Source organism: Delftia sp. GW456-R20 (genome assembly GCF_001622915.1).
Lineage (GTDB): Bacteria > Pseudomonadota > Gammaproteobacteria > Burkholderiales > Burkholderiaceae_C > Comamonas > Comamonas acidovorans.
In genome coordinates this window covers 2019862-2245527 of sequence record NZ_LWCN01000004.1, presented here as the reverse complement: position 1 = coordinate 2245527, position 225666 = coordinate 2019862, and the positions used below count along the sequence as shown (strand labels likewise).

General features: G+C 67.4%; 196 protein-coding genes and 4 tRNA genes (2 of these 200 cut by a window edge). 96 read left to right on the top strand and 104 right to left on the bottom strand.

The genetic code is table 11. The features are described 5' to 3' along the window. Positions 1–644, top strand: partial view of a hypothetical protein gene (locus A4F85_RS15305; protein ID WP_063327070.1) — the 3' portion only. The gene continues 499 nt to the left of window position 1, outside the view; only the last 644 of its 1143 coding nucleotides appear in the window; the start codon falls outside the window, past its left edge; it ends in the stop codon at positions 642–644. A 167-nt stretch (positions 645–811) separates the two neighbouring features. Here the strand turns inward: A4F85_RS15305 and A4F85_RS15300 are convergent, their stop codons facing one another. The 6 genes from A4F85_RS15300 to A4F85_RS15275 all read right to left on the bottom strand — a co-directional run bounded on the left by A4F85_RS15300 (position 812) and on the right by A4F85_RS15275 (position 8886). Then, a complete protein-coding gene (locus tag A4F85_RS15300; protein WP_063327069.1) occupies positions 812–3193 on the bottom strand; it encodes a TonB-dependent siderophore receptor in 2382 nt (793 codons plus the stop codon). An 88-nt stretch (positions 3194–3281) separates the two neighbouring features. Beyond that, a complete protein-coding gene (locus A4F85_RS15295) occupies positions 3282–4346 on the bottom strand; it encodes a FecR family protein (RefSeq protein ID WP_063327068.1) in 1065 nt (354 codons plus the stop codon). Further along, positions 4343–4903, bottom strand: coding sequence for an RNA polymerase sigma factor (locus A4F85_RS15290; protein WP_013803880.1), 561 nt, complete (start codon positions 4901–4903; stop codon positions 4343–4345). The genes A4F85_RS15295 and A4F85_RS15290 overlap by 4 nt, the downstream gene beginning before the upstream one ends. Before the next feature lie 126 nt (positions 4904–5029). Beyond that, the gene (locus A4F85_RS15285) at positions 5030–7558 is read right to left on the bottom strand and encodes a sensor histidine kinase (protein WP_063327067.1); all 2529 of its coding nucleotides are present in this window, start codon (positions 7556–7558) and stop codon (positions 5030–5032) included. 24 nt (positions 7559–7582) lie between these two features. Then, a complete protein-coding gene (locus A4F85_RS15280; protein WP_082848217.1) occupies positions 7583–8515 on the bottom strand; it encodes an ABC transporter substrate-binding protein in 933 nt (310 codons plus the stop codon). Beyond that, a complete protein-coding gene (locus A4F85_RS15275; RefSeq protein ID WP_012203798.1) occupies positions 8515–8886 on the bottom strand; it encodes a response regulator transcription factor in 372 nt (123 codons plus the stop codon). The genes A4F85_RS15280 and A4F85_RS15275 overlap by 1 nt, the downstream gene beginning before the upstream one ends. 113 nt (positions 8887–8999) lie before the next feature. On the opposite strand from A4F85_RS15275, the gene A4F85_RS15270 reads away from it, so the two are divergent. Beyond that, complete coding sequence (locus tag A4F85_RS15270; RefSeq protein WP_012203799.1) at positions 9000–9638, top strand: response regulator; 639 nt, start codon at positions 9000–9002, stop codon at positions 9636–9638. Continuing rightward, positions 9635–10414 carry a response regulator gene (locus A4F85_RS15265; RefSeq protein ID WP_063327066.1) on the top strand — a complete coding sequence of 260 codons (780 nt, stop codon included), beginning with the start codon at positions 9635–9637 and terminating at the stop codon, positions 10412–10414. The genes A4F85_RS15270 and A4F85_RS15265 overlap by 4 nt, the downstream gene beginning before the upstream one ends. A gap of 30 nt (positions 10415–10444) precedes the next feature. Here A4F85_RS15265 and A4F85_RS15260 read toward each other — a convergent pair whose 3' ends face one another. From A4F85_RS15260 to A4F85_RS15240, 5 genes are all read right to left on the bottom strand, one after another. Continuing rightward, a complete protein-coding gene (locus A4F85_RS15260) occupies positions 10445–10642 on the bottom strand; it encodes a hypothetical protein (protein WP_063327065.1) in 198 nt (65 codons plus the stop codon). Next, positions 10639–11781, bottom strand: a complete 1143-nt coding sequence (locus A4F85_RS15255) for a PepSY-associated TM helix domain-containing protein (protein WP_063327064.1) — start codon at positions 11779–11781, stop codon at positions 10639–10641. The genes A4F85_RS15260 and A4F85_RS15255 overlap by 4 nt, the downstream gene beginning before the upstream one ends. 107 nt (positions 11782–11888) lie before the next feature. Next, entirely contained in the window at positions 11889–14057 is a 2169-nt protein-coding gene (locus A4F85_RS15250; protein WP_043825288.1) for a TonB-dependent receptor, read from the bottom strand. Positions 14058–14119: 62 nt separating this feature from the next. Next, entirely contained in the window at positions 14120–16645 is a 2526-nt protein-coding gene (locus tag A4F85_RS15245; RefSeq protein WP_063327063.1) for a TonB-dependent siderophore receptor, read from the bottom strand. 150 nt (positions 16646–16795) lie between these two features. Continuing rightward, entirely contained in the window at positions 16796–17779 is a 984-nt protein-coding gene (locus A4F85_RS15240; RefSeq protein ID WP_012203805.1) for a GlxA family transcriptional regulator, read from the bottom strand. A 117-nt stretch (positions 17780–17896) separates the two neighbouring features. Between A4F85_RS15240 and A4F85_RS15235 the strand changes: the two genes are divergently transcribed. Further along, positions 17897–18538: an HD domain-containing protein gene (locus A4F85_RS15235; protein ID WP_063327062.1), complete on the top strand. Its 642-nt coding sequence runs from the start codon at positions 17897–17899 to the stop codon at positions 18536–18538. Positions 18539–18556: 18 nt separating this feature from the next. Here A4F85_RS15235 and A4F85_RS15230 read toward each other — a convergent pair whose 3' ends face one another. After that, on the bottom strand, positions 18557–19888 hold the full coding sequence (locus A4F85_RS15230; protein ID WP_063327061.1) for an MmgE/PrpD family protein: 1332 nt from the start codon (positions 19886–19888) through the stop codon (positions 18557–18559). Between the two features lie 209 nt (positions 19889–20097). On the opposite strand from A4F85_RS15230, the gene A4F85_RS15225 reads away from it, so the two are divergent. The 5 genes from A4F85_RS15225 to A4F85_RS15205 are packed head-to-tail and all read left to right on the top strand — an operon-like array spanning position 20098 to position 26146. Further along, positions 20098–21264: an acyl-CoA dehydrogenase family protein gene (locus tag A4F85_RS15225; protein WP_063327060.1), complete on the top strand. Its 1167-nt coding sequence runs from the start codon at positions 20098–20100 to the stop codon at positions 21262–21264. Positions 21265–21294: 30 nt separating this feature from the next. After that, on the top strand, positions 21295–22266 hold the full coding sequence (locus A4F85_RS15220) for a Bug family tripartite tricarboxylate transporter substrate binding protein (protein ID WP_063327059.1): 972 nt from the start codon (positions 21295–21297) through the stop codon (positions 22264–22266). 8 nt (positions 22267–22274) lie between these two features. Beyond that, the gene (locus A4F85_RS15215; protein ID WP_063327058.1) at positions 22275–24401 is read left to right on the top strand and encodes an acetate--CoA ligase family protein; all 2127 of its coding nucleotides are present in this window, start codon (positions 22275–22277) and stop codon (positions 24399–24401) included. After that, positions 24395–25249, top strand: coding sequence for an alpha/beta fold hydrolase (locus tag A4F85_RS15210; RefSeq protein ID WP_012203811.1), 855 nt, complete (start codon positions 24395–24397; stop codon positions 25247–25249). Before A4F85_RS15215 ends, A4F85_RS15210 begins: the two co-directional genes overlap by 7 nt. A gap of 9 nt (positions 25250–25258) precedes the next feature. Further along, a complete protein-coding gene (locus A4F85_RS15205) occupies positions 25259–26146 on the top strand; it encodes a LysR substrate-binding domain-containing protein (protein WP_012203812.1) in 888 nt (295 codons plus the stop codon). Here A4F85_RS15205 and A4F85_RS15200 read toward each other — a convergent pair. Next, positions 26130–27344, bottom strand: coding sequence for an MFS transporter (locus A4F85_RS15200; RefSeq protein ID WP_063327057.1), 1215 nt, complete (start codon positions 27342–27344; stop codon positions 26130–26132). The genes A4F85_RS15205 and A4F85_RS15200 overlap by 17 nt on opposite strands. A 95-nt stretch (positions 27345–27439) precedes the next feature. On the opposite strand from A4F85_RS15200, the gene A4F85_RS15195 reads away from it, so the two are divergent. Further along, positions 27440–28027, top strand: coding sequence for a TetR/AcrR family transcriptional regulator (locus A4F85_RS15195; protein WP_063327056.1), 588 nt, complete (start codon positions 27440–27442; stop codon positions 28025–28027). Here the strand turns inward: A4F85_RS15195 and A4F85_RS15190 are convergent. After that, on the bottom strand, positions 28024–29403 hold the full coding sequence (locus A4F85_RS15190; protein ID WP_063327055.1) for an aminotransferase-like domain-containing protein: 1380 nt from the start codon (positions 29401–29403) through the stop codon (positions 28024–28026). The two genes, A4F85_RS15195 and A4F85_RS15190, sit on opposite strands and share 4 nt — an antisense overlap. 123 nt (positions 29404–29526) lie before the next feature. Here A4F85_RS15190 and A4F85_RS15185 point away from each other — a divergent pair, with 123 nt between their 5' ends. Continuing rightward, entirely contained in the window at positions 29527–30390 is an 864-nt protein-coding gene (locus tag A4F85_RS15185) for a DMT family transporter (protein WP_063327054.1), read from the top strand. 51 nt (positions 30391–30441) lie between these two features. Here A4F85_RS15185 and A4F85_RS15180 read toward each other — a convergent pair whose 3' ends face one another. Both A4F85_RS15180 and A4F85_RS15175 read right to left on the bottom strand, forming a co-directional pair. Continuing rightward, positions 30442–31371, bottom strand: a complete 930-nt coding sequence (locus tag A4F85_RS15180; RefSeq protein ID WP_063327053.1) for a tripartite tricarboxylate transporter substrate binding protein — start codon at positions 31369–31371, stop codon at positions 30442–30444. Positions 31372–31374: 3 nt separating this feature from the next. Continuing rightward, positions 31375–32304 carry a LysR family transcriptional regulator gene (locus tag A4F85_RS15175; RefSeq protein WP_012203818.1) on the bottom strand — a complete coding sequence of 310 codons (930 nt, stop codon included), beginning with the start codon at positions 32302–32304 and terminating at the stop codon, positions 31375–31377. 145 nt (positions 32305–32449) lie between these two features. Here A4F85_RS15175 and A4F85_RS15170 point away from each other — a divergent pair, with 145 nt between their 5' ends. Then, on the top strand, positions 32450–33838 hold the full coding sequence (locus tag A4F85_RS15170; RefSeq protein WP_063327052.1) for a hypothetical protein: 1389 nt from the start codon (positions 32450–32452) through the stop codon (positions 33836–33838). Between the two features lie 363 nt (positions 33839–34201). Here the strand turns inward: A4F85_RS15170 and A4F85_RS15165 are convergent, their stop codons facing one another. Together A4F85_RS15165 and A4F85_RS15160 are read right to left on the bottom strand one after the other, a co-directional pair. Continuing rightward, positions 34202–35092: a LysR substrate-binding domain-containing protein gene (locus A4F85_RS15165; RefSeq protein ID WP_016450106.1), complete on the bottom strand. Its 891-nt coding sequence runs from the start codon at positions 35090–35092 to the stop codon at positions 34202–34204. A gap of 64 nt (positions 35093–35156) precedes the next feature. Continuing rightward, positions 35157–35555 carry a hypothetical protein gene (locus tag A4F85_RS15160; protein WP_063327051.1) on the bottom strand — a complete coding sequence of 133 codons (399 nt, stop codon included), beginning with the start codon at positions 35553–35555 and terminating at the stop codon, positions 35157–35159. A gap of 553 nt (positions 35556–36108) precedes the next feature. On the opposite strand from A4F85_RS15160, the gene A4F85_RS15155 reads away from it, so the two are divergent. Continuing rightward, positions 36109–38187: a bifunctional 2',3'-cyclic-nucleotide 2'-phosphodiesterase/3'-nucleotidase gene (locus A4F85_RS15155; protein ID WP_047325990.1), complete on the top strand. Its 2079-nt coding sequence runs from the start codon at positions 36109–36111 to the stop codon at positions 38185–38187. A gap of 72 nt (positions 38188–38259) precedes the next feature. Here A4F85_RS15155 and A4F85_RS15150 read toward each other — a convergent pair whose 3' ends face one another. Then, on the bottom strand, positions 38260–38880 hold the full coding sequence (locus tag A4F85_RS15150) for a PaaI family thioesterase (protein WP_063327050.1): 621 nt from the start codon (positions 38878–38880) through the stop codon (positions 38260–38262). 105 nt (positions 38881–38985) lie between these two features. Here A4F85_RS15150 and A4F85_RS15145 point away from each other — a divergent pair, with 105 nt between their 5' ends. Together A4F85_RS15145 and A4F85_RS15140 are read left to right on the top strand one after the other, a co-directional pair. Beyond that, entirely contained in the window at positions 38986–39480 is a 495-nt protein-coding gene (locus A4F85_RS15145) for a MarR family winged helix-turn-helix transcriptional regulator (RefSeq protein WP_063327049.1), read from the top strand. 35 nt (positions 39481–39515) lie between these two features. Further along, positions 39516–40799, top strand: coding sequence for an MFS transporter (locus tag A4F85_RS15140; protein ID WP_063327048.1), 1284 nt, complete (start codon positions 39516–39518; stop codon positions 40797–40799). 30 nt (positions 40800–40829) lie between these two features. Here the strand turns inward: A4F85_RS15140 and A4F85_RS15135 are convergent, their stop codons facing one another. The 5 genes from A4F85_RS15135 to radC all read right to left on the bottom strand — a co-directional run bounded on the left by A4F85_RS15135 (position 40830) and on the right by radC (position 46469). Continuing rightward, positions 40830–41489, bottom strand: a complete 660-nt coding sequence (locus A4F85_RS15135; RefSeq protein ID WP_013803859.1) for a Smr/MutS family protein — start codon at positions 41487–41489, stop codon at positions 40830–40832. 68 nt (positions 41490–41557) lie between these two features. Beyond that, complete coding sequence (locus A4F85_RS15130; RefSeq protein ID WP_063327047.1) at positions 41558–44128, bottom strand: TonB-dependent siderophore receptor; 2571 nt, start codon at positions 44126–44128, stop codon at positions 41558–41560. A gap of 97 nt (positions 44129–44225) precedes the next feature. Further along, positions 44226–45218, bottom strand: coding sequence for a FecR family protein (locus tag A4F85_RS15125; RefSeq protein WP_043824818.1), 993 nt, complete (start codon positions 45216–45218; stop codon positions 44226–44228). A gap of 8 nt (positions 45219–45226) precedes the next feature. Continuing rightward, the gene (locus tag A4F85_RS15120; RefSeq protein ID WP_063327994.1) at positions 45227–45739 is read right to left on the bottom strand and encodes a sigma-70 family RNA polymerase sigma factor; all 513 of its coding nucleotides are present in this window, start codon (positions 45737–45739) and stop codon (positions 45227–45229) included. Between the two features lie 49 nt (positions 45740–45788). After that, positions 45789–46469, bottom strand: coding sequence for a RadC family protein (gene radC, locus A4F85_RS15115; protein ID WP_063327045.1), 681 nt, complete (start codon positions 46467–46469; stop codon positions 45789–45791). Positions 46470–46565: 96 nt separating this feature from the next. Between radC and A4F85_RS15110 the strand changes: the two genes are divergently transcribed. Beyond that, on the top strand, positions 46566–47036 hold the full coding sequence (locus A4F85_RS15110; protein WP_012203830.1) for an FKBP-type peptidyl-prolyl cis-trans isomerase: 471 nt from the start codon (positions 46566–46568) through the stop codon (positions 47034–47036). Position 47037: 1 nt separating this feature from the next. Further along, positions 47038–48036 (top strand): 4-hydroxy-3-methylbut-2-enyl diphosphate reductase, encoded by a 999-nt coding sequence (gene ispH / locus A4F85_RS15105; protein ID WP_012203831.1) that lies wholly within the window; start codon positions 47038–47040, stop codon positions 48034–48036. Positions 48037–48112: 76 nt separating this feature from the next. Here ispH and A4F85_RS15100 read toward each other — a convergent pair whose 3' ends face one another. Then, positions 48113–48811 carry a CBS domain-containing protein gene (locus tag A4F85_RS15100; RefSeq protein ID WP_034390850.1) on the bottom strand — a complete coding sequence of 233 codons (699 nt, stop codon included), beginning with the start codon at positions 48809–48811 and terminating at the stop codon, positions 48113–48115. A gap of 137 nt (positions 48812–48948) precedes the next feature. Here A4F85_RS15100 and serS point away from each other — a divergent pair, with 137 nt between their 5' ends. The 4 genes from serS (at position 48949) to A4F85_RS15080 (ending at position 51667) form a co-directional block, all read left to right on the top strand. Further along, the gene (gene serS / locus A4F85_RS15095; protein ID WP_063327044.1) at positions 48949–50265 is read left to right on the top strand and encodes a serine--tRNA ligase; all 1317 of its coding nucleotides are present in this window, start codon (positions 48949–48951) and stop codon (positions 50263–50265) included. Positions 50266–50298: 33 nt separating this feature from the next. Continuing rightward, positions 50299–50388, top strand: a tRNA-Ser gene (locus A4F85_RS15090). Positions 50389–50644: 256 nt separating this feature from the next. After that, entirely contained in the window at positions 50645–50983 is a 339-nt protein-coding gene (locus A4F85_RS15085) for a hypothetical protein (protein WP_231890558.1), read from the top strand. 249 nt (positions 50984–51232) lie between these two features. Further along, positions 51233–51667, top strand: a complete 435-nt coding sequence (locus A4F85_RS15080; RefSeq protein WP_063327043.1) for a hypothetical protein — start codon at positions 51233–51235, stop codon at positions 51665–51667. A gap of 288 nt (positions 51668–51955) precedes the next feature. Here the strand turns inward: A4F85_RS15080 and A4F85_RS15075 are convergent, their stop codons facing one another. The 4 genes from A4F85_RS15075 to A4F85_RS15060 all read right to left on the bottom strand — a co-directional run bounded on the left by A4F85_RS15075 (position 51956) and on the right by A4F85_RS15060 (position 53719). Then, positions 51956–52237 (bottom strand): H-NS histone family protein, encoded by a 282-nt coding sequence (locus tag A4F85_RS15075; RefSeq protein WP_012203893.1) that lies wholly within the window; start codon positions 52235–52237, stop codon positions 51956–51958. A 134-nt stretch (positions 52238–52371) separates the two neighbouring features. Further along, positions 52372–52731, bottom strand: a complete 360-nt coding sequence (locus tag A4F85_RS15070; protein ID WP_012203894.1) for a hypothetical protein — start codon at positions 52729–52731, stop codon at positions 52372–52374. Between the two features lie 151 nt (positions 52732–52882). Next, positions 52883–53233, bottom strand: a complete 351-nt coding sequence (locus A4F85_RS15065; RefSeq protein ID WP_013803851.1) for a four-helix bundle copper-binding protein — start codon at positions 53231–53233, stop codon at positions 52883–52885. A 129-nt stretch (positions 53234–53362) separates the two neighbouring features. Then, positions 53363–53719, bottom strand: a complete 357-nt coding sequence (locus A4F85_RS15060; protein WP_063327042.1) for a PRC-barrel domain-containing protein — start codon at positions 53717–53719, stop codon at positions 53363–53365. Between the two features lie 403 nt (positions 53720–54122). Here A4F85_RS15060 and A4F85_RS15055 point away from each other — a divergent pair, with 403 nt between their 5' ends. Then, positions 54123–54500, top strand: a complete 378-nt coding sequence (locus A4F85_RS15055; RefSeq protein WP_012203897.1) for a hypothetical protein — start codon at positions 54123–54125, stop codon at positions 54498–54500. A 100-nt stretch (positions 54501–54600) separates the two neighbouring features. Beyond that, positions 54601–54951 carry a DUF1304 domain-containing protein gene (locus A4F85_RS15050; RefSeq protein ID WP_012203898.1) on the top strand — a complete coding sequence of 117 codons (351 nt, stop codon included), beginning with the start codon at positions 54601–54603 and terminating at the stop codon, positions 54949–54951. A gap of 42 nt (positions 54952–54993) precedes the next feature. On the opposite strand, the gene A4F85_RS15045 is transcribed toward A4F85_RS15050, so the two are convergent. The 7 genes from A4F85_RS15045 to pdxA all read right to left on the bottom strand — a co-directional run bounded on the left by A4F85_RS15045 (position 54994) and on the right by pdxA (position 63264). Further along, the gene (locus A4F85_RS15045) at positions 54994–55635 is read right to left on the bottom strand and encodes a hypothetical protein (protein ID WP_063327041.1); all 642 of its coding nucleotides are present in this window, start codon (positions 55633–55635) and stop codon (positions 54994–54996) included. Continuing rightward, positions 55635–56441, bottom strand: a complete 807-nt coding sequence (locus tag A4F85_RS15040; protein WP_063327040.1) for a hypothetical protein — start codon at positions 56439–56441, stop codon at positions 55635–55637. Before A4F85_RS15040 ends, A4F85_RS15045 begins: the two co-directional genes overlap by 1 nt. After that, on the bottom strand, positions 56438–56893 hold the full coding sequence (locus A4F85_RS15035; RefSeq protein WP_012203901.1) for a hypothetical protein: 456 nt from the start codon (positions 56891–56893) through the stop codon (positions 56438–56440). The genes A4F85_RS15040 and A4F85_RS15035 overlap by 4 nt, the downstream gene beginning before the upstream one ends. A 26-nt stretch (positions 56894–56919) precedes the next feature. Continuing rightward, on the bottom strand, positions 56920–57540 hold the full coding sequence (locus A4F85_RS15030; RefSeq protein ID WP_013803844.1) for a hypothetical protein: 621 nt from the start codon (positions 57538–57540) through the stop codon (positions 56920–56922). Beyond that, the gene (locus A4F85_RS15025) at positions 57540–58151 is read right to left on the bottom strand and encodes a hypothetical protein (protein ID WP_034390869.1); all 612 of its coding nucleotides are present in this window, start codon (positions 58149–58151) and stop codon (positions 57540–57542) included. Before A4F85_RS15025 ends, A4F85_RS15030 begins: the two co-directional genes overlap by 1 nt. Before the next feature lie 73 nt (positions 58152–58224). Beyond that, positions 58225–60405 (bottom strand): SdrD B-like domain-containing protein, encoded by a 2181-nt coding sequence (locus tag A4F85_RS15020; protein WP_231890557.1) that lies wholly within the window; start codon positions 60403–60405, stop codon positions 58225–58227. Positions 60406–61551: 1146 nt separating this feature from the next. Further along, positions 61552–63264, bottom strand: a complete 1713-nt coding sequence (gene pdxA / locus A4F85_RS15015; RefSeq protein WP_063327038.1) for a 4-hydroxythreonine-4-phosphate dehydrogenase PdxA — start codon at positions 63262–63264, stop codon at positions 61552–61554. 156 nt (positions 63265–63420) lie between these two features. On the opposite strand from pdxA, the gene A4F85_RS15010 reads away from it, so the two are divergent. Beyond that, on the top strand, positions 63421–64323 hold the full coding sequence (locus tag A4F85_RS15010) for a LysR family transcriptional regulator (protein ID WP_063327993.1): 903 nt from the start codon (positions 63421–63423) through the stop codon (positions 64321–64323). A gap of 17 nt (positions 64324–64340) precedes the next feature. On the opposite strand, the gene A4F85_RS15005 is transcribed toward A4F85_RS15010, so the two are convergent. Beyond that, positions 64341–65252 (bottom strand): LysR family transcriptional regulator, encoded by a 912-nt coding sequence (locus tag A4F85_RS15005; protein WP_012203907.1) that lies wholly within the window; start codon positions 65250–65252, stop codon positions 64341–64343. Positions 65253–65394: 142 nt separating this feature from the next. Between A4F85_RS15005 and A4F85_RS15000 the strand changes: the two genes are divergently transcribed. From A4F85_RS15000 to A4F85_RS14855, 30 genes are all read left to right on the top strand, one after another. Then, positions 65395–65601, top strand: coding sequence for a DUF3311 domain-containing protein (locus tag A4F85_RS15000; RefSeq protein WP_012203908.1), 207 nt, complete (start codon positions 65395–65397; stop codon positions 65599–65601). 13 nt (positions 65602–65614) lie between these two features. After that, a complete protein-coding gene (locus A4F85_RS14995) occupies positions 65615–66997 on the top strand; it encodes a sodium:solute symporter family protein (protein ID WP_013803838.1) in 1383 nt (460 codons plus the stop codon). Positions 66998–67010: 13 nt separating this feature from the next. After that, the gene (locus A4F85_RS14990; protein WP_063327037.1) at positions 67011–68675 is read left to right on the top strand and encodes an amidohydrolase; all 1665 of its coding nucleotides are present in this window, start codon (positions 67011–67013) and stop codon (positions 68673–68675) included. After that, positions 68672–69646: a CobW family GTP-binding protein gene (locus tag A4F85_RS14985; protein WP_063327036.1), complete on the top strand. Its 975-nt coding sequence runs from the start codon at positions 68672–68674 to the stop codon at positions 69644–69646. Before A4F85_RS14990 ends, A4F85_RS14985 begins: the two co-directional genes overlap by 4 nt. Before the next feature lie 349 nt (positions 69647–69995). Further along, positions 69996–70262: a flagellar biosynthetic protein FliQ gene (locus A4F85_RS14980; RefSeq protein WP_034390882.1), complete on the top strand. Its 267-nt coding sequence runs from the start codon at positions 69996–69998 to the stop codon at positions 70260–70262. Positions 70263–70273: 11 nt separating this feature from the next. Further along, entirely contained in the window at positions 70274–71101 is an 828-nt protein-coding gene (locus A4F85_RS14975; RefSeq protein ID WP_082848216.1) for a flagellar biosynthetic protein FliR, read from the top strand. Then, on the top strand, positions 71101–72183 hold the full coding sequence (locus A4F85_RS14970; RefSeq protein WP_063327034.1) for an EscU/YscU/HrcU family type III secretion system export apparatus switch protein: 1083 nt from the start codon (positions 71101–71103) through the stop codon (positions 72181–72183). Before A4F85_RS14975 ends, A4F85_RS14970 begins: the two co-directional genes overlap by 1 nt. Continuing rightward, entirely contained in the window at positions 72180–74279 is a 2100-nt protein-coding gene (gene flhA, locus A4F85_RS14965; RefSeq protein WP_043824457.1) for a flagellar biosynthesis protein FlhA, read from the top strand. Before A4F85_RS14970 ends, flhA begins: the two co-directional genes overlap by 4 nt. Before the next feature lie 37 nt (positions 74280–74316). Then, entirely contained in the window at positions 74317–75099 is a 783-nt protein-coding gene (locus tag A4F85_RS14960) for a flagellar hook-basal body protein (RefSeq protein WP_063327033.1), read from the top strand. 117 nt (positions 75100–75216) lie between these two features. Next, positions 75217–76011, top strand: coding sequence for a flagellar basal-body rod protein FlgG (flgG, locus tag A4F85_RS14955; RefSeq protein WP_034398242.1), 795 nt, complete (start codon positions 75217–75219; stop codon positions 76009–76011). Positions 76012–76016: 5 nt separating this feature from the next. Next, positions 76017–77048, top strand: a complete 1032-nt coding sequence (locus A4F85_RS14950) for a flagella basal body P-ring formation protein FlgA (RefSeq protein WP_063327032.1) — start codon at positions 76017–76019, stop codon at positions 77046–77048. Next, on the top strand, positions 77045–77644 hold the full coding sequence (locus A4F85_RS14945) for a flagellar basal body L-ring protein FlgH (protein ID WP_080736802.1): 600 nt from the start codon (positions 77045–77047) through the stop codon (positions 77642–77644). Before A4F85_RS14950 ends, A4F85_RS14945 begins: the two co-directional genes overlap by 4 nt. Positions 77645–77657: 13 nt before the next feature. Continuing rightward, positions 77658–78782, top strand: coding sequence for a flagellar basal body P-ring protein FlgI (locus A4F85_RS14940; RefSeq protein WP_082848214.1), 1125 nt, complete (start codon positions 77658–77660; stop codon positions 78780–78782). A gap of 24 nt (positions 78783–78806) precedes the next feature. Next, a complete protein-coding gene (locus A4F85_RS14935) occupies positions 78807–79199 on the top strand; it encodes a flagellar basal body protein (protein ID WP_043824460.1) in 393 nt (130 codons plus the stop codon). A gap of 11 nt (positions 79200–79210) precedes the next feature. Next, positions 79211–79627 carry a flagellar basal body rod protein FlgC gene (gene flgC, locus A4F85_RS14930; protein WP_043824461.1) on the top strand — a complete coding sequence of 139 codons (417 nt, stop codon included), beginning with the start codon at positions 79211–79213 and terminating at the stop codon, positions 79625–79627. Next, the gene (fliE, locus tag A4F85_RS14925; protein WP_063327030.1) at positions 79624–79962 is read left to right on the top strand and encodes a flagellar hook-basal body complex protein FliE; all 339 of its coding nucleotides are present in this window, start codon (positions 79624–79626) and stop codon (positions 79960–79962) included. The genes flgC and fliE overlap by 4 nt, the downstream gene beginning before the upstream one ends. A 28-nt stretch (positions 79963–79990) precedes the next feature. After that, a complete protein-coding gene (gene fliF, locus A4F85_RS14920) occupies positions 79991–81562 on the top strand; it encodes a flagellar basal-body MS-ring/collar protein FliF (RefSeq protein ID WP_269447121.1) in 1572 nt (523 codons plus the stop codon). Continuing rightward, on the top strand, positions 81559–82176 hold the full coding sequence (locus A4F85_RS14915; protein WP_156517032.1) for a hypothetical protein: 618 nt from the start codon (positions 81559–81561) through the stop codon (positions 82174–82176). The genes fliF and A4F85_RS14915 overlap by 4 nt, the downstream gene beginning before the upstream one ends. Further along, positions 82176–83072, top strand: coding sequence for a FliH/SctL family protein (locus A4F85_RS14910; RefSeq protein WP_063327027.1), 897 nt, complete (start codon positions 82176–82178; stop codon positions 83070–83072). Before A4F85_RS14915 ends, A4F85_RS14910 begins: the two co-directional genes overlap by 1 nt. Next, positions 83069–84574 carry a FliI/YscN family ATPase gene (locus A4F85_RS14905; protein ID WP_082848212.1) on the top strand — a complete coding sequence of 502 codons (1506 nt, stop codon included), beginning with the start codon at positions 83069–83071 and terminating at the stop codon, positions 84572–84574. The genes A4F85_RS14910 and A4F85_RS14905 overlap by 4 nt, the downstream gene beginning before the upstream one ends. Continuing rightward, positions 84571–85095: a hypothetical protein gene (locus A4F85_RS14900; RefSeq protein ID WP_063327026.1), complete on the top strand. Its 525-nt coding sequence runs from the start codon at positions 84571–84573 to the stop codon at positions 85093–85095. Before A4F85_RS14905 ends, A4F85_RS14900 begins: the two co-directional genes overlap by 4 nt. Beyond that, positions 85092–86273 (top strand): hypothetical protein, encoded by a 1182-nt coding sequence (locus A4F85_RS30665; protein WP_156517031.1) that lies wholly within the window; start codon positions 85092–85094, stop codon positions 86271–86273. The genes A4F85_RS14900 and A4F85_RS30665 overlap by 4 nt, the downstream gene beginning before the upstream one ends. Continuing rightward, complete coding sequence (locus A4F85_RS14890; protein WP_034390912.1) at positions 86270–86668, top strand: flagellar hook assembly protein FlgD; 399 nt, start codon at positions 86270–86272, stop codon at positions 86666–86668. The genes A4F85_RS30665 and A4F85_RS14890 overlap by 4 nt, the downstream gene beginning before the upstream one ends. A gap of 25 nt (positions 86669–86693) precedes the next feature. Further along, positions 86694–87866, top strand: coding sequence for a flagellar hook protein FlgE (locus tag A4F85_RS14885; RefSeq protein ID WP_063327024.1), 1173 nt, complete (start codon positions 86694–86696; stop codon positions 87864–87866). A gap of 30 nt (positions 87867–87896) precedes the next feature. Next, positions 87897–88739, top strand: coding sequence for a FliM/FliN family flagellar motor C-terminal domain-containing protein (locus A4F85_RS14880; protein WP_197485494.1), 843 nt, complete (start codon positions 87897–87899; stop codon positions 88737–88739). 7 nt (positions 88740–88746) lie between these two features. Next, positions 88747–89151 carry a FliM/FliN family flagellar motor switch protein gene (locus tag A4F85_RS14875; protein WP_082848210.1) on the top strand — a complete coding sequence of 135 codons (405 nt, stop codon included), beginning with the start codon at positions 88747–88749 and terminating at the stop codon, positions 89149–89151. Next, entirely contained in the window at positions 89148–89564 is a 417-nt protein-coding gene (locus tag A4F85_RS14870) for a flagellar biosynthetic protein FliO (protein WP_043824480.1), read from the top strand. The genes A4F85_RS14875 and A4F85_RS14870 overlap by 4 nt, the downstream gene beginning before the upstream one ends. Further along, positions 89561–90310 (top strand): flagellar type III secretion system pore protein FliP, encoded by a 750-nt coding sequence (fliP, locus tag A4F85_RS14865; protein WP_231890555.1) that lies wholly within the window; start codon positions 89561–89563, stop codon positions 90308–90310. Before A4F85_RS14870 ends, fliP begins: the two co-directional genes overlap by 4 nt. A gap of 20 nt (positions 90311–90330) precedes the next feature. Next, positions 90331–91179 (top strand): sigma-70 family RNA polymerase sigma factor, encoded by an 849-nt coding sequence (locus tag A4F85_RS14860; RefSeq protein WP_063327021.1) that lies wholly within the window; start codon positions 90331–90333, stop codon positions 91177–91179. An 83-nt stretch (positions 91180–91262) separates the two neighbouring features. Beyond that, positions 91263–92435: a tetratricopeptide repeat protein gene (locus tag A4F85_RS14855; RefSeq protein ID WP_063327020.1), complete on the top strand. Its 1173-nt coding sequence runs from the start codon at positions 91263–91265 to the stop codon at positions 92433–92435. On the opposite strand, the gene A4F85_RS14850 is transcribed toward A4F85_RS14855, so the two are convergent. The 4 genes from A4F85_RS14850 to A4F85_RS30660 form a co-directional block, all read right to left on the bottom strand. Continuing rightward, on the bottom strand, positions 92398–92718 hold the full coding sequence (locus A4F85_RS14850) for a LysM peptidoglycan-binding domain-containing protein (protein WP_063327019.1): 321 nt from the start codon (positions 92716–92718) through the stop codon (positions 92398–92400). The genes A4F85_RS14855 and A4F85_RS14850 overlap by 38 nt on opposite strands. Before the next feature lie 131 nt (positions 92719–92849). Then, positions 92850–93973, bottom strand: a protein-coding gene (locus A4F85_RS14845) for an IS3 family transposase (protein ID WP_442856605.1) whose coding sequence is annotated in 2 segments (ribosomal slippage) — positions 92850–93718 and positions 93718–93973 — 1125 coding nt in all. Because the reading frame shifts where the segments join, the coding sequence is not laid out codon by codon here. A 72-nt stretch (positions 93974–94045) separates the two neighbouring features. Then, complete coding sequence (locus A4F85_RS14835; RefSeq protein ID WP_063327016.1) at positions 94046–94564, bottom strand: hypothetical protein; 519 nt, start codon at positions 94562–94564, stop codon at positions 94046–94048. After that, complete coding sequence (locus A4F85_RS30660; RefSeq protein WP_063327015.1) at positions 94561–112467, bottom strand: Ig-like domain repeat protein; 17907 nt, start codon at positions 112465–112467, stop codon at positions 94561–94563. Before A4F85_RS30660 ends, A4F85_RS14835 begins: the two co-directional genes overlap by 4 nt. Positions 112468–112776: 309 nt before the next feature. On the opposite strand from A4F85_RS30660, the gene A4F85_RS14825 reads away from it, so the two are divergent. The 3 genes from A4F85_RS14825 (at position 112777) to A4F85_RS14815 (ending at position 113911) form a co-directional block, all read left to right on the top strand. After that, a complete protein-coding gene (locus A4F85_RS14825; protein WP_063327014.1) occupies positions 112777–113340 on the top strand; it encodes a tetratricopeptide repeat protein in 564 nt (187 codons plus the stop codon). Positions 113341–113352: 12 nt separating this feature from the next. Beyond that, positions 113353–113775, top strand: coding sequence for a hypothetical protein (locus A4F85_RS14820; protein WP_051940560.1), 423 nt, complete (start codon positions 113353–113355; stop codon positions 113773–113775). Between the two features lie 59 nt (positions 113776–113834). Beyond that, positions 113835–113911, top strand: a tRNA-Gln gene (locus A4F85_RS14815). A gap of 46 nt (positions 113912–113957) precedes the next feature. Here A4F85_RS14815 and A4F85_RS14810 read toward each other — a convergent pair. Then, on the bottom strand, positions 113958–114944 hold the full coding sequence (locus A4F85_RS14810) for an NAD-dependent epimerase/dehydratase family protein (protein WP_063327013.1): 987 nt from the start codon (positions 114942–114944) through the stop codon (positions 113958–113960). Positions 114945–115045: 101 nt separating this feature from the next. On the opposite strand from A4F85_RS14810, the gene A4F85_RS14805 reads away from it, so the two are divergent. Next, complete coding sequence (locus A4F85_RS14805) at positions 115046–115939, top strand: LysR family transcriptional regulator (RefSeq protein WP_063327012.1); 894 nt, start codon at positions 115046–115048, stop codon at positions 115937–115939. 19 nt (positions 115940–115958) lie between these two features. Here the strand turns inward: A4F85_RS14805 and A4F85_RS14800 are convergent, their stop codons facing one another. From A4F85_RS14800 to xsc, 4 genes are all read right to left on the bottom strand, one after another. Then, positions 115959–116168 (bottom strand): hypothetical protein, encoded by a 210-nt coding sequence (locus A4F85_RS14800; protein WP_012203914.1) that lies wholly within the window; start codon positions 116166–116168, stop codon positions 115959–115961. Positions 116169–116410: 242 nt separating this feature from the next. Further along, positions 116411–117457 (bottom strand): YeiH family protein, encoded by a 1047-nt coding sequence (locus A4F85_RS14795; RefSeq protein WP_013803832.1) that lies wholly within the window; start codon positions 117455–117457, stop codon positions 116411–116413. Next, positions 117454–118428: a bifunctional enoyl-CoA hydratase/phosphate acetyltransferase gene (locus A4F85_RS14790; RefSeq protein WP_034390940.1), complete on the bottom strand. Its 975-nt coding sequence runs from the start codon at positions 118426–118428 to the stop codon at positions 117454–117456. Before A4F85_RS14790 ends, A4F85_RS14795 begins: the two co-directional genes overlap by 4 nt. 223 nt (positions 118429–118651) lie before the next feature. Then, positions 118652–120463, bottom strand: a complete 1812-nt coding sequence (xsc, locus tag A4F85_RS14785; protein ID WP_034390943.1) for a sulfoacetaldehyde acetyltransferase — start codon at positions 120461–120463, stop codon at positions 118652–118654. A 131-nt stretch (positions 120464–120594) separates the two neighbouring features. Between xsc and A4F85_RS14780 the strand changes: the two genes are divergently transcribed. Genes A4F85_RS14780 through A4F85_RS14770 form a run of 3 tightly spaced genes read left to right on the top strand, consistent with a single transcriptional unit; the run spans position 120595 to position 124073 of the window. Further along, entirely contained in the window at positions 120595–121422 is an 828-nt protein-coding gene (locus A4F85_RS14780; RefSeq protein WP_012203918.1) for an IclR family transcriptional regulator, read from the top strand. Beyond that, positions 121415–122392 (top strand): AAA family ATPase, encoded by a 978-nt coding sequence (locus A4F85_RS14775; protein ID WP_063327011.1) that lies wholly within the window; start codon positions 121415–121417, stop codon positions 122390–122392. The genes A4F85_RS14780 and A4F85_RS14775 overlap by 8 nt, the downstream gene beginning before the upstream one ends. Further along, the gene (locus A4F85_RS14770; protein ID WP_063327010.1) at positions 122382–124073 is read left to right on the top strand and encodes a cobaltochelatase CobT-related protein; all 1692 of its coding nucleotides are present in this window, start codon (positions 122382–122384) and stop codon (positions 124071–124073) included. The genes A4F85_RS14775 and A4F85_RS14770 overlap by 11 nt, the downstream gene beginning before the upstream one ends. A gap of 58 nt (positions 124074–124131) precedes the next feature. Here A4F85_RS14770 and A4F85_RS14765 read toward each other — a convergent pair whose 3' ends face one another. Next, complete coding sequence (locus A4F85_RS14765; RefSeq protein WP_063327009.1) at positions 124132–124896, bottom strand: alpha/beta fold hydrolase; 765 nt, start codon at positions 124894–124896, stop codon at positions 124132–124134. Between the two features lie 103 nt (positions 124897–124999). Between A4F85_RS14765 and A4F85_RS14760 the strand changes: the two genes are divergently transcribed. From A4F85_RS14760 to A4F85_RS14745, 4 genes are all read left to right on the top strand, one after another. Beyond that, complete coding sequence (locus A4F85_RS14760; protein ID WP_063327008.1) at positions 125000–125368, top strand: DUF2946 family protein; 369 nt, start codon at positions 125000–125002, stop codon at positions 125366–125368. 124 nt (positions 125369–125492) lie between these two features. After that, on the top strand, positions 125493–126158 hold the full coding sequence (locus A4F85_RS14755) for an SCO family protein (protein ID WP_043823733.1): 666 nt from the start codon (positions 125493–125495) through the stop codon (positions 126156–126158). Next, positions 126155–128197 carry a TonB-dependent receptor family protein gene (locus A4F85_RS14750; RefSeq protein WP_063327007.1) on the top strand — a complete coding sequence of 681 codons (2043 nt, stop codon included), beginning with the start codon at positions 126155–126157 and terminating at the stop codon, positions 128195–128197. The genes A4F85_RS14755 and A4F85_RS14750 overlap by 4 nt, the downstream gene beginning before the upstream one ends. A gap of 140 nt (positions 128198–128337) precedes the next feature. Then, positions 128338–130176, top strand: coding sequence for a sensor domain-containing diguanylate cyclase (locus tag A4F85_RS14745; protein ID WP_063327006.1), 1839 nt, complete (start codon positions 128338–128340; stop codon positions 130174–130176). Positions 130177–130239: 63 nt separating this feature from the next. Here A4F85_RS14745 and A4F85_RS14740 read toward each other — a convergent pair whose 3' ends face one another. After that, a complete protein-coding gene (locus tag A4F85_RS14740) occupies positions 130240–131007 on the bottom strand; it encodes a hypothetical protein (RefSeq protein ID WP_063327005.1) in 768 nt (255 codons plus the stop codon). A 22-nt stretch (positions 131008–131029) separates the two neighbouring features. After that, entirely contained in the window at positions 131030–131557 is a 528-nt protein-coding gene (locus A4F85_RS14735) for a low molecular weight protein-tyrosine-phosphatase (protein ID WP_442856604.1), read from the bottom strand. Here A4F85_RS14735 and A4F85_RS14730 point away from each other — a divergent pair. After that, the gene (locus tag A4F85_RS14730; protein WP_231890554.1) at positions 131493–131828 is read left to right on the top strand and encodes a hypothetical protein; all 336 of its coding nucleotides are present in this window, start codon (positions 131493–131495) and stop codon (positions 131826–131828) included. The genes A4F85_RS14735 and A4F85_RS14730 overlap by 65 nt on opposite strands. Positions 131829–131948: 120 nt before the next feature. On the opposite strand, the gene A4F85_RS14725 is transcribed toward A4F85_RS14730, so the two are convergent. The 6 genes from A4F85_RS14725 to A4F85_RS14700 all read right to left on the bottom strand — a co-directional run bounded on the left by A4F85_RS14725 (position 131949) and on the right by A4F85_RS14700 (position 138689). Next, entirely contained in the window at positions 131949–132272 is a 324-nt protein-coding gene (locus A4F85_RS14725; RefSeq protein ID WP_063327002.1) for a hypothetical protein, read from the bottom strand. 25 nt (positions 132273–132297) lie between these two features. Further along, positions 132298–132708, bottom strand: a complete 411-nt coding sequence (locus A4F85_RS14720; RefSeq protein ID WP_043823658.1) for a GNAT family N-acetyltransferase — start codon at positions 132706–132708, stop codon at positions 132298–132300. A gap of 90 nt (positions 132709–132798) precedes the next feature. Beyond that, complete coding sequence (locus tag A4F85_RS14715; RefSeq protein WP_063327001.1) at positions 132799–134403, bottom strand: hypothetical protein; 1605 nt, start codon at positions 134401–134403, stop codon at positions 132799–132801. Positions 134404–134532: 129 nt separating this feature from the next. Beyond that, positions 134533–134874, bottom strand: a complete 342-nt coding sequence (gene nirD / locus A4F85_RS14710; RefSeq protein WP_013803814.1) for a nitrite reductase small subunit NirD — start codon at positions 134872–134874, stop codon at positions 134533–134535. A gap of 48 nt (positions 134875–134922) precedes the next feature. Next, entirely contained in the window at positions 134923–137439 is a 2517-nt protein-coding gene (nirB, locus tag A4F85_RS14705; protein WP_063327992.1) for a nitrite reductase large subunit NirB, read from the bottom strand. A gap of 242 nt (positions 137440–137681) precedes the next feature. After that, the gene (locus tag A4F85_RS14700; protein ID WP_063327000.1) at positions 137682–138689 is read right to left on the bottom strand and encodes an AraC family transcriptional regulator; all 1008 of its coding nucleotides are present in this window, start codon (positions 138687–138689) and stop codon (positions 137682–137684) included. Between the two features lie 162 nt (positions 138690–138851). Here A4F85_RS14700 and A4F85_RS14695 point away from each other — a divergent pair, with 162 nt between their 5' ends. From A4F85_RS14695 to A4F85_RS14675, 5 genes are read left to right on the top strand one after another with little or no spacing between them, the layout of a single operon-like run. Then, on the top strand, positions 138852–139700 hold the full coding sequence (locus A4F85_RS14695; RefSeq protein WP_016454322.1) for a TauD/TfdA dioxygenase family protein: 849 nt from the start codon (positions 138852–138854) through the stop codon (positions 139698–139700). A gap of 29 nt (positions 139701–139729) precedes the next feature. Further along, positions 139730–140788, top strand: coding sequence for a 3-keto-5-aminohexanoate cleavage protein (locus tag A4F85_RS14690; RefSeq protein ID WP_063326999.1), 1059 nt, complete (start codon positions 139730–139732; stop codon positions 140786–140788). 14 nt (positions 140789–140802) lie between these two features. Next, entirely contained in the window at positions 140803–141771 is a 969-nt protein-coding gene (locus A4F85_RS14685) for a Bug family tripartite tricarboxylate transporter substrate binding protein (RefSeq protein ID WP_063327991.1), read from the top strand. Between the two features lie 39 nt (positions 141772–141810). Further along, a complete protein-coding gene (locus A4F85_RS14680) occupies positions 141811–142782 on the top strand; it encodes a quinone oxidoreductase family protein (RefSeq protein WP_063326998.1) in 972 nt (323 codons plus the stop codon). Between the two features lie 12 nt (positions 142783–142794). Beyond that, positions 142795–143877, top strand: coding sequence for an AraC family transcriptional regulator (locus A4F85_RS14675; RefSeq protein WP_013803807.1), 1083 nt, complete (start codon positions 142795–142797; stop codon positions 143875–143877). 4 nt (positions 143878–143881) lie between these two features. On the opposite strand, the gene A4F85_RS14670 is transcribed toward A4F85_RS14675, so the two are convergent. The 3 genes from A4F85_RS14670 to A4F85_RS14660 are packed head-to-tail and all read right to left on the bottom strand — an operon-like array spanning position 143882 to position 146826. Beyond that, entirely contained in the window at positions 143882–144940 is a 1059-nt protein-coding gene (locus tag A4F85_RS14670; protein WP_063326997.1) for a 3-keto-5-aminohexanoate cleavage protein, read from the bottom strand. Positions 144941–144997: 57 nt separating this feature from the next. After that, the gene (locus tag A4F85_RS14665) at positions 144998–145843 is read right to left on the bottom strand and encodes a TauD/TfdA dioxygenase family protein (RefSeq protein WP_063326996.1); all 846 of its coding nucleotides are present in this window, start codon (positions 145841–145843) and stop codon (positions 144998–145000) included. 20 nt (positions 145844–145863) lie between these two features. After that, positions 145864–146826 carry a tripartite tricarboxylate transporter substrate binding protein gene (locus tag A4F85_RS14660; RefSeq protein WP_063326995.1) on the bottom strand — a complete coding sequence of 321 codons (963 nt, stop codon included), beginning with the start codon at positions 146824–146826 and terminating at the stop codon, positions 145864–145866. A gap of 246 nt (positions 146827–147072) precedes the next feature. Between A4F85_RS14660 and A4F85_RS14655 the strand changes: the two genes are divergently transcribed. Both A4F85_RS14655 and A4F85_RS14650 read left to right on the top strand, forming a co-directional pair. Further along, positions 147073–148293 (top strand): porin, encoded by a 1221-nt coding sequence (locus A4F85_RS14655; protein ID WP_063326994.1) that lies wholly within the window; start codon positions 147073–147075, stop codon positions 148291–148293. Positions 148294–148377: 84 nt separating this feature from the next. Continuing rightward, on the top strand, positions 148378–150912 hold the full coding sequence (locus tag A4F85_RS14650) for an ABC transporter permease (RefSeq protein WP_063326993.1): 2535 nt from the start codon (positions 148378–148380) through the stop codon (positions 150910–150912). A gap of 648 nt (positions 150913–151560) precedes the next feature. Here the strand turns inward: A4F85_RS14650 and A4F85_RS14645 are convergent. Further along, positions 151561–152442, bottom strand: coding sequence for a LysR substrate-binding domain-containing protein (locus A4F85_RS14645; RefSeq protein ID WP_063326992.1), 882 nt, complete (start codon positions 152440–152442; stop codon positions 151561–151563). Between the two features lie 205 nt (positions 152443–152647). Here A4F85_RS14645 and A4F85_RS14640 point away from each other — a divergent pair, with 205 nt between their 5' ends. Then, positions 152648–154180, top strand: a complete 1533-nt coding sequence (locus A4F85_RS14640; protein WP_082848209.1) for an MFS transporter — start codon at positions 152648–152650, stop codon at positions 154178–154180. 39 nt (positions 154181–154219) lie between these two features. Next, on the top strand, positions 154220–154621 hold the full coding sequence (locus A4F85_RS14635) for a group II truncated hemoglobin (RefSeq protein ID WP_012203943.1): 402 nt from the start codon (positions 154220–154222) through the stop codon (positions 154619–154621). A gap of 81 nt (positions 154622–154702) precedes the next feature. Here A4F85_RS14635 and A4F85_RS14630 read toward each other — a convergent pair whose 3' ends face one another. Then, positions 154703–156124: an NAD(P)/FAD-dependent oxidoreductase gene (locus tag A4F85_RS14630; RefSeq protein WP_013803800.1), complete on the bottom strand. Its 1422-nt coding sequence runs from the start codon at positions 156122–156124 to the stop codon at positions 154703–154705. Between the two features lie 335 nt (positions 156125–156459). On the opposite strand from A4F85_RS14630, the gene A4F85_RS14625 reads away from it, so the two are divergent. Further along, a complete protein-coding gene (locus tag A4F85_RS14625) occupies positions 156460–156858 on the top strand; it encodes a nuclear transport factor 2 family protein (RefSeq protein ID WP_013803799.1) in 399 nt (132 codons plus the stop codon). Between the two features lie 124 nt (positions 156859–156982). After that, positions 156983–158395, top strand: a complete 1413-nt coding sequence (locus A4F85_RS14620; RefSeq protein WP_063326990.1) for an amino acid permease — start codon at positions 156983–156985, stop codon at positions 158393–158395. Positions 158396–158472: 77 nt separating this feature from the next. On the opposite strand, the gene pdxR is transcribed toward A4F85_RS14620, so the two are convergent. Then, positions 158473–160002 (bottom strand): MocR-like pyridoxine biosynthesis transcription factor PdxR, encoded by a 1530-nt coding sequence (gene pdxR / locus A4F85_RS14615; RefSeq protein ID WP_063326989.1) that lies wholly within the window; start codon positions 160000–160002, stop codon positions 158473–158475. Between the two features lie 182 nt (positions 160003–160184). Between pdxR and A4F85_RS14610 the strand changes: the two genes are divergently transcribed. The 3 genes from A4F85_RS14610 (at position 160185) to greB (ending at position 161201) form a co-directional block, all read left to right on the top strand. After that, a tRNA-Arg gene (locus A4F85_RS14610) sits at positions 160185–160261 on the top strand. A 179-nt stretch (positions 160262–160440) separates the two neighbouring features. Next, a tRNA-Arg gene (locus A4F85_RS14605) sits at positions 160441–160517 on the top strand. Positions 160518–160634: 117 nt separating this feature from the next. Beyond that, the gene (greB, locus tag A4F85_RS14600; RefSeq protein WP_063326988.1) at positions 160635–161201 is read left to right on the top strand and encodes a transcription elongation factor GreB; all 567 of its coding nucleotides are present in this window, start codon (positions 160635–160637) and stop codon (positions 161199–161201) included. A 4-nt stretch (positions 161202–161205) separates the two neighbouring features. Here greB and A4F85_RS14595 read toward each other — a convergent pair whose 3' ends face one another. Then, a complete protein-coding gene (locus tag A4F85_RS14595) occupies positions 161206–162567 on the bottom strand; it encodes a lytic murein transglycosylase (RefSeq protein ID WP_063326987.1) in 1362 nt (453 codons plus the stop codon). An 86-nt stretch (positions 162568–162653) separates the two neighbouring features. Between A4F85_RS14595 and A4F85_RS14590 the strand changes: the two genes are divergently transcribed. Then, a complete protein-coding gene (locus tag A4F85_RS14590) occupies positions 162654–163520 on the top strand; it encodes an NAD-dependent protein deacetylase (protein WP_063326986.1) in 867 nt (288 codons plus the stop codon). A 30-nt stretch (positions 163521–163550) separates the two neighbouring features. On the opposite strand, the gene A4F85_RS14585 is transcribed toward A4F85_RS14590, so the two are convergent. The 4 genes from A4F85_RS14585 to A4F85_RS14570 all read right to left on the bottom strand — a co-directional run bounded on the left by A4F85_RS14585 (position 163551) and on the right by A4F85_RS14570 (position 167710). Beyond that, entirely contained in the window at positions 163551–165818 is a 2268-nt protein-coding gene (locus A4F85_RS14585; protein ID WP_012203951.1) for a RelA/SpoT family protein, read from the bottom strand. Positions 165819–165920: 102 nt separating this feature from the next. Further along, positions 165921–166124: a DNA-directed RNA polymerase subunit omega gene (rpoZ, locus tag A4F85_RS14580; RefSeq protein ID WP_012203952.1), complete on the bottom strand. Its 204-nt coding sequence runs from the start codon at positions 166122–166124 to the stop codon at positions 165921–165923. Between the two features lie 18 nt (positions 166125–166142). After that, the gene (gene gmk / locus A4F85_RS14575; protein WP_013803794.1) at positions 166143–166772 is read right to left on the bottom strand and encodes a guanylate kinase; all 630 of its coding nucleotides are present in this window, start codon (positions 166770–166772) and stop codon (positions 166143–166145) included. 44 nt (positions 166773–166816) lie between these two features. Beyond that, positions 166817–167710 (bottom strand): YicC/YloC family endoribonuclease, encoded by an 894-nt coding sequence (locus A4F85_RS14570; protein WP_063326985.1) that lies wholly within the window; start codon positions 167708–167710, stop codon positions 166817–166819. Positions 167711–167799: 89 nt separating this feature from the next. Here A4F85_RS14570 and A4F85_RS14565 point away from each other — a divergent pair, with 89 nt between their 5' ends. The 4 genes from A4F85_RS14565 (at position 167800) to hemW (ending at position 171676) form a co-directional block, all read left to right on the top strand. After that, positions 167800–168831 carry a serine/threonine protein kinase gene (locus tag A4F85_RS14565; RefSeq protein WP_012203955.1) on the top strand — a complete coding sequence of 344 codons (1032 nt, stop codon included), beginning with the start codon at positions 167800–167802 and terminating at the stop codon, positions 168829–168831. Continuing rightward, positions 168828–169733 (top strand): PP2C family protein-serine/threonine phosphatase, encoded by a 906-nt coding sequence (locus A4F85_RS14560; RefSeq protein ID WP_012203956.1) that lies wholly within the window; start codon positions 168828–168830, stop codon positions 169731–169733. The genes A4F85_RS14565 and A4F85_RS14560 overlap by 4 nt, the downstream gene beginning before the upstream one ends. 99 nt (positions 169734–169832) lie before the next feature. Continuing rightward, positions 169833–170435, top strand: coding sequence for an RdgB/HAM1 family non-canonical purine NTP pyrophosphatase (gene rdgB / locus A4F85_RS14555; protein WP_013803792.1), 603 nt, complete (start codon positions 169833–169835; stop codon positions 170433–170435). Further along, positions 170432–171676, top strand: a complete 1245-nt coding sequence (gene hemW, locus A4F85_RS14550) for a radical SAM family heme chaperone HemW (RefSeq protein WP_063326984.1) — start codon at positions 170432–170434, stop codon at positions 171674–171676. Before rdgB ends, hemW begins: the two co-directional genes overlap by 4 nt. 76 nt (positions 171677–171752) lie before the next feature. Here the strand turns inward: hemW and A4F85_RS14545 are convergent, their stop codons facing one another. From A4F85_RS14545 to A4F85_RS14525, 5 genes are all read right to left on the bottom strand, one after another. After that, positions 171753–172103, bottom strand: coding sequence for an I78 family peptidase inhibitor (locus A4F85_RS14545; RefSeq protein WP_012203959.1), 351 nt, complete (start codon positions 172101–172103; stop codon positions 171753–171755). Between the two features lie 151 nt (positions 172104–172254). Further along, the gene (locus tag A4F85_RS14540; protein WP_063326983.1) at positions 172255–173859 is read right to left on the bottom strand and encodes an SPOR domain-containing protein; all 1605 of its coding nucleotides are present in this window, start codon (positions 173857–173859) and stop codon (positions 172255–172257) included. Between the two features lie 124 nt (positions 173860–173983). Beyond that, entirely contained in the window at positions 173984–175300 is a 1317-nt protein-coding gene (gene fahA, locus A4F85_RS14535; protein WP_063326982.1) for a fumarylacetoacetase, read from the bottom strand. A 76-nt stretch (positions 175301–175376) separates the two neighbouring features. Beyond that, a complete protein-coding gene (locus A4F85_RS14530; RefSeq protein ID WP_047325954.1) occupies positions 175377–176195 on the bottom strand; it encodes a 3-hydroxybutyrate dehydrogenase in 819 nt (272 codons plus the stop codon). Then, on the bottom strand, positions 176192–176935 hold the full coding sequence (locus tag A4F85_RS14525) for a GntR family transcriptional regulator (protein ID WP_012203963.1): 744 nt from the start codon (positions 176933–176935) through the stop codon (positions 176192–176194). The genes A4F85_RS14530 and A4F85_RS14525 overlap by 4 nt, the downstream gene beginning before the upstream one ends. A 189-nt stretch (positions 176936–177124) precedes the next feature. On the opposite strand from A4F85_RS14525, the gene A4F85_RS14520 reads away from it, so the two are divergent. The 3 genes from A4F85_RS14520 (at position 177125) to A4F85_RS29685 (ending at position 182291) form a co-directional block, all read left to right on the top strand. Beyond that, positions 177125–179347, top strand: a complete 2223-nt coding sequence (locus tag A4F85_RS14520; RefSeq protein WP_063327990.1) for a hypothetical protein — start codon at positions 177125–177127, stop codon at positions 179345–179347. A gap of 72 nt (positions 179348–179419) precedes the next feature. Next, entirely contained in the window at positions 179420–180535 is a 1116-nt protein-coding gene (locus A4F85_RS14515; protein ID WP_063326981.1) for a 3-deoxy-7-phosphoheptulonate synthase, read from the top strand. A gap of 454 nt (positions 180536–180989) precedes the next feature. Continuing rightward, positions 180990–182291 (top strand): multidrug transporter MatE, encoded by a 1302-nt coding sequence (locus tag A4F85_RS29685; RefSeq protein WP_082848208.1) that lies wholly within the window; start codon positions 180990–180992, stop codon positions 182289–182291. Between the two features lie 106 nt (positions 182292–182397). On the opposite strand, the gene A4F85_RS14510 is transcribed toward A4F85_RS29685, so the two are convergent. From A4F85_RS14510 to A4F85_RS14500, 3 genes are all read right to left on the bottom strand, one after another. Next, entirely contained in the window at positions 182398–182853 is a 456-nt protein-coding gene (locus A4F85_RS14510; RefSeq protein ID WP_063326980.1) for a PaaI family thioesterase, read from the bottom strand. After that, a complete protein-coding gene (locus A4F85_RS14505; RefSeq protein ID WP_063326979.1) occupies positions 182846–183313 on the bottom strand; it encodes a MerR family DNA-binding transcriptional regulator in 468 nt (155 codons plus the stop codon). Before A4F85_RS14505 ends, A4F85_RS14510 begins: the two co-directional genes overlap by 8 nt. A gap of 83 nt (positions 183314–183396) precedes the next feature. Then, a complete protein-coding gene (locus tag A4F85_RS14500; protein ID WP_063326978.1) occupies positions 183397–184179 on the bottom strand; it encodes an SDR family NAD(P)-dependent oxidoreductase in 783 nt (260 codons plus the stop codon). 66 nt (positions 184180–184245) lie between these two features. Here A4F85_RS14500 and A4F85_RS14495 point away from each other — a divergent pair, with 66 nt between their 5' ends. Together A4F85_RS14495 and A4F85_RS14490 are read left to right on the top strand one after the other, a co-directional pair. Then, on the top strand, positions 184246–185187 hold the full coding sequence (locus tag A4F85_RS14495; protein ID WP_063326977.1) for a LysR family transcriptional regulator: 942 nt from the start codon (positions 184246–184248) through the stop codon (positions 185185–185187). 2 nt (positions 185188–185189) lie between these two features. After that, positions 185190–185627 (top strand): hypothetical protein, encoded by a 438-nt coding sequence (locus A4F85_RS14490; RefSeq protein WP_063326976.1) that lies wholly within the window; start codon positions 185190–185192, stop codon positions 185625–185627. A gap of 229 nt (positions 185628–185856) precedes the next feature. Here the strand turns inward: A4F85_RS14490 and A4F85_RS30655 are convergent, their stop codons facing one another. The 4 genes from A4F85_RS30655 to A4F85_RS29675 all read right to left on the bottom strand — a co-directional run bounded on the left by A4F85_RS30655 (position 185857) and on the right by A4F85_RS29675 (position 189398). Beyond that, complete coding sequence (locus tag A4F85_RS30655; RefSeq protein WP_156517028.1) at positions 185857–186096, bottom strand: hypothetical protein; 240 nt, start codon at positions 186094–186096, stop codon at positions 185857–185859. A 516-nt stretch (positions 186097–186612) separates the two neighbouring features. After that, on the bottom strand, positions 186613–186948 hold the full coding sequence (locus A4F85_RS30650) for a hypothetical protein (protein ID WP_156517027.1): 336 nt from the start codon (positions 186946–186948) through the stop codon (positions 186613–186615). 450 nt (positions 186949–187398) lie between these two features. Then, the gene (locus tag A4F85_RS31170; RefSeq protein WP_231890553.1) at positions 187399–188043 is read right to left on the bottom strand and encodes a hypothetical protein; all 645 of its coding nucleotides are present in this window, start codon (positions 188041–188043) and stop codon (positions 187399–187401) included. A 629-nt stretch (positions 188044–188672) separates the two neighbouring features. After that, positions 188673–189398 (bottom strand): hypothetical protein, encoded by a 726-nt coding sequence (locus tag A4F85_RS29675; RefSeq protein ID WP_082848207.1) that lies wholly within the window; start codon positions 189396–189398, stop codon positions 188673–188675. A 614-nt stretch (positions 189399–190012) separates the two neighbouring features. On the opposite strand from A4F85_RS29675, the gene A4F85_RS14475 reads away from it, so the two are divergent. The 4 genes from A4F85_RS14475 (at position 190013) to A4F85_RS14460 (ending at position 191800) form a co-directional block, all read left to right on the top strand. After that, positions 190013–190414 carry a hypothetical protein gene (locus tag A4F85_RS14475; protein ID WP_063326974.1) on the top strand — a complete coding sequence of 134 codons (402 nt, stop codon included), beginning with the start codon at positions 190013–190015 and terminating at the stop codon, positions 190412–190414. Positions 190415–190439: 25 nt separating this feature from the next. Continuing rightward, on the top strand, positions 190440–190754 hold the full coding sequence (locus A4F85_RS14470) for an ArsR/SmtB family transcription factor (protein WP_063326973.1): 315 nt from the start codon (positions 190440–190442) through the stop codon (positions 190752–190754). Continuing rightward, positions 190751–191107, top strand: coding sequence for an SRPBCC family protein (locus A4F85_RS14465; protein WP_063326972.1), 357 nt, complete (start codon positions 190751–190753; stop codon positions 191105–191107). The genes A4F85_RS14470 and A4F85_RS14465 overlap by 4 nt, the downstream gene beginning before the upstream one ends. Before the next feature lie 87 nt (positions 191108–191194). Beyond that, positions 191195–191800, top strand: coding sequence for an ATP-dependent Clp protease proteolytic subunit (locus A4F85_RS14460; protein ID WP_063326971.1), 606 nt, complete (start codon positions 191195–191197; stop codon positions 191798–191800). A gap of 383 nt (positions 191801–192183) precedes the next feature. Here A4F85_RS14460 and A4F85_RS14455 read toward each other — a convergent pair whose 3' ends face one another. The 6 genes from A4F85_RS14455 to A4F85_RS14430 all read right to left on the bottom strand — a co-directional run bounded on the left by A4F85_RS14455 (position 192184) and on the right by A4F85_RS14430 (position 198529). Next, positions 192184–193158 carry a DNA/RNA non-specific endonuclease gene (locus A4F85_RS14455; RefSeq protein WP_063326970.1) on the bottom strand — a complete coding sequence of 325 codons (975 nt, stop codon included), beginning with the start codon at positions 193156–193158 and terminating at the stop codon, positions 192184–192186. Between the two features lie 140 nt (positions 193159–193298). After that, positions 193299–194510, bottom strand: coding sequence for an MFS transporter (locus A4F85_RS14450; RefSeq protein WP_063326969.1), 1212 nt, complete (start codon positions 194508–194510; stop codon positions 193299–193301). 11 nt (positions 194511–194521) lie between these two features. Beyond that, positions 194522–194869: a DMT family protein gene (locus A4F85_RS14445; RefSeq protein ID WP_012203978.1), complete on the bottom strand. Its 348-nt coding sequence runs from the start codon at positions 194867–194869 to the stop codon at positions 194522–194524. 89 nt (positions 194870–194958) lie between these two features. Then, positions 194959–195663, bottom strand: coding sequence for a hypothetical protein (locus A4F85_RS14440; protein WP_063327989.1), 705 nt, complete (start codon positions 195661–195663; stop codon positions 194959–194961). A 191-nt stretch (positions 195664–195854) separates the two neighbouring features. Beyond that, positions 195855–197201 (bottom strand): sigma-54-dependent transcriptional regulator, encoded by a 1347-nt coding sequence (locus A4F85_RS14435; RefSeq protein WP_063326968.1) that lies wholly within the window; start codon positions 197199–197201, stop codon positions 195855–195857. Next, positions 197186–198529 (bottom strand): sensor histidine kinase, encoded by a 1344-nt coding sequence (locus A4F85_RS14430; protein ID WP_063326967.1) that lies wholly within the window; start codon positions 198527–198529, stop codon positions 197186–197188. The genes A4F85_RS14435 and A4F85_RS14430 overlap by 16 nt, the downstream gene beginning before the upstream one ends. Positions 198530–198897: 368 nt before the next feature. Here A4F85_RS14430 and A4F85_RS14425 point away from each other — a divergent pair, with 368 nt between their 5' ends. Together A4F85_RS14425 and A4F85_RS14420 are read left to right on the top strand one after the other, a co-directional pair. Further along, entirely contained in the window at positions 198898–199455 is a 558-nt protein-coding gene (locus A4F85_RS14425; protein ID WP_063326966.1) for a hypothetical protein, read from the top strand. 15 nt (positions 199456–199470) lie between these two features. Continuing rightward, entirely contained in the window at positions 199471–200910 is a 1440-nt protein-coding gene (locus A4F85_RS14420; protein ID WP_063327988.1) for an EAL domain-containing protein, read from the top strand. Between the two features lie 75 nt (positions 200911–200985). On the opposite strand, the gene A4F85_RS14415 is transcribed toward A4F85_RS14420, so the two are convergent. From A4F85_RS14415 to A4F85_RS14320, 20 genes are all read right to left on the bottom strand, one after another. Next, on the bottom strand, positions 200986–202260 hold the full coding sequence (locus A4F85_RS14415) for a glycosyltransferase (protein ID WP_175403303.1): 1275 nt from the start codon (positions 202258–202260) through the stop codon (positions 200986–200988). Between the two features lie 35 nt (positions 202261–202295). Then, positions 202296–203690: a sigma 54-interacting transcriptional regulator gene (locus A4F85_RS14410; protein ID WP_063326965.1), complete on the bottom strand. Its 1395-nt coding sequence runs from the start codon at positions 203688–203690 to the stop codon at positions 202296–202298. A gap of 50 nt (positions 203691–203740) precedes the next feature. Continuing rightward, positions 203741–206017 (bottom strand): TadG family pilus assembly protein, encoded by a 2277-nt coding sequence (locus tag A4F85_RS14405; protein WP_063326964.1) that lies wholly within the window; start codon positions 206015–206017, stop codon positions 203741–203743. 16 nt (positions 206018–206033) lie between these two features. After that, on the bottom strand, positions 206034–206552 hold the full coding sequence (locus A4F85_RS14400) for a TadE/TadG family type IV pilus assembly protein (RefSeq protein ID WP_224986531.1): 519 nt from the start codon (positions 206550–206552) through the stop codon (positions 206034–206036). A 125-nt stretch (positions 206553–206677) separates the two neighbouring features. Next, a complete protein-coding gene (locus A4F85_RS14395; RefSeq protein ID WP_012203988.1) occupies positions 206678–207193 on the bottom strand; it encodes a TadE/TadG family type IV pilus assembly protein in 516 nt (171 codons plus the stop codon). A gap of 33 nt (positions 207194–207226) precedes the next feature. Then, complete coding sequence (locus A4F85_RS14390; RefSeq protein WP_063326963.1) at positions 207227–207682, bottom strand: DUF3613 domain-containing protein; 456 nt, start codon at positions 207680–207682, stop codon at positions 207227–207229. Between the two features lie 10 nt (positions 207683–207692). Continuing rightward, the gene (locus tag A4F85_RS14385) at positions 207693–208724 is read right to left on the bottom strand and encodes a tetratricopeptide repeat protein (protein ID WP_063326962.1); all 1032 of its coding nucleotides are present in this window, start codon (positions 208722–208724) and stop codon (positions 207693–207695) included. Between the two features lie 2 nt (positions 208725–208726). Then, the gene (locus A4F85_RS14380) at positions 208727–209731 is read right to left on the bottom strand and encodes a type II secretion system F family protein (protein ID WP_063326961.1); all 1005 of its coding nucleotides are present in this window, start codon (positions 209729–209731) and stop codon (positions 208727–208729) included. A gap of 54 nt (positions 209732–209785) precedes the next feature. After that, positions 209786–210748 carry a type II secretion system F family protein gene (locus A4F85_RS14375; RefSeq protein ID WP_013803755.1) on the bottom strand — a complete coding sequence of 321 codons (963 nt, stop codon included), beginning with the start codon at positions 210746–210748 and terminating at the stop codon, positions 209786–209788. Then, positions 210745–212067 (bottom strand): CpaF family protein, encoded by a 1323-nt coding sequence (locus A4F85_RS14370; RefSeq protein WP_012203993.1) that lies wholly within the window; start codon positions 212065–212067, stop codon positions 210745–210747. Before A4F85_RS14370 ends, A4F85_RS14375 begins: the two co-directional genes overlap by 4 nt. A 7-nt stretch (positions 212068–212074) precedes the next feature. Then, positions 212075–213580 carry an AAA family ATPase gene (locus A4F85_RS14365; RefSeq protein WP_063326960.1) on the bottom strand — a complete coding sequence of 502 codons (1506 nt, stop codon included), beginning with the start codon at positions 213578–213580 and terminating at the stop codon, positions 212075–212077. A 4-nt stretch (positions 213581–213584) separates the two neighbouring features. Continuing rightward, entirely contained in the window at positions 213585–215084 is a 1500-nt protein-coding gene (locus tag A4F85_RS14360) for a type II and III secretion system protein family protein (RefSeq protein WP_063326959.1), read from the bottom strand. Between the two features lie 25 nt (positions 215085–215109). Beyond that, positions 215110–216156, bottom strand: a complete 1047-nt coding sequence (cpaB, locus tag A4F85_RS14355; protein ID WP_063326958.1) for a Flp pilus assembly protein CpaB — start codon at positions 216154–216156, stop codon at positions 215110–215112. Between the two features lie 192 nt (positions 216157–216348). Next, a complete protein-coding gene (locus tag A4F85_RS14350) occupies positions 216349–216918 on the bottom strand; it encodes an A24 family peptidase (RefSeq protein WP_082848206.1) in 570 nt (189 codons plus the stop codon). Between the two features lie 2 nt (positions 216919–216920). Then, entirely contained in the window at positions 216921–217097 is a 177-nt protein-coding gene (locus tag A4F85_RS14345) for a Flp family type IVb pilin (RefSeq protein ID WP_013803750.1), read from the bottom strand. 91 nt (positions 217098–217188) lie between these two features. Further along, positions 217189–217365, bottom strand: coding sequence for a Flp family type IVb pilin (locus A4F85_RS14340; RefSeq protein ID WP_013803749.1), 177 nt, complete (start codon positions 217363–217365; stop codon positions 217189–217191). A 105-nt stretch (positions 217366–217470) separates the two neighbouring features. Continuing rightward, positions 217471–219231 (bottom strand): TolC family protein, encoded by a 1761-nt coding sequence (locus tag A4F85_RS14335; protein ID WP_063326957.1) that lies wholly within the window; start codon positions 219229–219231, stop codon positions 217471–217473. Continuing rightward, on the bottom strand, positions 219231–220607 hold the full coding sequence (locus tag A4F85_RS14330) for an HlyD family type I secretion periplasmic adaptor subunit (protein ID WP_063326956.1): 1377 nt from the start codon (positions 220605–220607) through the stop codon (positions 219231–219233). Before A4F85_RS14330 ends, A4F85_RS14335 begins: the two co-directional genes overlap by 1 nt. Continuing rightward, entirely contained in the window at positions 220604–222466 is a 1863-nt protein-coding gene (locus tag A4F85_RS14325) for a peptidase domain-containing ABC transporter (protein ID WP_063326955.1), read from the bottom strand. The genes A4F85_RS14330 and A4F85_RS14325 overlap by 4 nt, the downstream gene beginning before the upstream one ends. Positions 222467–222565: 99 nt before the next feature. Then, positions 222566–225666: the 3' portion of a Mur ligase gene (locus A4F85_RS14320; RefSeq protein WP_231890551.1), read on the bottom strand. 112 nt of this gene lie beyond the right edge of the window; 3101 of the gene's 3213 nt are visible here — the last part of the coding sequence; the start codon falls outside the window, past its right edge; it ends in the stop codon at positions 222566–222568.

The following is a 225666-nucleotide window of genomic DNA, read 5'->3' as shown; positions in this document are numbered from 1 at the left end:
AGTTGGCGCTGACAAAGGCGGCCGGCAGCCTGGTCGACGTGAGTTCAGGGCGCTATTGGAACTGGCCGTTGGCGCGAGCAGCGCGGCTTGCCGATGCCCATGGCCTGAGAGAGCAGGTCGATGCAGCATTCGAGGCGCTTGAGCCCGGAGCCGCCGCATGGCTGCGCGGTGTCAGTGTCGTTCCCGGGGAAACGCCGGCAGATGAAAAGTTCACGGGCCGCATCGCTGCTTCCGGCACGCTGTTGGCCCAGCATTTCATCGATGGCCTGGCACCCTTGGACAAGGAGGCGTATGAGCGCATCGAGCAAGTCAAGTTGCTGTATCGCTGGATAGATATCACGCAGGCGCTCAATCGTTTCGCCGCCAGGCCCAATCTGCCCTTCTTGCGCGGAGAGCCTATTCCCGAAACCGTGGCTGGCTTTTGTGACAGCGTGGGCTTGCCATCGTGCCAGCCCGGCGGTGAACTGCACACGGCCATCACCGGATACCAGGTGGCTACCGGCAATGCCGCACGCAGCGATGTGCCGATGAATACCACCCGTCGCATCGTGCATAGCCTGCCTGCCTCAGGTTGCGGCCCGGTGTCCGGACCAGCCTATGGTGCCAGAGGCAGGCACTCGGCGAGCTCGGTGTCCGCGCCCTAGCCTTCTGTACCAGATGTCTGCCACCATGGAAATGCCCCGGGCGATGGCCAGCCCCAGGTGGGCAGGAGGCTCTGGTGCCGCGCGCCGCCCATGTTGCCACCTCCTTGCCGCGAGGCTTGGGTTGCATGGCGGGCTGACAGGGTGGCTCGGCGCGCGGCTGGGCACCTTCAGAAACTGCTGCGCAGCGTGACCATGATGCTGCGCGGCAGGCCGTAGTAGTTGCTGCGCGTGGCCGTGCCCACGCGCTCCCAGTAGACGCGGTCGAAGAGGTTGTCGATGTTCACGGCCAGCTTGACCTTGGGGGTGAGCGGGTAGGCGGCATAGACGGACCAGACGCCGTAGCCGCCCGCGCGCCAGCGCACGGCGCCCAGGGTGTCGTAGAACTCGCTGACGGCGCGCACGCCCGCGCCCAGCTCCAGCCCCTGGGCCACGGGGCCGGCCACGCGGTAGCGCGCCCACAGGTTCACGCTGTGGCGCGGTGACATGGTGCTGAAGTCTGTGCCCGTCTGCGTGACGGTGCCCTGCAGGTATTTGGAGCGCATGTAGGCGTAGCTGGCCGCCACGTCCCAGCGCGGCGACAGCGAGCCGACCACTTCGGCCTCGAAGCCTTCGGAACGCACCTTGCCTGCTGGGATGACGAAGGCGGCATCGCCAGGATCGGCCAGCGCGCGGTTGGTGTCCTGCATGCGGTAGATGGCGGCGGTAGCGCTCAGGCGTCCGTCCAGCAGGCTGCCCTTGATGCCGGCCTCCACCTGCCGGCCCTCGCGCGGAGCGATCTGGCCGCCGCCGGCCAGGCGCCCGCTTTGCGGCTGGAAGATGCGCGACTGGCTGGCGTAGAGCGTCCAGCTGTCGTTCAGATCGAAGAGCACGGCGCCGAAGGGCGTGAACTGGCCATCGACCTCGTAGCTCGAGCGCGTGTTCTGCAGCCGATCCGAGGTTTCTGTCTTCCACCAGCTCTTGCGCGCGCCCGCCACCAGGGTGAGGGCCTGCGTGGGCTTGATGCGCAACTGGCCGTAGACGCCGCGCAGGCTGGTGCGCGTGATGTCGTCGGCAAAGGGCTTGAAGCTGGGCTCAGGGATGGAGGAGGGGTCGTAGTGGAACAGGTCGGCCGGCGTGTTCATGGCGCCGCGCAGCATGCGCAGGTGCATGTTGGAGCTGCGGTAGTCCGCGCCCGCGATGAAATGGTGCGTCTGCCCGGCCCATTGCCAGGGCGTGCTGTAGTAGATGTCGGCCGTGGTGTCGGCGTAGTCGCGGTCCACGGTCTGGGCCTGGGTGAAGCGGCTGATGCCGGTGTCCGAGACGGCCGAGTAGCCGTTGATGTACTTGTCGCGCTGCTGGCGCAGCACGCGGCGTGCGGCCACCTTGAACAGGCCGCCGCCGTCGAGCCGCGTCTCCGACTCGATGAAGCCGGCCAGCGATTCGGGCGCGGCGCGGCCCCAATCGGCGGCAATGGCCACGTCGCGCGGAATGGGGGCCAGCCTGCCGTCGGCGTGGGCGGGCAGGCCGGTGTCGTAGTTGCCCCGGCCGCGCTGCCAGGTGGCGCCCACCGAGACCGTGCTCTGGGAAGTGATGTCCAGCTCCACCGTGCCATACAGCGCCTGCTTGTGGCCGTCCATGGCCATTACGGGGCTGCCGAAGTTCTCGTGAAGCGCCACCACCCGGCCACGCAGGCCGCCATCTTCGGACAGCGGGCCGGTGACATCCACCTCGGCCCGCTTGCGGCCCCGCGAGCCCAGGCCGATGGCGCCCTGGCCCTGGTAGTCCGGCAGGGCGCGCTTGCGCACCAGGTTGAGCATGACGCTGGGCTCGCCCGCGCCCGAGAACAGCCCGGCCGGCCCGCGCAGGGCCTCGACCCGGTCGAACAGGGCCAGGTCCAGCGTTTCCTGGGTGGCCGGGTTGCCGCTGACGGTGAGACCGTCCAACTGGTAGGTGGACGACTGGTAGCCGCGCGAGAGGATGTCGCTGCGCCCGCCCGTGCTGCTTTGCCGGCGCACGACGATGCCGGGCACCACCTTGGCGGCTTCGGTGAGCTCCACGAAGTTCTGGTCATCGAGCTGCGCGCGCGAGATCACGGACACGGACTGCGGCGTCTCCCGCGCCGTCAGCTCGATCTTGGTGGCCGCGCTGGCATAGGGCTCCCGGTAGCTGCCCGTGCCTTCCGTGCGGCCGTCGCGCAGGGCCGTGGCCGTCACCCGCACTTCGTCCAGCGCGGTCTGCGGGCGCGCCGGGGCGGGGCGCAGCAGCCAGCCGCCCTGGGGCTGGGCAGAGGCTTGCAGGCCGCTGCCGGCCAGCAGGCGCTGCAGTGCCTCGGCCGGCTCCAGGCGGCCCTGGACGGCGGGCGCGGTCTTGCCTGCCAGCAGGGCGCTGTCGGCCGCGATGCTGGTGCCGGTGGCGCGCGCCAGGGCCTTGATGGCGTCGGACAGCGGCTGGGCCGGCAGGTCGATGTCGGCAGGGGCGGCCAGGGCTGGCGCGCAGGCCAGTGCCGCCGCGCAGGCGAGCAGGGACAGGCAGGCGCGTGCCGGGCGGGAGGAAAGAGGGCGGGCGGGCATGGCGGGAACGTTCTCCTGGGTATCGGTTGTGCTCGCCTGTATGACGGGGCAGCCCGCCGGATCCCTGATGTGTGTTGGCCGCTTTTTTTCAGTTTTTCCGGATTTTTTCCGGCGCCGTGCTGCGCGGGGCCAGCCAGGTGGCGCCGTCGCGCTCCTGCACGCGCACGGCGGCGATGCGCGGCAGCGCGTCCAGGAAGCTCTCCACATCGGCGCGCTGCACGGCGGCCGTGATGCGCGGCCCGCCCGTGCCGTCGGCTACGGCCGCACGCACGGGCTGGCGGCGCCAGCGCGACAGCGTGGCCGCAATCTCGCCCAGCCCGGCGCTGTCGAAGACGATGAGGCCGCGTTCGATGGACGAGAAGCTGTCGCGCGCATCGCGCTGCACGCGACGGGGGTGGGGGCTGGCGTGGTCGCCATCGGCACCGGGTGCGGCACCGGGGGCGGCACCGGCGCTTTCGTCCGGCAGTTCCCCCACTTCGCCAGCCTGCAGCAGCAGGGACGGTGCTCCTTCAGCACCTTTCACCGCCAAACGCACCGTGCCATGCTCCACGCTCACCCGCACCAGTCCCGGCAGGCGGTTGACGGTGAAGCGCGTGCCCAGCACGGTGATGCGCGCCTGGCCTGCGTCGATGGTGAAGTGGCGGTCTGCATCCCTGGCCACGTCGAACAGGGCCTCGCCCCGCTCCAGCACCACGGCGCGCTGGCGGCGCGTGTAGCGCGTGGCGATGCGGCTGGCCGGTCCCAGGGTCAGCACGCTGGCGTCGGGCAGGTTCAGCACGATGCGTTCACCAATCGCACTGTCGCGGGCCAGGGCGAACACGGTGGTGTCCTGCCATTCAAGCCAGCCGCGCCATGCCAGCAGGCCCGCCGTGCCCAGGCCGGCAACGCCCAGCACGCCGCGGGTGATGGCTGCGCGGCGCGTGTTGCGGCGCTGGCGTGCGGCGGTGTTCACGGCCGTGGCCAGGGCCTCGGTGCGGGGCGTGGAGTCGAAGTCCTGCCACAGCGCCTCGAAGGCGGCGTATTCGGCGGCGTGGCGCGGGTCGGCGTCCATCCAGGTGCGCCAGGCGGCGGCGTCGGCGGCGCCGGGCTGCGCTCCCGCATCCCGGTGCATGCGTATGAACCAGCGCGCGGCCTCTTCGCGCGGCGTGGTCATGGCGCGAGCAGCTCGCGCGCGGCGCGCAGGTCCAGCAGGGCGCGCATCAGGTGGCGCTCCACCATGTTCAGGCTGATGCCCAGCGTGGCGGCAATCCTGGGCTGGGAATGGCCTTCCACCTTGCACAGCCAGAACACCTCGCGGCAGCGCGGGGGAAGCCCTTCGATGACCCGCTGCGCAGCGGCCAGGCGCTGCTGCAGATCGGCCAGCACCTCGGCGGAAGGCGCGGTGAATGCTTCCTGCACGGCGATGGCGTCCGCGCGCCTGCCGGGGGCCGTGGAGTCCGGCTCGCCTGCCAGGTCGGGCAGGGGCACGAAGCGGCGTTCATGCGCCATCTGGTCCGCGAGCACGGTACGCGCCACCACGCGCAGATAGGCGTGCGGCTGGGCGATGCCTTCATGCCTGCCGCTGAGGGCGTAGCGCACGAAGGCGTCATGCAGCACATCCTGCGCACGGTGGATGCAGCGCGTGCTGCGCCAGATGGCGGGCAGCAGGCTGCCGTAGGCCCAGCGCAGGTCCAGGCCCAGCCAGGCTGCGGGAGTCGGATGGCGTGTCATACGAACGGGAATGGAGGCCGGGCGTGCCGACCGGCAGGTTCAGGGAGCAGGGTTGCGGCATTCTAAATGAGACTTTTTCTCATTTGTTGCCGAATGCCCACGCGCGCTCTGCCCTGTCTGGCTCCGCTACAGCAGCTCCGCCGGCCGCGTCTCCGATGCGCCGGTGCGGCAGGGCAGGGTGATGCGAAACAGCGACCCGCCTTCGGAGCGGTTGCTGGCGGCGATGGTGCCGTCCATGGCGTCGATGATCTTGCGGCAGATGGCCAGGCCCAGGCCGGTGCCGCCCGAGCCGTTGCGGGTTTTGCTGGACTGCACGAAGGGCTGGAAGATCTTGTCCAGTTCCTGCGGCGGAATGCCCGGTCCCTGGTCGGAGACGGCGATGCAGATATCGCCCTGTTCATCGATGCGGCCCTGCACATCGATGCGCCCGCCGATGGGCGAGAACTTGATGGCATTGGCCAGCACATTGCGCACCACCTGCTGGAAGCGCACGGGGTCGGCCTTGGCGATCAGCGGCGTGTCGTCGAGCTCCAGCCGCAGGTCGATCAGCTTTTGCTGCTGCTGCGGCTCCAGCTCGCGCACCACGGGCCGGATCAGGCTCCTGAGGTCGGTGCGCTCCACGTGGATGGTGCCCACGGCGCTTTCCAGCTTGGCCACGTCCAGCAGGTCGTTGACCAGGGCCAGCATGCGTATGCCGGCCTCGTGGATGTCGTTGAACATGTCGGCCATGGCGGGATTGCCGCGCGAGCGCAGGCCGCCGAGCTCGGCAAAGCCCATGATGGACTGCAGCGGGGTGCGCAGCTCGTGGCTCATGTTGGCCACGAATTCCGATTTCACGCGGAAGGCCTCTTCGGCCGCGTCGCGGGCTTCGCGGGTGGCATGCTCGGCTGCGCGGAATTCGCTCACGTCCACAAAAATGCTGAGCACGCCGGTGATCTGGCCCTGGGCATTCTTGACGGCTGCCTTGGAGATCTGCACATCGCGGTAGCTGCCGTCCACATGGGGCAGCCGGGCCTCCACCATCATGCGCTGGCCCGAGCGCATCACGACCTGGTTGCTGCGCATCTGCAGCAGGGCATCGTCGCGCGCGTGCAGGCCCTTGATCTCGTGGCCGAGCACGGCGTAGCGGCCCCGGCCGAAGAAGTCCTCCCAGGCCTTGTTGACCAGGGCCACGCGCTGGTCCGCGTCGGTGACCAGCATGGGCAGGGGCGTGGTCTCGAACAGCAGATGCTGGAAGGCCAGCTGGGTCTGCAGTTCCTGCTGGGCCTTCCAGCGGGCGGTCACGTCCACGGCGCTGCCCGCAAAGCCCACCAGCCGGCCGTCGCGCAGCAGGGGAACCACGGCGATGTCGCAGAGCATCTCCCGGTTGCCCGGCAGGCGGAACATGGCCTGGCAGTTGCGCGGTGCCAGCCGGGCCAGGGGATCGAGCAGGGCCTGGATCTGCGCCAGGTACGAGCCGTCCACGATGTTCTCCAGCGGCTGGCCCACGGCCTCGGCGCTGGGCTGGCCGGTCAGCTGCTCCCAGCGCGCGTTCACGAAGGTCAGCAGTCCCTGGCTGTCGGTGCGAAAGATCAGCTCCTGCACGCTGCGCATGAGCACGGCCATCTCATGCTCGCTGCGCGCCAGGCGCGCCTGTGCCTGCTCCATGGCCTGCAGTGCCGACTTCTGGACCCTGCGGGCCTTGAGCACCGACCAGCTCAGTCCCAGCACCAGGGCCAGCAGGGCCACGCCGGCCACGAAGAAGGCAAAGGCGTTGTCCCGCCAGCGCGCCACCATGGCCGCATAGGGCTCCTCCACCACCAGCAGCAGGGGCCAGTTGCGCACGGTGCGGAACGACACGATCTGGTGGCGGCCCAGCATGCCCGCGCCGATGTAAGAGCCGAATTCGCTGTGCGGCAGCCATTCCTGGAACAGCGGCGTCTGCAGCGCGGCGGCCGCCTGCACGCCCGTGCCCTCATTGGTGCTGGCCAGGGGCCGGCCGTCATAGGTCAGCAGCACGGCCTCGTAGCTGAGGGTCTCCAGCGTGGACTGGTAGAAGTTGGCCACGGCGTCGGGATTGATCAGGGCCACCAGCACGGCGGGCATGCCGTTGTCCTGGTGGAAGGTCAGCAACTGCGGCAGAAAGGACACGCCGCGCGGCGTCGGATGTGCCCGTGGCGCCAGCGACGACAGGCTGCGGCCGGGCACCAGCCGGCCCAGCTGGGGCTTGCCGGGGATGAGGACGGCCGCCTTGTCGTGCAGCAGATCCTGCGTGTTGATCTGCTGGCCGGCCTCCCCGGCCTGGGTGCTGGCCAGGATGAGGCCCTTGTCGTCGATCAGCGCCATGCTGCGCAGGTAGGGCAACTGGGCGATCAGCAGGGCCATGGCGGCCTCGCGCGTGCCGCGCCCACTGCCTGCGGCCACGATGGCCGGGTTGTGCGCCAGGCTGGCCAGGGCCATTTCGGTGTTCTCGAAGGTCTTGGCCGTCTGGTCCTCCAGCACGCGGGCCAGCAGCGAGGCCTGGGACTTGCTCTGGTCCGCATCGGCATGCAGCTGGCTCCAGACGAAGAGCACCAGTCCGGCGAGCACGCACAGTGCAAAGGTCAGCACCAGCGCCTTGATGTGGGCACTGCGCCGGGCTCCGAGAAAATGATGCGCGGCAGCTCGTTCAGACATGATGAAGGTGCTCCATCGGAAGTTTCAGGGCGCGACGATGGCGGTCAGGCCGTTGTGGCGCGCGGCCCTGGCGAGGCGGCCGTCGCGCTTGATGTCCGAGACGAACTGGTTCAGGCGCGCCAGCCACTGGGCGTCGGCAGGGCTGGCCGCATAGCCGTAGGGCAGCACATGGAAGGGCTGGGGCGGCGCGATCAGCTGCACCCAGTCCGAGCTGTCCAGCAGCTTGCGGCTGTACGGGTAGTCGGTCATGAACACGTCCACGCGCCCGGCCATGAGTTCCTTTTCGCGGGTTTGCGGCGGCTCCACCAGCACCAGGTGCGCATGCCTGAGCGACTCGCGCATGACCGGCTCCATGAAGGTGCCGCGCTGCACGGCCACCTGCACGCCGGGCTGGTCGATGTCGGCCCAGCTGCGCACGGCGGGGTTGCTCTTGGTGGTGATGCCGTAGATATCGCTGCTCAGGTAGGGCTGGGTGAAGCGCAGCTGCTGCTGGCGCTGCGGCAGGATGCCGACGGCGAACATGGCCACGTCGCAGCGCGACTCCAGCAGGTCGGGCACCAGCCGCGAGAAGGACGAGTCCACATGCTGCAGCCGCGCGCCCAGGTCCTTGGCCAGCTCTGCCGAGAGCTCCGCGTCGATGCCCGTGAGCCTGCCCGTGCGTGCGTCACGGTAGGTGATGCCGTAGTAGTCGGGCCAGATGCAGACCTTCAGCGTGTGGCTGCTGGCCACGCGGTCCAGCACCTCGCCGGCCCGTGCTGCGCCAGGCCCCAGGGCCAGCACCGCCACCCAGACCGGAACCAGTGTCAGCAGCAGCGCCTGCACAACGGGCAGCACAGCGGGCAGCACAACGGCCTGCACAACGGCCTGCACGGCGGCCCGCGCCAGCGCGGACAGGCGCGCGGCGTTCCCGGACGGTATCTGCCATCGGCCCGCGGCGGCCTGCGTGTGCATCGTCATCAGTCGCTCCTGTAAAGACTGGCCAGGGTCTCCAGCAGCCGGTTCGGGCTGAAGGGCTTGAGCAGGTATTCGTCGGCACCGGCATTGAAGCCCGCCTCGCGGTCCTGCGCACTGCCCCGGGCCGTCAGCAGGATCACCCGCGTGTGCCGCAGGTCGTAGGAGGTCTTGATGCGGCAGCACACCTCCAGGCCGTCCAGCGTGCCCGGCATCATCATGTCCAGCAGCACCACGTCGGGCTGGCTGCGCTGGGCCAGGGCCCAGGCTTCGTCACCGGTCGGCGCCTCCATGACTTCGTATGCGCTGGACTCCAGCGTCATGCGCAACAGCTTGCGGATGTCGGCTTGGTCTTCGGCGATCAGTATCTTCTTCATGGCGGGCCTTTCGCAACGCAGTTGAAGGGTTCTGCGTTGGATTCAATCATAAATATCAAATTCATCAAATTTGTATTGAATTTTTTAATCGTATTTGATGCAAAATTGCTGCCATGTCCGAGAACAGCACCCCACCAGGCCAAATTCCGCACTACACGACCGCTGAGGTGGCCAAGCTGCTGGGCATGGCGGTGCGGTCGGTTCAGCTCATGGTCGATCGCGGCGATCTGGAGGCCTGGAAGACCCCCGGGGGGCATCGGCGCATCACGCGCGCCTCCGTGGAGCGCTGGCGCGGCAGGCAGGGCGATGCGGCCACCACGTCCGGGGCGCCAGCGGCGGCCCCGGCGCCCGCTCCCGCGCAGGCCGGCACGGGCCCGCGCGTGCTGCTGATCGAGGACTCCGTGCACTTCCAGAACCTGGTGCGCCTGCTGGTGCAGCGCCACTTTCCCGACGTGCAACTGCACGTGGCGCACGACGGGATCACCGGCATGGCGCTGTACGGGCAGATCCAGCCCGACGTGCTGCTGGTGGACATCCTGCTGCCCGACATCGACGGCGCCGCCCTCATCACCACCTTGCGCACGCATGAGCAGTTCGCGCGCTGCAAGCTGCTGGTGGTCACCTCGCTGGATGCGGCAGAGCGCGAGGCCTACGCCTTTGCGCTGGGCGGCGCGCGCGTGATCCACAAACCCCAGCTCGTGCAGGAGCTGCCCGAGGCGCTGGGCGAACTGCTGGGCAGGCAGGCAGCGTGAATCCGGCCCATCCTGCGGTCCTGCTGGTGGAGGACGATGCCTCGATTGCGCGATTCGTCACGCTGGCGCTGGAGGGCATGCCCCTCAACCTGGTGTCCTGCGCGAGTGCGGAGCAGGCGCAGAGCCTGCTGCAGAGCCAGCCCTTTGCCCTGCTGATCACCGACCTGATGCTGCCCGGCGCCTCCGGGGTCGAGCTCATCGAATGGCTGCGCAGCTCTCCGCAGGCAGGCTGCAGCGCCGTGGTCTTCAGCGCCGGCGTGCGGGCCGACGTGGCGCTGCGGCTGGAGCAACTGCAGGTCTGGGGCGTGCTGCGCAAGCCCGTGTCGGTGGCGCAACTGGTGGACTGCGTGGAATCGGTGCTGGCGGCGCAACCGGCCGGCTCGCCCGCGCCGGCCAGCGTGCAGGCTGCCGATGCGGATATGCCGGCGGATGTGCCGGCGGATGGCGGACCGGCCGCCGTCTCCAGCTACTTCGGCGGCGATGCCGCCCTGTTCCACAGCTACCGCGCCAGCTGTCTTGCGCAGTTGCCCGACGATGTGGCGCTGGGCGAAAACCTGCTGGCCGCGCGCGATGCCGCGGCGCTGCGCCGGCTGGCGCACAACCTCAAAAGCGTGCTGCGCCTGCTGGGGCACGAGCAGGCCAGCGGCCTGGCGCAGACGCTGGAGCAGGCCTGCCTGGCCAGCGACTGGGCGGGCGCCACCGATGCCTGGCGGCAACTGGGCGCGGCCCTGCTGGGAATGCTGGACGGCGCGGGCCAGCGGCCCCGGCGCGGCTGACACCGCGCCCGCCATCCCGCCATCCAGTCGTCATTGCGGCGGGCTGCGCCGCACCCAGCCGTGCCAGATTCCTGCCGCCGTGGGAATGGCCAGGCAGACGCCGGCCAGCATGTCGCCAAGGCCGCCGTCGCTGAACAGGGCCGAGACCAGGCCGATGGCCGTCAGCACGCCCAGTGCGATGGGCCAGCCCCAGAGGGCGAGAAAGCCCCGGTGTTGCGCGCCGCTCATGCCGTGATCTCCTTGCCGCGCGGCGCGGGTTGCGGGGCCGGCACGCTCTTGCCCTTTTTGACCCACAGGTACAGGCCCGTGCCCAGCACGATGATGCTGGCGATGTCCAGCAACGCCCAGAGGATCTGCATGGCCCGCCCGCCGTAGTCGCCGAAGTGCAGCGGCTGGGACACCAGCAGCGCCGTCAGATACCAGGGCAGGGCGGGCGCGGCCGTGACCTGGGCGCTCTTGGCGTCCACCAGCACGGGCAGGAACAGGCGCGAGGTCAGGGGCTCGTTGCCACGCAGGAAGAAGGTGTGGTGGTGCGGGCTGGAGAACGTGGTGCCGGGGAAGGCGATGAAGTACAGCTTGGTGCCTGGCACCTGCTGCTGGGCGGCCTGCAGCGATTGCTGCAGCGAGGCGCGCTCCGCCACCGGGACCGTGTCCTGGCCCTGGTAGGGCGCCAGCACGCTGCTGAGCTGGTCATGCTGCCAGTACTTGATCAGCAGGTCGGCCCAGGTATTGATCATGCCGGTGGCGCCCACCACGAACAGCCACACCAGCGTGACGATGCCCAGCAGGTTGTGCAGGTCCAGCCACTTCAGGCGCGGCTGGCGCGTGCGGCGCACGGTGCCGAAATCGAGCTTGCGCATGAAGGGCGCGTACAGCACCACGCCGCTGACGATGGCGATCAGCAGCAGCAGCCCCATGAGGCCCAGGAACAGCTTGCCCGGCAGCCCCGCGAACAGGTCCACGTGCAGCTTGAACATGACCCACATGAAGCCCTGGTCGAAGCGCGGCTGGGCCAGCAGCTCGGCTGTGCGCGCATCGATGACCACGGAGCGGAAATCGTCCGTGGGCGCCGGCGTGGGCGTCATGGTGACGAACCAGAGGTCATCGGTGTCGTCGGACTTGGAGACGAACTGCACCACGCGGTCCGGGTGCTGGGCACGGGCCACCTCCAGCACCTTGTCCAGGCTGGCATGGGGCGTGCCCTGGGGCATGGGCGGGGCCTCCACCTCGGTGCCCAGCAGGTGGCCGATTTCGTGGTGGAAGATCAGCGGAAGGCCGGTCAGGCACAGCAGCAGCATGAAGACGGTGCAGACCAGGCTGCTCCATTTGTGCAACCAGGCCCAGGTCTTGATCGTGTGGCTTTGCATGGGGTGTTTTTTTCTCTGACAGAAGGGGGCCTGGGGCCCCCGCCATCACCGCGCCCCCGGCGCCATGTCGGGGGCGGGGCGGTTGCCGGTGGCCGGGGGCCGGGGGCTTAGAAGTCCACTTGTGCCGACAGCATCAGCGTGCGCGGCGCGCCCGTGGTGGTGTAGCCGGCGGCAGTCACCCAGTAGCTCTTGTTGCTGACGTTCTCCAGGCTGGCGCGCAGCACCACCGGCTTGCCGGCCACGTGGGTGCGCAGGCGTGCGCCCAGGTCCAGGCGTGTCCAGCCGGGCATGCGCAGGATGTTGGCCGCGTCGTAGTACATGGACGAGGTGTGGATCACGCGGCCGTTCAGGCTCAGACCCTCCACCCAGGGCGTATCCCAGTCCAGGCCCAGGTTGAAGGTGCGCTCGGGCACGCCGTTGGCATCGTTGCCCTGGTTCACGCCGCCTGCCGTGCGCGAGAGCTTGGCGTTGTTGAAGGCCGCGCTGGCCAGCAGGCGCAGGCCTTTCTGGATCTCGCCGTAGGCGGTCAGCTCCAGGCCGCGGTTGCGCGTCTCGCCGCCGAAGCTGTAGACATTGGTCACCGGGTCCGTCATGGAGCCCGGGCGCTGGATCTGGTAGAGCGCGGCCTGCGTGGTCATGCGGCCCCAGTCCACCTTCACGCCCACTTCGTACTGCTTGGACTTCTGCGGCGCGAACACCTGGCCGGCATTGGCCGTGTTGGGCCCGGCCGTGCCGCCTGCCGACAGGCCTGCCGTGTAGTTGGCGTAGACCGAGACATTGTTCTGCGGCTTGAACACCACGCCGGCCAGCGGCGTCACGGCGCTGGCCTTGTACAGCGTGGTGCCGCTGGCGTTCTTCTGGTCGATGGTCTGGTCGCGCAGGCCCACGGTCACCAGCACGCGGTCGCTGAACAGCGCCATGGTGTCGGCCAGCGCCAGGCTGTGCTGCGTCAGCTCGGCGTTCTTGGTGGGCGCGCCGCGCACGAAGTCGATGGCAGGCAGGGGCGAGGGGTTGTAGATGTTGGAGGGGACGGCTTTGGTGGTCAGCTGGTAGAAGTAGCCGCTCTCACGGTCCATGTAGTTGGCCGCTGCCACCACGGTGTGGCCGATGGCGCCGGTCTTGAAGCGCGTGCGCAGGCCCACGTCGGCCGAGGTGGTCTTGTTGAACTCGTCGTAGAAGCCGTTGCGCACCGTGAAGTTGCCCAGCGAGTCGATGCGCTGCACGGCCGTGGGGAAGCTCTGGTCGCTGGACACATCGCTGTAGCCCACGCCGCCGTAGACGGAGGTGTTGGCGTTGATGTCGTATTCCACACGCGAGATCACGGTCTTGGCCTTGTCCAGCAGCTCCGTGCCCGGGTTGAAGTTGGTGCGGCTGTCGGGCACGGCGGGCACCTGGGTGATGCCGGCCAGGAAGGCGCTTTGCGGGCGGAATTCCGTGGTCTTGCCGCTGGTGGTCAGCGCGTCCAGCGACCAGCGTAGGCCCTGGCCTTCGTAGTCGAGGCCCACCGAGGCCAGGCCCAGGCGCTGGCGGCCGCCGTCGATGTTGCCTTCGCCATTGCGCCACACGCCGTTCACGCGCACGCCCCACTGGTTGTCTTCGCCAAAGCGGCGGCCCACGTCCAGGTGGGTGCCGAACTGGGCCTTGCCCATGTAGGTGGCGGTCAGGCGGTTCAGCGGCACGTCGCCCGCGCGCTTGGTCACCACGTTGATGCTGCCGCCGATGCTGCCGCTGGGACCCACGCCATTGGTCAGCGAGCCGGGGCCCTTGAGCACTTCCACGCGCTCGATCACCTCCAGCGGCAGGCGCGTGGAGGGCGACAGGCCGTACAGGCCGTTCACCGACACATCGCGCATGGACAGGGAAAAGCCCCGCACCTGGAAGTCATCGCCATAGCCGCCGCGCGCCTGCAGGGTGCGCACCGAGGCGTCGTTCATCACCACGTCGGCGATGGTCAGCGCCTGCTGGTTCTCGATCAGCTCCGAGGTGTAGTTGGTCGTGCTGAAGGGCACGTTCATCTGGTCGGTCTTGCCCAGGATGCCCAGGTCGCCGCCGCGCGCGATCTGGCCGCCGGCATAGGTCTTTTGCAGTCCGCCAATGGCCTCGGCCTGGTCGCTCACCGTCACCTCCTTGAGGGCCGGGCCCTCGGCCGTCTGGGCCGCCACGCCCACGGCGGCCAGGGCCAGGCCGGCGCCCAGGCATTGGCGGATCAGGCGCGTGAGGGGGTGGGGAGCGAAGCGGAAGTCCGCAGGAGTGCTGTGGTGCGTCATGGCAGTCATGTGCAAAGGTTGGAAAAAACGGGAAGAAAAAGCCGGGAAAGGAGGGCAGGCCGGCCGTGGCCCTAGAAGCGAGCGCGCAGCGACACCGTGACGTTGCGCGGATCGCCGTAGTAGTTGTTGAAGTAGGTGGTGTTGGGCGAGAACTTGGCGTAGTAGCGCTTGTCCAGCAGGTTGCTCACGTTCAGCTGCAGCGAGTAGGTGTCGTCCAGGCGGTAGGCCAGCAGCGCGTCAAAAAGCGCATAGCCACCCTGGCGGGTGGTGACATCGCCCACGCTGGCGTAGGCATCGCTTTGCAGCCGCACGCCGGCGCCTGCGGTCCATCCCTGCAAGGGCCCCTTGAAGCGGTGGCTGGCAAACAGGCGCAGCGCATGGCGCGGGTCCACGGGCCGCAGCGGCTGGCCCACGTTGGCCTCGGAGGCGTCGCGCAGGTACCTGGCCTGGGTGTAGGTGTAGCCGGCCAGCACCTGCCAGCCTGGCGCGGGCTCCCCGGACAGCTCCAGCTCCCAGCCCTGGCTGCGGCTCTTGCCGCCGGCCATGAAGCAGTGGCTGGTCGGGTAGTACGGCAGGCAGGGCATGGCCGATGCCGTGTCCTGCATGGCGCTGCCCACGCGCTGGATGCGGAACACCGACACGCTGCCCTGCAGCCGGCCGTCCATGAAACTGCCCTTGAGCCCGGCCTCCAGGTCCTCGCCCCGGGCGGGCGCCAGGATGCTGCCGTCGGCGGCCTTCTTGTCCTGGGGGCTGAAGATCTCGCTGTAGCTGGCATAGGCGTCGAGCGTGTCCGACAGCGCATGCACCAGGCCCGCATAGGGCGTCAGCTCGCGGCGCACGCTGTAGCCGCTTTGGGCATTGCCGGGTTCGAGATAGCTCCACCAGCTCAGGCGCGCACCGGCAATGGCGGTGAGCGAGTCGGTCAGCGACAGCCGGGCCCGCGCGAATCCGCCGTACTGGTGGATGTGGGACACGGGCGATGAATAGGCGTTGCCGTTGCCCTCGCTGTAGAACGGCTCGGGGTAGCTGGTGTACGGATTCCAGCCGCGGATGTCCACATTGCGCAGCGGGCTCACGCCCCAGTAGCCCGTGGCCCCCGTGCTGCGGATGCGCTGCAGGTCGGCGCCCAGCGACAGCTCGTGCCTGCGGCCCAGGGCCTCGAAGGGGCCGCTGGCCAGCAGGCTCAGCGCGTTCTGCGTGCTGCCGTCGCCGCCATAGATGGAGGTGCTCACGTCGAACAGATAGGGATTGCTGTCGCTGGCCCTGGAAAACGAAGCCTGCTTGAACCCGTCCGACCGAAACCGCGTGTGCGCGGCCTGGGCCTTCAGTTGCCAGCCGCTGTCCAGCCGGTGCTCCAGCTCGGCAAAGGCCTGCTGGTTGTGGCGGTCCCAGGTATTCCAGGGCGTGCCCAGGTAGGTGCTGCGCGGCAGGCCGAGCTGGCTGCCGTCGGCAGCGGCGGGCAGGCCGCCCCAGGAGCCCGTGGCCTGCAGGTCCGTGTGCTGCAGGCCGGCCGTGAGCGTGGTGCGCGGCCCCAGGTCCGCCTCCAGCACGCCGTACAGGCCCAGGCGCTTTTCCTTGCGCGCGGTCTGGAACGATGCCTTGTCGTCCGCCAGCGCCACCAGCCGGCCGCGCAGCGTGCCGGCTGCGTTCAGCGGGCCGGACAGGTCGGCCTCCAGGCGCTGGCGGTCCCAGGAACCCAGCGTCAGCGCGGCCGAGCCCTGCCATTGCGCCGTGGGCCGCTTGCGCACCATGTTCACCATGGCCGAGGGCGAGCCCGCGCCACGCAGCAGGCCCGTGGCGCCGCGCAGCACCTCCACGCGGTCCAGCATGGCCGTATCGGGCTGGATGAAGGTGGAGGCCGAGGCCACCTGGTTCACATTGAGCCCGTCCACCTGCAGCGAATCGATCTGGTAGCCGCGCGAGTAATAGGCGATGCGCTCGCTGTCGATGTACTCCACCGTCACGCCCGGCGTGTGCTCCAGCACGGCATGCAGGTCGGGCAGGGCCTGCTCGTCCAGCCACTGGCGCGTGAGCACGGTCACGGGCTGCGGAATATCGCGCACCGATTGCAGCCCCTTGTAGCCCGTGACCAGGCTGGCCGCGTAGCTGTCCGAGGTTTCGGTCGTGGCACTGGCCGGCGCCGTGGCCCGGACCGTGACCGTGCCCAGCGTCTGCCCGCCCGTGCCCGAGGCCGCCGCTGGCAGCGGCCGCAGCGTATAGACGCCGCTGGACTCGCGCACCGCCTGCAGCGCCGTGCCCTGCAGCAGCCTGGCAAAACCGTCTTCCACGCCATAGCTGCCCTGCAGCCCAGGGGACTGCAGCCGGCCCAGCTGCGCGGCATCAAACGACAGCGCAACGCCAGCCTGGTTGGCGTACTGCGCGATCACATGCGTGAGAGGGCCGGCCGCAATCGAAAAGCTGCGCTGGGCTGCCTGGCCGGCCTGGGCGGACGGCGCCGCATGGACGCAGTCCGCTGCCGTGGCAACCAGCATCGCCACCCCCAGCACCGCTGCCACCCCAGCCATCCCCATGGACGCAGGCCAGCCCCGTTCGGCTGCAAGGCCGTCCTGGGGCTGGTGGGGGTGGGTGCGGGGCATGGGGGTGGGAAAAGTGGTGTGACTCCCCGTATGCCGAACAAGCCTTGCCCATCCTGCAAGTTCGGCTGAACTTTTTTTGCGCCTTGGCCTGGATTCGGACCTTGTTTTTGCCTTCATCGTTAGATAAGGCAAAGACTGGCCGCTATGTTTTTATTTTTCTCTGCCCGGGATTTCGGGGGCCGCGCCCTGGTGACGCCGGTACATGGCTGGAGAAATGCCCAGGTGCTTGGAAAAACTGCGGCGCAGGGTGTCCGCGTTGGCAAAGCCGCACTGCGCCGCGATCTGCTTGGGCGCGTCATGGCCGGCCTCCAGCAGTTCACGGGCTGCGGACACGCGCATGGTTTCCACCCAGGCGGCTGGCGTCACGCCGACTTCCGCCTGGAACAGCCGCGCGAAATGCCGCGCGCTGAGACCGGCGCGCTCAGCCAGCGCACGCACCGAGAGGTCCTGCGCGGGATGCGCCACGGCCCAGCGCTGTATTTCCTGCAGCGCAGAGCGGCCAGCCGGTCCCGCATGGCCCTTGCGGCTGAACTGCAGCTGGCCGCCGGGACGCTTGAAGAACATCACCAGCTGCGAAGCCACGCGGGCCGCCACTTCGCGCCCGCAGTCCTCCTCCACCAGCGAAAGGGCCAGGTCCAGGCCTGCCGTGACCCCGGCCGAGGTGCGCAGCTTGCCATCGCGCACATGCAGCGCGTCGTCCAGCACGGTGGTACGTGGATGGGCGTGCCTGAGCGTGTCGGCCACGGCCCAGTGCGTGGTCACCCGCCGGCCGTCGAGCAGGCCGGCGGCCGCCAGGAACAGCGCGCCCGAGCACACCGATCCGAAGCGCCTGGACTGCCTGGCCATGGTGCGCAGCCATTGCAGCGTGGGCTCGCCCAGCAGCATGTCCATGGCATGGGGGGCACCTGCGACCAGCAGCGTGTCCAGCCGGGGTAGCGCATCTCCCATGGCCCAGTCGGGCACCAGACGCACGCCCGACGAGCTGTGGATGGGCGCATGGTCGCGGCCCACCACCTTCAGCGCATAGAAGGGGCGGCCCAGTTCTGCGTTGGCCTGCGCGAACACGTCCAGCGGTCCCGAGACATCCAGCAGCTGGACGCCTTGCAGCGCAAGGATCGCAATCGTTCTTGTCATGGAAAAGCCCCGGTGTCCGCATCGCGCGTGAAATGGCAGAAATCGACGGTATGCGTCGATTGATGACGTGGCAGTGTATCCCCAGAATCGAATCGAGCACTTTGAAAGGAGCCACCCATGCGTCTCGATATCGACGGAATCCGCATCCCCGACAGCCGGCTTGCGCGCGAGGTCACGGAACTGGTCCGTGACACGGCATCGCCGCTGCTGTTCCACCATTCCAGTCGCGTCTACTACTTCGGCGCCCTCGCGGGCGCCAGGCGTGGCCTGGCGTTCGACCCCGAGCTGCTGTACTGCGGCTGCATGTTCCACGACATGGGCCTCACGCACCGGCACAGCAGCGATTGCTGCCGCTTCGAGGTGGATGGCGCCAACGCAGCCCGCGAATTTCTGCGGGGCCACGGAATCGCCGCGCAGGACATCGATCTGGTCTGGACGGCCATTGCCCTGCACACGACGCCCGGCATTCCCGAGTTCATGCATCCCGTCATCTCCCTGGTGACGGCCGGGGTGGAGATGGATGTGCTGGGACTGACCTACGGCGACTACGCCGATGCCCAGCGCGAGGCCATCGTGCAGGCCCATCCGCGCGGTCCGCGCTTCAAGGAGGAGATCATCCAGGCCTTCTACGACGGCATCCGGCACAAGCCCCAGACCACCTTCGGCAACGTGAAGGCCGATGTGCTGGCGGACAAGGAGCCGGCTTTCAGGCCGATGAACTTCTGCAGCGTGATCCGCCATTCGGCCTGGCCCGGCTGAGCAGGCGCAGGCCCCGCGTCACAAGCCATCGAGGTCTGCGGCCTGGTCCAGCGTCCACAGCCGCTCGGTCACCTGCCGCAGCCGGTCCGCGCCCAGCACGGGTCCGGCCAGCTCGGCCAGCTTGGCCTGCAGATCGGCGTCGCTGAGCGGCATGTCGGGATCGCCCTTGCGCGTGGGCTGCAGCCAGGCATGCACACTGCCGTCGCGCAGGGTGATGCGGACCTGCGCGGCGCGTTGCGCCGGGAACTGGCGGTCCAACTCGGGGTGCCGTTCCAGCGTGATGCGCTGCATCAGCGCGCGGGTCTGTGCATCGTCCAGATGGCCATCGTCGAAGGCCGCCAGCCGCACGCTGCCCCGGCGCAGCGCATGGGCCACCACGTAGGGAATGCTGAAGCGTGCCTCGGCTGCCGTGCGTGGTGCGCGGTTGCCGGCCACGGTGAGGGCCGGGCCATAGGTGGCAACCTGCAGTTGTGCGATGTCGTCGGCAGCGAAGCCATGCACCTGCTGCAGATGCAGGGCGCCGTCGATGGGCGCGAAGGTGTGGCCGCAGCAGGCGTGGTTCTTGAACGTCATGGCAGCGATGTTGAAGACCTGGCCCAGGTCCGCCAGCACAGGCTGCCAATCAGGCGCATCGCTCATGGCCGTGCCCAGGCCCATGGCGCCTTCGAAGACATCGAGCGATCCCGTCACGCCCTGGCCGGCCATCAGTGCTGCGGCGACGCCGGCCTCGGCCGCGCGACCGGCGTGCAGCGGCTTGGACATGGAGTCCATCTGGAAGGCCTGCTGCAGTCCCGCCGCAAAGGTGGCCGCCGTGCACAGCGCATGCGTGAAGCGCTGCGCATCCAGCCCCAGCAGACAGGCCGCCGCCGCAGCAGCGCCAAAGCTGCCCACCGTGCCCGTGTTGTGCCAGTAGCGGTAGTGCGCACGTCCCAGTACCTGGCCTATGCGGGTGGAGATCTCGTAGCCCGCAATCACGGCCTGCAGCAATTGCAGGCCGCTGGCCCTTTGCTGCTGCGCCACCGCCAGGGCCGCCGAGATGGTGGGTGCGCCCGGGTGGTAGATGGCGTGCTTGAAGATGTCGTCCACCTCGGCTGCATGCGAGGCCGTACCGTTGATCAGCGCCGCCGCCCGGGCGGTGGCGCGCCGGCCCAGGGCCAGCCGTGCGCCGCCCCGGTCCAGGTCTTCGGCCATGGCGCGTTCCAGCCGTGGCGTGGGGTCCATGCCGTAGCCGGCGATCAGAGCGGCATACCAGTCCACCACGGCGCGTCGGGCATGGTGGAGAACGCTGGCCTCGACAGGCGCTTGCTGGAATCGGGCGCCGAAGTGGCCCAGGGTTTCGCTGACATACATGGCGTGGACTTGTTGGGAGTGAGGGTGGCGGGCGGGGCTGGGTGGGGCTGGGCGGGGCTGGTTGGTGCAACGATGCAGGCTTTCACGATAGCGGTGCGCCGGCGCGATAGACATATCCTTTTGTCATGTCTTGAGGCGTGATTGGAAGAACTTGAGCGGCGGGCTGGAGCCAATGATCCAGGCCATCGTCAACCCGCTTTCCGATCACCATGGATTTCACCCTTTCCGAAGAACACCAGGCTTTCGCCGACAGCGTGGCCCGGTTCGCCCAGGACAAACTGGCGGCCGGCGCACTGGAGCGTGCGCATTCCCCGCATTACCCCTGGGAGACTGCCAGCCTGCTGGCCGAGCAGGGCTTGCTGGGCATTGCCTTTCCCGAGGCCGACGGCGGGCAGGGCGGCTCGCTCATGCATGCCGTGCTTGCCATCGAGCAGGTGGCCCTGGTCTGCCCCAAGAGCGCCGACATCGTGCAGGCCGGCAACTTCGGCCCCATACGCACCTTCGTGGAGTACGCGGACGCCGCCCAGAAGGCGCGCTTCCTGCCGGATCTGCTGGCTGGAAAAAAGCTCATTTCTCTGGGCATGACCGAGCCCGATGCAGGCTCGGCCGTGACCGAGCTGAGGACCACGGCCACGCTGGAGGGCGATCACTATGTGATCAACGGCAGCAAGGTGTTTTCCACGCACAGCCCCGAAGCCGGCCTGTTCCTGGTCTACGTGCGCTTCGGGCCGGGCGTGGACGGCATAGGCTCGGTGCTGGTGGAGCGCGACACGCCCGGCTTCGAGGTCGGCCAGCCTTCGGCCTTCATGAATGGCGAGCAATGGGCGCAGCTGTATTTCGAGAACTGCCGCATCCCGCGCGAGAACGTGCTGCTGGGCGCGGGTGGATTCAAGAAGCAGATCTCGGGCTTCAACGTGGAGCGCCTGGGCAATGCCTCGCGCGCGCTGGCGCTGGGCCGGCATGCCTTCAACCTGGCGCGCGAGCACGCACGGGTGCGCCGCCAGTTCGGACGCGAGCTGTGCGAGTTCCAGGGCCTGCAGTGGAAGTTCGCCGACATGTGGATGAAGCTGGAGCAGGCCCAGCTGCTGCTCTACAAGGCCGCGCTCGAGGGTGAGCATGGCCTGCCCAGCGCGCAAAGCACGGCCATGGCCAAGCTGGCCTGCAATCTGGCGGGCTGGGAGGTGTCCAACGAGGCCATGCAGGTCATGGGGGGCCTGGGCTTCAGCCAGGAGGCCCTGGTGGAGTACTGCGTGCGCCGCACGCGCGGCTGGATGATCGCCGGCGGCTCCATCGAAGTGCTCAGGAACCGCATCGCCGAGGGCGTCTTCGGGCGGACCTTCTCCCAGAAAGCCTCCCAGCCCGCATCCCGGCAGTAAGACCGGCACCACTACAAAAGGAGACAAGGAATGCATCGTCGTACATGGATGGCCGCGCTCGCGGCGGCAGCGGCAATGGGCTGCGCAGGCATGGCAGCGGCCTCGGACAAATATCCGTCGCGGCCCGTGAAGATCATCGTGGGCTTTCAGGCCGGCGGACCCACGGACGTGGTGGCGCGCCTGGTAGCCAAGGCACTGCAGGATGAACTCAAGGGCGCCTTCATCGTGGAGAACAAGCCCGGTGCCACCAGCAACATCGCCTCGGAGACCGTGGCCGTGGCTGCGCCCGACGGCTATACGCTGCTGGTGGCTGCGGCGCCGCTGACCATGAACAGCTTTGTGTTTCCCAAGCAGAAGTTCGATCCGCTCAGGAGCTTCGAGCCCATCTCTAAGATCTCCTCGGCACCCGGCGTGCTGGCGGCCAGCCCCCAACTGCCCGTGCGCAGCTACAAGGAATTCGAGGCGCTGGCGCGGGCCCGGCCCGGCGCGCTCAGCTATGGCACCACGGGCGCGGGCGGCTCCCAGCACATGGCCACGCTGCGGCTGGAGCAGCTGGCCGGCCTGCAGATGCTGCATGTGCCCTATTCGGGCGGCTCCAGCGTGCTCACCGACCTGATAGCGGGCGTGGTCGATGTCGCGTTCATGACATCCACTGGCGCCATGCCCAACCTGGAAGCAGGCAAAGTGCGTCCGCTGGCCGTGGCTGGCCCCGTGCGCCTGCCGGGCCTGCCCGCCGTGCCCACGTTTGCCGAGCTGGGCCTGCCGGGCATGGTCTCCGATTCGTGGAACGGGCTGCTGGCGCCTGCGGGCACGCCCAAACCCATCGTCGACCGGCTGGCCGCCGCCGTGGCCAGGGCCGTGAAGTCCCGCGAGTTCAAGGAGGCCCTGGTCCCGCAGGGCGCGGTGCTGATTGGCAATTCGCCCGCCGAATTCAAGGCGCAGTTGCAGGCCGAGGTGGTCCACTGGTCCGAGCAGTTCAAGAAAGTCAAGATAGAGAAGTAAGCCGAACCATGAACGCCTCCACTTCCATTGCCGCCGCCGCTGTCTCCGGCGCCACGCAGTCCTCCCGCCGGTCCTTGCGCCAGGTCCTGCTGGAGCCTGCAAGCATCGCCCTGGTGGGTGCCTCCGACGACGTCGGCAAGACCGGCGGGCGGCCGCTGCAGTTCCTGCGGCGCGCGGGCTTTGCCGGCACCATCTACCCCATCAATCCACACCGCAGCCAGGTCCAGGGCGAGCCCGCCTGGCCCAGCCTGGCCGCCTTGCCCGAGGTGCCAGACCATGTCTTCGTGCTCTCGCCCACCGGGACCGTACTGGAGACCGTGCGCGAATGCGCGCGGCTGGGAGTGGGCGTGGTCACCATTTTGGCCAGCGGCTTTTCCGAGTCGGGCCCCGAAGGCGCGCAACGCGAGCAGCAGCTGCGGCAGATCGCGCGTTCCACGGGCCTGCGCATCCTGGGGCCCAGCAGCCTGGGCGTGGTCCATCCGCGCAACGGCCTGGTGCTCACGGCCAACGCAGCCTTTGCCGAGCCCGATGTGCCCAGCGGCAAGGTCTTCGTGGCATCGCACAGCGGCAGCATGATCGGCGCCCTGGTCTCGCGCGGCAAGGCGCGCGGCGTGGGGTTCGCGGGCTTGGTCTCTGTGGGCAGCGAGGTGGACCTGAGCGTGGGCGAGATCTGCGCGGCCACGCTGGACGATCCAGGCATAGAAGGCTATGTGCTGTTCCTGGAGAGCCTGCGCCATGGCGATGCGCTGCAGGCCTTTGCGCGCGAGGCCGCGTTGCGCGGCAAGCCCGTCATCGCCTACAAGCTGGGCCGCTCCAGCGCCGCCGCCGAGATGGCGGCCACGCACACGGGCGCGCTGGCGGGCGAGGACGATATCGCCGATGCCTTCCTCAAGGGCCTGGGCGTGGCGCGCGTGGACATGCTGGAGACGCTGTTCGAGGTGTTCCCGCTGGCGCGCAAGCTGCCCCTGGCCGGCGCCAGCCCTGCCTGTGGCCAGCGCGTTGCCGTGGTCACCACCACGGGCGGCGGTGCGGCCATGGTGGTGGACCAGCTGGGCCTGCGCGGCATCACCGTGCAGCCCGTGGCCGGCGAGACGCTGGCCCGCCTCAAGGAGGCCGGCATCCCCGGCAGCGCAGGCCGCGTGCTGGACCTGACCCTGGCCGGCACGCGCTACGAAGTGATGAAGAAGGCGCTGGACATCCTGCTGCAGGCCCCCGAGATCGACATGGTGGTGGCCGTCGTCGGCTCGTCCGCCCGCTATCAGCCGGACCTGGCGGTGCGTCCCATCATGGACAGCGCCAGCCATGCCAAGCCCCTGGTGGCCATGCTCGTGCCCGACGCGCCGCAGGCCCTGGCCGCGCTGACCGAGGCACAGATTCCCTGCTTTCGCACGCCGGAGAGCTGCGCCGACGCCATTGCCAGCGTGCTGGCACGGCGCGTTCCGGGTCCGGTGGCCGCTGTCCCTGCGCTGCGGGGCGAGGGCCGTGCGCTCAGCGAGGCCCAGGCCTATGCGCTGTTCGACGCGCTGCAGATGCCGCATGCGCCCTTTGCCTGCCTGCCTTTGCAGGGGCCGGTCGGGGACCTGCCGTTTGACTACCCCGTGGTGGCCAAGCTGTGCTCGCCGGCCATCGCGCACAAGACCGAGGTCGGCGGCGTGGTGCTGGGCGTTGGCACGGCGCAGGAGCTGGACGGTGCCCTTGCCACCCTGCGCTCCAACCTGGCGCGCAATGCGCCGGACACGGCCTGCGACCAGGCGCTGGTGCAGCCCCTGTGCAAGGGCCTGGCCGAGGTGCTGGTGGGCTACCGAATCGACCCCGATGCAGGCCCCATCATCATGCTGGCCGCTGGCGGCATCTGGGCCGAGGTGCTGCGCGACCGCAGCATCCGCATGGCCCCCGTGTCCGTGGAAACCGCGCGGGAAATGGTCGCCGAGGTCCGGCTGCTGCAGACCGTCTCCGGCCTGCGCGGCAGGCCCCGGGGTGACTTGGAGGCGCTGGCGCATGCCATCTCCGCCCTGTCCCGCCTCGCCCTACGTCCCGAGCTGGGCGTGCTGGAGGCCGAGGCCAACCCGCTCATGGTCCTGCCCGAAGGGCAGGGCGTGGTGGCCGTCGATGCACTGGTGCTGCAGGCGTGCTGAACCCGCGCCACAGCCTCCTGCAGGCGCTGGACTCCACGGCGCGTCACCATGTGCTTGCCGCCACCTGGGGGGACGAGGGCGTGGACCTGCACTGGCGTGAATGGGGGCAGGGCCGCCCCCTGGTGCTGCTGCACGGCGGCCACGGGTCGTGGATGCACTGGGTGCGCAACATCGAAGCGCTGTCGCGCCAGTTCCGCGTGCTGGTGCCTGATCTGCCGGGCTTCGGTGATTCGCAGGACTTCGCACTGCCCGCCCATGACCCCGCACGCCTGCCGGCCCTGCTGCAATCGCTGGAGCAATGTCTGGACCTGCTGGTACCCGAGCAGGGCGTTCTCCTGGCCGGCTTTTCCTTCGGCGCAGCGATGGCAGCCCAGCTGGCAGCGCGCGTGCAGCGGGTGGAGCGCCTGGTGCTGCTGGGCACGGCCGGCCACGGCGGCAGGCGCCGCGAGATGGCCCCGCTGCTGGACTGGCGCGTGGACGACCTCGCCGCGCGCGAGGCCGCGTGGCGGCAGAACCTGGCGGCCTTCATGCTGTCGGGACCGGAGGCCGTGGATGCGCTGGCCCTGTGCGTGCATGGCCTGTCCTGCGAAGCCACGCGCTTTCGCAGCAAATCCATTTCGCGCGGCAGCGCGCTGCAGGCATTGCTGCAGGACTACCGGCGCCCCGTGCTGCTGGTCTGGGGCGAGGCCGACGTCACGGCCGAGCCCATGGAGGCCGCCGAATCCCTGGCGCAGGGACGCGCCGAGCGCGACTGGACCATCGTGCCGCGTGCCGGCCACTGGGTGCAGTACGAATGCGCACCGGAGGTGAACCTGCTCATGGCCCGCTGGCTGCAGGCGCAATCCTAGAATCCGCGCATGCATGGAAGAATCCCGCCGCTCAACCCCCTGAAGGTCTTCGAAGTGGTGGCGCGCACCCGCAATCTCACCCAGGCGGCGCGGGAGCTGCACATCAGCCAGTCCGCCGTGAGCAAGCAGCTGAACGTGCTGCAGACCTATCTGGGCGTGGAACTGTTCCGGCGCGAGCGCCACGGCATCAGCCTGACCCTGGCCGGCCAGCGCTATGGCGAGGCCGTGGCCCCTGCCTTCGAGGGCATTGGCCGCGCCACGGACGAGATCATGCGCAGCGGCTCCGACAACACGCTGCGCCTGCAGACCTACACCACCTTCGCCGCCAAGTGGCTGATTCCGCGGCTGCAGGACTTCAACGCCCGCCATGGCGACATCGCCGTGGTCATCACCAACTCGGTCAAGGACGTGGACTTCGATCGCGACCATGTGGACCTGGCCATACAGATGGGCCATGGCGCCTGGCAGGGCGTGGACACTGAATTCCTGTTCGAGGACGTGATCGAGCCCGTGTGCAGCCCCGCCTTCCTGCATGCCAATGCCCCCGAGATCGCCTATCCCCAGGCCCTGCTGCGCAAGCGGTTGCTGGTCTCGCACTACCGCAAGGCCGACTGGCAGACCTGGGCCCGGCTGTGCCGTTATGAGGACGAGATCGACGGCGTGGAGACCATGCGTTTCAGCAGCTCGGTGCTGACCTGGCAGGCCGCCGCCGATGGCCTGGGCATCGCCATTGGCCAGACCGCGCTGTTGGTCGACGACATCAACGGCGGCCGCTTGGTCGCGCCCTTCGGACTGCCCGTGCGCACCGGCGCCTCCTACTACCTGGTCACGCCCAGGCTGCAGCGCCAGTCGAGGAAGGTGCAACTGTTCAGCGACTGGCTCAAGGAGCAGATCTAGGCCGTGCACAGGCCACCGGCCTGGGTTGGCGCGTCCCCGCCAGCGCCAGGCCCGCGAACAGCATCAGCATCAGGCCGTAGGCATAGGTCACCGGCAACAGGCCGAAGCGCGCGGCGGCCATGCCCGCTGCGATGGCCGGCACGCTGAACGCCAGGTAGCTGGCGATGTAGATGGCCGAGATCAGGGCGCCGCGCTCGTGCGGCTCGGCCAGCGGGATCACGCTGCGCAGCGCGCCCTGGAAGCCCACGCCGAAGCCCGCGCCCGCCACCACCGAGGCGCCCAGCACCAGGGGCAGGCTTTGCAGATGGGCGCCGACCAGCAGCAGGGCCACCCCGGCCAGCAGGCCGCTGCCGCCGAACTGCAGCATGGCGCGCGGCGCGCGGCTGCGCAGCGTCCAGATGGCGGCGGCGGCGCTCAGCGTGTTGATGCACACGGCAAAGCTGGCGGCGATCTCCGAGCCCGTGACCGAGCGGATCATCGACGGGCCCAGCGACAGGTAAAAGCCCCCCAGCGCCCACACCGTGATGCTCATGGGCAGCACGCGCATGAAGTCGGCCCGGGCCTGGCCCGGAATCCGCACGCGCGGGCGCATGGCGGCCAGTGCGCCGGGGCGGCGCGCGCCCGTCTCGGGCAGCACGGCCATGGCGGCGGCCACGGCCACGAAGATCAGCGCCATGAGCCAGAACACCAGGCCCAGCTGCTGGCGCCACAGCTGCGCGAACTCGCCCGCCACGACAATGCCCGCCGCCATGCCGACCATGGGCGCCATGGTGCTCACCAGCGTGCCGCGCTCGCGGTGCAGGTCCAGCAGCGCCGCGCCCATGGCCGCACTGGCCATGCCGGTGGCAAAGCCCTGCAGCACGCGCGCCAGCACCAGGGCCTGCACGTCGCCCGCGCGGGCGAACACCGCCAGCGAGACGATCTCCAGCACCAGCGCCGCCAGGATCACGGGCTTGCGGCCCAGGTGGTCCGACAGCGCGCCCGTGGTGAGCAGGGCCAGCAGCAGGCTCAGCGCATAGACCGCGAAGACCAGGGTCAGCATGCCGGAGGAAAAGCCCCAGTCCTGCTGGTAGAGCCGGTACAGCGGCGTGGGCGCGCTGGAGGCCGCGAAGAAGCTGCCCAGGCCGAAGGCCAGGACGGCCAGGCTGCGGCCGGGCCGGGCAGCGGGAGTGGAGTTGGATGGTTGCAGTACCGACATGGTTAAGAGCCCTGCTGCACAATTAATGCAAAGTTTTTGCTTTAGCGAATTCTGCGCTTGTGCGCTGCTAACGCAAATTTTTAGCTTTAATAACCATGAGCACGCAAGTCCCATCCCTTTCCAAAACAGGCGGTCCCGCCCGTCCCGGCGGACGCAGCGCGCGCATCCAGGCCACGGTCTACCAGACCGTCAAGGGCCTGCTGGAAACCATGCCGCGCGAGGAACTGAGCTTTCCGCTCATCGCCGCCCAGGCGGGCGTGACGCCGTCCACCCTCTACCGGCGCTGGGGCGACATACAGCAGCTGCTGGCCGATGTGGCCGTGGAAATCATCCGGCCCACGGCGCCGCCGCTGGACACGGGCACGCTGGAGGGCGACCTGCTGGCCTGGGCCGAGCAGTTCCTGGAGGAATCGGCCTCGCCGCTGGGACGCACCATGCTGCGCGACATGGCCGCCGCAGCGGGCAACGAGCACACGCCCTGCGCCTGCGTGGAAATCCTGCGCGGGCAACTGGCGCAGATCGGCGAGCGCGCAGCGCGGCGTGGCGAGGCGATGCCCGCTGCGGACACCCTGATCGACGCGCTGGCCGCGCCCATCGTCTACCGCATGCTGTTCGACCTGCCGCCGTCCCTGGAACACGTGCAGGCACGGGTGCGGGGCCTGCTGCAGGCTGAAACGGCCTAGCCCTTCAGCGCCCGCGCCAGCACCTCGAAGATCCGCGCATCCGAGCACTGCGCCACATTGAAGCGCAGGAAATCGCCTGCGCTCTGCGACTGGCTGAAGGCATTGCCGGGCGCCAGCACCACGCCATCTTCCAGGCAGGTGCGCGCAAGCGCCGTGGCATCCATGCCCCCGGGCAACTGGCACCACAGGAACATGCCGGCCTGCGGCACCAGCCAGGGCTTCATGCCCAGGGCCTGCAGCCGCGCGGCCGTGCGTTCCATCTCCTGCGCCAGCCGCAGCCGCACGGACTCCATGTGCCTGCGGTAGCCGCTGTCGGTCAGCGTGCGCAGCACGATGTCGGCGGCCATGCGCCCGCCGCCGAAGTTGGTGGCGATCTTCAGGTCCGCCAGGTCCTGCGTCCAGTCGGGCCGCGCCGCGATGAAGCCGCAGCGCAGCGAGGCCGACACCGTCTTGGAGAAGCTGCCGATCTGGATCACGCGCGACAGGCCGTCGAAGGCCGCCAGCCGGGGCGCCGCATGGGTCTCCAGGTCGCAGAAGATGTCGTCCTCCACGATCACCAGGTCCGAGCTGTCGGCCAGCTTCAGGATGCGGTGCGCCACCAGTGGCGACAGCGTGGCGCCCGTCGGGTTGTGGATGGCCGAGTTGGTGATGTACAGGCGTGGCGAATGCGCCTGCAGCGCGTCGGCGAACCGGGCCACGTCGGGCCCCTGCGGCGTGTAGGGCACGCTCACGGCCTGCACGCGGTGCGCCTTGAGGAGCGCATGGAAATTGAAATAGCAGGGGTCGTCGATCAGCACCGTATCGCCGGGCTCCAGCAGGAAACGGCAGACCAGGTCGATGGAGTGCGTGCCCGACTCCGTCAGCAGGATCTGCTCGGGCGAGGTCTCCAGCCCCATGGCGGCCATGCGCCGCGCCAGCAGGCGGCGCAGTGCCGGGTGGCCCAGCGGCGTTGCGTACTCCGTCAGCTCCAGCGTGCCCGAGCGCGCCAGGGAGCGCAGCGCGCGGCGCACGCCTTCCTCGTACAGCCATGAAGGCGGCAGCCAGCCGCAGCCCGGCTTGAGCGCGTGGGCATCTGCCTGCAGCGACTGGCGGGCCAGCCACAGGGGGTCGACCTGCCTGTCCACGCGCGGCCCGATACCGCCCAGCGCCAGCGGCGCCACCGGCCCCGCCACATAAAAGCCCGAGCCCGGGCGCGAGACGATCACCCCCTCGGCCGCCAGCCGCTCATAGGCCTCCACCACCGTGGACACCGACACCTGCATGGCCTGCGCCTGCGCGCGCACCGAGGGCAGGCGCGTGCCGGGCAGGTAGGTGCGCGCGGCGATGCGCGACTGGATCTCTTGCATCACCGCCTGGATGCGTGTGCCGCTGCGCATGGCTGCTCTCTCTTCTGTAGTGGATTTGTGTGCATAACAGTTCTTTTGAATTGTATTGGACTGTCTATGGAAGATCCGGCCGTGCAATGGCCCACTGCCTGCTGCAAACCAAGGAGCTTTTTGATGGACAAGACAAGCAGCGGGTGGATCAACGGATTCATCGGCGTGGCGATCTTTGCGGGATCGCTGCCGGCCACCCGCGTGGCGGTCGCCGACCTGGACCCCACCTTCCTGACCTGTGCGCGCGCCAGCATCGCGGCATTGCTGGCCCTGGCCTTGCTGCTGGCGCTGCGCCAGCCCCGGCCCGCGCGCGCCGACATGCCTTCGCTGGCGCTGAGCGCGCTGGGCGGCGTGGTGGGCTTTCCGCTGCTGACCGCGCTGGCGCTGCAGTACGTCACCTCGGCGCATTCCATCGTCTTCGTGGGCCTGCTGCCCCTGTCCACGGCCGTGTTCGCCGTGCTGCGCGGCGGCGAGCGGCCGCGCCCGGCGTTCTGGCTGTTCTCGCTGGCGGGCGCGGCCTTCGTGGCCGGCTATGCGGCCGTGGGCGGGGCCGGGGGCTCGCTGCGCGGCGACCTGCTCATGCTGGCCGCCATCATCGTCTGCGGCCTGGGCTATGCCGAGGGCGCGCGCCTGTCGCGCACGCTGGGCGGCTGGCAGGTCATCAGCTGGTCGCTGGTGCTGGCCCTGCCCGTCATGCTGCCGGCCGCCCTGATCAGCATGCCGGCATCGCTGGCCGATGTGGGCCGGCCCGCATGGCTGGGCCTGGCCTATGTCTCGCTGTTCAGCATGCTGATCGGCTTTGTGTTCTGGTACCGGGGCCTGGCGCAGGGCGGCATTGCGGCCGTGGGCCAGATCCAGCTGCTGCAGCCCTTCATGGGCCTGGGCCTGGCGGCCCTGCTGCTGCACGAGCAGGTGAGCTGGGGCATGGTGCTGGTCACCATGGCCGCCGTGGTCTGCGTGGCCGGGGCCAAGAAGTACGCGCGCTGAGCCCGTCCGGCGTGGTGCGGGGCGTGGTGCGGGGGGAGCGATGCAGGGCGGTCAGCGCCCGGCCTCGCGCATCACCTGCTGCGCGAACTCTGCGGCCGAACCCTCGAACGGCTGGTTGCTGGCCGCCTCCAGCCGGCTGCGGATGGCCGGCGCGCGCAGCGCCTGGGCCACCGCGGCATTGATGCGCTGGGCCAGCGCTGGCGCCATCTGCGGCGGCGCGAACAGGCCGAACAGCGAATCCAGGTTGGCCTGCGCATGGCCCAGCTGCGCCAGCGTGGGCACATCGGGCAGGGCTGCCAGCCGCTGCGGCGCGCCCACGGCCAGGGCTTTGAGGCGGCCCGCGCGCAGCGCCTGCAGCTGCAGCGGCGCCACATTGGTGGACAGCAGCTCGAAATGCCCGGCCAGCGCATCGTTGAGCTGCTGGCCCCCGCCCTTGTAGGGCACATGCACGATGGGAATGCGCGTGGCCTGCTCTATGCGCTGCAGCACGGCGTGGCCCGTCGTGCCCTCGCCCGTGGTGGCCCAGCGTATGCCGCCGGGCATGCCGCGCGCCTCGGCCAGCATGCCCTCGAAATCTGCGGCCTTCAGCGCCGGCGTGCCCACCAGCAGCATGGGCGTGCGCATCACGCCGGCCACGGGCGTCACGGAGGCTGCGGCCAGGCCCACGGCGGTGGCGGCGGCAAAGACCAGGGTGCGGCCGTCTGGCGCGCTGCGCGCCAGCAGCTCCAGCGCCACGGTGCCGCTGGCGCCGGGGCGGTTGTCCACGATCACGGCCGTGCCCCATTGCTGCGCCAGTTGCTCGGCCAGGGCGCGGGCCACCATGTCGCTGACACCGCCTGCGGGGTAGGCCACCACGATCCGCACGCTGGCGCCCGGCCAGGCGGGCCGGGCTGGCAATGCCTGGGCGGGCCAGGCCAGCGCGCAGGCAGCCGTCGCCAGCAGGGCGCGCCGGCCGGTATCGGTGCCTTGCGGTGCCTGCATGCCTCAGCCGCCCGGCGCCTGGTGGCGCTGCGCCAGCTCGCGCGCCAGGGCGATGAAGGTGGCCGCGGGTCCTGCGCCGCCGGTTTCCGTGCCGGCCTCGCGGTGCACCAGGGTGAGCGGGGCGCTCAGCCGCACGGCGGGCTCGAAGGCGCGGTAGACCACGGCCTCGGGATGGGCGCCGCGCACCGAGGCCGGCACGATGGACAGGCCCACGCCCGCCGCCACCAGGTTCACATTGGTCATCATGCGTTCCACCTCGGCGGCCACCTCCACCTGTACCTTGTGCCGGGCGCACAGCGCCAGCAGGTTCGCATACAGCCCCGGCGCGCCCGTGCGCCGCACAAGGATCAGGCGCTCGCCATCGAGCTGCCTGAGCGCCACGGGCCGCGATGCATCGCGCGCCAGCCTATGGTCCACGGGAATGGCCAGCAGCGCGGGCTCCTGCAGCAGCGTCTCGAACACCAGGCCTTCGGGCCGGGCCACCGGCACGCGCAGAAAGCCGCAGTGCATGCGCCCGGCCTGCACGGCCTCGGTGATCTCGGCGGCATTGTTCTCGCTCACATCCAGCGCAATGTCGGGATGGCGGCCACGGCACAGGCGCAGCACCTCGGGCGTGAAGGCATGGGCCGCCGCCGAGCTGGTGAAGCCCACATGGATGCGCCCGCGCTCGCCGCGCGCAAAGGCCTGCATGCGGTCGCGCATGGCGGTGAAGTCGGCCAGCAGCCGCGTGGCCTCGCCCTGCAGCTCCAGGCCCGCGTCGGTCAGGTCCACGCCCTTGGGGTGGCGCCGGAACAGGGCAATGCCCAGCTCCTCCTCCAGCGCGCGGATCTGCTGCGACAGCGGCGGCTGCTGCATGCCCAGCAGCTCGGCCGCGCGCGTGATGTGGCCGGTATCGGCCACGGCCAGGAAGTAACGGAGATGGCGCAGTTCCATATATGTGAAAAGTATCCAGCCGATATCCTAAAAATCTTTGAAATATTGGACAAGCCTCTACAGAATCCCATCCAGTCACCGATGCGACCGCTTGCCGCGGCGCGGCAGGTGACTTCCAACAAGAAGCCAAGACAGGAGACAAGACATGCAAGCATCCGCGTATTTCCCCCTGCGTCCCGCCAGCGCCTCGCTGCTGGCCGCGCTCGCCCTGGCTGGCTGCGGCGGCGGCTCGGCCGTGCTGCACGGGCCGGTCACCTCCATCGAGACCGCGCCCAAGAGCACGGCCTGCCCCGCCGAGATTCCTGCGGGCATCAGCTGCTGGGCCGGGCAGGACTCCAAGGGCGCCTACTACCTGATCGCCAAGCCCGCGCAGTGGAACGGCACCCTGGTGCTGCACGCCCACGGCGGCCCGGACCTGGCCGCGCCCACCGCCGACCGTGCGGCCGAAGACCTGGTGCGCTGGTCCATCATGGTGCGCGCAGGCTACGCCTGGGCCGGCTCCACCTACCGCCAGGGCGGCGTGGAAGTGCGCGCCGCCGCCGAGGACACCGAGCGCCTGCGCGGCATCTTCCGCCAGCATGTGGCCAAGCCGCAGCGCACCATCCTGCACGGCCAGTCCTGGGGTGCGGGCGTGGCGGCCAAGGGCGCGGAAATGTTCAACGAGCAGACCGTGGGCGAGCGCCCCTACGACGGCGTGCTGCTGACCAGCGGCGTGCTGGGCGGCGGCACCCATGCCTATGACTTCCGCACCGACCTGCGCGTGGTCTACCAGTACCTGTGCGCCAACCACCCGCGCCCCAATGAGCCGCAGTACGCGCTCAACCTGGGCCTGCCCGCAGATGCCAAGATGCGCCAGGCCGACGTGGCCCTGCGCGTGAACGAATGCCTGGCGCTGGACAAGCCCGCCGCCCAGCGCACGGCCGCGCAGCAGGCGAAGATCGACACCATCACCAAGGTCATCAAGATCCCCGAAAGCGCCATCCAGTCGCACATGAACTGGGGCACCATGCACTTCCAGGACATCTCGGCCAAGCGCACGGGCGGCGCCAGCCCCTTCGGCAACGAGGGTGCGGTCTATGCCGGCTCGGCCGACGATGCCGCGCTCAATGCCGGCGTGCTGCGCTACCGCGCCGACCCTGCGGCCTACCGCAAGTTCGCCGATGACACCGACCCCGTGGGCAAGATTGGCGTGCCGGTCCTCTCTGCCAAGTGGATCAGCGACCCCACGGCCTTCGTGGAGCTGGATGCGCGGTTTCGTGCGGTGATGCAGCAGGGCGGCAGTGGGGACCGGCTGGTGCAGACCTTTACGCGGCAGGGGACGCACAGCTATATCAGCGATGCGACCTATCCCACGTTGATGACTGCGTTGATGCAGTGGGTGGAGGCGGGGGTGAAGCCGACTGCGGCGGGGATTGCTGCTGCTTGTGTGGGGAATGAGGCCAAGTTTGGGGTGGGGTGTAGTTTTGATGCGGCTTATGTGCCGGCTGCGTTGGGGGCTCGGGTGCCTGAGAGGGCGCGGCCTTCTTTGCAGTGAGCTGGTTTTTTCCCTGCAACGGGTTAGTTTTTGACCCTGCCGGGTGGTTGTTTTTCGAGGCCGGGTCTCGGCCCGGCGGCCGACCTCCTTTTATTTGATTCGTCAAAGAAAAGGAGGCAAAAGAAAGACGACCCGGATGTCCGCGACCCCTTCGCTGCGCTGCGGGGCAACCTGCGTCGTGGCGGTTGCGGGGTTCGCCGTGAAACTCACTTCGCGCTGCGCGCTACGTTCAGACATCACGGCGAGTCAGATCACGAAGCAAGCCTGTCCTTCGGCAGGCTTGCAACCCCGCAACCGCCACGACGCAGGCGCTGACATACGGGGAGTTTGCTCGGGCCTTTGCTTCGCTCGGCCTGGGGTTTTTTAGCGGGGCATGTTGGTTCTGGTGGCGGGGGCCAGTTGCGCCGCGAACTCGCGCGCGGCCGCACTGTAGCTGGCGCCTCGGCGCCACAGCAGGCCGGCGGTGCGTATGAGTTGCGGGGCGACCAGGTGGATGGCCACCATGTCCGTGGCCTGCTGGGCGGCGCGTTCGGGGACGATGGTGGCCATGTCGCCCCAGCGGCACAGCGCGATCAGCGATTCCACCGAGCCCATTTCCGCGCGCAGCAAGGGCGTGACGCCTGCGGTGCGCAGCCCGTCCTCGATCAGGCTGCGCGTGTAGAACGTGCGCGGCAGCAGGGCCAGGGGCACGCCGGCCAGCGACTTGACGGACAGCGTGCGGCGCCCGGCCAGCGGATGCGAGGGGTTGACCAGCAGCATCATGCGTTCGTCGAACAGCGGCAGCGCGTCCAGCTCGGCGCGCTGGGGCGGGTGAAAGCTCACGCCCAGGTCCAGGCTGCCGTCCAGCAATCCCTGCTCCACGGGCGGGGCCAGCAGCTCGATCACCACCACGTTGACCTTGGGATAGGCGCGCATGAAAGCCGCCACGGCCGGGGCGACCAGGGTGTTGAGGAAGGTGGGAATCACGCCGATGGTCAGCGTGCCGGTCTGCAGCTCGCTGAGGTCGGCCAGCGCCATGCGCCCGGCCTCCACCTCATGCAGCGCACGCTCCGCATAGTTGCGGAACACCACGCCGGCCTGCGACAGCTTCAGCCCCCGGCCAATGCGCTCGAACAGCGCCATGCCCAGCTCCTCTTCCAGCTGGCGCAGCCCATGCGAGAGCGTGGACTGCGTGACATAGAGGTTCCTGGCCGATGTCGTCAGGTGCTCGGTCTTGGCGATATCGACAAAGTAGCGCAGCTGGCGCAGTTCCATGGGTGAAGGCAAGGGGGTGTTCGGCGGGCCAGTTTCTCACAGAGATACGGGCGCGCCGCACAGTTCACTCGCCGTCGTCCTGGTCCACGAACTCCACCAGCTCCGGCAGCATCTCCAGCTGCTGGATGGCATCCTTGAGCCGCAGGCCGAAGCGTGATTCCGGCCGCCCGAAGGCGCCCTGCGCCAGCCGCAGCGCCGCCGTTGCCTTGATCCACTCCACCTCGAAGGCATAGCGGTCCGTGTGCTGCTGGACACTCATGCGCTTGATGTGCTCCAGCGCCAGCTCCACGGCGCAGTCCACATCGACTTCGCTGTCGTCCTTGTCGGGATCGTCGGTCATAAGCTCGATCAACTGCTGCAGCGTGCTCTGCACCAGGCCCAGCGAGGCGTGCATGGCCTGCCGCCAGGTGGGCAGAAGGGGTAGTTGGGGAGAGGTCGCCTGAGCGGCGATGAGAGGGTGCATAACTTGGTTCCTGTATGAAACAAAGGCCCCGCTCTAGGTGGGGGCTGCAACCTCTACGTGCTGGTGTTACGACACACCAAGCCTTTCGGCTCGCCGCAAGTTTAACGGCTGCGTATCAAGAAACCAGGCCGAGCGCAGCGAAGGCCCGAGCAAGCTCCCCGTATGTCAGCGCCTGCGTCGTGGCGGTTGTGGGGTTGCAAGCCTGTCGAAGGACAGGCTTGCTTCGTGATCTGACTCGCCGTGATGTTTGAACGTAGCGCGCAGCGCGAAGTGAGTTTCACGGCGAACCCCGCAACCGCCACGACGCAGGTTGCCCCGCAGCGAAGCGAAGGGGTCGCGGACATCCGGGTCGCCTTTTCTTGGCCTACGTTCTTTTGGCGAAGCAAAAGAAGGTAGGTCGGCCGCCGGGCCGAGACCCGGCCTCGAAAAGAAACCCCCCGGCAGGGACAAAAAACAGCACCTGACCAAGACCAGACCAGAACAGACCAGCTGTCACACCCCTGTAAACCCCCACCAACAAACTCCCCCCCTTCACCACCCCCACAAAAACCACATGCCGCTGAGCAACCTCCCCACATTGCAATCCCTGCTCCTGTCCCGCCGCCTGGCGCTGAGCGTCCTGGCCAGCGCCGCGCTGGTGGCCGCCTGCGGTGGCAGCGACAGCAACGACAGCACGACGCCCCCGGTGGCCAGCCAGCCCGCGACGGCCACGCTGGCCGTGCTGGAGACCACGGATCTGCACTTCAATGTGCGCAGCTATGACTATTTCAAGCTGGCCGAGGATGCCTCCTACGGCTTCGAGCGCACGGCCACGCTGGTGCGTGCGGCGCGCAAGGAGTTTGCCAATACGCTGCTGGTGGACAACGGCGACACCATCCAGGGCACGGCCCTGGCCGACTACGAGGCCGAGGTGGCCAAGATCCCCTGCACGCAGCAGCTGTCCATGTACAAGGCCATGGGCGCTCTGGGCTTTGATGCGGGCACGCTGGGCAACCATGAGTTCAACTACGGCCTGCCCTTCCTGAACCAGGTGCTGGGCGGCGGCCTGGACGTGGACGGCGTGGACAAGGCGCTCAAGTGCGCGGGCAATGGCTTTCCCATGGCGCTGTCCAATGTCTACAGCAGCAAGACCAAGCAGCCGCTGGTGCAGCCCTACGTGATTCTGGAGCGCAAGATCGCGGCCAAGGACAAGGATGGCAAGGCGGTGGAGCTGCCCATCAAGATCGGCGTGATCGGCTTCACCACGCCGGGCATCATGAACTGGGACAAGCGCTATCTGGAAGGCAAGCTCTACACCGAAGGCGCCGTGGAGTCCGCCCAGAAGTACCTGCCCGAGATGCGCGCCAAGGGCGCCGATGTGGTGGTGGCCATGCTGCACGGCGGCCTGGACGGCGCGGCCTACTCGCCGACGATGGAGAACCCCGGCCTGCACCTGAGCAAGGTGGCCGGCATCGACGCCATGGTCATGGGCCACCAGCACAGCGTGTTCCCCGATGCGGCGGCCACGCCGGCGTTCACGCAGGCGGGCGTGGACAACAAGGCGGGCACCATCAACGGCGTGCAGTCGGTGATGGCCAGTTCCTGGGGCAAGGCGCTGGGCGTGATCCAGCTGGCGCTCAAGTGGGACGGCAAGCAGTGGAGCGTGGACAAGAGCGCGGGCAAGAGCGAGCTGCGCAATATCCAGACCGGCAAGGACGCCGCAGGCAAGGCCACCTATGTGGCCGTGGACCCGACGGTGGCGCCGCTGATCGAGAGCCAGCACCAGGCCGCCATCCAGTACGTGAAGACGCCCATCGGCAGCACGGACTTCCGCATGAGCACGCTGTTCGCCGATGTGGGCGACCCGGGCGCCATCCAGATCGTCAACCAGGCGCAGCGCGACTATGTGGCCGACTATGTGAAGGCCAGCCTGCCGCAGTACGCGCAGCTGCCCGTGCTGTCGGTGAGCGCGCCGTTCAAGTCGGGCTTCCAGGGCGGCGCCGACTACACCGACGTGGCCGTGGGCCCGCTGGCCATCTACAACGCGGCCGACCTGTACCTGTACCCCAACACCGTGTATGCGGTGAAGGTGAACGGCGCCGATATCAAGGACTGGCTGGAGGCCGCTGCCAAGCGCTTCAACCAGATCGATCCGGCCAAGACGGGTGAGCAGCAGCTGATCAGCACCTTCCCGGGCTACAACTTCGACATGTTCACCACGGCCGATGTGCAGTACGAGATCGACGTGACCCAGCCCGTGGGCAGCCGCATCAGGAACCTGCAGTACCTGGGCAAGGCCATCGACCCGGCGCAGGAGTTCGTGATCGCCACGAACAACTACCGCGCCACCAGCGGCAAGAGCTTCATCGCCAAGCTCGACGGCTCCAGCGCCATCTGGGCCTCGCCGGACGCCAACCGCGACGTGGTGATCGGCTACGTGCGCAAGAAGGGCAGCATCACGCGCGCTGCCAATGGCGCGGCCAAGAGCTGGCGCTTCACCAAGGTGGCCACCTCGGCCAACGTGGTGTTCAGCTCCGGCGCCAACGCGCTGCCGGTGGCGCAGGCTGCGGGCCTGGCCAACATCTCGCTGGTGGCGGCCGATGACGGCTCGGGCAAGGGCACGTCCAAGTACCGCCTGGATCTGTCGAAGTAAGTTCCGGCAGGCAAGCAACAAAAAAGCCCCGTGCATCTGGCACGGGGCTTTTTTGCTTGTGCCGAACGGGCTTCAGCGCGCAGGAGGCATCTCGAACACCAGGCAGGTGGTCGTGGCGTGGGCGTAGAGCGTGCCATCGGGGCCGACCAGGCGCGCCTCGGCCGTGGCCAGCTGGCGGCCGCAGTGCAGCACGCGGCCTTCGGCGCGCACGCGCGGCACGCGCGGGGTCAGGGCCTTGACCAGGTTCACGCCCAGCTCGGCCGTGGTGTAGCCCCGGCCCGGCGGCATGCAGGTGTGGACGGCGCAGCCCAGCGCCGAGTCCAGCAAGGTGGCGAACCAGCCGCCGTGCACCGTGCCCATGGGGTTGAGGTGGTTGGCGCCGGGGCGGCCCTGGAAGACGGCGCTGCCTTCGCCCACGGAAATCAGCATGAAGTCCAGCGTGCGTGCAATGGGCGGGTAGGGTAGTTCGCCGCGCAGCATGGCCTGCATCAGCTCCAGCCCGCTGCGGCCTGCGACCTGGTCGGGGCGCGATACGCCTGCGCCGGGGCCGGCGTCCAGCCGGAGGGTGACCGCCTGTTCCTCGTCCAGCCAGGCTTGCAGGGCAGGGGAGATGGCGCCGGTGGTGGGGCTGGAGGTGGCGCCGGAGGTGAGGCTGTGGGCGGCCTGCTCCGGGGAGTGGGTGCGGGTGTCCATGGAATGTCTCTCTTTCATTGGGAAAAGTGCGGGCGCCAGGCTGTCTGGGATGGCGGTGTGGATATTATTGTATCTACAACAGTTGTATATGCAATAATCTGCGCCATGCCAGTGAATCCAGACATCCTCGCCGTGCCCCAGGGCTGCACCAACCACCGCGTGCGCCAGCTCATGCGCAGCGTGGGCCAGGTGTATGACGCCCATCTGAACGAGACGGGGCTGCGCATCACGCAGTATTCGCTGCTCAGCCATGTGCTGGCCGCCGGTCCGGTGCGGCCCTCGGACCTGGCGCGGCGCATGCGCATGGACGCCTCGACGCTGACGCGCAACCTCAAGCCGCTGATCGACGTCGGCTGGGTGCGCATGGGCCAGGGCGAGGACCAGCGCAGCCGCCTGGTCCACATCACCGACGCGGGCCAGGCCAAGCGCGAAGAGGCCAAGCAAAGCTGGAAGACCGCACAGAACGAGCTCAACGCCCGCGTGGGCCTGGAGCGCGTGGCGGCCCTGCATGCGCTGATCGATGAATGCCTGGTGCTGCTCGATGGCGGCAATGGCGATGGCGCTGGCGATGGCAACGCTGCAGACGGCCCGCAGGCGTAGGCCCTACCGAATTCCCAACCCCCGAAGAGACTCCCATGCTCTCCAACTCCACGGCGCGCTGGCTGCAGCGGCGCGGCATCCACTACGGCTGGCTGGTCGCGGCCATCACTTTCCTCACCATGCTGACCATGTCGGCGGCGCTGGGCCTGCCGGGCGCCATGCTGCAGCCGCTGTCGCGCGAGTTCGGCTGGAGTACGGAGCAGATATCGAGCAGCCTGGCGCTGCGCTTTGCGCTGTTCGGCCTGCTGGGGCCGTTTGCGGCCGTGATGATGGAGCGCTTCGGCCTGCGTGCCGTGATGTGCATGGGCCTGGCCCTGGTGGGCGGCGCCATGGCGATGGTGACGCAGGCCACGCAGCTGTGGCATCTGTTTTTGCTGTGGAGCCTGCTGCTGGGCATGGGCACGGGCCTGACGGCGCTGGTGCTGGGCGCCGTGGTGGCCAACCGCTGGTTTGCGGCGCGGCGCGGCCTGGTCATCGGCGTGCTCACGGCCAGTGCGGCCACGGGGCAGCTGGCCTTCCTGCCGCTGGCCGCCTGGATGATCGAGCACTGGGGCTGGCGCTCGGCCACGGTGCCGGTGTTCGTGGCCAGCGCCTTGATTGCCGTGCTGGCCCTGCTGTTCGTGCGGGACCGGCCTTCGGACCTGGGCCTGGCGCCCTTTGGCGGCGATGCCTCGGCCCCGCCGCCGCCGGCCATGGCCATGAACTTCGGCACGCCCTTCAAGGTGCTGGCCGAGGCCGCGCGCAACCGCACCTTCTGGCTGCTGGCGGGCACCTTCTTCATCTGCGGCCTGTCCACCAACGGCCTGGTGCAGACGCACTTCATCTCGCTGTGCGGCGACAACGGCATGGGCGCGGTGCCCGCCGCGTCGGTGCTGGCCATGATGGGGGCCTTCGACTTCGTGGGTACCGTGCTGTCGGGCTGGCTGTCGGACCGCTACGACAACCGCAAGCTGCTGTTCTGGTACTACGGGCTGCGCGGCCTGTCGCTGTTCTGGCTGCCGCATTCGGAGTTCACCTTCTACGGCCTGGGCCTGTTCGCCATGTTCTACGGGCTGGACTGGATCGCCACGGTGCCGCCCACGGTCAAGCTCACGGCCCAGCATTTCGGGCCGCAGAAGGTGGGGCTGGTGTTCGGCTGGATCTTCGCGGCCCATCAGCTGGGCGCGGCCACCGCTGCCTGGGGCGCAGGCCTGACGCGCACTTTGCTGCTGACCTATACGCCCGCGCTGTATGCGGCCGGCCTGGCCTGCCTGCTGGCGGCGGTGATGGCGCTGGTGATAGGGCGGGCGCGCAAGGCGGCGGCGGTGGCCGCGGCCTGAGCCCCATCACCGTTCACGCCATCCACGCCCTCAGTACAGCTGGCGCTTGCCCGGCTGCAGCAGGACGACCAGGGCGCCCGCGCCACCTTCGGCCGGGCGGGCCTGCACAAAGGCCAGCACTTCCTTTTTCTGCACCAGCCAGCGCAGCACGCGGCCCTTGAGCACAGGGGTCTTGCCCGGCGAGCCCAGGCCCTTGCCGTGCACCACGCGCACGCAGCGTATGCCGGTGCGGTGCGACAGGCGGATGAACTGGCCCAGCGCCTCGCGCGCCTCGTCCACGCGCAGGCCGTGCAGGTCCAGCTGGCGCTGGATGCTCCACTGGCCGGCGCGCAGCTTGTGCGTCACGTCCAGGCCGATGCCGGGGCGCCGGAAGCTGAGCTGGTCGTCGGTGTCCAGCAGGGTGCTGACGTCGAACTCGTCGCTCATGGCCTCCTGCAGCACGCGCTGCTCGTCCAGCTCCAGCTGCAGGGGCAGCGGCTCGGGGGGCTCGGGGGCATGGAGGTGGCGGGCGTGCGCGGACTTGAGCGCATGCACCGGGCCCACGGTGTTTTCGAACAGCTTTTGCTCGGCCAGGAGGCGGCGCGCCGCCTCGGCGCGCTGCTGCTGGAGCAGGGCCTCTTGGGCGGCGGCTTCGGCCAGTGCGCGGCGCACTGGCGCGAGGTCCTGCAGGCTGGTGGCTTTCAAAGTCATGGTGACGCCGGTTGTACCGCAATTTCGGCACCCCGGCGGCCATGGCGCCCTCTCAATGGCCGGCGAGCCTAGAAGCGATAGCGGGCGCTGACCTGGACGTTGCGCGGCGCGCCGTACATGCCCGAGTACCACCAGCCGGACATGGCCGCGATGTACTTGCGGTCGAACAGGTTGTTGACGTTCAGCGTCAGCGACAGCTGGTCGCTCACGTCATAGCGCGCCATGAGCCCGGCCACGGCGTAGGAGGCCTGGCGTGCGCTGACCTGCTTGCCGACCTGCCAGGCTTCGCCGCTGTACTCGATGCCGCTGCTCCAGTTGACGCCACCGCCCAGGGTGAGGCGGCGCCATTCGCCGGGCATGCGGTAGGTGGTCCACAGGCGGGCCATCTGGCGCGGGAAGGTGGTGTTGATGCGCTGGCCCGTGGCGTCTTCGGAGGCGCTGAAGTTGTAGGAGGCGGCAATCGACCATTGGCGGTTGATGGCGCCGTTGACTTCCAGGTCCAGGCCCCGCGTCTTGGCGCCCTTGATGGCGCGCGAGGCGGTGGTGGTGGTGCCCGGGATGAACTGGCCGGGATCGGACTCGGCCAGGTTGTCCTGGCGGATGAGGTAGATGGCGGCGCTGGTGGCCAGGCGCCCGTCCAGGAATTCGCTCTTGATGCCGGCCTCGTAGGTGTTGCCTTCCTGCGGGTCCAGGAAGGAGCCGTTGCGGTCGCGCGAGGTCTGCGGGCTGTAGATGGTGGCAAAGCTGGCGTACAGCGTGTGCTGCGGGTTCAGCGTGTAGACCAGGCCTGCGTAGGGCGTGAACACGCGGCGTTCGGACGAGGGCGAGGTCTGGTGGTATCCGTCCGTGGTGTCGGTGCGGTAGTCGCTGTCGTAGTTGAACAGCTTGCCGCCCACGATGAGCTTGAGGTCGTCGGCCAGCGCAAAGCGGCCGGCGCCGTACAGGCTGGTCTGGCGGCGCGTGCTGTCGAAGACCACGAAGCGGTCGCCGAACACCGGGCTGCCGCTGCTGTCCCACTGGTAGATGTTGACGGGCTTGTTGCGCAGGCCCGTGATGTCGAAGCTGCCGTTGGTCAGGCTCTGGAAGTCGGTGTAGTCGAAGCCCAGCACCGCCTCGTGCTCGCGCCCGCCCAGGTTGAAGGGGCCGCGCAGGTTGATGTCCACGGATTTGTTGCGCAGCCGGTAGTCGCGCCGCTCGGCGTTGAGCGACAGGCCATCGCCGGTCTCCCGGTCGAACAGGCTGTTGTTGACGGCCAGGTAGACCGCGTCTTCGCGCTGGTTGGAGCGCAGGTAGTTGGCCGAGAGCTTGAGCTGCCACCGGTTGGCCAGCGCCTGCTCCAGCGTGACGAAGGCGCTGGTGGAGTCGGTGTTGAAGCGGTTGTCGCGGCTGGCCGGGTTGAAGGAGACGGGGAAGTCGGTCTGCCGCCCATCACTGCTGAACAGCGGAAAGCCCAGGTAGGCCATGGAGCCGCGCGAGCGGCCGCGCTGGTGGTCCAGCCCGGCGGTGAGCTTGAGCGTGGAGGTGAGGTCGGCCTCGATCACGCCATAGAGCACGTCCTTTTTCTTGCTGTAGAAGTCGATGTGGCTGTCGCCCTCCTGGTGCACGGCGACCAGGCGGCCGCGCACGCTGCCCGAGGCGTTGAGCGGCGAGGACAGGTCCAGCACGCCGCGCCGGTTGCCCCAGGAGCCCACGCTGGCCTCGGCCGAGCCCTGGAACTGCGCCGTGGGCTTTTTGCGCACCATGTTGACGATGCCGGACGGATCGCCCGCACCCGTGGTCAGGCCCGAGGCGCCGCGCAGCACCTCGATGCGGTCGTACAGCGCCATGTCGGCAATGCTTTGCGTGGGCAGGGCGTCCAGGCCCAGGAATTCTGTGTGCGTGCTGACGCCGTCGAGCTGGTAGTTGGTGATGGGGTAGCCGCGCGCGTTGGCGTTGCTGCGCTCGGTGCCCAGCGCCGAGGTGGAGATGCCCGGCACGCGCGCCAGCACGTCGCTGATGCTGGTGAGGTTTTCGTCCTCCATGCGCTGCTGGGTCATCACGCTGACCGACTGCGGCGTGTCGCGCACGCTCAGCGCCAGGCCCGTGGCCACGCCGCTGGGGCCGCGCGCGGTGTAGCTGCCCGTGCCTTCGGTCGTGCCTGCCCGGTCGGCCTGGGCGACCACCTTGACCTCGGCCAGCGCATGGTCCTGGGCGCGGCCCGGCGCTGCCGTGGCCGGTGGCGCCGCGGGCGCGGCGGCGGAGGCCAGCACCGTGAGCGTGCCCTGGGGCGTGCGTGCCAGCCGCAGCCCGCTGTCGCCCAGCGCCAGCTGGGCGGCCTGCTCCACGCTGTAGCTGCCCCGGATGGCGGGCGCGCGCTTGCCGGCCAGCAGGGCCGGGTCGGCGCTGATGCTGCGCTGGGCCTGGCGGGCGATGCGCGCCAGCGAGTCGTCCAGCGCGCCGGCGGGCAGGTCCCATTCCAGCGTGGCGTCTGCCTGCGATGTGCTGGCCGCCGCCGGCTGTGCCCAGGCCTGCGGCGGTGCGGACAGCGACCAGGCCAGCGCGGCGGCCACGGGCAGCAGCAGCGAGGGCGGGCTCGGCCTGCGGTGTGCGGGCGTGCTGCCAGGCTGCGGGGTACGGAGAGGGCGGCGTGCGGAGGCCATGGAGTCGGAGGTCCTTGTCGTTGCGGTGGAAATGAAGGGCTTTCATTCCGTATGTGCGACAAGGGCGGCAAAACCCCTCACGCGGCGCAAAAAAGATTCAAGCGGACCGGTCTCGCACGTCGATCACCGTGAGCCAGTCCCCCCAGCGGCGCACGCTGACGGGATGGGTGTCCACCAGGTCCTGCAGCACCTGGTCGGGCCGGGCCAGCTGGAACACGCCGAAGATCCGCAGGCGCGCGGCCTCGGGGCTGATGCGGATGATGCCGGCCTGGTAGGGCCGCAGCGCGTCGATCACCTCGCCCAGCGGCTGGTCGCGCACGTCGATGACGCCGTCGGCCCAGGCGGCCGGCGCCAGATGGGCGGTGTCCTGCGTGCGGATGCCATCGGCGTCGATCCAGGCGCTGCGGCCCTCCTGCAGCCGGTGCTGCCGGCCGTTCAGGCTGGTGAGCAGCACGCTGTGCTCCAGCACATGCACCAGGGTGCTGCCTTCGGCCTGGCGCACCATGAAGCGCGTGCCCAGCGCCTGGGCCGTGCCCTGGGCGCTTTGCACGACAAACGGGCGCAGGGGCTGGCCCGGCGCGCTGGCAGCCACCTGCGCCAGCAGCGCGCCTTCGCGCAGGCGCACCAGGCGGCGGGTGTCGCTGTAGGCAATGTCGGCGGCCGAGCGGGCGTCCAGTTCGATCTCGCTGCCGTCCGGTAGCCGGTGGTGGCTGCGCTGGCCGGTGCCCGTGCGCAGGTCGGCGGCCAGCGTGGTCAGCGGTGTTTGCCGGTGCACCAGCCAGGCCGTGGCGGTGCTGGCCAGCAGGGCGGCCAACCCACCGCGCAACAGGCCGCGCCTGCGCGCGGCCTTCGGGATGGGCGCCACCAGCGCCTGCAGGCCCAGGGCCGCCGTGCCCCCGCCCTGCCGGCGCAACTGCACAAGGGCGGGCTCCACCCCGGCGGACAGGCGTTGCTGCACCATGGCCCAGGCCTGGGCATGGCCGGGCGACTGGCGCAGCCAATGGGCGAAGGCGCGGCGGTCGTCATCGCTGGCGTGGCCCGAGTCCAGGCGCACCAGCCAGTCGATGGCCTGATCGGTGGCGGCATCCATGCAGGCGATCAACCGGGGAAGGGCTGCGGGGAGAGGTACAGGTGCACCAGGGCCTGCTTCATGTAGCGCTCCACCGTGGCAATGGACACGGCCATGGCTTCGGCGATCTCTGCGTGCTTGAGGCCGTCGAGCCGGCGCAGCAAGAAGGCCTGCCGCACCTTCGGGGGCAGGCCGTCCAGCCATTGGTCCAGGGCCTCGATGGCTTCGCGCACCAGGGCGTAGTCCTCGGGGGAGGGCGCCACTTCCTCGGGCAGCGTGGCCAGCGCATCGAGCCAGGCCTGCTCCAGTTCGCGCCTGCGCCAGAAGTTGTAGAGCACCCGCTGGGCCAGCGTGGTCAGGTAGGCGCGCGGCTCCTGGATGGCATGGGCCTGCCGGGACGCCACCACGCGCTCGAAGGTGTCGTGCGCCAGGTCCTCGGCCTGGTGGGAATTGCCCAGCTTGCGCCGCAGCCAGCCGTGCAGCCAGTCATGGTGGGCGACGTAGAGCGTGTGCACCGGGTCGGCGGTGGACGGGGAGGGCATGGTGCAGCGGTTTTGCAAATGAGAATTTTTCTCATTTTACAGAGTCTGCCTACATCAGCCCCTCGCTGGCCATGGACAGCGAGGCACCGGGCGCCACGATCACATGGTCCAGCACCTGGATGTCCACTAGGCCCAGGGCGGCCTGCAGGCTCTGCGTGACGGCCTTGTCGGCGGCGCTGGCCTGGACCTGTCCGCTGGGATGGTTGTGGGCCAGGATGACGGCGCCCGCATGGTGGTGCAGGGCGCGCAGCACCACCTCCCGGGGGTAGACGCTGGTGCGCGTGAGCGTGCCCCGGAACATTTCTTCCAGCGCGATCAGCCGGTGCTGGCCGTCCAGGAACAGCACGGCGAACACCTCATGCTGGCGCGCCGCCAGGTGCAGCTGCAGGTAGCGCGCCACGGCCTCGGGCGAGGCCAGGGCCGGGCGCTCGCGCAGTTGCTCGGCCATGGCGCGGCGCGCCAGTTCGAGCACGGCCAGGAGTTGCGCGCACTTGGAAGGCCCCAGCCCCTTGATGGCCTTCAGGTCGGCGTGCCCGGCCTGCAGCAGCCCGGACAGGCCGGCCCGGCCGGGCAACTGCAGCAGTTCCTGGGCCAGCTGCAGCACGCCCTTGCCGGCCATGCCGGTGCGCAGCACGATGGCCAGCAGTTCGATATCGGAAAGCGCCGAGGGGCCGCGCGCCGCGAGCTTTTCGCGCGGCTGGGCCTGGGCGGGCAGGTCTTTGAGAGCCATGGTTCAGCCAGGTGGGGGCGCCGCAGGGACACCGTTGCACGGGGCGTGGGGGCATGGATGTTTTTCTACAATACGGGCCAGTTTATCGGGACTTCCATGACCTCTAGCGCTTCTTCCTCGGCCCTCCCCACGGTCCAGACCGGCTCGTTCCTCACACTGCACTACCGCCTGTCCGGGCCTGCAGGCGATGTGATCAACACCTTCAACGACAAGCCCGCCACGCTGTCCCTGGGCGCGGGCGAGCTGTCGCCCGCCGTCGAGCAGCGCCTGCTGGGCCTGGCCGAAGGCACGCGCACCACGTTCGAGATGCCGGCCGGCGAAGCCTTCGGCGAGCGCAACGGCGACATGATGCAGTGGGTGGCGCGCAAGCTGATGAACGAGCTGGGCGACCCGCACGAGCAGTACGCGCCCGGCGACGTGGTGCAGTTCCCCACGCCCGACGGCCTGGGCAGCTACGCGGGCGCCGTGGTGCAGGTGCGCGAGGACGGCGCCGTGCTGTTCGACTTCAACCACCCGCTGGCGGGCCAGCCGGTGACGTTCGAAGTGCAGATCATCGGGGTGCTCTGAGGTGCTGGATTCGACCTCGCCCCAGGAAATCCTGCTGGCCGAGCCCCGGGGCTTCTGTGCCGGCGTGGACCGCGCCATCGAGATCGTGGAGCGTGCGCTGGCCAAGTTCGGCGCGCCCATCTACGTGCGCCACGAGATCGTGCACAACACCTTCGTGGTCAACGATCTCAAGGCCAAGGGAGCGATCTTCATCGAGGAGCTGGACGACGTGCCGCCCGGCTCCACCCTGGTGTTCAGCGCCCACGGCGTGAGCCGGGCGGTGCAGGAAGAGGCGCGGCGGCGCGGTTTCTCCATCTTCGACGCCACCTGCCCGCTGGTGACCAAGGTGCATGTGGAAGTGGCCAAGCTCGCCAAGGAAGGCTATGAGTTCCTGATGATCGGCCACAAGGGGCACCCCGAGGTCGAGGGCACCATGGGCCAGCTGTCCGAGGGCATCCACCTGGTCGAGGACGAGGCCGATGTGGCCCGTGTCACCCCCCGCCAGACCGAGAAGCTGGCCGTGGTCACGCAGACCACGCTGTCGGTGGACGATGCCGCCGGCATCACGGCGGCCATCCGCGCCCGCTTTCCGCAGGTGCGCGAGCCCAAGCAGCAGGACATCTGCTATGCCACGCAAAACCGCCAGGACGCCGTCAAGGTGCTGGCGCCGCAGGTAGATGTGCTCATCGTCGTGGGCAGCCCCACCAGCTCCAACAGCAACCGGCTGCGCGAGCTGGCCGCGCGCCTGGGAACGCCCGCCTACATGGTGGACAACGCGGGCGAGCTGTGCGAGGAATGGTTTGCCAATGCCGGGCGCGTGGGCCTGACGGCCGGTGCCTCCGCCCCCGAGGTGCTGGTGGACGAGGTCATCCAGCGCCTGCGCCAGCTGGGCGCGCTGTCGGTGCGCAAGATGGATGGCATCGAGGAGACCGTGAAGTTCCCGCTGCCCAAGGGCCTGAAGATCGACGCGGCCACGGGGCTGGAGATCTCCGTGGGCAAGCAGCCCGAGACGGGCGGCTGAGCCGCAGGCGCAGCGGGCATTGGCCAAAAAGCAAACGGGCGCCTGGCGCCCGTTTTGCATGGTGGTGCCGAAAGCCTCAGCTCCACAGATCCAGCGGCGGATCGGAGGCCACGGCGCGCAGGATGTCGGTGCGGCTGATGAAGCCGGCCAGCAGGCCCTGCTCATCGGTCACGGGCAGGCCCGGCAGGCCGGTCTCCAGCAGCACGCCGGCCACGCGGCGCAGGTCGGTGGTGGTGGCCACCGTGGGAATGGGGGAGATCATGACCTCGTTCACGGGCCGGCGCGCCAGGGCAATGGCGTCCTTGATCGCACCGGGCTCGGGCAGCAGGTCCAGCGGCGCCATGTCGGCGCGCAGCAGCAGCCCGACCACGCGGCCACCGGCATCCAGCACGGGCGCCTGGGCCACGCCGTGCTCGGCCAGCACGCGCCAGGCGTCGTTGACACCGGCTTCGGGCGATACCGTCACGGCCTCGTGGCTCATCACGTCGGCCACGGTCTGCAGGGGCTGGCGTGGCTGGCTGGGGCCTTTTTCCGTGGAAAGGTAGGCATCGACCGCTCCGCGCAGCCGCGGAGCGGGCTCCGGCGCGCCGGCAGGCTGGCCCGCGAGGTCGGCCAGGATGGCGGGGAACGAGGCTGCGGCGTCGCCCGCCATCACATCGGCCGAGCGCGTGCGCAGGGCCTGCGGGCGTTGTACGCGGCGCACGGGCGCCACCTGGCCCAGCCGCTCGGCGGGACCGCGAAACATCTGTCCGTTGGGACCGAAGACAAAAAACATGGGTGCTCCCGGGTGCGCAAACCGCTGTGGGCGGCATATCGGAAGTATCGGCGCTGGCGCGGGTTTTCTGTACCGGCAAGACCCCCAACGCCCAGGGGCGGGCGCTGCCATGGAGATACCGCCTAAAATTGCCGGCTATGCTCGATATCCTTCTTCTTCGCAAAGACCTTGACTCGGCCGTCGCACGGCTGGAGACCCGCAAAAATCCCCAGGCCTTCCTGAATGTGGAGGCCTTCCAGTCCCTGGAAGCAGAGCGCAAGTCCCTGCAGACGCGGACCGAGGAGCTGCAGTCCAAGCGCAACCAGCTGTCCAAGCAGATCGGCATGCTGATGGGCAAGGGCGAGAAGGACGCTGCCGAGGCCGCCAAGGCCGAAGTCGGCAGCCTCAAGACCGAGCTGGACCAGTCGGCCACGCGCCTGGAGCAGATCCAGGGCGAACTGCAGACCATGCTGCTGGCCGTGCCCAACCTGCCGCACGACAGCGTGCCCGTCGGTGCGGACGAAAGCGGCAATGTGGAGGCGCGCCGCTGGGGCACGCCCAAGACCTTTGATTTCGAGGTCAAGGACCATGTGGACGTGGGCCAGCCGCTGGGGCTGGACTTCGACATGGGCGTCAAGCTGTCGGGCTCGCGCTTCACCGTGATGAAGGGCCCCATCGCCCGCCTGCACCGCGCCCTGGCGCAGTTCATGATCGACCTGCAGACCGACTCGCATGGCTACACCGAGTGCTATGTGCCCTACGCCGTCAATGCCGACTCGCTCAAGGGCACGGGCCAGCTGCCCAAGTTCGAGGGCGACCTGTTCGCCGCCAAGAAGGGCGGCCAGGATGGCGAACCCGTGCCCGACAACGCGGCGCTCTACCTGATTCCCACGGCCGAGGTGCCGCTGACCAACTTCGTGCGCGACGTGGTCGTGGCCGAGGACCAGCTGCCCATCAAGCTCACGGCCCACAGCCCCTGCTTCCGTTCCGAGGCCGGCAGCTACGGCCGCGATACGCGCGGCATGATCCGCCAGCACCAGTTCGACAAGGTCGAGATGGTGCAGATCGTGCATCCGGAAAAGAGCTACGAGGCGCTGGAAGAAATGACCGGCCACGCCGAGGCCGTGCTGCAGAAGCTGGGCCTGCCCTACCGCGTGATGAGCCTGTGCACGGGCGACATGGGCTTTGGCGCGGCCAAGACCTATGACCTGGAAGTCTGGCTGCCTGCGCAGAACACCTACCGCGAGATCAGCTCGGTCTCCAACTGCGAGGCCTTCCAGGCGCGCCGCCTGCAGGCACGCTTCAAGAATGCCCAGGGCAAGAACGAGCTGGTGCACACGCTCAACGGTTCCGGCCTGGCCGTGGGCCGCACGCTGGTGGCTGTGCTGGAGAACTACCAGAACGCCGACGGCTCGGTGACCATCCCCGAGGCGCTGCGCCCGTACATGGGTGGACAGACTTTGCTGAAGGCCTGAATTTTTAGGCTATAATTTCAGCTTCGACGCTGCGGAGAGGTGGCAGAGTGGTCGATTGTACCTGACTCGAAATCAGGCGTACGTGCGAACGTACCGAGGGTTCGAATCCCTCCCTCTCCGCCAATGTGTCAGCAAACAAGCGCCTTCCGAGGCGCTTTTTTGTTGTCCCATCAATCTACCCATCACTGGATGAAGCGATGGCCAGTCAAGCGAACCAACCCCATCCGCATGACGATCCGGAGCGTACGACGCCCATGGGGATGGCCCGTTACGGACTGAGTTCCTGGAGGCTGCCTTCGTTGTGTACGAACGTGCGGCCCAGCTAGATTCCCGCATGGTCATGCCTCCTGTCCCTGCCCTATATCTCTTGGGTCATGGCTTGGAACTCACCTTCAAGGCTTTTCTGCTGAGCAAGGGCGTCACGCTTGAGCACCTTCGCCGTAAGCTGGGCCATGACTTGGAGAAGGCTTTCACAGCCAGCAAGGAAAACGGGCTCGACTCATTGCTTCAATCGCACGCCTTGGACGAGTCTGTGCTGGCTTTGCTCAATGTGATGTACAGCACGAAGGAGCTGGAGTACATCGTGACAGGAGCGAAGACTATCCCTCACTACCCACTGCTGCAGAACTTCGCTATCAAGCTGTTTGATGCGGTTGCTGCCTCGATCGGTTTCCGGCACCGTCTTGCCAAGTGGACCTTGAATGAGTCGCCAGTTTGACGCCTTGCGGGGCATCGTCAGGTGCGATGGCTGGATGTTAAAGATTTAACGAAAAATCAAAGAATCAAAGAATCGGAACGCCCCGAAAACCCGAATGGATGCTGGGTTTCGGGGCGTTTCTGTTTGATTAACAAAATTCAAACGGGGGGAAATTTTTTTGCGCGTGCGGAACAGGGCGGTCTAGACCGGAAAGGCCTCTGGACTTCGCATGCCCCCGCCCTAAGATCGTCCAATCCAAAGGAGGCGCTCATGATCAAGGTTTATGTTGATACGTCAGGCGAGATGAAGGACTTGCGCCGCCTGCGGCAGGAGGGACTCGCAACTTCCGTGCACTTCCACTACGACAAACGACTAAACAGGGTCGATGAAGTTGCGCCGCCTTCGAACCTCCAATGGGACGGCAGCCATGCAACATGGCCTGACCTCAGTGGATTGAGTTGGGCAGACTCTAAGAAGAAGCCCATGCACGACGCCATTGGCAAGATCATCGGCGCAGGGAAAAAGAAGGACGTTCAACATCTCGCATCAGCACATGCTGCAGGCTGCCACGCCATGATCACAGGTGACAAGGACGACATGTGGAACCACAGAGTAGCCCTATATGAGTTGCTCGGCATACGGATATTTCACTCCTCAACCGAGTGGGACCAATTCGTCGCGTTCTGCAACTCTCACACAGACTGAGATCGCTCCCGCGCCTCTCGCGCAGTCTTGTCGGCACCGCGTTCACGGAAAATGAAAGCCCCGCTGGGCGAACCATGCGGGGCTTTGTTGTCTTCGGGGGTGAGGCTTACGCACACCCTTGATCACGGCGAAGGTCTGCGGGTAGGGGATCACCACATCAGCGCGGACGTGCCAAGCAAAGCCGATTTCTCCGGTGGATGCGAATACCTTGCACAGTAGTTGGATGCTCACGTTCTCGCGCAGCAGGGAGTTGCGCCCATAAAAAAGGCCCGCGTTGGCGGGCCGTGCTCAGATCTCGAGGGCCTTGCGGTCCTTGCCTTCAATCCAGCGCGGCGGTTTGCCCCGGCCTGTCCAGGTGGCTCCGCTGGCGGGGTCGCGGTATTTGGCCACGCCAATGCTGGCGGACTTGGCCTTGCCGGTGCTGAAGATGTCATCCTGGGTCAGACCGAACTGCTCGACGAGTTCGCGGACCTTGGCGATGACTCCGCCTTTTTCCGCCTTCAGGGTGGCGGCGATCTTTGCCTCAAGCTCGGCCTTCTGCTGGAGGAGGGTTTTGTAATCTGCTGTCATGTATTCCTCATGGATAGTGTGCTACACAATGACGCATTCTATGGAGACAGGGCCCATGTCGCATGTGGGACATCGTTGGTGTTTGCACCTAGCCTCTGCTCCGACTGCCCCCATACGCTGCGCGCAGACCGGGCCTAGGCCTCGGCAAATTCGCGCCTGGCGCTGAAGTGCAGGATTTCGGAATCCTGCGCTCCCCCCTGTCTTTGAATGACGATGGTGCCGTTCGAGTGCAGATAGATACGGATGCCCGGCAGGGTGTCCGAATCCAGATGGCAAGGGCTTTTGTCGAGGTTTTTCCAGCCATGTTCTGCGCACAGCGTGCGTTGCCGCATGCGGTTGAGCAATTCACGGCGAGCGCCAGCGCCTTCGCAGATGCGCATCCAGAGCAGCAACAGCATGTCGTGTGCCTCCTGGCGGGATGAGCAGGGAGGCATGTGCTTCAACTGGTTCAGCAGGGTGAAGAACCGTTCCTCTGCGCTGATTTCGAGTGCCATGGTTGCCTCCTATGTGCCTGGATATGCATCAAAGTGTAGGCAGGCCCGGTTCCGCGAAGGCGCGGCGTTTGGCGACAGCGCCGGTGGCGTTTTTTCCTGCGTGTTTGCAGGATTTCTGCCAGGGCGGCTGTCATGGCCCATGCCAGCCGTGTCAGTGAGACTGCATGCCCATGAGATTGCACGACATGGCGCATTGCTGGCAGGCTGCCGCGCAGGTCTGGCAATGGTCGTGGGAATGCTTGCTGCATTCGTCGGCGCAGGCCTGGCAGATCTGGGCGCACAGGCGGCAGATGTCCGGCGCATGCGGGCTCTGGCGCGCCATTGCGGCCACGGCCAGTTCGCAGATCTGCGCGCATTCCAGGTCCTGGGCAATGCAGGCGGCCATCATCTGGACGTCTGACTCCTTCAGGCAGGCGGCGGCGCAGGTATTGCAGGCAATGACGCAGGCCTGGCAGGCGTCCATGCAGGCCTTGTAGTCGATGGCAGGTGGGGTGGTATTCATGGCAGTTCTCCAGGAATGAGGGAGTGAAGTTGCGCAGGGCGTTCTTCCTTGGCCATTCGCTGGCAGCTATCCGCACCAAAGAAAACGCCCCGCGAACGGGGCTGTGTCAAAGACCGCAAGGGTCGGGATTTACAGGTAGGGCACGCCGTAGTAATCGTTCACGCGGCGGCCATATTCATCGGTGTATGCCGGAGCCGTATCGCGCTCGTAGCGTGGAGCGTTGTCCAGTTGCTCGCGCGTCAGCGACACCACGTAGCCATTCATGTTGGGCTCGTACTTGAGGGATTCCCAGGGCAGCGGATAGCGATCCGTGCCGATGCCCAGGAAGCCGCCGAACTCCATGACGGCGTAGCGCACCTTGCCGGACAGCTTGTCGATCATCAGCGTATCTATGGTCCCCAGCTTGTCGCCTGCCGGGTTGTAGACATTGGTGCCGCTGACGGTTTCGGAAGAAATGACGCTCGTTGCGGTGTTGGGTGTGACCATGACGTTCTCCAGTGAGTGGGTTTGTGCTGACCCGCCAGCGCGGTGCGTCTGGCGGCTGAGCGATGCGGCTTTGAATGGGGCGCGGTAGCCGGCCCGTCAAGAAAACCTGTGCATCGCCTGGCGAAGTCGAAGCCTGTGTGCTTCTGGGTTCTAGCTTAGGACGGCATCTGCGGGCACCGGGTAGTCGGGCCGCCGCGACGGGCGTAGGAGGTGCCTTGGGCGGCGGAGGCCAGTTCCTACGAGCCCCTGTAGTCAAGGTCGGCGGGGCTGCGGGCCTTGGCTGACGCGGGTCAGCAGCGTGGGCCGGCTGCGGCGCGGCAGGGCGAGGCGTACAACAAAAACGACAGGGCAATGAAGCGCAGGCAGTCCCGCATGCGTGTGGCATGCCCCGAAGGAGAGCCCCATGAATGCAAGCAACAAGCCATCCATCCAGCCCATCCAGCCGGTGTCCACGGATGCCCCCGAGGATGAAGACCTTGCCGAGCAGGCACGCCCCGGCCACGGTGTTCCTTCGCAGGACCCCGATGCGTCTGCGCAGTTCGAACTGTCGCCCGAGGATGCAGAGCGCGAGTCGCGCTCGGTATTCATCGGCGGCGGCGTGCTGGCCGGAGCCGCTGCAGGCGCTGCGGCGGGTGCTGCGATTGCCGGCCCGGTGGGCGTGGTGGTCGGCGGCACGGTAGGCAGCGTGGCCGGTGCGCTGGGCGGTGCGGCCGCTGGCGCCGTGGCACCTGCGCAGGGCGCGGAAAAACCGTCGCACCCCGGCAGCAAGTCTTCCGGGTGACAGGGAAGAGGTGGTGGCAGGCCCTGTGTAGCGCAGCGGCCATGGACGCGTGTGGGTGCATCCCGTATACAGAGGCCTGTCCACTTTCTTCTCACCCCAGATGGCCAACGTACTCATCGGCATCGTCGCCGCAATCCATGTCTACATCCTCGTGCTGGAGATGTTTCTCTGGGACAAGCCGGCCGGACGCCGCGCGTTTGGCCTGACGCCCGAATTTGCCCAGCAGACCAGGACACTGGCCGCCAACCAGGGCCTGTACAACGGCTTTCTCGCCGCCGGGCTGATCTGGGGGCTGGCGCAGGGGGCCGATGGCCTGGGCTTCAAATACTTCTTCCTGATCTGCGTGCTGGTGGCCGGCGTGTATGGCGCCGCCACGGCCAGCCGCAAGATCCTCTGGGTGCAGGCCGTGCCGGCTGCTGTGTCGCTGATTGCGCTGTACCTGGGCCTTTGAGCGCGCCCGAAGCGCCCAAAGCGCCCAAAGCTCCCAAAGCGCTCAGGGCGAGCTGGCCGTGAAGATGACCTGCCCGGTGTAGGTGCCTGCCCTGCGGGAGGCCAGGTTGGCATAGGACAGGGTCCAGTTCGCCGTGCGCTGGGTGACCAGCCCCGCAAAGGCGGTGGCCACCACGTTGACCGCTGCGCCCGTTCCCGTATTGGGTATCAGCGGCGCGGGCAGGTTGCTGTCGCTGGTGGCGATGGTGATCTCCGACAGCGGGATGGTATTGGCCCCGCTGGCCAGCGCCGTGGTGGCGGTGGCGCGCAGCGTGACTTGGCCTGCGTTGCTGCGCACCTCCACCGGCAGCACATTGCCGCTGGGCGTGATGCTGAAGCTGGGGGCCGCGCCGCTCCAGTTCACCGAGGTGTTGCTGCCCGCCACGGGCGTGGTGGGCACGCCAGGGATGGACGGGGCAAGCACAAAGGCCACGCTGCTGGTCGTGCCGCCGGGCATGGGCCAGGTGCCGTCGCCTATGCGAAAGAAGATGAACTTGTCGATGGCGATGGTGAAGTCCAGGTTCACCGAGGTGCTCAGCGGCACCAGCAGGCTGGGGCCTGTGGTGCTGGACGCCGCATGCACGGTGTGGCCCAGGCCGCCCAGCGCCATGGACAGGGCCAGCCACGCGATCGGTCTGGTTGCCATCACTTCAGTTCCACATCGATCTTGAAGCTGCCTTTTTCCCAGTCCAGGCTGCCCTTGGCCTTGACCGGATACACGGGCTGCGGGGCGGGCTGGCCGTCTTCGCCCTTGGGCATGAGGGCCAGCGTGCGTGTCTGGCCGGGCAGTATGGGCGTGCCTTCCGGCACCAGTTCGAAGCGGCGGCCCTTGTTGTCCACGGCGTCCAGGCTGCCTTCCAACCGGCCATGGGCATCGCCGGTGTTGCTGACGGTGACCAGGGCGCGGCGCGTCTTGCCGTCTTCGGCCATGGAAAGCTGGCGAATGTCCAGCTGGGGCGCGGCACCTCCCAGCGTCACGTAGATGGCCACCGCGATGCGGCCCGTGACAGGCAGGCTCAGGCTGGCGCCGCCGCTGCGTATGACGGTCTGCTGCGCGGGCTCCACGCCTTCGATGGCGATCATGAAGCGGCATTCGCCGCGCGGCGCATCGGCAGGCGGCTCCACCTGGAAGCGGAAGGCCTTCTTGCTGCGGCCTGCAATCGTGACGCTGCGCCGCTCCAGCAGCACCCAAGGCCGGCAACTGCCGGGCAGCAGTTCGTCGTGGTAGGTGATGTCGCCCGTGTCGGAATAGGTCCAGTCGATGGTGCGCATGGCCACCTCGGTGGGTGCCGAGGCCAGGTTGTGGATGTCCAGCGATTGGCCCGTGCGCGCACCCGGCTTGGCCGACAGCTCGAAACGCGAGGGCGCCACGGCCAGCTCGAACGGTGCGGCGGCGGCGCCGCTGCAGGCGATCAGCAGGGCCAGTGAAACGGCGATGGGAGGGGCTTTCATGGCAGGGTCTCGATCTCGAAGTAGGACTCGAAGCTCAGTGCCGAGCCCCGGGTCAGGCGCAGCTCGGCGGGGTCGATGTGCAGCGTGAGGTCGAAAACCTCGGCCATCCAGGGCGTGCGGACCACGCCGTTCCAGACCTGGACCCGGTCGCCGGGCCGGCCCGTGCCGCCCGCAAAGACGCCATTGCCGCGCCACTGCACCTGCATGCCCGCAGGCGAGCGCAGGCCCGTGACCAGGGCGGGAATCACATAGAAGATGCGCGCCGTGCGGCCGACATGGGGCGCCGTGGCCAGCCGGTATTCGATGCGTCCCATGGGCAGCTCCAGCAGCCGCTCGCCGACGACCCTGGCCCGGGCGAAGTCGCTGCGCACCTGGGACCGGGGCGAGGCCGAGTCGTCCAGCCGCGCCACTTCGGCATGCGCCGCGAGGGCCGTGGCCCAGGCCAGTGCCATGCACAGGAGCGGCCAGGCCAGCGGCCTCATACCATCGATGCCGTGAAGCGCACGGTGCCCTTGTAGTTGCCGCCCGGGTAGACCACGTCGTTGTCGTAGGTGAACTGCAGCACGGTGCCGGTCAGTTGCCGTGACTGGACGGTCCAGCCAGCGACCGGGCACAGCGCGCCAGAACAGACGGATGCGTTCGCGTTGTAGCTGGCGATGGACTGGCCGGCGCTGGCGGTGAAGCGCCCGTTCTGTATGTCGCCGGACGCAGCATTGCCGTTGTTCGATGCCACCCAACTGATCTTGCTGAACGGAATGGTCGCGCTGCCGCAGCCACCCGACTGGCAGGAAAGTGCGGTGGATGAATCGACGACCAGGGTGACTGGCCGGGCCACGGCGGTGCCCAGCGCGGGACGTGTGGGAGACACCGAGACACTGATGCTGGGCGTGCCCGTCACGGCCACGGGCGTGAGGCCGGCGTTGGCTCCCGTCACGCTGAAGGCCACGGTGTCCACGGTTGCCCCGGTCGTGCCCACGCGCAGTGTCAGGCTGTAGTTGAGCAGGTCTGTGTCGGTCACGATGGTGAACACGGCCTGCGCGGGCGGCTGCACAACGCAGAGGGCCGCTGCGGCCAGCAGGCGAGGCAATGCCTTGTCCATCAGATGCCCTGGGCCGTATACGTGATGACGTTGGTATAGGTGTTGGCAGCCCAGCTGGCCGGCGTACCTCCCAGCGCATATGCCCAGGTTCCCGTCGCAACCACGTTGGAGGGGAACGAGGTGGATGCGCAGGCACCCAGATTGGGCCCGGGGTGGGGCAGGTTGCCGGTGGTCGTGACGGTGAAGTCCGCGTTGGCGGGGCCGCCCGTGGCATTCCAGGCGCCGACCGCGCAGTTGATGGTGCCGGCGCCGGCATTGGTCCAGGCATAGACCGTGAGCGTGGCGGCAGCCGAGGCGGTGGCCACGGTGGGCGCGGCGCCGTTCCAGTCCACGTTGGTGTTGTTGACCGAGGCCAGCGGCGTGGTGGGCACGCCGGGGATGCTCAGCGTCGAGGTCCAGGTCACCGTGTCCACCGTGGTATTGGTCGAGCCCACGCGCAGCAAGATGAGCTTGGGCACAGTCACGCTGAGGTTGACCTTGGCCTGGGCCGTGATGGTTCCGGTGCCCGATCCGTACTGGCTCTCGGCCATGGCAGGCAACGCGGTCAGGGCCAGGCCGAGGCCGCCGAGCGATGCGGCCAGCAGGCGTTGGGCGATGGGTGTTCGGTTCATGGAATCTCCTTGGATGGAACGGGTTGCCTGGGAAGCCTGTGCGCCTTAATCAGTCATTCATTCACTCATTCACTCACTCGCCCACCTTGACCACGGCAATCGACGCCGAGGCCTGGCCGCGCAGGGGCACGTGCACGCTGCTGGTGTTGTCGCCGGAGGCGCCCCAGGGCAGCGGCACGCTTTCCTGGGTGAGCGACAGCCGGTGGTGGCCTGTGGGCACCACCGGGAATTCGAACTGGCCATCGCGGTCGGTCACCGTGCGGTAGCGGCCGTCAAGCACCACCTCGACGCCGGCCACGCCCACCTCGCCCGCCTGCTGTTCGCCGTCGCGGTTGGCGTCGTAGAACACGCGGCCGGACAGGCTGCCGCCGCCCACGCCTTCACCGGGTGCGCCTGCGGCCGCATAGGCCGTGCCCGCGCTGCCTTCCCAGCGCAGGTAGACATAGGCAGTCTTCTCGTCGCTGCGGTAGAGGTTGGGCAGGGAAGAGGGCGTGGGCAGCAGCGAGGACCGGGCCTGGTTGAAGTGCGCCATGACGCCCATGCGCCAGCCCCGGCCCAGTTCCTTCTCGGCCGACAGCGAGCCCGACAGGCCCCGGCTGGTGTAGAGGCTGCCGCTTTGCGAGGTGTAGCGCAGGTTGCCGGCCAGCTGCAGCCCGCTTTCCAGCCAGTAGCGCCATTGCAGCCCGGCCGTTGGATAGTTGCGCGACATGCCGCCGCTGCGGTCGCGCGCATAGCCCAGCGTGGTGGTGAGCTCGGACCGCAGCGTTGCCTGGCGTGCACCGGCCCAGTCCTGCTCCCACTGCACCTCCTGGCCCGTCGCGGAGGAGTCGCCCAGCACGATGAGCTCGTTGCGCCGGACGGTCAGCATGAAGCGGCTGCGCGGCCAGTCGAAAAAGCGGGTCTGGTAGAACGCGCTGCCATAAAGGCTGCGCGATTGGCCGCCGCCTGCGGTGCCCGCATCGTTGCGCGTCTGGTAGGCGCTGAAGCTGCCGCCCACGGCCGTGTGCCGGTCGAACTGGTATTGGGCATTGCCATTCGCTCCCAGGCGGCGGTAGCCCGACAGTTGAAAGCCTGCATCCTGCGCCGTGGTTTGCGGCGTGCGTTCGTAGTCCAGCCCCATGCCCCAGCTCAGGCGGGTGACATGGCGGTCCACGCGCCAATAGGCGCCGCGCGCCGCGCTGGACAGCGCGTAGTCGCCAAAGTGCAGCTGGGGCTGGGCTGCATGCACGCCGAATTCATGGCGGTAGGCGCCAGCGCGCGCGCTGGCCTCGATGAACAGACCCTGGGCGCTGCGGCCCTCCGTGCCGGCGGTGCCTGCCGCTGGAGAAAACAGGGGCGCACTGGTACGGCTGCCCAGCAGCGTGGTGCGGAGCCTGAAGTCGCCATCGCGCAGCACGCCGCGCCCGTAGCCCAGCGAGGCGGCCCAGCTGGTCACGCGCTTGCTGCCCAGGCCCAGGGCGGAGCCGGGGTCGTATTGCGTGTCATCGCCGGGGTAGTGCCTGGGACTGTAGTAGGCGGGAATATCGTCGGCCTGGTCCAGCTGGAAGGCGGCAAACCAGGGGCCGTCCAGCCGCACGGTGGCGCCCAGCCAGCCCAGCGTGCCCTGGTTTTTCTCGAACCCGGGGTAGGGCCCTCCCGTGAGAAGGCCGCGCTGGCCGTAGCCCGCGCGCAGGTCCAGGTCCGGGCGGAAGATGCGCGCCGAGGCGCCGCGCACCGTGGTCGAGCCCAGCGACAGCCGGTAGTTGCGCGCCAGGCCATCGGTCAGCTCGCTGTAGAGGTCGCCCACGGCCGTGTCGGCGAAGGTCTGCGTGGTCAGCGGAAAGCCAAGGTTGCGCAGCGTGAAGCGCTCGCTCGTGGCTTGCCGGGCATAGCCCAGGCCGCCAATACTCAAGCCACCCATACCCAGGCCATTGCCAAAGTTGTCGCCGCTCAGGTGCCGGCCTTCGGCCTGCAGGGTGAACTCGCCGTAGTTCAGTGTCTCGCGGCGGTATTCGAGGCGCTGGCCGATTTCGGTGGCGCGCTGGCGGCCATGGCCGGTGGTGCGGGATTCGCCCAGGCCCAGGCGGCTTTCCACCACCCAGGCGCGAAAGCCCTCGGGCTGCTCGGCTTCGGGCTCGGCGGCAGCGGACTGTGCGATCTCGTCCGGATCCATGAAACGGTCCTGGTAGGCGGGGGCGGCCCCTTCGGAGAGTGCCTTGAACCGGGCCTGCTCGGCCTGGTCGCGGTCCAGGGATTCGATGCGTGCCTCAGCCATGGAGGTACCGGCAACGGCCGCCGAAGAAGGTGTTTGCGCCTGTGCGCCGCACAGAAAGGCGGGAGCGGCTGCCAGGCTCCACCCAAGGCACGCGAGCGGCAGGCGCGACCAGACTCCAGCGGGGCCGGCAACGGTCCGCGGCAGCTTTCGAATCATCAACCAAGATCCCTGCTTTATTCATCGGATGCCAAGCCATCTGGCCAAAACAACTGATCACAAAACTGCGGAAAATGGCTGAATGCGTGCAGCCATCGATTGGGCCCTGCAAATACCGGCGCTGCACTTCAAAGACCGGCCGTTGTCAATGGTGTGCCGAATGAGAGGTATTCAGGGTGAATATCATCGTTCCCCAAATGGCATGGTTTATCCAGTAGGACGACACGCTGCCGGATGGTAGGGGAAAGGGTGATGCCATTCGATGTTCATCTGTGGCGCTGCGGTGCCTGGCTGGCAGCGCCCAGAGGGCAGTTGGCGGGCTTTGCTTTTTGGCTATGGATGGGTTTCAGGTTTTCTATTGATAGCAATGAATCATTTGTTTTTCATGCGGCAATAGAGGCTGCTGGGCGTTATCTCCGTTTTCAGGCAATGCATCTGTTGGAAAACGAGGGTTCTCATCAGATTCCGGCTGCTGGAGAATCAAGGAGTGGCGCAACTGAAGTGCGCCAGGTTCTGATTGGTTTTTGGACTGGTATCAGGCCAGGTTCATTGATGCAGGCTAAAGCACCTGCACCAATGCAAGCTGCCGCAATCATTTGCCCTGTCTTCATGAACTCTCAGGCGCATCACAGGCAAGGCCAACGCGGACCCCGGGCACCCTGGAGGGCGCTCGTGGTCATGGTGTTGGCTGTCGTTGTGACCCTGGTGGCAGGCCTGTACCCCTGGAATGCCCCGCAGCATGGCAAGGCGGCAAGCCGCATGGAAGGCTTTGCAGGCGGCGCGTCCCTCATGGCAAAGAAGCGCCAGTTCCATGTGGTCCAGCGGCTGAAGACCCACCGCCTGGCCGAAGCCGAGCGGCGCCAGTTGCTGGCCCATGACACCGGCGCGCGGCACGTGCGGGAGGCGTGGCAGATAAGGGAGGTGCGAGAGTTGCGTGCGTTGTCTGAGGTGCGGGAGTTGCGGGAGGTGCGCGCGGTGGCCGGCCCGCTCTCAGTCCACCAGCGCCTGTATGGCCTGCAACTGCGCCGCCAGCCCGGGCCGCGCGGCTGGAAAAGTCTCCTCGAAGGCGGCGGTGCCTACCGTGAAGCCCGCGGCACCGCTGGCAAGCACGGCCGCGATGCGTTCGCTGCGATCAATGGAGCCGGCCACGACCACGGGCTTGTCCACCGCATCGCAGACCGCCTTGATCAGGGCCGGCACGTCGCCCCGGAAACGGTAGGCCAGCAGGTCCAGGCCATGAACGCCCTCCAGCCCCGCGATGCGGCGCGCGCTGGCCACGATGTCCTCGGCCGGCCCTGAAAGCACGCTCGGATGCCCGCTGATCCTGCCGGGAAACGGATAGTAGGCAATGCCGCTGCCGCGCAGCACGGGCAGCACCGCCTCGGGGCGCGTGCCGCCCATGAGAACGTCCACCCCGAGCTCGACCGCCGCGCGGGCCGAAGCCACCTCGCTGGCCTCGTCCAGGCTGACGACTTCCAGATAGACCCTGGCACCGCCCGCGCGGATGTCCCGGGCCAGCTCGCGCAGCTGGGGCAGGGGCAGGCCTATGTCCTTGAAGCCCACATGGCGCACGCCCTGGGCCAGCACTTCGCGCAGCCGCTCGCGCGCATCGGCAATGGTCTTGTCCTGCTGCGTGAGCATGAAGATGAAGTCCGGGCGCTGCGCCTGCCCGCTGGCGCCGGAGCGGCCCGCCTGCACCATGGCCGCCGCCTGGCGCAGCGCGCAGGCCAGGCTGGCATGGTCCGCACGGCCCGTGCCGGCGATGTCGAAGGCCGTGCCGTGGTCCACCGAGGTGCGCACGAAGGGCAGGCCCACGGTAATGTTCACGCCCTGCTCGACGCCTAGGTACTTCACGGGAATCAGCCCCTGGTCATGGTATTGGGCGACCACCACGTCGAACTCGCCCCGGCGTGCCCGCATGAAGACCGTGTCGCCCGGCCAGGGGCCGTTGGCGTCTATGCCTTCGGCCCGTGCGGCCGCGATGGCTGGGATGATCACCGAGCGGTCCTCGTCCCCGAACAGCCCGTTCTCGCCGGCATGCGGATTGAGCCCCGCCACGGCCACACGGGGCCGGGCGATGCCGAACGCCCGGCAGGCCCGGTGCGCAAGGCGGATGGCACGCAGTTCGTTGTCCGGCGTGACTGCGGCAATGGCCTGCTGCAGCGGCACGTGGATGGAGACCAGCAGCACCCGCAGCTCGTCATTGGCGAGCATCATGGCGAAGTCGCGCGTGCCCGAGCGCTCGGCCAGCATCTCGGTATGGCCGGGATGAGGGCAGCCCGCCGCGCGCAGCGCCTCCTTGTGGATGGGGGCGGTCACCAGGCCTGCGACTTCGCCGGCCAGGGCCAGGTCGATGCCGCGCTGTATGTAGGCATGGCAGGCGGCCCCGGCGCGCGCATCGATGCGTCCCCAGGCCAGGTCCTCGGGCAGCCGGTCCCCGGTCTGGAGCACGAAGAGGGTGGCGGGTAGCACGGTGGCGGGAACCTGGGCCGGCGTGTCGATGGCTTGGATGCGCGGGTGCACGCCCAGCATGTCGGCTGCCCGCTGCAGCCGCCCCGTGTCGCCGATGACGAAAAAAGGCGCATGGGGCCGGGCAGGGTCCATGGCCAGTTTGACGATGATCTCGGGGCCTATGCCCACGGGATCGCCCATGGTGATGGCCAGGGGTGCGGGGGCGATGGTGGGGGCTTCATTCATGGTCATTGCTGAAAGCTCAATCGATGGAGGTACTTTGCATGAAAATCGCACTGCAGAAAATCGATATGGATTCAGTATTCAGTTGATCAAAAGTCAATTGAAATCTCTCCCCACTCCCTTTCTTCGATGTGTCCGATGTGTCCGATGCCGCCCTCCAGTCCCATGGCCCCACCCACCCATATGCCGCCGCTGTCCGCCCTGCGCGCCTTCGAGGCCACGGTGCGCCACGGCAGCGTTTCCAAGGCCGCGCGCGAGCTGCACCTGACCGATGGCGCCGTGAGCCGCGCCGTGCGCGACATGGAAGAGGCGCTGGGCTTTGCGCTGTTCCAGCGCAGCAACCGCAGCATCATTGCCACTCCCACGGCACGTGTGCTGGCCGAGGAGGTGGCCCTGGCGCTGGAGCGCCTGCGCGGCGCGCTGGGCCGAGCGCGGCAGGCCGCCGGGCCGGACCGGCCGCTGGTGCTGTCCTGCGAGCCCACCTTTCTGATGCGCTGGCTGATTCCCCGCCTGGGCGGTTTGCAGGAAGCGATCGGCACGCAGCGCGAGCTGCGCCTGGTGTCGGCCGGCGGCTCGGTGCCCTTTGCGCGTGAAGGCATCGATCTGGCCATACGCCGCGCGGATTTCGACATGGGCGCCGATGTGGTTGCCGAGCCCTTTTTGCAGGAGCACGTGGGTCCCGTCTGCCGGCCTGCACTTGCGAAGACGCTGGCACGCTCCGGGCCGCTGGGCGGCGTGCTGCTGCACACGGCATCGCGCCCGGACGCATGGCGGCATTGGAGTGAGCTGACCGGCGTGCCGCTGCAGCCCGGGCGCGAGGCCCGCTTCGAGCATTTCTACCTGAGCCTGCAGGCCGCCGTTGCCGGGGCGGGCATTGCCATCGGGCCGCTGGCGCTGGTGGCCGACGATCTGGCCAGCGGCACCCTGTGCGCGCCGCGCGGCTTTGTGGCCGACGGCTCGCACTACGTGCTCATGTCACCCAGGCCGGTGCATGACGAGGCCCGCTTCGCCCTGGTGCTGGAGTGGCTGCGCACGCAGACATTGCCGCTGGCGCGGGCCGACGCATGACTTGCGCCTGCCCGGCTTCACTGGTCGTGCTCGGACAGCTCCCGCCAATGCGTGCGGGTGAATGCATAGACGGTTTCCAGCGCCGGTGACAGGCTGCGCGCGCCCATGCGCGCCATGCCGTAGCGGCCGCAGCGCCGGGGATCGGCGGGGAGGGGCACTTCGGCCATGGTGCCGCTGGCGCGCTCCTGGCGCGTGATGGACAGCACGCCGAACAGCAAGGTGTCCGTGGCCAGGGTCACGCTGCGCAGCAGTTCCAGGTTGTTGCAGTGCAGGGTGAACAGCTTGTCGGGCTCGGCGCCCTCGCCCCACAGCTCGGCGAGCTGCCGCGCCATGGCCGTGCTCAGCGTGGTGGTGGCCAGGGGGTAGCGGCGGATCTCGTCCATGCCGGGGTTTTGCAGCACGGGGTGGCCTGCGCGGCAGACCAGGCCGGCGGGCAGCTCGCCCAGCAGCTCCATGTCCACGTCATCGGCGGCGCGCAGCACATAGGCGTCGCCGACGATGGCGTCTATCGACTCATTGCGCAGCAGCTCCAGCAGGGCGCTGGTGGCACCCATCTCGGTGCGCACCTTGATGCGCGGATGCGCCTGCGCCATGTGGATCAGAAAGGGCTTGAGCAGCAGTGCCGCGGGGGCCGGCGCCACGCCTATGGCCAGTGCGCCCTCCTGGCCGCCGCGCAGCAGCTCCAGGTCGCGCCGCAGCTGGGTTTCCTCCAGCCGCATGCGGCGTGCGCGCTCGGCCACCAGTTCGCCGAAGACCGTCAGCCGGGCGCGCCGCGCGCCCCGGTCGAACAGCTGCGCCCGGAGCTCGTCTTCCAGCGCGCGGATGCTGCGGCTCAGCGCCGGCTGGGTCAGGTGCACGGCGCGCGCCGCGTCTGAAAAAGTGCCGTGCTCGACGATGGCCAGCAAGTGCCGCAGCTTCTGGGTATCCATGCGGAGTCCTCATGGTTTGTTGGCAAATTTCTCATTTGAATTATAGGTAGGCACTTCCTAAGATCGCATCCATGGACATTGAAACGTCCTATAGAGCGGCCACAACCGCCACCTCTTTCATCGGAGCAAAAGGAGACAAACCATGCTCAAGCTGTTCATCGGCATAGGCATCCCGTACATCGCGGTGATCGGCCTGCTTCCCTGGGTCGCGTCCGTCGATCGCCATCTGCTCGGCGTGCCCTTCATCTACCTGTGGATCTTCATGTGGTTCGTGCTGACGTCGCTGTGCATGCTCGTGTGCTGGCTGATGTTCGACCGCCACGAAGCCGACGACGTGCAGTCGGCCTGAAGGGAGCACCGCCATGACCACCGCAGTCTTTCTGGGCTTCATCGCACTGTCCCTGTACCTGGCCATCCGCTCGCGCACGGGCAAGGGCGCGCAAAGCGTGCATGACTTCTTCGTCGCCTCGCGCCAGTTCGGCGCCTACCTGGTGTTCTTCCTCGCCGCCGGCGAGATCTACAGCATCGGCACCATGGTCGGCTTTCCGGGCGGCATCTACGCCAAGGGGCCGACCTATGGCGTCTGGTTCCTGGGCTACATCCTGCTGGCCTATCCGCTGGGCTACTTCCTCGGCCCCATGATCTGGAAGGCCGGCCTGCGCCACAACGCCATCACGCTGCCGGACCTGTTCAAGGGCCACTTCGGCAGCCGCGCGCTGGAGCTGATCGTGGCCGGCTCGGCCATCCTGTTCCTGCTGCCCTGGGGCCAACTGCAGTTCACGGGGCTGGTGGCGGCGCTCAAGGGGCTGGGTTGGAACTTCCAGCCGCTGCACCTGCTGCTGATCTCGGCGGGCCTGGCCTTCACCTACATCGCCATCTCGGGGGTGCGTGCCTCGGCCTACATCGCCATCCTCAAGGACATCCTCATGGTGGTGGCCATCATCGCCACGGGCGTGGCCGTGGGCTGGCATGCCGGGGTGGGCGATGTGTTCGCCGCCGCCAGTGCCAAGGTCAGCAACCACATGACCGATACGCAGCTGCGCTTTTCCATGAGCACCATGCTGTTCCAGGCGCTGGGCTTCTACATGATGCCGTTCGCCGTGCAGAACTTCTTCACGGCCAAGAGTTCGCACACCATCCGCCGCACCCAGATCGCCATGCCGCTGTACATGCTGATGTACCCGTTCCTGGTGCTGGCCTCGTACTACGCAATCAGCCAGAACCTGGAACTGGCATCGCCCAACGAGGCCTTCTTCGCCGCTGCCGTGCGCCTGCTGCCCGACTGGCTGCTGGGGCTGGTGGCCGCAGGCGCCGCGCTGTCGGGCCTGCTGGTGCTGGCGGGCATCTGCCTGGCCATCGGCCCCATCGTGGCGCGCAACCTGCTGCCCGGCCTGCCCGAGGCCAAGCAAAAGCAGGGCGCCAAGGTGGTGATCGTCATCTACCTGCTGCTGTCCATCGTGATGACGCTGCTCACCCCCAACCTGATGCTGACCCTGATCAACACCACCTACTACGGCGTGACGCAGTTCTTCCCGGGAATGATGGCCATCCTGTTTGGCTGGCGCATCCGGCCTCTGGCCATTGCCCTGGGCATCGTCTGCGGGCAGGCGCTGGCCATCGTGCTGTACCTGCAGCAACCGGACTTCGGCGGCATCAACCTGGGCTTCATCAGCCTGGCGCTGAACCTGCTGGTCACGGCCATCGTCCACTGCCTGCCGCGTGCGGCTCACGTCAAGACCGCCTGAGGGAAACATCCCCATGAACCACGAAACCAGCGAGCGCGTGCGCATCTTCGCGGCGCGCACCATCCTCACCATGAACCCGGCCCAGCCACAGGCCACCCATGTGGCCGTGCGGGGCAGCACGGTGCTGGCGGTGGGCGGGGAGGCCGACATGGCCGCCTGGCCCGATGCCGAACGCATCGACCACCTGCGCGGCAAGGTGCTCATGCCCGGCCTGATCGAGGCCCACAGCCACCTGATGGAAGGCGCCATGTGGGATGCGGTCTACCTGGGCTACTTTGACCGCCGCGATCCCGACGGGCGACTGTGGCCCGGCCTGCGCACGCTGGACGCCGTGCTGGCCCGCCTGGCCGAGGCCGAGCGTGCCCTGCCCGACGCGCAGGCCACGCTGCTGGCCTGGGGGTTCGATCCCATCCTCTTTGGCAGCAGCCGGCTGTCGGTGCGCGAGCTGGACCGCGTCTCCACCACGCGGCCCATCGTCATCCTGCACGCCAGCGTGCACCTGATGAATGTGAACTCGGCCATGCTGGCGCTGGCCGGCATCGACGAGGACACCGACATCGACGGCATCCACAAGGACGCCGAGGGCCAGCCCACGGGCGAGCTGCAGGAGTTCGCCGCCATGTATCCGGTACAGAAGGTGATCGGCAGCGCGCTGTCGCTGGCCGCTGCCGAGCAGCGCGAGGCGATCTGGAAGTTTGGCCGCGTGGCCCAGCTCGCGGGCGTGACCACGGCCACCGACCTGGTCAGCGATCTCTCGGCCCAGGGCCTGGCCGCGCTGCGCGAGGTGACGGGCGACGCAGCCTATCCGCTGCGCATCGTCCCGGCCTTCGCGCCGCAGCGCAACCCGGAAGGCGGCGCCGCGCGCGTGCATGCCGCTGCCGCATCGTCGGCCAGCGACAAGCTGCAGTTCGGCCCCGTCAAGTTCATCGTGGACGGCTCCATCCAGGGCTTCACCGCGCGCCTGCGCGCTCCCGGCTACGCGGGCGGGCAGCCCAACGGCCTGTGGCTGATTCCGCCGTCGCAGCTGCCCGCGCTGTTCGAGCCCTTCCACCTGGCCGGGCTGCAACTGCACATCCACACCAACGGAGACGAGGCCACCGAGGTGGTGCTGGATGTGATCGAGGACCTGCTGGCCAGGCACCCGCGCGCCGACCATCGCCACACCCTGCAGCACTGCCAGCTGGCCAGCAGCGCCCAGCTGCAGCGCGCCGCGCGCCTGGGAATGTGCGTCAACTTCTTCTCCAACCACCTCTATTACTGGGGCGATGCGCACGCCGGGCAGACCGTGGGCATCGAGTGGGCGTCACGCATGAATGCGGCGGGCACGGCACGGCGCCTGGGCATGGACTTTTCCATGCACTCCGATGCGCCCATCACCCCCATCAACCCCTTGTTCACCGCCTGGTGCGCCGTGCAGCGCGAAACCGCTTCAGGCCGCGTGCTGGGCGAGGCCGAGCGCCTGTCGGTGGACGATGCCCTGCACGCCATCACCATGGGCGCGGCCCGTACCCTGAAACTGGAGCGGCACGTGGGCAGCATCGAGCCCGGCAAGCTGGCGGACTTCGCCGTACTGGAGGACGATCCCCGCGCGGTGGCGCCCGCCGCCCTCAAGAACGTGAAGGTCTGGGGCACCGTGCTGGGCGGCCGCATCTTCCCTGCGCCCGGGTCCCAGCCATGAGCACGCCGGCCGTCGCGGCGCAGCGGGCGCCCATTCCCATGGTCGTCGTGGGCGGCTACCTGGGCGCGGGCAAGACCACCTTGCTCAACCGGCTGCTGGAGCGCGCCGATGGCCTGCGCGTGGCCGTGCTGGTCAACGACTTCGGTGAGATCAACATCGACGCCGCTCTGATCCGCACACGCAGCAGCGACGTGCTGCAGCTGGAAAACGGCTGCATCTGCTGCTCCATCGGCGGGCGGCTGGCCGAGGCCCTGGCCGCCGTGGGCGCGCGGCCCGACCGCCCGGACCTGCTGGTCATCGAGGCCAGCGGCGTCTCCGACCCCGTGCGCATCGCCCAGGTCGGCATGCTCGACCCCGCGCTGCAGCTCAACGCCATCCTGGTGGCGGTGGATGTCCAGGACGTCGATGAGCAACTGTGCGACCCGCTGGTCGGCGACATGGTCCGCCGCCAGATCGCCGGCGCGACGGCGCTGGTGCTGACCAAGGCGGATCTGGTGGAACCATCGAAGTTCGATCGTGCAAAAAGCCTCCTCGCCGCTCTCGCCCCCCACACCCAGGTGCTGACCGCGCAGCATGGCGACATTCCCATGGCCTTGTTCCTCGATGCAGTTCCCCGGCCGCGCCGTTCGCAGGGTTTGCTGGGAGCGGGCGGCGTCTGGCAGGGCGCCGTCAATGGCATGGCCGGCATAGGCAGCTTCTCGTACACCACGCCCCGATGCTTCGACAAACAGCGGCTCAGGCAAGCGCTGCGCACCCTGCCCGTGCCCCTGCTGCGGGCCAAGGGCATCGTGCGGATAGCGGACCACTGCAGCGGTCAGGAAATCCATTGGGTGGGCGGGCGACTGCGCATCACAAAGCTGCCTGTGGCACAGATCCGCGAATCCGCCCTGGTTTTCATTGGCTGCTTTGGCGACGAAGCGCGGCAACTTCTGTGCAAGCACTTGGACAGTGCGCTGGTAGAGGCTGATTAGGGTGCCTTATCTAAGGGCTAAGGGCACCCAGCGGACGCGCCGTGTGCATGGCGGGGCACGTCAGGTTGGGGGCAAGGCTGGATAAGCCCGTGTGGAAAAGAAGGGCTTTTTGAGAGCCTCAAAGATAGCTTGCTACAAGAAAAATAGCTGCCGAGTCAATTAACCATTGACTTTGGACTCCCAGTTCGACTGGCGCATCTAGATGCAACAAGTGAGCTTACCTATCAGACGGCTCCTGTTTTTCTATGTCTGCCTGGTTTTATGTTGTGTATAAATGTAGAATTTTTGAAAAATTCAATTGACCGCAGATTGTGATTGAGTCATCCAAGGCACACTGCAAGGCGAAAGCATGAGTGCTGACTTGGCGTTAAAAATGATGTCGGACCTGTTCTGGACGGGTCTGATCGTATGTCTCCCGATACTGGGCCTGACCATGCTGACCGGATTGCTCATCAGCGTGGTGCAGGTGGTCACTCAAATCCAGGAAATGTCGCTGACTTTCGTTCCGAAGCTGTTCGTGGCTGCCGTCGTGCTGATCGTGTGCGGCCCCTGGATGCTGAAGAAGCTGGGGCAGTTCGCAACCCAGCTCTGGACGCGCATTCCGGCGATGTTCTGAATCCCCACGATATGGATTCCCTGCCGCATCACTGGCTGCCGGCGATCGCTGGCACCTGGCTTCACGACGCGTGGTTAAAAGCTTTTCTTCCCTCGTTGCGGTTGGCTGTCGTGCTGGCAATGACGCCCGTGCTGTATGCCATGCCCATTCCAGGGCGCGTGCGTGCGCTGCTGGTGATCGGCCTGTCCTGGACGATGGGGCAATTGCTGTCGTTGCCACCGGCAGCGGCCGCACTGAGCATGGGTGGATTGCTCCAGGCGGCATGCGTGGAGGTGGCGCTGGGCATTGTGCTGGCGTTGGGCGTGCTGCTGGCATTCGCAGCCTTCTCCCTGGCGGGCAATCTTCTCGATGTGCAGATCGGTTTTGGCATTGCGCAAGTGTTCGATCCCGTGGGTAACAAGGCCGCGCCGCTGCTGGTGTCGGCATTCAACTATGTGGCCGTGGTCGGTTTCGTGCTGATCGATGGCCATCACAGCCTGCTGCGGGCTCTCGCCTACAGCTTCGAGCTGTTTCCGGCCGGTGCGAACTGGCCATTGGTTCTCGCCTCGGTCCCCGTTTTCAAGCAGGCCAGCGGGATGTTCATTCTTGGATTTGCGCTGGCCGCCCCTGTGGTGTTCTGTATTTTGCTTGTGGAGTTCGCCTTGGGCCTGGTCGCCAGAAATCTTCCGCAGATCAATATGTTGGTACTGGGCATTCCGGCCAAGATCGTTGTCGGGTTTGCCGTGATGTCGCTGTGGTTTGCAGGAATGGGCGGCGCCATGAACCGGGTCTACATGGGAATTTTCGACATGTGGGCGGCCGTCTTTCTCACTGCGTCCCATGGGGCGGGAGCGCGCTGATGGCGGAGCAGGATCTGGACCGCAATGAGACGGCCACCCCTTACAAGCTGCAAAAGGCCAGGGAAAAGGGCCAGGTTTCCAAGAGTTCCGACGTGGTGTCGGCCCTGGTGTTCACGGTTGCCGTGGCCTACCTCTCGTGGCAAGGATGGGATATGGCGCTTCGCCAGTTCCGGCTTGACCAGTTGCTGGTCATTCAAAGCTCTGCGGCCGGCCCCGGCGCTGAAATGCTGTGGCCCCTGATTGCCGGCATGCTCAAGGAAGCATTGGCCTGGCTGGCGCCGTTCGCGTGCACCGTGATGATTGCCGCGGTGGTCGGCAATGCGATGCAGACGGGGCCGGTTCTCTCGGTGGAGCCCGTGGTTGCCGATTTCAACCGCCTCAATCCTGCCAATGGCATCCAGCGCGTGCTGTCCATGCGAGCCCTGTTTGATGCAGCCCGCGCCTGCGTCAAGCTGGGTTTGCTGATCGCAGTCGCCTATTTCTCTCTCAAGGACCTGGCGCCCCAGTTCTACAGCCTTTCCGGCCTGTCACCCCAGGGCTATCTCAAGACGCTGATTGCCGACCTGGGCAGCCTGGGTTTCAAGATGGCATTGCTGATGGCCATCATCGCTGCCGTTGACTGGGTATTCACGCGCCGCGAATTCGCCAAGAAGATGCGCATGAGCAAGCGTGAAGTCAAGGATGAGCACAAGCAGCGCGAGGGCGACCCGCGGGTGAGGGCGCGACTGCGCGACCTGCAGCGTGAGGCGCGCAAACGAAGCAAGGCCCTGCACCAGACCCGCAATGCCGATGTGGTGCTCACCAATCCCACACACGTTGCCGTTGCGCTGCGCTATGTCCATGGGGAAATGGACTCGCCTCAAGTGGTTGCCAAGGGCGCAGGCCATCTGGCGGCTGCCATGCGGCAGATCGCAGCCAGGCACCGCATTCCTGTCGTGCGCAGTCCTGCGCTGGCCCGCCGCCTGTTCAGTGAACTCGATGTGGAGCACCACGTGCCGCCGCACCTGTTTGCCGATGTGGCCCGCATCATCGTGTGGATCTTCGCCATGCGCGAGCGCTCGGCGGCGGGGGCTGCGCCATGAAATCCCTGCAACGCTTTTTCGGCAGGCACAGCGATGTGGCCATGGTCCTGCTGGTCCTCGGTGTGCTGGTGGTGCTGTTTGCGCCCATCCCCAGCGGACTGCTGGATTTCCTGATCCTGACCAACTTCAGCTTCGCCTTCCTGATCCTTCTGCTGACCTTCTACATGGCCAGGCCGGTGGAGTTTTCCACCTTTCCGTCCCTGCTGCTGATCGCCACCTTGTTCCGGCTATCGCTCAATGTGGCGGCCACGCGGCTGATCCTGTCGGATGGAGACGCCGGACGCGTCATCGGCGCCATTGGCGCCTATGTGGTGGGGGGCAACTATGTGATCGGCCTCATCGTCTTCCTCATCCTCATCGTGGTGCAGTACGTCGTGGTCACGAACGGTGCACAGCGCATCTCGGAAGTGGCGGCGCGATTCACGCTGGACAGCATGCCGGGGCAGCAGATGAGCATCGATGCCGACCTGAACATGGGCTTCATCGACCAGGCCGAGGCACAACGGCGCCGCAAGAACATCGAGAAGGAAGCCGGCTTCTATGGCGCCATGGATGGCGCGAGCAAATTCGTCAAGGGCGATGCCATCGCGGGCATCATCATTTTGCTGATCAACATCATCGGCGGCCTGGTCATCGGGGTGATGCAGCACAAGCTGCCATGGGCGCAGGCCCTCAAGACCTATTCATTGCTGACCATAGGCGATGGCATCGTTACCCAGGTCCCGGCGCTGATCATTGCCGTGGGCACCGGCATCATCGTGACGCGCTCGGCCTCGGACGGCAACCTGAGCCAGGAGGTGCTGCGCCAGATCACCTCCTTCCCCAAGACGCTGCTGCTGGTGGGTGCCGCGCTGACGGGCCTGCTGTTCTTTCCAGGAATTCCTGCCCTGCCGACTTTGGTGCTGATCGCTGTCGTTGCCACGGTGGCGTGGGTGGTCTACCGCAACGCCAGCAACTCCGCCGAGGATGGCACGGCGCCGGCCGATGCGCAGGATGCAGCACAGCCAGCCGATGCGGCACAGAAAGGGGAGGATGACCCCTATGCGTCGCTGCAGGTGGAGCCCATCGAAGTCCATGTGGGCAGCGAGTGGGCGGCCCTGGTCAGCCAGCCCGGCAGTGTCCTCATGGATCGCATCGCCACCTTCCGCAAGCAGCATGCCCAGGACCTGGGCCTGGTCCTGCCACGTGTGCGCTTCAAGGACGTTGCGCGGCTGGGGCAGGACCGGTACGAGATCCATATCGACGGCGTGGTGTGCGGGCGGGGCGAGGCGCGTGCCGACCGCCTGCTGGCCATCCATCCGACGGGCAGGACCGATGGAATGCCCGGGGAGCCCACGAGGGACCCGACCTACGGCCTGCCCGCGCTCTGGATCGAGGAGCACCAGCGCGCCGCCGCCACGGTCGCCAAGTTCACGCTGGTGGACGCGCCCACTGTCTTCATGACGCATCTGACGGAAGTGCTGCGACGCGAATCGGCCACGCTGCTGACTCGGGCCGAGGTGGACCGGCTGCTCAATCGCGTGCGCCAGAACCAGGCCAGCCTGGTGGAAGAGTTGATTCCGACCGTGCTGTCCGTCAGTGACGTACAGCGTGTGCTGCAGAACCTGTTGCGCGAGAAGGTGTCGATACGGCATGTGGAAGCCATCCTGGAAACCTTGGCGGATGCCGGACGCCAGACCAAGGACGTGCTGCATCTGACCGAGATGGTGCGTCTGCGCCTGGGTCACGCCATCTGCCAGGGGCTGGCGGGCGAAGGCGCCGCCCTGCATGTCATCACGCTCGACCCGGCCATAGAAAGCCAGCTGCTGCAAGGCCTGCAGTCCGCGCAGGCCGGCCTGCGCGCCGACGACGGCGCGGCCGCCCCGGCGTCCTTCGCGCTGGAGCCCAAGCTGGCTGAACAAATGATGCTCAAGCTCATGCAGCAGACCGAGCGGATGATGAAAAGCAATCTGCTTCCCGTGCTGCTGTGCGCCCCCGAGCTGCGCCGGCACGTACGCCTGCTGTCCGAGCGGATGATGCCCCACCTGCGGGTGCTGTCCATGGCCGAGGTGCCCCAGGCCATCGAGCTCAAGTCCTATGCCGTCGTGAGCCTCTAGCGGCACGCATCCTCCCATTCCCATTGCTCCCCAGACCATGCAAGAAGTACTCGCCCTCGCGCTGCAATCCATGCAGCAGGACATGCAGCGACTGGACCGGACAGGCCTGAACCTGGCCAATGCCCTGACGCCGGGCTACCAGCGCGAGGTCGTCTCGGCGCGGCCTTTGCGGCTGGGCACTCCCTCGTTTGCCGCGATGGTCGGCACGGCAGCCGCCGCCGCCGATAACGCACCGGCTGCGTCACCCCATACGCCTGCTGCCGGTCTGCTGGTGCAGACCGACCACCGTCCCGGCACGCTTCGCTCCACGGGGCAGAACCTGGATGTCGCCCTGGCCGGCGCAGGCTATTTCGAGGTGAGCACGCCCGGTGGACCGGCCTACACGCGCCAGAGCAATTTCAGGCTCGACGCACAGGGGCGCCTGGTCACGGCCCAGGGCCATGCCGTCATGGGGCGAGGTGGCGAGATCCTCCTGCAGTCAAGCCAGGTGCGCATCGATGCCCAGGGAAACATCTTCGACGGGGATGGGGTGGGCCGCACGGACAGACCCGTCGCGCAGTTGAAGGTGGTCGAGCCGCCGCAGCCCTCGCAACTGCGGCGCCTGGGCGAAGGTCTCATGTCCATCGATGGCCAGCCCGGACAGCTTGCCGATGCCGATATCCGCATACAGCAGGGCTTTGTCGAGAACTCCAACGTCAGCTCCATGCACGAGATGGTGCAACTGATGCAGACCATGCGGCATTTCGAGTCCATGCAGAAGGTGGCACTGGGCTATGACGAGATGACCGGCCAGGCCATACGCAAGCTGGGAGAACTGTGATGGCACATCTTCGCTGCGGTTGTTCCGCCTGTTTCGGCAGCCCGGACTCCGGCAAGCATCCGTTTTGCAAGACTCGCCAGGTCATTGCACCTGGCCAATTTCTGGAGGCAGATTTCCATGTATGACGCTTTGTACATCGGCGCGACCGGCATGCAGGCGCAGCAACTCAACGTCGAGACCATCGCCAGCAATCTGGCCAACGTCAACACGGCAGGCTACAAGCGTTCGCGGGTCAGCTTCTCCGATCTGGTCGCCCTGGATCCGGCACGCCGGACGGCGGCCCTGGCCGGGCCCGACGCGGGCCTGCTTGCGCCGGTGATGCGCATGGGTGCCGGGGTGGGCGTGGCGGGCATCTCCAAGCTCTTCGACGCAGGCGATATCAAGAAGACCGACCTGCCCATGGACATCATCGTTCAGGGTGAAGGTTTCTTCGAGGTACAGACACCCGATGGAACTCCCGCGTACACACGCGGCGGCACCTGGACGGTCAACCGGGACGGCAACCTGGCCACATCCGCAGGCCTGGCCCTGAAGCCGGCGATCGCGGTTCCAGACGATGTGCAGGCGCTGGTCGTGCAGCCCGATGGGCGCGTGCAGGCACGCGTGGCCGGGCAGCAAAGCCTTGCGGACCTGGGCAAGATCGATCTGGTCCGCTTTGCCAATCCCCAGGGACTGGCTGCGCAGGGCGACAACCTGTACCGCAGCAGTGCCGCGTCGGGCGAGGCACTGCTGGTGCGTCCGGGCGAAGAGGGCGCGGGCCACATTGCGCAGGGCTACCTGGAGGCCTCCAACGTGAAGATGGTGGACGAGATGGTCAACCTGATGCTGGCCCAGCGCACCTATGAGGCCAACACCAAGATCGTCCAGGCCGCCGACGACATGATGGGCATGGTCAACGGACTGCGGCGATGAGGCGGATGCAGGCTCTCTTGCCCGTGGCCGCGCTGGCGACTGCGTGCTGCGCTCCCGCCTGGGCGGTGCCTGCGCAGGCGTGGCTGCGCGTTGAGCTGCGTCCTCAGGTGACGGTGCAGCATTCCAGCGTGCGGCTTGCAGACATTGCGGTGCTGACCAGCTCCGACCTGGGCATGCTGCGCCGCGCGCTGGCCATACCGCTGGGACAGGCTCCGCGCCCGGGAGAAAGCGCCGTGCTGGAAAGCGAGCGGCTGGGCTACTGGCTCAGAAGCCGCACCGGACTCAGAGAGGACCAGATCGACTGGCGCGGGCCCCGCCAGACGGCCATCGTCACGGCCGTGCAGGAGATTGCGGGCGAGCAGGTGGCTGCCCAGGCGCAGGCTGCACTGGCCGAACACCTGCGGTCAATGGCCCGGCAAAAGGGCCTGGTCCTTTCACGCCTGGACATCGATCCCGTTGCCCTGCCCTTGTCCCTGGAGGTGCCTGTGCAGGGGCGGCGCCTGCAGGTGCGGCCCCTGAACGCGACACGGATGGGCCCGCGCATGCTGGTCTGGGTCGATGTGTTCTCGGGTGATCGCCATGTGCGGGCCATTCCCGTGCGATTCGAGGTGGCTGCCTTTGCCCGGCTTCCCGTCGCCTCGCATGCCATGCCGGCCGGCTCGCCCGTGCAGGCCGACGGCATGGAAATGCGCGAGATCGATGTGACCGCAATGCCAGGCCTGTCCGGCCTGTCCGCCTTGCCCGGTGGCGTCCGGGTGGATGCACCGGCCGGAGCCGATGCGGACGCGCCCGTGCTGCGCCGCGCGCTGCAGGCCGGTGACGTCGTTTCTGCAGACAGCCTGCTGGCCAGGCCTGCCGTGGTGCGGGGTGAATGGGCCAGCCTGGTGACGCGTCAGGGTCCGTTGTCGCTGGAGAGCCGGGTGGAAGTCCTGCAGGACGGACAGCCCGGGCAGATCGTGCGTGCCAGGCCGGCCAATGCGACGGGGGTGCTGTCCGTCCGCGTGGTGGGCCGGGGCCAGTTGGAGTTGCAACCATGACGACGGCAATCAAGATGACGGTGAAAGCCAGGGCCGCAGTCCTGGCGTGGGCCATGGCAGCACCGCTGGGTGCGCTCCATGCCGAGAGCCTGTTCCAGGAGCAGACCTTCAGGCCCTTGATGGCCGACAACAAGGCATTTCGCGTGGGAGACGTGCTGACCGTGCAGGTGTTCGAGAACTCCAGCGCAACCACCTCGGCCGATACGGGCACGCGCCGCCGCAACGCCTTGTCTGCCGACCTTTCCCACGGCAGCGGCAGCGTGGCACAGACGGCAGCGGGCCTGGGTGGCACCTTCGACGGCGGCGGACGCACCCAGCGCACCAACCGCGTGCTGGCCACGCTCACGGTTTCCGTACAGGAGGTGCTGGCCAACGGCGACCTGCTGGTGGGCGGGGAGCAGACGCTGACCGTGAACGAAGAGCCGCAGAAAGTGACCCTGCAGGGGCGGGTCCGCCCGCTGGACATCTCGGATGGCAACGTGGTGCTGTCCACGCGCCTGGCCGACGCGCGCATCAGCTACGTGGGCGAGGGCGATCTTGCCGAGCGCAGCCGCCGCCCCTGGTGGCGCAGCCTTCTGGACAACCTGGGGCTTTGACATGGCGTATTGCATGAAGAATTTGTGGAGCTGCGTGCTGGGCGCTGCATTGCTGGCGGGCTTGCAGATGCCCCTGAGCGCACAGGCCGAAAGCGTGCGCGTCAAGGACCTCGGAAAGCTGCAGGGCTGGCGCGAGAACGCCCTGGTGGGCACGGGCATCGTCACGGGTTTGGCGGGCACGGGCGACTCCGCCTCCAGCCGGGGTGCGCGCCAGGCGCTGTCCAACGCCATGTCGCAGTTCAACCTGAACATTCCCCCGGAGCAGATCCAGAGCCGCAACGTGGCCGTCGTCATGGTCAGTGCCGCGCTGTCGCCCTTCTCCCGCGAGGGCGATACGCTGGACGTGACCGTCACCTCGGTGGGCGACGCGCGCAGCCTGGTCGGCGGCAGCCTCATGCTCATGCCGCTCAAGGCGGCCAACGGCCGCATCTACGCACTGGCCCAGGGGGCCTTGTCGGTGGGCGGCTACCGATACGACGCCAACGGCAACGTGGTCCAGAAGAACCACCCCACCGTCGGCTCCATTCCTGGCGGGGCGACGGTCGAGGTCGGCGTCACCGCACAGGTGGTCTCGCAGGACAACCGCATGACCTTCGTGCTCAACGAGCCCGACTACACCACGGCCGACCGGGTCGCCGAGGCCATCAACCGCCAGTTCGGCGACTCGCTCGCCCAGGCGCGCGATGCCTCCGGCATCGACCTGTTCGTGCCCGAGGGGCAGCGGCGCCGGCTGGTGTCCTTCGTCTCGCGGCTGGAGTCGGTCTTCGTCGAACCTGACCGGCGTGCCAAGGTCGTGATCAACGAGCGCACCGGCACCGTGGTATCGGGTGGGGATGTGCAGATATCCAAGGTCGCCATCTCGCATGGGGACCTGAAGCTGTCCATTCGCAATGAGGTCACTGCCTCGCAGCCCGGCTTCATCGGCGTGGCAGGCGATGGCGTGCGCACGGCGCTGGTGACGAACACCCGCGTGGATGTGGAAGAGCGTCAGGTGCCGGGCTTCGTGTCGGGCAGCACCACGGTGGCCGACCTGGTCCAGTCCCTGGTGAGCCTCAAGACCAATACGCGCGACATCATTTCCATTCTCCGGGCCGTCAAGGCCGCCGGCGCCCTGCACGCCGAGCTGATCGTCCAGTAAACATTTTCCAGGAGGGAGCACCCAATGACCCAGGCAATCGAGGCCGTCACCGTGGCCAGCCTGTCCATGGCGCTGGATGCGGCATCGCTGCGCCACCAGGCCATCGCACGCAACATCGCCAATGCCGGCACCCAGGGCTACGTCCCGGTACAGGCCAGCTTCTCCGGGCAGATGCAGGAAGCACGGCGTCAGCTGGACCAGGGCCAGCTGTTGAGCACGGCGCAAGTCGATGCCATGGCGCAGGAGAGCCTGCGCCTGGAGCCCCGGCGCGATGCGACGGGCCTGCCAGCCGGCGTGCAGCTGGACTCCGAGGTGGCCCAGATGGCGCACAACGCCGTCCACTACCAGGCCCTGCTCAAGGGCCTGTCGCAACACATGTCGCTTTTGTCATCCGCCGTCTCTGACGGCAAGCGTTGAGGAACCTTCGCATGGACTATTCACAAGCCTTCGCCATCAGCGCCAGCGGCATGACGCTGGAGCGCACCCGTGTCGAGGTCGCGTCGCTGAACCTGGCCAATGCCAACACCGTGGCGGGCACCGATGGCAAGCTCTTCCAGCCGCTGCGCGTTGTGGCGCGCACCTCCTTCTCGGAAACCGTGGCCCAGGGGCTGGCAGCGAATCCCGTGGTCTCGCTGGAGCCGACGCAGCAGCCGGCGCGCATGGTGTATGAGCCGGGCCATCCCATGGCCGACGCGCGCGGCTTTGTCTCCTATGCCGGCGTGGATACCGCCACGGAAATGGTCACCATGATGAGTGCCATGCGCGCCTACGAGGCCAATGTGGCCGCGATGAACACGGCTCGCAGCATGGCGCAGAAGGCATTGACCATCGGAGGTGGCGCATGAGCACCGAAGCCCTGGGCGCGGTGTCCGCAGCCCTTTCCTCGATCACCGAGCCTTCGCTGGCCCCTTTGCAAGGCGCCATGCATGCAGGGGGCGCTGGTGCGTCCGCTACCACCGGTGCCGGCTTTTCCAGCATGGTCACGCAGGGCCTGCAGCAGGTCAACGGACAACTGCTGGCCAGCCAGACGGACTTGCAGCAGCTGTCCGTGGGCAATGTGCAGAACCTGCACCAGGTCATGATCCGCCTCGAGGAAAGCCGGCTGGCGTTCCAGCTGACCATGCAGGTGCGAAACCGCCTGCTGGAGTCCTACCAGGACGTCATGAGGATGCAGGTGTAGCCGTCCCTGGGCAGCGCAGGCAGCAGGCTTGCGCGCGCCCCGGATCACACCGCTGAACTTCGCAACGCATCAAGAGCAAAAACACATGACTGAATTCTGGGAGGGCCTGGGCCGAGGCGCTCGTACCAGCCTGATCGCCGGGCTGATCGCCATCGTGCTGGGCACAGCCGCGCTGGCCTGGTGGCTGTTGAGAGCCGATTACCAGGTGCTGTTCTCGGATCTCAAGCCGCAGGACGCGGCTGCCATGAGCGCCGAGCTGGACAAGCTCAAGATTCCCTACCGCTTCGACGAAGCCCAGGGAGCCCTGCTGGTGGACAAGGCGCAGGTCTTGCCGACGCGGCTCAAGCTCATGGGCCAGGACATGCCGCTGCAGGGGGCCGTCGGCTTCGAGCTGTTCAACAACACCGACTTCGGCATGACCGAATTCGCGCAGAAGATCAACTACCAGCGCGCCCTGCAGGGCGAGCTGACGCGGACCATTCTGTCGCTGTCCGAGATCCGTGATGTGCGGGTGCATCTGGCGTTGCCTGAGCAGGGCCTGTTCAAGCAGGCGCAATCGCGGCCCAAGGCCGCCATCACCATCACGCTGCGGGACGGGCAGTACCTCAGGCCCGAGCAGGTCAATGGCATACAGCGCCTCGTGGCGGCCGCCACGCCGGGCATGACGGCCCAGGATGTCACCGTGGTCGACAGACAGGGCGTGGCGCTGAGCCGTTCGAGCGAGGAAAGCGCCGATGCTGGTGCGGCTGCCGCAGGCTCGGGGCGGCTCGAACTCAAGAAGGACACGGAAGCCCAGCTGGCCCGCAAGGCAGCGGCTGTGCTCGACCGCGCCTTCGGCCCCGGCCAGGCGCTGGCCAGCGTTGATGTCACGCTGAACATGGACCAGGTCCGCATCACGACCGAGGACGTGATTCCTGCCGCCTCCCGCACGGCAGACAGCCGTGGCGTCATCGTCAAGGAGCGCGAATCCGTGCGTGACGGCGGCCAGCCGCCACTCGATGCCGCGCGCGCGGGCAGCGCCGGTGGCGCGAGCACCCAGCGCGAGGTGGACTACCAGGTTGGCCGGCGCGTGGAGCAGGTCGTCAGCCAGGCCGGATCGGTGCGCCGTATCCAGGTCGTGGCCGTGGTTCGCCAGCCGCTGGACGCTGGCCAGGAGGACAAGCTGCGCCGCCTGCTGGCAGCTGCCGTGGGCGCGAGCACGGAGCGCGGCGATACCGTCGTTGTCCAATCCATGCAGGCGCTGTTGCCTGTGAATGCAAATGCGGATGGCGCTGCCGCGCAGCAGCAGGATGACGCGCCGCTGTCTCCAGGCCAGGCCGTGCAGCCGGTGCCATCGGTGGCGTCGCATGCCGTGCCCAAGGGCCGTGGCCTCGATATCGATCTGCCCTTGCCCGTGCAGGCTGCGGCGGCTGTGGTCCTGTGCCTGGTGGTCGCACTGTTTGCTGTGAGCGCCGCGCGGGCGAACCGCAAGGCGCCGTCTGCCATGCCCGCAGGCCTGAGCGATGCCGAGCGTCAAGCGGCCCTGCGCAAGCTGCAGCAGTGGATGCATGCCGATGGCGCAGGCCATGCCGCGCGGCCCATGGAAGGGCAGCAGACATGAGCTTTGCCGAACTGGCTTGCGCGCCCCAGACCGATCCGAGAAGAGCGGCTTTGCTGCTGCATGCCATGGCGCCCGCCGATCGCGATTGGCTGCTGGAGCGCATGCCGGCGCCTGCGGGGCAGGCGCTGCGCGGCTTGCTGATCGAGCTGACGGAATTGGGCATACCGCCCGACACCGAATTGCTGGGCAGCGTGCTGAAGGCGCCTCGTTCGCATGAGGCGCTGGCTGCGCCGGCGGTGCATGCTGAGGTCTCCGAGGATGCGTCTTTCCTGATGGCGCTTGATGCCGGCGGCATCGACGCGCTGGTCCGGGCCTGGCAGGGCCAGCCGTCCAGGCTGGTCGCACGGGCGCTGTGCCTGAGGCCCTGGCCCTGGCGCCCTCTGGCACTGGAAAAGCTGCCGCTTCCTCAGCGCCGCCGTGTGATGGACCTGATGGAGTCCATGTCGCTGGATGCTCCGGGCGACAACGCCATGGCTGTGGCGCTGATGGCCGCCATGCGCCACTGCTGCGAGCACGCTGGCGATGCCGTCGGCGCCGTGCCCACGGTCCGGCCTGCCGGACGTGGCAATGAGCGTGGCCATGGCCTGCTGCGATGGCTGAAGAGAGGTCTTTGATGCCGGGCGAACCCCTGATCCTGCGCGATGCAGACTGGATGCCCGAGGCGCTGAAGATCGGCAGGCCGCGCAGCGCCGGCGTGGCCGCGTCGATCGCTGCGGCCGCCCATGCGGCTGCGCCGGCCCCGGCCGCAGCGCCTGCGCCTTCTGCCCAGTGGCTGGAGCAGCAGCGCCGCGCCGCCTATGAGGAAGGCCTGAAGGCAGGGCGCAGGGCTGCGGACGCCGAACTTGAGCAGCGCGCCCAGGCGCTGTCCCATGAGCAGGCGCAGGTTCGGGAAGCCACGGCTGCGCTGCAGCGCGAGCAAAAGGAGTTGCAGCAGCGCAGGCAAGCCGGTGAGCAGCAGATGTCGGCTCAGCGGGATTCGCTGCAAAGGCTGCTCCAGCAACTGCCAGTGGCCTGGGAGGGCTTCCTGCAGGACGCCGAGGAAGACATGCTGTCGCTGGTCTTTGAGGCGGTCTGCCGCATCACAGGCGAGCAGGCCGTCAGCCGCGACGGGGCGCGTGCCATGCTGCAGCGCACGGTGCAGGCCTGGCATGGCCGTCGGCCCTTGAGCGTGCATGTGCATCCCGACGATCTGGACGCGCTGCAGTCCGATGCGCAGCTGCGCCAGATGCTTTCCGCATCGGGCTTCACTGCCGAGAGACAGTCACTGCGCTGGGTCCCCGACCCCGAAGTGCAGTTGGGCGGCTGTCTGCTGCGTTCCGAAGAGGGCGCGCTGGACGCGCGCCTGGAGGTGCAACTGCAAGCCCTCAGGGCCAGCCTGGCGCAGACGCGGGAGGTGCGGCGGGAGATGCAGCGAGAGGGGCAGCGAGAGGGGCAGCGGCAAGTCCAGCACGATCAGACAACTGCTGCAGACGGCGGCCCGTTCAAGCCCGCAGGGGCGGCCGCACGATGACCGTGCCCTTGCCCTTGCCCTCGCCATTGCTTGATGTGCGCGCCATTCTCGGTGAGTACCGCAGCGCCTTGCGCCAGGCCGAGCTGTCCCGGCGACTGGGCCGCGTGCTGCAGATGCAGGGCCTGGCCATCGAGGCGCAGGGGCCTGATGCCACGGTGGGCGAGCTGTGCCGCATCCTGCCGCGCCAGCGACCGGCCGAGCGTGGCGGGAGTCGGCAGGCATCCCTGTCGCCCGAGCACGGTGTTCTGGCCGAAGTCGTGGGACTGAGGGGCGACGTGATCACCCTCATGCCCTACGGCAGCATGCAGGGCGTGGCAGCAGGCTCCGAGATCGTGGCGCTGGGGCGCCAGGCGAGCTTCGGCGTCGGGCCCGCACTGCTGGGCCGCGTGATCGACGGTTTCGGGCATGCGCTGGACCAGCGGCCCGATCCCGTGGCGCCGCTGCAGCGTCCGCTGCATGCCTCGCCCATCAATCCCATGCAGCGCCCGCGCATCCACGAGGTGCTGCAGACCGGCGTGCGTTGCCTGGATGGCCTGCTGACGGTGGGCAAGGGCCAGCGCGTGGGCATCTTCGCGGGCAGCGGCGTCGGCAAGAGCACGCTGCTGGGCATGATTGCCCAGCACGTCAGCGCCGATGTCAATGTCATTGCGCTGATCGGTGAGCGTGGGCGCGAGGTGCGCGAATTCATCGACAAGCAACTCGGCCCCGAAGGCCTCGCGCGGTCCGTGGTGGTGGTGGCCACATCGGACCAGCCGGCCCTGGCGCGCATACGCGCTGCGCATGCGGCCGTCACCATTGCCGAGTACTTCCGCGACCAGGGGCGCCAGGTCCTGCTGACCATGGATTCGGTCACGCGCCTGGCCATGGCGCGGCGCGAGGTGGGGCTGGCCGCAGGTGAGCCGCCCACGGCACGCGGCTACACGCCGTCCGTGTTTGCCGAGCTGCCCCAGCTGTGCGAGCGCTGTGGTACGGCGCCGTCGGGAGGATCCATCACCGCGCTGCTGACCGTGCTGGTGGAAGGGGACGACATGAACGAGCCCATTGCCGACAGCCTGCGCTCCATCCTCGACGGCCATGTGGTGCTGTCGCGCCACATTGCGCATGAAGGCCAGTACCCGGCCATCGACGTGCTGCGCAGCGCCAGCCGGCTGCTGCCCGACCTGACCACGCCACAGGAGCGCGAACTGATTTCCGATGCGGTGCGCCATCTCGCCCTGCTGGATCGCAACCGACAGCTGGTGGACATCGGCGCCTACGAAAAAGGCATGAACCCCGAACTGGACCATGCCCTGCTGCTGGCTCCGGGCCTGAAGCAATGGCTCAGCCAGGCCGAGGGCGGAATCTCCCGCAGCCAGGCCATGGGCGAATTGCGCAAGCTGCTGTGGCCCGACAGGCCTGCCGTGGAGGCAGGGCCTTTGCTCGCGCCCGCCCCGGCGGCGGCACCGGCCCGGTCACCGGCCAAATTCAGCTTCTCGCTGACCCCTCAGAAAGGCAAGCGATGACCAGAAATGGACAGCCCGCATCGCAATCCGTGCCGAATGTGGACCTGCGCGGCTTTTCCTATGCGCTCACCCCCTATCTGCGCAAGCAGGAGTGGCAGATGGAACGGCTGCAGGCGCGCATGACCGGGCTGCAGCACAGTCTGGCCCAGGCCGAACACGCGTTGCAGGAGCAAGAGGCATCCTTGCACGCACATGCCGCCCAAATGCGGCAGGCAATGCACTCGCGCCCTGATCCGCTGCTTCACCGCAGGGGGCTGGCTTTCCTGTCAGGCCTGCACGCGCGCATCGATAGCCAGAGGCAGGAAGTGCAGGCTCTGCGTGCGCAGAAGGCCGACCTCCAGGCGGAGTGCCTGGCCCAGCAGCGCAGCATTGACGGCCTGCTGGAGCACAGGACACAGGCCCTGCATGAATATGCGCTTGAAGCCGGGCGCGCTGCAGCGGCAGAGGCAGACCGTGACTGGGTAGGCCGCTTGGCCATGCGCCAGCAACTGCGTGAATTCCGCGTGGAGCAGTCCGAATGAACAGTCTCGACATTCACTCCGCAGGCCTGCCCGCGTTGCCTGCGCTCCCTTTCGGTGAAAAAGGCGTGGGGCAGGGCGGCGGTGCACCGCAGGACCAGGCACCGACGGGACAGCGCTCGCGTCAGGCCTGGTTGCGGGAAATGGAACGGGCCCAGCTGGCAGGCTGGTTCCAGCCGTTCGGCACGGCGACAGGTGACATTGCGCAGCACAACCCCAAGACGCAGGCGCGCCCCGTGCAAGCCGGTGCGCCAGGTCCTGCTATGCCGCAGGCTGCACAGCGGCAGCCTCAGATGTCCATGCCCGGGCAGGCCCAGGCGCGCCCGGTCGCCACGACCGACTCCGGGATCACCCGGACTGCGTCGGCGTCGGGCGCCGCGCCGGCGTTGGCCGAGAAACCTTCCCCCGGCCTGGCGGCGGCTGACCGTTCGGGAATGTGGGAGTCGCTGTCTCCGCGTTCGGGCCACGGCCTGTCCATGGGCGACTCCTCTGCAGCCGTGGCTGCCTATGCCGCCGCCGGTGCCGACGCGGTGGCGGCATCGGCTGGCGAGGGCGGTGCCCCGGGCCTGGCCAAGGCTGTGTCCGCAGCGGCGTCGCAGCAGGCATCTGCGGCATCGGCGACTGCAGCGGCCCCTGCCGCACCAGAGCACGCGGGCATTCGTGCGCCCATCCAAATGGCGCTGCAGACGGCTGCGCTTTTGTCTGCCTCGCCATCCGCCGCGCTTGCCCTGCTGGCCGTGCGCGACGCCGCGGCCCCGGCAACTGCCGGGCCTGGCGCAGATCGGCCTCCGACCCGTGCGTCGCAATCGCCGGCACGCCCCTCGGCCGCGTCAGGCCCTGCCATTGCGCGCTGGCAGGGTGCCCCACAGGCACAAGGCATGCGCATGCATGCGCAGTGGACGGAGCGCGGCGTGCAGCTGTGGCTGGGCCTGGACGGCAGCGCCCAGCAGGTGGGGGTGCAGGCGCAGGCTGTCGTGTACTCGCTGCATCGCCTGCTGCGCGACCAGGGCCAGCAGCTCAGCCGGGTGGTCTGCAACGGGCAGGTGGTATTCGATGCCGTGACGGCCCGGGCAGGCGCGGGCCGTGCACTGCATGAGTTTTCGGACCTCTTCGACAGGTATGCCTCGGCCACGCCGGGCATGCCGGCTTTCCTTCCATCCTCCAGCAAGGAGATTTCATGAGCATCGACAGCATCGGCAGCGCCACCACGGGACTGCGCGGCAACAGCCTGGGACAGGAGGATTTCATGAAGATCCTGCTGACCCAGCTGACCTACCAGGACCCCCTCAAGCCCATGGACAACCAGCAGTTCATGGCCCAGATGGCGCAATTCACCAGCCTGGAGCAGACCCAGCAGCTCAACCAGAAGATGGCCACCCTGATCAGCAACCAGGCAGCCCTGCAGTCCGTGGGCCTCATCGGCCGCACCGTGGACATCAACACGGGAGGCTCCTCGCTGACCGGCACCGTGGCCTCGCTGTCGCTGTCTGGTGATTCGCCTTCCATCACCGTGCGCACCAGCTCCGGCGCCACGCTTCAGAACATCGCCCTGAGCCAGATCACCGCAGTGCGGTGAAGCGCTCCCATCCCGAGGACATTCCATGATCGAATCCATCTACGTCGGCATGACGGGCCTGGCCAGCTTCTCGCGCGGGCTGCGTGTCATCGCCAACAACACCACCAACCTCAACACGCCCGGCTTCAAAAGCTCCACGCTGCGCTTTGCCGATGCCTTCTATGCGGGCGGAGGTTATTCGGGCCGCCAGTTCGGCCAGATGGGCTATGGCGTGACGACCACCGGCACGGCCATGTCCTTCAAGCCTGGCGAACTGCGCCAGACCGGCAACGGGCTGGACCTGGCCATGGACGGCCAGGGACTGTTCATGCTCAAGGCCGAGGACGGCAGCATCCGCTACACGCGCGCGGGCCAGTTCCAGTTCGACAAGACCGGCGCGCTCGTCAGCGGCAGCGGAGCCAAGGTCATGGGCGTGGGCACCAACGGCGCGGCGACCGAGATCAGCATCGCCAATCTCAAGACCACCACGGGCAAGGCCACGACCTCCGCCAAGTTCACGGGCAATCTGTCGAGCGCAGGCACGGACCAGACGGTCAACGGCGTGCGCGTCTATGACGCGGCGGGCGGCGAGCATCTGCTGACCCTCAAGCTCACCAACACCAATGCCACCACGGCAGGCAGCTGGAAGGTGGAGTTGATGGATGGCACCACCCTTGTCGATACCAAGCAGATCGTCTTTCAGGACGGCAAGCCCACGGCAGCCACCTCCAGGCTGTCCTTCACCTACTCGCCTGCCGGCCAGGCCGCCATGCCAGTGACGCTGGACTTCAGCACCGATGTCACCTCCTTCGCTTCGGGCACCCTGTCCACCCTGGCCTTTGCGTCCCAGGACGGCTATGCGCCGGCGGAACTCAGCTCTGTCTCCTTCGATGCGACCGGCACCCTGGTGCTGACCTATGGCAACGGACAGACCACCAAGGGCCCCCGCCTGTCGCTGGGGCGCTTCGACACGGTCGATGCCGTGGGCACCGTGGGCAACAACGAATTCGTGGCGCTGGACGGCGGTGCCTGGCATACGGGCGTGGCCGGTGGCGCCTTTGGCAATGTGCGCGCGGGCTATGTGGAAATCTCCAACGTCGATCTGTCGCAGGAGTTCAGCGACCTGGTCATCATGCAGCGCGGCTACCAGGCCAGCTCCCAGGTCATCTCCACGGCCAACGAGATGCTGCAGGAGCTTTTCTCCATGAAGAGCCGTTGATCCATGGTGCGTACATTGCAGGATCAATGCGTGGCTGCAGGTCTGCTGTCCCTGCAGGAATCGGGTAGGGCCAGGCCCCTGCGGGTCTGGAGCGCCCGCCAGAAAGAGAACGTCTGCGACACCGTGCAGGCCGTGCTGCTCCAGTGGCATGCCGACTGGAGCGTGCATGGCGATGCCCCGGGGGCGCCTGCGGCATTGCGCGTGCAGGACCCCGGTGCCAATGATGGAGAAGGCGTGGACATGCTGGACGAACAGGCCGCGCCACGCGCACTGCACGCGCTCCTGTTCGGCCAGCCGGCGCCCGATCCCGACCGGCGCGGTCCGGCAGCACCTGCCCTGGACATGGCTGCAGGGCTGTGCGCACAGGCCTGGCAGTCCTTGATTGGCGGGCTGCGCCAGCTGGCGGGTGCCAGCCTGGGGGAACATCAGGGCGGTGCCCCCGGACCCTGGTCCGGTGCCGTTGTCCTGGCGCTGGACTGGGGCGGGGTGCGCTGGGTGCTGCACCTGAACGCATCTGCCGTGGAGCAAGTCCTCGCCTCGTGCGGTGAGCTGGGTACCGGCTCGCGGGATCAGGCCGAAGGCGCCGTACGCAAACCCCTGGTCCCGCTGGTGCCGCTGGCAAGTGCCCTGCACAGCCAGACGGTGACGGTCCGCCTCGAACTCGACCCCATATCACTGAGCCTGGGACAGCTGCAATCGCTGGCGCCGGGCGATGTCATCACCTTGACGCACGCGCTGGAGCAGCCTGCCCTGCTGCGACTGCAATCCCGGCAGGGCATGGATGCCGGTGAGCTCCTGTGCACCGGCTGGCTGGGGCAGTCGCAAGGCCGCCTGGGCGTCGAGCTTCAACCCCTTTCCAACACATCTTCCTGAACTGTCTATGTCTTTGCAGAACACGCCGCCGCAAGCTCCTGGCGCGCAATCCATTCCATCTCCGGCCCCGCGCATGCAGCGCATCGAACTTGCCGAGCTGGATGCTGCTGCCCCTTCCCCGGCTCCCTCTGCGGCATCCCAGCCGCTGGTGCCCAGCCTGCACCCGCTGCACCAGGTCAAGACCACCGTGCAGGTCTGCGTGGGCACTGCCACGCTGACGGTCGGTGAACTGCTGGGCGCCCAGGCGCAGCAGGTGCTGGTGCTGGACACGGCTGTGGAGCAGGCCGTGGACCTGCTGGTGGAAGGCCAGGTGGTTGCGCGTGGTCAACTTGTGGCTGTGGGCGACCGCTTCGCCGTGCGCCTGACGGAGCTGCCCACGCCGCTGGGACTTCAAGCCAAGGCCCATCCATGACCGTGGCACTGCCGGAGTCCATCCCCCTGCGCCGCGAGCCAGCGCCCGTTCCCGGCACGCCCGCCGAGGAACTGGCGTGGATGGGTGTTTTCATCGTCCTGCTGCTGCTGGTCTTCGTGGCCTGGCGCAAGTGCCGGCCGGGCGGCGCTGCCAGCGAGGGCAAGGCGCCGGCAGCGGGCTGGCTGGGACGGTGGATGGGCAGTCTGCAAAAAAAGCAGGAGCTCCGTACCAGCCTGGTCTCCAGCGCACGCCTGACACCCCAGCACAGCGTGCACGAGGTGACCTGGCAGGGCAGGCGGCTGCTGATAGGCTGCGCACCCCAGTCCATCGCCTTGCTCGCCGAGGCGCCGCTGGATGAGAGCGCGGCGCAGCCAGGCCTGTCCACCAACGAAGGCAAGGACGGCACGCCATGACACAAGCCGCATCCAGCAGCCTGCGTCAGGGCCTGCGCAGGGCCGCAGCCGTGGGCGCCCTGTTGTTCATGGCGGGCGCCGCCTATGCGCAGGCCAGCGGCAAGGCCAGTGCAGCCACGGAGACATCGCAGGCCCTGCGCATCGTCATCGGCCTGACCCTGCTGGCCGTGCTGCCCGCCTTGCTGGTCTGCGTGACGAGCTTCCTGCGCATCATCATCGTGCTGTCCATGCTGCGCCACGCCATCGGCATGAACGAAACGCCGCCCAACACCGTGCTCATCGGACTGGCGCTGTTCCTCACCATGTTCACCATGGCGCCCGTTCTGGAGCAGGTCAACCGCGAAGCCGTTCAGCCCTTCATGGAAGGCCGCGCCGGCATGCAGGAAGGCTTTGCCAAGGGCATGGCGCCGCTGCGCGACTTCATGGTGCGCCAGACGCGCGAGCAGGACCTGGCCCTCATGGTCGAACTGTCCAAGGCCGAGCCGCCCGCGTCCATGGACGACATCAGCAACGTGCAACTGATTCCAGCCTTCATGCTGTCCGAGCTGCGCGCAGCCTTCCAGATCGGCTTTGTCGTCTTCCTGCCCTTTCTGCTCATCGACCTGATCGTCTCCAGCGTGCTCATGACGCTGGGCATGATGATGATGCCGCCCACCACCATAGCCTTGCCTATCAAGGTGCTGATGTTCATCCTCATCGACGGCTGGAGCCTGCTGCTGCGTGCGCTGGTGGGCAGCTTTCACTGAGGCCTGCGCGTTTGCCCGCCATGGCTGCCGCCGCACCTTCCGCAAGCACGGATCTTCTCCTGGAGGAAGAGGCACAACTGTGGTCGCGCTGGCGTGGGGCAGGCGATGCGGCGGCCCGCGATCGGCTGGTGCTGCACTACCTGCCCTTTGCCCGCACCCTCGCTGCCGTGCATTACCGCGGCCGGATCCACGCCGATGTGGAGTTTGACGACTACCTGCAACTGGCGCGCCTGGGCCTGATGGAGTCCGTGGACCGTTACGAGCCGGAGCGTGGCGCCCAGTTCAAGACCTATGTGGCCCATCGCATCCGTGGTGCCTTGCTCAACGGCCTGGAGAAAGCCACCGAAAAAAGCCAGCAGATCGCGGCCCGCAAGCGCCTTCAGGCCGAACGGCTCGAAAGCGTCAAATCTGCGGCGCTGGAGGCAGCTGCGTCCCATCCCTTCGATGAAGGCCGGGCAACGGCGCGCGGCCCGGCGGCCCGCTCGCGCCAAAGCACCTTGCTGGCCTACCTGGCCGAAGTCGGCATAGGCATTGCGCTGGGTGTCATGCTGGAGGACACCGGCATGGTCGCCGCCGACGGGGAATCCGAAGGCGGGGACGTTGCCGCCGTGGCCGCCTCCCCCGACGTGCTGTACTTCCGAAAGACCGAACTGCAACGCTGGCGGGAGCAACTGCGCGAGGCCCTGGCACGGCTGCCAGCCCAGGAGAGCAAGGTCATCCGCTACCACTACCAGCAGGAAATCCCGTTCGACGAGATTGCCGCCATGCTGGGCGTCTCGCGCAGCCGGATTTCGCAGCTGCACCGCCAGGGGTTGGGCAAGTTGCGCCACATGCTGGGACAGGGGCCGCCCTGCGACGTCTTCCTCTAGACGCCTGCCCATACCCGCCAATCCCACCACAGCTTCAGCCCCCGTGGCTGCCCTGACAATCACCACCATCCGAGGGAACATCCATGAGCGCACAAACTCCCCAGACTGACGAAGGCTCCACGGCCAGGCTGGAACGCCTGGAAGCCTATCTGCGTGAAGACCCGTCCAACCCCGGCCTGCTGACCGAGGCCTTTGGGGCGGCGCTGCAGTGTGCCCAATGGGAGCGTGCCGCCTTTCACCTGCGGCACGCCCAGGCGCTGCAGCCCGGCAACCTGGCCTGGTCGCTGCGCGAAGGAGACCTTCTGCTGGCCCAGGGCCAGTACCAGCTCGCCACCGAACTGCTGGATACCCTGCTATCGCTGGGCGGCACGCCCCGAGAATTCACCGATGCCGTGCTGCACAACCTGGCCTGGATCGCCTTCCAGGATGGCCGCTACCAGGATTGCGCAGACAGGTTGACTTCCAGGCTGCAGGATCTGGACCACCCTGCGTCGGCCGCATTGGCCCGCCTGTGGCTGCGTGCATTGCACCATGCAGGCCAGGTCGATCAGGCCGTGGCCTGGGCTGGCGCTGCGGATGCAAGGCAACAACTGCCCGCCGCCGCCGCGGGCGTGGCCAGCCTCGCAGCTCTGGATGCGGATCAGTTGGAGCGTGCAGGCCAATGGGCCGCCCGTGCGCTGGAGCAGGCCACGCCTGACGACCGACCCATCGAGGCCTTGGTCACCCAGTCCTCGCTGGCGCTGGCCCGCCAGGATGCGGCACAGGCCCGCACGCAGGCCCGCGCCGCCCTGCAGATCAGCCCGCGCGATGGCCGTGCCTGGTCCGCCCATGCCATGGCCGACCTGCTGGCTGGCGACCTGCCCACGGCCCTGGCGCACTTCGACAAAGCCCTGGCCACCATGCCCGGCCATATCGGCACCTGGCATGGCAAGGCCTGGGCGCAACTGCTGTCCTCCGACCTGCAGGGAGCGCAGCGCAGCTTCACCAGCGCACTGGACCTGGACCGCAACTTCGCCGAAAGTCACGGCGGCCTGGCCGTGGCCCTGGCCCTGCAGGGCCGCACGGAAGAGGCCCAGCAACACATTGAGCGCGCCCTGCGCCTGGACGCCTTCAACCTCTCTGGCCGCTATGCGCAAGCCATCCTCGGCGGAGAGATCCGGGACCTGGAATCCTTCCAGGCGCTGGCCAAGCGGCTGTTGCGTGGGCAGGAAGGGTTGCTCAAGACGGTGCTGGGAGCCTCAAGCGCTGTGCGCTGAGGGCTGCCAGAACTGGTGCGGGTAGCACCGAGCGCAGGCTGCCCGTGACCCGGCTCGGGTCATAAGGCTGGAAGGTGTCTGCGTTGTTGGCGTTCAGCGCGAGCTTGGGGATGCTCAGGGTTTGGCCGGCCGTGAACTCGCCGTCGCCCGAGACGGCCAGGCCGTTGGCTTCCGCTATGCGCCACCACAGGCTGCTGTCGCCCAGCACGTTGCGGGCGATGGTCTTGAGGGTTTCACCGCCGACCACGGTGTAGCTCATGGCGCCGAAGTTGGTGTCGCGCACCTTCAGGGCAGGGGCGTTCAGGTGGAATTCGGAGGTGTTGACGTATTTAGGTACGGCGCCGTTCTGGGGCGGTTTGACCTGCCCCCTTTAGACGTGCCAATGTTCACTTAGCGAGTCCAAGGTTGTGGAGACTACTTAATCTCCGGTGATTGCCTTGCATCGCCAGCGCGCTGGCGATGCAAGGCAGCGAAGCTGGCCGGCGAGATGCGCCCCAGTGAACTGTGGGGCCGCACCTCGTTGTAGTCCCGCCGCCAGCGTGTTATCTCCTGACGGGCCTGCGCCAGCGTCTCAAGCCATTGCTCGTTCAAGCACTCGTCCCTGAACTTGCCGTTGAAGCTTTCGATGTAGGCGTTCTGGGTCGGGCATCCGGCATCGTTGAGCAGATGCCGAACGCCGCGTGCCGCTGTCCACGCCATGAAGGTCCGACTGGTGAACTCAGGCCCCTGATCGGTGCGGATGGCCAGCGGGTAGCCGCGGAACTGCGCTGCCTGGTCCAGCAAGCGCACGACGTACTTGCCACCCATGCCGTGGTCCACCGCGATGTCCACACACTCGCGGCTGAAGTCATCGACCACCGTCAGGCACTTGATGCGCCGGCCGTTGGCCAGTGCGTCCATCACGAAGTCTGCGCTCCAGGTGTCATTGACGTGCTGGCTGGCAGCCAGGGGCTGGCGCTCGCCAGTGGGGCGTTTGACCTTGCGGCGCTTGCGCACCGACAGGTTTGCCAGCTTGTACAGGCGCCACACGCGTTTGTGGTTCACCTGGTGGCCTTCAAGGCTCAACAGGTCGTGGATGCGCCGGTAGCCAAAGCGCCGGCGCTCGTGCGCCAACTCGACGATGCGCGTGCTTAGGCTGGCCGTGGACTGGTTCATGCTGGGCGGCTCCCGGTAGCTGGTTCTGGACAACCCCGCATAGCGACAGGCGCGGCGCTCGCTGATGGACAGTCCCTGAACCATCCTGGCAGCGGCCTCGCGCCTGGCCTGCGGGGTCAGCGCTTTACCCCGAAGCCCACCTTCAGCGCTTCGATGTGCAGGTGGGCCTCGGCCAGCAGCTTCTTGAGCCTGGCGTTCTCGCTCTCGATCTCGCGTAGCCGCGTGGCCTCGCGGGCCTGCATGCCGCCGAACTTGGCGCGCCACTTGTAGAAGGTCGCATCGCTGAAACCGCCCAGGCGACACAGTTCCTTGACAGGCATGCCGCCTTCGGCCTGTTTGAGAAAACCGATGATCTGTTCGTCGGTGAATCTGCTCTTCTTCATGTCCGTTCTTCCTCTGAAAACGGACTCTACTAACCTTCGACTGGTATGCCCTATGGGGAGCAGGTCAAAGCTTCATGCGGACATTACGCCGGTATCGATCTCAACATGAATTGTTCGATGTGACTCAAGTTCTACCAGTGTCAGTCGACCAAGTCCTTGTTCGATTACCCAATGGGAGACCACATCTGTGCAGACGGACCATTTCCTGTCGAAGCGATGATCTAGCATCATCGCCCCCAACTCATGGACAACCAGAAGCCCGTGCAACCGCACTTCCTCAAAACCAAGGAAGACACCATCCAGCATGCGATCCGAGTGCTTGAGCGATTCGAGCATCACCTCTGCAACATACACGTCATATCCCACGAACACACGGTCCTTCGTACTGTTCAGACAAAGGCTAGGCTCCACTGCAGTCCTGGCAGTGGCGAGCCCAAGGCCTATGGCCTCGTCGCCCACCGTGACGCTGAATTCGTAGCAATTTTGAGTTGCCTCATGTTCGGCGCCCAGGATCAACGAGCGTGCGTAGTTCTGCTCTAGCTGTTCTTTCAAGCTGTCGATGTGACAGTGCGCATGTAGAAGTGTGATCATCTGTGCCCCGGAGGTTGAATGTGACGGTATCGACCAGTCGGTCCGAAAAATTCGCCCGTGATTAGGCGGTTGCCTTCCCAAATCGTCTCGAACTTGACCCCTCCGTGCGGACCCATAAGCAAAGACTCTCGCACGACTCGGCCGTTGTCCTGGATTCTCACCGCAGAACTTGCGTCCTTGAATGTGGTCCTCAGGTGGTGGTTCAAGTACTGCCGCGTGCTCGCACTGTCTGGAAGGCCCACGCTCTCAAGTTGTCGAAGCATACCCGTCGAGCGCTCGATGTTGTGCTGACTGCCCGTTGCTCTTCCAAGGAAGTACTCAAGCTTGGTGCCGATTTCCGCGTTTCCGGCACCTACCCGGCTTAGTGCGCCAGCGGTTGCAAGGCTAGTGTTTAGTGCCTGAGCGCCGACTGTTTCCCAGTTGCGATTCGGGGAACCCAGGGCACCAATCAACCCTATGCCCGGCGCATTGACCACTGCACCTGCGATGCCAGAGCCCACCGTGCCAAGCATCCCTTGTCGTTGAACGCTTTGCAGCAGCGCACTATTGGGCTGGTACGCGAATGGCTGGCCTGTCAGCACGCTGCGCTGCGGTGCAATGGCATTGCTGGCATAGCCATAAGCATCACCTGCCAGCGTGCCAAGACCCCGCAAAGCCTTGGGCAGCACCGTCCATGCATCAAACACTGCGCCTCCCAGGCCCTTGAGTGCTCGGCCTGCCGGATTGAATGTTAGGAAGCCCTCAACGTCTCCAATAGGTGTCATAGAACCATAGTGCGGCGCCTTTAACCCATTGCCCGCGTTATTGGTCTGCCAGTCATCAAGGCTGCCTTCCACAGTTCCCCCCAAGCCATCAGCATTGGCGTACCAGCGGTCGCCTGTCGCTACCTGCGCTGCCGCTGCCAATGTGGCAGGCTGCGAGCTTCCGTACCCAAAAGCGGATGGACCTGAGGAAATGTCCCGAACATCCCCCGCACCGCTTGCATAAAGATTGGAAGTAGCTTGGGCCTGCGTTGCAGCGTAAGGGGCCTGACGGGATTGGCTGGTCTGCCGGTCCAGCATATTGAGATACGCCTTGGCGCTACTTATCTCGACATCTACATCAGTGATACCACCGGTACTGAGTTTGAGTACCCCTGATGCGTCGGCCACTAGCGTCCCTGGCCCCCAATTGCCGCTGTAGTCTTGGCTGAACGCATAGACGAATTGGTCATTCTGGGTAGTGTTGCTTCCCCAACCTATATTCCCCCAGCCCGTAGGTGCTTGCAAGCCCTGGCCGTTTGATCCGTTGCTCAGGCTGTACGGACTGGTGCTGGGGTTCTGCATGCTGTCCCCGAACGCCCCACCCAACGCATTGCCAAACGCATCGGTCGCCACCTGCTGGATGCTGATGCGCCCTCCTTGCGCAATGGCGGCAGCCGTACCTGCCGCGAACCCACGGATGGTTCCGCGAGCAAAGTCTGCTGCCGTCTTGCTCCAGTCGTTGAACATGGTTGAGCCCTTGAGCTGCTCTCCCACATAGCTGCCCACGGCGCCACCGGCCGCGCTGGCTGCCACGCTCTTCCAGTCAAAGCGGTCTTGCAGCCCTGTGACCACGCCTATGCCTTGCGTCAACGCATTAACCGTACCCATTCGCACTGCCGCGTTCTGCCACGCAGAGCCCAGGTCGGGCAGCGGCAGGTTGTTGGCCAGGCCAGCACTGAGCGCTGACAGAGCCACGCTCTTCCAACTGAAGCCGTCCTGCACGCCAAGTAGGTTACCTGTGGCCTGGCTTGCGATGGAGCCCAAAGCTCCTGCCATGGCAGGGCCGAGCGTACCGGCAGAAAGGGCGGAGACCACGACAGCCACCGCCACCATGATGATCTTGCCCAGCGCCCCGCAGCCACCATCCTGCGCAGCCGGAGCCGGCAGCACCGAATCCAGGCTGCCCGTGACCCGGCTCGGGTCATAGGGCTGGAAGGTGTCTGCGTTGTTGGCGTTCAGCGCGAGCTTGGGAATGCTCAGGGTCTGGCCAGCCGTGAGCTCGCCGTCGCCCGAGACGGCCAGGCCGTTGGCGTCCGCGATGCGCCACCACAGGCTGCTGTCGCCCAGCACGTTGCGGGCGATGGTCTTGAGGGTCTCGCCGCCGACCACGGTGTAGCTCATGGCGCTGAAGTTGGTGTCGCGCAGCTTCAGTGCAGGGGCGTTCAGGTGGAATTCTGCGGTGTTGACGTATTTGGGGACGGCGCCTTTCTGCGGCGGGTTCTCCGAGTCGGGGGCGTCGCCGTAGCGGGCCAGGACTTCGCCGTTGGCCACCAACTGCCGCTGGATGTGGCCGGGGTTGAGGACGTTGCCTATGTAGCCGCCGAGGTACCCGCCGGGGCGGTTTTCTATACGACCGAACTCTCCGATGGGGGCCGCGAATTGCCCCGTGCCCTGGTTAACGTACAGGGCATTGCCCTTGGCGTCGTTGACAAAGGCTCGGTTGTAGCGGTTGTCGTTGACTCCGCCTCGCTGCTCTATGTTGCTGATGAAGCCGTTGGCATCACGCCAAGTGTTGGTGGTGGCCGTGGTGCCGCCCTGGGTGGTGGTGGACTCGGTCTGCTGGTAGCTGCCGTTGAACTGGTACTTGTAGGTGGTGCGCGTGGCATCACCGGTGTTGCCATTTGTGGTCTGCACTTGCCCGCGCAGGTTGCCAGCAGCGTCGTAGCCCAGGCTGGGGTCGGTGGTGCCGGGGGCTCCATGGTAGGCGACGTCGGTGTGCTGGATCTTTTGCTGGTTGTCGGCGCGGCGCATGACGACGCGGGTGTCCTGTACGCGGCCCAGGGTGTCGTACTGGTTGTAGCGGTGTTCGGCTTCGCCGGTGCTGCTCAGCGTCTTGGCATAGACCTGGCGGCCGGCTCCGTCGTAGAGGACCTGGCCGGACTGCGTGGCCTTGCCCGACTGGCTGATGCTGAAGCTGTCCAGCCGGTGCAGGTCGTCGTAGACGTAGTTGTTGACCGTTTCCTGGGCGGCCTTGCCAGAGGTCTGTTCACTGACAATGTCGCTGGTGCGGTTGCCGGCCAGGTCGTAGGCGTAGTTGTGCGTGAGGGTGGTGACGATGGTCGTCGCCTTGGGGTCCAGTCCAATCTTCTGGGTCTGTTCCTCGCGGCTGACGGTCTGCCGGTTCATGGCGTCGTATTCATAAGTCGTCACGCTGTCGTTGACATAGGACTTGTATTGGCCTGGCGTGAGATTCCAGTTGTCAGGATTTTTCAGGTCAAAGACGTTGTTGATCACATGGGTCTTGATCTGGCTGCGGTTGCCGGACAGGTCGTAGCTGATGCGAACGTCGGAGCGGCCATCGAAGCTGGCGCGCAGGCGGTTCTGGGCATCGTAGAACAGGTGGTTGTCCTGGTAGACCACGTTTTCGATGAGGCCGGAGGACAGCTTGGTCTTCTGGGTGAGCTTTTCGGTGAGTCGGTTGCCGGCCAGGTCATAGGTGTAGCTGCTGAGCTGGCCCAGGTAGTTGTCCTTGATTTCGATGAGCTGGCCGGCGCCATCGTAGCGGTAGTCCAGGCTCTTGCCCTTGGTGTTGCCCTCATGGGTGAGCTGGCCGGCCTTGTTGTAGTCGTACTGGTAGTAGACGCGATCGCCGTTGCCCAGTTGCGAGTCGTTGCGGGACTGCAGGCGGCCGAAGATGTCGTAGGTCCACTCCTGGCTCATGAGGTTGGGGTCGGTGAAGCCGATCTTGCGGCCCAGGGCATCGTAGCGGTAGTAGTTGACGTTGCTCAGCCCGCCCAGTGTCACGGTGGGGCCGGGTACGGCCGGCGATGCGGTGACCTTGACCTGCTCCTGCCCGCTCATGGTCACGTTGCCGGCCAGGTCGTAGCGGTAGCGTGTGGCTTCGTTGTTGCCGTTGATGACGCGCACCTTGCGGCCAGCCTCGTCGTACTGAATGGTTTCTAGCGTGCGCAAGGCAATGGCGTTCTGGGGATCGGCTCCAGAGACGCCGTTGGCCGCATGGACGCTGCCGTTGACACCATTGGCCACCGCGCCGTTGACCGATCCGAGCTCGAATCGCGACAGCGTGGACGTGGATGCCAGCGCCGTGGATGTCAGCCGCGAGAGCTTGTCATAGCTGTAGTCGGTGACCACGGTGCGCGTGGTGGTCATGCGCTCGGCGGCACTGGTCTTGTCGCCAAAGGCGTTGTAGCTGAGGTCGATGCGCCCGCCGTCGGCCTTGCGCTCCTGCACCACGTTGCCGGCGAGGTCTCGGACCTGGGCGTTGAGGTTGCCGTCCTTTATTTTGAGCAGGCTGTCGCGGTCGCGCATGCCATCACGCACGCCGACCTGGCGGCCCAGGGCGTCGTAGTAGATGCGCGTGGTGGTGTATTCGGTGGGGCCTTCGTAGCTGGCCAGCTGGGTCTGGGAGGTGAGCTGGTTGCTCGCGTTGTAGGTGAAGCTGGTCTTGAACAAGGTCTGGCCCGCCTGCACGCGCGGGTCGTCCACCCCGGTGAGGTTGCCCCAGCGGTCGTACTCGCGGTTGGTGACGGCGCGGTTGCTGAGGTTGAAGGGCGTGCCGGCCCACACGCGGGTCTGCACGGTTTCCGTGTAGGGCGGGGTGGTCTCCTTCAGGCTGATGGCGCTCGAGGAGGGTACGGTGACCTTGACGATCGATTTGGCGACATAGGCCGCGTGCTGGGCCGTGGCGGGGTACTCGATCTCGATCGTGATGGTGTATGTGGCGTTGGGCGTGAGCGCATCCAGCACGATGCCCTGCAGCGGCGCCCAGTTCGGGAAGTGGATGCGGTTGTCGCCCTGGCGCCACAGGGTGGGCGTGCCGCCCGGCAGGCTGGGGTAGGAGCTGACCTTGACGCGTGCACCGGCCTCCGGGGCGCTCCAGTGCAGCATGTTGTAGATCTGCCCGTCGATGGCGGCCTGGCTGGTGCCCACGCCGGGCACGTTGGCCGTGGCGATCATCTCGGCACCCAGCACCCAGGGCATGGTGATGTCGTATTCCTCGGTGGCGGTCAGGTAGTCGCCTAGCGGCTGGTTGCCCATGGCGTTGCCGTTGTACGCGGCGTACAGCGGCACCATGCCATCGGCCGGGACCTTGGAGATGTAGCCGTCGAATTGGTAGGCGCTCTGGTACCAGGTGGTGGGCGCCCAAGGGTAATTGGGTGCGGGCTTGGAGTTCAGGGTGACGAAAGAGCCGCCATTGATGTCCCTTGGGTTGGCTGTGAGCCGGTATACGCTGGAGGCACCGTATTTGTACTGGTACAGGCGCTGGTTGGTGGCCGAAGGCGAGGTCTCCACATAGCCGAGGACGCCTTCGTAGACGATGCCTCCGGAAGCCGCCAGCCGTTGAAAATCGGCATAGACCGTGGGGTCGGCCGTGGTGAGATGGTGCTGGTTGTCCTGGTACGTGAAGAGAAAGCGGTGCAGCGGCGTGCGGCCGGGTCCGGGGCTGCTCCAGACATAGCCAACCACCCCCTGGTTGGTGACGTTGCGGTTTTGAAGGACCGGCGCGGGTGAGACGTTGGTCATGGCCACGTTGCCTGGTGTTCCGACCTGGCCTGTGGCATGCACCTTCTCGCCCGTGGCGGTGTTGGTGGCGATCACCTCGTATTCGATGCTGCCCGGGCCCCAGTTGACGGCCACGCCTTGCCTGTTGATGCCCATGCCCACGGTGCGCCCGTCGCCATACGCGAACAGGCCGTTGCCGGCCGTGCGTGTTGTCACGGCGGAGCTGTTGCCCTGGGGCCAGTAGCGGAATTCCACGGTCCAACCCGCCGCAGGCTTGGGCCACTGCAGCACGCGGTAGGGGGAGCCGTCGATGATGGCACTGCCCTGTTCCACGCCGCCAGGCAGGGGCGGCAGGTTGCCGCTGACGTTTTCTGCACCGATGGTGAAGGTGCCCGAACCCACATCGCGCGTCATCTGCGCATTGGTGTTGCGCACGCGGTATTCGTAGTTGCCGGCGGGGAACTGGCTGACGTCGAAACGGTGGGCCGAGCCGAACGAGGTCTGTATGCCCACGGGCGCCGTGGTCCAGCCGTCATTGCTGCCGTAGCGGCGGTATTCGAGCGTGGTCTTGCTGACCAGGTCCTGCGGGTAGCTGACTTCGATGCTCAGGCCGAACGCGCCTGCCAGCATCTGGGAGTTCAACGCGGCGGGAGGGCCGCCAAAGGTGGGGCGGGGAGTCAATCCCAGCAGGGCGTTGCGGTCGGTGATGGAGGTGGTGTACAGACCGTCGCCGCGGCCACTGACCCTGTTGTCCAGTCGGTACAGCTTGGTCATGCCCTGTACAGCGGCCGTCGTGGATGGCACCACATAGCCTTCGATGCTAGGGTTTTGCCAAGGGGCGCCAGGCGGCTGAGCGCTGCCATTCGTGTACAGCGAGACCTCGGGATCACCAGCCTTGGTCCAGCGGTACAGCGGCACGAGACCGGGCTGCGGATCGCGGCTCACATAGCCGGCCGTGCCTTCATCCAGCCAGCCCTTGGCCTGGTTGAGCAGGCGCTCGCGTTCCGTCAGGCTGGTGCTGAAGAAGTGGGTATCGGTGTAGCGGTTGTAGTAGCGGTAGATGGGAATGCGGCCGTCACCGTCCTCATTCCAGATCTGGCCGGGGCTGCTGCCTTCGGTCCAGTTGAGGGATGCGGGCTGAGACTGGCCTGCTACGTTGTACAGCGTCTTCCATTGCCCGAAGACGTCCAGCTTCTCGAGCTTCACGCCGGTGATGGCAGAGATGCCTCGGGCGTAGGCCATGGGGCCGTTCGCGACGATGTAGTCGCTGGTCCACTTCAGGCTGTAGCCCTCCAGGGCCTCTTCCGCTGAGACAACAACGATTTTCTGTAACGGAGAGCTGGCGATCTCGTCGTCCCGGGTCGAATCTCCCGTGGGGGATGTTTTATAGGGCGCGGAGTTGTAGTTCACCGTGATGCGCACGTCGCCACTGCCCAGGTCTTCCAGTGAGCGCCAGACCAGATCGACCTGGTTGAGCAGCCCGGTGTTTCTGTCGCCTATCACCTCGCTTTGCGAGATCACCCCGTACAGCATGTTCTGCCGCGTGGTGATGCCCATCGTCTGCTCGGTTGCACGCTCGGGTGCCAGCGTCTGTGTCAGCCGGCCCAGCGCGTCGTAGCGCATGTCCGTGCGCCGGAACTGGGCCTTGTTGTTTGCCTGGGCGTTCAGTGCCGATTGCGTGTCCTGGTAGGCCGTCTTCAGGTCCAGGCCTTCCGAGATGAGCTGCGCGGTCTGGCGGCCTTGCATGTCATAGGCCAGGACCTTGTAGACGCCGTCGCCCGCATTGGTGCGCCAGACACGGCCCGCGTTGTCGTAGTCATAGGTTTCCACGCCCTGCAGCTCTTGGCCGTTGTCCAGCACGCGTTTTTTGGTGACCTCGCCGAAGGCGTTGTAGCTCAGCTCGGTGTCGCTGACGTCCCGCGTGCCCAGGTTCTTGCTTTCCGAAGGCGCGTAGCTGTGCGTCTGGCGGCCCAGCACGTCGTAGGCGTAGGCGCGCCAGAGGCTGGCCTGGCTGGCGTTGCCCCACTGGTCGTGGCTGGTGACGGTCTGCCATTCCTTGGCCAGCCGGCCCTGCGCGTCATAGGCGTAGTAGCGGCTGTAGCCCTGCGCATCCGTGATCTGCGTGGTGTGGCCCTGGGCGTCGAATTTGGCGGTGGTGACGCGGTCCCTGTCGCTGGCGGGCGTGCGGCTGTAGCTGCTGCCGTCGGCCGCCACGCTGGCGCCGTTGGCAAACTGGGTGGTGACCAGCACGTTGCCGTGCGCATCGCGCTGGAATTCGGTCAGCGGGTTGATGGGGTTGGCACCCGCGCCCGTGGCTGCCACGCCCAGGTTCATGGCCGGGGTGACGGTGGCGCGCACGCGCCCGAGCACATCGTAGAAGTTGTAGGTCACGCCGCCCAGCGCGTCGGTGGTGCGCGTGAGGTTGCCCAGCGCGTCGTAGCTGAACCGGGTGGTGAGGTCTTCCCTCTTGTCGTACAGCACGTCCTTTTGCTCCTGGGCGGCTGCATTGACACCGGTGTGCGCCACGCTGCGCCGTATCTCGGCGCTCTTGCGGCCCATCAGGTCGTAGCTGTAGTCGGTGACGCGGTCACCGGCTGCGGTGTCGGGCGTGGTGCCAGCCGTCTGCCCAGCCTTGGCGTATTCGACCTGGCGCACCAGGCTGCCGCTGGCGTCGTAGGCCATGGTGGTGAGGTAGCCCAGCGCATCGGTGGTGGCCACGCGCCGGCCCAGCTTGTCGTAGGCGTGGGTGGTGGTGGACCAGCGCGCCGAGCCCTGGCCCGCAAACACCGAAGTCTGGTCGCCGAAGGCGTTGTAGCCGTAGCCTGTGCTCTTGCGGCCGCTGACCGTCTCTCCGGTCTGGCTGTCGTAGTTCAGGACCAGGGGCTCCTGCACGTTGAGCGTGCGGCCCATCCTGTCGTAGCTGGTGAGGATTTCCCGGTTGGCGGGGTGGCTCGCCTGCACGCTCTGGCGCACGGCGGCATCGGCCAGGGCCGTGCCGGCCGGCGAGGGCAGGGCGATGGCCTGGGCGTGGCGCACCAGGCGCTCGGTCTCGCCCCAGGCGTTGCGCGTGTAGCCGGTGACGAAGCCTGCGGCGTCCACGTCGAAGCTGACACGGCCGGCGCGGTCATAGCTCTTGTAGCTCCAGGCTTCCTTGGTACCGGGGATGCCCATGGCGCGGCTGGCCACGGCGTTGCCCAGCGCGTCGTAGCGGGTTTCGCTGCTCAGCTCGACGCCACGGGTTTCCACGCGCGCAGCCTCGCCCAGCCTGTTGTTGCCCAGCAGGGCCGCGGGGCTTTCTGCCTGGTACACGCCCACGCCGGGGAAGATCGTCTTGATCTGGCGCCCGACCTTGTCGTATTCGTAGCGCGTGCTGCGCTGCTCGGGCCGGCCCAGGGCCTCGGTGCGGGAGGTGAGGTTGCCGAAGCTGTCGTAGGCCAGCTGCGTGACGATGCGCTGGCTGCCCGTGTTGCCGGCATCGGGCACCAGGGTGCCGCCTTGCTCCTTGACGGCGGCCAGGTCCACGGCCGGAGAGGTCTCGCGCACCAGGCGGCCTGCGCGGTCGTAGTCGTAGTTCCAGGTGGCACCGGCCTTGTTGGTGAAGGCGGTTTTCTGGCCCAGGGCGTTGTAGGCGTAGGTTTCGCGGTTGCCCAGCGCGTCCGTGGTGCTGGCCAGGCGGCCTGCGCCGTCGTAGCTGTAGCGGGTGTGGCGGTCCTGGGCCGAGGCGCTGCCAGACTTGTCGGCGTATTCGGTGAGGTGGGTGAGCTGGCCCGTGCCGTCGTATTCGCGCGCGGTGGCGTAGCCGTTGGCGTCGATGGTGCGCACGGTGCGGTTGGCGCCATCGAGGATTTGCGTGGTCTCGCGGTCCTGGCTGGCGTTGGACTGGAGCATGGACATCACGCGCTCCAGCGTGATGTCGGCCACGCCCAGGGCGGACAGGTCCACGGTGTTGGCGTAGGCGGTGACGGTCTGGCTGTGCAGCTGTTGCTGCGCGGCGCCTGATGTGCCCGATGCGCCTGACGAGGCGGCCGTGACGACGAAGACCTTGTCGTAGCGGATCTGGCGCACGGCGCCCGCTGCATTGACCTCCAGCACCTGTCGGTTGGCCTTGTCGTAGGCCAGGGTGGTTGTGCGATCGCCTGCGGCGGTGCGCAGGTAATTGCCGATGTTGCTGCGGTCGTAGTTGGTGATCACGGGGCCTGCCACGGCGCCGCTGATAAAGACCGGCGGCGTGATCAGGGTGGCGAACTCGGTGCGCTGCCGCAGGTTGCCGTTGCGGTCCCACACCTGGCGCACCACGGCGCCGTCCGCACCCACGATGTGGGTCTGGCGGCCTGCCGCGTCGTAGACGTAGTCGGTGGACAGCGCGCCGGCCTGCACCACATCCTGGGGCTGCTGGCCGGCCGTGATGGCGCTCGCAAACCGTGCCTTCTTGACGACACGGCCATCGCGGTCGTATTGGTAGGCGGTGACCGAGCCTGCGGCATCGGCGCTCCAGGTGAGGCGGCCGGCGCGGTCGTAGGTGTTTTTCTCGACCGCGTTGGCTGCCGAGCTGTCCTGGGCGATCAGCGTGTAGATGGCTGCGCTGTCGTAGGGGTCCGAGCCCAGGGTGACGGTCTGGGCATAGCGCACGCGCTCCACCACGTTGCCCGCCGCGTCATAGCGCAGCCCGGTCACGGCGCCCGTGCCGTCGGCCGTGGCGATGAGGCGGCCCATGCCGTCGTAGACCATGCGGGTGCGCAGGTCGCGCGCATCGTCGGCCACGGGCGTGGGGAAGGTGCCGGGGGTCCAGCCACCCGTGCCTCCGATGCTGATGCGGTTGGCGTAGCTGCGCTGCTCCTGGATGCGGCCATTGCCGTCGCGCAGGTAGGTGGTGACCTCGCCCAGCCCCGTGACCACCGATTGCAGGTGGTTGTTGGCGTCGTAGCTGCGGTATTCGATCCGGTCGCTGGCCGTGGGGGCGATGCGCGCCATCACCTGCTCGGGCCAGGTGGACGGACCGAACACCGGGCCATTGTTCACATAGGCCTGCAGGTCGAGGCCCGTGAGCGGGTTGCGGTAGGTGGTCAGTCGGCTGATGCGGCCCAGCGCGTCGTAGCGGGTTTCCTGGACGCCGCCTGCGCCATCGACGGCCAGGATCTGGCGGTTCTCGCTGTCGTACAGGTAGTAGCTGGTGTTGCCGTTGGCGTCCACGCTGCTGGTGACGTTGCCGCCTGCGTCATAGGTGTAGCTGCGCGTGAGGTTCAGGCCGCTGGGGTCGATCTGCTCCTTGGTGCGACGGCCCGCCGCATCGTAGGTGTAGCGCGTGAGCGTGCCTTCGGGGCTGGTGACTTCCAGCGCATGGCCCTGGGCGTCGTAGCTGTAGCGCGTGGACAGGGCCAGGCCTGCGGGGTCCACGATCTGCTCGAGCAACTGGCCCTTGGCGTCATAGCGCAGCTCGGTGATGGTGCCACCGGGCTCGGTGATGCGGATCTGGCGGCCCAGCGGGTCGTAGGCGTACTGGGTGGTCAGCGCCAGGCCCGTGGGGTCCACGGTGCGCGAGAGCACGCGGTTGGCCGCATCGTAGGCGATGGTGGTGCGCGTGCCGTTGGCGTCCACGGTCTCGATCAGCCGGCCGGCCTTGTCGTAGGCCTGGGTGGTGGCCGCCGTCTGCATGACCTTGGCGTCGTACAGCCAGGTCGAGGCCGACGAGCCCGTGGGCTGGCCGTTGGCATCGAAGGTGTAGGTGGTCAGGTTGCCCTGGGAGTCGGAGACGCTGATCTGGTCGCCATGGCGGTTGTAGGTCTGTTTGGCCAGCAGTCCTTCGCCCGTGGTGACCGTGATGCTGCGTGCCTGGGCGTCGTAGGCGTAGCTGGTGGTGCCGCCCTCGGCGTTGACCTGTGTGACGATGCGGCTGAAGGCATCGTAGGTGGTGGTGAGCGTGGCCCACAGCGAATCGGTGCTGCTGACTTCGCGACCCAGCCTGTCGTAGGCGCGGGTGCGCGTGTGGCCCAGCGCATCCGTGGCGCTGACCTGGCGGCCGAAGGCGTCGTAGGTGGCGGCCGTGGTCAGGGCCAGCTTGCCGGCATCGCGCACCTGGCCCGTGGCCAGGCCGCGCCGGTCGTAGGTGGTCTGGATGAGGGTGCTGGTGGTGCCCGTGCCCGTGGCTTCGGTGCGCTGCGTCTCTTCGCGGAAGGTGTTGTAGACGTAGTTGCGCGTGAAGCCCAGCGCATCGCGCTCACTGGCCAGGGTGCCGTTGGTGTTGTAGGTGTACTGGGTGGTCTGGTCCTGGGCAGAGGCCGTCAGCATGGACACCAGTCCGGGGTAGATCAGGCCGCCGTTGAGCTGGCCCGGATTGATGCGCGTGGCATAGCGCACCTGTGCGCTCACCTGGCCCAGCGCGTTGTAGCGCGTCTCGGCCACTTCGCCCAGCGCGTTGATGGTGTGCGTGAGCTGGTTCTCGGCGTTGTAGAAGAAGAGGGTGCGCAGGCCGTTGGCATCGGTGGTGCTGGTGCGCCGGCCGGCAGCATCGTAGGTGTGGCGGCTGGCGTAGCTGCTCCAGACGGCCTCGACCTGGGCGGGGGTCTGGGCTGCGGCCAACTGGCGTGCACCCTCGGCGCTCAGCTCGGCCGTGACGCGGCCCAGCGCGTCGTAGCGCACCTGGCGCGTGCGCGCCTCGGAGGTGCCTGCAGCCACGGTGCTGGCCGTGCGGTTACCGGCGGCGTCGTAGCTGTGCTCGGTGCGCGTGCCCTGCCAGTCGGTCTCGGCCGTGAGCTGGCCCAGCTTGTCGTATTCGAAGACGGTGGTGCGGTCCTGGGCGTTGGTGGCCGGGCGGATGCCTGCCACGGCCGTGGTGCTGGTGAGCGTGGACAGCACGGCCGCCTTCAATGCCGTGGCGTAGCGGGTCTGGCTGGTGAGCTGGCCGGCCGCGTCGTAGCCGAAGGTGGTGAGGTAGCCGGCGCCATCCACCGTGCCGGCCAGGCGGCCCTGGCCGTCGTACAGACGGCGCTCGATGATGTCCTGGCTGTTGGAGGCGGGCATCAGCTCGGCCAGCGTGCCTGTGGCGCGCTTGGCCGCATCGGTGGCGGTGGCAAAGCGGGTGGTGCTGGCCAGGCGGCCGGCGGCATCGTAGTTGAGGGCCACCAGGTAGCCTTCGGCGTCCAGCGTAGCCAAAACAAGGCCATCTGCGCTGTGGAACTGCCGCGTGGTGCGGTCGTTGGCGGAGGTCGTCAGCACGGCGGCCGAGGAGCTCAAAGCGGACCATGCCACGTGGCGTGAAGCGCCGGCCAGGCTGGCGGAGAGATCGCTGTATTCCACCCAGAAATCGCCGTCGGCGAGCTGGGCGCTGTCCAATTGCAGGCTGGCCATCCCATTGACCGTTGCCACCGTCTGCAGCAGTACGCCATTGCGCATGAACCGGAATGTGCCGGTTCCCCCGGCAGGCACGCTGGCTTGCAGGTGCAGTAGGTTGCCTTCGGTGCGCAGGCCGAGCACAGTCTGGACCGCTGTATTTGAGCGGGGCCTTGTGAACTGCGCGCTGACCTCGCTGGCATGGCGGGTCGCGTCGCCGGAGTAGATGAAGCGTATGGACTGGTTGCCGGGCGGCAGGATGCTGGCAGGCACCTGTGCCTTGCCATCGGCGACCAGATACTCGCCCAGCAGCGTGGTGCCTGAGAAAACGGACACTTTGCCAGCGGCACCTGAGTCTGAGACCTGCACTGTAATGGGGTCGCCATAGCCGGCAGCCTGATCTCCCACCAGCGTGAGCTGTGAAGGCTGGCGCGGATCAACGGGGGCTGCCGCGATTTCCAGGCGTACCGAGCCGTTGCCGCTCATGTTATTGACGTCGCCGGAGTAGGTGATGCCGAGTTGGTGCGCGCCCGCTGAAAGTAGGTTCGCCGGCAGGGTCAGCGTTGCATTGCCTTGGACCACCTGGGCGCTGCCAACCAGTCGGCCGCCGTCGAAGAGGGAAACTGTTCCCGTGGCGCTGCTAGACACGCCGACCAGCGTCACCTGTAGCGCAGTAGCTGCACCTGCCGGAGTGATGGCTGGTGCCGAAACCTCCACGCCGACAAAATTCTTGGCGGTCTGGCCGATGAGGCCCGCTCGATACAACGTATTGCCAGGGTATTCGACCGTGATCTCATGGTTGCCCTCGGACAGAGGGACGCGTAGCAACTGGGCCTTGCCATTCACTATGGCTGCCGTCCCCACGGCCACACCGTCGCTGTAGAACGTGACGGGTCCGTCGGTGTGGAAGCTGGTGAAGGTCAGCTCGTAGCCGCTTCGGCGGCGCACGATCGCGAGTTCGCCATCTGGTAGAAAGCCCTTTTCCAAGTCCTTCGCTGTTGAGGTTTCGCTTGTCGCGTGGCTAGCGTCGCCAGAGTAGATGGCCCGGAAGGTGCGCATGCCAGCAACCGGGGTGTACAGGGCCGTGCTGCCGCTGGTTCCGTAGCCTGGCCGGCCCGTGGAGGACAGCGTCAGCTTGGCCTTACCATTGACCACGAGGGCGGTGCCGACGAGAACGCTGCCGTCGTAGAAGCTGACCGTGCCGGTTGCGGTGCCCTCGGTACTGCCAACTATCGCAGTCAGCTGGATGTTTTCCGTACCTAGCAGGCTGCCCGATGCAGTCAACTGGGTACTGGTAGGGCTTCCCTGCACAACGGGGGGCATGGGCCGCTGGGTTGCGGCAACGTTGACCAGAACGCTGCTGCTGCGCACGGAGGAAGTCTGCGTGGCGTTGCCCGTGTAGCTTGCCGTGATCTGTATGTTGCCCGTATTGCGCAGTCCGGCGCTGGACAGTCGTGCGATGCCTGCGGAAACTGCAGCGACGCCCAGGACCTGACCGTCGGCGTAGAAGGTCACATACCCGTCCGAGGTGTCGAGGCCCACCTGGGCATTCAGATGGATGGGGTCACCCTGGGTAAGGTTGTCGGTGGAGACCGAGACCTGAATGTCCTGTGCTGCAGCCAGCGTATTGACGGTAAAGGCAGACGAAACGATGGCCGTGTTGTTTCCATCACCGGCATAGTGGGCCGTGATGCTGTGGCTGCCACCGCTGGCCAGCAAGGCAGACAGGTCTAGTCTGGCGTAGCCATAGGAATCCAGGGCCGCATTGCCAATGAGCTGCCCGTTTCTGTAGAAGTCGACCTGGCCCGTAGGCATGGTGGGACCGATGAGTTGCACTACAAGCGCTGTCTGCGAGCCGTAGGCTTGGCGCATGCCGTTGAAAGCCGTGGGCTGTGGCTCCTGACGGTTGACTGTGAGGGAAGCGTCCGCCGTGACACTTGCGGCTTGGTAGGATGCATCACCTGTGTACGAGGCGGTAACGCTGTACGTTCCGCTGGGCAGCAGCGGAAGTGCCGTGCGCAGTTTGGCCACGCCATTGATGACGGGAGCATAGCCAACGACCGTATCACCCACCGAAAAAGTGACGGCGCCTGCTGGGGCGCTGGCTTGGACTGCAACGCTGAAGCTGACCTGAGTGGGCTGCAACATGGAGCTTTGGCGCAGAAAGGCGAAGCCGGGGCTCACACTCAGTCCGTTGAACGTCGGCAAGCTCTTGTCGACTGGTGCGGAGGTCGTGCTGTGCACCACCTGCAACGTGCTCAGCGCAGTGCTTGCCAGGTGCGTCGCATCCCCGGAGTAGCGGGCACTGATCTCGTTGACTCCCGTTTGTAGCTGGGTGGTGCTGGCATCGAAGTCCAGCATGGCTATGCCGGCCGCGACGGCGGCTACCCCCAGCAAAGTGTCGCCGCGGAAGAAGGCCACGGTGCCCTGGGGCTGGTTACCGCTGACCTGGGCGTTCAGCGTGATCTTCCCGGGGACGCTGACCACGGCGGATGGGCTCCGCAGTGCGGTCTCTGAGCGTTGCTGGACTAGGACGAACAGAGGCTCTGTGCTGATCTGGCCCTGGCCGGTCTCCGAGAGGTAGGTGGCTGATATTTCCTGCGTGCCCACCGGCAGGCTGGACAAGGTGATTTCGGCAGCACCGTTGACAGCACGCACCGTACCCAGAATGGTGGCGCCGCTCCTGAAGAGGATGCTGCCATTACCCAGGCCTACACCTGTGGCCACAATGCGCACGGGTTCGCCGAGCAGTGCCTGGGCGGGAATGGCCTGCAGCGCCAACTGGCCGGAGCTGCCGGTGCCGATCCTTGCGATGCCAGTGCCCCGGGCCACGAGCAGGGAGCCGTCGCCCAGACTGTCGATGGGCATGGGTGTCGCAAGCTGGGTCACGGCGACGATACGCGATGCCCCGTCATAGTCCGTGCGCGTGCCCTCGCCCTGAGGGCCGATCTGCCAGACCAGGCGCTGGGCATCGTCATAGATGCGCCAGCTCTTGCGGTCACCGGCCTCCGCCAGGGCCTGTATGGCTTGCAGTGTGGGAGCGTTGGCAGTGGAGAGGAGAGCCTTGGCGTAGGCAATGGTCTGGACCAACTGGCCGCTCGGGTTGTAGCGGTACTCAGTTGCTGCACCCGTGCCGTCTACCTCGGCGACCTTGCGACCGGCATCGTCATAGACGATCCATTGCCGCACGCCTGTGGCGTCCTGGGTCGAAACCAGCCGTCCCGTGGCGTCATAAGTGAAGGCGGTCGTGCTCGATGCAGAGGCCGAGGCCGTGTCCTGGCGAAGATTGCTGATCAGGCGCCCGGCGCTGTCATAGCTGCGCACCTCCTGCAACCCATTGGCCGACAGCACCACGATGCGCCGGCCCATGTCGTCATAGGTGGTCGTCGTGACCTGCCCCTTGGCGTCGGTCACCGTCAGCAGCCGCCCCAGGCCGTCATAGGCATAACTGGTGCTGCCGCCATTGCCATCAATGGTCTGCAGCAGTCGTCCGGCCTGGTCGTAGATATGGCGCGTGACCGTGCTGCCGGCCGCCAGTCCGTTGCCTGCGGCGTCGGTGGCCGAATAGGTGGTGGTGACCTGGGCCTGGCCCCGGAAGTCCAGCACGTAGTCGGTGCGCTGCAGCTGCTGCAGGTTCTGCTGCCCGCTCCACGCCGACAGGGCGGCCTCGGTCGAGGCAGCGGCTGCGCCATAGCGCGCCACCTGGTGCTGCAGCGTGCTGACGACCTCGCCATAGGCATTGCGCCGGTATTCGGTGACGCGGCCTTCGGCGCTGACGGCAAAGCGCAGCTGCAAGCCCGTGGCATCGTCGTACACATAGCGCGTGGTCTGCGCGCCCGAGGCCTGGGCTGCGCCGTCGCCATCGGGGTCGGGCTGGGTGTAGACGGTCTCGCTGAGCAGGCGGTTCTGGGCGTTGTAGGTGCGCGTGATGGTGTTGCCCGCGCCATCGCGCTGCAGCACCTGGTTGCCGTTGGCGTCATAGGCCATGAAGACCGTGCGCCCGTCCGCATCGGTGCTGCGGATCAGGTCGCCGTTGGCGTTGTACTCGAAGCGCTGGACGGAAGAGACACCATTGGTGGCGGGCGAGGTGATGCTCAGCAGCTGGCCCTTGGCGTCATAGGCGTAGCTGGAGACCTTGCCGGCAGGGTCCGTGACCTGGGTGGTGCGTGTGGCCGTGTCGTAGGCAAAGCGCGTGGTCTGGCCCAGCGCGTCGCGCAGCGACGACACCTTGAACTCCGAGCCCACCTGCACATAGTCGATGGTCAGCTGGCTGCCGTCGCTCTGGGTCAGCGTGGCGATGCGGTTGCTGTCGCCATGGTAGGTGTAGCTGGTGCGATAGAGCTTGCCGTCGGCCGTGGAGCCGTCCTGCGGCGTGAGATCGACCGTGACCTCGGACAAACGATTGCGCGCGTCATAGGCATAGCTGGTGCGCGTGGTGGTGGCGCCCTGGCTGTCGACCACGCGAATGCGGGTCAGCATGTTGCCCGTGTAGTCGTACTGGATGGACTCGCCGCTGGGGTTGACGAGTTTGGCGATGTTGCCGTTCGCGTCGTAGGTGTAGGCCGTGGTGTTGCCGCTGGCGTCCACGGATTTGTCCAGGCGGCCGGTGGCGGTGTCGTGGAACTCGCGGTTGCCGGTGGCGCCATCGGTGAAGACGTAGCTGGAGCCTTGCTGCACGATGCGGTCGTAGGCACCGGCACCATCGGTGCTGACATAGCTGCTGGAGGCCGCATCCCAGGAGAACAGGGCACTTGCGCCATCGCGCTCGGTGCGGGTGATGGTGCTGCCCGCCTGGCCGTAAGTGCCCGAGAGCACCAGTTGGCGGCGGTAGAAGCCCGAGCTCCAGTTGTCTGCGTTGTCGTCATTGAGCAGGCCCTGGCTGTTGTAGGTGCGCACGGCCTGGAAGCCGCCGCCGTGGGCCACGAGCTGGTCGTCGTTGTGGGCGATGACGAGGTTGCCGGAGGCGACGTTGACGAAGACCTGCTCGCCGCCGCGCCCCTGGGAGGCGTTGCCCTGTGCGGCGCGTTGACCCAGTGTGGCCAGAGAGCTGTTGCCCAGACCCAGACTATTGCCGCTGACGATGCCAACCATGTGTGCCCCTTGATCGATATGCATGGAGGGCCGCGAGAAAGGAGGCGGAGGATTCCGCAGGTTTCGAGGCCCATTCAGGCAATGCATCCGGACCTTGTTCGGTTTGTTGAGCAAGACCCTTCGGTTTGATAGGGATTTCGGTGGGGAAAGGGCGTCAAGACGGCAAAAGACCGGGCGATAGAATCCCTGCAAACTGGCCGGGTTTGCTCAACGGATGTCCGCAGGAGTGGATAAAGGGGTGAAGGGCTCAACAGCCGTCCATTCCAAGTCGTTCTGCCGCCAATCCCTGGCACTCCCTGGTGCTCCCATATGTCCCAATCAGACAATCTTTCTTCTCTCTCCACCCTGGACCAGGCTCTCGAGGCCAGCGCCCAGGGAGACAGCACGGTCGCCACCGAGCTGTTCCTGCAGGCAATTGCCGAGCAGCCCGATTCGGGCGCCGCGCATTTCTTGCTGGGTTCCGAATTCGCTGCCTTGGGTGACATTGGCCGTGCGGAACATCACATTTCCACGGCGCTGCTGCTGAGTCCGCAATGGCATGTGGCGCGTTACCAGCTGGGGCTGCTGCAGTTCAGCGATGGCCGCGTGCCTGCCGCGCTGCTGACGTGGCAGCCACTTGCCGAGTTGCCCGACAGCAGCCCGTTGCCCCATTGGGTGCAGGGGTTCGTGGCGCTGGCGCGCGATGATTTTGATGGGGCTCGGCCATTGTTTGTGGCTGGCCTGGAGCGCAACACGGACAATCCCGCGATGTCGGCAGATATACAGAGAGTGCTGGTGGCGATGCCTTCGCCCGAGACATCTGCCCCGCCTGCGGACGACGGCGTGGCCCATGTACTGCTCTCCAACTACCAGCAGTCGGGGCCGGCGCATTGATGAAGGTCCCGCATGACTCGCATTGATGGAGCCTCAGGCATTGCCGCGCTGATCCGGGCCCAGGCTCTGGAACAGGCGCGGCTGCGGCAGGCGCAAGGTCAGGGGGAACAGGCCCGTTCTGCCGGTGGCCCTGCGAAGGAGGGCTCGGGCGACGCCCGCGTGCTGGCACCTTTGCTGCGGCGTCTGAAGGGAATGGATGCCGCAGATCCCGACAGGCGGCGCAAGGCCTTTCGCATGTTCATGGAAGCCACGCTGGTGCGTGAACTGGGTGACGCACTGCAGGCTGATCCGCAGTTCCCGGCCCTTGTGGACCAAGTGCTGCAGCGTATGGAAGACGATCCAGAACTGCAGGCAGCTTCTCTGGAGGCGGCAGATCATCTGCTTGAAGAGGCCGCACGCTGGAGTGATGCAGGCCCCGATGCCTCGCCGCGTTGAAAGAATCTGAGGCGTTTTCTTTTTGCGACCAAAAAAACGTATTAGAATTTAGGTCTTCTAGGGGAGTCGCCAAGTTGGTAAAGGCACCGGATTTTGATTCCGGCATGCGAGGGTTCGAGTCCTTCCTCCCCTGCCAGATAGACAAAAGCCCTGACAGTTCTGCTGTCAGGGCTTTTTTGTTTTCAGGCCGTGGCCTGCTGCGGGCTGGAGCGCGCACCTGAACCCGCACCTGCCCTGGCGGCATCCAGCGTGGCGCGTATGCCCTGGGCGTAGGGGGTCTTGGCGATGGGGCCCAGCAGGGTGTGCAGGGTCGAGTCGTCCATGATCAGCGGATCGGTCAGCAGGTAGTGCATCTCGGCCAGTTCGCGCATCAAGGGGCTGAACAGGCCGGCCAGGCGCAGCGCGGTCTTGCCTGCAACGCGCAGTTTCAACGGCCTGCCGCTCAGGCGTTCGATCTCCGAGACGATGTCGCGCTGCGTGGTCGCCCCCGCGCCAGCCAGGTGCCAGACCCTGCCGAATGCCTGCGGCGTGTCGATGAGGCGCGCCACGACGGGCCCCACATCAGGCACATAGACAAACTCGTGCGGACGGTCCAGCGGGCCGATCATGTCGGCCCGGCCGCCGTGGGCCGCCTCCTCGAAGGCGCCGTGCAGCAGGCTGTTGTGCACTCCGGGGCCGTAGAAGTCGGGCAGGCGCAGCACGGTGGCCTCGATGCGGCCCTGTGCATGGGCTTGCAGCAGCAGGTCCTCCTGGGCTTTGCGCATGCGGCCCTTGAAGGTATGGGGCTCGCGCGGATGATCTTCCGCCACGGGCAGGGTGCGGGCCTTTCCGTAGGGATAGACGGTGCCGATCAGCACGATGCGGCGCACGCCCGCGGAAATGGCGCCTTCCAGCGTCTTGCGCATCAGTTCGGGATGCAATTCAAACTGCCAGTAGTTCACGCCCACCAGGTAGACCAGGGTGTCCACGCCGTGGGCGGCAGCCTCGATGGAGCCGGCGACATCCGGGTTCCAGGTGGCGATCTCGGCCAGGGGATCGGCGCCGAAGGTCTGGCGCAGGCTGGCTGCGTTGCGGCCGACCACGCGATAGGCGCGGCCCTGTTGTCTGAGCGCGGCGGCCAGGCTCTGGCCGATGGCGCCTGCGGCGCCGAAAAGTGCAATGGATGGCATGGTGCGGGTCCTGTGTTGACCACGCCAGTGTCCGCAACACGCCGCAAAAGGAAAATTGCCTAGAATCTTCTGGTGTCCATGCATAAATGAATGGATCAGTGATGTCGGAACCCCATTGGGAGTGGTATCGCAGCTTTTTGCAGGTGCTGGAGTCCGGGTCGCTGTCAGCGGCGGGCCGGGCCATGGGCCTGGCGCAGCCAACCGTGGGCCGGCACATCGACGGGCTGGAGTCGGCGCTGGGCCTGCAACTGTTCACCCGTTCGTCCGATGGCTTCGCGCCCACCGAGGCGGCCTATGAATTGCAGCCCTATGCGGCCAGCATGGCCGCGACGGCTGCCGCGCTGCGACGCGTGGCGGCCAGCCATGGCGCGGGCGTGCGCGGCACGGTACGCCTGACGGCCAGCGAGGTCGTGGGCGTGGAGCTGCTGCCGCCCGTGCTGGCGCAATTGCGCGCGGCCCATCCTGAACTGCGCATCGAACTGGTGCTGTCCAACGCGGTGGATGACCTGCTGCGCCGCGAGGCCGATGTGGCCGTGCGCATGTTCCGGCCGCAGCAGGAGGCGCTGGTGGCCCGCCATATCGGCGCCATCGAACTGGGGCTGCATGCTCATGAGAGCTATCTGGCCAGGCATGGGGTGCCGGCTTCGCTGCAGGAGCTGGCCGGGCACTCGCTGATCGGCTTCGACCATGAGAACGCCTTCATCCGCAGGTTTCAGCAGCAGTTTCCGATGTTCACGCGCGAGGCCATGGCGCTGAGCTCGGACAGCGACCTGGCACAGCTCGGCGCCATCCGCGCTGGCTTTGGCATCGGCATCTGCCAGTCGGCGCTGGCGGCCAGGGACCCGGGCCTGGTGCGGGTGCTGCCGCAGGCATTCTCATGGAAGCTCGATACCTGGGTGGCCATGCATGAGGACCTGCGCAAGAGCGAGCGCTGCGCCGTGGTGTTCAAGGCGGTCGCGCAGGCGCTGACGGCCTATGCCAGCAGCGCTGCCTGACGACCCGGGCGCCTGTGTTTCATTGGGCGTGCAGCAGGCAGCAGCGCGCGAGATGGCGCAGCATGGATTTCCTGCGCTGGGATGCAACAAACGCCTGGCAGTTGTGGGCGATGTAGCCCGCCATGACCCCGGTCAGGCCGGCGACGGCCCACAGCGGGATGGGCACCAGGGAGTCCAGCAGCACGGCGCAGCCGGCCAGCAGCAGCAGGCACGGAAGCAGCCGCAGCAAGGCGGCTTGCAGGGGTTGTTGCCTGCGCAGGAGGGCGAGGACCTGGATGGCAGTGCGTCTGCGGAATCTGCCGGCTTGCTTGCGAAGAACGTTCACGGCTCGTGTCGGGCGTTGATATGCGTCAAAAAATTGTGTGCAAATGTATCACCTCAATGCGCGAACATCAAATGCGCCGGTTCCATGAAAAATGAAAAGGGCCCGCGCATGGCGGGCCCTGGAAAACTGCCGTATTGCGTCTGCGTTCACCGCATCTCGAACTCGATGGCGATCAGCACGAAGGCCGCCATCCACAGCGTCTCCACCACCAGCAGTGCAAAAGGCCGCCAGCCGGCCTGGGCCAGTTGCTGGAACGAGGTCTTCAGGCCCAGGGCCGCAATGGCCAGCACCAGGCAGTTGCGCGAGAGGTCGCTCAACTGGTGCTGCAGGCCCGGCGGCACCCAGCCCAGCGAGTTGATGGCCACCAGTGCGACGAACACCCACAGGAACCAGGGCACCAGGCCCGGCTTCTTGCCGTGGTGCTGCTCGGCCGCAGCCTCGCGCTGGCGCTTGAACAGGGCCGAGACCATGACCACCACCACGGCCAGCATGGACACGCGGAACAGCTTGACGATGGTGGCGTAGTCGCCCGTGGCCTGGTCGATGGTGTAGCCCGCGCCCACCACCTGGGCCACATCGTGGATGGTGCCGCCGATGAACAGGCCCGCCAGCTCGGGCGGCAGGTGCAGTGCGCGCGCCACCAGCGGGTACAGCACCATGGCGGCCGTGGACAGCACGGTGACCGTGACCACCACGGTGAGCGTGAAGCGGTCGCTGTCCTTGTCGCGCGGCAGCACCGACGAGATGGCCAGCGCCGCCGAGGCGCCACAGATGGCCACCGCGCCGCCGGACAGCACGCCCTGCGGGCGCGTCAGGCCCAGGCGCCGGCCCAGCAGCGTGCCGCACAGCAGCGTGGTGACCACGGCGGCGATGACGATCAGCGCCGTGGTCCAGCCCAGGCCCGCGATCTGCGTGGCCGTGATGCGCGCGCCCAGCAGGCCCACGCCCAGGCGCAGCACGCCGCGTGCACAGAACTCGATGCCCGGCTTGGCGCGCGCGTCCTGGCTCAGGAAGTGAAAGGCCACGCCGAAGAACAGCGCGAACAGCAGCTGCGGCCCGCCGTGCAGCGTGGAGACGAAGGTGGCTGCCAGCGCAATCACGCCCGACAGGCCTGTGCCGGGCAGGAGCTTCAGCCATTGCAGCATGCGCGGCACGGGCGGCTGTGCTGCCAACGGGGCTTGAACCTGGCTCATGGCTGCTCCTTGCCGCCTGCCGCATCGGCCAGCACGGCCAGCGCGCAGGAGGCGATGCGGCTGGCTACCGAGTCCGAGCGGCTGGTCAGCACGATGGGCACGCGCATGCCCAGCACCAGGCCCGCGCATTCGGCATCGGCCATGTAGACCAGCTGCTTGTAGATCATGTTGCCGGCCTCCAGGCTGGGCACCAGCAGCACGTCGGGCTGGCCTGCCACATCGGAGACGATGCCCTTGTGATGCGCCGAGCGCAGCGAGATGGCGTTGTCGTAGGCCAGCGGCCCGTCGAGGATGGCGCCGCTGATCTGCCCCCGGTCGGCCATCTTGCACAGCGCTGCCGCGTCGATGGTGCCGGGAATGGCGGGGTTGACGGTCTCCACCGCCGAGAGCACGGCCACGCGCGGCCGGGCAATGCCGATGGCACGGGCCAGGTCGATGGCGTTCTGCGCAATGTCGCGCTTGTCCATCAGCGTGGGGAAGATGTTGACCACGCAGTCGGTCATCAACAGTGGGCGCTCGAAGCCCGGCAGGTCCATCACGAACACATGGCTGGCGCGGCGGCTGCCGCGCAGGCCGGCCTCGCGCGCCACGGCAGCGCCCAGCAACTCGTCGCTGTGCAGGCTGCCCTTCATCAGCGCGCGGGCCTGGCCGCTGCCGCACAGCGCCGCCGCCTGGGCCGCCGCCGCGCGCGGATCGTCGGCGGTGGAATGGATGGACGCGCCCGCCAGATCCAGCCCGGCCGACTGGGCCGCCGCCCGGATGCGTGCCTCGGGGCCCACCAGCAGCGGCGTGATCAGGCCCGCCTGCGCGGCCTGCATGGCGGCTTGCAGAGAACCTGCATCACAGGGATAGGCCACGGCCACCGGAATGGGGCCTTGCGCCTTGGCCTGGTCGAGCAAGTGCTGGAGATGGGGGCGGTGCGTGGCGGGCGCATCGTCGGCGGCCACGGCAAGTGAAAGTGGGGGGACCATGAAAGCTCCTGCGGGAAAGTACAGGGCCCGGCGCGAGCAACGCAGGGAATCTGGGAATCGGCTTTCGAGGGCCTTGCGCTTCACCCAGGCGCATGAAACCGGCGCGGCCCATCCCAGGGACACCGAGGAAGGGCCGCCCCGCACCGAGGGTGTCGTCCCCCTCCCCCGCGCAGCGGGTAGAGAGGGGGAAGGCGCGCAGCGCCTCAGGGGGTGTCAGACAGCTTCAGACGAAATCTTTGTACTTTTCGAGGAAGCGCACGGGCTTGGCCAGCGCATCGCGGCGGAACGGGTCGCCCAGTTCGCGCGTGCACATCACCTCGATCACGCAGGTCTTGCCGTGGTTCATCTGCAGGTCGATGGCCTTTTGCAGCGCCGGGCCCACGTCCTCGATCTGGTCGACCACGATGCTCTCGGCGCCCATGGCGCTGGCAATCGCCGCGAAGCTTTCGCTTTCCAGCTCGCCGGCCACGAAGCGGCGGTTGTAGAAGTCCACCTGGTTCTTCTTTTCCGCGCCCCACTGGCGGTTGTGGAAGACCACGGCCGTGACGGGAATGTCATGGCGCACGGCGGTCATGATCTCCACCATGCTCATGCCCCAGGCGCCGTCGCCGGCGTAGGCGATGGCCGGGCGGTCGGGCGCTGCGCACTTGGCACCGATGATGGTGGGCAGGGCATAGCCGCAATTGCCGAAGCTCATGGGCGCGAAGAAGCTGCGCGGCTCGTCGAAGCGCAGGTAGCTGTTGGCCACGGAGTTGATGTTGCCGATGTCGGTGGAGACCATCACGCGCGGCGGCATGGCCTTTTCCAGCTCGCGCAGCACCTGGCGCGGGTGCAGGTACTTGCCGCCCGTGGGCGTGCGCTCGCCCTTGGCCTCTTCGATCATGTCCAGGCTGTAGGGGTCGCGCTCATGCGTCCACTCGTCCAGCTCCTTCTCCCAGGCGGCCTTCTCGGTGGCGATGGTGTCGGCGCGCGCGGCCTTGGTGGCGTCGCAGGCCAGGGTCTGGCCCTGCAGGCGGCGGCCCAGCTCGCGTGCCACGGCCTTGGCGTCGCCGTGGATGCCCACCGAGATCTTCTTGACCAGGCCCAGGTTGGTGTGGTCGGCCTCGACCTGGATGATCTTGGCGTTCTTGGGCCAGTAGTCCATGCCGTGCTGGGGCAGGGTGCCGAAGGGGCCCATGCGCGAGCCCAGCGCGATCACCACGTCGGCCTGGGCGATGAGCTTCATCGCGGCCTTGGAGCCCTGGTAGCCCAGCGGGCCGGCCCACAGCGGGTGCTTGGCGGGGAAGGCGTCATTGCGCAGATAGCCCGTGACCACGGGTGCGCCCAGGCGCTCGGCCAGCTGCCTGCATTCCTCGACCGCATCGCCCATGACCACGCCGCCGCCGGCCAGGATCACGGGGAACTTGGCCGTGGCCAGCAGTTCCGTGGCGGCCTGCAGGCTGTTTTCGCCGCCCGAGCCGCGCTCCACGCGCATGGGCTTGGGGATTTCGCACTGCACTTCGCCGTAGAAATAGTCGCGCGGAATGTTCAGCTGGGTGGGGCCCATCTCGGAGATGGCGCGGTCGAAGCAGCGGGCCGTGAACTCGGCCATGCGCTTGGGGTTGCAGACATGGCCCTGGTACTTGGTGAACTCCTGGAACATGGGCAGCTGGTTGGCTTCCTGGAAGCCCCCCAGGCCCATGCCCATGGTGCCGGTCTCGGGCGTGATCATGACCACGGGGCTGTGGGCCCAGTAGGCGGCGGCGATGGCGGTCACGCAGTTGCTGATGCCGGGGCCGTTCTGGCCGATCACCACGCCGTGGCGGCCCGAGACGCGCGCATAGCCGTCGGCCATGTGGGCGGCGCCCTGCTCGTGCACCACGGGGATCAGGCGGATGCCGGCGGGCGCGAAGATGTCCATGGCATCCATGAAGGCCGAGCCCATGATGCCGAACATCTCCGTGACGCCGTTGGCCACGCAGGTCTCCACAAAGGCTTCGGAAGGGGTCATCTTCTGGACGCCTTCGACCACCGTACGATTGTTGGCTGCAGTCATGTTGTCTCCTTGAAAATGGAACTTAATGTTCCGAAAAAAGAAATTACGGCGCAAGTCTAGGACTGACTTCGCCTGGATGTCAAACAAATTTCTTTTTTCGGAACAAATTGACTCGAAAAATTGAAAAACATATGATGACCAACACCATGAACACCCGTGACCCCATCCCTGCCCGTATCGATGGCGACACGCCCAACCTGCGGCTGTTCGCCCTGCTGGAGGCCATTGCCCAGAAGAACGAGCCCTTCACGCTGCAGACCATGGTCGAGGAGACAGGCCTGCCCAAGCCCACCATGCACCGCATGCTCCAGCAGCTCGAAGGCGCGGGCATCCTGCAGCGCGAGGGCAATGGCCGGCACTACGGCACGGGCCGGCGCCTGATGCGGCTGGCCGAGAGCGTGCTGCTCAACAACACCACGCATGGCGCACGCCACGCGGTGCTGGCGCAACTGGTGCGCGATATCGGCGAGAGCTGCAACATCACCGCCTTCTCGGGCAGCGAGGTGCTCTACCTGGACCGCGTGGAAACGCCCGCGCCGCTGCGCTTTTATCTGCACCCGGGCTCGCGCGTGCCGGCCCATTGCTCGGCCACGGGCAAGCTGTTCCTGAGCCAGATGGCGCCCGCGCAGCGCAGGCGGCTGCTGTCGGCCGTGCCGCTGGAAGGCTTCACGGCCAACACGCTGACGGCCTTTGACGCGCTGGACGCCGAACTGGACCAGGTGCGTGCGCAGGGCCATGCCTTCGACAACGAGGAGTTCCTTCCCGGCCTGCTGTGCCTGGGCGTGCTCGTGCCCTCCATCCAGGGCGGCCCCTCGAACATGGGGCTGGCCGTGCAGGCGCCCATCATGCGTTTCACGCGCGAGCGGGCGCTGTCCTTTCTTCCCCAACTGCGCGCGGCGGCCGAGGCGATTGCGCGCATCAACGACGAAGTCCCCCCGGGAGCCCCTGACGATGACTGAGCTGACCCTGATGCATCCCACGCGCACGCTTGGCGTGCGCGAGACCTTCGGCCTGGACACCGACATGCAGGTGCCGGCCTTTGCCGAACGCAGCGAGCATGTGCCTGCCGTGGACCCGGCCTACCGCTTCAACCCGCAGGCCACGCTGGCCATCCTGGCCGGCTTTGCGCACAACCGGCGCGTGGTCATCCAGGGGTTGCACGGCACGGGCAAGTCCACCCATATCGAGCAGGTGGCGGCACGGCTGAACTGGCCCTGCGTGCGCGTCAACCTCGACGGGCACATCAGCCGGCTGGACCTGGTGGGCAAGGACGCCATCGTGCTGCAGGAGGGCCGCCAGGTCACGCAGTTCCAGGAGGGCATCCTGCCCTGGGCGCTGCAGCGGCCCGTGGCCCTGGTCTTCGATGAATACGACGCGGGCCGGCCCGACGTGATGTTCGTCATCCAGCGCGTGCTCGAACGCGAGGGCAGCTTCACCCTGCTGGACCAAAAGCGCGTGCTCCAGCCGCATGCGCAGTTCCGCCTCTTCGCCACCATGAACACCCTGGGCCAGGGCAACCTCAGCGGCCTGTACCACGGCACGCAGATGCTCAACCACGCCCAGCTCGACCGCTGGAACCTGGTCACCAGCCTGGACTACCTGGCGCCGGCCGAGGAAGCCGCCATCGTGCTGGCGCGCGTGCCGCAGTTGGCCACGCCGCAGGGGCGCGAGCAGGTGGCCGCCATGGTGGCGCTGGCCGCGCTCACGCGCAAGGGCTTTGCGGTGGGCGACCTGTCGCTGCTGATGTCGCCGCGCACCGTCATCACCTGGGCCGAGAACGCGCAGATCTTCCACGACCTGCGGCTGGCCTTCGAGCTGTCCTTCCTCAACAAGTGCGAGCCGGCCGAGCGGTCCATCGTGGCCGAGTATTTCCAGCGCTGCTTCGGCCAGGAACTGGCGCTGCGCGACGAGCCCGCCCATGCCTGCTGAGGCATCCCCCTCGCTGGCGCGCATGGAGGCCTGGGGCGGCGCGCTGCTGCGCGCCATGGCGGGCGATGCCTCGCTGCAATGGAGCGGGCAGACGCTGTACCGGGGCACGGCGCCCGTGGTGCTGGCAGCGGCCCACCAATCCGATGTACCGGCCCGATTGGCCGACCAGCGCGGCCTGCTCGACGGCGCCAGCCTGCGCCTGCGCCTGAGCGATGCCGCGCTGCACGCGCGCCACCTGCCCGGCGACCCGGTGGAGCGGCTGGTGTTCGAGCTGCTGGAGCAGTTGCGCGTGGAAAGCCTGGCGCCCGAGGAATGGCCGGGCGCACGTGCCAACCTGCATGCGCGCTTTGTGCACTGGAGCCAGGCCTTTGCCGATTCGGGCCTGACCGAAAGCAGCCTGGGCATCCTGCTGTTCACCGTGGCGCTGACCGCCTGGAGCCGCCTGAGCGGCCATGAGCCGCCCGATGCCCTGGCCGACCTGGCCGAGGCCACGCGCGCCGGCCTGTCGGCGCAACTGGGCGCGCAGTGGGCCCTGCTGCGCCGCCACCGGCAGGACCAGCAGGCCTTCATTGCGCCGGCCCTGGCCATCAGCCGCTGGGTGGGCCAGGCCGTGCGGTCAGCCCAGGAGGAGGCGCCGCGCGGCGCTGGCGGGCCGCGCCGGCGGAGCAGCTTCGCGCTGCCGCTGCACTTTGAATCGCAAAGCCTGGATGCGCCGCCCGTGGCGCTCAGCGGCGACAGCCGCGCCTGGGCCGGCTCGGCCCACAGCTACCGCGTGTTCACGCGCGCCTATGACCGCGAGGCGCAGGCGGCCGAGCTGATCCGCGCAGAGCAACTGGCCGAGTTCCGCGAACAGATGGATGAGGAACTGGCGCGCAGCGGATTGCACGCGGGCCGGCTGGCCCGCCACCTGCAGCAGCGCCTGGCCGTGCCGCGCCACGACGGCTGGCAGTTCGGCCTGGAGGATGGACACCTGGATGCAAGCCGGCTGGCGCAACTGGTCAGCGATCCGCAGCAGCGTGCCATCTTCAGGAACGAGCTGCCGCGCCCCGTCAGCGATGCGGCCGTGGCCCTCCTGCTGGACTGCTCGGGCTCGATGAAGGCGCATGCGCGCCCGCTGTCCCTGCTGGTGGACCTGCTGGGCCGCGCGCTGTCCATGGCCGGCGTGCCGGTGGACGTGCTGGGCTTTTCCACCCAGGCCTGGAACGGCGGCCGCGCCCGCCGCGACTGGCAGCGCGCGGGCCAGCCCCACATCCCAGGCCGGCTCAACGAGCGGCTGCACATCGTCTTCAAGGATGCCGCCAAACCCTGGCGCCACGCCCGCCACGGCATTGCCGCGCTGCGCAGGCCCGACCTCTTTCGCGAGGGCGTGGATGGCGAGGCCGTGGAATGGGCCTGCGAGCGGCTGCTGGCGCGGCCCGCGCAGCGCCGCATCCTGCTCGTCATCTCGGACGGCTGCCCCATGGACACGGCCACGCACCAGGCCAACGACGAGCACTACCTGGACCAGCACCTGCGCCAGGTCATCGCCCGGCACGAGCGCGCGGGCGACGTCCAGATCCGCGCGCTGGGCGTGGGGCTGGACCTGGGCGTGTTCTACCGGCGCAGGCTGGCGATGGACCTGCGCGAGCAGATCGATGAAGCCCTGCTGATGGACGTGGCGGAGTTGATCTGCCGGCCGTGATGTCCTCCACGATAGCGACTTCGCTCAGCCCCCATCCCGCCCGGGTGGGACTGCAGATCTAGCGGACCTGCGCGACAAAGTCGCTCACCAACTGCGCAAACTCCACGGGCATTTCCACGGCACTCAAATGCGCGGCGGGCAGCGACACCAGCTGCGCGCCCGGAATCTGCGCCTGCATGTCCTCGGACAGGGCAGGCGGCGTGGCCTCATCGCGACTGCCCGCAATGAGCAGCGCGGGGCAGGCGATGCGCCGGTTGCTCTCGCGAAAATCGATGCCGCCCACGGCCGCACAGGCGGCCGCATAGGGCTTGGCCGCCAAAGCCTCCAGCCCAGCGCGCAAGGAGGCCACGCGGGCCGCCTGCCCGGTGCGGAACTCGGGGGTGAACCAGCGCTGCATGGCGCCGTCGGCAATCACCGCCACGCCCTGGTCGTGCACGGTGGCAATGCGCGCCTGCCAGCCTGCGCGCGCGGCCTCGTCGTAGTAGCTGGCCGAATTGGCGATGGTGATGCTGCGCACCAGCGCCGGATGGCGCACGGCCAGGGCCTGGGCCGTCATGCCGCCCATGGACAGGCCCACGAAGTGCACCGGCCCCTGGCCCAGCGCCTCGATCACGCCGGCTGCGTCGTCTGCCAGGTCGTTCATGTCGAAAGCCTCGCCGATGGCGGGCGAGCGGCCGTGGCCCCGGTGGTCGTAGCGCACCACGGTGAAGCGGTCTTCCAGCGCCTGGGCAACGCCGTCCCACATCTGGAGGTCACAACCGAGCGCGTGGCTCAGAACGAGGGCCGGGCCTTGGCCCTGCTGCACAACATGGAGTTTCGACATGGCGGTCACTGCTTGGGGAAAAGGCGATTATGGGATGGCCCATGCGGGCAGGCGGCTACGGATACCACGCATATCCGGCAGCTCAGCCCCATAATCCCCAGCCATGCACGCCCTGCGCAACTCCGTCTCACTGGCCCGCCTGGTCATGGCGTGGTTCGCGTTGACGCTGGGCCTGGCCATTGCATCGCCCCTGGTGCACCCGCAGGCCATGGAACTGGTCTGCACGGCTGGCGGCAGCGTCAAGCTGGTCGTGGTCAACGGTGAAGAAGGGCAGGCGGTGTCTGCCCAGCATTCGCTGGACTGCCCGCTGTGCCTGGCGGTAACGCCGCCGCCCGCGCATGTCTCCCCCTCCTGGGCGCAACCGCAGCCGCTGGGCCGCGCGCTGCAGCCCATCGTCTCTGCCCGCATTGCCTCCCTGGTCGGCGCGCCGCTGCCGCCGCGCGGGCCTCCCATGCTGCTGCTGATCGCCTGAGCCCTCGGCTGCTGTGCAGCGCTGTCCCGCGCTGTCTGGCCGCTGGCCTGTCTCAGAACATTGCCGCATCGGCCGGGCGCAGCCTTGGCGGTGCGGCTTCGCCAAGATTCCATGCAGGGATGCCATGTTCCGTTCCGATTGCCATGCGGCGCCGCAGCGCGCCGCCGATTTTTCTTCGACCCTCCCATCCGTTGCTTGCGTTGCCCTGTCTCGCCGCGCCTGCCTTGGCGGCGGCCTGGCCGCACTGGCGCTGCTGGCCGGCTGCAAGCCCGCCACCGTGCCGTTCAAGGGCATAGACCTGACCGGCGCGCAGTACGGCAGGGACTTCCGCCTGCGCGATGCCGATGGGCGCGAGCGCACGCTGGCCGACTTCAAGGGCCTGGCCCTGATGGTCTTTTTCGGCTTCACCCAATGCCCCGATGTCTGCCCCACGGCGCTGACGCGCGCGCTGGAAATACGCGAGCTTCTGGGCGCCGATGGCGCCCGCCTGGCCGTGGCCTTCATCACCATCGATCCCGAGCGCGATACGGCCCAGGTGCTCAAGGCCTATGTGGGCGCCTTCGACCCCGGCTTTGTCGCGCTGCGCGGCGACGAGGCGCAGACGGCCGAGGTCGCCAGGGAATTCAAGGTCTTCTACAAGAAGGTGCCCACGGGTGCGTCCTACACCATGGACCACTCGGCCATCACCTATGTCTTCGATCCCGAGGGCCGGCTGCGCGTGGCGTTCCGCCATGAGCAGGACGCGCAGGACTGCGCGGCCGATCTGCGCCAGATCCTGGGGGCTGCATGAAGAGCTTTGCACTTTCTCTGGCCGGCGCCGCAGGCCTTTGCGCCGCATCCTCCGCCCTGGCCCAGGCAGAACCTGTTCTTGCGGATGTGGAGGTGCGCGCCCGCGGCGCCGCCGCCACGCCCGAGGCCCGCGCCGCCCAGGCCGTGCAGGCTGCGCGCGATGAACTGTCGCAGCGCGCAGGCGGCACGGCCGTCATCGATGCAGCCAGCTACGCGGCCGGGCGTGCCAGCACCGCCGCCGATGCACTGGCCTACGCGCCCGGCGTGCTCGCACAGACGCGCCACGGCCCCGAGACGCGGCTGTCCATCCGGGGCTCGGGCGTGCAGCGCGGCTATCTGATGCGCGGCATACAGCTGTACCAGGACGGCATACCGCTGAACCAGGCCGATGGCGCGGCGGACTTCCAGTCCATCGACCCCATGGCGGCCCAGCATGTCGAGGTCTGGCGTGGCGCCAATGCGCTGGAGTACGGCGCCAGCAGCCTGGGCGGCGCGATCAACTTTGTCTCGCCGACCGGGTTGACGGCACCTGCCGCATCGCTGCGGCTGCAGGCCGGATCGTTCGGCCAGCGGCAGGCCCAGGCCCAGCTGGCGGGTCGTGGCGAGCGGGTGGATGGCCTTCTGAACATCGGCCGCAGCGAGCAGGACGGCTGGCGCGAACAGTCGGCCTGGCGCACGCAGCGCCTGTCCGGCAATGTGGGCCTGCAGCTCACCGATACGCTGGAGCTGCGCGCCTTCCTGTCCCATGTGGATGCCGACATGCAAATGCCCGGAAGCCTCACGCGCGCGGCCATGCTGGCCAATCCGCGCCAGGCCGCGCCCGGCTATGTGGCGCAGGACGCCGGCAACAACTACCGCCAGACGCGCGGCGCCCTGCGCATGGACTGGCAGCCGCGCGAAGGCCTGCGCTGGACCACCTCGCTGTTCGCCGCGCAGCGCGACCGCTTCCACCCCATGACCATGGGCATCGTCCAGCAGGACATGCGCGACACGGGCCTGGACTCGCGCCTGGTGGCCGAGCTGGGGCAGGGCGGCGGCCTCACGCGCAGGCTGGTGCTGGGCTTTTCCAGCGCGCAGCTCGATGGCGATGAATGGCGCTACACCAATGCGGGCGGCGCGGCCGGCACGTCCACGGGGCGCACGCGCGTGAAGGCGCAGCAGGACGTGGTCTATGGCGAATACAGCCATGGCCTGAGCACCCGCTGGACGCTGCAGGCCGGCCTGCAGTTCGTGCGCGCCCAGCGCCGCCAGGACAATCTGCTGGCGCCCGCCTCCAGCTACGACGTGGATTTCAGCCACACCTCGCCCAAGCTGGGCCTGCTGTTCGCGGCCACGCCCACGTCGCAGTGGTACGCCAACATCAGCGGCAGCTTCGAGGCTCAGCCCATTGGCGAGCTGGTCTACCAGCCTTCGCTGCCGCTGGGGCGCGCGCAAAGCGCAACCACGGTGGAGGCCGGCTGGCGCGGCCACGGCGAGGCCCTGGCCTGGGACGCCGCCATCTACCACTCGCGCGTGCGCCGCGAACTGCTGGCGCTGACCGACGCCAGCGGCGCGGCCCTGGGCACCACCAATGCCGACCGCACCATCCACCAGGGGCTGGAGCTGTCCATGCAGGCACGGCTTGCGCCGCGCTGGTCGCTGCGCACCCAGTACCTCTACAGCGACCTGCGCTTTGACAACGACGCCGTCTACGGCCGCCGCCGCCTGGCCGGCATTCCACCGCACCTGCTGCGGGCCGAGCTGCAGTGGAAGGCCACGCAGCAGGTCACGGTCGCGCCCGGCCTGGAGTGGCTGCCCTCGCGCACCTGGGTGGACCATGCCAACACCGTGGCCTCCGATGGCTATGCGCTGCTCAACCTGCGCTTGAGCGGGGCGCTGGGCGATGGCTGGAGCTGGTTCGTCGAAGGCCGCAACCTGACCGACCGGCGCTATGCCGTGACCACGGCCGTACAGGCCAATGTGCGCGGCGTGGACGGTGCCTATTACTTTCCCGGAGATGGCCGGGCCGTGTACGCGGGCCTGAGCTGGCGCATGCCCTGAGGGGGGCCGGGCGCAGCGCCGAAAGGCGCCGCTGCCATGGCGTGCGATCTGGCATGGAGTGCTCCTGCCTTGTGCTAAAAATGGGCCGGTCCATCCACCCCGATGCCCATCCAGCAAGTAGGAAAGGGACACCCGGCGCCATGAAGAGGCTTCTTTCCGACAAGGTGCTCCTGCGCCTGGTGCTCGGCAACCTGCTGGTGGCCGGCCTGCTGGGCCTGGCCACCTGGTTGAGCCTGCGTGCCAACCACCAGGCTGACCTGGACCTGGGCGTGGCCGTCACCCGGAACCAGGCCCGCAGCCTGAGCCTGGAGCTGAACGCCGAGATGCGGCTGGTGGACAACGCCCTGGCCACAGTCGCGGGCCGCTACCGCAGCCGGAGTCTGGAAGGCGCGGACGTGGCGGCGCTGGCCCTCTATGAAATCCTGCAGGAGCAGCGCGCCCTCGTTCCCTTCGTCACGGCGCTGCGCGTCACCGACGCCAATGGCCAGGTCCTGCAGAGTGCGAACGAGGAGGAGCCGTCATTCTCCGTGGCCGAGCGAGGCTACTTCGACCGGGCGCGCAACACCGACCGCATGGTGGTCTCCGACCCGCTGGTCAGCCACTCCTTCAAGAAATGGGCCATCGTGCTGGCGCGGCGGCTGCAATCCGGCGATGGGGATTTCCAGGGCATCGTCTACGCGGTCGTCGCGGCCGAGCATTTCCAGTCGCTGTTCCGCCGCCAGGCCTTCGGGCCCGACAGCGCCATTGCACTGCGTTCGGACAAGGATCTGCTGGTGGCCCGCTACGCGGCAGGCGATCCCCAGCCCATGGCCGGCATCGGCGGCTCGGAAGTCTCGGGCGAGTACCACCGGGCCCTGGCCGATGACCGGGAGCTTGGCTGGTACATCACGCCCACGCTGCTCGATGGCGTGGAGCGCATCACGGCCTACCAGCGCCTGGCCGGCTATCCGCTGACCGTCTTCACCGGCCTGGGCACGGAAAGCTACCTGGCGGGGTGGCGCGCATCGGCCTGGCGTGCCTGGGCGCTCACGGGCCTGAGCATCGCGCTGATCGCGCTGGGTTCGGTCAGCCTCTATCTGCTGCAGCAGCGCGAACGCGTGGCGCGCATCCGGCTCGCCGAGCTGCTGCGCCAGCAGGAACTGTTCATGGACAACGACCTCATCGGCATCGCCCGCCTGCGCGAGCGCCGGCTGCTGTGGACCAACCAGGCCCTGCAGCGCATGCTCAAGCGCCCGGCCGGCGAGCTGCTGGACCACTCGGCGCGCATCCTCTACCCGGACGAGGAAACCTACGAACGCTCCGGCGAACTGGCCTATGGCGCACTGCGCTCCAGCGGCAAATGCCACGCCCAGATGCAGCTGCAGACCAGCGATGGCAGCCTGCTCTGGGTCGATGTGAGCGGCGCAGGCCTGGCCGATGGCGAATCGATATGGGTTTTCGTGGACATCGACGCCCTCAAGCGCGGCGAGCAGGCGGCCCAGCACCAGGCATTGCACGACGTGCTGACCGGCCTGGCCAACCGCCGCGCGCTGCAGGCGCGGCTGCAGCGCGCGCTGGCCCAGGCCAGCGGCCCCGGCCAGCTGGCCGTCTGCTTCATGGACCTGGACGGCTTCAAGCAAGTCAACGACACCGAAGGCCACGACGCCGGCGATGAAGTGCTGCGCATCATCGCCCGCCGCCTCACCACCCAGGCCCGCGAAACCGACTGCGTCGCCCGCCTGGGCGGAGACGAATTCGTGCTGCTGCTGGACGAACTGGCCTCGGCCGACGACGCCCGGCAGATCATGCAGCGCTGCCTGGCCGCCATCCGCCAGCCCATCCGACTGCACAGCGGCGCCACCGTGCAGGTCGGCGCCAGCATGGGCATCGCCCTCAATGCCTCCCGGGAAGATGCCACCCAGCTCCTGCAGCGCGCCGACGAGGCCATGTACGCGGCCAAGCGCGCGGGCAAGGGGAGGATTGTGCTGGCGGGCGGGTAGGGATTTTGGGGCTATGCCGCCGTTGTGATCGGGGCAGTTGCCGGGGCAGGTGGGGCCTTGGGCTCAACAAGGCAAGACCTCGAATGCCGAGCCAAAAGACGACGCAAGGCCGTTGATGGCCCGTGTGCACACGCGTGCCCGGTTGAATGCGATGTCGCACAGCAGCGCGATGGCAAAGGCCAGATAGGCCATGTAGGCCAGGCCGATGTAGGTGCCAAACACAATGGTGTGCAGCCAGTCCTGTGCGAACAGATACAGCATGGCAGTCACCGCCGAGGCGGTCACCAGCACGATGGCGGGCAGTGCCAGCTGCAGCCCCGCCCGCCTGCGTCGCGCCGTCACGCCGGCCAGGGCCAGAAACACCAGCGCATTGGACGCAGTGAAGATCCTGAACTCCCGCACCAGGCTGGCCGTGGTCTGGTGGTAGGCCGACTCGATGAGTTCCACCAGCCGGGCGCGCATCTGGATCAGCGATGCCAGCTGGGTGGCTTGGCGCTGCTGCGTGTAGACGGCATTGCGCTTGCGGCATTCGCAGTCAGCACGGCGCATGTCGGTCATGACCGAGGCCAGCTTGTCGGGAATGCCGGCCTCGATCTCGCGCCGCACTGCGGCGATCTCGCTATCTGTCCTGCCCAGCGCCTCCTGGGCCAGACCCGCCATGCGCGAGCCTGAAAGCGCATCCAGCTGGGTGCCCAGCCTGCGCTCGATCTCGATGCGGATGATCTCCTTGCCCAGGTTCTCGACCAGCAATGGCGAGGAAAACGACAGGGCGAAGGCTGCGCCGAACACAAGCGTGCCCAGGATGCCGAAGCAAAGAATGAGGGTTCGCATGCGCAAGCGGTGCCGTGGCTTGTCAACCCTTGCGCGGCGCCATGCCCAGCGTGGCCAGCAGCCCCGCGCAGGCGTCCTCCACCAGGTCCAGCACGTCCTCGAAACCCCGGTCGCCGCCGTAGTAGGGGTCGGGCACTTCGCGCGCGGTGTGCTCGGTGCAGAACTCCGTCAGCCGCTGTACGCGGTGCCATTCGGACTCGGGGCAGATCCTGCGCGCTGCAGATTCGTTGGCGCCATCCATCACCAGCACCTGATCGAATGCCGTGAAGTCCTCGGCCTGCTGCTGCCGCGCGCGCTGCTGCGAAAGGTCATAGCCGCGCCGCGCGGCATGGGCCTGGGAGCGGTGGTCGGGTGCCTCGCCCACGTGGTAGCCGTGCGTGCCTGCAGAGTCCACTTCGATGCGGCCCGCCAGGCCCGCGTCGGCCACCATTTTCTCGAGCACGCCGTGGGCCGTGGGGCTGCGGCAGATGTTCCCTGTGCAGACCATGAGGATTCTTTTCCTCTTTGTGGCTGGCCTGCTGCCAGCTGACTGTTCCCGAATCTGTTCCATAAACCTCCCTGTGGGTAACGGGCTTCACGACATCTCGATGGCCTGCGATGCCAAGGCGCTCGCCGGCATTTTCCACGCCCCGCACCTGATCTGCCGGGCCGCTTATGCTGCGCCCATGGTGGAACTGCTTTGTTTCTGGATGACCCGGGTGGGTGCGGCCCTGCTGGAGTTGCGGTTGCTGCGCAGCAGCGACGGCGGCTTCAGGGTGATGCTCATCACGGTGGCCATCGTGGTCATCGTGTGCCTGGCGTTGCTGTCCTTCTACGCCTGAGCCCGCAGGGCGGGCACGGGCAGGCGCCCTGCGGGCGGATTTCATGGTGCCGCGCCGCCGGCACGGGACGTGGCTGAACTCAATGCAGCGCCATCTTGCACGCCAGTGCGGATTCTTCGATCACGGCGGAATCGATGCATCAATCATGTGCGGCCCGGTGATCTTCTGCGACGGGATCCAGACCAGGTAGGACCTCCACATGCCCCGATCATTGCAGTACACAAGGTACTCGCCTGGGTCCAGGCGGCTCTCCCGGTATTGGAATTGCACGCAGCCGATAGCTTGGTTCTTGCCGAGCGCGATGGCGATGTCTCGGCTGAAATCAGTTTTCCACGGACCGGGATAGCGCTCGGTGAGCGGCACACTTTTCGGCGCAGGCACAAGGAAGGCCACCGCCAAAAACGCTGCGGCGATCACTGCCGCTGCTCTCAGTTTGTTGTTCATCTCTGTCTAGATCGGGCCTCTGCAGTCAAACAATGCGCAAGGACATGCCCGCCTTTTTGGGCAGCAGGGAGGGTTCGAACCCATAGCGGCGATAGAACTCCGGCGTGCCGTGGTCGGCCATGAGGCTGACATAGGCCGTGGGCAGGGCATTGCCGTGGATGTACTGCATCAGGCGCTGCATGATGAGGTGGCCCAGGCCCTTTTTCTGGTGCTCGGGGATGACAGCGATGTCCACGATTTCGAAGAAGCACCCACCGTCTCCGATCACGCGGCCTATGCCAACTGGCGTTGCATCGGCATAGACGACCACGCTGAACAGGCCGTTTTTCAGGCCGATGGCGGCCGCCTCGGGCGACTTGCGGCTCAGGCCGGCAGCCAGCCGGATCTGGATGTAGTCCTGGACGGCGGGGACGTGGTCTTCAATGCGGTAGTTCATGGATGGTGAGGGCGCCAGGGGCATATCGGAGGATCGGCAGAGCGCCATCATAGGCAGGCGTCTGCCGAGAGGGAGGGCAGATCGCCGCGCTCAGTCCCAGCGATCGATCGTGTAGGCCTGGGTCCATCCATTCGAGACGACTCGCAGCGATGCGGGATAGGCATTGCCCTGGTCGCGCAGGTCAATGCCCACGGCAGAGCCTTCGGCCAGGCCGGCCATGGTGACTGCGTTGGAGTGCGCCTCCACCGTGGCGCGCACGCCGTGCAGCTCGGCGCGCAGCAGGCTGGGGAACAGCGCGGCACCCACGTTGCGGGTTTCGCGCGCACCGTCCAGCAGCAAGATGATGCCGTCGCCCTGGTGCTTGAAGCGTTCGCCATCATCGTCCCAGCGGGCCGGCAGCCGGGTGATACCCGCCACGCTGACCCAGCCTTCACTCAGGCCGAACTGGGCCGCGGGGGAGCCGCCGCTCCACACATACCAGGAGAACGGATGGTCCCACTGGAACAGGCGCGGCGCGTCTTCGTTCACCGCCGTGGTGATGCCGATGAAGGGGTTGGCCGTGGCGCGGATCTGTACCTCGATCTGCTCGGCCGTGGGGATGATGGTGCGCACGAATTTCTGCAGCATCATGGTGATGGCGGGCGTGGCCATGCCTGACTTGGGCTGTGCGGCGCCTTTGGGCAGAACATGCGCAAAAAGACCGTTGCCCGTGCGTGGGGCGGGCTCGCGCCTGCGCGGCGTCCAGGTCTTGGGCACTTCCTCGAATCGGGCCATCCGGCGCGGCAGGGCAGGTGCCAGGCCCAGCTGCTCGAACACTTTCTCTGCCTGCGCAATGCCGCCGGCGGTGGGTGCCGCCTGCGGGCGCTGGTAGCGCAGCGGGTGCATTTTTGCGGCGAACGCGCGCGAGACGTCGGCGTAGCTCTTGCCCGCCGCGATGTCCTCCAGCAGCGTGCCGATCATGGAGCTGCGCGGATGGCAGAAGCCGGCCGGCGCCGAGGCAATGGCGCGCCAAAGAATGTTGTCGGCTGCCTGCGGGCTCCTGGCCTGGGCGCGGTCCGTGTGCAACTGGTGCAGGAACTCGGCCTGGCCCAGCACCCGTTCGGCGCCGTAGAGCTGGTCGGAGCGCAGCAGCTGCAAGGCGGTGGCCACATGGTCGCTGTGGAAGTCGCCAAGGGCGCGCTCCAGGGTGCTGAAGTCTTCGCGCCTTTCCGCCATCTTCTGGCCTGCGGTCAGCAGCGTGCGCTTGAATTGCAGCGCCTGCGGCACCGTGACGTGCATGTGCGGATGCCCGCCCGCCTGGGGCCGGCCCCACACGGCAGGGGTGGCGAGGAAGACGCCACGCACGGTGGCGCGGCGCACGGCGGCGGCCATGGCCGCCACACCGGCACGGTGGATGCCGGGCGCATCATCGCCCCACAGCAGCGGCGTCTGGCGGCCGTCGGCCGCAAGGGTGACCAGGCCGCCAAAGCGGCGCACGAAATTCTGGCAGCAGCTGCAGGTATGGCGCTGGCGCAGTTCGGCAGGCAGGGCGGCCAGATAGTCGTCGAACAGGCCGGTGGCCGTGGTGTCGAAGACCTGGTCGCCGCCCTCCTTGAGTCTGGCCTCGAAGCGGGCCTGCAGGCCGTGGAGAAAATCTGCGTAGCTGTGTTCGTCGCCCCCGTTGTGGGCTGCGGCGTCCGGATTCCCTGCGTTCATATCCACCCTCATGCATCTGTCGAGGCGGCAATGATGCCCGACCGGCAAAGGTGGAATGCAAGGCAGATGGCTCTACCGCGCCATCACGGGACGCGGGGAACCCCTCCCCATGCTGATCTGACCGAGACCTCAGTGCAGCGCCACCATCAACTGCCCATTCTCATTGCGCACCGCATGGGCGCGCACAGAGTGCTCGGGCGCCTCCAGGCATTCGCCGGTGGCCAGGTCGAAGTGGTGCTTGTAGATGGGCGAGGCGACGACGACGCGCTCGCCCAGGCTGCCGACCAGGCCGCGCGCGAGCACGCTGGCGCCGCAGCGCGGGTCCACGTTGTCTATGGCGTAGAAGCGGTCTTCGCCAAGGCGAAAGACCGCCACATGCCGGCCTTCGACCAGCGCGCAGACCCCCGTGTCGGGGACGATGTCGCGGGTGGCGCAGACGGGCATCCACTGTTCTTGGGCGGGGTGTGTCATGGCGGTGCCTTGTCGGTGGTGTGGGTGCGGGCCGGGATCAGGCCTGGATCAGACCAGGGCCTCGCTGCGCTCTTCGCTGCGCGCCGGGCGGATCTGGCCGCGCTCCTGCACGAAGACGATGTGCTCGTCGGGCTGGTCGCTGTTGATGAAGCTGCGAAAGCGCTGGCGCACTTCGGGCGTGGTGACGGCGGTCTTCCACTCGCACTGGTAGGTGTCCACCACATGCTGCATCTGGGCCTCCAGTTCGGCGCCCAGGCCCAGGCTGTCGTTGACCACCACGTCCTTGAGGTAGTCCAGGCCGCCTTCCAGGTTTTCGCGCCAGGTGCTGGTGCGCTGCAGGCGGTCGGCCGTGCGCACGTAGAACATCAGGAAGCGGTCGATGAGCTGCAGCAGCCTGTCCTTGGACAGGTCGGAGGCGATCAGCTCGGCATGGCGCGGCTTCATGCCGCCGTTGCCGCAGACGTAGAGGTTCCAGCCCTTGTCGGTGGCGATCACGCCCACGTCCTTGCCCTGGGCCTCGGCGCATTCGCGCGTGCAGCCCGAGACGCCGAACTTGATCTTGTGCGGCGCGCGCAGGCCCTTGTAGCGGTTTTCCAGCTGCACGGCCAGGCCCACGCTGTCGTCCACGCCGTAGCGGCACCAGGTGGAGCCCACGCAGCTTTTGACGGTGCGCAGCGACTTGCCGTAGGCATGGCCGGACTCGAAGCCGGCCGCGATCAGCTCCTCCCAGATCAGCGGCAACTGCTCCACGCGCGCGCCGAACAGGTCCACGCGGGCGCCGCCCGTGAGCTTGGTGTACAGGCCGTATTTCTTGGCCACCTGGCCGACGGCGATCAGGCCGTCCGGCGTGACCTCGCCGCCGGGCATGCGCGGCACCACGGAGTAGCTGCCGTCCTTCTGGATATTGCCTAGGTAGTAGTCGTTGCTGTCCTGCAGGCTGGCCAGCTGCGGCTGCAGCACGAATTCGTTCCAGCACGAGGCCAGGATGCTGGCCGCCAGCGGCTTGCAGACATCGCAGCCCAGGCCCTTGCCATGGCGGTGCAGCAGCTCGTCGAAGGTCTTGATGCCGCCCACGCGCACCAGGTGGTACAGCTCCTGGCGCGAGTGCGGGAAATGCTCGCAGACATGGTTGTTGACGGCCATGCCGCGCCTGGCCATCTCGGCCTTCATGACCTGGGTGGCCAGGGGCACGCAGCCGCCGCAGGTAGCGCCGGCCTGGGTGCAGGACTTGAGCTCGGCCATGGTGCAGGCGCCTTCGCCCACGGCTGCGCAGATCTGCGCCTTGGTGACGTTGTTGCACGAGCAGATCTGCGCCGTGTCGGGCAGGGCGTCCACGCCCAGGCCGGGCTTGGCCTTGCCGTCGCTGGAGGGCAGGATGAGGAACTGGGGCTCCTCGGGCAGGGCGATGCTGTTGAGCGTCATCTGCAGCAGCGTGCCGTACTCATCGGCATTGCCCACCAGCACGGCGCCCAGCAGCTGGCGGCCGTCCTCGCTGACCACGATCTTCTTGTAGACCTGCTTGCGCTCGTCGATGAACTGGTAGTTGCGGCTGCGCGGCGTCTTGCCCTGGGCGTCGCCGATGCTGGCCACATCCACGCCCATGAGCTTGAGCTTGGTGCTGAGATCGGCCCCGCCGAAGGCGGCCTCGGCCTCGCCCGCAATGTGGCGGGCCGCCACGCGCGCCATGTCGTAGCCGGGTGCCACCAGGCCGAAGGTCTGCTCGCGCCAGGAGGCGCATTCGCCAATGGCGTAGACGCTGCGGTCACTGGTGCGGCAATGGTCGTCCACGGCCACGCCGCCGCGCGGGCCTATGGCCAGGGCGCATTGGCGCGCGATCTCGTCGCGCGGGCGGATGCCGGCGGAGAAGACGATCATGTCGGTCTCCAGGTGCGTGCCGTCGGCAAACACCATGCGGTGGCGTGCCGTGGCGCCGTCGGTGATCTCCAGCGTATTGCGGCCCGTGTGCACCTGCACGCCCAGGTCCTCGATCTTGCTGCGCAGCACGCGGCCGCCGCCGTCGTCCACCTGCACGGCCATCAGGCGCGGGGCGAACTCGACCACATGGGTCTCCAGGCCCAGGTCGCGCAGGGCCTTGGCGCATTCCAGGCCCAGCAGGCCGCCGCCCACCACCACGCCGGTCCTGGAGCGCGCGGCCGATGCCTGCATGGCCTCCAGGTCCTCGATGGTGCGGTAGACAAAGCAGTGCGGCCGGTCGCGCCCCGGCACGGGCGGCACGAAGGGCGCCGAGCCCGTGGCAAGCACCAGCCGGTCGTAGGCGATGACTTCGCCATCGGCCGTGGTCACGGTGCGCTCGCGCCGCTCCACGGCTGCCGCCCTGGCCGCCAGGCGCAGCGTGAAGCCGCTGGCCTCGAAGAAGCCGGGCGCCACCAGGCTCAGGTCCTCGGCGCTCTTGCCGGAGAAGAATTCCGACAGGTGAACACGGTCGTAGGCGGCGCGCGGCTCCTCGCACAGCACGGTGACGTTCGCGTCTGCCACGCCCAGGGCATGCAGCTGCTCGAGAAATTTGTGGCCCACCATGCCGTGGCCGATCACAACGATGTTCATCTGGCGTCCTGCGTTGCGCATCCAGTGTTTTGCGGGCCGCAGGCCAGGGCCAGCGGGTCAGGGCAGCCAATGCAAGTGCCGTGCCAGCACCGCGGCGCGGTGCCTGCCCGTGGTGCACGCTGTCTGGTGCGCAGACAGCGTGCACCGCAATGCGCCCGCCGCACCGTGCAGGGGCGGGGTGCGCCGTGGTGGTGCGTCAAGTGCGATCAAGTGCGCCAAGTGCGCCAGGAACGCTGGGTGCGTCAGGCGCGAGGCAGTCCCTGCGCGCGGCTGCGCCAGGCCTCGGGCGCGCAGCCGAATTGCGCAGCGAACCAGCGCGTGAAGGCGCTGTGGCTGGCATAGCCGAGCATGGACGCGATCTGGCCCACGCTGTAGTGGGGATGGTCCAGGTAGCGCAGGGCCAGTTCGTGGCGCACTTCGGTCAGCAGCTCGCTGAAGCTCAGGCCTTCGCGGTCCAGTTCGCGCTGCAGCGTGCGCAGGCTGCGCCCCATGCCCTGCGCCACGCCTGCGCAGGTGGCGTTGCCCGAGGGCAGCAGCAGGTAGATGACCCGGCGCGCCTGGTGCCCCACGGAGGCGGCACGGTGGGCCGGCATGGCCTCCACCAGCCGCAGCGCATAGCGCGCCAGCGCGGGGTCGGCCAGCGGGTTGGGCTCGTCCAGGTCGGCGGCGCGGCAGGCGATGCCGTTGAACTCGGCGCCGAACGTGATGCGGCAGCGGAACATGCGGCGGTGCTCGGACAGGTCGGCCGGTGGCGCGTGGCTGAAGCTGACGCCCTGCGGCCGCCAGCGCTCGCGCAGCAATGCCTCGCACATGCGCCACAGCACGCCCATGGCCAGTTCCACGGACTGGCGCATGGCGCCGTGCAGGACGAAGTCCTCGCGCAGGATGACGATGCCCCCTGCATCCTCCAGGTGGATCAGCAGCGATTCGTTGACCAGGTGCATGTGCGCGACCAGCGTGTCCAGCGCATGGCGCAGCGTGGGCTGGTGCAGCAGCAGCAGGCTCACGGCGCCGAAGCTCGACAGCTGGCGGTGCCGGGCCATGCGCAGGCCCAGGGACTCGCAGCCCGTGGACTGGGCCGCGTCTTCCAGCAGGCGCGCGACGATGGCCACGTCGATCAGCTGGTCCTGCTCGCGCAGCAGCGCGGGCCGCAGGCCGGCCTGGCGCAGTGCCTTGTCGGGGTCGCCGCCCAGTTCGCGCATGACGTCCGAAAAATGGGTCAAGGCCGCCGCGCGCACCATGGTGACCATGCTTGCCCTCCTGTCAGTCCGTGGCCTGGTGGCACGAAATGCAAAGAGGATGGCATGGCTTGCATAGTCCGCGGAACCGGGTTTTCCTACATTGCAGAGACCGGCCCCACGCCGGGCGGACCGTGCCGCCACGGGCCTTCACAACAATGACAGGAGACAGGCATGCGCATAGAGCCCATGACATGCGCCATCGGCGCCGAATTGCTCGGCGTGCGGCTGGCCGACGCGGTGCGCGACGACGCGCTTTTCTCGGAGATCCGGGCGGCGCTGCTGCGCCACAAGGTGCTGTTCCTGCGTGACCAGGGCCTGGCGCGCGCCGAGCACGTGGCCTTTGCGCGGCGCTTTGGCGAGCTGGAGGACCATCCGGTGGCCGGCAGCGACCCCGAGCATCCGGGCCTGGTACGCATCTACAGGACGCCCGAGCAGCCCAACGACCGCTACGAGAATTCCTGGCACTGCGACGCCACCTGGCGCGAGGCGCCGCCCATGGGCTGCGTGCTGCACTGCGTGGAATGCCCGCCCGTGGGCGGCGACACCCTGTGGGCCAACATGGCGCTGGCCTACGAACGCCTGCCGGATGCCGTCAAGGCGCTGATCGCGCCGCTGCGCGCGCGCCACAGCATCGAATGCACGTTCGGTGCGGCCATGCCCATCGAAAGGCGGCTGGCGCTCAAGGCCCAGTACCCCGATGCCGAGCATCCCGTGGTCCGCACCCATCCCGAGACCGGCGAGAAGGTGCTGTTCGTGAACGGCTTCACCACGCATTTCACCAATTTCCATACGCCCGCCAATGTGCGCGTGGGCCAGGACTTCACGCAGGGCGCCTCCGGCCTGCTGCAGTACCTGATCGGCCAGGCTGCCATTCCCGAGTACCAGGTGCGCTGGCGCTGGCGGGCGGGCAGCGTGGCGATCTGGGACAACCGCGCCACCCAGCACTACGCGGCCATGGACTACCCGCCCAGCCACCGGAAGATGGAGCGCGCGGGCATCGTCGGCACGCCGACCTTCTGAACCACGATCACGACACAAGGAGACATGCCATGAATTTTCTCGACGGCCACCTGTTCCCCGAAAACCAGCAGCCCCTGATCATCACGGCGGCGCCCTATGCGCCCTCGTGGCTGCCCTCGGACTTTCCCGGCGAGATCGCCGTGACCATGGACGAGCAGATCCAGAAGGCCGTGGACTGCTATAACGCCGGCGCCACCGTGCTGCACCTGCATGTGCGCGAGCTGGATGGCAAAGGCAGCAAGCGCCTGTCCAAGTTCAACGAGCTGATCGCCGGCGTGCGTGCGCGCGTGCCCGAGATGATCATCCAGGTGGGCGGATCGATCAGCTTTGCTCCCGAGACGGACGGCGCGGCCGCCAAGTGGCTGTCCGATGACACGCGCCACATGCTGGCCGAGCTGGAGCCCGTGCCCGACCAGGTCACGGTGACCGTCAATACCTCGCAGATGAATTTCCTGGAGCAGTTCGATGCGCGCGACATACGCGGCACCTCCATGGAGGACCCGGCCGTCTTCAATGCCTACAGGGAGATGACCGTGCCCGCCCAGCCCGGCTGGGCCGAGGAGCACATCCGGCGCCTGTCGGCCGCCGGCATCCAGAGCGCCTTCCAGTGCTACAACATCAACAGCTTCGAGTCCGTGGAGCGGCTCATGCGCCGCGGCATCTACAAGGGCCCGCTGGTGATGAACTGGGTGGCGATTGGCGGCGGCATGGACGCGCCCAGCATCTACAGCCTGGCCAACTTCGTGCGCGCCGTGCCAGACGGCGCCGTGCTCACGGTGGAAAGCTCGGTGCTCAACGTGCTGCCCGTGAACATGATGGGCATTGCCATGGGCCTGCATGTGCGCTGCGGCACCGAGGACAACCTCTGGAACCAGCGCCGCACGGCCAAGATGGGCACGGTGGCGCAGATCGAGCAGCTGGTGCGCATCGCAGGCGAGTTCGGCCGCCCCATCGCCACGGCGCAGCAGGCTCGGGAAATCTGCCGGATCGGCCAGTTCTACGGCACCGTGGACGAGACGCTGGCGGCCAACGGCTTCGCGCCCAACCGCAATGGCGCCCAGCAGGGATTTCTGCGCAAGGCCGCCTGAACCGGGAGCCCATGATGCAACGCATGCCCCCCTGGACGGCCATCGCCCTGGCCGCCTCGCTGCTGGCCGGTGGCGCCCACGCCTTCGGCGACAAGCCGGTCCGGCTCATCGTGCCGGCGCCGCCCGGCGGCACCATCGATGTGTTCGCGCGCATCATCAGCGACCAATTGGCGCAGGAGATACGCCAGCCCGTCATCGTCGAGAACCGGCCCGGTGCCGGTGGCGCCATCGCCGTCAAGCACATGCTGTCCCAGCCGGCCGACGGCAGCACGCTGCTGGTGACGGTGACCAACATCCTCACCGAGGTGCCCCATGTGCTCAAGGTCGGCTTCGACCCCATGAAGGACGTGCGGCCCGTGGCGCAGATGGCGCGCTCGGTGATGCTGTTCATCGCCTCGCCGCAGTTTCCCGCGCGCGACGGGGCCGAGGCCATCGCCTACGTGAAGGCCCACCCGGGCACGCTGTCGTTCGCCTCGTACAGCCAGGGCACGGCCTCGCAGTACGCGGGCGCCATCCTCAACAGAAGGGCCCACCTGGACATGGAGCATGTGGCCTTCCCGGGCTCGGCGCCCGCGCTGGCCCAGGTCATGGGCAACCAGATCCCGCTGATGTTCGACGGATCGGTCACCTCCAAGCCGCTGATCGCGGGCGGCAAGGTCAGGCTGCTGGCCGTGGCCTACAAGAGCCGGCTGCCCGACTACCCGCAGGTGCCCACGCTGGCCGAGCTGGGCTATCCCGAGGTGGATTTCAGTAACTGGAGCGGCGTGTTCGCCTCGGCGCAGACGCCGCGCCCGCTGCTGGAGAAGATCCACGGCGCGCTGGCCCGGGTCAACGCCCGCAAGGCCGTGCGCGAACGCTATGCGGGCACGGGCTTCGAGCCCGTCGAAGGCGATCGCTCGCTGGAGCAGATGTCCACCGACCTGCGCGCCGAGTTCGACCGCAATGCCGAGATCGTCCGGAACTTCGACATCCGGCTCAACTGATGCAGGGCGCCCCACGCAGGCGCTACACAAGGAGACTCCATGGCAAAGGCCATACGCTTTCATACCACCGGCGGCCCCGAGGTGCTCAGGCTGGAGCATGCCGAGGCCGGCGCGCCCGGACTCGGCCAGGCGCGCGTGCGCCACAGCCTCATCGCCGTCAACTTCATCGACATCTATTTCCGCACGGGCCGCTATCCGCTGGCCCTGCCCAACGGCCTGGGCTCGGACGCCGTGGGCGTGGTCGAGGCCGTGGGGGAGGGCGTGACCGAAGTGCGGCCCGGCGACCGCGTGGGCTACCTGATGGGCCCGCAGGGTGCCTACAGCGATGTGCGCGTGATGCCCGCCGAGGTGCTGATCCCGCTGCCCGATGGCATCAGCGACCGCACGGCGGCCACGCTGATGATGAAGGGCATGACGGCGCAGTACCTGTTCCGCCAGGTCCATCCGCTGCAGGGGGGCGAGACCATCCTCTACCACGCGGCGGCCGGCGGCGTGGGGCTGATCGCCTGCCAATGGGCGCGGGCCCTGGGCGTGACCATGATCGGCACGGTGAGCACCGACGAGAAGGCCGCCGCCGCGCGCGCCAACGGCTGCGCCCACGTCATCGTGACCTCGCGCGAGAACACCGTCGCTCGCGTGATGGAGATCACGGGCGGCAAGGGCGTGCCCGTGGTCTATGACTCGGTGGGCAAGGACACGCTCATGGATTCGCTGGACTGCCTGCAGCCGCGCGGCCGGCTGGTCAGCAACGGCACCTCGTCGGGCTCGGTGGTGGTGGACTCCCAGCTGCTGGCCTCCAAGGGATCGATCTGGATGACGCGGCCCGCGATGGTGCACTACATCCAGCCGCGCGCCCACATGCTGGAGATGGCGCGCGAGCTGTTCGACCATGTGCTGGCCGGGCGCATCGCCAGCGAGCCCCAGCAAAGCTTTGCGCTGGCCGATGCGGCCCAGGCGCACCGGGCGCTGGAGTCGCGCCGCACCACGGGCGCGACGGTGCTGATTCCCTGAAATGGACCTGCCATGCAGACCCCTGCGCTCCATGCCATCGGCACCGTGGCCGCAGGCCGCAGGCCCGTCACCTGCGGCCTTATCCGCAGTGCCAGCCTGCATGGCTATGCCGACCTGGTGAAAAGCCTGGGCCATGATCCCGCCGTCCTTGTGCGCGCGGCGGGACTGTCGGCGCGCCTGCTCGACGACCCGGAGACGCTGATTCCCATCCATGCCGTGCGCGAGCTGCTGGAGGTGGCCGCGCGCACCACGGGCACGCAGGATTTCGCGCTGCGCCTGGCGGCGCGGCGCAGCCTGTCCCACCTGGGCCCCATCAGCCTTGTGCTGCAGCAAGAGCCCACGCCGCGCCAGGCGCTGGACACCCTGTGCCGCTACCTCAAGCTGCTGAGTGCGGGCATGTTCGTACGCATCGAGGACGCGGGCTCCGGGGTGCTGGTGCGCCAGGACCTGGTGCCCATCGCGGGTATGGCCATGCGCCAGTCCATGGAGCTGGCGGTGGGCGTGATGTTTCGCGTGCTGCGCGAGCTGATCGGCGCCCAGTGGCGCCCGCAGCAGGTCAGCTTCGTACACCGCGCACCGGCCGATGCATCGGCCCACCGTGCCTTCTTCGGCGTGACCCCTTTGTTTGACCAGCCTTTCAACGGCATGGTCTGCCGCCTGGCGGACCTGCAACTGCTGCGCGAATGCGGCCAGGCGCAGGGCTCGGGCGTTGCGCGCTTTGCGCGAAGCCATCTGGAGCAGGCGCTGCGCAGCCGGGGCGAAGGCATGCAGGCGGCCTGCAGGGAGCTGATCATTGCACTGCTGCCGGGCGGCCGCTGTACGGCCCAGCAGGTGGCACGCCAGCTGGGAATGGACCGCCGCACGCTGCACCGCCGCCTGCTTGCGGAGGGGCAGACTTTCTCGGCGCTGCTCGACACCCTCCGCAGGGAACTGGTGCTGCGCCATCTGCAAGACGGTAGCCAGCCCCTGGGCGAGGTGGCGGGCCTGCTGGGGTTTGCCGCGCCCAGCGGCTTTTGCCACTGGTTCCGGGCCGCTTTCGGCGCCAGCGTCTCGGACTGGCGCAGGCGGGGGCAGGGACGGATTGGCGAGGCCTAGTGCGTCAGGCGGTCTTGCGCAGAAATCCCTGGTTGCCGCCGTTGCGGTTGGGCGCGAAGCCGTTGGCCGCCAATGTCTCTTCGGGGGTGTCGTAGAACACGCCAATCTTGCTGATGGCGCGCGCCTGTTGCGCCGTGGCGATGGGGCGGCCGAACTCGCGCGCGATGCGCACCAGCTGCTCGATCTGGGAGACCGTGCTGGCCTTGGCGCTGCGCGACTGGTTCCACAGGCAGTCCTCGGTGCCGCAGCGCACGTGCAGGCCCATGGCGATGCCCATCATGTTCACGGGCAGCACGTTGCGCACATTGCTTTCCACGGTGAGCACGGCGCCGTCTGGCACGGCGCGCACGAAATTGGCCAGGCTGTAGATGCTGGGCGCGTCCATGCCGCCGCCAATCGCCACCCAGTTCATCACCAGCGGGCCCTTGTAGATGCCGCGGCGCATGAGCCGCTCCACGGACTCGAAGCTGTTGATGTTGTAGCACTGGAAGGCGCTCTGGATGCCGGCGGCCGACAGGCGCCGGATGTGCTCCTCGGCCCAGCCGGGCTGGGCGGGCACGGTCATCTCCTTGTAGGCGTCGAAGATGGCGGGCTTCTCGCGCGAGGTGCCCCTGAAGTCCGCGTCCTCGGCCTGCTCCGTCACGTTCATCTGCGAGGTATTGACGGTCACCGTGACCTGGTCGGGCACGGGCTCCAGCTCGGCCAGCATGTGGCGCGTGTCGTCGGACAGCCACTTGGCGGCCGCGCCGTCTGTCTCGGGAGCAAAGCTGATCGATCCGCCCACCTGGATGATCATCTCGGGCACACGCGCGCGCACGCCGGCGATCAGCTCGTTGAACTTGGACAGGCGCTTGCTGCCTTTGCCATCCAGCTCGCGCACATGCAGGTGCAGCACGGTGGCGCCGGCGTTGTAGCAGTCCACGGCCTTCTGGATCTGCTCTTGCATGGTCACGGGAATGTCTTCGGGGAAATCGCCGGGCAGCCAGCCCGGCGCATAGGGGGCTGCCGTGATGATCAGGGGCTGCTGGTTTTCGGGGAACAGGTGGCCATCGAGAAAATTCATGGGACGCTCCGGTGGGTGGGGGTGAGGGGTGGGTGTGGAAAGAGTCTGTGCAGGGCCTCAGCGCGGGATGTCGCCGACGATGCCCGCGCGCTCCATGCGGCGGGGCGCCGGGTAGTAGTCGTTGAGCGCGTAGTGCTGGGTGCTGCGGTTGTCCCAGACGGCCACGTCGCCGGGCTTCCAGGACCAGCGCACCTGGTATTCGGGAATCGTGGCGCGGCTGATCAGGTAGTTCATCAGCAGCGCGGCGCCGGGCGCCTTGTCTATGCCGTGGCGCACGTTCTCGGGCGTGCTGTAGTTGACGAAGTGGGTGCTGAAGCCCGCGCCCACGAACAGCAGCTTCTCGCCGGTCTCAGGGTGGGTGCGCACCACGGGATGCTCCACGGGCGGGTGCTCGCCGGCCAGCCGCGCGCGCGCCTCGGGCGCCATCACGGCGCCGAAGGTGTGCTCTATGCCGGCCTTGGCGCGCAGGCCGTCGATGCTGCGCTTGATGCTCTCGGGCAGCTCCTCGTAGGCCTTGACCATGTTGACCCAGATGGTGTCGCCGCCGATCGGCGGGCACTCTATGCAGCGCAGCACCGCGCCCATGGCCGGGTTGGGGCGCCACAGGCCATCGCAGTGCCAGGTGTTTTCGTAGCTGTGCGGATCGTCGCTGCGGTAGATGCGCACCAGGCCAGGGTGCTCGGGATCGCTGCCTGCCACGGGATGGTCCTCCAGTGGGCCGAAGCGGCTGGCAAAGGCCACATGTTGGGCGCGCGTGATGTCCTGGTCCCGGAAGAACAGCACGCGATGGGTCAGCAGCGCGGCGCGGATGTCCGCGAACAGTGCGGCGTCGCGTGCGGCATCGCCGAGATGGATGCCGGAGATTTCGGCGCCGATGGCGGGGGTGATCTGTCGGATCTGCATGGTCGGTGTTTCCCTGGAAGTCAGTTCGCGGTGATCTGGTATTTCTTCACGATGCCGGCGTTGCGCTCGGACATCTGGCGTGTCTCGCGCTGCAGCGCGGCGGTGTCGATGAGCACCTCGGGCTCCAGCCCCACGTCGGAGAGCTTTTGCTGCACGGCCGGCGCGCTGGCCGCTTTCCCGATGGCGGCGCGCAGGCGTTCCATGGTTTCGGGCGGCAGGCGGGCGGGCGCGATCAGGCCCACCCAGCCGCGAAACTGCAGCTCGGGGTAGCCGAGTTCGGCGGTGGTCGGCACCTGGGGCAGATGGCGCGAACGCCGGGGGCCGGAGAACGCGTAGGCACGCAGCTTGCCGGCCCTGATCAGGGGCACCGAGGTCAGCATGCCGTCGAACATGACGTCCACCTGGCCGCCCAGCAGGGCCTGCACGGCCGGCGGCGAACCCGCGTAGCCCACGTGCTGCAGGTCCAGGCCGGCCTTGTCGCTGAGGATCAGGCCGGCGTAGTGCGACACGGTGCCGGGGCTGTAGCTGGCAAAGCTGGTCTGGCCTTTGCGTGCCTTGAGCTGCGCGAGCAGCTCCTGCAAGTCCTGGGCGGGCTGGCTGGCCCGGGCCACCAGCACCACGCCCGAGCGGGCCAGCGAGGCCAGGGGCACCAGGTCCTTGAGCGGATCGAACGGCATCTTGATCACATGGGGGATCTCGGCCAGCAGATTGCTTGCGCCCACCAGCAGCGTCTGCCCGTCGGCGGGCCCCTGCAGCAGGGTCTGCATGCCCAGCAGGCCGCCCGCGCCCGGGCGGTTGTCTATCACCACGGCCTGGCCTGTTTCAGACGCGAGCTGCTGGCCCACGACGCGCGCCACGATGTCCATGGTGCCGCCCGGCGGTGCGGGCACGATGAGCCTGAGCGGCTGGCGGCTCCAGGCCGTGCCGCCGATGGCGATGGCGCAGCCCGCGAGCAGCGTGGCGATGGCGTGGGGCAGTCTCATGTCCGTGTCTCCTTGTTCCGTGTTCTGGCATCCAGTATCGAAAGCCCGCTGTCCCGGGACTTGCCATTGGGGGACAGGCATTTGCCTTGTTGGGACAAATCCATGGCAACCCTGATCAGGGCAACCCGCGCATGTCGTGAATTGCAAAGCCGTTGGCATGAACTGCCAAGAAGCGGCGCGATGGCGTTCCTAGAGTCGATTCGTGGCGCAGGACCGCGCCAGCCACACGACGAACAGGAGACCCCCATGCCTCGACTTCACCCCCATCCCTGCGGCCTGCACGCGCTGGGCCTGCTGTGTCTGGCAGGCGCGGCCGCCGCCCAGGCGCCCACCTCGGTCACGCTGTTCGGCGTGATGGACGCCGGCGTCAGCCGCTACAGCGTGCGCAGCGATTCCTGGGACGCGGGCCCCGCGCGCTCGGCGCGGCAAAGCACCTGGGCGCTGTCGCCCTCGGGCAACCTGGCCAGCCGCATCGGCATACGCGCCAGCGAGGACCTGGGCGGCGGCCTCATGGCCGGCCTGTGGCTGGAGGCGCCGGTGGCCAATGACACGGGCGGCGGCGCGCTCAACTTCGGGCGGCGCGCCACCATCAGCCTGTCCGGGCGCCTGGGCGAGCTGCGCATGGGGCGCGACCACACGCCTTCGTTTCTGAACGACTGGGCCTTCGACCCCTTCACCGTCAACGGCGTGGGCACCAACCTGATCGCCGTGGTCAACAGCAACCTGGCCATCGCCCGCGCGCTGGCCACGGGCGGCCTGCTGGGCGGCGGGCTGTCGGCGGGCACGGACACCTATCTGCGCGCAGGCAACTCCATCGGCTACTTCCTGCCGCCGGGCCTGGGCGGCGTCTACGGGCAGGCCATGTACGCCTTCCCCGAGAACAGCTCGAAGCGGGGGCGCTACGCGGGTGCCCGCATCGGCTGGGCCATGGGGGCGGCCGATGTGGCGCTGGGCTATGGCGAGAACACCCTGGGCACCTCGGGCGCCGGCGCGGAAAAGATCCGCTCGCTGAACCTGGGCGGCTCCTATGACTTCGGCCCGGTCAAGCTGTTTGGCGAATGGTCCGGCGTGCGCAACGAGCGGCGCGACGCCGGCACGCTGGCCGCGATCAACGACCGCTACCTGGGCGTGCTGGCCGGCGTGAACATCCCCGTGGGCCAGGGGGCGCTGCGCGCCTCCTATGCACGTGTGCAGTTCAGGAATGGCCAGGGCCTGGCCGACGGCGATTCCTCGGTGAACAAGCTCGCCCTGGGCTATGTGCACCCGCTGTCCAAACGCACGGCGCTGTACGCCACGGTGTCGCGCATCAGCGTGGGCAACGGGCGCAACAACCCGGGCGTGATGGGCGTGACGCCGCTGGTGGTCAGCAACCCGGCCATCCTGCCCCAGCCCGGCTACCTGACCACGGGCGGCATGCAGCCGGCCGGCGCGCTGGGGCTGGACCTGGGCCTGCGGCTGATGTTCTGAACGGCCGTGCCAATAGTCCTGAACGGCCGTGCCAATAGCCGTGGCGCCCGGGTGCCCATCTTCGCCTGCGCTAATCTGCGCGGCATGAATGGATCTTCTGCATGGACCCTGGGTTGGCGCACCCTGTGGCGCGACCTGCGCGCGGGCGAGTTGCGCCTGTTGATCGTCGCCGTGATGCTGGCCGTGGCCGCGCTCAGTTCGGTGGGCTTTTTTGCCGACCGGCTGCAGGCGGGGCTGCAGCGCGATGCGCGCCAGCTGCTGGGCGGCGACGTGGTCGTGGTGGGCGACAACCCCACGGCGCCAGCCTTTGCCGAGCGCGCACGCGCCGAAGGGCTGCAGGCCCTGGAGACATCCAGCTTCCCGACCATGGCGCGCGCCAGCGACGCGCAAGGCGGCATGAGCCGCCTGGTGGCGCTCAAGAGCGTGCCCGAAGGCTATCCGCTGCGCGGCAGCCTGCGCGTGGCCGATGCCCCCGGCGCGGCCGACCGGGCCACGCGCGAGATACCGGCGCGGGGCGAGGCCTGGGTCGATGCGCCGCTGCTGGAGTCGCTGGGCATAGGCGTGGGGGACATGCTGCTGCTGGGCGACGCCCAACTGCGCGTGGCGCGCATCATCTCCATCGAGCCCGACCGGGGTGCGGGCTTCATGAACTTTGCGCCGCGCGTGATGATCACCTCCGCCGACCTTGCCGCCACGGGCCTGGTGCAGCCGGCCAGCCGCATCACCTACCGCCTGGCCGTGGCCGGCGCGGGTGATGGCTCCGAGGCGGCCGTGCAGCGCTATCGCGTCTGGGCCGAGCAGCAGGCCAAGGCGCCCGGCGTGCATGGCGTGCGCGTGGAGTCGCTGGACAGCGGCCGCCCCGAGATGCGCCAGACGCTGGACCGCGCCGAGAAATTCCTGAGCCTGGTCGCCCTGTTGGCGGCCCTGCTGTCGGCCGTGGCCGTGGCCCTGGCTGCACGCGGCTTTGCCAACAGCCACCTCGATGCATCGGCCATGCTGCGCGTGCTGGGCCAGAGCCAGCGGCGCATCGCGGGCGCCTACACCGTGGAGTTCGTGCTGGTCGGCCTGGCCTCCAGCGCCGCGGGCGTGCTGCTGGGCTGGGCCATCCACCATGTCTTCGTGCTGCTGCTGGCCGGTCTGGTGGAAACCGCCTTGCCCGCACCGGGCCTGTGGCCTGCGGCCTTCGGCGTGGGCATGGGGCTGACCCTGCTGCTGGCCTTTGGCCTGCCGCCCGTGCTGCAGCTGGCGCGCGTGCCGCCGCTGCGCGTCATGCGCCGCGACCTGGGCGCGCTCAAGCCTGCCTCGGTGGTGGTGCTGGCCGTGGGCGTGGCCGGCTTTGCGGCCTTGCTGCTGGCGGCCAGCCGCGACATCAAGCTGGGCCTGATCGCCGTGGGCGGCTTTGCCGTGGCCGTGCTGCTGTTCGCGGCCCTGGGCTGGCTGGCCGTGCAGGTGCTGCGCCGCCTGGTGCACGAGAGCACGGCGCCGCGCTGGCTGGTGCTGGCCACGCGCCAGATCGCCGCGCGCCCCGCCTATGCCGTGGTGCAGATCAGCAGCCTGGCCGTGGGGCTGCTGGCGCTCATGCTGCTGGTGCTGCTGCGCACCGACCTCATCGGCAGCTGGCGCCAGGCCACTCCGGCCAATGCGCCCAACCGCTTTGTCATCAACGTGCAGCCCGAGCAGGCCGACGGTTTCCGCGCGGCGCTGGACAAGGCTGGCGTCACCTCCTATGACTGGTTCCCCATGATCCGGGGGCGTCTGGTCACCGTCAACGGCAAGCCGGTCAGTCCCGACGACTTCAGCGAAGACCGCGCCAAGCGCCTGGTGGACCGGGAGTTCAACCTCTCCACCACGGCGCAGGCGCCCGCACACAACCTGATCACGGCGGGCACCTGGACGCCTGGCGCCAAGGGCGAGATCAGCGTGGAGGACGGCATTGCCGAGACCCTGGGCCTCAAGCTGGGCGACACGCTGGGCTTCGACGTGGGCGGGGTGCCCAGCGAGGCGCGCATCACCAGCCTGCGCAAGGTGGACTGGGGATCGATGCGGGCCAACTTCTTCGTGATCTATCCCGTGGACCACCTGGACGACGTGGCCGTCAGCTACCTGGCCGCCTACCGCGCGCCCGACGTGGCGGGCTTCGACAACGCCCTGGTGCGCGAGTTTCCCAACATCACCAACGTGGACCTGAGCACCACGCTGGCCCAGGTGCAGCGCGTGCTGGACCAGGTGATACGCGCGGTGGAATTCCTCTTCGGCTTCACCCTGGCCGCCGGCCTGGTCGTGCTCTTCGCCGCCGTCACCGCCACGCGCGAGGAGCGTGCGCGCGAGTACGCCATCATGCGCGCCGTCGGTGCCCAGGCGCGGCTGCTGGCGCAGGTGCAGCGCGCCGAGCTGGCCGGTGTGGGCCTGCTGGCGGGTTTCCTGGCCAGCTGCGCGGCGGGGGCCGTGGGCTGGGCCCTGGCGCGCTGGGTGTTCGAGTTCAACTGGACCGTGCCATGGTGGGCTCCGCTGGCGGGGGCTGTTGCCGGGGCCTTGCTGGCCTGGATGGCGGGGTGGTGGGCGTTGCGGGAGGTGTTGAGGAGGCCTGTGATGGATACGTTGAGGCAGGTGGCTGAGTAGGTCTTTGTGTTCTGTTTTTTGCCCCTGCCGGGTGGTTGTTTTTCGAGGCCGGGGTTCGGCCCGGCGGCCGACCTACTTTCTTATCGCGCGATAAGAAAGTAGGCAAAGAAGCGCGCCCCAAACTGCCCACGACCCCTGCGCTGCGCTCCGGGGCGACCTGCGTTGGGCGGGATGCGGGGTGTGCCGCAGAACTCGCTGCGCGCTGGCGCGCTTCGCTCAAACAACTGCGGCAAGTCAGATGACGAAGCAGCCCTGTCCTTCGGCAGGGCTGCCACCCGCATCCCGCCCAACGCAGGCGTGGGCAGAAGGGGGGAGGCTGGGGGCAGCCAACAGCCAACAGCCAACAGCCAACAGCCAACAGCCAACGGCCGACAGCCGACAGCCGACAGCCGACAGCCGGCGCCGTCGCTCCGCTCGGCTTCAAACCGGGGCCGAGCGAAGCGAAGGCCCGAGCCAACTCCCCGTATGTCAGCGCAGGTTGCCCGCAGCGAAGCGGAGGGTCGCGGACATTCGGGTCGCCTTTGCTTTGCCTACTTTCCTTTGGCGAAACAAAGGAAAGTAGGTCGGCCGCCGGGCCGAGACCCGGCCTCGAAAAACAACCACCCGGCAGGGGCAAAAAAAGGCGACTCCGGCGAGCAGAGACACAACTCAGCCCTCCTTGAACAACCTCTCCCCCACAAAATCCACAAACGCCCTCACCTTAGGCGACAACTGCCGGCTCGACGCCCACAGCGCCGAAAACTGCCCCGTGTGCGTCAGGTCCTCCGCCAGCACCCGCTGCAGTTCGCCACGCCCCAGTGCATCGCGCGCCAGGAAGTCGGGCATATAGGCCAGCCCCATGCCCGCCACGGCCGCGCCCAGCATGGCTTCCATGTTGTTGCAGACCAGGGCGGCGGGCAGGTGGGGCGGCATGCCGGGCAGCACCCATTCCTCCAGCTTGCCGCTGCTCAGGAAGCGGTAGCGCAGGCAGCTGTGCTGTGCCAGTTCGGCGGGGGATTGCGGTATGCCCCGTGCCGCCAGGTAGTCGGGCGAGCCGGCCAGGATGAAGCGGAACGGCCCCAGCCGGCGCGCGACCAGGCGTGAGTCGGCCAGTTCGCCGCTGCGGATGACCACGTCCAGGCCGGCCTCGACCACGTCCACCAGGTGGTCGTTGAAGTCCAGGTCCAGGTCAACCTCCGGGTACAGGGCCTGGAAATCGGGCAGCACGGGCAGCAGGAAGCGGTAGCCGATGGTGGGCAGGCTCACGCGCAGCCGCCCGCGCGGCGCCTCGGCGGCGGCCTGCATGGTGGCGCGCGCATCGTGCAGTTCATCCAGGATGCGGCGGCAGCGCTCGTGGAACAGTGCGCCTTCCTGCGTGAGGCGTACCTGGCGCGTGGTGCGCTGGAACAGGCGCAGGCCCAGTTGCTGTTCCAGCCGCGCCACGTTCTTGCCTACGGCCGAGGCCGAGATGCCCAGGGCGCGCCCGGCCTCGGCAAAGCTCAGCAGGTCGGCTGCACGCACAAAGGATTCGAGTCCGCTGAAGCTGTCCATGTCGATTGCCAACCTTGGGTTGGGAGTGTGGGGAGTCTGTTGCCTATTTTCACGGCATTGCAGCGCTTTTATCGTTCATGCATGCCTGGCCATGTGCGGCCGGGAAATTGCGAAAGCCTTGCCAACCATGTCCTCCTGCCTGACTTCTTCCCGCGCACCGGGTGCGCTCCACGGTACAGCGCGTCCGCATGCGTCCCCGGTCTGGGTGCTGTTGTCGGTGTGCCTTGCAGCGCTGGCGATGCCGCTGAGCTTTACCGGACCGGCCGTGGCCCTGTCTGCGCTGCGCGAGGCGCTGGGCGGCGGGCCGCTGGCGCTCAACTGGGTGACGAATGCCTTCATGCTGAGCTTTGGCGCCACGCTGATGGCGGCCGGCGCGCTGGCCGATCTGCACGGGCGGCGGCGCGTTTTCCTGACCGGGCTGGGCGTGGTGCTGGTCAGTGCGCTGGCCCAGGCCTGCCTGGGCGGGCAGGGGGCTATCGTCGTGTTCAACCTGCTGCGTGCGCTGCAGGGCCTGGGCGCGGCGGCCGCGCTGGCGGGCGGCACGGCGGCGCTGGCCCAGGTGTTCGATGGAGCGGGGCGCATGCGCGCCTTCAGTGGCGTGGGCACGTCGTTTGGCGTGGGCCTGGCCTTCGGGCCGTTGCTGTCGGGCTGGTTGCTGGGCGTGGCGGGCTGGCGCGGCGTGGTGCTTTGCGTGGCCGCCGTGGCGCTGGCCGCGCTGGTGCTGGGGCTGCGCTGTATGCCGGAGTCGCGCAACCCGAAGGCGCAGCGGCTGGACCGGGCCGGTGCGCTGCTGTTCACCGCAGCCCTGGCGCTGCTGACCTGGGGCGTGCTGCAGGGGCCGGAGGCGGGCTGGTCCAGCGGGGCGGCGCTGCTGCCGCTGGCCGGTGCCGCGCTGGCGCTGGCGGCCTTTGTGGCCGTGGAGCGGCGCGTGCAGCAGCGCACGGGGCAGCCCATGCTGGACCTGTCGCTGTTTCGCTATCCGCGTTTCGTGGGCGTGCAGTTGCTGGCGGGTGCGCCGGCCTATGCCTTCGTGGTGCTGCTGGTGCTGCTGCCGGTGCGCTTCATCGGCGTGGAGGGCATGGCGCCGCTGCAGGCGGGGCAGCTGATGTTTGTGCTGTCCCTGCCCATGCTGTTCGTGCCGTTGCTGGCGGGCTGGCTCACACGCTGGGTTTCGGCCGCGCTGCTGTGCCTGGCGGGGTTGCTGGTGTGCGCGGCGGGCCTGCTGTGGCTGGGCGGGTGCGCGCCGGGCACGGCCTTTGCGCAGATGGCGCCCCCGCTGCTGCTGATCGGCCTGGGCATCGGGCTGCCCTGGGGTTTGATGGATGGCCTGGCCGTGAGCGTGGTGCCCAGCGAGCGCGCCGGCATGGCCACGGGCATTTTCAGCACGGTGCGCGTGGCGGGCGAGGGCATGGCGCTGGCGCTGGTGGGCGCGGGGCTGGCTGCATTGCTGGCATGGCGTCTGTCGGCCCTGGCAGCTCAGGCGCCCCAGGCGGTGCAGGCGGTGCATGCCACCGGCCGTGCGGCGCAGTTGCTGGTGACGGGGAACATCGCCGAGGCCATGGCCCTGCTGCCCGGCCTGTCTGCACCCGCCGTGCTGGCGGCCCATGGCCAGGCCTTTGGCATCTTGCTGGATGTGCTGGCGGGCATCACGGTGCTCACGGCGCTGGCGGTGTACGGCTTCCTGCGTGCCGGGGCCCCCAAGGATACCGGTACGGGCACGGACATGGCACATGCCTGACAATCGCGGGTTTCACTCAGCCGCCAGCCGCTTTTCGCCATGTCAGAGGAATCCCAGAACAACGCCCCCCAGACCCCCTATGAATGGATCGGCGGCGAGCCCAGGGTGCAGGCCCTGGTGGACCGTTTCTACGATCTCATGGACCTGGAGCCCGGCTATGCCGAACTGCGTGCCGCCCACGGCAGCACGCTGGCCGATGCGCGTCAGAAGCTGTTCTGGTTCCTGTGCGGCTGGCTGGGCGGCCCGGACCATTACCAGGACCGCTTCGGCCACCCGCGCCTGCGCATGCGCCACATGCCGTTTTCCATCGGCATCCTGGAACGCGACCAGTGGGTGGCCTGCATGGACCAGGCCATGGGCGAGACCGGCGTGCCCGAGGATTTGCGCGTGCGCCTCAAGGCCAGCTTCATGAACACGGCCGACTGGATGCGGAACCGGTAGCAGCTGGCTGCCCCCGGCGCTGCTGAAAAAAAGGGCCGGCCCCCTGCAGGAGGCCGGCCCAAGCAGCAATCGGTTGGGGGTTCAGAGCTTTTCGTCGCGCATGTAGTACCAGTGGTACAGGAACCGCTGCCCAAGCCGGCGAAACGGCGCAAACGCGGGCGAGCGCACCATGTTGAAGACGTTCGGATACTCCAGCTCCGAGTTGTAGATGGGCAGCTCGAAGGTCTTGCTCTGGCGCCCCGCGATGCGCTCGGCCATGCGACGGCCCGCGTGGGCCGAGAAGGAGACGCCGTTGCCGCCATAGCCCACGGCGTAGAAGATGCTCTGGGCCGGATCGGGCTGGAAGACGCGCGGCATCATGTCGTGGCTCACATCGACCCAGCCCCACCAGGAGTAGTCGATGGTGATGCCCTTGAGCGCCGGGAACTTGCGGTGCAGGCCGTCCACCAGCTTGGCCATGTGGATGGGGTTGGGCGCATCGGCGCCCGTGACGGCGCTGCGGCTGCCGATCTGCACGCGGTTGTCGGGCAGGCGGCGGTAGTAAAAGCGCAGCGTGCGGGTGTCGGTGATGACCTGGGTGGTCTTGAAGCCCGTGGCCTCCAGCTCCTGCTCGGTCAGCGGCCGCGTGACCAGCGAGTTCGAGAGGATGGGCATGATCTTGGAGCGCAGGCTGCCATGCAGGGCGTTGCTGGTGTAGCCGCCCGTGGCAAAGCCCACGGCGCGCGCCCGCACGGTGCCGCCGGGCGTGCGCAGGTGGTGCACGCCGTTGCGCGTCTCGACGCCCAGCACCGGGCTGGCCGGGTGCACCTTGACGCCCAGCTCCCGCGCCTTGCGCAGGTAGCCGAAGGCCAGCTTGAGCGGGTGCACGCCGATGCCGTCGGGCTCGTGCATGGCGCCGTGGCTGTCGGCGTCGTTCACATAGTCGCGGCGCAGCTCCTCGGGGCTGAGCATGCGGGCGTCGTAGCCGAAGACCTCGCGCATGATCTGGGTCTCGTTGCGCAGGAAGTCGAGTTTCTTTTCGCGGTGGGCGATGTAGAGGTGGCCGCCGGGCTGGGGCTCGCACTCGGGGAATTCGGCCACCAAGTCCTTGAAGGTCTGGAAGCCCTCGCGGATCTCGGCGTCGAGCTTGAGCGCCACGTCCTTGCCCCAGCGTGCGATCCATTGCGAGCGGTACAGGCGCCCGCTGGCGTTCTGCCCCTGGCCGCCGTTGCGGCTGGTGCAGCCCCAGGCGGTCTGGTTGGCGTCCAGCACCACGGCGCGGATGCCGTGCTCGCGCGCCAGGAACAGGGCCGTGGCCAGGCCCGTGAAGCCCGAGCCGACGATGGCCACGTCCACGTCCATGTCGCCGCTGACGGGGCCGTCATCGTCTGGCGGGCGTCCCGCCGTGCCGACCCAGTAAGTGGGCGCATAGCCCGTGCCGTGGCCCGGGTTGGCGGCCACCAGCGGGTCGTACTGAGGGTCGTAGGGACGCAGGTGGCTGGGGCGGATGTCCTCGGCTTTCATGGCGGATGTCTCCTGGTGCGGCGGCTTGGGATCTGCCGCTTTTTGCTATGGATTCGGTGGAATGGGGCCAATGCCGGCAAGCCCTGCAAGGCGGTGCGCCGACGATGGAATCAGCATAGCCAGCAGGCCATGGAGCCAGTTAGCGCCACAGCCCAGCTTTCGATAGAGCCAGTGGCGGCCGGTGCGCGCGCCTGGACCTAACGATTGATGGCATCTGGTTCTAACGGGTCCGTGTGCCTGCTACCTACCATGGCCCATCGACATTTCGATGACGCGGCGCGGCGGCCCTGCCCGGGGCCCGGCGCCGTGGTACCCACCACAGACAAGGAGACAGCATGAGCGCAGACACCAACCCTCCAGATGCCCAGTTCCTGGCCCGCTTCGCCGAGGCCTGGAACCGCCACGACATCGAGGCCCTGATGGGCTTCATGGCCGATGAGTGCGAGTTCCACGCCGTGGCCGGGCCCGATCTCATGGGCCGCAGCTTCGTCGGCCGCCAGGCGGTGCGCGAGGGCTTTCAGATGGCCTGGCAGGCCTTCCCCGATGCGGCCTGGCTCGATGGAGACCATTTCGTGCAGGGCGACCGTGGCGTGTCCGAGAGCACCTTCAAGGGCACCAAGGCCGACGGCCTGCGCGTGGAAGCGCGCATGGTGGATGTCTTCACCTTCAAGGACGGAAAGATCGCCGTGAAGAACGCCTTCCGCAAGGACCGCCCGCCGGTGGCGGCCGCCTGACGGCGCGGGGCCTTGCGGCCCCGTGCTACCGGGAACACCGGATACGCCACGGCAAGGCGCGCACCTGCGCAGCCACCACAACAGAGCATCAGCCGTGGCGCCTGAACGCAACAGGAGACAAGACATGATCGGACATCAGCAAGCCTCTTCGCCGGGGCTTTCACACGGGCTCAAACAGCGGCACATGACCATGATCGCCCTGGGCGGCGTCATCGGCGCCGGGCTGTTCGTGGGCAGCGGCGTCGTCATCAAGTCGGCCGGGCCGGCCGCGATTCTTTCCTTCCTCATCACGGGCCTGCTCGTGGTGCTGGTCATGCGCATGCTGGGCGAGCTGGCCTGCTCCATGCCCGGCGGAGGGTCCTTCTACGAATATGCGCGAGAGGCCTGGCGCGACCGCCCCGGCGTGGGCCGGCTGGCAGGCTTTCTGACGGGCTGGATGTACTGGTACTTCTGGGTCATCGTCGTGGCGCTGGAGGCCGTGGCCGGTGCCGACCTGGTGCGCTACTGGCTGCCCGATGTCCCCAACTGGAGCATCAGCCTGGTGCTGCTGGTGATGCTGACGCTGACCAACCTGGTCTCGGTGAAGTCCTTTGGCGAGTTCGAGTTCTGGTTCGCCTCCATCAAGGTGGCGGCCATCGTGGTTTTCCTGTTCGTGGCGGGCGTCTACGTGCTGGGCCTGACGCCTGCGTCGCAGGGCATGCACTTCGGCAACCTCACCGGCAATGGCGGCTTCATGCCCAACGGCATCGTGCCGGTGCTGACCGGGGCCGTGGCGGCCACGGGCTTTTACTTCGGCGCCGAAATCGTGACCATCGCGGCGGCCGAAACTGCCGAGCCGCAGAAGGCCGTGGCCAAGGCCACCAGCTCGGTGATCACGCGCGTGCTGGTGTTCTATGTGGGCTCCATCTTCCTAGTGGCCTGCCTGGTGCCCTGGAATGCGGTTGGCATCGCCACGCCGTATGTGAGCGCACTGAACACCATGGGCGTGCCCGCTGCCGCGCAGATCATGAACGCCATCGTGCTGACGGCCGTGCTGTCGGCGCTGAACTCGGGGCTGTATGCATCCTCGCGCATGCTGTTCGCGCTGACGCGGCGCGGCGATGCGCCCCAGGCGCTGGCCAAGGTCAGCCGCAACGGCGTGCCCACGCGCGCCATCCTGGTGGCCACGGTGTTCGGCTACGGCGCCGTGGTGATGTCCTATGTGTCGCCCGACAAGGTGTTCGCCTTCCTGGTCAATTCCTACGGCACGGTGGCGATCTTCGTCTACATCCTGATCGCCATCTCGCAGCTGCGCCTGCGCTCCCGCCTGGAGCGTGAGGCGCCGCACCTGCTCAAGGTGCGCATGTGGTGCTATCCGTACCTGACCTGGTTCGCCATCTTCGGCATGCTGTCCATCGTCATCGCCATGGCCTTCATCCCCGAGCAGCGCACACCGCTGGCGCTGGGCGTGGCCAGCCTGTGCATCCTGCTGCTGGCCTATGGCGTGCGGCAGTTCCTGCAGCGTGGCGTGGCGCCGGTGGTGTCCTCGCTGTCCTAGGCCGCGCAGCCCGAGCCGCAGAAGTACTGACCCAGGGGCGACGGGACCGGCAGGGCCGGTCCCGGCCATTCCTTGCGTTACTTCTCGGGCTGCTCCTCACGGATCGCATCGGCCAGGGCCTTCACGCCCTGGCCGATGTCGTTGGCGGGTATGGATTGGTAGCCCATGCGCATGAAGCTGCCGGGCGTGTCCGGGCGGGCGAAGAACACATCGCCGGGCTCGATGAGCACGCCGTGCGCTGCGGCGCGCTGCGCCAGGGCTTCGACAGGAATGTGGTCGGGCAACTGCACCCAGCACGAGCCGCCGCCGCGCACGGGCGTGATGCGGCAGCCGGGTGCATGCTCGGCCATGGCGGCCGTCAGCGCCGCGTGCCGCTCCTTCTGCGCCTGGGCCAGTCGCCGCTGCTGGGCCTCGTAGTGGCCCAGGGAGATGAACATGGCCAGCGTGCGCTGCACGAAGGTGGCGGGGTGGCGGATCATGAGCCGGCGCAGCGCGCGCAGCTCGCGTATCAGCTCGGGCGCAGCCACGATGTAGCCCACGCGCAGGCCCGGCGCCAGGCTCTTGGACAGGCTGCCCACGTAGATCACGCGGTTGCTGCGGTCCAGGCTCTTGAGCGCCGGAATGGGCTGGCCGTCGAAGCTGCTCTCGCTCTCGTAGTCGTCCTCGATGAGGATGATGTCGTGCGCCTCGGCCATCTCCAGCAGCGCCTCGCGCCGCGCCAGCGGCATGGTCACGCCCGTGGGGCATTGGTGGCTGGGCGTCACGTAGAGGTAGTCGAGCTGGCGCAGCAGCGGCGTGACCGGCAGGCCCTGGCCGTCCACCGGCAGCGGGATGACCTGGGAGGTGCGGCTGCTGAAGATGTTGCGCGCGTCGGGGTAGCCGGGCTCCTCGATGCCCACGGCCGTGCCCTCGCGCATCAGCAGGTCGGCCACCATGTAGAGGGCGTGCTGCGCACCCACGGTAATGATCAGCTCGTCGGCCGAGGCCCAGACGCCGCGGCGCGGCAGGATCTTGGTCTGCACCTGCTGGATCAGCATCTCGTCGTCGCGCGCGATCTGGTCGGGCGCCCACTGGCGTATGTCCAGCACGCCCAGGGCCTTGAGGCAGCATTCGCGCCAGGCGGCCGTGGGAAACAGCTCCTTGTCGAACTGGCCGTACAGGAAGGGATAGGGGTAGCGCTGCCAGTCCTCTTCCTTGACGATGCTGCGCTGCTGGCTGGGCAGCAGCCACAGGCGCCGCGACCAGTCGGTGCGGCGGCCTTCGCCAGGGGTGCTGCTGGCCGCAGCGCCGCCCGGCGTGCGCCCCTTGAGTACGTCGGGATGGATGAAGTGGCCCTTGCGCTGGCGGCTCAGCAAAAAGGCTTCCTCGGCCAGCTGCTGGTAGGCCAGCACGACGGTGATGCGCGCCACGCCCAGGTGGCGCGCCAGCTCGCGGCTGGAGGGAATGGATTCGCCGGGTGCGAGGATGCCCGAGAGGATGGCATCGACCAGCATCTCGCGGATCTGGCCCTGCAGGCTCAGGGAGGGGCGGGCGCTGCGGCGAAACAGCTGCCCCCACATGGCGCCCTCGGGCGGTTGCGGCTGCGTGGCCGCGCGCTTGTCTGTCATGTCTTGTCGTTCCCGCCGCTGCGGCGGGCCGCTCGCTGTGTTTGTCTCCCGCGCAGGTGCAGGGCAGGGCCTGCATCCGCGACCGGCCAATATAGGCCAGCTGGTGCGCCACGGGGCCCGGAGTTTGCGATGGTTGCAATTTTTGCGGAGAGGCCAGAAATTGATATACAATCGTTGTCTTGGCGGCTGTAGCTCAGCTGGATAGAGTACTTGGCTACGAACCAAGGGGTCGTGGGTTCGATTCCTGCCAGCCGCACCAAAACGACAAGCCTCAGAACTGCAAAGTTCTGAGGCTTTTTCGTTTCAGGCGCCCGCACAGGCCCGCACAGGCCCGCACAGAGGCCGTGGCAATGGTTCAGGCGCTGGTCAACGGTTATTTTTCGATATTTTCATGGTTTTCCGTAAGCGTTCAAAAAGCACGCTATAATTCGAAGCTTGGCGGCTGTAGCTCAGCTGGATAGAGTACTTGGCTACGAACCAAGGGGTCGTGGGTTCGATTCCTGCCAGCCGCACCAAAACGACAAGCCTCAGAACTGCAAAGTTCTGAGGCTTTTTCGTTTGTGCTCAGTTGGTGTCGTGGTTTGTGCGGCGTCTTCGCCTCCTGCGGTGATCTGTGTGAAGATCGGCTCCTTATGAGCAAGGCTTTCACCAAGGAATCCGACGGCGACGACGATGATGAAGTCGGCCTGCCGCCCTTGCCGCCGGGCGGCAAGAACTACATCACGCCCCAGGGCTTCGCGCGGCTGAAGACGGAGCTGCTGGACCTGATCGACAACGAGCGCCCGCGCATCGTGGAAATCGTGCACTGGGCGGCCAGCAATGGCGACCGCTCCGAGAACGGCGACTATCTCTACGGCAAGAAGCGCCTGCGCGAGATCGATAGGCGCATCCGCTTTCTGACCAAGCGGCTGGAGATCGCCGAGGTGGTCGATCCCTCCGTGCATGCCGGCAGCGAGCAGATCTACTTCGGCGCCACCGTCACCTATGTCGATGACGAGGGCGAGGAGCGCACCATCACCATCATGGGCATCGACGAGGCCGACAGCGCACGCCAGCAGGTCAGCTGGATCGCACCCGTCTCGCGCGCCCTGCTCAAGGCCCGTGTGGGCGACGAGGTGGCCCTGCCCACACCCGCAGGTGTGCGCACGCTGGAAGTGCTGGAAGTCACCTACCCGGAGCCGGGAAGCGCCGCCGTGTGAGCGTTCAGGGCTGCAGTTTCTGCAGCAGCTCCAGCGTGGGATAGCCGTCGGCCACCAGGCCCTGGCTTTGCTGGAACTGGCGCAGGCCCGCGCGCGTGGCCGGGCCCATCACGCCATCTGCCGTGCCGGCCGAAAATCCCCGTTCGTTGAGCGCAGCCTGCAAGGCGCGCAACTGGTCGCGCGACAGCGGTGCCAGATCGCGCGGCCAGGCCGCCTGCACACCCGGGCCGCCGGCCAGTTGCTGCGACAGCAGGCCCACGCCCAACGCGTAATTCACGGAGTTGTTGTAGCGCAGGATGGTGCGGAAGTTGGCTCCCACCATGAAGGCCGGCCCGCGCGCGCCGGCCGGTGCGATCACGCTGGCATCGGCCATGGCGGGCAGGGCGGAGCCGTCCACGGCCTGCACGCCCTCGGCCGCCCATTGCGCGCTGTCCTGGCGCACGCTGGTCTCGGCGCGTGCATGGTCAAAGCCTGCCGGCAGGCGCACTTCCACGCCCCAGGGCTCGCCCGTCTTCCAGCCCGAATGGGCCAGGTAGTTCGCCGTGGAGGCCGTCACATCGGGCAGACTGCCCCAGATGTCGCGGCGGCCGTCGCCATCGGCATCCACCGCATAGGCCAGGAACACGGAGGGCAGGAATTGCGTGTGGCCCATGGCACCCGCCCAGGAGCCGATCATGTGGGCCGCATCGATATCGCCGTTGTCGATGATGCGCAGGGCTGCGAGCAGCTCCTTTTGCGCCCAGGCGGCGCGCCGGCCGTCGAAGGCCAGCGTGGCCAGCGCATCGACCGTGGGGAAGTTGCCGAAGTTGCCGCCGAAATTGCTTTCCATGCCCCAGATGGCGGCGATCACCTCGGCCGGCACGCCATAGCGCTGGGTGGCCGACTGCAGCGGTGCAGCCGCTTCGCGCAGCTTGGCGCGGCCCTGGGCGATGCGCTGGGCGGATACGGCGCTGTCCAGGTACTGCCAGGGCGTGCGCGTGAATTCAGGCTGCGAGCGGTCCAGCTGCACCGCGCGGCGCTGCAGCCGGGCAGGCTCCAGTGCGCTGCGCACGGTTTTCTCCGAGATGCCGGCGTCCAGCGCCTTGCGCGCGAAATCCCGCTTCCACGCTTCGAAGCTGGTGGCTTCGGCCTGCTGGGCGGCATCCGGCGCGGTGGCCGGTTCGGGCTGCACGGGCGCTACAGGCGCCGTGGGGGCGGGCATGGAGGGCGGCACCGTGACCGGCGCAGGCGCCGGCCGGGACGCGCAGCCGGCCAGCAGCACGGCGGCCAGGGCGGTGGCCAGGGCGGCACGGTTGAGCGCGGCGGGATGGCGGGCGGTGGGAAAGGCTTGGGCTGTGGCTTGGGCGGTGGCGTGTGCGTGGTGCATCCGGCCATTGTCTCCGCTGCGCCCCGGCTCGGAGTGCAACACGGTGTTTCTGCATTGGGCGTGCGGGGCCGCTATGCTGTGCGGCCATGACCGCCACCGCTCCGCCGCCATCACCATCCCCGGTTCTGCACGATGCCGCGCTGGCCCTGCGCGCCTTGCTGCCGCCCGGCCGGCGCTGGCTGGTGCTGACGGGCGCGGGCTGCAGCACGGGCTCCGGCATTCCGGACTACCGGGATCTGGAAGGCCAGTGGAAGCGCCCCCAGCCGGTGACGCTGCAGGCCTTCATGGGCAGCCATGCCACGCGCCAGCGCTATTGGGCGCGCAGCCTGCTGGGCTGGCCCGTGATGGCGCAGGCCAGGCCCGGCCAGGCCCACGCGGCACTGGCGCAGTTGCAGCAGCGCGGATGGATCGAAGGCCTGGTCACCCAGAATGTGGACGGCCTGCACACGGCCGCGGGCAGCGATGGCGTCATCGACCTGCACGGCCGCATCGCCGCCGTGCGCTGCATGGGCTGCGGCGCCGGCATGGAGCGCGCCGTGCTGCAGGCCATGCTGCTGGAGCGCAACCCCCGCTGGGCCGGCCTGAGCGCCCAGGCCGCGCCCGACGGCGATGCCGATCTGGAGGGGCGCGACTTCAGCCGCTTCGACGTGCCGGCCTGCCCGCACTGCGGCGGCGTGCTCAAGCCCGACGTGGTGTTCTACGGGGAAGGCGTGCCCAGCCAGCGGGTGCAGGCCGTGCGCGCCATGCTGCAGCAGGCCGGCGGGCTGCTGGTCGCCGGTTCTTCGCTGATGGTGTATTCAGGCCTGCGCTTCGTGCATGAGGCCGTGGCCCAGGGCAAGCCTGTGGCCGCCATCAACCAGGGCCGCATGCGCTCCGAGGATTTGCTGGCCCTCAAGATCGAGCAGGACTGCGGCCCGTTGCTGCAGCAGCTGGCCCAGGACCTGGCGCAATGAAAAAGCCCCGCAGGAGCGGGGCAGTGTTCATCAGGGGATGACGCGCGATGCGCGCACCACCGAGTGCACGCGGCGCAGGTTGCGCAGCGCGGACTCCACCTGCTGGTTGTCGTGCACCGAGATCACGAAGCACAGGTCCGTGGTGCTCATGGCAGCCTCGTCGGCCATGTCCACGCGCAGGATGTCCACCTCGGCGCCCGCCAGCTCGGCCGCCACGCGCGCGAGCACGCCCTTGCCGTTGTTGACGGTGACCACGATGCGTGCCTCGAACAGGCGCGCGGCATCCATGTCATCGGCCCACTCGACCACGATGAAGCGGTCCCTGTCCTTTTCCTGCAGGCGCTGCGCGATCTTGCACTGCGCATGGTGGACGATCAGGCCTTCGCCGCTGCCCAGGTAGCCCACGATGGGGTCGCCCGGCACGGGGCGGCAGCATTGCGCGTAGTGGATGGAGCCCTGGTTGGAGCCGTCCAGCAGCACGGCACCCTGGAAGGGGCGGTTGCTGGAGTTGAAGCGTTCGCGTGTGAGCAGCAGGGCGTCGGGCCGGTGGCCGTGGCGCGCCATCAGCGCCGTCAGGCGCGAGGCCACCAGCGACGCAATGCGCCGGCCCATGCCGATGTCCACCATCAGGTCGGCGCGGCTGCGGCTGCCGGCCATGCGCAGGACCTCGTCCCACAGTGCCTGGTTGGCCTCGTCGGCCGGCGGCACGGCATCCATGCCTTCGGCACGCATGGCCTGGGCCAGCAGGTTCTCGCCCAGGCGGGCCGATTCGCTTTGCGCGGCCGACTTCAGGTAGTGGCGGATCTTGGAGCGCGCGCGGCCCGTCTTCACGAAGCCCAGCCAGGCCGGGTTGGGCGTGGCGTCCTCGGAGGTGACGATCTGCACCACGTCGCCGCTCTTGAGTTCGGTGCGCAGCGGCACTTCCTCGTTGTTGATGCGCGCGGCCGTCATGTGGTTGCCGACCTTGCTGTGGATGGCATAGGCGAAGTCCACCACGGTGGCGCCGCGCGGCATGGCCATGATCTCGCTCTTGGGCGTGAACACGTAGACGGCGTCGGGGAACAGGTCCACCTTGACGTGGTCCCAGAACTCGGCCGCATCGCGCGTCTCGTTCTGGATGTCCAGCAGCGACTGCAGCCACTGCGTGCCCAGCTGCTCGGAATCGTGGCCGGGCTGGGCCTTGTACAGCCAGTGCGCGGCGACGCCGGCTTCGGCGACGATGTGCATTTCCTCGGTGCGGATCTGGAACTCGATGTTCACGCCCGAGGGGCCCACCAGCGTGGTGTGCAGCGACTGGTAGCCATTGTTCTTGGCAATGGCGATGTAGTCCTTGAAGCGGCCCGGCATGGGCTTGTACATCTGGTGCAGCACGCCCAGCGCGGTGTAGCAGTCGATCACGCGCGGCAGGATGACGCGAAACCCGTAGACGTCCGTCACCTTGGCAAAGCTCAGCTGGTTCTTCTCCATGCGCAGATAGAGCGAATACAGCGTGCTTTCGCGCCCGGCCAGGCGTGCCTGCAGGCCTGCGCCGGCGAACTCCGCATTGACCTCGTCCTGCACGCGCTGGACCAGGTCGCGGCGGCGCTTGCGCGAGCGGGCGATGGCCTTTTCCAGCGTGGCATAGCGCCAGGGGTGCAGGTGGCGGAAGGCCAGGTCCTGCAGCTCGCGGTAGGTCTGGTTCAGGCCCAGGCGGTGGGCGATGGGGGCGTAGATCTCCAGCGTCTCCGACGAGATGCGGCCCCACTTGTTGCGCGGCATGTCGCCCATGGTGCGCATGTTGTGGGTGCGGTCGGCCAGCTTGATCAGGATGACGCGCACATCGCGCGCCATGGCCAGCAGCATCTTGCGGAAGGACTCGGCCTGGTTTTCCTCACGCGTGTTGAACTGCAGCTTGTCCAGCTTGGTGAGGCCGTCGACCAGCTCGGCCACGTCCTGGCCGAAGCGCTGGGCGAGGTCCGCCTTGGTGACGCCGCAGTCTTCCATCGCATCGTGCAGCAGCGCGGCCATCAGGGCCGGGGCGTCGAGCTTCCAGCTCGCGCACAGCGCGGTGACGGCAATGGGATGGGTGATGTAGGGTTCGCCGCTGCTGCGCCACTGGTCGCTGTGGGCCAGGTCGGCAAAGGCATACGCTTCGCGCACCTGCTCGATGCTGGTGGCATCCAGGTAACCCAGGTGCTCCATCAGTCCGGCAAAGGCATTGGCCGACACGCTCGCTGCCTGCTCTGCAGACATGCGCTCGGGCCGGGGTGTCGGTACGGGATCAGAGGGGGCTGTGAACGAAGTCAAGGCCGCTTTCATGACTTAAATGTAGCGTGCATGCGGGTTTGTGCAGGCTTCATGTAAAAAAAAGCACCGCTGTGCGGTGCTCTTTGTGGGGCCATTGTGTTGCTTTGCAGCAAATCAGCCCGGAACCTTCTTCAGCATCTCCAGGCCGACCTTGCCTTCGGCGATCTCGCGCAGGGCGGTGACACCGGGCTTGTTCTTGGTTTCGATCCTGGGCGTGTGGCCCTGGCTCAGCATGCGGGCGCGGTAGGTGGCGGCCAACACGAGCTGGAAGCGGTTAGGGATCTGCTCCAGGCAGTCTTCAACAGTGATGCGTGCCATCAGGATCTCCGGGAAACGTCAGTTGGGTACAGAAATATTGAGAGACTCGAAGGTCTCTGCGCGGCGGCTGCGCTGAGCCGCATACTTGAGGCGCTGGGCGTGGATGATCGTCTTGAGATCAAACAGTGCGCTCTCGAACAATTCGTTGATTATAACGAAGTCGAATTTCGCCACCTGGGCCATCTCCTCGGCCGCGTTCGTCAGGCGCAGTTCGATCACCTCGGGCGCATCCTCGCCCCGGTTTTCCAGGCGTGCGCGAAGCTCGTCCCAGCTGGGCGGCAGGATGAAGATCAGAACGGCGTTCGGAAACGCTTCCTTGACCTGCAGCGCGCCCTGGTAGTCGATCTCCAGCAGCACGTCGGTGCCGACCTGGATGCGCTCTTCCAGCGCCTTCTTGGCCGTGCCGTAGCGGCGGCTGTGCACATTCGCCCATTCGACGAAGGCGTTGTTCGACACCATGGTGTCGAATTCCTGGTCGGAGACGAAGTAGTACTCGCGGCCGTGCTTTTCCTGGCCACGCGGCGCGCGGGTGGTGTGGGAGACGGAGGGCGAGACGCGCGCATCGAACTCGCGCAGGGCTCGCACCAGGCTGGACTTGCCGGCCCCGCTGGGGGCCGAGACGACAAAGAGGTTTCCGGGGTAATCCATGGATTTGTGCGCAGTTTGGTTACGCATGGGCATCTGTGATGGGCTTATTCGATGTTCTGCACCTGCTCGCGCATCTGCTCGATCAGCACCTTCATGTCCACGCTGATGCGGGTCAGCTCCAGCGTGGCGGACTTGGAGCCCAGCGTGTTGGCTTCGCGGTGCAGTTCCTGGATCAGGAAATCCAGGCGCTTGCCGATCTCGCCGCCCTTCTTGAGCAGACTCTGGATCTCGTCCAGGTGCGAGTCCAGGCGGGTGACTTCTTCCGCCACGTCGATGCGGATGGCAAAGGCCGTGGCCTCGGTCAGGGCGCGGTCCTGGGCGGCTTCAGGCGCCACGGCGCCTTCGGCCAGGGCCATCGCTTCCTTCCAGCGCTCCATGAAGCGCAGGCGCTGCTGCTCCACGAGCTGGGGCACCAGGGGCGTGGCGTCTGCCGCGAGCTTGCGCAACTGGGCGATGCGGTCCAGCAGCATAGTGGCCAGGCGCTTGCCTTCGCGGGCGCGGGCTTCCAGCAGTTCGGTCAGGGCCTGCTCTGCCAGCGTGGGCAGCACGCTGCTCCAGTCGATGGCCGAGTTGGCGCCGCCGCTGGCAAGGCGCAGCGCGTCGGAGACGGACAGGCTGCGAGCGTCGGGCAGCCATGACTGGACGGTGTCCTGGAGCATGGCCAGGCGCTGCAGCATGGCGGTGGAGGGGTCGGGCAGGGAGTTGCCGTCGTCGTTGTCGATGGCGGCGCGCACTTCGACCTTGCCGCGCTTGAGGCGGGCGGTCAGAAGGGCCCGCAGGGCCGGCTCATGGGCGCGCAACTCGTCGGGCAGGCGGAACGAAAGATCCAGGAAGCGGCTGTTGACCGAGCGGATCTCCAGACCGAGCCGGCTGTTGCGGCCCGACGCTCCACCATCTTCTGCGGACGCGCCGTGCTGGGCACTGGCGTATCCGGTCATGCTGTAAACTGGCATTGGACTTTTGATGGATGCTTGCAATTGCCCGATTATCCGGGTTTCGCCTCATCCCTGAGACTCACCGGAGAAAAATGTCTTCCAAGATCAAGCCGGCGCCATTGCCGCCAGGCAGCACGATCGGCGGCTATCGGGTGGTGCGCAGGCTTGCTTCCGGCGGTTTCGGCGTCGTTTACCTGGCCTTGGATGCAGAGGGCAAGCAGGTTGCGATCAAGGAATACCTGCCCGCATCGCTGGCCACCCGTGCCCCCGGAGAGTTGCAGCCCGCCGTGGCTCCCGAAAAGCTTTCACTGTACCGCCTGGGCCTCAAGAGCTTCTTCGAGGAAGGGCGTTCCCTTGCACAGATCTCGCACGCTTCCGTGGTCAGCGTGCTCAACTTCTTTCGCGAGAACGAAACCGTCTACATGGTGATGAACTACCTGGAGGGTGCCACCCTGCAGGACTTCGTTGTCACCGCGCGCGAGCTCAAGGCCGAGAAGGTGTTCCGCGAATCGACCATCCGCTCGCTGTTCGACGAGGTGCTGCGCGGCCTGCGCATCGTGCACCAGCACAAGATGCTGCACCTGGACATCAAGCCGGCCAACATCTTCATCACCAATGATGACCGCGCCGTGATGATCGACTTCGGCGCGGCGCGCGAGGTGCTGTCCAAGGAAGGCAACTTCATCCGCCCCATGTACACGCCGGGCTTTGCCGCGCCCGAGATGTACCGCCGCGATGCGTCGCTCGGCCCCTGGACCGACATCTACGCGATTGGCGCCTGCATCTATGCCTGCATGCAGGGCTTTCCGCCCAACGAGGCGCCGCAGCGCCAGGACAAGGACAGGCTCACGCTGGCGCTGACCAAGCTGCGCGGCGTGTACTCGGACAACCTCATCGAAGTCGTCGAGTGGTGCATGGCCATGGACCCGGGTTCGCGCCCGCAGTCGGTGTTTGCGCTGCAAAAGGAATTGAGCCGCGAGGGTGAGCGCCGCTACACCAAGCTCAGTGTCTCCGAGCGCATGCGCCTGCAACTGGACACGCTGGTGACCGACGCCAAGAAGAACATGCAGAAGATCAGCGGCGCGGCAGGCCTGCCGGCCGTCGGCCAGGAGCGCAAGCCATGAGGTTTTCGGTATTTCAGCTGAGCCGCCGCGGCGGCCGGGCGCTCAATGAAGACCGCATGGGCTACTGCTACACGCGGGAGGCCGTGCTCTTCGTGCTGGCCGACGGCATGGGCGGCCATCCCGAAGGCGAGGTCGCCGCGCAGCTGGCGCTGCAGGTGATGTCCGTGCATTTCCAGCGCCAGGCCAAGCCGCTGCTGGACGATCCGCAGGGCTTTCTGGTCGATGCGCTGCTGCACGCGCACCGGCAGATCCTGCGCTACGCCAGCGCCAAGGGCATGATCGATACGCCGCGCACCACGCTGGTGGCGGCCGTCATCCAGAAGGGCAAGATCACCTGGATCCACTGCGGCGACTCGCGCCTGTACCTGGTGCGCGGTGGCGAGCTGCTGGTGCGCACGCGTGACCACTCCTATCTGGAGATGGGCGAGATCGCCGCGCAGCTCAAGACATCCAGCCGCAATGTGCTGTTCACCTGCCTGGGCTCGCCGTCCAAGCCCATCTACGACGTGACCGAGCCGCGCCGGCTGGAGCAGGGCGACAAGCTGCTGCTGTGCTCCGACGGCCTGTGGGGCAGCGTGGACGAAGGGCACCTGATGCGCACCCTGCACGGCCGCACCGTGTCCCAGGCCATCCCCCAACTGGTGGAAACGGCGCTGCGCAACGCGGGCGATGCCAGCGACAACGTCACGGCCATCGCCATGGAGTGGGAGACGCCCGACGCCTTCGAGTCCACCATGGGCATCTCCACCCAGGACATCGAGAACGACGCGTTTGAATCCACGATCCAGGGGGGGCCAATCGAAGACCTGGAAGATGAGCTGGATGACGCCGCCATCGAGCGCTCCATCGCCGAGATCAACGAGGCGATACGCCGCTCGGCCGAGCGCCAGTTCAAGCGCTGAACGCCGCTGCCGGCCCGCAGCAGCGGTGCCGGTGGCGCGCATGGACTACCGAACCTATTGACGACAAAGGGCGCACGGGCGCCCGACTGGATTTCTACGATGAAGATTGTGTTGGCCTCCAACAACCGCGGCAAGCTCGCCGAGCTGCAAGCCATGTTCGCCCCGCTGGGCGTTGAACTGATTCGCCAGGGCGACCTGTTCGAGGGCGAGGCGCCCGAGCCGCATTGCACCTTCGTGGAGAACGCGCTGTCCAAGGCCCGCTTCGCGGCCGAGCGCACGGGCCTGCCCGCCATTGCCGACGACGCCGGCATGTGCGTCTCGCACTTCGGCGGCCTGCCGGGCGTGGACACGGCCTACTACTGCACGCAGTTCGGCTACGAGAAAAGCGACGACAACAACGTGCGCGCCCTGCTGGAGCAGATGCAGGGCGTGGCCGACCGCCGTGCCGCCATGGTCAGCACCCTGGTGGGCGTGCGCAGCGCCAGGGACCCCGAGCCGCTGATCGCCATGGGCCGTGTGCAGGGCGAGATCACCACCGAGCGCCGTGGCACGCAGGGCTTCGGCTTCGACCCCGTGATGTACATCCCCGAGCTGGGCCAGACCTTTGCCGAGATGGACCCGGCCGTGAAGCACGCGCACAGCCACCGCGGCCGCGCCACGCTGCAGATGATCGAACTCGTGCGCGAGCGCTGGGTGCGATGATTCCCATCCAGCCCCAGGATTCGGCCTCCGGCGCCCAGGCCGCCGTGCAGCGCGACATCCAGCACTACATGCGCCCCGGCACGCTGCAGCTGGGCAGCCTGCCGCCGCTGTCGCTGTATGTGCACCTGCCCTGGTGCATTCGCAAGTGCCCGTACTGCGACTTCAACTCGCACGAGCATGGCCGCGACGGCCCCGAGCTGCCCGAAGACCGCTACATCGATGCCCTGGTCGCCGACCTGGAGAGCGCGCTGCCGCTGATCTGGGGCCGCACCGTGCACAGTATCTTCATCGGCGGCGGCACGCCCAGCCTGTTCGCGCCCGAGTCCATCGACCGGCTGCTGGCCGCCATCCGCGCGCGCCTGCGCATGGAGGCCGACTGCGAGATCACCATGGAGGCCAACCCCGGCACCTTCGAGACCGACCGCTTCCGCGCCTTCCGTGCGGCCGGTGTGACGCGGCTGTCCATTGGCGTGCAGAGCTTTGACGACCGCCTGCTGCAGGCCGTGGGCCGCGTGCACGACGGCGCCCAGGCGCGTGCGGCCGTGCGCGAGGCGGCCGACAGCTTCGAGACCTTCAACATCGACCTGATGTACGCGCTGCCCGGCCAGACCGAACTGGACCTGGCGCGGGACCTGGACGTGGCCATGTCCTTCGCCCCGCCGCACCTGTCGGTCTATCACCTGACCATCGAGCCCAATACGTATTTCGCCAAGTTTCCGCCTGCCATCCCCGAGGACGACCTGGCCTACGACATGCTGGACCGCATCACCGCGCGCACCGCTGCCGCGGGCATGCAGCGCTACGAGATCTCGGCCTATGCGCGTGAGGGCCACCAGTGCTGGCACAACCGCAACTACTGGCAGTTCGGCGACTACCTGGGCATAGGCGCGGGCGCGCACAGCAAGCTCAGCTTTGCGCACCGCATCGTGCGCCAGGTGCGCTTTCGCGATCCCGCGCGCTACATGGACCAGGCCCTGGCCGGCGCGCCGCTGGCGCAGGACAGCGAGGTGCGCCGTGCCGACCTGCCCTTCGAGTACATGCTCAACGCGCTGCGCCTGCGCGAAGGCTTTGCGCTGCAGGACTTCATGGAGCGCACGGGTCTGCCGCTGTCGTCCATCGCCAAGGGGCTGGACGCCGCACAGGCCAAGGGCCTGATCACGCGCGACCTGGGGCGGGTGGTGCCCACGGAGCGGGGTTTTGACTTCCTCAGCGATCTGCAGGAGTTGTTCCTGGCGGAGTGAGCGGGCCAACGACCATTGAAAAAGGACGCCTCGGCGTCCTTTTTTCATCCAGCGCCACAGCGCAATCGGTCGGCGATCAGCCGCAGCGCACGGCCACGATGCGGCCTGTGCCGTCGACCACCAGGTTCAGGCGTTCCTGGTTGAACTCCATGGTGGTCGGCTGGCCTTCGCGCAGCACGCGGGCCATGTAGGCACCCGACTGCTTGCGGGCGGCCTCCAGCGTGGCCGAGGTATTGCTCTTGCCCACGAAGGACTGCGCCGATGCCGCATTGCAGACCTGCACGGGGCGCGGGGCCGGTTGCGCCGCGCCGCCGCTGCTGCCACCAAAAGGATTGCTCATGCCGGCGCAGCCTGCCACCAGGGTGGTGGCGCCCAGCAGGGCCAGGGCGGCAAGGCGGCGTTGGAGGGCGGGGGCGGTCATCGGCATGGTCTGTCTCCTCGATTCATGGGGTGTTGCTGCGCAGTATCAGGGCGGGCGCGGGCGCGCTGCCTCGGACAATGCCGCATACCTTAGCCGGGCTGAGCCGGGCCAAGGCGAAGCCGAAGGCATGCGGAAGTAACAGGTGGCAGCAAAGGCTTCAGCGCCGCGCGCTGCGGCCTTCCGCGGGGGCGTGGTGGAAGACCGTGGCCTCCATGCCCATGGCGCGTATCTTGGCGGCCGCCTGATCGGCGCTGCGCTGCTTGGCAAAGGGGCCCGAGCGCACGCGCACGATCTCGCCCTTGTTGCTGTGGAGGGTCTGGCTGAGCGTGGGCAGCTTGGCTTTCTCCAGCCGCTCCACCACGCGCCCGGCATTGCCAGCTTCAGAGAACACGCCGATGTTGATGTAGTAGTTGCCCGGCTCCAGAGCCGCCGAGGCGGCCTTGGCAGGTGCCGGGGCCTTTGCGACGGGTTCGGCAGGCTTGGCGGGCTTGGCTGGTTTGGTTTCAGCCGCCGCCTTGGAGGGCTTTGCGGGCGCTGGCGTGGCTGCGTGCACGGACGCTGGCGCAGGCGCAGGTGCAGGTGCAGGTGCAGGTGCTTTGGCTGGCACCAACGCGGCCTTGACGGGAATGGCTGCCGCTGCAGTGGCCGCGACGGCACCCGCAGCGCCGGCCGCTGCCACGACGGGCATGGGTTCGACCGTGCCGGAGACGGTGCTGCCGGCAGCGGGCAAGGGCGCTTGCGGATCAGGGCGCGCCTCGGTCTGGGCAACCGGCTCTTTCGGCTGGGGTATGGGGGCGGGTGCGGGTGCGGGTGCGGGTGCGGGCGCCGGTTCCGTCCTTGGCGCTTCAACGGCAGCTACGGCTGCGGCGGGCGGTGGCACCACGGCTGGTGCAGCTGGCGAAACTGGTGCAGCGGCCGGTATGGCTTCGGACGGGATCACCTCGGTCTGTGCCGCCATGAAATGTGGCATGCCCGACATCGCCCAGATGCCTGCACCGGCAGCGGCGGCAAGCACCGCACCGGCCGCCACGGCCAGCCGCTTGCGCAGGGGCGTGGCCGCGCGGCGGGCCAGGCGTTCGTGCGCTGCGGCCATGTTGGGGGCCTCGCCAATGGCTTGCAGCGTGTGGCGGCGCACATGGTGCCAGTACAGGGCATTGGCGCCCAGGCCGGGAATGGCAATGGCCAGCAGGATCAGCGTGGCATCGATGCCGTGGGCAATCGCCGGGGGCAGGCCCAGCGCGGGGCGCAGCAGCAGGCCCCAGACCAGGCCCGTGCCGCCGGCGGCCAGCGCATAGAGGCCGCCCTCTTGCCACTGCCCGCGCAGCCCGCACCATGGCAGGGTGAACAGGCCTGCGGCCAGGTTCCAGGTAGGCAAGGGCTTGCCCAGCGCGTCGAAGCGCTCGAACAGGCGCAGGTAGTAGTCGCGGGAGGGCTCGCCAATCAGGCTGGCGTACAGGCCCGGCATCAGGCCGGTGCCCTGTCCGCCCGTGAAGCTGGTGGCGCCGGCATGTGCGCCGACGCCTGCCCGCTCGTTGGGGGCCGCGGCGTCATCGCCGTGCTGCAGCGCATAGGCTGCGGCAGCGAAGGCGCTGGCTATCGAGGGCGGCAGTTTGCTGGGGCTCTTGGGAGAGTCGGCCGTGTCGGGCCTGTTGGCACTGCCGGGCTCGGCAAAGGCGGGCTCCTGCCGGGCAGGGGCCGCCTGCCTTCCGAAGTCGATGGTGGCGGGAGGTGCTGAGATGGCGTCTTCCGATGGGGCGGGCATGTCAGCAATTGTGTCATGCACTCATGGCTGTCGGAATCACGACATTCGGGCGGATCGATCGGGTGAATCAATCGGTCAGACCAATCGCGCAGATCAATCGGCCCCGATCAATCTGCCTTTGCCATCAGGCCTGGCGCGCGGGCAGCACGGTGGCGCGGCACTCGCCGAAGCCGATGCGCGCGGCGCCCGGCTTCTCGCACCAGCCGCGCAGGATCACGGCATCGCCATCCTGCAGGAAGGTGCGGCTCTCGCCATTGGCCAGGGCCACGGGCTTCTTGCCGCCTTCGGTCAGCTCCAGCAGCGCACCGGCCTCGCTGGAGGTCGGGCCGGACAGCGTGCCCGTGCCCAGCAGGTCGCCGGGCTGCAGGTCGCAGCCGTTGACGCTGTGGTGGGCCACCAGCTGGGCCATGGTCCAGTAGGCGTGGCGGTAGCTGGTGTGGGTGATTTGCTGGGCGGCCTGGCCTTCGGCGCGCATGCGGCCGGTCTCCAGCGCCACGCTCAACTGCACGTCGAACGCGCCGCGCTCGGAATTGGCGGCCGAGCTCAGGTAGGGCAGGGGCTGGGGATCGGCGGCGGGCCGCGTGAAGGCCGTGCGGTAGGGCTCCAGCGCCTCCAGCGTCACGACCCAGGGCGAGACCGTGGTGGCGAAGTTCTTCGACAGGAAAGGGCCCAGCGGCTGGTATTCCCAGGCCTGGATGTCGCGCGCCGACCAGTCGTTGAGCAGGCACAGGCCGAAGATGTGGTTCTCTGCCTCGTCCATGGAAATCGCCTCGCCCCAGGCGTTGCCGGCGCCGGTGTAGATGCCCATCTCCAGCTCATAGTCCAGGCGTGCGCAGGGCTTGAGCGCGGGTGCGGCGGCGTCGGGCGCCTTCAGCTGGCCCATGGGGCGGCGGAAGTCCACGCCCGACACGCGCAGGCTGGACGCACGGCCGTGGTAGCCAATCGGCACCCACTTGTAGTTTTCCATCAGCGGGTTGTCCGGGCGGAACAGCTTGCCGACGTTGGTGGCGTGGTGCACCGAGGTGTAGAAGTCCGTGTAGTCGCCGACCTGGGCCGGCACCGTGTACTCCACGTCGGACTGGGCCACCAGGCAATCCTGCAGTGCCGCCTGTGCGGCAGCGCCTTCGCGCAGCGCGCGCGACAGCGCCAGGCGCAGGGCCGACCAGGCGGCCGGACCCATGGCCATGAAGCCGTTCAGGTGCTGTTGCGAAGCGGCTTCCAGCTGCGGCTGCACGGCATCGCCCAGCGCCTTGAGGGCGCTGGCGCGCGCCAGGTCCAGCACCTGGTCGCCAATGGCCACGCCGCCGCGCCAGGCCTCCTGGCTGCCTGCGCGGCGGAACACCGCGTAGGGCAGGTTCTGGATGGGGAAGTCGCTGGCGCCGGTATTGGCCGAGGCCACCCAGCTGCGCAGGCCTGCGTCATGGGTTTCGTTCAAGGACATTTGTCTCTCCTGGTTGGGTTTGTCTGTCGTTGGTATGAAAAAGGGGTTTGGCGGGGCAGGGCGAGGCGTGGCCGGCTCAGGCAGCGGCAAAGCCGCCGTCCATGTTCCAGTGTGCGCCGCGCACTTGGGCGGCCTGCTCGCTGGCCAGGAAACCGGCCAGCGCCGCCACCTGCTCCACGGTCACGAAGGCCTGGGAGGGCTGCTTGGCGCCCAGCAGTTGGCGCGCCGCTGCGTCGGCATCCAGCCCCTCGCGCGCGGCCAGCGCATCGATCTGCCGTTGCACCAGCGGCGTCAGCACCCAGCCGGGGCAGATGGCGTTGCAGGTCACGGGCGTGGTGGCGAACTCCAGCGCCACCGACTTGGTCAGGCCGATCAGCCCGTGCTTGCTGGCCACATAGGCCGGCTTGCGCGCCACGCCCACCAGCCCACTGACCGAGGCGATATTGATGATGCGGCCCCAGCCGCGCTCCAGCATCTGCGGCGCGCAGGCCTGGATGGCGTGGAAGGGCGCCGACAGGTTGACGGCCAGCAGCTCGTCCCACTTGCCGGCGGGGAATTCGAGCAGCGGGCTCACATGCTGCATGCCTGCGTTGTTGACCAGGATGTCGATGGCGCCCATCTCGGCCGCAATGCGCTGCGCCAGCGGTGCGATGGCGCTGCCGTCGCGCAGGTCCAGGCCGTAGTGGCGCACCGGCACGCCATGCGTTTGGGCGATCTCGCGCACCAGCGCATCGGTCTCGGCCGATGCGGCGGCCTGGCCATGCAGCGCGATGGCTGCGCCCTCGCTGGCCAGATGGCGCGCCACGGCCAGGCCGATGCCGCTGGTCGAGCCGGTGATCCAGGCCACGCGGCCCGCATGCGGGCGTGAAGCGGGGAATGAGGAAGTCGGGTTCATTTCAGGAGATCCATTTCCATATGCACGTACTCGCTGAGAAAGCGCACCCGCGCCCAGTAGATCAGCAGCCCATCGGCATTGCATGCCCAGCGCAGCGCCTGCATCAGCGGCGTGCCCAGGGCCACGCCCAGGTGCTCGGCGGCCAGTTCGTCGGCCGGCGCCACGCTCAGGTGCTGGCGCGCCACGGCAATGCGCGAGGGGTCGCTGCTCAGGGCCACGGCCAGGGAGCTGCGCTCCAGCTGGGCCTCGATCTCGGGGAACAGTTCCTGCTCCAGGTACAGCTGCGACAGACAGAACCGCGCCGCGTCATGGTCGTACACGCGCAGCAGGTGCACGTAGGCGGGGGCCATGCGGCCCACGTCGGGGAAGCCTTCGGGAATCGGCGGCAGGCAGTCGCGCCCGGTGTGCAGGGTGATCTGGCCGATGTGGGCGCCAAAGGCCACCAGCTCCTTCCAGCTGGTGGGCAGCAGGAAGGACGGCGGCTTGTAGGGCGCCGCAATCACCCGCGTGCCGCCGCGCTTGCGCGTGAGCAGCAGGCCCTCTGCCACCAGGGCGCCCAGCGCCATGCGCACCGTGGTGCGCGACACGCCATGCAGCGCCTCCAGCTCCTGCACCGTGGGAATGGCGCTGCCCACGGGCCAGGCGCCCGTGGACACCTTGCTGCGGAACAGCCGCGCCAGCTGCAGGTGCAGCTTGTCCCGGCCTTGTTGAGGGGCCGATGCGGTGGAGTTGGAGGGCATGGAGGCAATAAAGTATCTATTCAGTGCTTTTATTTTCACACAAAGCGCCAGCCTTGACAGCCTGTGCTGACGCCCATCGTTGACAAATGTCTTCAATTGAGCAGGCCGAATGACTTTTAAACTGCGGCCCTTTTTCGGTTTTTCGTTTTCGTTTTTTGAATGTTGGCCAGTGCGGCCGTTGGGTATTTCATGCAGCAGCAACATGCTTGGGAGTTTTTTCGCGCCGGTGGAGTGGACCAGGTGGTCATCCGCACCGGGCAGGACATTGCGCACATCGGCGAGCTGGACCAGAAGCTGTGGGTGGCCCTGGCCTGCCCCACGCGCGGCATCGAGTTCGACAGCGACACGCTGGACCTGATCGACGAAGACAAGGACGGCCGCATCCGCCCGCCCGAACTGATCGCCGCCTGCCAATGGGCCGTGGCGCGCGTGCGTGACCCCCAGGTGCTGGCCGATGGCGGCGACGTGCTGCAACTGTCCAGCCTGGAGCGCGACAGCGAGCAGGGCGCCCTGCTGCATGCCGAGGCCGAGCGCATGCTGGCCCTGTCCGGCCAGGCCGGCGGCGCCGCGCTGAGCCTGGCCCAGGTGCGCGAGCGCCTGGCCTCCCTGGCGGCCATGCGCTTCAATGGCGACGGCATCGTCAGCCCCGCCACCGCCGGGGACGACAAGGCGCTGGCCGCGCTGGTCGAGCGCATCGGCAAGGCCTATGGCACGGCGGCGGGCGCCGATGGCGTGGCCGGCATCGCACGCAAGCAGGCCGAGTCCTTCTATGCCGACCTGCGTTCCCTGCGCGACTGGCATGCAGGCGCCGAGGCCCTGGGCTGCGGCATTGCCGAGCGCGACCAGGCCCTGGCCGCCGCCCGCGCCGTGGACGCGGTGCAGGCCAAGGTGGACGACTTCTTCGCACGCACGCGGCTGGCCGCCTTCGACACGCGCGCGCAGGACCCGCTCAACCCCTCCATCGAAGGCTATGCCGCCCTGGGCCGTGAGGTGCTGGACAGTGGCGCCCAGGCCATTGCCGCGCTGCCGCTGGCCGCCGTGGCGGCCGACCGCGCGCTGCCGCTGGCCCAGGGCGTCAACCCCGCCTGGGCCGGCGCGCTGCAGGCCCTGCGCGAGCAGGCCGTGCAGCCCGTGCTGGGCGAGGACCTGCAGGAGATCACCGCCGCGCAGTGGGAGCAGGTCAAGGCCGCCCTGCAGCCCTGCCGCCAATGGCTGGCGGCCCGGCCCGCCACGCCGCTCGATGCCCTGTCGCAACAGGAGGTGCAGGCGCTGCTGGACGGCGGGCAGGAAGCCGCGCTTCTGGACCTCATCGCCCAGGACGAGTCCGAGAAGGAACACAGCCTGCAGGCCGTGGCGCTGGAAAAGCTCATCCGCCTGCAGCGCGACCTGCTGGTGCTGCTCAACAACTTCGTCTCGTTCAGCAGCTTCTACCGGCGCGAGGGCGCGGCCTTCCAGGCCGGCACGCTCTACCTGGATGCGCGCAGCTGCGACCTGACCGTGGAAGTGAGCGACACCGCCGCCCACGCCGCGCTGGCCGGCCGTGCCAAGACCTGCCTGGCCTACTGCGAGCTGCGGCGCGAGGGCAAGAAGAAAGCCATCGTCGCGGCCTTCACGGCGGGCGATGTGGATTTTCTCTTCGTGGGCCGCAACGGCGTGTTCTATGACCGCGCGGGCAACGACTGGGACGCCACCATCGTCAAGCTCATCGAGAACCCCACCAGCATCGGCCAGGCCTTCTTCCTGCCCTACAAGAAATTCCTGCGCATGGTGGAAGAGCAGGTTGCCAAGCGCGCCTCGGCCAAGGAAGAGGGCGTGACCGCCAGCCTGGGCACGGCGCCCGGCACCGCTGCGGCCAACGCCACAGCCGCCACGGCTGCGGCCGCATCGCGCAAGACCGATGTGGGCACCGTGGCCGCCCTGGGCGTGGCCCTGGGCTCCATCAGCGCCGTGCTGGTTGGCATCTTCGGCAAGTTCATCGACCTGGGGCCCTGGATTCCCGTGGCCCTGGTCGGCCTCATCGCGGCCATCTCCGGGCCCAGCATGATGATTGCCTGGCTCAAGCTGCGCCAGCGCAGCCTGGGGCCCATCCTGGACGCCAGCGGCTGGGCCATCAACGGCCGCATGCGCATCAACCTGCCGCTGGGCCGCAGCCTCTCGCAGACCGCCAAGGTGCCGGTGGGTGCACGGCGCACGGCGGGCGACCCCTATGCGGAAGGCAACGGCCTGCGCGACACCCTGGTGGCGCTGGCCGTGGTGGCCTTGCTGGCGCTGATGGCCTGGCGCCTGCACTGGGTCGATGGCCTGCTGCCCGCCGGCTGGCAGTACGGCGCGGCACCGGCCGCTGTGCCGGCTGCGCCAGAGTCCGCGCCTGCAGCGGCAGCGGCACCAGCACCTGCAGCGGCGGCTCAGTAAGTCGATGCCAAGGGGCGGGCAAGCCACTTGCCCCGCCCCGGTCGGGAAACCTCAAGGCGCGACAATAGCGCCATGACCTCCCCCACCCACGTACAACGCAGTGCCGTGCCCCTGAGCACGCACGACACCACCCGCATCGACGACCTGCGCATCAAGGCCGTGCGCCCCCTGATCACCCCGGCCCTGCTGCAGGAATGGCTGCCCGCGCCCGAGGCCGCGCAGCAACTGGTGGAAACCAGCCGCGCCGCCATCTCGGACGTGCTGCAGGGCCGGGACGACCGGCTCATCGTCGTCGTCGGACCCTGCTCCATCCACGACCACGACCAGGCCATGGACTATGCGCGCCAGCTCAAGGCCCAGGCCGACGCCCTGTCTGGCGAGCTGCTCGTGGTCATGCGCGTCTACTTCGAGAAGCCCCGCACCACCGTGGGCTGGAAGGGCTACATCAACGACCCGCACCTGGACGGCAGCTTCGCCATCAACGAAGGCCTGGAAATGGCCCGCGCCCTGCTGCTGGACGTGCTGGCCCTGGGCCTGCCCGTGGGCACGGAATTCCTGGACCTGCTGTCGCCGCAGTTCATCAGCGACCTCGTCAGCTGGGGCGCCATCGGCGCGCGCACCACGGAAAGCCAGAGCCACCGCCAGCTGGCCAGCGGCCTGTCCTGCCCCGTGGGCTTCAAGAACGGCACGGACGGTGGCGTCAAGGTGGCCAGCGACGCCATCCAGGCGGCCAGCGCGCCCCACGCCTTCATGGGCATGACCAAGATGGGCCAGTCCGCCATCTTCGAGACCCGCGGCAATGGCGACTGCCACGTCATCCTGCGCGGCGGCAAGCAGCCCAACTACGGCGCCGAGCATGTGCAGGCCGCCTGCGCCCTGCTGGAAGGCGCAGGCCTGCGCCCGCAGGTCATGATCGATGTCTCCCACGCCAACAGCAGCAAGCAGCACCGCCGCCAGATCGACGTGGCGGCCGACGTGGCCCAGCAGATCGCCGGTGGCGATGCCCGCATCACGGGGCTGATGATCGAAAGCCACCTGCAGGAAGGGCGGCAGGACATCGTGGACGGCCAGCCGCTGGCGCATGGCGTGTCCGTGACCGATGCCTGCATCAGCCTGGAGCAGACCGTGCCTGTGCTGGAGCAGCTGGCTGCGGCGGTGAAGGCGCGGCGGGCGAAGCTGCAGGGGTGAGTTGACTGGCCGGGTCTGTTTTGGACACGCGTCAGGCAATGGGGCAGTCCTGTCCTTCGGCAGGACTGCAATGCAATCGCCACAGCGCAGTGGCGTGCATATGAGTCGCCGATGTAAAAGCAGGGTCGGCAGACTGCGAATTCCATTCAGGCGCTGGTGCAGCCCAGGCTGTGTATCAATACTTTCAGATCAGTCCGATTGCATCATGCATTTTTGCAATGAATGATTGATTTATTCATGTCGGATTAAAAGATTCTTCTATTGCTGCATCCAGATGTATTTCGAGGATTGCACCAATATATTTGGCCGCCATTGTTATGGTGGTCCATGTTCCGGGATGAGGGGGGCGAAGGACAAGGGAAATGAATGGCTCTATCAAAGAAGAGCAGGATCTTCATTTCAAAGAATTCGAGTCATATATCATTGGTTTTGATTCTGCGGAGGAGGGGTAGGTATGAGGCCTGGTGATGCAAAGCGGGTATTTGATCTTGCAGTTGGACGCGCCGCCCCACCGCTTGCCTCCATGGTCACCATTTTTGCCATTAGTTTTTATAGCTCGACTCTCGTTGCCCAATTCAGCATAGCCCTTTCCTTTGCATCACTTTTCTTTGTATTGCCTGCGAGTATTGGGGCGATCTTCTTTTCGGAAATGGCTTCCAGCAAAGATAAGGAGCAATCGGACTCGCTCATCAGTTTGCTGTTTTGGCTGGTATTTCTGTACACCGGGTTTTGTTTTATTCTGGTGTATTGGCTTCCTGTTATCTCGAAAACCCTGATGTCCGGTTTGCCAGAGGAGCTATTGGATGGAGCCATATCCCAGGCAAGATTGATAATTCTGTGTATTCCCTTCTTCGGAATCATCAATGTATGTGGCTGCGTTCTTGAGTCAAGATCACATACTGCCATCGTTGCAAAATTCAGAATGTGGCAGGTTTTTTTCCATGCAGCCTGTGTGATTGTTGTGCTGGCGCTGCTTGGGAAGAATGAGTGGATGAGTGATGATTCGGTCGCTCTGGCCTATCTGTTCAGTGACATCATTTTTTCCGTTGCCGCATATGCCTTGATGCGGAAATACTGTCAATTCAGATTTTCATTCAATTTTCGGGTTTTGCCTGGCAGAAGAATATTTTCCGTTTTGATCCCTGGCTATGCCAATGCGTTCTTTGGGAAATATCTGCTTTATATATTGTCAATGTCTATTGCAGGGCTGGGTGCAATGTATTCTGCAATTCAATCTCAAGCTTCTGCCATATTGCTGATGGCAGAACTGCCTGCCATGGGAGTCTGTGCTCTTCTGGCAATGGAGATATCCAAAAATCGTGGAAAATGGGCAGTGCAATTTCAGTTCATTAGAGATTCATCGTCATTGATGATTTTTTGTGTCATTATTCCAGTTGTTGCATTGTCTGTATTCATGCTGTTCTATGAAATATCAGAAGCGAATGGTTCTCAAATTGTCGGGGAAGGTTTCCTTTCCTTGGTGTGCAAAGGAGTTACGGATGTGGTGTTCTTCTATGCGGCAGCAATTTCTGGCGGGCTTGGTCTTTATTGGTCATCAAGAATGATTTTTTGGACTATTTATGCAGTGATGTTCTTTGCTCCAATGTCATTGGGTTTTCATGGCTCCAGTTATTCTATGATCAATTATATTTTCTCGTTTTCTTCTCTCGTGTCCTGTGCGCTGTTGATATTGCTTATTCACAGTAGGCGAGAGTCTCTATCTGAAGAGAAGATTGGCTTGAAGAAAAGCTTGTAGCCGTGGCGGCCTTGGCGAGGTCGTCTGCCCTTCGACAACCTCGCAGCCCCGCAACCGCCACGACGCAGGCGCTGACATACGGGGTGGGGAGGCGGCGGAAGCGCCCTCAGGCCCGCGCTGGCCTGGGCTCCAGATTGCGCGCCGTGCCCAGCCAGGTCGCGCAATGCGTTTCATGTCCATCCTCGGCCACCGCGTACAGGTCCGCCGCGCAGATGCTGAGCACGCGGCCGGCATCCACCACGCGGCCGCGCGCCCGCAGGTGGGTGCCGCGTGCGGGGGCGAAGAGCTTGACGCTGCCGTCCACCGTGGCATTGGCCCAGCCTGGCGGTAGCACAGAGCCTGCGGCTGACACCGCCGCAAAGTCGCCCAGCGCAAAGATCGCCGTGGCCTGCAACTGGCCCGGCTGAAAGCACAGGGCATCGGCAATGGGCATCTCCAGCTCGGTGGCGCCGGGCTCGGCCCGCACAAAGCGCAGGCCCAGGGTGCGCGCCATGGGCATGGCCAGCACGGCCTTCTGCAGCGCCTGGGTGGATGGGGTGGGGTGGTTGGTCGGCTCAGTCATGGCTTGTCTCCTTCGTGGTGGGTGAAGCGGCACGGCGCACGCGCGGCCAGGGCGCGGCGGATTTGTCGGGGGTGCTGGCTGGGGCCGGTGCCGTCTGCGCCAGATCCCGCTCGGCCTGGCGGGCGCGCAGCCACTGCACATGGTCCAGGGCCTGGGCGCGCTGGGCCTGCAGCGCGGAGATCTGTTCGTCTATCTCCTGCACGCGCTGCTGCACGGCATCGGCCAGGTCACCGGGGCCTATGCGCCCCGCACGCCAGGCGCGCAGGTTCTCCGCAATGCGCGGCAGCCCGAACCCCAGCGCGCGGGACATGGCGATGAACACCACCTCGCGCCGGGCCGAGCGCGGATAGTCGCGGTAGCCATTGGGCAGGCGCCGGGGCTTGAGCAGGCCCGCGCGCTCGTAGTGCCGCAGCGCGTGGATGGAGACGCCCGTGAGCTGGGCGAGTTCGGAGATCAGCATGTGCCAAGGCTAGCAAGGCTCGTGCTGGGCTAGGGTTGGGGAGGTGACAGGTTTTTTCTATCGCTGTCTCTGGCCAGTCGTCTTCAAGCCGGCTGCGCTGCAGGCCTCATCACGCGCGCCGTGAACCGGGCCATGAACTCGCGCGTGGCAACGCGGGCGCCCAGGGCCGTGAGGTAGTTGGCGCAACCGTGCACCACCGAGGCGCGGTTGTCGTCGAAGGCTTTCAGCCCCAGGCGAACCACGTCTTCGCTGGACGCTTTTTTCCCAAACGATGCGGCCTCGCCGGCGCGGGCGAAGAACGCCGTGTCGGTAGCGCCCGGGCACAACGCCAACACGCGCACGCCGCGCGGCCGGTATTCGGCCCAGAGCGCTTCGCTGAACGAAAGGACGAAGGCCTTGGTCGCGGCGTAGACCGCCATGTACGGGACCGGCTGAAACGCTGCCGTGGAGGCGATGTTGATGACGCCGCCCTGGCGCTGCTCCAGTGCGGGGAGACATAGGTGCGTCAATTCCACCAGGGCGCCCACATTCAGGTCGATGGCCTCCCGCTGCATGGCCAGCGCCAGTTCATCAAACCTGCCATGGGTGCCGAAGCCCGCGTTGTTCACCAGCAGATCCGGCAGCAGGCCCCTGGCGCTAATGGCATCGAAGACCCGCCGGGCCGCCCCGGGTGTGGCCAGGTCCTCGACCAGGAATTCGGCGCCGGGCAATTCGCTGGCGAGCTTTTCGAGCCTGTCGCGGCTGCGCGCGATCAGCACGACTTTGGCGTCACGGCGGGCAAGTTCCCTGGCAAATACTTCGCCGATGCCCATGGAGGCGCCGGTCACCAGGACGGTTTTCTGGGAGAAATCAAAAGGGGTTTTCATGCACTCGAGTATTGCGACGGGGTGCCCGGCTGGGAATGGGCAGCGCTGGTAAGCTGATTTGCATTCATGAAAAACCAATCGCCCACCACCTGGGATGACCTGCGCGTGCTCCTGGCGCTTCACCGCCACCAAAGCCTGCTTGCCGCAGGCGCTGCCCTGGGCCTGTCCACCTCCACCGTGGCGCGGCGCATCGAGGCGCTGGAGCAATCCCTGGGCCGCGCCCTGGTACACCGCAGCAGCGCAGGGACGACGGTCGAGCCCGATGCAATGGAACTGGTGGAACTGGCCGAGCAGTTCGAGCTGGGACTGGGCGGCATCAAGCGCGACGACCGGCCCGATGAGAAGGCCCATGCGCTGACCGGCACCATCCGCGTCAGCATGGGAGAGGGCTTCGTGAAGCCCGTGACCGCCGTGCTCTCGCAGTTGAGAAGCGCGCATCCCGGACTGCATATCGAAGTGGCCGTGGAGTCGCGCTTCACGGATGTCGGGCGGCGCGAAGTGGATGTGGCGCTCAGGGTCGGGCGCTCCAGTTCGGCCGTGGTGGTGGAGAAATGGGCAGGGCAACTGACGTTTGGCCTGTACGCCTCGCACGGCTATGTCGAGCAGCGCCTGCCGGGTCGCCACCTGCGCGTGCAGGACTTCGCCAGCCACGACTTCGTGGGACAGGACCTGGCCACCGGCCGGCAGGACGCCTCCAACCTGTGGCTGACCAGCCGGGGAGCTACCCGGTTCGTCTTTCGATCCGGCTCCGACCTGGCCCGCCAGGAGGCCACGGAGCAAGGCCAGGGCATCTGCCTGTTGCCCGACGCCATGGCCCATGCCGTGCCCGGCCTGGTGCGGCTGGAGGTGGATGCGCCACTGCCTTCCTGCCCGGTGTACCTGGCCTATCACCGCGACCGCCGCAACGTGCCGGGCGTGCGGGCGGTCATTGACGCGCTGGGTGCGGCGCTGGCAGACGGGCTGCAACTGCCAGCAGAGAAGGCGAAGGCGGCCAGCCCCGACGCGTAGCCATGACAGGCACGGTCTTTCCAGATCTTCTGGTCTTGCACGTCGATGAGCCGGGCGGCGAAGCTGCGTCCGTTACGCTAGCCAGCGACCAGGCGGCCGTCACCGTGTTCTGCCACCCCTGCACCTTGAGCGCCGGACAGAGGGTTCGCAATCGTCTCAGTGCATTGGACGTCCGGCTGCTCCAATCACCGTATGGCTTCGATTGGCCGCAGGACGAGCGAGAAAAGCTGGGGCGCGACAGACTGATCAGGACCGGACATTACACGTACAGCGGCACGGGGAGGGTTATCGATGCAGGCCGTGGACTGGTGCTGGTTCACGGATTCCTCGTCGATTTTGGGAAAGTTCCAGACGTCGATCACGTTGAATTCGATGTCGTGAGGCTGGATTGCGACGAGGATGCCGTCGATGAAGAGCCCAGCGCCATCGTTGGTCGTTGATCTTGACGGGAAAAAACGGGGCCTTGGCTGGCGTAGAACGACGGTGGATTCAACCGTTGTGAATTCAACCAGTCGATGCAGCACCGTGTCCGCCTCTGGCCGAAAATCCAAGCGCCGCGCCAATAAGAAAATGATGAACTCAAATATATGGATTATCGTCGCTTGAGTCCCGGTCAGCCCGATGGCGAGAATTTCGCAAGCTGATTATCAACGGAACTTTGGCAAAATATCAGCCGCAGGAGTCAGTCAGCCATTCTTCGTATTCATCGAGCGACAAGAGCGTCGCCTGATAACGAACAAGACGGTCTGCATGATATTCCAGAACGTTGCTGCCTTTCAGATGTTTCAGCTGCTCTACCGCGTATGCAGATATTTTTATTTGCTCCGCCAGCCAACTTCTGAGCGTCATATTTTCGACTGTCCTTTTCATTTGTAGAACCTGCTTCTGCACTACGTGCGATTGCAGCATACTCTCTCAGAGCGCTCCTGGTTTTGGACTCGGAAACTAAGACGCATCTTCGTAGTAGAAGCAAATTTCTATTTCTGCTTCATGCCCGGCGAGAAGCGCCAAAGTTTCGCTTGTAATAAATGGGCCACCTCCCGTCCCATTTCCGCCCCAGAAGACTGAAAAATAATATTTATAACCCATTGATTTCAGATCGCCAAGGCTTCTTTCATTATTCAGGCAGCTTAGCAAGGATTTAATGTGATCCTCTATGCTTGTACTGAGAACCGTACCGTTCGTGTCTAAAACCCACCCATACCTAGGCAGATCGGGTCGCCTTCGGATTCCAGCAGCGTCTAGTCGTCTTCGCGTCTGGCGTCGTTCTGGAGATTCTTCATCTGTAAAATCGAAATTCTCCCGTGAAGATTTCAAAAATATTTCCGAAGGAAGTTCTGAGCGATCATCGGATCGAATAAATAGTGTGCAATAGCATGTCATTGAGAATAATCATCCATTAGATGGTTGATGGATGATATTCTGCTATTTCGGCGCAAAAAGAGCAGGCAATCCATTGATCCAGGGAACTTCGGAGTCGTCATCGCTTTCGATTGCATCAAGTTCTTCCAAGGTGAGCCAAACCCCATGCGGGTCTACCCAATATCGTTGACCGTTGGTTAAGGTGACAGCCTTTGAGATTGCTCGCAAATTACCTCTCAAAAGTAGTTCCGTAGGAACGACTTTAGTCATAAAAACGGCGTGCTCCGGTGTCTGCGCCTCTGTCGCGAGTTGCAGCGCATGTGTACGAGCGCCGTCAGGCGCTTGGCACAACGCAATCCGATATTCCTGCAATTGGTCGATACTGGCTGGAGACCACATTTTGAATTACTCAAATGAATTAAGGATGGATTGGCTCGGGAAACGTGTGCTGATCAATCAGGGCGGGTAAGACGCAGAAAAGCTCCACTCTTCATCACTGACGTCCGTTGGATAGGGCTTGAGGGCACCGACGAACTCTACTCGCCTGACCAGTGGCGGCGAACCAAAGCTCATGGCACGCTCTAGATCCCTGACAGAACCGCCTCAAGCGCCGTACCAGCGTGCTGGCCTGCGCCGCGACGTTACCGACAGGGCGCCGCAAAGCCTTCGCTGGTAAAGGCGCGGCAAATTGCGCGAGCGCGTGCAGCCGCTCTCCCTTGACCATGATGACCGGCACAGAGTGCCATGGGAACCTTGCCTCCAAAGCCCGACGCTGCAATCGGGATACTCATGCGGACGGCCAGCGCATCAAGCTGATCACTCTGGATGGTGACCACTTGAGGTATGCCCTTAGCCACAGTTGAACCTGGATCGGCGAAGTCGTCGTACTGCGCCATCCAGACTCACCATGGACGCAGGTCGGCACCGGGGATGCTGGGCTTCAACGCGGGCGTTCTGAGCCGCGATCCACTCGCCATATTCGGTTTCGAATGCCTTTTTGCAGGTGGCGCTGTCCGCTTCGTCGTGCTTGGCTTGCAAGGCCATGTACTGCTCGACCGAGAGGATGACCGTGTCGACTTGGCCCGCCTTGTCGACGAACACGGGCCCGCGCTTGGTTTGCGCGCAGAGGCTGCCAAAACGATTCTTGGCTTCGGTGGCAGTTACGCGCATGTTGGAAGTCCTCCGGTGATTGGCTATTTTGGCTAATCCAACCACCGCGCGGGAAGGGCCTCGCAGGTCGGATGCGGCGTTTGAAGCATCAGCAGCAGGCTGCGCAAGACGTGCCGCGAGGTCTTCAGCGATGAAGACCTGACCAAGCGCGTGGAGCGCGCGGTCTTCAAAGCCTTTGAGCTGCTGCTCGGCGATGACGATGAGGAGGTGCCGCGCCTGGATGTTGTGGCCCGATGGATTCCTGAGGGCGCGTGTCAATTCAGCTTTCGGATCTATGGATGCAATTTGCTCAGTAGCCAATTGCTGTTGCTTGATAGACAGCACTCCTTGCGCCAAGTGCAGTGATTGTGTTGCATCAACCGGTTGAATTCACAAGGTGAAGGTGCTCCAGCGAATTAAATTCCCCAGCTATAGGTTTGCTCCAGTTCTTGCAAGCGTTATTTTGCAGCAGACTCGAACATCTGAAAGGGATTTACGATGGTCATTTGTCAAATATTCTTTTTAACCTCCAATACTGCTGTATGTTACTTGAGTGATCATTTCGTCAGAGCGCTATTTGCAAAGGGATTCACCTATAAAGCTGGTACAAACGATTGTTTAACCAAAAAATAGGAAACACAGGAAATCTCATGCGGCACAACGGAAAGTGTAAGCGGCTTGCTGTAAGTAAGTCCGCTCGAGTGATGTTTTACTATGGCTTATTTCCAAGTGATTTTTCGTAGCTCAATTTCTTTGCCTGGATGTTTATTTTCTAGAATCTGCATAACTAGTTTCTCACTTTCACTCGCCACTTTGCCAGAGAATGTCGTCGAGTTTTTTGAACCACTACCCGGAGTAAAGTAGTAATACATGACTGAAAAATATTTGCTTGCCATTTGCGATCCTTTTATATGCTTGATGCCTGAATTAATCCGCGCCGCGAAGCTGAAACGGCTTGAGTGAAATTTTAACGGTTAGGTTATACGTAAGGGTGAATAAATGATTTTTGAGAAATCTACCTCAAGTTCATTGGTAAATGGAATCTCGTATGCTTTCGCATCAAAACCCCAAAAATTTACTCCGACTCCTTTTAATGCACTGAAAGATCGACACGTTGCAGAAATGAAGATGGGAATTACATTTACATAGACTTGCTTAAGTGGGTATCGCCCGGATTCTGCGCGCTTTCTTATTTCAGAAAAGAACAGATCTATATTAAGCTGATTCAGTAGTTTTCTACGGTTCACTGGTCCCATTTTTTTCTCGAGGTAAGGGGAACCCATGGTCTCATCTATACGAAGATAGAAGTCTTCGAGCTTATAGAAATATCGCATCTTGGAGGGAGATCCTAAGGTTGGATAGTCAACTAGAAGAAACTCGGCCCCCATATACCTCTTGAACCCTTCGTCTAGCGCCATTTCTTGGTTCCAGCCTTTGAAGAGCAAGTGGTCGCGATGATGGATTGCATTGCGAATCATTATTAATGTTGCCGTATCTGCGTTCGCGAAATAATCTAAATGCTCTTTAGATACGTCATACAGGCTATGAAAGGCCTCAAGCTTAGACTCAAATGCGCGATCTAGGTTATCAATTGCTTCTTCTTTGTCAATATGCACAAGTCTCTGAAAGTCAATGTGAGTCTCGGTATAGATTCGCATCGAATTTGCGAGTTTTCTAGCGGCTTGTTGCAGTATTTCCACGCTGTTTCCCTTGAAAACTAACTAGGTTAAGGTATATGAAAAAATTCTCGTCGCTCTTATAAGCATAATTCTATCTGCTCTGATGAGAGTGAGCAATCGCAAACAAATCTTTTAGACAAACCTAGAAATTTCAAGATTGAAGACCTTTGTAGTCGTCAAAGACCAATGATGGAGTGACTGCCTATGATCGATTGCCCTCAATCTGGCAACCATCTGAGCCTATTCAAGGAGTCGAGACTGCACAGTAATCAACCTGCGGCCCTTCTCGCCAACGGTTGAGCGGAGCTCTCTCAACCTATCCCGTTCTTTCCCCCAGCCACCAAACCGAGCACCGATTTCTTCGCGCTGGCTCGCCCCTCAAGAGTGAACTGTCCCCACGCCCAGATCACATCAGCAACGTCATCGTCCTCGCAGTAAAGGTAAGAAGAAAGCGCGCCGAGAACTTGCGCAATCCGATGGGATGCCTCCACGGTCGGCCCTGTAGTCCGTTCCATATTTACTCCCTTCGAATGGCCGCCATCGTCGCATCCAAGCCGAAAACACTCATCCCACCTTGCACTCCTTTCTACGAATTCCGTAGAGACGCTCCTCGCCGATTCAACGAGCATCGCAGGATGCCTCATCATCCCGATCCTTCAACGGCTGCTTCTGCCACGCCTCGGCTCGACGACCTCGCCATAGACGCCGTCCTGCACATGGGCGCCGCGCTGGATGTCCTGGACCTGCACGCTCGCCACAACATCACGGCCATCAATTGCGTCTGCCGGGACCTGCTGCGCATCTACTACGTGAAGGCCGATCAGGCCCAGTCGCTGGAGCCGCAGGACAAGGAATTGCTGGGCCTGCTGCACGACACGGCGGTGAACCTGGGCTATGCCATCGAGGTGGTGGACCATCTGAATGGCGACGAGGCCGACGACCCCATCCTCTATGCCGTGAGCTATCTGCTCAAGGCGGCCAAGCGGTTTGCGGATGAGGGCGTGGCGGCGGGATTGGCGTGCGGGGCTTGCGTTTGAAATAAGTGGTTGCTAAAGTGTTGCCATGCCCGAGAACGACATCTTCAAGGCCCTGGCCGACCCTACGCGCCGCTCCATCTTCGAGAAGCTGGCTGCTGGCAGCATGCATGCCAGCGCGCTGCGCGAGGGGATGGAGATCAGCCAGTCGGCCATGTCCCAGCATCTGGCCGTGCTGCGCAACGCGGGGCTGGTGAGCGAGCAGCGGCAGGGGCGCTTCATGCATTACGAGGTCGATCCCGACGGGCTGGCGCAGATTGCGGGCTGGCTAGCGAAGTACCGCGCCTACTGGCCGCAGCGCGTGGATGCACTCAAGGGCCTGCTCAAGGACATGGACCAATGAACAAGATGAGCGATATGGACACCGGCGATGCGGCCCGCGAGCTGGTGCAGGAGTACGCGCTGGACGCACCGCCCGAGAAGGTCTGGCGCGCGCTGAGCATTCCCGAGCTGCGCGCGCAGTGGCTGCCGGGCACCGAGCATGCCGAGCCGCTGCTGCAGGTGCCGCAGCAGGAACTGCGCCTGCGGCTGCGCGAGGCGGAGCCGCCCTTTCTTGAAAGCACGGTGGACCTGCAGATCAGCCCCGCAGCGGATGGAGGCACGCTGCTGCGCATCGTCCATGTGCTGACCGATGCGCGGGTGCAGCCGGCCAGGGAAGCGGCCAACGACGGCGGCTTCCTGATGTACGCGACCTGATGCACGCGGCCTGAGGGCCCGGCAACGGGGCATGCGGCGCAGGGCTGCAGCCCTTTCTTTTTCACCACCACACACAGGAGTTCGCCCATGCGCGAATCGATGATGCTCGTCCCCATGGTTATCGAACAGTCGGCGCGCGGAGAGCGGTCCTTCGACATCTACTCGCGCCTGCTGCGCGACCGCGTGATCTTTCTCAACGGCGAGGTCAACGACGCGGTCTCTGCCCTGGTCTGCGCGCAGCTGCTGTTCCTGGAGGCGGAGAACCCGGACAAGCCCATCCACCTCTACATCAACTCGCCGGGCGGGGTGATCACCAGCGGCCTGGCCATGTACGACACCATGCAGTTCATCAAGTCACCCGTGCACACGCTGTGCATGGGCACGGCGCGCTCCATGGGCTCCTTCCTGCTCATGGCCGGCGAGCCCGGCCACCGCATGGCCCTGCCCAACGCCAGCCTGCACGTGCACCAGCCGCTGGGCGGCGTGCAGGGCCAGGCCTCGGACATCCGCATCCATGCCGAGGAAATGCTGCGCACCAAGGACCGCGTGACACGCCTGTACGCCCAGCACTGCGGCCGCAGCTACGAAGAGGTGGAACGCGACCTGGACCGCGACCGCTTCATGACCGCAGAAGAAGCCCGCGAATGGGGCCTGATAGACAACGTTCTGGACCGGCGCACAGTAACCCTCTGAGCCGCAGCGCCAGCGCCAGCGCCAGCAGCGCGCAGCGCGCCGCGCACCCCCTTCTCCACCCCCCGTATGTCAGCGCCTGCGTCGTGGCGGTTGCGGGGTTGCAAGCCTGCCGAAGGACAGGCTTGCTTCGTGATCTGACTCGCCGTGATGTTTGAACGTAGCGCGTAGCGCGAAGAGAGTTTCACGGCGAACCCCGCAACCGCCACGACGCAGGTTGCCCCGTAGCGAAGCGAAGGGGTCGCGGACATTCGGGTCGTCTTTCTTTGGCCTACCTTTCTTTGACGAATCAAAGAAAGGTAGGTCGGCCGCCGGGCCGAAACCCGGCCTCGAAAAACACCCCCCCGGCAGGGGCAAGAAACAGCCCCCTGGCCCACGACAGAAGGCTAACCCCGCCCCCTCATCACCCCCGCCAACAACGGCATCCCCGTCCTCCGAGTGAACTCCTCATAACTGATCGGCGCACTCATCCGCGTATCCGGGCTATTGGCCTGCCAGTGCGCCCAGGCACGCCCCGTGCTCGCGTCGTAGACCAGCTTGAAAATGTGGCTGGGCACATGGACCTTGCCCGGCCCGATGGTCAGCGGCTGGCCGTCGAACACCGGCCCGGTGAACACATAGACATCGCCCTGGGCGCGCTGGGCGTAGCGGCGCGTGTCCTGCTCGACCTTGCTCCAGACGCCGCCGTTGTGGGTCTGGTCCTGCGGAACCATGTTGGCCAGGCTGAAGCTCTGGGCCATGGCTTCGGGCGAGTACATGTCGCCGGCCGGCGCCATGTGTCCGCGCGAGTAGCCGGAGCGGCGGTAGTCGTCCAGCTCGGCGCGCTCGGCGCGGGGCAGGCGGGCATCGGCATAGAACTTGTCGCTGCGCTTGAGGCCCTGGCCCTGGTCCAGCAGTTTGCGGTTCAGGCGCTCCACCACGAAGACGGGCGTCTTGGTCTGGCCGCTGTGCAGCACGGCGAAGGCGCTGAAGCACAGCTCGCGCTGCTGGGGCTGGATCTGCAGGGCAGGGGGCTCGCCACCGGGGAAGAAATCGCGGCAGTGCGAAAAGCCCGTGGCCATGCTGCCGGCAGGCGGGCTGCCGCCACCGGAGGCCGTGCCCGAACCTGTCTCCGGCTGCTTGCGCAGGTGCTCCAGCCCGGGGATGGGCAGGGTGGACAGGAAGGGCGGCTCGGGAAGCTTGGGGTGCCAGTTCGGGTCCAGGCTGCAACTGGCGATCTGGAAGGTGCCCGCTGCCGCCACAAGGGCGGCGAGCATGGAGCGCCACAGTCCGCTGCGGCCGCTGCGGCTGGAGGCTTTCTTCTTGTAGGCGGGGGAGGAACTGCGCTTGCGCGCGGAAGGCTTCTTGTTCTTGACAGTCATTCGGGGGCGGCAGGCGCTGGCCGCTGGGAGGCAAGTCCGCGATGGCGCGGGTTCTGATTCGGGTCCTAGGAATTCTCCTATGTTTCCAGGCCCCCAAATGTGTCCAGATGCCCTGAAAGCGGGCCGCGCATGGCCTGATGTCAGGTCTTGGGCTGGAGGTGGGCAGCCCTTGGTTCGGCAGGCGCGCCGAACCAGCACAGCGCCAGGGCCAGCACCGCGATGCCGCCCAGCGAAAGAAAGGCCGCATCAAAGCCGAAGCGCTGCGCAATCCAGCCCGCCAGTGCCGGGCTGGCGGCCGCGCCCAGGCCCTGCAGCGTCATCACGGCGCCCAGGCCTGCGTTGACGTGGCCGGTGCCGCGCAGCGTCTGCGCGACCAGGCCTGGCAGGGCAACGCCCAGCAGCCCGGCGCCCACGCCGTCGAGCACCTGCACGGGAATCAGCGCCCAGTCCGAATCCCAGGTGGCGGCGACCAGGCCGCGCAGCGGCAGCGACAGCAGGGCCGCCTTGACCAGCAGCCAGTAGCCGCTGCGCTGGGCGTGGCGCCCGGCGAGCAGGGCCATGGGGATCATGACCAGTTGCGCCACGATGATGGTCAGCGCCGTGAAGCCGCTGGGATTGGCATGGCCGCGCGCCACGGCGGCCTGGCCCGGCAGCGGCAGCATGGCGGCATTGCCCAGGTGAAACAGCAGCATGGCCGCGGCCAGCACCCGCAGCGCCGGCGTGCCCGTGAGCACGTGCAGCAGGCCGGGGGCGCAAGGCCCGGCCTGCTCTTGGGGCGGCGTGCCTTGCGGGGTTTCATCCAGCCGCATCAGCGCCAGGCAGCCCAGCGAGGCGCAGCCCATCAGGGCCATGAGCACGAAGACGGAGGGCAGTCCCCAGCGCAGGCCCATGGCCCCCGCCAGTGCGGCCGTGGCCACGTTGCCTGCGTGGTTCCAGGCTTCGTTGATGCCCAGTTGCCGGGGCAGGTCCGCATGGCCGGTGATCTGCAGCGTGATGCCCAGCAGGCAGGGCGCGATCAGGGCCGCGACCACGCCGGTGATGACCTGCGATGCCGCCGTCACGGCCAGCGATGGTGCGATCCAGATGGCCAGGTTGCCCGCCAGCAGCAGGGCGATGGCCGCTGCCAGCAGCCTGCGCTTGCGGCGCGAGGCATCGACCAGCGCGCCCAGCGGCGTGGTGGCCAGCATGCCCGCGATGCCACCCAGGGCCATGACGTAGCCGATATCGTCCAGCCGCCAGCCCTGGGCGAGCAGGAACACGCCCAGGAACGGTCTCAGGCCGTCGCGCACATCGGCCAGGAAGAAGTTGAGCCCCGGCAGCCAGCGCCGCGCATGGTGGTGTGTGCGGTGCATGGAGGCTTCCTTCAGCGCAGGGGGCCCTTGAACACGAAGAAGGCGCCCAGGCAGATGAAGCCGAAGCCCACCAGGTGGTTGAGGGTGAGCTTCTCGCCCAGGTAGAGCACGGAAAAGACGGCGAACACCACCAGCGTGATCACCTCCTGGATGGTCTTGAGCTCGGCCGCGCTGTAGACCTCATGGCCGAGCCGGTTGGCGGGCACGGCAAAGCAGTACTCGGCCAGCGCGATCAGCCAGCTCACCAGGATGACGAGGTACAGCGGCCGGTTCTCGAACTTCAGGTGCCCGTACCAGGCGAAGGTCATGAAGACGTTGGAGATCAGCAGCAGCAGGACGGGGGCGATCTTGGGGGACATGGTGGGGTTCGGTGAAGGCGGGAAAGCAGGAAAGCAGAACAGCAGGAAGGGGCAGGAGCCCGCCCGGCCCCCGGGGCCGGGCGGTGGTCTCAGCGCGCGCGGTCGTACAGCGGCTGCAGGTCCGACAGGCTGGCACCCATGCTGGTGGCCTCCAGCGAGGTGCCGTGCGCGTTGCGCGTGCCCAGGCCCGAGGCGGCAAACAGCTGCCCCTGCTGCAGCGGCTGCTGCAGCGCATGGGGGGCAAAGCGCACGATGGCGCCGTCGGACAGGATGACGCCGTTGGCATCGCCGCGCGGGCCGGTGAGAACCACGTCAATGCGGCCCTGGGCCTGCTGCGTCTGCAGGCCGGCCATGCGCAGGTGCGGCGGCATGGGGCGCGCGCCGTCGCGGGCGGGCGGCTGGTCGTACACGGTCTGGCCGCTGGCCGAGTTCACGATGGCATCTGCCTTGACCGCACCACCGGCTTCGCTGCGGCCGATGATGCGCACCGTGTCGCCCACCTTCACGGCTGCCGTGAGCGCGTCGGACATATGCGGCGGGAACCGGACCACCGTGCCGTCGGTCAGGCGCAGGCCGTCCACCTCTCCATACGGATTGGTCAGCAGCCGGGCGACTGCGCTTTCGAGCACGGCCTGTGCATGCGGCGCGCCAGGCCCTGCAGGGGCTGCAGGGCCTGAAGGGCCTGAAGGGCCTGAAGGGCCTGAAGGGGCGAAGGCGCCGGGCGGCACGGCATGCGCATTCAATGCGCTGGAACCCAGCCACAGAACGGCGGAGGAAAGAACAAATCGGGACATGAGGGCTCCTTGGTTGGCGATGGACATGCATCCGTCAATGCAAGTGCCATGCCATCAGGAATCCTCATGAAATCAATAACTTGCAGAGGATGCTGCGGGCCCGGTGTCCGGTGCAGAGACAGCAGGTGTCACCGCATCGGACACATGCGGTGCCGTCCGTGCGTCCGCGCGTCCGTGCGCCCATTGCTGCCTCAGCCCAGCCCGAACTCCGCCAGCTTGCGGTACAGCTGCTGGCGCGACAGTCCCAGGCGGCGCGCGGCCTCGGCACGGTTGCCCGTGGCGGCGGCCAGGGCACGCGTGACCATTTCGCGCTCCAGCTGGGCGACGGCGGCGGCCAGCGGGCCGTTCCAGTCGATGGCGGGCCCGTGCGCCACGGCAGGCTGCAGGCCGATGTGCTCGGCCCCGATGACCGGCCCGGGGCACAGCAGGGCCGCGCGCTCCATGGCGTTGCGCAGCTCGCGCACGTTGCCGGGCCAGTCGTGCGCCAGCAGCAGGCGCGCGGCGTCGGCACCCAGGCGCTTGGGCGAAGCGCCGCCGCCTTGGCGCAGGAAATGCTCGGCCAGCAGCAGCACGTCGCCCAGGCGCTCGCGCAGCGGCGGCAGGTGCACGGGCACGACCTGGAGCCGGTACCAGAGATCCTCGCGAAAGCGCCCCTCCTTGACGGCGGCGGGCAGGTCGCGGTGCGTGGCCGCGATGATGCGCACGTTCACGGGCAGCGCCCGGCTGGCGCCCACGGGCGTGATCTCGCGCTCCTGCAGCGCCCGGAGGATCTTGGCCTGCGTGGGCAGCGGCATGTCGCCCACTTCATCGAGGAACAGCGTGCCGCCCTGCGCCTCGCGAAAGCGCCCGGCGCGGTCGCTGACGGCGCCCGTGAAGGCGCCCTTCACATGGCCGAAGAGTTCGCTTTCCATCAGGTCTGCCGGAATGGCCGCGCAGTTGACGGCCACGAAGGGGCGCTCCGCCCGGGCGCTGTTGCGGTGCAGGGCTCGGGCCACCAGTTCCTTGCCCGTGCCGGTCTCGCCCAGCACCAGCACGGTGGCGTCGCTGTCCGCCGCCAGGCCGATGCGCTTGAAGACCTGCCGCATGGCCTCGCTGCCGCTGACCAGCTCGGCTTCATCGCCATCCTGCTCCGGGTTCTGCACCAGATTCTGCGCCACGTTCTCGGGGCTGCCGGCCTGGCCCGCACTGAGCAAGGCGCGCTCCAGCACCTCGACCAGCGAGGTTCTGGCAATGGGCTTGGTCAGGTGGTCGAAGGCGCCCAGGCGCATGGCCTCGATGGTGTTGCTGCCGCTGGCATAGGCCGTGAGCATGATGCAGGGCGCCCGCGAGAGGCCGCGGGCCTTGCGCAGGAAGGCCAGCCCGTCCTCGCCGGGCATGCGCAGATCGACGATGGCCACATCCACCGAACCGGCCTGCAGCACCTGCAGCCCCGCCGCCACCGTGGGCGCCGCGCTGACCGCGTGGCCCAGGTCGCCCAGCATCTCGGCCAGGCTTTCGCGGAAGGCCGTGTCATCGTCAACGATCAGTATGCGGGCCATGGAAATTCCATTTCTATGCGTGTGCCTTGTGTTGTCTTGCCCAGCGCGATGCGGCCGCCATGGGCCAGCACGATTTCGCGCACCAGCGCCAATCCCAGCCCGGTGCCGCCGGGGCGTGCGGTGGTGAAGGGTTCGAACAGCGTGTCGCGCAGTTCGGGCGCAATGCCCGTGCCGTCATCGGCCACCCACAGTTGCAGCGGGCTGTTGCGGTGGGCGCTCCGGTCAGCGCCCAGTTCCACCCGGCCGCCGGCCGCCGTGTGCGCCAGTGCGTTGAGCAGCAGATTGTCCAGCGCCCTGGCCATCTGCACGGGGTCCAGCAGCGGGCGGCGCCCATCCTGCAGGTCCCGGGCAAGGCCGGCGGACACTGCCGTTGCCAGTTGCACGCCCCTGGCCTGGGCCAGCTCGGCATGTGCCTGCAGCCTTTCGTCCAGCAGTTGCTGCAGGTCCACCGGCTCCGGCTGCACTCGGAAAGGCTGGGTCAAGGCCAGCAGGCTCGATACCAGGTCTTCCAGGCGCGCGGTCTGGGCCAGCACGGCCTCCAGTGCGCCCTGGCTGCGCGCTTCGCGCAGTGGCGCGGGCGCTGCCAGCGCGGTCTCGGCCTTCATGCGCATGGTGCCCAGCGGGTTGCGGATCTCGTGCGCCAGGCCTGCGGACAGCCGACCCAGGGTGGCCAGCCGTTCGGCGCTGAGCAGTTGCTGCTCCATCTGTGCCGACTGCCGCTGCCAGCGCCGGAGCATTCTGCCCAGCCACAGGCCCGAGACCAGGACCATGCCCAGCAGCAGGCTGACGGCAAGGATGAGGGGGTTGACCACGTCGGCGCTGATCAGGGGAACGCGCATCAGTGTCCAGGCCACCAGGGCGGGCGCATCGGCCTGGGCTGGGCAGGCGGCAAAGACCACCGCCTCGCGCAGGCCGGGGCGCAGGTCGGCCACCAGGCCTGCGCTGTCCCGTGCGCGCTGGGCGGTGGAGGCGATGCGCTCCATCTCCGCACTGGGCGCATCGCGCTTGATGCCCGAGCCGTCGTAGGTGGGAAACGCATAGGCCACCACGCCGGGGCCCTCGCGCCAGAAGCCGCCTTCCATGCCGGGGCGCTCGCGCAGCGCCAGGTCCAGCACGGCCTGCGCGGCGGACCGGGCCTGTGCGCTGGGCGTGTCCGCCATCAGCCCCGCCAGCCCCATGCGCGCGGCCCCGGCCTGCAGTGCGCTGCAGCTGACGCCTGCGGCGTCGCGGGCGCGGGAAACCTGCTGGTCGGTGCCCTGCCGGCTCAGCAGCAGCAGCAGCCACGCTAGCACCAGGGCGACGGCCGAGATGGTGAGCCAGAGGATCACCAGATCCCGTTGGATGGACTTTTGCGGGGACAGGGCCGGCTCCTGAAGTGATGCGCTGGAACATACACCGAAAGGGGGGCCGCGCCTGGCAGCCAGGGCCGCGCCGCCCTGCGCGGCCGCTGCAAAAGTAACGCCGTGGCGCGCCGGCGTTACGTGACATCGCCCGTAACGCTGCGGGGTGACATGGCGGCGGCTGTGCGTGGGCGTTCAAATAAATCAATAGGTTACAGATGGCTTTGCGTTGGATGAAGACGTCCAGGCCCATGGCACGCTTGTTGCAACAGGATGCAAAAAGCTTGTCGCAGTGTCTGGAAAACCGGGTGCTGCGCCACGCACCCCATCGATCGCTGTCTTTCGGAGGAGAAACCATGGCCGCTGTCTCGTTGTCGTTTGCAGGCGTGCCCCTGCCGCGACTGCGCGCCCACCCGGACAGGGCGCGCAGCAAGCCGTTGAACGTGCCAGCCTCGTTTGCGTCTGCGGCGGTGCCGCGCGCTTCTGGCTTTGCCTCTGCGCGCGAGGCCGGTGATGGAGGCGCGCATGCACAGATGGCACCGGTGGCAATGCTGACGCGCGTGAGCGAGGGCGTGCGCATCGTGCGGCGCAACGATGTGATCGCGGCCCAGGCCGGCGCCGTGCTGCAGCAGGGCGACCGCGTCATCGTGCCCCAGCAGGGCGGCGCGCAGGCCGTGTTCCAGGAGCAGGACGGGCAGGCGCTGCTGGGCAGCTTCGCGGGTGGCACGGACGCCACGCTGGTGTATTTCAGCCGCAAGGCGGATGCCTGCTCGGTGGTCTTTGACCTGGTGGCCGGCCATGTGGACCTGGCGCTGTCGGCCGTGGATGCCGGCGTGCTCGGCGGCGGGCCGTCCGGCCGGGGGCGCAGGGCGATCGGATTTCACTGCTATTCACAACCCATTGCAGGCCGTTGAATGAAGGAGCACACCATGCACGACGACATCATCGAAGCTCCGCCCGGCGACACCCCCGTGGACCTGGCCATCTGGCTGTCGCCCCTGCAGACCTGGCGCAGCGTCTACGGCAACGGCTTCTGCGACGAGGCCATGCGGGTCTGCGTGGAGCGGCTCACGGGCCTGGGCATCGATGCCGAATCGTTGGAGCGTGCGGGCGACACGGTGCTGGTTCGGGGGTTCGATCCCCGCACGATGGCTGACACGGTGCTGCCCGGCAATCAGGCCCGGCATGGCTGGATGCATGCGCTGGAGTCCGCCCTGGTGCGCGACCCGGTGGTGGACGGCGCGCGCCAGGCCTATCTGCGCGCCGAGGTGCAGGCGCTGGGCTGCGTCTCCCTGACGGGCCTGCACGAGATACGCGGCAAGGGCCACGCCACGGCGGGTGTCCAGGACATGGCGGTGCGCAGGATGCACCCCAGGCTGATCAAGGCCTACCAGGCCGACATGCAGTTGGCGGGCCGCCTGCTGGACGATCTGCGGCTGGGCCACCTGGCGCTGGCATTCCAGCCCGTCACGCTGCTGGAGCCCGCAGGCATGGCAGCCGGAGGCAGTGGGGCCGGCGCGGGCCGCACGCTCTACCACGAGTGCCTGCTGCGCCGCAGCGTGTTCTCTGCCTACGACAACTATGCCGTGCCCCATGCCATCGAGGCGCTGGAGCGCCTGGGCCTGGCCGCGCGGCTGGACCGCAGCGTGCTGTGGTCGGTGATAGGCGCGCTGGAGATGAAGACCGGCCACAGCCTGGGCTGCAATCTGTCGGCCGCCTCGTTCTGCGACGACGCCTGGTGGGACGGCGTGTTCGACTACCTGGAGGACCGGCCCGAGATCGCCCAGCGCCTGGTGCTGGAGATCACCGAGACCGGCGCCTTCCCCTGCGAGAAGGCCGCTCTGGGCTTGGTGCGGCACCTGCAGATTCTGGGCGTGCGCGTGGCGCTGGACGACATCGTGCCCCGGCGCGGCGGCCTGGACATTCTGGGCAAGCTGCGCGCCAACATCGTCAAGATCGACAAGTCCGTGCTGGACCAGAGCCTGCAGGCCCGGCCTTCGGCCCGGATGATGCAGGGCTTGGTCAGCCTGTGCGCCGACCGGGGCGCCTGCGTGATCGTGGAAGGCATCGAGTCCGCCCAGGGTCTGGAGGCCGTGGCGCTGGCGGGGGCCCATGGCGCGCAGGGCTTCTTCATCGCCCGGCCCTCGCTGCATGGCCTGCTGGACCAGGTGGTGCGCGTGGAAGACGTGCTGGAGGTGCTGGAGGCGACCGAGGTGCAGGACGGCGACGAGCTGGACATGGCCCTGAGCTGGAGCGGCATGGAGCGCATGTCTGCTCTTGTGGCGGCCTCCACCGTGTCTGGTGGAGCCGAGGTGTCGGCCGCCGAGACCGGCATGGGCGCGGGATTTTTCCTGCGGGCGCGGGCCTGAGGCCTGGACCTATCCGGCCCTGGGCCGCGCCTGGGTCGCCCCTGGCCCGTGCCTGGCCCGGGCCGGTACGGCACCTCACTCCAGCATCAGCGGGGCGGCCCTGCGCCGCGCCATGGCCAGGCGGAACAGGTCCATGAAGCGCGGGGCCACGTTGGAGATGTGAAAGCGCTTGCCCGTCTCGCGCGCGGCCCGGCCGTAGCGCTGGCGCCGGGCCGGGTCGTCGCGCAGCTGGCGGATGGCGCCGATCCAGGCGTCGTCGCTGTCGGGCAGCAGCAGGCCGTTGACATCGTTTTGCACCAGCTCCGGCACAAAGCCCCAGTTCGATCCGATCACGCAGCCGCCGCGCGCCAGGATCTCCATCAATCCCCAGTTGGCCACGCCGTAGCGCAGCGGGTAGAGGAACAGGTCCACCGAGGCCAGCGTGCGCGCGAACTCGTCATACGGCAGCTTGCCCGGGAACTCCACCACCTGGGCGGCCGGGTGGATCTGCAGAAGATGGTCGCGGAAACTGGCCACCTTGCCCTGGTAGCGGCGCTCCACCCACTGCTGTTCGTAACCGTAGGTCACGGCCGTGGGGTCGCCCAGGGCGATGAAGCGCATCTGCTGGCCATCGCCCTCGCGCACCAGTCGGTCGACCAGGCGCATGAAGGTCTCGAAGCCCTTGGAGCTGGACAGGTCGCGCGATGAGAAGGCCACGGTGAAGCGCGTGTCCTGGCGCGGCGGTGGCTCGGCCTGCTCGTCGGGCGCCTGGATGTCGAAGCCCTCGAACTGCACGGCCACGCGCTCCTGCAGCAGCGGCGGGAACAGCGAGCGCGCATGGGCGCTGGGCGTGATGGTCAGGTCGCTGCACAGCACCTGGTGGTAGTGCAGCATTTCCATGTTGCGGTCGGCCAGGCGCTGGGACAGGTCGGGCGGGTAGTCGGGCTCGTTGCCGTGCACGCGGTAGCTGGGGAATTCGATGTAGCTGACGATGGCGGCATCGATCTCGCCGTACAGCAGGTTGGGCGCGGCCCACAGCGAGTGGGCGACCACCACGTCGATGCGCTTGCCCTTTTCCTTCTCGAAGGCCTGCAGACCCTGCAGCAGGCCGCGGCCTATGCGTGCCGAGCGCTCCACCTTGCTGGAGTAGTAGTAGCTTTGCGGGCCGACGATGTCGCCATCGGGCCGGAACGACAGCAGGTGGTCGCACTGGCTGGCGTAGTTCTCGGCATGGCCGGGCATGGTCATGAACCAGCTGTCGGCCGCGCCGCTGGCGCGAAGGTGGCTGCACAGCAGGCTGTACTGGCTGGGGTAGACGGCGCTGACGAAGATGATGACCGGCTTGTCCTGCATGTTCGTGGAGGTCTCCATGGCGTGGGGGGAAGGGGATGTGTCGGAGGGCGTGCTCAGCCCGGCACGGGCACTTCGGGCTCGCCGTCGCTGATCTGGTACTTGCGCATCTTTTCCCAGAGCACCTTGCGGCTGATGCCCAGGTGCTGGGCCGTGTTCTGGCGCTTCCAGTCGTTGGTGTTGAGCGCCGCGATGATGCGGTTGCGCTCGTCCATGTCCCAGTTGCTGCGGTCGGCCAGCAGGGGCTCGGCGGCGCCCGCTTCCGGCGGGAAGGTGGTGGCCGACAGGGCCTGGGCATGCTGCAGGATGCGCTGCGTGGCGCCGTCGGCGTTCCAGTCGCGCGTCTGGCGGGCAGCCACGCCGATGCGCTCGGCCAGGTTGCGCAGCTCGCGCACATTGCCGGGGAAGTACATCTGGGCCACGGCGTCGAGGATGAAGAAGGGCGCCTCGCCCAGCTCCTTCATCGTGGCCTCGCCCACCACCTTGCGCAGGATGGCGTGGAAGATGGCCAGCTTGTCGGCCTCGCCGCGCTCCTCCAGGCTGGGGATCTGCAGCTCGATCACGGCCAGGCGGAAGAACAGGTCGGCCCGAAAGCGCCCCTCGCGCACCAGCCCGCGCAGCGGCTTGTTGGTGGCCGCCACCAGCCGGAAGTCCAGCCGCACGGCGGCGGCCGAGCCCAGCCGCGTGATGGCGCGCTCTTCCAGCACGCGCAGCAGCTTGACCTGCTGGTACAGCGGCAGGTCGGCAATCTCGTCCAGGAACAGCGTGCCGCCGTTGGCCTGCTCCAGATAGCCCTTGTGGGCATTCACCGCGCCCGTGAACGAGCCCTTTGCGTGGCCGAAGAACAGGGACTCGAACAGCCCGTCCGGGATGGCGCCGCAGTTGACCACCACGAAGGGGCCCTGGCCGTAGCGGTTGTTGCGCTCGTGCAGCCGCTCGGCAATGCGCTCCTTGCCCACGCCGGTCTCGCCGATGATGAGCACGCTGTGCTCGCAGTCGGCAAAGGTGTCCACGTCGCGCAGCAGGCGCTGCATGCAGTCGGCCACGGCGATGATGTCCTCCGAGCGCTGCACCTGGCGCTGGTTGCTCTGCATGCGCCGCAGGATGCGCACCAGCATGGCGCGCAGCTCGGCCCCCGTGAAGTCGAAGGGCAGCACATGCGAGTACTCCATGGCATAGGTGCCGGCGTTGGCGTCGCGCTGCTTGGCGCTGACCCACAGCACGGGCATGCCGAAGGTGCCCTCCACGCCCTGGCGCGTGAAGCGCGCGCCCTCCAGCACCGAGACGCTGACCACGGCAATCGCATTGCCCAGCTCGCTGGTGTCGGCGGGCAGGGTCAGCCCGTCGGCGCGCACCACGTCCACGCCCAGGTTGAGCACGCAGCGCTCCACCCGCTCGGCGATATCGGCCTGGCCTTCCCAGACATAGATGACGAGCTCGTCCAGATTCACGTTGCATTCCCTCGTTGTCGATTCATGGATTGGATGGCCTTGCCTGCCGTTCAGAAAACCAGTTGCGCCGTGTCGCAGCCGATGGACAGGGCCTTGATGTCGGTGCGGCCCACCTCCAGCCCCAGCGTGTCCTTGAGCACGCTGGTCAGCAGCGTGCCCACGCCGTTGAGGATGGGCTTGAGCACGGTGGTGACCAGCGGCTTGAGCAGAGTGCACAGGGCGCCGGTGCAGGTGAGGTTGTTGTCGCGGTTGAGCAGGGACTGGATCTCGGGGCTGTTGGGGTTGATCGCGTACAGGTACTGCGGGTGCGAGGTCAGCAGCTTGGTCACGTTGTTCTTGACGCAGCCATTCCAGTTGAGCAGCGAGCTGAGCAGGCCCGCGCAGCTCTGGTAGCCGTTGTCGTAGGTGGAGATGCCAAGCACATCCAGCAGGCCGCCGGGCACGCTGGTGTAGGAGTTGAGGGCGGCCGAGAACGTGCCGCTGTTCCAGGTGGAGGACGGGCAGGCCACCAGCAGGCAGGACTTGGCGATGGCGTTGTTGAACGTGAAGTTGGACGTGAGCAGGGGCGGCATGTAGTCCTTGTCGCCGGCCACGCCGCGCCCGCTGAGCAGCAGGTTGGTGAGGCTGGTCACGTTGTAGAGCCCGTTCACCATGGAGGCGTCCAGGTAGGAGCCCAGCAGGCGCGTGGTGATGTCGGTGGGCGTGCTGTTCGGTGGCTGCAACAGGCCGCTGAGCAGGTTGAGCAGTCCCGTGACGATGTTGTTGACCGTGTCGCCCAGCGCCAGCTGGTTCACCTGCGTGGAGCGGTTGGTCTTGGACCAGTTGGGGTCGGCCGGGTCTTCGTAGCCCGGCTCCATGCCCAGGCCCGTGGTGGAGTCCGTGTACTCCAGCGCCGGCACCCACAGCTTGCCGTTCAGCACGGGCAGGTGCAGCAGGGTGATGAGCTGCTCATTTTGCAGGCCCTTCTCGCAGCTTTGCTTGTTGGCCGGGTCCATCTTGCCCACGCAGGCGTTGAGGATGGAGGACTTGACCGACAGGTCCATGGTCTGCGGGCTGGCGCTGCACTGCAGTGCGGTCAGCGTGCCGGTGGCGTTGGTGATGTCCACGGCAATGGGCAGCTTGACCTGGGTGCCCAGGATGTCCTTGACCAGCCATTTGAGTGCGCCGCCCAGCAGCTGGTCGGTGTCCACGTTCAGGTTCAGGCGGATCTGCGCGCTGTAGCCCTGCGTGCCGACGGGGCCCACGGCAATGGTGGGCGGCTGCACGATGGTCAGCTGGCCCTTGATGAGCCCGGCCACATCCAGCTGGTTGGCCTGCAGCGCGTGGCCGTTGGCACCGATGGCAATGGCCGTCTTCAGCAGGTCGCCAATGCCCAGCTGCACGTCCATGGCCGCGTTCAGCGGATCGGTGCGGCCGGCGCCCAGGAAGGCGAACAGGCCCTTCTGGTCATCCAGGCTGCCCAGCGGGATCTTGATGGTGCTCAGGCCCGCGTTGATGATCTGGGTCTTGAGCGCATTGAGCTGCACGGCCAGCGCGTTGTCGGTGATGGCGCTGATGGAGGCGTCGATCACGTTCAGCAGGGTGACGCTGGCGATGTTGGCCAGGCCCTCGGGCGACAGCGCGCGCAGCTGCTCTATGCCCAGGTTCACGCCCAGGGCCTTGAGCAGGCCGGCCGGGCTGATCTTGGCATCGGCCAGGCCCTTGGAGTCCAGCAAGGTCAGCATGCCCACGTCCAGCCCCACCAGTCCCAGCAGCCCGCCCAGCGGCGTGTCCTTGTTGAAGCGCAGCAGCTGCGAGCCCACCTGGAAGGACGCCACCGAGTCGTTGCGCATGGCAATGGCCTCGGCCACCACGGCACGGCTCCAGGGACCGGGGAAGATGGTGGGCGAGGTGCCGCCCACCGTCACGCGCGCCGCGTTGAGCGGCCCGGAGCTGGCGTCGAAGAAGCGGCCGCCACTGGACTGCCTGGCTGGGTCCGCCGGGTTCCAGTTGCCGCAGCTGACCACGGTCTGGGTGCTGTTGCGGGTCAGTGGAACCGGCCAGTTGGCCGTGATGCTGTCCTCGCCCGCCGTCACGCAGGCAGCGCGGTTGCTGCGCTCGGCATTGATGGCCTGGGCCGCCTGGGTGGCCGCCAGATCGGCAATGCGCTGCAGGTCGCGCTTGGCGTAGTACATGTAGCCCAGGTCCACGACGCCGAGCAACAGGAACAGCACCGAGCCCAGCAGGGCGAACTGCACGAGCAGGCTGCCGCCTTGCCGGCGCCCTTGTCGGCGCCCTTGCCGGCGCGTTCGGGGGCGGTGTGCGGATGCGGGGAGGTGGGTGAGCATGCTCTGGTCCTCCTGTCTAGCTGCCGGGCGCAAGCCTGATCAGGCTGCGGGACTCCAGGCGCGTGGGTTCGCCCAAGGTCTGGCTGCCCACCTGCAGGCCCTGGCCCAGCACGGGGGGAAGCATGTACACCACGCTCAGCGTGGCCTGGGAAGTTCCCCAGTTGATCTGTATCTGGGTGGGCGCCGTGCCCGCTGGAATGCCGCTGGCCGCCAGGCTCTGGTTCACCACATCGCTGGTGGCCTGCAGGATGTTGGCGCGTTCGGCCGGCTTGGCCGGGTTGTAGCCCGCCATCCCGCCAAAGGCCAGATGCTGGACCATGCGCGCACCATCGCCTGTGGCACGCGCCAGCGACTGCTGTGCCTGCAGCACGCGCCAGTACACGAACATGCCCATCAGCAGCATCACCATCACCCCGGCGATCAGCGCGAACTCCACCGCCGCCACGCCACGCTGCCGCCTGCGCAGCCCTGCCGCGAAGGTATCGCCGGTGTCCTGCATGAACTCGGCCGATGCAGCAGGGCGTGCCCCACGCACGGCATGCCCCAACCCAGGGACACCGAGGAAGGGCCGCCCCGCAGCGAGGGTGTCGCCGGTGGCCCGTATGCCCCCCTCCCGCGAAGCGAGAGAGGGGGAAGGCGCGAAGCGCCTCAGGGGGAGCTTCATAGCCCCCCCCTATCCACCATGATGTTGGCGCTGGCCGTCAACGTGGTGGGCATGACCAGGCCGAAGCCCGGCAGGGCGGGCGCTATCGGGCTGGTTCCATAAGGGATGGTGAAGCCCACGCGCACCATGCAGCGTTCGGCAACCAGCACGCCGCAGGTCAGCGTGGCTGAGCACAGTTCGCTGTTCTGCAGCCTGCAGATGCGCACGTCGATGCTGCCAGCCGTGGGCCTCAGGTCGGCGGGCAGCCAGTCGAGCCGCTGCTGCACCAGGCTGCGGGCCGCGTCCAGGCGGGCGCTGCGGCTGGTCTGGTAGCGCAGCGTGGCCCGCGCGGCGTCTTCGGCGGCGGCCTGCATGGATTCGCGCACCAGGAACGCCAGCCCGTAGCTGATGCAGGCATACAGCAGGGCAAAGAACACCGGGAAGATGATGGCCCACTCCAGCGCATACACCCCCCGCTGCCGCAGGCTGGCAGATCGGTGGGGGCGGTGAGCGCGGGGTTGGCGCCGGGTCATGGTCGTTCCTGCAAGCCGTGGCCGGGGCCGGCCTCAGTTCTTGCCGCCGGCTTCGACGCCTGTCTTGTACAGGGCGGGGATTTCCGTCTCGAAGCTCTTGAGGTAGCGCGCATAGCTGCGCCGCGCCTGCTCGCCCGCGATGGGGCGTGCACGCTGGCCCGGCTGGCTGTGCTGCATTTCCAGCAGCCGCAGGGTGCCCCCGCCGATGTCGATCTCGCGCCGGGGCAGGTACATCACGGTTCCATCGGGGTTGGTGTAGAGCGTGTAGCCGACCAGGATGGAGTCGGTGGAGGGCTCGGCGAACACATGGGGCCGTGCATCCACCTGCTCGGGCGGGCTCTGCACTTCGCCAAAGGCCTGGGCATGCAGCGCGGCCGCGGGAAGCAGGGCCAGGCCGGCGGCCAGCAGCCAGGGGGCCAGCAGCCAGGGGGCCAGAGCGTTGGCGACTGCAGTGCGGCGCGGCGGGTCCATGCGGTGTGTGTCTGGCATGTCGTGCTCCTCAAAGTGGCGAGGCCGGTGCTGCGCCTGCGGCGCCGGGCGGCTCGGAAAGAAGAATGCGCCGGGTGATGCCGGCCGGCAGGGTCTCGGGCAGGGCCTCGGTGGCGCGTGCTTCGGGGCGGGTGCCCAGGGTCGGCACAGGGGGTAGTGCAGGGGGCAGCACAGAAGGCAGCACAGGGGCGCTGGACACAGCGGCACCGGCACTGGCACCGACCTCTGCGGGCAGGCTGTCGCCGCGCAGGCGCACGGCATCGCGCACGCTGGTCAGCTGTGCCTGCAGGGTCTGCAGCGAGGTCTGGTCGATCATGGGCAGGGCGCCCTTGGCCTGGGGCTGGGCCAGCTGGCGCAGCAACTGCGACGCCTGGGCCTGGTTGCCGCTGGCCAGCCAGAACAGCGCCATGTTCAACTGCACCCGCGCGTTGGCCGGGGCGAGTTGCGAGGCCTGCATGATGGGCATCTGCGCGGCGGCCAGCCGGCCGTCGAGCATGTGGGCGTAGGCCAGGTCACTGAGCACGTTGGCGTCGATGGGGTTGAGCTGGCGCGCCTTGTCCAGCTGCTCCACGGCCTGGCCATACTGGCCCTGGCTTGCGTACAGCAGGCCCAGGCCGCGCCGCGCCCGCGCCGTGGTGGCGCCCTGCAGCAGCGCCAGGTAGGCCTGCCGGGCCTGCTCGACCTGGCCGGTGTTGCGCAGCGCGTCGGCCCGCATCAGGCGCGACTCCGGGTTCACGCCGTACTGCTGCTCGAAGGCTTCGGTGTGCGCCAGCGAGGCATACCACTGGCCCGCCTGCTGCATCTGCGTGATCAGGTCCAGATAGGTCTGGGCGTTGTCCACCTGGGTGGCCTGCTGGGCGTTCTGCAATTGCTGCTGGGCCTGGGCGGCGGTTTCCTGCTGCGCGGAAGGGGCGCCGTAGCCCTGCGGCCCCTTGCTGGCGCAGCCGGCCAGGGCCAAGGCCAGGGTCGCCAGGGCTGCCAGGGTTGCAAGGGGTGCCGGCGCTGGCGTCCGCCCTGCGCGGGTGTTTTCCTGGTGTCGCATGCCTAGCGTCCTCCCATGGTGGTCAATGCCCTGATCACGGCCAGGAAGCCGGGGCCCGCCGTGATGACGAGCAGGGCGGGCAGCAGCGTGAGGACCATGACGCCCGTCATCTTGACGGTGATGGAACCTATCTTTTCCTTGAAGCTGGCCTGGCGCTTTTCGCGCAGCCGGATGCTGAATTCCCGCAGCGGCTCCTGCACGGCGCCGCCATGCTTGTCCACCTGCACCAGCAGGTTGACGATGGCGCTCATGTCGTCGTCGGCGCTCATGTTGACCATGCGCTGGAAGGATTGCTCGCGCGTGCGCCCGGTGTTGTAGAGCTGGTTGGCCAGGGCCAGTTCTCCGCTGATGACGCGCAGCACGCTCTTGAATTCCGAGGCCAGGATCTGCAGGCTCTGGTCCACGCTCAGGCCCACGCCCTGCAGCAGCCGCAGCAGATCGACGAACAGCGGCAGTTCCTCGACCACCTGCTCGCGCCGGCCCTTGGCCCGCGAGCGCAGAAACCATTTGGGAAGCATGAGCCCCAGGCTCACCCCGAGAAAGCCGTAGATCAGCGCCGCGTTTTCGCCGGGGCGCAGCACACCCAGCGCCAGCAGGGGCAGGACGACGCACAGCACCATGCGGCTGGCCACATAGGCCATGCTGCCGTTGCGCGTGCCCACGCCGGCCTGGTCCAGCAGCTTGCGGTCCTCATCGGCCAACAAGGCCTTGGCCACGCCCCATTGCAGCCAGGCCGGGGGCGGGAGGTTGGCGGCCACCGCCTGTGGCGAATCGGAGGAGCGCACGTTGATGGACAGCGGGTTGAGCAGCTGCGCGTCGTTGGCCTGCATGGCGCTCTTCGTGGCGGCCTTCGGGGTCGATGCGGTATCGCGCGCCTGCAATATCCTGGCGACCTGGCTGGAGGCGCGGGCCGAGCGCCACAGCTTCCACACCAGGGCGCAGGCCCACAGCACCAGTCCCAGCGCGCCCAGGCTGATGCTGGCGATCCACAGTTGCTGCGTGGTCATGCGTGGCTCCTTGCGCAGACGGATGGGTAGGCCTGTGACTGTGCTGTCATGGGTTCACCTCAGCTTGGCCAGCCGGTAGAGAAGAAAGGCGCCCAGGGCCTCCAGGGCGGCGGCGACCAGGACCATGGTCTGGCCGCTGTCGTCGTTCCACATGCGCATGAAGTAGCCGCGGTTGATCACCATGATCAGCGCCCCCACCACCAGGGGCAGCAGGGCCAGCACCCAGGCCGACATGCGGATCTCGGAGGACAGCGCATGCAGCTCGCGCTCGGCGGACTGGCGGTCGCGGATGTAGGCCGAGACACGCTCCAGCACCAGGTCGGCGCGGCCGCCATAGCGCACGCTCATGCGGAACACGGCGGCCAGCAGGCCGAATTCGGGCAGGCGCCAGTTGCGCTCCAGCTGGCCCATGGCCTGCCCCAGGTCGGGCGATGCGCTGAGCATGGCCGCCGCCTGCTGCAGCGCGTCGCCCAGCGGATCGGGGACATTGTTCAGCGCCATCTGGAAGGCCGCATGGGGCGAGTTGCCGATGGAGATCAGGCGGACCATGTTGTCCAGGAAGCCGGGCAGTTGCTGCAGCAGTCTTTCGCGGCGCTTGGCCTGCCGCCGCCAGATGCCGAAGGCCAGCACCACGGCATACAACACGGCCACCACCAGCCCCGCGGCAGCACCTGCCTGGCTGGTTGCCAGCAAGGCCAGCACCAGGCCGGTGATGGCGAACAGGGCCAGGGTGTTGGACGAGATTCCCCAGGACTGGACGCCCAGCCGCTGGGCCAGCCACTGCACGGCAGCGGGTGAGGGCGCGGGCTGCGCCGCGGGGGCGCGGAAGGCGGGCTCGGCCATGGGCGGCGAGGGCGAGATCACCTCCCGGTGGCCGTCCACGCTGCGCTTCATGTGCAGGTTGATCGACTGCTCATGCTCCTTGCGGCGCCCGCGCATGATCACCCACAGCGCCAGGGCCAGCAGCAGGCAGGCCAGCGCGCCGAGGATGAGGACGGCGGGTGCCAGGCCTGTCATCGCACGCCTCCGTGGCCGGTCTGCTGCTGCATGCGCCACCAGCTCAGCAGCTTGGGCGAGTGCGGCGAGATGCCCAGCGACACCCACTGGTCGATCTCCTGCCCGTCAGGGCCCACCTGGGGCTCGTAGCGGTACAGCTCCTGCATGGAGATCATGTTGTCCGTCATGCCCGTGACCTCGGTCAGCGACAGCAGGCGGCGGCGGCCGTTGGACAGGCGGCCGATCTGCACGATGAAGTCCACGGCATTGGCGATCTGGCGGCGCAGGCTGACCTCGCTGCCCTGAAAGCCCGCGAAGCCGGCCAGCATTTCGGCGCGGTACAGGCATTCGCGCGGCGAGCTGGCGTGGATGGTGCCCATGGAGCCGTCGTGGCCGGTGTTCATGGCCTGCAGTAGCTCCAGCACCTCGCCGCCGCGCACTTCGCCGACGATGATGCGGTCGGGCCGCATGCGCAGGCTGTTGCGCAGCAGGTCGCGGATGCTGACGTGGCCCGAGCCGTCAAAGCCGCCGGGGCGGCTTTCCAGCCGTACCACGTGGTTGTGGTTGAGGGCCAGCTCGGCCGTGTCCTCGATGGAGACGATGCGCTCGCTGCCCGGGATGAAGCTGGCCAGCGCATTGAGCAGGGATGTCTTGCCCGAGCTGGTGCCGCCGCTGACCAGGATGTTGCAGCGCGCCTGCACGGCCATCTCCAGGATGCGGCAGATGTCCTGGTTGAAGGTGCCCAGCTGCACCAGTTCGGGCGGTGTCAGCGGGTCCTTGCGGAACTTGCGGATGGACACCGAGGGACCGTCGATGGACAGCGGCTCGATGATGACGTTGATGCGCCCGCCATCGGGCAGGCGGGCATCGACCATGGGGCTGGACTCGTCCAGGCGCCGGCCCAGCGGCGCCAGGATGCGGCGCACGATGCGCAGCACATGCTCGTCGTCCTTGAAGTGCAGCGTCTCGCGCTGCAGCACGCCGCCGCGCGAGACGTAGATGTTGCCGTGGCCGTTGATGAGGATGTCCTCGACCAGCGGGTCTTCCAGCAGCGGCTGCAGCGGCCCCAGTCCCGTGAGCTCGCGCGTGAGGGCGCGCGCCACCTGCAGAGCCTCCTGCTCGTTGACGGGCACGGAGTGCAGGCGGATGAAGCTGTCCAGCTCCATCAGCACGAACTGCGCGATGGCGGCCTGCGACCAACGGCCGAACTCGGCACCCAGCTCCTCGATGCGGCTGAGCAGGTGCTCGTGCGTGCGGTTCTTCAGGTCGAGGAACAGCGCGCTTCGCTCGAACTCGCTGGCCTGGGCGTCGGCCAGATGGGAATAAGCCGTGGTCGTCATGGTGCGTTCAGCTTCTTGTTCGGTGGAAGAAACGGTTCAGGCCCCGGGCGGGCGCGGCCTGATCGCCCGCATGGGCCTGGTGGTGGGTGGTGATCAGCAAGGTGGCGAGCTTGTCCACGGCCTGCACATAGGGCTCGCGCTGCAGCCGGCTGGGCAGCAGCTGGCCCTGGTTGACGGCCTGGACCAGTTCGCGCCGGCGCTCGGGAATGGTGGCCAGCAGCGGCAGCTGCAGTTGCCTGGCGATCTGCGGGGCCTCCAGCTCCAGCTGGCTGTCGTGCCGGCTGACGATGAGCTGCACGCGCTCGCGATCGACCTTTTGCTCGTCGAGCTGGCGCAGCAGCTCGGTGGTGGAGACCACGCTGGCCACGCTCTGGTCGCAGACCATCCAGATCTGGCTGGCGCGCAGCGCCACGCGCATGGCCAGCTGCGTGGGCACGACGGCCCCCAGGTCGGCCACGATGTGGCGGAAGTACTGGCGCAGGCGCAGCAGCAGCGCGTCGGCATCGGCATAGGAGACGTCGCGCAGGCGGGCGGGCTGGCGCGGCAGCGTGAGCAGGCGCAGGCCGCTTTCGTGGCGGGCCAGTCCCGTCGATGCCAGGCGCCGGTCGAAGCGGCGCAGGTTGTTGACGGCCTCGATGAAGTCGAAGTCGCCCAGCGTGCCCAGGTACAGCCCGCAGTCGCCGCTGGGAAAGCCCAGGTCGATGAGCAGGCCGTCCAGCGTCTCGTTGCTGATCTCGCGGGGCGTGGCGTCCTTGCCCGGCACGGCCGTCGTGCCATGCAGGCGCTTTTGCAGGTACCAGGCCAGGTGCGATGCCATGAGGCTGCTGCCCAGGCCGGCGCGGGCCGACATGATGGCGGTCAGCGGCGCGTTGGGCATGCCCGAGGCCGACGGGGGCACGCGCTTGATCAGATCGATCACCGTCTGGTGCGCGGCCTGCACGGGGCCGTCCACGTCGAGGAAGTCCTGCACCCCGGCGCGCAGCGCGGCCAGCATGCACTGCGGGTACTTGGTGCGGCCCACGGCCAGGCAGGGCAGGTGGGGGTGGGAGATGTGCAGTTGGGAGGCCAGGTGGGCCGCCTCGTCGGTGGACAGCGGGTCGAAATGCACGAGCACGGCATGCGGCATGTAGCGCTGCACCTGCTCGGTGACGTTGTCCTGGAACCGCGCCACATGCAGCCGTGCGCCGTCCAGCATGTGCTGCAGCCAGGCCTGGGCCAGCGAGCTTTCGGGGGTGCCTGCGTGGATGAAGAGCAGCTCCACCTGCAGGTCGTTGTCGAGCGGCTGAGGCGTCGGGCGGGGCGCGGCGGGCGCGGGCATCCTGTCCAGTGGTGACTTGTCCTGTGCGAGCGGTGACTTGTCCTGCGCAAGCGCATCGGTGCCGGGCTGCGGCTTGCCGGCCAGCGAGGCCGAGGAACGCAGCCCCAGCAGGGTCTCCAGCGAGGTGGGTGAGCCGATGGCCGGCGAGCCTGTGGCGTCCACAGGCGAATCGGTTGCGGTGGGCTTGCTTGTCATGTCGTCAGTACGAGAAGCCGGGTACGGCGGTCTGGGTGCTCATTCCGCCGGCGAGGTAGGGCAGCCAGACCTTGCCGGCGTTGCGCTGCTCGGATTGCGCACCGGGCAGCAGGGCTTCGAGATTGGTGCTGGCGGGAAGCGGGTGGACCAGGCGCGGGGTGACGATGATCACCAGCTCGGACTCTTCCTGCGTGTAGTTGAGGTTCTTGAAGAAGGTGCCCAGGATGGGCAGATCGCCCAGCACCGGCACCTTGCTCACGTTGGAGGTGGTGGCACGGCTGACCAGCCCGCCGATGACGAAGCTCTCGCCATCGGCCAGCTCCACCGAGGTGTCGGCGCGGCGCGTGCGGATGGCGGGCACGGTGACGCCGCTGATGGTCACGCCGCTGTTGAAGTCCAGGTCGCTGGCCTCGGGCGAGACCTTCAGGGCGATGCGATCGTCCGACAGGATGGTGGGCGTCAGCTGCAGCTTGATGCCGAATTCCTTGTACTGGATGGCGATGTTGCCGTCGCGCGCGGGCACCGGGATCGGCAGCTCGCCGCCGGCCAGGAAGCTGGCGTTCTGGCCGGTCTGGGCCAGCAGGGTAGGCCGGGCCAGCACGCGCGCCATGCCATTGCCTTCGAGGATGCTCAGCTGCGTGACGATGCCGGCGCCGCTGAAGGCCTTGCCGAAGGTCATCACCAGGCTCATGGCGCTGGCAATGGCCGACGAGGTGTTGTTGGACACGCCGCCCGAGCCCGTGCCTCCCGTGCCGCCCGAGCCGGTATTGCCCGTTCCCGTCCCTGTCCCCGTGCCGTTGGTATTGGTGCTGATGCTGCCCACCACGCCGGGGCTGAAGCTGCCGAAGCTGAAGCCCTGGTTGTTGCGCCCGCCGCTGTAGATGTTGACGCCGATGCGCTTCATCGCGGATTTCTTGAACTCCACCACCTGCACGTCCACCTGGACGGTGTTGCTCTTGACGTCGATCTGCGAGTTGTCCACCAGCAGCGTCTGGGCGGGCGCGTACTGGCGCAGTTCGGCCACGGCCTGGGCATGTTCTGGCACCGAGGTCAGGCGCTTTTCCAGCAGCAGGTGCTGGCCGCGGACCTGGACCTCCCAGCGCTGGGGTGCGCCACCTTTCTGGGGCCACACCACCAACGTGGTGCTGCCCTGGGCCTTGGGCGTGAGCAGCAGCTCGGTGCCGCCGGAGCCGGAGCCGGCACTGGCGCCGGAGCCCGGCGTGGCGCGCAGCAGTTTCACGTCCAGCACATTGGGGTCTCCCACGGCGATGCGGCCCGGAATACTGGCCAGCGGCATCAGGTGCTGGCGTCCGGCCACCAGCTGCAGGGAGTCGCCAGAGGGCATGTCCCCGGCGCCGGGGGCGTGCATGCCCTGGACGGCAGCGGTGTCCGCAGGCGCCGACACCGCTGGCGGCAATGCCAGCAAGGCCATGCTGCCGCACAGTGTCCAGACCGCGCGCTGCAGCGGTGTTGCTCCGGCCGTTGAGATGTTCTTGCACTTCATGGCATCTCCCTCTTGTTGTGTGTTTTCAGTAGTTCACCATCTGCACCGCGGCTCCGTTGTGCAGCTCCACGGTGCGTTCGCGCGGGGCCCGCTGCGGCGGCGGCCGCACGGCGGGTGCGAAGGCCGTCATGGGCTGGGCGGCAGGCTTGCGGATGTTCCTGGCGTCGGCGCCGGTGGCCAGGTCCTGCATGCGCAGGCCGGCGAAGGCGCGGTCGGCACCCTCCAATGCCTGGTCTTTCCGGAGGCGGCCCGCCACCGGCTGCAGTGCGCTGGGCAGGGCGGCGAAGAGCTTGGGATCGGGCACGGACAGGTCGTCCGGGTTGCGCAGCGCCAGGGTGAGCTGGCCGAATTTCTCGGCCAGCGTGAGGCGCTCCACATCGTCCAGCGGCACGGCCAGCACGGCCGATTGCACGTTCTCAGGGCGCTGGCCGGTCTGATCCGCAGCGCTTGCGCGGCGCAGCGACGAGCCTGCCGATTCCTTGTCCTGCTGCGCCTGGCGCTGGACGGCCGGCATGGGTGGGCGTTCCACGCTGCCGGAGCCGTAGGCCAGCACGCGGCTGCGCGCCAGCAGCAGCCGGGTCTGCGCGTCCACGGGGGCCTGGTCGGACTTGCCGTCCAGCGTGAAGTAGACATCCACGAAGTCGCCGGGGCGCACATGGTGGCCCGCGGCCATCTGCTCCCGGATGGCGATCGCCAGGGCGCGCTGTCCCGGCTCCAGCTGCAGTGCCAGGCCGCTGAGCAGTTGCTGCTCGAACAGCGGGGTGCCGGGGGTGAGCGCCATCAGCGTGGTGCGGCCCAGCACGTCGTCGGTCGCGGCAAAGCTGCCGGGTACGGGGGCGGGCAGCTGGGCCAGCTTCACATCCTCGCTGCCGATGCGCTGGCCTGCGGCAATGGCCTGGGCCACGACTACGACGGCATGCTGCGGCACGGGCTCGGGGGCCGGCTGCGCCGAGGCGGCCGGCGAGGGCTGGGCCACGGGGCGTGCGGGCTGGCTGCCCAGCAGCCAGGCAAGGCCTGCGAGCACGATGGCCAGCCCAACCAGCAGTCCGGCAAGAATCTTGGTGAGGTTCATGGCTGGGGCTCCTGGTGCAAGTGGGTGGCGACGGTGTTCAGGCATGGGGGCTGCCCTGGCGCTTTCCTGCCATGGCGCAGAGGGTCCGCCAGGGCAGGAAAGCGTCCGGATAGCGCACGGCGGCGGCTTGCGGCGGGGCCGGGCCGTGTGGTGCGTGGCGAGGTGAAAGCGATCTGCATGGGCATCTCCCGTTCAGGCAAGCGGCTGGCTGTGGCGCCAGGCCAGGGCGATGGCCGCAATGGCCATGTAGCCGGCATAGGGAATGGAGCGCTGGGGCTGGCGCGGTCCATTGGTGGCGCCTGCGGGCTGAGACGCAGCGCCCAGCGGTGCCAGGCGGGCCGCCCAGGCCAGGGGCAGCCGGGCCTGCAGCCACAGGCCGGTGGGGCTGTGGCTCAGGTGGCGCAATGACAGCACCAGAAGGCCGTGCAGGCCGGCCAGCAGGTTGCCGCCGGTCCAGATCAGCAGCAGGTCGAAGCTCAGCCCGAACCACAGCCCTGCGACCGCGCCGAACTTGACGTCGCCCGCTCCCATCCAGCGCAGTGCATAGAAAGGAAGCAGCACGACAAACCCCGCCAGCAGTCCGGCCAGCGCGTTCCAGGCCGAGACCTGGAACGGCTGCGCCCCACTGGCCAGCGCCGCCGCGCCTGTGGCCAGGCCGAGCAGCACCATCCAGTTGCGCACGCGCCGAATGCGCAGATCCATGACCGCAATCGTTGCGAGCCATGTGATGCAGACGCACAGCCATAGCGAGGCCCACTCCATCTTCAGGGGGCAAGTCCGTTGAGCTTGGTGGCAAGCCGGCTGAACAGTCCGTTCAGATCGGTACCCAGCGCGGTGGCGCCCACGACGATGCCCACGGCAATCAGGCCGGCGATCAGCCCGTATTCGATGGCGGTGGCGCCTTCCTCGTCTTTCCAGAAGTTCTTGATCATTTCGGTCATGGCATGGTCCTTTCGGTTTGCAAAATGCCTTGGCGCCGGGGGCGGAGGCAAGCCCCGCCCGAGCCCGGCCAGATCGCGCCGGAGCCGGCGCTCAGGGAACGAAGCCGGTGAGCTTGGTGGCGATCCGGGTGAACAGCCCATTCAGATTGGTGCCGAGCGCGGTGGCGCCCACCACGATCCCCACGGCGATGAGGCCGGCGATCAAGCCGTACTCGATGGCGGTGGCGCCTTCTTCGTCTTTCCAGAAGTTCTTGATGATGTCGGTCATGGCATCGTCCTTTCGGTTGCAAAAGCCCATCGTTGTCGATGGCGGCGGCTGGCGATGGGCACAAGCCGGCCGCTGCACGGGAAACCTCACCTGCCGCTTCTCACTTCACCACTGCTGTCGCGAGGCGGTGGTTGGAAAAGCGTCTGAAACGGGGCGCAACTGCTGCTCAAGGCGCAGCTGTATTCGTTGGGGCATGGCGCTGGCGGACAGGGTGGCCACGGCAGCGTCCTGGGGGTCGGGGCGGATGCGCGAGGGCGCAGGGCCGGGTTGGATGTCGGGGGCATTCCCGGGCGCGTTCCCGGGCTCGTCCATGGGGGCAGTGCCTGGCGCACCACCACCTGCCGGAATCGGTTTTTGCGGGGTGAACAGCGCGTTCAGCCAATGGTCGGGCGGGTCCTGCGGCAGGAGGCGGCCGGTGGTGCGTGCCAGGCGCAGTTCGTTGATGCGCTGGTCGTAGATGGCGTCGGCCTCGTCCAGCAGCAGGCGCTGCATGTCCAGCTGGGCGTCCAGCACCTGGGCCAGGCTGCCGCGCCCGACTTCGAGCAGGCGGCGGCGCCCCTCGAAGGCGGCGCGCGCCTCGCGCACGGCGTCGGCCAGCTGGCTTTCGCGCTGGCGGCCGGACTGGGTGCGTCCCCAGGCGGCGGAGGCGGTTTCGCGCACCTGGCGGCGCACGGTTTCCTGCTGCGCTTCCTGGGCCTGCAGTTCGTTGATGGCCTTGAGGATGCGGTCGCGCAGCTCGAAGCCGTTGCCGAAGTTCCAGCTCAGCTCCACGCCGTAGCGCGTGCCCTCGGCATAGAGCACGCCGCTGGGGTCGCGCGTGTGGGCCACCACGGCGGCCAGCGTGGGAAAGCGCTGGGACTTGCTGCGGTCCACTTCGGCGCGGGCCTTCTCGATCTGCTGCTCCATCTCCTGCAGCTCGGGGCTGACGGTTTCGGAGGCCTGCAGGGCCGAGTCCTCGTTGGCCGGCATCCATTGCACGGGCACGTTGAGCTGGGGCAGCCAGCCAGGCTGGGGCGTGAAGCCGAAGTAGCGCGTGAAGCGGGCCTGCGCATCCATGCGCTGCGACTCCAGCGCGTGCTGCTGGGCCAGGGCACCGGCCTGGCGCGAGGCGGCCTGGCGCAGGTCGTTGCGGCCCACGGCGCCCAGTTCGGCGCGGCGCTCCTCGATGCGCGCGAGCTGGCCGATGATGCGCGCCGACTCGGCCGCCACGCGCGCCTTGTCCTCGAAGCGGTGCAGCTCCAGCAGGGCGGTCAGCGCCTCCAGCAGCACGTTCTGGCGCGTGCCGTAGAGCACGCTGCCCTGGGCCGCCTCCTGCGATTCGGCCGAGCGGATGCCCGCGCCGATGGCGCCGCCGTCCAGCAGGGCCATGCGCACTTCGGCGTTGACGGCGGTGTAGGACTCGCGGCCCCGGCGCAGCTTGGCATCGCCCGTGTTGGTGCCGACCTTGAAGGTGGGCCAGCGCGCGCCGCGCGCGGTGTTCACGTCATGCCCGGCCGATTCCAGCGCGGCGCGCGCCTTGCGCACGTCGGGGTATTCGTCGATCAGGGCGTAGAGCGCATCGAGCAGGCGGCGCTGCCCGCCGTCGCTGGCCAGGGTGCCGGGCGTGAGGTGCTGGGCCAGGCGCAGGACCACGGGGTCCGGTGCGGCTGCGGCCGTGTTTGCGGATGTGGATGCGGGTGCGGGTGCGGCTGCGGCAACCATGCCGATGTCCGTATCAAGGTCCCTGTCCGCCGCAGCCACGGGCGCGGCAGCGGCCTGCAGCGCCTGCAGTGCGGACAGGCAGCAGGCAGCGGCCAGCAGCTGGCGCAGCCGGGTGTGGCAGCGGACGTGCCAGCCCATGGAAGGGGAGGTCGGGCGGCCTGGCATCAGGGCTCCCGGAAGGCTTCGCTCTGGATGCGCAGCACGGGCCGCAGCAAATACCAGATAAAGGGTTCGTGGCCCAGCAGCAGGTCGAGTTCGGCCTGCATGCCGGTGGTGATGCGGTTGTCGGTGCGGCCCACCCAGGGCTGCTCCAGGCTGGCCTGGATGCGGAAGTACGAAGGCGAGTCGGCCAGGTTGGGATCGCGGTCGGCATCGGCCGCCACCAGGGTGACCTGGCCGGGCACCGAGCCGTAGCGCAGGAAGTCGTAGGCCGAGATCTTCACCCGGGTGGCCTGGCCGGGGTGCACATAGCCACGGTCGGCGGGGCTCAGGCGCGCCTCGACGATGACTTCGTCCTTGTCCGGAACGATTTCGAGGATGGGCTCGCCGGGCTTGACCACCCAACCGGCGCCCGAGCTGCGCAGGCCCTTGACGAAGCCGCTGGTGGGCGCCAGCACGGCCGTGCGCGTGCGCTGGGTGCGGGCGCGGACCAGGTCTTCGTTGAGGCTGGCCAGCTCGCGTTCGGTCTGGGCCAGCTCGTCGGAGGCGCGGCGGCGGAAGGCGCCCTGGGTCTCCTGCAGCTTGGCCTGGGCCTGTTCGATCTTGGCGCGGTTGCTGAAAAGCGTCTGGCGCGAGGCAGCCAGCTCGGCGCGGACCTGCTCCAGCGCCCGCTGCTTGTCCAGCACTTCCAGCTGGCCTATCAGCTGCTCGGAGGCGAGCTGGCCGGCAATGGAGGCTTCCTGCTGGTGCAGGCGCAGATTGGTCTCCAGCCCCTCGATGCGCGCCTGCACCTGGGCCACGTCGCCGCGCGCCTGCTGCAGCTGGGCCTGGGCTGCAGCAAGGCTGCCCTGGTGCTCCAGCGCGCGCGCCGAGAAGGCGCCCAGTTCGGCCTGGACCACCTGCGCGTCCAGGTCGGCGGGGAAGGCGGTGCGCTGCAGCGGCCGGCCCTGGCTTTCCGCGCCCAGACGCGCCTTGACGGCCTGGGCCGTGGCCATGCGGGCGGTGAGCTGTTCGAGGTTGAGGCTGTTGCTGCCCAGGTCGATTTCCAGCAGCGGCTGGCCTTGGGTCACGGCCTGGCCTTCGCGCACATGGACGGCGGTGACGATGCCGCCTTCCAGATGCTGCACGGTCTGCACGCGGTCGGAAGGGATGACCTGGCCGCTGGCGACCACCACGTTCTCCACCGGATAGAACAGGCCGGTGACCACCAGGGCGGCGACGGGAATGACGAGCAGCCACTTGCCCCGCGCCAGGGCGGTCCGGCGAGGGCTGGGGGGCGTTGCGTCGGACGCGTCCGCAGGCGGCTGGCCGTGCACGGCTGCCTGCGCTTCGCTCGACTGGCGAAGCACCAGGGGGAGGTCGTCGTAGCGCCCGGCCCTCATGAGGCAAGCTCCTGCGCCACGGCGGGGTGATCGGCATGCGGGGCCGGGTCGGCCGGCGTTGCGGGGGCTGCGGACGCTGCGGGTGCTGCGGGTGCTGCAGGCTCGCGCGCCGAGCCGAACAGCTGGGGCAGCAGCAGCTGGGGCGAGCCATGTTCGATGCCGCCGTCGCCGCGCACATGGTAGAGGTGCTGGGCCATGGAGGCCACGCGCAGCGAGTGCGTGACGATGATGACCGTGTGCTTGAGCGCAATCTGCCGCAGCGTCTGCAGCAGCGCGGTTTCGCTCTCGAAGTCCAGGTCGTTGCTGGGCTCGTCCAGGATCAGCACCGAGGGGTTGCGCAGGAACAGCTGGGCCAGGGCCAGCTTGCGCAGCTCGCCGGCCGACAGGCCCGCGCCGCCTTCGCCCAGCACGGTCTGGTAGCCCTGGGGCAGGCGGCTGATGAAGCCGTGCGCGCCCGAGATCTGGCAGGCGGTGACGATCTTGTGGTCGTCGGCATCGGGGTTGACCATGCGCAGCCCGTCCACGATGGGGCCGCTGAACCAGTACACCTGCTGGGCCAGGCAGCCTATCCAGCGGCCCAGCTCGGCGCGCGGGAACTGGGCCATGTCGTATTCATCGATGAAGATGCGCCCCTGCGTGGGCCGGTAGAGGCCGGCCAGCAGCTTGGCCAGGGTGGACTTGCCGGCGCCGTTGCGCCCCACGATGGCGTGCAGCCCGCCGGGGCCGATCTCCAGCGATGCCTGCTCCAGCGCCACATGGCCGCCCGGGTAGTGGAAGCTTGCCTGGTCCAGGCGCAGCCGGCCCTGGGGCCGGGGCAGGTCCACGGTGTCGGTCATGGCCTCGACGGGTTCCTCCAGCACGGCCTGCAGGCGTCGTGCGGCCTCGTTGGCATGGGCCAGCGAGCGCCAGTTGCTGGCCAGTTGCGAGATGGGGCCCAGCGCCTTGCCCGACAGCAGGTTCACGGCCATCAGGCTGCCGATGCTCATCCACTGCGCATTGATGGCAATGGCGCCCACGGTGATCACGGCAATGGAGAACAGCGTCAGCAGCACGGTGCTGGCCTCGCGTGCGTTTTCCATCTCGCCGTTCTTGCCAAAGCTCTCGGCCAGCCAGCGGTCATAGCCGCTTTGCCAGTTCTGGCGTGCGGCGGCGTCGTAGCCCAGCACCTTGAGCGTGGCGCGGGCATTGCAGATCTCGGCCGTGCCCCGGTCCAGCATGCGGGCCTGGGCGATTTCCTCCACGCGGCCGCTGCGCACCTCGTCGGCCCACCACCAGGCCAGCACGCCCATGATGAGCATGGCCACCAGAATCACCGGCAGCACGGGCCAGGCAATGATGCCGATGACGACCAGGGCCAGCAGGGCCATGGGCAGGTCCAGCAGCGAGGTCGCCAGGCCCCCGGACATGCCCGAGCGCATGGCGCTCACGTCGCGGAACAGCTGCAGCCACTGGCTGGAGGAGCGCTGCTCCAGCGCGGCCAGCGGGTGGCGCAGCATGGAGTGCATCAGCGCCTGGGACACATCGCGGTCGATGATGGCGCCGGCTTCGCGCAGGGCGCGGGCGCGCCTGCGCCGCAGCCACCATTCCACGCCCAGGAAGAACAGCACGCCCGCCACCATGGCCGTGAGGGTGGCGGTGCCGCCACGCGCAATGACGCGGTTGTAGACCTGCAGCAGGAAGATGGACGGCAGCAGGCCCAGCAGGCTGATGGGCAGCGACAGCCAGCCAGCCCGGCGCAACTGGTGCGCAGCCCGGTCGAAGGACTCGGCGATGGCAGATGCAAAAGCCCCCACCGTCTCCGTTCCCGACGGCATCGCCGTGGCCTTGGCCAACTGACGGGGAAGAAGGTATCGGATCATGTTCTGATGGGCTTAGTAAGCATCTTTACAAAATGTAAAGGTACTCGTTTCACAAACACTGTAGCGAGTTATATACAGCCCTCTATAAGTTTTATTCAATCAAGAATGCATGTTCATTTGTTTTTGATGTGGATCAAAGCAGGGTGCCTGAATAGACGCTATTAAATGGCCCCCGTGCCCACTGAAACTATCCCGTATGGCATCGGCCGCCAGGGCAAGATTGGTCGTGGCGCGGCCGGCCAACAAAACCGTATCGCCTTTATGGGTAGTTCTCAGCAGCGAGCAAATCAGCTGATTCAGATCGTCATACCAATTGACGTGCAAAAGATCGCCCAAGGCTGCCGCCAGCGGCCTGAGCGGCTCCCCGTACAGCAGCACGCGCCGGGCCTGGGCATCCCGCACCAGCGGCTCCAGGGCCAGCTGCGCAGCGTCGATGCTGGCCTGGCCGGGCTGTATGCCCGCCAGCACGATCAGCCTTCTGCTCACATGGGGAGCGACCGACTGCAGCTGGGAAAATGCAGCCGTCATGGACAGTAAGTGGTTGCTCAGGCTGTGGTCCAGCAGGCAGATTCCACTGGGCAGGAGCTGGGGCTGCCCGGCTCCGATCATGGGCTGCCAATGGGCCAGGGAGGCCTGCACCTGTGCGGGCGCATAGCCCAATGCATGCAGGGCCGCCAGGGCCGCCTGCGCATTGAGTGCCATGTGGTGGCCGTCGGATTGCAGGGAAATGCCCAGGCGCAGGCTGCCCATGCCTATTTGAAGATTTCCATTGTGAAACCCCATTTCACGGACCTGTGCATTGCAATGGGGGCCAAACGTGATCAGGCGCAGTCCCATACGTTTGGCATGCTCAATAACACTGGGGTTTTCACCTATGTCCTGATCGGTGACCAGCGCACTGCCTTTGTGCATGAGCTGCATGGCTTCAAGCACTTCCTGCAATGCTTCGTATTTTCTTTCACCGGACAGACCGGCCTGTCCGGAGGGCTCGGACTCCCCTGAATGGGGGGTGTTATTTATTGAAAGATTAGTAATAACCAGAATATCTGGGTCAATCAGCGGCAGGTCGCCACGCAGTGCCTGCAATGGCAGCTCCAGCAGGGCGCAGGGCGAGGCCTCGCTCCAATTGATCATCTGCAGCGCCGTGCCCTGGGACAGCAGGGCATCGCCACGCGCGTCTCCCCCGTCCTGCAGGCACTGGCGCATCATGCCCAGGGTGGAGGTCTTGCCCACGCAGCCGCTGACGGCGACCACGGGCGACTGGATGCGGCGGCGGGCCGCCTGCGCCAGATTGCGCAGGCCCTCTTCCATATCAGGCACATGCAGCACCGGCACGCCGTGGTCCAGCAGGCCCTGCGGGCTGCTGCTGATCAGCGCCGAGGCGCGCAGCGTGGGCAGGGCCGCAGCCTGCACGCCCAGGGCCATGCCCGCACGCCGCACCAGCACGGCTGCGCCGGGCTGGTGGTGCAGGCGGCTGGCGTCCAATCCCGCGCAGCCGGTGCCGCTATCTGTGCTGGGCTCTGTCGTTGCATCCACCCAGCGCCCGTTCATCAGTTCGGCCAGGGAAGCTCTGTCCCAGGACATGGACGGGTAGATGGAGCCTGCTGTGGGCGGGAAAGCCGGCTGGCCCGCAGTCTCATCGGCCCGCGACGTGAGGGAGAGTGATGGCGAGGGCGGGGAAGCTTTGGCAGGGCTGTCGCCCGCGTTCAGGCCATGGCCTGCCTGCGCAGGCAGCGCGTCTTCCCCGGATTCGGCCGCGGCATGGCTGGTGGCCGCGCGCAGTGCCTGGGTCAGGGCGTCCAGCAGTTCCAGGCCTGCCAGGCTGGATGCCAGCAGCCAGGCGATTTCGCGCGGGGACTGCAGGACCTGGCGCAGGCTGCCATCGGCAAAGGCTGCATGGCGGCGCCGGGCGGGTGGCAGGTACAGCGCCTGCTCAGGCCAGATGGCGCGCTGGGCCATGCCTTGCAGATGGCGCTGCAGGCTGATCTGCCATTGGCGCAGCAGGTCGGTGGGCTGCGGCTCCAGGCCTGCGTCGAGCTGCAGGCTCTCGACCAGGGCAATGCCTATCCAGCGTGCACAAAGGGCGCCTGCCTTGTCGACACTTTCGCCATCGTCGCCATCGTCGCCATCGTCGCCATCGTCGCCATCGTCGCCATTGCCGTCCCCCATGCCCAGCAGCTGCGGCAGCGCTGCCTGCAGGAAGGCGGCAGGCAGGGCCGCCGTGTCGGGCAGGGCGCTGCGCGCCGCGCGCAGCGTGGGGCTGTCGCTGGTGGGGGGGCGCGAGCTTGCATAGACATGCATGGCCAGCTCGGCCCAGGTCAGCATGGGCTGGCCGGAGCGGGGTGTGCCGGCTTCAGCGGCATTGGTGGCAGCGGCGGCAGCCTTGGTGGTGCTGGCCGAAGCGGCAGCCATGGACAGCAGGCTTTCCGCCAGCGGGTCCATCAGCGCTGGAATGCGGGCGCGGGCCTGGCTGTCGGCTCCCGGCCCCAGGACAAAGCTGTTGCGCAGGTGGCGGGCCAGCACCAGCATGGCCAGCGCGCTGGGCAGGCAGTCGCCGGGCAGTGGCTGCAGCCGTTGCTCCACATGGTCCACGGCCAGCGCAATGGCCTGCGCCAGCGCGGCGCTGCCCGCATGGCGCTGAGCCTGCAGCAGGGCGTAGGTCACGCCCAGGTGGTCGCAGACATCCCCGCAACCGGGCCAGCTTCCGTCCTTGCCCTGCTGCGCCAGCAGTTGCTGCAGCGCAGCGTGCACGGGCACGAGGTGGGGCCAAAGGCGCTGCTCGGGCGGGTCGGTGCGCGGCACGGCCAGGGCGGGCTGCTCCCCGCTGATATAGATGCCGCGCAGGTGCAGCAGCAGGCAGGGCGGGTGCAGGGGCCGTTGGGCGCTGCCTGTTTCACTGCCCAGCGGGTGCGGATCTGGCAGCAGGGGCTGCAGCAGCTGCGCACGCTCCAGGCTGGCATCTGCCAGGGCCAGGGAGCGCATGGGCGCCTGGGTCCAGGCGCTGCAGTCCGGCAGCGGACTGTCCGCCTTCAGGGGCGTGATGTCCTGCGCCCAGTCGATGCGCAGATCGACCTCGTCACGCTTGCGGGCCCAGGCCCATTGGCGCACGCGTGTCGCACCCTCGCGCCAGGCAGCCTCCAGCGTGGTGGCGCGCACGTGGAAGACGGAGGCAACCTTGTTCTCGGCCGACACCGTGAAGA

Excerpts from the sequence above, each read along its gene's own strand:
- A4F85_RS15300 (WP_063327069.1), bottom strand. The coding sequence starts at position 3,193 with ATGCCCGCCCGCCCTCTTTCCTCCCGCCCGGCACGCGCCTGCCTGTCC.
- A4F85_RS15295 (WP_063327068.1), bottom strand. The coding sequence starts at position 4,346 with ATGACCACGCCGCGCGAAGAGGCCGCGCGCTGGTTCATACGCATGCAC.
- A4F85_RS15290 (WP_013803880.1), bottom strand. The coding sequence starts at position 4,903 with ATGACACGCCATCCGACTCCCGCAGCCTGGCTGGGCCTGGACCTGCGC.
- A4F85_RS15285 (WP_063327067.1), bottom strand. The coding sequence starts at position 7,558 with ATGTCTGAACGAGCTGCCGCGCATCATTTTCTCGGAGCCCGGCGCAGT.
- A4F85_RS15280 (WP_082848217.1), bottom strand. The coding sequence starts at position 8,515 with ATGACGATGCACACGCAGGCCGCCGCGGGCCGATGGCAGATACCGTCC.
- A4F85_RS15275 (WP_012203798.1), bottom strand. The coding sequence starts at position 8,886 with ATGAAGAAGATACTGATCGCCGAAGACCAAGCCGACATCCGCAAGCTG.
- A4F85_RS15270 (WP_012203799.1), top strand. The coding sequence starts at position 9,000 with ATGTCCGAGAACAGCACCCCACCAGGCCAAATTCCGCACTACACGACC.
- A4F85_RS15260 (WP_063327065.1), bottom strand. The coding sequence starts at position 10,642 with ATGAGCGGCGCGCAACACCGGGGCTTTCTCGCCCTCTGGGGCTGGCCC.
- A4F85_RS15255 (WP_063327064.1), bottom strand. The coding sequence starts at position 11,781 with ATGCAAAGCCACACGATCAAGACCTGGGCCTGGTTGCACAAATGGAGC.
- A4F85_RS15250 (WP_043825288.1), bottom strand. The coding sequence starts at position 14,057 with ATGACTGCCATGACGCACCACAGCACTCCTGCGGACTTCCGCTTCGCT.
- A4F85_RS15245 (WP_063327063.1), bottom strand. The coding sequence starts at position 16,645 with ATGCCCCGCACCCACCCCCACCAGCCCCAGGACGGCCTTGCAGCCGAA.
- A4F85_RS15240 (WP_012203805.1), bottom strand. The coding sequence starts at position 17,779 with ATGACAAGAACGATTGCGATCCTTGCGCTGCAAGGCGTCCAGCTGCTG.
- A4F85_RS15235 (WP_063327062.1), top strand. The coding sequence starts at position 17,897 with ATGCGTCTCGATATCGACGGAATCCGCATCCCCGACAGCCGGCTTGCG.
- A4F85_RS15230 (WP_063327061.1), bottom strand. The coding sequence starts at position 19,888 with ATGTATGTCAGCGAAACCCTGGGCCACTTCGGCGCCCGATTCCAGCAA.
- A4F85_RS15225 (WP_063327060.1), top strand. The coding sequence starts at position 20,098 with ATGGATTTCACCCTTTCCGAAGAACACCAGGCTTTCGCCGACAGCGTG.
- A4F85_RS15220 (WP_063327059.1), top strand. The coding sequence starts at position 21,295 with ATGCATCGTCGTACATGGATGGCCGCGCTCGCGGCGGCAGCGGCAATG.
- A4F85_RS15215 (WP_063327058.1), top strand. The coding sequence starts at position 22,275 with ATGAACGCCTCCACTTCCATTGCCGCCGCCGCTGTCTCCGGCGCCACG.
- A4F85_RS15205 (WP_012203812.1), top strand. The coding sequence starts at position 25,259 with ATGCATGGAAGAATCCCGCCGCTCAACCCCCTGAAGGTCTTCGAAGTG.
- A4F85_RS15200 (WP_063327057.1), bottom strand. The coding sequence starts at position 27,344 with ATGTCGGTACTGCAACCATCCAACTCCACTCCCGCTGCCCGGCCCGGC.
- A4F85_RS15195 (WP_063327056.1), top strand. The coding sequence starts at position 27,440 with ATGAGCACGCAAGTCCCATCCCTTTCCAAAACAGGCGGTCCCGCCCGT.
- A4F85_RS15190 (WP_063327055.1), bottom strand. The coding sequence starts at position 29,403 with ATGCGCAGCGGCACACGCATCCAGGCGGTGATGCAAGAGATCCAGTCG.
- A4F85_RS15185 (WP_063327054.1), top strand. The coding sequence starts at position 29,527 with ATGGACAAGACAAGCAGCGGGTGGATCAACGGATTCATCGGCGTGGCG.
- A4F85_RS15180 (WP_063327053.1), bottom strand. The coding sequence starts at position 31,371 with ATGCAGGCACCGCAAGGCACCGATACCGGCCGGCGCGCCCTGCTGGCG.
- A4F85_RS15175 (WP_012203818.1), bottom strand. The coding sequence starts at position 32,304 with ATGGAACTGCGCCATCTCCGTTACTTCCTGGCCGTGGCCGATACCGGC.
- A4F85_RS15170 (WP_063327052.1), top strand. The coding sequence starts at position 32,450 with ATGCAAGCATCCGCGTATTTCCCCCTGCGTCCCGCCAGCGCCTCGCTG.
- A4F85_RS15165 (WP_016450106.1), bottom strand. The coding sequence starts at position 35,092 with ATGGAACTGCGCCAGCTGCGCTACTTTGTCGATATCGCCAAGACCGAG.
- A4F85_RS15160 (WP_063327051.1), bottom strand. The coding sequence starts at position 35,555 with ATGCACCCTCTCATCGCCGCTCAGGCGACCTCTCCCCAACTACCCCTT.
- A4F85_RS15155 (WP_047325990.1), top strand. The coding sequence starts at position 36,109 with ATGCCGCTGAGCAACCTCCCCACATTGCAATCCCTGCTCCTGTCCCGC.
- A4F85_RS15150 (WP_063327050.1), bottom strand. The coding sequence starts at position 38,880 with ATGGACACCCGCACCCACTCCCCGGAGCAGGCCGCCCACAGCCTCACC.
- A4F85_RS15145 (WP_063327049.1), top strand. The coding sequence starts at position 38,986 with ATGCCAGTGAATCCAGACATCCTCGCCGTGCCCCAGGGCTGCACCAAC.
- A4F85_RS15140 (WP_063327048.1), top strand. The coding sequence starts at position 39,516 with ATGCTCTCCAACTCCACGGCGCGCTGGCTGCAGCGGCGCGGCATCCAC.
- A4F85_RS15135 (WP_013803859.1), bottom strand. The coding sequence starts at position 41,489 with ATGACTTTGAAAGCCACCAGCCTGCAGGACCTCGCGCCAGTGCGCCGC.
- A4F85_RS15130 (WP_063327047.1), bottom strand. The coding sequence starts at position 44,128 with ATGGCCTCCGCACGCCGCCCTCTCCGTACCCCGCAGCCTGGCAGCACG.
- A4F85_RS15125 (WP_043824818.1), bottom strand. The coding sequence starts at position 45,218 with ATGGATGCCGCCACCGATCAGGCCATCGACTGGCTGGTGCGCCTGGAC.
- A4F85_RS15120 (WP_063327994.1), bottom strand. The coding sequence starts at position 45,739 with ATGCCCTCCCCGTCCACCGCCGACCCGGTGCACACGCTCTACGTCGCC.
- radC (WP_063327045.1), bottom strand. The coding sequence starts at position 46,469 with ATGGCTCTCAAAGACCTGCCCGCCCAGGCCCAGCCGCGCGAAAAGCTC.
- A4F85_RS15110 (WP_012203830.1), top strand. The coding sequence starts at position 46,566 with ATGACCTCTAGCGCTTCTTCCTCGGCCCTCCCCACGGTCCAGACCGGC.
- A4F85_RS15100 (WP_034390850.1), bottom strand. The coding sequence starts at position 48,811 with ATGTTTTTTGTCTTCGGTCCCAACGGACAGATGTTTCGCGGTCCCGCC.
- serS (WP_063327044.1), top strand. The coding sequence starts at position 48,949 with ATGCTCGATATCCTTCTTCTTCGCAAAGACCTTGACTCGGCCGTCGCA.
- A4F85_RS15080 (WP_063327043.1), top strand. The coding sequence starts at position 51,233 with ATGATCAAGGTTTATGTTGATACGTCAGGCGAGATGAAGGACTTGCGC.
- A4F85_RS15075 (WP_012203893.1), bottom strand. The coding sequence starts at position 52,237 with ATGACAGCAGATTACAAAACCCTCCTCCAGCAGAAGGCCGAGCTTGAG.
- A4F85_RS15070 (WP_012203894.1), bottom strand. The coding sequence starts at position 52,731 with ATGGCACTCGAAATCAGCGCAGAGGAACGGTTCTTCACCCTGCTGAAC.
- A4F85_RS15065 (WP_013803851.1), bottom strand. The coding sequence starts at position 53,233 with ATGAATACCACCCCACCTGCCATCGACTACAAGGCCTGCATGGACGCC.
- A4F85_RS15060 (WP_063327042.1), bottom strand. The coding sequence starts at position 53,719 with ATGGTCACACCCAACACCGCAACGAGCGTCATTTCTTCCGAAACCGTC.
- A4F85_RS15055 (WP_012203897.1), top strand. The coding sequence starts at position 54,123 with ATGAATGCAAGCAACAAGCCATCCATCCAGCCCATCCAGCCGGTGTCC.
- A4F85_RS15050 (WP_012203898.1), top strand. The coding sequence starts at position 54,601 with ATGGCCAACGTACTCATCGGCATCGTCGCCGCAATCCATGTCTACATC.
- A4F85_RS15045 (WP_063327041.1), bottom strand. The coding sequence starts at position 55,635 with ATGGCAACCAGACCGATCGCGTGGCTGGCCCTGTCCATGGCGCTGGGC.
- A4F85_RS15040 (WP_063327040.1), bottom strand. The coding sequence starts at position 56,441 with ATGAAAGCCCCTCCCATCGCCGTTTCACTGGCCCTGCTGATCGCCTGC.
- A4F85_RS15035 (WP_012203901.1), bottom strand. The coding sequence starts at position 56,893 with ATGGCACTGGCCTGGGCCACGGCCCTCGCGGCGCATGCCGAAGTGGCG.
- A4F85_RS15030 (WP_013803844.1), bottom strand. The coding sequence starts at position 57,540 with ATGGACAAGGCATTGCCTCGCCTGCTGGCCGCAGCGGCCCTCTGCGTT.
- A4F85_RS15025 (WP_034390869.1), bottom strand. The coding sequence starts at position 58,151 with ATGAACCGAACACCCATCGCCCAACGCCTGCTGGCCGCATCGCTCGGC.
- A4F85_RS15020 (WP_231890557.1), bottom strand. The coding sequence starts at position 60,405 with ATGGCTGAGGCACGCATCGAATCCCTGGACCGCGACCAGGCCGAGCAG.
- pdxA (WP_063327038.1), bottom strand. The coding sequence starts at position 63,264 with ATGACCATGAATGAAGCCCCCACCATCGCCCCCGCACCCCTGGCCATC.
- A4F85_RS15010 (WP_063327993.1), top strand. The coding sequence starts at position 63,421 with ATGGCCCCACCCACCCATATGCCGCCGCTGTCCGCCCTGCGCGCCTTC.
- A4F85_RS15005 (WP_012203907.1), bottom strand. The coding sequence starts at position 65,252 with ATGGATACCCAGAAGCTGCGGCACTTGCTGGCCATCGTCGAGCACGGC.
- A4F85_RS15000 (WP_012203908.1), top strand. The coding sequence starts at position 65,395 with ATGCTCAAGCTGTTCATCGGCATAGGCATCCCGTACATCGCGGTGATC.
- A4F85_RS14995 (WP_013803838.1), top strand. The coding sequence starts at position 65,615 with ATGACCACCGCAGTCTTTCTGGGCTTCATCGCACTGTCCCTGTACCTG.
- A4F85_RS14990 (WP_063327037.1), top strand. The coding sequence starts at position 67,011 with ATGAACCACGAAACCAGCGAGCGCGTGCGCATCTTCGCGGCGCGCACC.
- A4F85_RS14985 (WP_063327036.1), top strand. The coding sequence starts at position 68,672 with ATGAGCACGCCGGCCGTCGCGGCGCAGCGGGCGCCCATTCCCATGGTC.
- A4F85_RS14980 (WP_034390882.1), top strand. The coding sequence starts at position 69,996 with ATGAGTGCTGACTTGGCGTTAAAAATGATGTCGGACCTGTTCTGGACG.
- A4F85_RS14975 (WP_082848216.1), top strand. The coding sequence starts at position 70,274 with ATGGATTCCCTGCCGCATCACTGGCTGCCGGCGATCGCTGGCACCTGG.
- A4F85_RS14970 (WP_063327034.1), top strand. The coding sequence starts at position 71,101 with ATGGCGGAGCAGGATCTGGACCGCAATGAGACGGCCACCCCTTACAAG.
- flhA (WP_043824457.1), top strand. The coding sequence starts at position 72,180 with ATGAAATCCCTGCAACGCTTTTTCGGCAGGCACAGCGATGTGGCCATG.
- A4F85_RS14960 (WP_063327033.1), top strand. The coding sequence starts at position 74,317 with ATGCAAGAAGTACTCGCCCTCGCGCTGCAATCCATGCAGCAGGACATG.
- flgG (WP_034398242.1), top strand. The coding sequence starts at position 75,217 with ATGTATGACGCTTTGTACATCGGCGCGACCGGCATGCAGGCGCAGCAA.
- A4F85_RS14950 (WP_063327032.1), top strand. The coding sequence starts at position 76,017 with ATGCAGGCTCTCTTGCCCGTGGCCGCGCTGGCGACTGCGTGCTGCGCT.
- A4F85_RS14945 (WP_080736802.1), top strand. The coding sequence starts at position 77,045 with ATGACGACGGCAATCAAGATGACGGTGAAAGCCAGGGCCGCAGTCCTG.
- A4F85_RS14940 (WP_082848214.1), top strand. The coding sequence starts at position 77,658 with ATGAAGAATTTGTGGAGCTGCGTGCTGGGCGCTGCATTGCTGGCGGGC.
- A4F85_RS14935 (WP_043824460.1), top strand. The coding sequence starts at position 78,807 with ATGACCCAGGCAATCGAGGCCGTCACCGTGGCCAGCCTGTCCATGGCG.
- flgC (WP_043824461.1), top strand. The coding sequence starts at position 79,211 with ATGGACTATTCACAAGCCTTCGCCATCAGCGCCAGCGGCATGACGCTG.
- fliE (WP_063327030.1), top strand. The coding sequence starts at position 79,624 with ATGAGCACCGAAGCCCTGGGCGCGGTGTCCGCAGCCCTTTCCTCGATC.
- A4F85_RS14915 (WP_156517032.1), top strand. The coding sequence starts at position 81,559 with ATGAGCTTTGCCGAACTGGCTTGCGCGCCCCAGACCGATCCGAGAAGA.
- A4F85_RS14910 (WP_063327027.1), top strand. The coding sequence starts at position 82,176 with ATGCCGGGCGAACCCCTGATCCTGCGCGATGCAGACTGGATGCCCGAG.
- A4F85_RS14905 (WP_082848212.1), top strand. The coding sequence starts at position 83,069 with ATGACCGTGCCCTTGCCCTTGCCCTCGCCATTGCTTGATGTGCGCGCC.
- A4F85_RS14900 (WP_063327026.1), top strand. The coding sequence starts at position 84,571 with ATGACCAGAAATGGACAGCCCGCATCGCAATCCGTGCCGAATGTGGAC.
- A4F85_RS30665 (WP_156517031.1), top strand. The coding sequence starts at position 85,092 with ATGAACAGTCTCGACATTCACTCCGCAGGCCTGCCCGCGTTGCCTGCG.
- A4F85_RS14890 (WP_034390912.1), top strand. The coding sequence starts at position 86,270 with ATGAGCATCGACAGCATCGGCAGCGCCACCACGGGACTGCGCGGCAAC.
- A4F85_RS14885 (WP_063327024.1), top strand. The coding sequence starts at position 86,694 with ATGATCGAATCCATCTACGTCGGCATGACGGGCCTGGCCAGCTTCTCG.
- A4F85_RS14875 (WP_082848210.1), top strand. The coding sequence starts at position 88,747 with ATGTCTTTGCAGAACACGCCGCCGCAAGCTCCTGGCGCGCAATCCATT.
- A4F85_RS14870 (WP_043824480.1), top strand. The coding sequence starts at position 89,148 with ATGACCGTGGCACTGCCGGAGTCCATCCCCCTGCGCCGCGAGCCAGCG.
- fliP (WP_231890555.1), top strand. The coding sequence starts at position 89,561 with ATGACACAAGCCGCATCCAGCAGCCTGCGTCAGGGCCTGCGCAGGGCC.
- A4F85_RS14860 (WP_063327021.1), top strand. The coding sequence starts at position 90,331 with ATGGCTGCCGCCGCACCTTCCGCAAGCACGGATCTTCTCCTGGAGGAA.
- A4F85_RS14855 (WP_063327020.1), top strand. The coding sequence starts at position 91,263 with ATGAGCGCACAAACTCCCCAGACTGACGAAGGCTCCACGGCCAGGCTG.
- A4F85_RS14835 (WP_063327016.1), bottom strand. The coding sequence starts at position 94,564 with ATGATCACACTTCTACATGCGCACTGTCACATCGACAGCTTGAAAGAA.
- A4F85_RS30660 (WP_063327015.1), bottom strand. The coding sequence starts at position 112,467 with ATGGTTGGCATCGTCAGCGGCAATAGTCTGGGTCTGGGCAACAGCTCT.
- A4F85_RS14825 (WP_063327014.1), top strand. The coding sequence starts at position 112,777 with ATGTCCCAATCAGACAATCTTTCTTCTCTCTCCACCCTGGACCAGGCT.
- A4F85_RS14820 (WP_051940560.1), top strand. The coding sequence starts at position 113,353 with ATGACTCGCATTGATGGAGCCTCAGGCATTGCCGCGCTGATCCGGGCC.
- A4F85_RS14810 (WP_063327013.1), bottom strand. The coding sequence starts at position 114,944 with ATGCCATCCATTGCACTTTTCGGCGCCGCAGGCGCCATCGGCCAGAGC.
- A4F85_RS14805 (WP_063327012.1), top strand. The coding sequence starts at position 115,046 with ATGTCGGAACCCCATTGGGAGTGGTATCGCAGCTTTTTGCAGGTGCTG.
- A4F85_RS14795 (WP_013803832.1), bottom strand. The coding sequence starts at position 117,457 with ATGAGCCAGGTTCAAGCCCCGTTGGCAGCACAGCCGCCCGTGCCGCGC.
- A4F85_RS14790 (WP_034390940.1), bottom strand. The coding sequence starts at position 118,428 with ATGGTCCCCCCACTTTCACTTGCCGTGGCCGCCGACGATGCGCCCGCC.
- xsc (WP_034390943.1), bottom strand. The coding sequence starts at position 120,463 with ATGACTGCAGCCAACAATCGTACGGTGGTCGAAGGCGTCCAGAAGATG.
- A4F85_RS14780 (WP_012203918.1), top strand. The coding sequence starts at position 120,595 with ATGATGACCAACACCATGAACACCCGTGACCCCATCCCTGCCCGTATC.
- A4F85_RS14775 (WP_063327011.1), top strand. The coding sequence starts at position 121,415 with ATGACTGAGCTGACCCTGATGCATCCCACGCGCACGCTTGGCGTGCGC.
- A4F85_RS14770 (WP_063327010.1), top strand. The coding sequence starts at position 122,382 with ATGCCTGCTGAGGCATCCCCCTCGCTGGCGCGCATGGAGGCCTGGGGC.
- A4F85_RS14765 (WP_063327009.1), bottom strand. The coding sequence starts at position 124,896 with ATGTCGAAACTCCATGTTGTGCAGCAGGGCCAAGGCCCGGCCCTCGTT.
- A4F85_RS14760 (WP_063327008.1), top strand. The coding sequence starts at position 125,000 with ATGCACGCCCTGCGCAACTCCGTCTCACTGGCCCGCCTGGTCATGGCG.
- A4F85_RS14755 (WP_043823733.1), top strand. The coding sequence starts at position 125,493 with ATGTTCCGTTCCGATTGCCATGCGGCGCCGCAGCGCGCCGCCGATTTT.
- A4F85_RS14750 (WP_063327007.1), top strand. The coding sequence starts at position 126,155 with ATGAAGAGCTTTGCACTTTCTCTGGCCGGCGCCGCAGGCCTTTGCGCC.
- A4F85_RS14745 (WP_063327006.1), top strand. The coding sequence starts at position 128,338 with ATGAAGAGGCTTCTTTCCGACAAGGTGCTCCTGCGCCTGGTGCTCGGC.
- A4F85_RS14740 (WP_063327005.1), bottom strand. The coding sequence starts at position 131,007 with ATGCGAACCCTCATTCTTTGCTTCGGCATCCTGGGCACGCTTGTGTTC.
- A4F85_RS14730 (WP_231890554.1), top strand. The coding sequence starts at position 131,493 with ATGAGGATTCTTTTCCTCTTTGTGGCTGGCCTGCTGCCAGCTGACTGT.
- A4F85_RS14735 (WP_442856604.1), bottom strand. The coding sequence starts at position 131,557 with ATGGAACAGATTCGGGAACAGTCAGCTGGCAGCAGGCCAGCCACAAAG.
- A4F85_RS14725 (WP_063327002.1), bottom strand. The coding sequence starts at position 132,272 with ATGAACAACAAACTGAGAGCAGCGGCAGTGATCGCCGCAGCGTTTTTG.
- A4F85_RS14720 (WP_043823658.1), bottom strand. The coding sequence starts at position 132,708 with ATGAACTACCGCATTGAAGACCACGTCCCCGCCGTCCAGGACTACATC.
- A4F85_RS14715 (WP_063327001.1), bottom strand. The coding sequence starts at position 134,403 with ATGAACGCAGGGAATCCGGACGCCGCAGCCCACAACGGGGGCGACGAA.
- nirD (WP_013803814.1), bottom strand. The coding sequence starts at position 134,874 with ATGACACACCCCGCCCAAGAACAGTGGATGCCCGTCTGCGCCACCCGC.
- nirB (WP_063327992.1), bottom strand. The coding sequence starts at position 137,439 with ATGAACATCGTTGTGATCGGCCACGGCATGGTGGGCCACAAATTTCTC.
- A4F85_RS14700 (WP_063327000.1), bottom strand. The coding sequence starts at position 138,689 with ATGGTCACCATGGTGCGCGCGGCGGCCTTGACCCATTTTTCGGACGTC.
- A4F85_RS14695 (WP_016454322.1), top strand. The coding sequence starts at position 138,852 with ATGCGCATAGAGCCCATGACATGCGCCATCGGCGCCGAATTGCTCGGC.
- A4F85_RS14690 (WP_063326999.1), top strand. The coding sequence starts at position 139,730 with ATGAATTTTCTCGACGGCCACCTGTTCCCCGAAAACCAGCAGCCCCTG.
- A4F85_RS14685 (WP_063327991.1), top strand. The coding sequence starts at position 140,803 with ATGCAACGCATGCCCCCCTGGACGGCCATCGCCCTGGCCGCCTCGCTG.
- A4F85_RS14680 (WP_063326998.1), top strand. The coding sequence starts at position 141,811 with ATGGCAAAGGCCATACGCTTTCATACCACCGGCGGCCCCGAGGTGCTC.
- A4F85_RS14675 (WP_013803807.1), top strand. The coding sequence starts at position 142,795 with ATGCAGACCCCTGCGCTCCATGCCATCGGCACCGTGGCCGCAGGCCGC.
- A4F85_RS14670 (WP_063326997.1), bottom strand. The coding sequence starts at position 144,940 with ATGAATTTTCTCGATGGCCACCTGTTCCCCGAAAACCAGCAGCCCCTG.
- A4F85_RS14665 (WP_063326996.1), bottom strand. The coding sequence starts at position 145,843 with ATGCAGATCCGACAGATCACCCCCGCCATCGGCGCCGAAATCTCCGGC.
- A4F85_RS14660 (WP_063326995.1), bottom strand. The coding sequence starts at position 146,826 with ATGAGACTGCCCCACGCCATCGCCACGCTGCTCGCGGGCTGCGCCATC.
- A4F85_RS14655 (WP_063326994.1), top strand. The coding sequence starts at position 147,073 with ATGCCTCGACTTCACCCCCATCCCTGCGGCCTGCACGCGCTGGGCCTG.
- A4F85_RS14650 (WP_063326993.1), top strand. The coding sequence starts at position 148,378 with ATGAATGGATCTTCTGCATGGACCCTGGGTTGGCGCACCCTGTGGCGC.
- A4F85_RS14645 (WP_063326992.1), bottom strand. The coding sequence starts at position 152,442 with ATGGACAGCTTCAGCGGACTCGAATCCTTTGTGCGTGCAGCCGACCTG.
- A4F85_RS14635 (WP_012203943.1), top strand. The coding sequence starts at position 154,220 with ATGTCAGAGGAATCCCAGAACAACGCCCCCCAGACCCCCTATGAATGG.
- A4F85_RS14630 (WP_013803800.1), bottom strand. The coding sequence starts at position 156,124 with ATGAAAGCCGAGGACATCCGCCCCAGCCACCTGCGTCCCTACGACCCT.
- A4F85_RS14625 (WP_013803799.1), top strand. The coding sequence starts at position 156,460 with ATGAGCGCAGACACCAACCCTCCAGATGCCCAGTTCCTGGCCCGCTTC.
- A4F85_RS14620 (WP_063326990.1), top strand. The coding sequence starts at position 156,983 with ATGATCGGACATCAGCAAGCCTCTTCGCCGGGGCTTTCACACGGGCTC.
- pdxR (WP_063326989.1), bottom strand. The coding sequence starts at position 160,002 with ATGACAGACAAGCGCGCGGCCACGCAGCCGCAACCGCCCGAGGGCGCC.
- greB (WP_063326988.1), top strand. The coding sequence starts at position 160,635 with ATGAGCAAGGCTTTCACCAAGGAATCCGACGGCGACGACGATGATGAA.
- A4F85_RS14595 (WP_063326987.1), bottom strand. The coding sequence starts at position 162,567 with ATGCACCACGCACACGCCACCGCCCAAGCCACAGCCCAAGCCTTTCCC.
- A4F85_RS14590 (WP_063326986.1), top strand. The coding sequence starts at position 162,654 with ATGACCGCCACCGCTCCGCCGCCATCACCATCCCCGGTTCTGCACGAT.
- A4F85_RS14585 (WP_012203951.1), bottom strand. The coding sequence starts at position 165,818 with ATGAAAGCGGCCTTGACTTCGTTCACAGCCCCCTCTGATCCCGTACCG.
- rpoZ (WP_012203952.1), bottom strand. The coding sequence starts at position 166,124 with ATGGCACGCATCACTGTTGAAGACTGCCTGGAGCAGATCCCTAACCGC.
- gmk (WP_013803794.1), bottom strand. The coding sequence starts at position 166,772 with ATGGATTACCCCGGAAACCTCTTTGTCGTCTCGGCCCCCAGCGGGGCC.
- A4F85_RS14570 (WP_063326985.1), bottom strand. The coding sequence starts at position 167,710 with ATGACCGGATACGCCAGTGCCCAGCACGGCGCGTCCGCAGAAGATGGT.
- A4F85_RS14565 (WP_012203955.1), top strand. The coding sequence starts at position 167,800 with ATGTCTTCCAAGATCAAGCCGGCGCCATTGCCGCCAGGCAGCACGATC.
- A4F85_RS14560 (WP_012203956.1), top strand. The coding sequence starts at position 168,828 with ATGAGGTTTTCGGTATTTCAGCTGAGCCGCCGCGGCGGCCGGGCGCTC.
- rdgB (WP_013803792.1), top strand. The coding sequence starts at position 169,833 with ATGAAGATTGTGTTGGCCTCCAACAACCGCGGCAAGCTCGCCGAGCTG.
- hemW (WP_063326984.1), top strand. The coding sequence starts at position 170,432 with ATGATTCCCATCCAGCCCCAGGATTCGGCCTCCGGCGCCCAGGCCGCC.
- A4F85_RS14545 (WP_012203959.1), bottom strand. The coding sequence starts at position 172,103 with ATGCCGATGACCGCCCCCGCCCTCCAACGCCGCCTTGCCGCCCTGGCC.
- A4F85_RS14540 (WP_063326983.1), bottom strand. The coding sequence starts at position 173,859 with ATGCCCGCCCCATCGGAAGACGCCATCTCAGCACCTCCCGCCACCATC.
- fahA (WP_063326982.1), bottom strand. The coding sequence starts at position 175,300 with ATGTCCTTGAACGAAACCCATGACGCAGGCCTGCGCAGCTGGGTGGCC.
- A4F85_RS14530 (WP_047325954.1), bottom strand. The coding sequence starts at position 176,195 with ATGAACCCGACTTCCTCATTCCCCGCTTCACGCCCGCATGCGGGCCGC.
- A4F85_RS14525 (WP_012203963.1), bottom strand. The coding sequence starts at position 176,935 with ATGCCCTCCAACTCCACCGCATCGGCCCCTCAACAAGGCCGGGACAAG.
- A4F85_RS14520 (WP_063327990.1), top strand. The coding sequence starts at position 177,125 with ATGCAGCAGCAACATGCTTGGGAGTTTTTTCGCGCCGGTGGAGTGGAC.
- A4F85_RS14515 (WP_063326981.1), top strand. The coding sequence starts at position 179,420 with ATGACCTCCCCCACCCACGTACAACGCAGTGCCGTGCCCCTGAGCACG.
- A4F85_RS29685 (WP_082848208.1), top strand. The coding sequence starts at position 180,990 with ATGAGGCCTGGTGATGCAAAGCGGGTATTTGATCTTGCAGTTGGACGC.
- A4F85_RS14510 (WP_063326980.1), bottom strand. The coding sequence starts at position 182,853 with ATGACTGAGCCGACCAACCACCCCACCCCATCCACCCAGGCGCTGCAG.
- A4F85_RS14505 (WP_063326979.1), bottom strand. The coding sequence starts at position 183,313 with ATGCTGATCTCCGAACTCGCCCAGCTCACGGGCGTCTCCATCCACGCG.
- A4F85_RS14500 (WP_063326978.1), bottom strand. The coding sequence starts at position 184,179 with ATGAAAACCCCTTTTGATTTCTCCCAGAAAACCGTCCTGGTGACCGGC.
- A4F85_RS14495 (WP_063326977.1), top strand. The coding sequence starts at position 184,246 with ATGAAAAACCAATCGCCCACCACCTGGGATGACCTGCGCGTGCTCCTG.
- A4F85_RS14490 (WP_063326976.1), top strand. The coding sequence starts at position 185,190 with ATGACAGGCACGGTCTTTCCAGATCTTCTGGTCTTGCACGTCGATGAG.
- A4F85_RS30655 (WP_156517028.1), bottom strand. The coding sequence starts at position 186,096 with ATGCTGCAATCGCACGTAGTGCAGAAGCAGGTTCTACAAATGAAAAGG.
- A4F85_RS30650 (WP_156517027.1), bottom strand. The coding sequence starts at position 186,948 with ATGTGGTCTCCAGCCAGTATCGACCAATTGCAGGAATATCGGATTGCG.
- A4F85_RS14475 (WP_063326974.1), top strand. The coding sequence starts at position 190,013 with ATGCCTCATCATCCCGATCCTTCAACGGCTGCTTCTGCCACGCCTCGG.
- A4F85_RS14470 (WP_063326973.1), top strand. The coding sequence starts at position 190,440 with ATGCCCGAGAACGACATCTTCAAGGCCCTGGCCGACCCTACGCGCCGC.
- A4F85_RS14465 (WP_063326972.1), top strand. The coding sequence starts at position 190,751 with ATGAACAAGATGAGCGATATGGACACCGGCGATGCGGCCCGCGAGCTG.
- A4F85_RS14460 (WP_063326971.1), top strand. The coding sequence starts at position 191,195 with ATGCGCGAATCGATGATGCTCGTCCCCATGGTTATCGAACAGTCGGCG.
- A4F85_RS14455 (WP_063326970.1), bottom strand. The coding sequence starts at position 193,158 with ATGACTGTCAAGAACAAGAAGCCTTCCGCGCGCAAGCGCAGTTCCTCC.
- A4F85_RS14450 (WP_063326969.1), bottom strand. The coding sequence starts at position 194,510 with ATGCACCGCACACACCACCATGCGCGGCGCTGGCTGCCGGGGCTCAAC.
- A4F85_RS14445 (WP_012203978.1), bottom strand. The coding sequence starts at position 194,869 with ATGTCCCCCAAGATCGCCCCCGTCCTGCTGCTGCTGATCTCCAACGTC.
- A4F85_RS14440 (WP_063327989.1), bottom strand. The coding sequence starts at position 195,663 with ATGTCCCGATTTGTTCTTTCCTCCGCCGTTCTGTGGCTGGGTTCCAGC.
- A4F85_RS14435 (WP_063326968.1), bottom strand. The coding sequence starts at position 197,201 with ATGGCCCGCATACTGATCGTTGACGATGACACGGCCTTCCGCGAAAGC.
- A4F85_RS14425 (WP_063326966.1), top strand. The coding sequence starts at position 198,898 with ATGGCCGCTGTCTCGTTGTCGTTTGCAGGCGTGCCCCTGCCGCGACTG.
- A4F85_RS14420 (WP_063327988.1), top strand. The coding sequence starts at position 199,471 with ATGCACGACGACATCATCGAAGCTCCGCCCGGCGACACCCCCGTGGAC.
- A4F85_RS14415 (WP_175403303.1), bottom strand. The coding sequence starts at position 202,260 with ATGGAGACCTCCACGAACATGCAGGACAAGCCGGTCATCATCTTCGTC.
- A4F85_RS14405 (WP_063326964.1), bottom strand. The coding sequence starts at position 206,017 with ATGCTCACCCACCTCCCCGCATCCGCACACCGCCCCCGAACGCGCCGG.
- A4F85_RS14395 (WP_012203988.1), bottom strand. The coding sequence starts at position 207,193 with ATGACCCGGCGCCAACCCCGCGCTCACCGCCCCCACCGATCTGCCAGC.
- A4F85_RS14390 (WP_063326963.1), bottom strand. The coding sequence starts at position 207,682 with ATGCCAGACACACACCGCATGGACCCGCCGCGCCGCACTGCAGTCGCC.
- A4F85_RS14385 (WP_063326962.1), bottom strand. The coding sequence starts at position 208,724 with ATGCGACACCAGGAAAACACCCGCGCAGGGCGGACGCCAGCGCCGGCA.
- A4F85_RS14380 (WP_063326961.1), bottom strand. The coding sequence starts at position 209,731 with ATGACCACGCAGCAACTGTGGATCGCCAGCATCAGCCTGGGCGCGCTG.
- A4F85_RS14375 (WP_013803755.1), bottom strand. The coding sequence starts at position 210,748 with ATGACAGGCCTGGCACCCGCCGTCCTCATCCTCGGCGCGCTGGCCTGC.
- A4F85_RS14370 (WP_012203993.1), bottom strand. The coding sequence starts at position 212,067 with ATGACGACCACGGCTTATTCCCATCTGGCCGACGCCCAGGCCAGCGAG.
- A4F85_RS14365 (WP_063326960.1), bottom strand. The coding sequence starts at position 213,580 with ATGACAAGCAAGCCCACCGCAACCGATTCGCCTGTGGACGCCACAGGC.
- A4F85_RS14360 (WP_063326959.1), bottom strand. The coding sequence starts at position 215,084 with ATGAAGTGCAAGAACATCTCAACGGCCGGAGCAACACCGCTGCAGCGC.
- cpaB (WP_063326958.1), bottom strand. The coding sequence starts at position 216,156 with ATGAACCTCACCAAGATTCTTGCCGGACTGCTGGTTGGGCTGGCCATC.
- A4F85_RS14350 (WP_082848206.1), bottom strand. The coding sequence starts at position 216,918 with ATGGAGTGGGCCTCGCTATGGCTGTGCGTCTGCATCACATGGCTCGCA.
- A4F85_RS14345 (WP_013803750.1), bottom strand. The coding sequence starts at position 217,097 with ATGACCGAAATGATCAAGAACTTCTGGAAAGACGAGGAAGGCGCCACC.
- A4F85_RS14340 (WP_013803749.1), bottom strand. The coding sequence starts at position 217,365 with ATGACCGACATCATCAAGAACTTCTGGAAAGACGAAGAAGGCGCCACC.
- A4F85_RS14335 (WP_063326957.1), bottom strand. The coding sequence starts at position 219,231 with ATGCCAGGCCGCCCGACCTCCCCTTCCATGGGCTGGCACGTCCGCTGC.
- A4F85_RS14330 (WP_063326956.1), bottom strand. The coding sequence starts at position 220,607 with ATGAGGGCCGGGCGCTACGACGACCTCCCCCTGGTGCTTCGCCAGTCG.
- A4F85_RS14325 (WP_063326955.1), bottom strand. The coding sequence starts at position 222,466 with ATGATCCGATACCTTCTTCCCCGTCAGTTGGCCAAGGCCACGGCGATG.